This is a genomic window from Plantibacter sp. LMC-P-059a, from assembly GCF_030209505.1.
In the GTDB taxonomy this organism is placed as follows: Bacteria; Actinomycetota; Actinomycetes; order Actinomycetales; family Microbacteriaceae; genus Plantibacter.
The window spans coordinates 1-229784 of the sequence record NZ_JARVRZ010000003.1 but is presented as its reverse complement, the minus strand read 5'-3'; the positions used below and the strand labels follow the sequence as shown (position 1 = coordinate 229784).

Below are 229784 nucleotides of genomic sequence, written 5' to 3'. Positions count from 1 at the left end.
GTTGTCCGCCGCCTGTCGGAGGACGCGGGATCAGGCGAGGAGACCGTGCACGACGCCGCGGACGGCCTGGGCCACGTCCAACGCAGCCAGCGGCCCGTCGGCGGCGGCCGCGTCCCCGGCGGCGGCGTGGATGAGTACCCCGCTCGCGGCGATGCTCGCGAGCGAGGCCGGGTCGGCGAGGACGCGTTCCGCGTTGGTGGCCACCAGCGCCCCGATGATCCCGGCCAGCGCGTCGCCGGTGCCGGCGGTCGCGAGCCAGGGCGATCCTCCGGCGACCGTGATCGCCTCGCCGTCCGGAGCGACGACATGGGTGGTCCCGCCCTTCAGCACCACGACGATGCCGAGCCGGGCCGCGACGTCCGCGGCGTACAGCACCGGCTCGGCGCGGATCGCCTCGACGTCGGCCGGACTCCCCAGGCCGCTCAGCATGGTCGCCAACTCCCCGACGTGCGGCGTCGCGACGATGCGCCACGACTCGTCGACCCCGAACGCGCGCTGGTGGGCCCCGGCCGCGACCCGACGGAGGGACCCGGCGTCGGCGACGACCGGTTCACCGCCGTGCAGGGCGCCGTCGAGGAGCGCGCTCTCGGCGCGGGTCAGCTTGCCGGGATCCATGCCGGAGCCGATGAGCCAGGCCTGGACCCGCCCCTCCGCGGTCACGATCTCCGGCCGTCGCTGGAGCACGAGCTCGGTCGGGCGGTCCGCGCCGAGGTAGCGGACCATGCCGACACCGGTGCGGATCGCCGCCTCGACACCGATGACGGCGGCGCCCGGGTAGTGGTCGGATCCGGTCACCACCCCGAGTACGCCTCGGGAGTACTTGTCCGATTCGGCGTCGGGCACGGCGATCCAGTGACGTGCGTCGGCAGGGGTCCAGTGTCGGGGTTCGGCCATGCCTTCACCCTAGCCAGTCACCGCCACGCGGGACGGGAATCGCAGCGGCCCCTGCGACGTTGCGCCAGAGGCGACACCCCGTCGCCCGTCCCAGAGGAGTTCCGTGCCCGCACTGTTCGATCCGATCACCATCCGCGACCGCAGCATCCCCAACCGCCTGTGGGTCGCTCCGATGTGCCAGTACAGCGTCACCGCCCGGGACGGCGTCCCGACCGACTGGCACCTCATGCACCTCGGCCAGTTCGCGGCGGGCGGCTTCGGACTCGTCATCTCCGAGGCGGCGGCCGTCAACCCCGAGGGTCGGATCACCCCGCAGGACGCCGGGATCTGGAACGACGAGCAGCGTGACGCCTGGCGCCGCATCACCGCGTTCATCGTCGAACAGGGCGCCGTCCCCGGCATCCAGCTCGCGCACGCCGGCCGGAAGGCCTCCACCTTCGCCCCGTGGGGCACCGACGCCACGGGCAGCGTCCCGCTCGACCAGGGCGGCTGGCCGACGGTGGCCCCGTCAGCCGAGGCCTTCCCGGGGTACGACGTCCCCGCCGCGCTCGACGAGGCCGGCATCGACCGGGTCGTCGACGACTTCCGCGAGGCGGCGGTCCGATCCGTCGACGCCGGCTTCCAGGTCGTGGAACTGCATGCCGCACACGGGTACCTGCTCCACCAGTTCCTCTCCCCGCTCGTCAACCACCGCGAGGACGCCTACGGCGGGTCGCTCGAGGACCGCGCCAGGCTCCTGCTCCGCGTCGTCGAGGCCGTCCGTGCGGTCCTGCCCGACGGCATGCCGTTGTTCATCCGGTTCTCCGCGACGGACTGGGTGGACGACGGCTGGGACGAGCACCAGACCGCGACCGTCGCCGCCTGGTGCGCGGAGCGGGGTGCGGACTTCTTCGACATCTCCACCGGCGGTGCCGTCGGTGGCGTCCGGATCCCGCTCTCCCCCGGCTACCAGGTGCCGTTCGCGGCGCACATCGGTTCCACCGGTGTCGACACCAGTGCGGTCGGACTCATCACCGACGCCCAGCAGGCCGCGGCCATCGTGGCCGACGGGCAGGCTGAGGCGGTCATGGTCGCACGCGAAGCCCTGCGGGACCCGCACTTCGCGCTGCGCGCCGCCTCGGAGCTCGGTGTGGACGTCGCCTGGCCCGGCCAGTACGAACGGGCGAAGCCGCGCGGCTGACCGCCCGGCCCACACGAGGACGGCCCGCACGCGATCGCGTGCGGGCCGTCCTGTCGTTCGCGTGGGCGATACCGGTCAGCGGCGCCTTGTGGCGTCCTGCACCTCGCCGACCAGCTCCTCGATGATGTCCTCGAGGAACAGGACGCCGGTCGTGTCCCCGGCCTCGTCGAACACCCGCGCCACGTGGGCGCCGGAACGACGCATGGTCGTCAGGGCGTCCTCGACGTCCGATCCCTCGAACACCGACACGAGCTGACGGATGTGCTTCGCCGGTACCGGGCGCTCTTCGTCGCCCGTGCCGTCGAGGTCGTCGTACCGCAGGACGTCCTTGAGGTGGAGGTAGCCGATCGGGACCGACTCCTCGTCCACGATGACGTACCGCGAGTAGCCGTACTTCGCGACGGCGCGCTCGACGTCGGAGGGGGTGGCCTCCTCGGTCAGCGTGATGAGGCTCGTGAGCGGCAGGGCCACGTCGTGGACCTTCTTCTCGGTGAACTCGAATGCCGCCACGAGCGCGCCGGTGGCATCCGTGAGCACTCCTTCGCGCGTCGACTGGTCGACGATCGTCGCGACCTCGTCGAGCGTGAAGGCGCTGGCCGCCTCGTTCTTCGGCTCGACCCGGAACAACCGCAGCACGGCGTTGGCGATCGCGTTGAGCGAGACGATGATCGGGCGGAAGACCCGCGCGACGAACACGAGCGGTGGTGCGAGCAGTAGCACCGCGCGGTCGGGGATCGAGAAGGAGAGGTTCTTCGGGACCATCTCGCCGAAGACGACGTGGAGGTAGGACACGAGCAGCAGCGCGATGATGAACGCCACCGTGCCGATGGTCTCCTCCGGCCAACCGGTGAGCGCGAGCGGCACCTCGAGGAGGTGGTGGATCGCGGGCTCCGAGACGTTCAGGATCAGGAGCGAGCAGACGGTGATGCCCAGCTGGCTCGTCGCCAGCATGAGTGTGGCGTGCTCCATGGCCCAGAGCGCGGTCTTGGCACTCCGACTGCCCTGCTCCGCGAGCGGTTCGATCTGCGAACGGCGTGCGGAGATCACCGCGAACTCGGCGCCGACGAAGAAGGCGTTCGCGAGCAGCAGCACGACGAGCCAGGCGATTCCTGCCCAGTCGCTCATGCGTCACCACCTTCCTCCGTGGGGACGGGTCTCGGGGTGAATCGGATCCGGTCGATGCGGCGGCCGTCGAGTCGTTCGACGCGGAGGGTGCCGTCCTCGAGCTCGATGACGTCGCCTGAGACGGCGAGGCGCCCGAGCTCACTCATGACGAAGCCGGCGACGGTCTCGTACGGGCCGTCCTCCGGCACGCGCACACCGGCGCGCTCGAGGAGTTCGTCGGGGCGGAGGCTGCCGGGGAAGGTGGTGGAGTCCCGTCCGCGGACGACGCCGGCCCGTGACCGGTCGTGTTCGTCGGCGACCTCACCGACGAGCTCCTCGACGAGGTCCTCGAGGGTCGTGACGCCGGCGGTGCCGCCGTACTCGTCGACGACGACGGCCATCTGGTAGCCGCGCCCGCGCAGTTGCGAGAGGAGGACGTCGAGCTTCATCGTCTCGGGGACGCGCAACGCCGGCGACTGCAGCGCCGAAACCGGCACCTGACCGCGCCGGTCGCGGGGCACCGCGATGGCCTGTTTGACGTGCACGACACCGGTGATGTCGTCGGCGTCGGCGTCGGTCACCGGGAAGCGGGAGTGCCCGGTCGCCCGTGCGAGTGCGAGCACCGCCTGGGCGGGTTCCCCCCGCTGGATCGAGGCGACGCGAGGGCGCGGCGTCATGACGTCGGAGGCGTCGAGGTTGGAGAAGCGGAGCGTGCGGTTCAACAGGGTCGCCGTGTCGGCCTCGAGCGTGCCCTCGAGCGCCGAACGCCGCACGAGCGAGGAGAGCTCCTCGGCCGTCCGAGCTCCGGACAGCTCCTCCTTGGGCTCGATGCCCATCGAGCGCAGCAGCCCGTTGGCGCTGCCGTTCAGGACGACGATGGCCGGCTTGAACACCCAGGTGAAGGCGGTCTGGAACGGCACGACGAACTTGGCCGTCTGGCGTGGCAACGCGAGCGCGAAGTTCTTCGGGACGAGCTCGCCGACGATCATGCTGAGCAGCGTGGCCACGGTGATGGCGACGATCGTCGCGACGACCGCCACGACGGCCTCGGGGATGCCGAGCGCTCCGAGCGGACCGGCGAGCATCGAGGAGAGCGCCGGCTCCATCGTGTACCCGGTGAGGAGCGTGGTGAGGGTGATGCCGAGCTGCGCGCTCGACAGGTGCGTCGACGTGATCTTGAGTGCCGCGATCGTCATCGTCAGGCGGCTCTCACCGCGATCGCGGCGGGCCTCGAGGTCCGCGCGGTCGAGGTTCACGAGGGCGAACTCGGAGGCGACGAAGAAACCGGTGCCGATCGTCAGGACGAGGCCGACACCGAGCATGATCCACTCAGACATGCCGGTCCTCTCCGGGCTGGCCGGTCGACGCCGGACGGAGGGAACGACCGCCGGATCGAGCCGACGGCGCAGTAGGTCGGATCAGGTCGAAGCGGGGATGGTGGCCGGGGGATCTGTCTGAAGGAGGGTCGTCCATTGTGCGGACGAGTCTATCGGACTTCCGTCGCCGTGGACCCCGGATTCCCGGGGTTCTTCTCAGCTTCGACGGTGCCGGAGCGACGCCCTGCAGCGCGTGTCCGTCGACGGCGCACCAGGAGGAACCGCAGGCCGATGAGCCCCGCCGCGAGCGCGGGCACCCCGCCGGACACGATCATGCCGACGTGCGCTCCGGCGACCTCCACGAGCCACCCCATGAGCGGCCCGCCGATGGACTGCCCGCCGAGCAGGACGAGGATGTACAGCGACATCACTCGACCGCGGATCGCCATGTTCGACGACAGCTGCACGAGTGAGTTCGCAGCCGTGATGAACAGCAGGTTCGCGACGCCCGCGGCCACGAGGAGGAGGGCGAACGGGATGAGCACCGGCATGACACCGGCGGCCGCCTGCAGCACGCCCATGGAGGCCGCCGCGACGATCACGATGCGGAGGTTCACGCCGCCCCGACGCGTGGACGCGAGCGCGCCGGTGAGTGCGCCGACCGCGACCAGCGCGTTGAGGAACCCGTAGCCGCTCGCACCGATGTCGAAGACGTCCGAGGCGTACGCCGCCAGCAGGACCGGCAGGTTGAACGCGAACACCGACATGAACGCCACCATGATGACGGTCCAGCGGATGGCCGGTTTCCGCATCGCGTACCCCAGCCCCTCCTTGAGCTGCCCCTTCGCCTTCGCGACGACCGGGGTCGGGACGAGTTCGGAGACCCGCATGAGCGACAGGGTGAGGACGACGCCGGAACAGGCGAGCGCGTTGATCGCGAACGACCACCCGGAACCGACCGCGGTGATGAGGACACCGCCCACCGCCGGGCCGACGAGCTGCCCGAGCTGGAACACGGCGGAGTTGAGGCTGATGGCGTTCCGCAGCCTGGCGGGCCCCACGAGTTCGTTGACGAACACCTGCCTGGCCGGGTTGTCGACCACGGTGACGAGCCCCAGCATGAAGGCGATGACGTAGATGTGCCACACCTCGACGGCGCCGCTCAGCGTCAGGATCGACAGCGCCACGGCGAGTGCAGCGGCGAGCGACTGCGTGATCATGAGCAGCACGCGCTTGGAGTAGCGGTCGGCGATGACGCCGCCGAGCAGGCCGAAGAGGAGCATCGGCGCGAACTGCATCGCAACGGTGATGCCGACGGCCGCGACGCTGCCGGAGAGCTCGAGGACGAGCCAGTCCTGCGCGATGCGCTGCATCCCGATCGCGGTCGTGGCCACGATGTGCCCGATCGTGAAGAGCCGGAAGTTCGGGACGCGGAGCGAGGAGAAGGTGTCCCGCCAGGCGGGGCGCTCCCCCACGATCGGCATGGGTGCGGTGGGTGGCGGCGGAGCGACGGCGGTGTCGGAGGGAGGGGTCACGGAGAGAGCCAGCGTTTCGTATGTCGAGTGCGTGTCGTATGGGTGGAGCCCGGGCCGGGGCCGCTGGCTCCCCTCCACGCTATTGCCGAGCCCGCCATTTCCGAGCAGGATGGTCCCTATCAGTCCTATTCGATTCCCGAATGATCGGTGAACCATGTTCGACCCGGCGCTCCTCCGCACCTTCCTGGCCGTCGCCGAGACGCGGAACTTCACCCGGGCGGCCGCGCAGCTCGGGTTGAGCCAGCCGACGGTCAGCCAGCAGATCCGCCGCCTCGAGGAGGCCGCGGGCCGCTGGCTCGTTGTCCGCGACACGAGGGCCGTCCGGCTCACCGACAACGGGGACGCGATGGCCGGGTTCGCGCGGACCATCCTCGCCGCCCACGCCGCGGCCGAGAGCTACTTCACCGGCTCGGCGATGAGCGGACGCCTCCGCTTCGGGGCGGCCGACGACCTGGCGATGACCCAGCTCCCCCGGATCCTCCGCCACTTCCGGCAGGGCCACCCGCAGCTCAACCTGGAACTCACCGTCAACCAGAGCGGTCCGCTCTACCGCCGGTTGAAGGCGGGGGCCCTCGACCTCATCTTCATCAAGATGCATCCCGGCCAGAACGAGGGGAAGCTCGTCCGGACCGACTCGATGGTCTGGGTGGGCCTCGAGAAGACGGCGATCGAACCCGGCCAGCCGATCCCCCTCATCGCCTACCAGGACCCGAGCCTGTCCCGCCAGCTCGCGATCGACGCGCTCGAAGCGGCCGGGCGCACCTGGCGGATCACCTGCAGCACCCGCGAGGTCAACGGGGTGCTCGCCGCGGTCCGCGCCGGCCTCGGTGTCGCGGTCTTCCCCCGCAGCCTGATCCCGAGCGACCTCGTCATGCTGAGCAACCGACTCGAGCTGCCGCCCCTCGGGGGCGTCGACTTCACGCTGCTCGCCAACCCCCTGGCAGCCTCGGGCCCGGTCGAAGCGCTCTCCTCGGCGATCATGGATCGCTCGCTCGCCTGACGAGGGCGGCGGTCACACGGTGACGGGTGCGGTCTCCTCGGTGAACGGCGCCGGGATCAGGTACGTCTCGCGGACCTCGGCCGACTCGTGCGGGCCGCTGCCGTCCGGGGCGACGAAGGGCTCGTCGAACTCGACGATCCACGTCGTCAGCCGGTCGGTCCACACCGAGATGAAGGCCGCTGCACGCTGTCGGCCCGGCGCGACGATGACGCCGGACACGCGTGCCCCCGTCGACGGGTCCGTCTCCGGGTCGACGAGCACCAAGACCTGCATGCCGACACCGAACCCGTGCTCGTGCTTGTCCACCACCATGCGTCCATCATCCCATCGCGTCCGTGGCCGTCGCACCTGCTCGTGCGCCCGCCCCGTGGCTCACCAGGAGACCGGCAGCGCCTTGCCCTCCTCGTAGCCGGCCGCCGACTGCACGCCGACGATCGCACGCTCGTGGAAGCCGGGGACCGTGTCGGCACCCGCGTAGGTGAACGAGGAGCGGACGCCCGCGGTGATCATGTCGAGGAGGTCTTCCACGGACGGCCGCAGCGGGTCGATCGTGATGCGCGAGGAGGAGATGCCCTCGGCGAAGAGCGTCTTGCGGGCCAGCTCGAACGGGTCGAGCCGACCGAAGCGTTCGTGCACGGCCTTCGTCGACGCCATCCCCCAGCTCTCCTTGTAGATCGATCCGTCGGCGGCGCGCTGGAGTTCGCCCGGGGCCTCGATGGTGCCGGCGAACCAGGAACCGATCATCACGGAACTCGCACCGGCGGCGAGCGCGAGCGCGACGTCGCGCGGGTAGCGGACCCCGCCGTCGGCCCAGACCGTCGCACCGAGCGCCCGCGCCGCGGCGGCCGTCTCGAGGACCGCTGAGAACTGCGGGCGTCCGACGGCGGTCATCATGCGCGTCGTGCACATCGCGCCGGGGCCGACGCCGACCTTGAGGATGTCGGCACCGGCGTCGACGAGGTCCTGCACGGCGAGGGACGAGACGACGTTGCCCGCGACGATCGGGAGGCCGAGACCGAGCGCCCGGACGGCGGCGATGGCCCGGAGCATGCCCTCCTGGTGGCCGTGCGCGGTGTCGATCACGAGGACGTCGACGCCGGCTGCGGCGAGCGCTTTCGCCTTCGCCGCGACGTCGCCGTTGATGCCGACGGCCGCTGCGACCCGCAGGCGGCCGGACGCGTCGAGCGCCGGGGTGTAGATCGTCGACCGGAGCGCACTGGTGCGGCTCAGCGTGCCGACGACCGCACCGTGGTGCAGCACCGGCGCGAACTCGACGTCCGCCGCCACCATGAGGTCGAAGGCGGCTCGGCCTCCGGTGACGTCGTCGGCGTCGATCGAGGCCAGCGAGCCCCGCGCGAGGTCGCCGAGCCGTGCGTCGGGCAGTGCCGTTGCGAGTCGGGCGGCGGGAATGCAACCGACGAACGCGTCGTGCTCGTCGTGGAGCACGATGCCGTGGCCGGCGACCGCGGGGATGAGCCGCAGGGCCTCGGCGGCCGTCTGGTCGTCGCGCATGATCAGTGGGGTGTCGAACGCGACGGGCTGTGCCTTGACCCAGCGGATCGCCGCATCGAGGTCTTGGAGCGGCATGTCCTGGGGCAGGACGCCGAGCCCGCCGCGGCGGGCGAGCGCCGCCGCCAGACGCGGGCCGGTGACGGAGTTCATGTTGGCCGAGACGATGGGGATCGTGGCACCGGTGCCGTCGTCCGGAGCCAGGTCGACGTCGAGCCGGCTCGTGATCCCCGAGCGGCTGGGGACGAGGAAGACGTCCGAGTAGGTCAGGTCGTGGCTGGGAATCTCACCGATGAACCGCATGAGAACACCGTATCCCGAGCGGCGTCCGAGCCGCGCCGACGGCGGAATGGGTTTAGGCTTGATGACTGGATCGTGCGGGCATGTTCCCTGCCCGCAAACAGCAAGAATTCAACGGAGAGAGTGGGCGATCGACGGTGTCGAGCCAGATGACCGGAGTGGGCGCCGAAGACGGCGCAACGAACGAATTCGGAGCCAACGAGTGGCTCGTCGACGAGATGTACGAGCAGTACCTCGTCGACAAGGATTCCGTGGACCGCTCCTGGTGGCCGATCCTCGAGCACTACCGACCGGTGAACGGTGCCGCCCAGGGAACGACGGGCGACCAAGCCGACGCCGGTGCGGCTGCTGGCGGTGGGAGCTCACCCGCTCCGACGGCCCCCGCCGAGGACGCGGCCAACCGCGTCAACCCGCCGACGGCTCCGATCCAGGTCATCGGCGCGCAGCCGGTGGCCCGCACCACCTCGGTGCAGGCGAAGCCGGCCCCGATCCCGGCCGACGCCCCCATGACGAGCCCGAACCAGGTCCAGCAGCCGAAGAGCGACCAGACCGAGCCCGCTCCCGAGGACGTCGACAAGGTCACGGTCCTGAAGGGCATGGCCAAGTCGCTCGCCACGAACATGGACGCGAGCCTCACGGTCCCGACCGCGACGAGCGTGCGCACCATCCCCGCGAAGCTGATGATCGACAACCGCATCGTCATCAACAACCACCTGAAGCGCGCCAGAGGCGGCAAGGTCAGCTTCACCCACCTCATCGGTTGGGCGCTCATCCAGGCGTTGAAGGACTTCCCGAGCCAAAACGTCTACTACGAGGAGGCCGACGGCAAGCCGACGGTCGTCGCGCCCGCCCACATCAACCTCGGCATCGCCATCGACCTGCCGAAGCCCGACGGTTCGCGCGCCCTCATGGTCCCCGGCATCAAGCGCGCCGACACCCTCACGTTCAACGAGTACCTGTCCGCCTACGAGGACCTCGTCACCCGCGCCCGCAAGGGCAAGCTGACCGGGGCCGACTTCCAGGGCGTGACGATCTCGCTCACGAACCCCGGCGGCATCGGGACGGTCCACTCGGTCCCACGGCTCATGAAGGGCCAGGGCTGCATCATCGGCGCCGGCGCCCTCGAGTACCCGGCGGAGTTCCAGGGCGCCTCCGAGCGCACGCTGAACGAGCTCGCGATCGGCAAGACGATCACCCTCACGAGCACCTACGACCACCGCGTCATCCAGGGCGCAGGCTCCGGCGAGTTCCTGAAGGTGGTGCACGAGCTCCTCATCGGCAGCCGCAGCTTCTACCAGGACATCTTCGCGGCCCTCCGGATCCCCTACGACCCGATCCACTGGTCGCCCGACATCAGCGTCGACCTCGCCGACGCCGTCGACAAGACCGCCCGCGTCCAGGAGCTCATCAACGCGTTCCGCGTCCGCGGCCACCTCATGGCCGACATCGACCCGCTGGAGTACGTGCAGCGCTCGCACCCCGACCTCGAGATCGAGACCCACGGCCTCACGTTCTGGGACCTCGACCGCGAGTTCGTCACGGGGGCCTTCGGTTCGGCGCGGACGGCGAAGCTGCGCGACATCCTCGGTGTCCTGCGCGACTCCTACTGCCGCACCACGGGCATCGAGTACATGCACATCCAGGACCCCGCGCAGCGCAAGTGGATCCAGAGCAAGGTCGAGCGCAAGTACGAGAAGCCGACGCACGACGAGCAGATGCGCATCCTCGGCAAGCTCAACGAGGCCGAGGCCTTCGAGACCTTCCTGCAGACGAAGTACGTCGGTCAGAAGCGCTTCAGCCTCGAGGGCGGCGAGTCGACCATCGCCCTCCTCGACACCATCCTCCAGGGTGCCTCCCAGGCCCAGCTCGACGAGGTCGCCATCGGCATGGCCCACCGCGGCCGCCTCAACGTCCTCACGAACATCGCCGGCAAGACGTACGGTCAGATCTTCCGCGAGTTCGAGGGCACGCAGGACCCGGCGAGCCACGGTTCCGGCGACGTGAAGTACCACCTCGGCACCGAGGGCACGTTCAAGGCCGAGGACGGCCGCGAGATCCCGGTCTACCTGGCCGCGAACCCCTCGCACCTCGAGGCGGTCAACGGCGTGCTCGAGGGCATCGTCCGCGCGAAGCAGGACCGCGGTCCCATCGGTGCGTTCGGCACCCTCCCGATCCTCATCCATGGTGACGCAGCGATGGCCGGTCAGGGTGTCGTCCTCGAGACGATGCAGCTGTCCCAGCTCCGCGGCTACCGCACCGGCGGCACGGTCCACGTCGTCATCAACAACCAGGTCGGCTTCACGACGCCTCCCGGCGAGGGCCGTTCGTCGATCTACAACACCGACGTCGCGAAGACCATCCAGGCGCCGATCTTCCACGTGAACGGCGACGACCCCGAGGCCGTCGTGCGGGTCGCGGAGCTCGCCTTCGAGTACCGCCAGGAGTTCAAGCGCGACGTCGTCATCGACCTCGTGTGCTACCGCCGACGCGGCCACAACGAGGGCGACGACCCGTCGATGACGCAGCCGCTCATGTACAGCCTCATCGAGGCGAAGCGCTCGGTCCGGAAGCTCTACACCGAGGCGCTCGTCGGCCGTGGCGACATCACCGAGGAGGAGTACGAGGCCGCGCACCGCGACTTCCAGGACCGCCTCGAGCGCGCCTTCATGGAGACGCACGCCGAGCAGACCTCGCCGACGCCGATCCCGACGGAGGTCCTCGACGAGGACGGTTACTCCGGCGAGCTCGAGACGACCGGGGTCTCGGAGGGCGTCGTCCAGCTGATCGGCGACGCGTTCAACAACAAGCCGGCCGGCTTCACGGTGCACCCGAAGGTGCAGCAGCTGCTCGAGAAGCGCCTCGACATGAGCCGCAACGGCAACATCGACTGGGGCTTCGGCGAGCTGCTGGCCCTCGGGTCCGTCCTCATCGAGGGCACGCCGGTGCGCATGTCCGGTCAGGACTCCCGCCGCGGCACCTTCGTGCAGCGTCACGCCGTCCTCCACGACCGGGTCAACGGCCAGGAGTGGCTGCCGCTCGCGAACCTCAGCGACAACCAGGCACGGTTCTGGATCTACGACTCGCTCCTCAGTGAGTACGCGGTCATGGGCTTCGAGTACGGCTACTCGGTCGAGCGGGCCGACGCCCTCGTGCTGTGGGAGGCGCAGTTCGGTGACTTCACCAACGGCGCGCAGACCATCATCGACGAGTTCATCTCCTCCGCGGAGCAGAAGTGGTCCCAGCGGTCGAGCGTGACGCTCCTCCTCCCCCACGGCTACGAGGGGCAGGGGCCCGACCACTCCTCCGCGCGGATCGAGCGGTTCCTCCAGCTCTGCGCTGAAGACAACATGACCGTCGCGCGCCCGTCGACCCCGGCGTCGTACTTCCACCTGCTGCGCCGTCAGGCGTACGCACGCCCGCGCCGCCCGCTCGTCGTCTTCACCCCGAAGGCGATGCTGCGACTGCGTGGCGCGACCAGCCCGGTGGCCGACTTCACCTCGGGTCGCTTCGAGCCGGTGATCGACGACGCCAGGATCACCGACAAGTCGGCCGTCAAGCGCGTCCTGCTGCACTCCGGCAAGATCCACTACGACCTGCTGAGCGAACTGCAGAAGCAGCCGAACGAGGAGATCGCCCTCGTCCGCGTCGAGCAGTTCTACCCGGTCCCCGCGGCGGAGCTGAACGCGGTCGTCGCCCAGTACCCGAACGCCGAACTCGTCTGGGTGCAGGACGAGCCCGAGAACCAGGGTGCATGGCCGTTCATCTGCCTCGAGGCCGCGAAGCACCTCGAGGGCCGGACGATCCGCAACGTGTCGCGGACCGCTTCCGCGTCACCCGCGACCGGTTCCGCGAAGCGCCACGCCGCTGAGCAAGCCGAGCTGCTGCGCACGGCGCTCGCACTCTGACGCGACAGCTGACGACGAAGGCCGCCCGTGGAAACGGGCGGCCTTCGTCGTCAGCGGGACGACAGCGATCCGTGGGTGGTCGGTGAGCCAGCGCCAATAGGCTGACGCCATGGACTTCGCATTCCTCGCCGTCGTCGCGGTGGTGACCATCGTCGCGGTGGCCCGCTTCGCGACCAGGCTGCGCGTGGCAGCCCCACTCATCCTCGTCCTCGTCGGGCTGGCGCTCAGCTATCTGCCGTTCGTGCCGGACGTCGAGGTCAAGCCGGAGTGGATCCTCGCCGGCGTGCTGCCCCCGCTGCTGTACTCGGCTGCGGTCAACGTCCCGCTGGTGGACTTCCGTCGCAACCTGAAGGCGATCTCGGGGCTGTCGGTCGTCCTCGTCGTCGTCTCGTCCGTGCTGATCGGCCTCATCCTCTCGACGATCCTGCCCGACCTCAGCCTGGCCGCCGGCATCGCCCTCGGTGCGGTCGTCAGTCCGACGGACGCCGTCGCCGCGACCTCGATCGGGAAGCGGCTCGGCATGCCGCCACGCCTCGTCAGCGTGCTCGAGGGCGAGAGCCTCGTGAACGACGCGTCAGCGCTCGTGCTCCTCCGCTCCGCGATCGCGGCGACCGCCGGATCCGTCTCGCTCTGGGGCGTGATCGGCGACTTCGCCTACGCCGTCGCGTTGGCCATCGCCATCGGGATCGTCGTGGGGTTCGTGACCGTCCGCATCCGATCGCGGCTCGGGGACCCCGTGCTGACGACGGTCGTCTCGTTCGCGGTGCCGTTCATCGCATACCTCCCGGCCGAGCACTTCCACGCTTCCGGAGTGCTCTCCGTCGTGGTCGCCGGGCTCTACACCGGTCACCAGAGTGCGAAGTACTTCACCGCTCAGGACCGCATCAGCGAGCGGATCAACTGGCGGACCACCCAGTTCCTCCTCGAGAACGGAGTGTTCCTCCTCATGGGACTGGAACTCGAGGCCATCGTCTCGCAGGTCGAACAGGACGACCTCGGCATCTGGCCGTCGATCGGCCTCGGACTCCTGACCGCCTGCACGCTCATCGTCGTGCGGATCGTCTTCGTCGGCGGCCTCGTCTGGTCGTTGCGTCGGGACGAACGCGAGGCGTTGTCGCGGCGACCGAAACTCGACGAGTTCTCGGCACGATTGGAGGACCACCCCTCGGAGAACCCCCGGTCCGCCAGACGGAAGGCCGCCTTCACCCGGTCGATCGCCCGCCGGAGCGCCGACCTCGACTTCCTCCAACGCGAAGGCCTCGGTTGGCGGGGTGGAGCGGTCCTCGCCTGGGCGGGCATGCGCGGCGTCGTCACGATCGCGGCCGCGCAGTCGCTCCCGCTCGAGACCCCGTATCGGGCCGAACTGGTGCTGATCGCCTTCGTCGTCGCGATCGTCACGCTCCTCCTGCAGGGCGGATCGCTGCCGCTCGTCATCCGGCTGAGCCGGGTGGGCGGCACGGACCAGGAAGCGGCGACGGCGGAGCTGGCGGGCCTCGTCGAGGAGATCTCGACCGTCGGCGTCGCCGCCCTCGACGACCCGCAACTCCAGACCGACGACGGCGAGCCGTTCGACCCCGCCGTCGTCGACCGGGTGCGCACCACCAGCCTCATCCGCGTGGAGTCGGCTGCGGAGCGCACGGACGCCGGCGTCGGGCCGCATGAGCAGTACCGCCAGCTCAGGCGGCGAGTGCTCGACGCTGAACGGGACGCCCTCCTCGACGCGCGCGCGACCGGGAGTTACCCCTCAGAGGTGCTCGCGAGGGCGCAGCGCATGCTCGACGTCGAGGAGTCCCGCCTCGACGGTGCCGGGTGAACCGGAGGGACCGGGGTCAGGCGCTCTCGTGTGCGGCCTGGGTGGCGCGCAGAGAGGCCAGCACCTGGTTCTTGAGGTCCTCGGGTGCCGTCTCCTTGCAGGCGCGCTGCACGGCCTCCGTCAGCGTCTGGGCGACCAGCGCCTCGTTCTGACACTCGGGGCAGCTCGCGAGGTGCTCACGGATGTCCGCTGCCTCGGTCTTGCACACCTCGTGACGGAGGTACTCCTCGAGGTCCTTCTTGGCCTTGTCGCAGCCGCAGTCGCTCATTTCTTGCTCCCCTGCTTCGTCACGCTGAAGCCGCGTGATTCGGCGTAGTCGGCCAACAGGTCGCGCAGGAGTCGTCGGCCACGGTGCAGACGACTCATCACGGTCCCGATGGGGGTCTTCATGATGTCGGCGATCTCCTGGTAGGCGAAGCCCTCCACGTCGGCGAGGTACACCGCGAGGCGGAAGTCCTCCGGGATGGCCTGCAGCGCGTCCTTGACGTCGCTGTCCGGCAGGTGATCGATCGCTTCGGCCTCGGCGGACCGGCTCGAGGTGGCGCTGATCGACTCGGCACCACCCAACTGCCAGTCCTCAAGGTCGTCGATGGTGCCCTGATACGGCTCGCGTTGCTTCTTCCGATACGTGTTGATGTACGTGTTCGTGAGGATGCGGTAGAGCCACGCCTTCAGGTTGGTGCCCTGTTCGAACTGCGCGAACGCGGCGAAGGCCTTCACGAACGTCTCCTGGACCAGGTCCTGAGCGTCCGACGGGTTCTTCGTCATGCGCATGGCAGCGCCGTACAGCTGGTCGATGAACGGCAGTGCCTGTGCTTCGAACAGTGATCGGGGGTCCGGCTCGGCCGGAAGGGCTTCTGGGTCGACGGAGGTCATCACCGGCCAGTCTACGGCCAGCACCCGAGGGCCGTGATCGGCCTCGGTCACCGGTCGTTCCAATACCGCTGTGGACATCCGTTCCTCCTTCTGCTCGTGACCCCGACTACTGTTGGAACCAATGTTGACCAATCCGTATTCCGCACCAGATTTCGACGTGTACGGCGATGCCGAACCCGAGCACGACGACGCAGCCTGGCCGGCGCCCGTCGCGGGTGGGCCGGTCGACGCGTCCGTGTCGCTCCCGGGGTCCAAATCGCTCACGAACCGGGAGCTCGTCCTGGCCGCGCTGGCCGACGGCCCCTCGCTGCTGCGCGCTCCCCTCCACTCGATGGACAGCACCAACATGGTCGAGGCCCTCCGCGCCCTCGGCACGACGATCGTCGAGCGCCCGGCGACGGGTGCGTTCGGCGCCGACTGGCTCGTCACCCCCGGTGAGCTGTTCGGGAGCACGACCGTCGAGTGCGGTCTCGCCGGCACCGTGATGCGGTTCGTCCCGCCCCTCGCCGCCCTCGCCCTCGGTCCGACCGTGTTCGACGCCGACCCCTCGGCCAGGAACCGGCCGATGTCCACGATGATCACCTCCCTGCAGGCGCTCGGCGTCGACATCAGCGACGACGGACGGAAGGCGCTCCCCTTCACCGTGCACGGCACCGGCGCGATCGCCGGCGGGAAGCTCACGATCGACGCCTCGTCGTCGAGCCAGTTCGTGTCGGGCCTGCTCCTCGCCGCTCCGCGCTTCGAACAGGGGCTCCACCTCGTCCACGAGGGTGAACGCCTGCCGAGCCTCCCCCACATCGAGATGACCATCGCCGCCCTCGCGGCACGCGGGGTCACCGTCGAGCAGCCCGCCGTCGGCGAATGGGTGGTGGAGCCGGGGACGATCGCCGGACGCGACGTCGACCTCGAGCCCGACCTCTCCAACGCCGCTCCGTTCCTCGCCGCGGCGCTCGTCACGGGCGGCAGCGTGACCCTGCGCGGCTGGCCGGCGTCCACCACGCAGGTCGGCGCCGACCTGGCCGAGTTGCTCCCCCGCTTCGGAGCGACCGTCACCCTCGTGGGCGACCGCCTGACCGTGACCGGTGGCGAGCGCATCACCGCGGTCGACCTCGATCTCACCACCGGCGGCGAGCTCGCACCGGCCCTCACCGCCCTCGCGGCACTGGCCGACGGTCCTTCCACGATCACGGGCATCGGGCACATCCGTCATCACGAGACCGACCGCCTCGCGGCCCTCGCGACCGAGATCAACAAGCTCGGTGGAGCCGTCACGGAACTGCCCGACGGCCTCCGCATCGACCCCCGCCCGCTCCACGGTGGCGAGTGGTCGAGTTACCACGACCACCGCATGGCGACCACCGGCGCGATTCTCGGCCTCGTCGTGCCCGGCATCACCATCGAGAACATCGCCACCACCGCCAAGACGCTCCCGCAGTTCACCGAGCTGTGGCACGCGATGCTCGGAGCCTGAGCCGATGAGCTGGTGGAGCGACGACGCCGACGATGACGACGACCGACTCGAGATCGACGAGTCGAGCATCCGGATGCGACCGAACCCGAAGGCGAACCGCCCCAGGACGAAGACCCGGCCGGAACATCTCGACGCCCTGACCGCGCGCGTCCTCGCCGTCGACCGCGGGCGGTACACCGTCCTCCTCGACGAGGGCACGCCGGACGAGCGCGTGCTGACGTCCACCCGTGCCCGCGAACTCCGGAAACAGGCCATCGTGACCGGCGACCGCGTGGACGTCGTCGGCGACACCTCGGGCGCCGAGGGCACGCTGTCCCGCATCGTCCGGATCGTGCCGCGGACCACGCTCCTCCGCCGGAGCGGTGACGACACCGACGCCATGGAGCGCGTCGTCGTCGCGAACGCCGACCAGATGCTCATCGTCGTCGCTGCGGCGAACCCCGAGCCGCGGGCACGCCTCGTCGACCGCTACCTCGTCGCAGCCTACGACGCCGGGATCACCCCCATCCTCTGCATCACGAAGACCGACCTGCAGGATCCCGACGAGTTCCTCGCGAACTTCGCCGGGCTCGGGCTCCGCGTGTTCCGCAGCCGCGAGGACGACGTCCCGCTCGCGGAGATCACCGAGGCCCTCGTCGGCCACGACACGGTGTTCGTCGGCCACTCGGGTGTCGGCAAGTCGACCCTCGTCAACGCGCTCGTCCCGACGGCCGAACGCGCCACGGGTCATGTGAACGTCGTGACCGGTCGAGGGCGCCACACCTCCTCATCGACGGTGTCGTTGCGGATCGAGAGCCCCGCCGGTTCCGGATGGGTCATCGACACCCCCGGCGTCCGTTCGTTCGGCCTCGGGCACGTCGACACGGCGAACATCCTGAAGTCCTTCACCGATCTCGCCGAGATCGCGCTCGAATGCCCGCGCGGCTGCACCCACCTGCCGGACGCGCCGGACTGCGCGATCATCGAGGCCGTCGCCGAGGGGCGGCTCGGGGAGAACGGTCCGGCACGCCTCGACTCCCTCCAGCGGCTGCTCGGCACCTTCGCGACGATCAAGGCCGACCAGTACTCCTGAGTAGGCTGGTGGACATGCCCGAACCCATCCGTCTGTCCGCCGGCGACCCGGCTCCCACGTTCACCCTCACCGACCAGGACGGCTCGGCCGTGTCGCTCGCCGACTTCGCCGGCCGACGGGTCATCCTCTACTTCTACCCCGCCGCCATGACGCCCGGCTGCACGACGCAGGCCTGCGACTTCCGCGACAACCTCGCGTCGCTCGCCGGTGCCGGGTACGTGGTCCTGGGTGTCTCGAAGGACTCCGTCGAGAAGCTCAAAGCCTTCCAGGAGGAGGACGGGCTCACGTTCCCGCTCCTCAGCGACCCCGAGCTGACCGTGCACCGGGCCTACGGCGCCTACGGCGAGAAGAACTCCTACGGACGCATCGTCACCGGCGTCCTCCGCTCGACGTTCGTGATCGACGAGGCCGGCGAGCTCTCCCTGGCCCGGTACAACGTGAAGGCCACCGGACACGTGAAGAGCCTCCGGAAGGCACTCGGCCTCGACGCCTGACGGGCGACCGGTGGCCCGCCGCGCTCAGAGCTCGCGGCGGGTCACTGCGGCGACCGCGGGCGTGAACAGGAGCCCGAGGACGACGAGCGACGGCACCAGCAGGCACCATCCGATGGCGGGTTGCGCGAAGACCCCCTGGAACGCGCCGACCGCCACGGCGATCTGCACGAGCTGCCACGTGACCGCGCCACCGCGGATCCAGCTCCGACCGCGCACGGCCCCGAGCGCGAGTGCGGTGACGAACGCCGTCGCGATGAGCAGGATGACGAAGATCGCGAGCGCGCTCGTGAACGATGCCGGTGTCGCCGCGACCAGCTCGAACAGGAACCACGCCGAGAGCCCGATCATGAACAGCGCCTCGACCACGAGGAGGGCCACGAAGGCCAGCACGGCGGGGTGACGGCGTTCCTGAGGGTTCGGAGCGGAAGCGGTGTTGCGGTCGGTACTCACAGGGTTCACCCAAACTTGACTATTGATTTGCTCTTACCGATATGAAACCATGTTTGAGGCCGACATGAGGTCCACGAGGGTGTGGACAGATCCCGATTCCCGGACGATCATCCCCCTCGCATTTCGGCTTTCCCTTCCCGAGACCCCTCACTCGGTTGAAGACATCTCACCATGCAATAAAAGGAGCTCCCCTATGGATTGGCGCGATAAAGCTGCCTGCCTGACCGTCGACCCGGAATTGTTCTTCCCGGTCGGGAACACCGGTCCGGCGGTCGATCAGATCGACAAGGCGAAGGCCGTGTGCGCCACCTGCAGTGTCACCGAGCTCTGCCTCCAGTACGCGCTCGAGACCGGCCAGGACTCGGGTGTCTGGGGCGGCCTCAGCGAAGACGAGCGTCGCGCGCTCAAGCGCCGCGCAGCTCGCGCCCGCCGCGCCTCCTAGTCCTGCACGAGAACCCCGGTGCCGATCACGGCACCGGGGTTCTCGCATGTCTGGGCGGCGGCGGCCCCGTTCGGTCGCCTCCGGTTCGATCTCAGCTCTTGGCGACCCAGCGCATCGGGATCGCGATCGTGACCTCGGTCCCGCTGCCCATCAGCGTGTGCCAGTCGATGGTCCCGCCGAGCTCCCCCTGGATGAGCGTGCGGACGATCTGCGTTCCGAGCCCGGAGCCGACCTTGCCCTCGGGCAGGCCGACGCCGTTGTCGCGCACCTGGACGCTCAGCAACTCGTCGGTGCGGTCCGCGGTGATCTCCACGTCGCCGTCCCGCCCGTTGAGGCCGTGCTCGACCGCGTTGGTGACGAGCTCCGTGAGGGCCAGCGCGAGCGGGGTCGCGTACTCGCTCGGGAGCACCCCGAACGAGCCGGAGGACTTGGGCCGGACGGTGGTGTTGTGCGAGCTCGCGACCTCGGCGACGAGCAGCAGCACCCGTTCGAAGACCTCGTCGAAGTCGACGTTCTGGTTGAGCCCCTCGGAGAGCGTGTCGTGGACGACCGCGATGGCCGCCACACGCCGCATGGCCTGGGTGAGGGCGTCGTGCGCGTCCTCGGAGTGCGTCCGTCGCGCCTGGATACGCAGGAGTGAGGCGACGGTCTGCAGGTTGTTCTTGACCCGGTGGTGGATCTCGCGGATGGTCGCGTCCTTGGTGATGAGCTCCTGCTCCTGGTGGCGCAGTTCGCTGACGTCGCGGCAGAGGACGATCGCGCCGACGCGCTCACCCCGGCTCCGCAACGGGATCGCCCGGAGGGACACCGTCACGCCCTTGTCCTCGATGTCGGTGCGCCACGGAGCGCGTCCGGTCACGACGAGCGGGAGGGACTCGTCGACGGTGACCGTCCCCGTGCCCGAGAGCAGGTGCGTGGTGACGTCCGCGAGCGACTCGCCCTCGAGTTCCTCGGCGAAGCCGATGCGGTTGAACGCGGAGAGTGCGTTCGGGCTGGCGAAGGTGACCGTCCCGTCGACGTCGAGTCGGATCAGTCCGTCGCTGGCGCGTGGAGCGCCCCGGCGGGGTCCGGTCGGCGCCCCGAGGTCGGGGAAGTCCCCGACCGCGATCATCTCGAACAGGTCGCTCGCGCAGTCGTTGAACGTGAGTTCCTGACGGCTCGGGGTGCGCGCTTCGCCGAGGTTCGTGTGCCGGGTGATGACCGCGATCGGTCCGTCGGCGTTCGTCTTCTCGGTCGGTGAGATCCGACGTGCCACCGGGACCGCGCGCACGCGGGTCGGGGTCTCCTCATACCAATCGGGTGCGGACGACTCGATGATCCGCCCGCTCTCGAAACAATCGGTGACCTGCTTGCGCCATTCCTGCTTGATCGACTGACCCACGAAGTCGCGATAGAAGAGGGTGGCGGCACTGGACGGCCGGGAATGCGCGACGGCGATGAAACTCCCCGAATCCGTCGGCACCCAGATGACGATATCCGCGAATGCGAGGTCTGCGAGGAGTTGGCTGTCTGCGAGCAGCATATGCAGCCACTCGACGTCGGCCGCACTGGAGCGGCCCTGGGCGAGAACGAGATCACTGAGCGTCGACACGGTCCCAGTCTAGGCTCGGGCGGCGCGCGTCGAGTGCGGACCGACTCCCGGGACGGAGCCCGCGCCGGGCTGCTCGGCAGACGACGACGGCGCCCGGGACCACGGGGGTGGACCGAGCGCCGTGTCAGGTGCGGGACGTCAGTTGGCGGCGCGGTATGCGTCCTGGACGGCCTGCGGGATGCGTCCACGAGAGGAGACGGCGTGCCCGTTCTTCGCGGCCCACTCGCGGATCGCCGCGAGGTTCTCCGCACTGTTCCGCGTGCTCGTGCCCGAGGTGCGACGGCCACGCTTGACCGGACGTCCGGCGCCGATGAACGGCTTCAGCGATTCGCGGAGGTTCTTCGCATTGTCGGAACCGAGGTCGATCTCGTATTCGGTTCCGTCGATGGCGAACCGCACGGTCTCGCCCGCGCCGGCGGCGAGTTCACTGCCGTCGAGATCATCGATGTAGGTGGTGGTGACTTTCTGAGCCATGGGGGTCCTCCTGAAACAATCCGTGGTGAATCCGACGGTTATTCAATCATAACGAGCCGTCGCAGACGATTACGAATTGCCGCGCGATACCCATTGAATACATCACCCAACGGATAACGGAATCGACTCCCGAAACAATGCAGATGAATATATCGGGGTGCGCTGCATATTCGGGTGTTCACCTGGATATGTATTGGGCGACACTCCCGCTATTCACGGCGCCGTGTCCGCTCGATCGCACGGCGGCGACCGCGGGTGCGTCGGAGCGACCGCCGACCCCGGCCACGGTCGCGGCCTCGCGATGTCGCCGGATGGTCCTCCAGCTCTGCGGAGACGAAGCGGCGCAGCGCTGTGGGGAGCGCGCCACGCGGCGCCTGGTCGCGGAGGCACTGCCCGGCGATGACGGCGGCGTCCACCACCCGCTGATCCTCGGGGAGGAGTGCCGCCGCCTCGATCCCGCCGAAGCGGGAGAGCGTCGAAGCCAGCTGGCCGGCCGGCCCGGTACCGAGCGCGACGCTGCGCAGCCGGTTCACCACGACGGAGATCCTGGTCGGATCGACGAGTTCGACGAGTTCCGCGTGCCCGCGGAGGAGTCGCGTGATCCCGACGGGGTCCGCGGCCCCGACCTCGACCACGCGGTCGGCGGAACCGAGCACCGCGAACGCCGCACCGTTCCGACGCGGAGCGAAGAGGTCGCTCGAGATCTCCTCGTCCGCCTCCAGACAGAACGCCGTGTCGACGACGACGTCGTCCATCCACTCGCGGCACCGCTCCAGGGTCGTCGCGACGCGCTCGGTCGAGAGCTCGGGCCAGCGCGCTGCACGCGAGATGCCGGTGAGCACGCGGAACGCACCGGACGGCGACGGATGCACCACCGCGATGCGCTCGAGCTGTTCGATGTCGAGCGCACCACTGCCGGCCAGGCGACAGGCGGCAGCGAACCCTGGTGCCTCGTCGAGGAGCCCCAACATGGTCGCGACGGACGAGCCGTAGGTGTCGGCATCGACGAGCAGGACGCGTCGACCGCGCGCCGCGAGCTCGCTCGCGATGCCGGCGGCCACCGTCGTCGTGCCCGGCGAACCCGCCGAGCCCCACACGGCGATCACCCGACCCGCTGCCGGTTCCGGCACACGACGGTCGGCGTCACCGAGCTCGATCGGAGCGATGCTCCGCTCGAGCTCCTCCGCATCCACCGGCAGGAGCACGACGTCCACGAGCCCGAGCCCGGTGGCCTGGCGACGCTCCGCTTCACCCGAGGCGAGCGCCACGACTCGGGTTCCGACCCGGTCGGCGGTGTCGATGAGTTCCGCCCGGAGGCCCGCGGCGGCGGGTGAGACCAGGAGCACCTCGACGGGCGACCCCGTCGCCAGACGGTCCTCGAGTTCGGCCGCGTCGTGGCAGCGCCACGCGACCCGGTGTCCGAGATCGAGCATCGTCGCGAGGATCTCGCCCTCGACGCGCGGGTCGAGGGCGAGGCCGACCCGCAGCATCAGTGGCCGCCGGGTTCGGTCGGGACCACCGAGAGCAGGTGCGCCGCCGCGGTGGCGGCGAGGACCGTCGCCACCGCGGATCTGGGGACCGCGAGTTCGAGGGCGACCGAGCCACCCCTCGCCAGGAACCCCTCGTCCTCGCTCGCGCGGACGACGGTCGCCGCCGATACCAGCACTTCGGGGACCCCGTACCCGTCGCCCTCGGGTGCCGCAGCCCAGAGGTCGACCACCGTCCCCCGGACGATGTCGGCGCTGAGCCTGCCCGCCGGTTCGACCACGAGGGTGGTCACGCCCACGGCGTCCGCCTCACCCAGGGCCGCGAGCGGTACGAGCTCCCCGGCCGCGATCGTCCGGGTGACGACGGCGTCGTCCGGTGGATCCCCCTGCGCACCGAGGTAGCCCTCCTCGACCGCGCCGAGCCGGGTGTCGATGACACGCAGGGAGGATCGGTCGAGCGGGGTCCCCGGCGTCAGCGTCTCGGACGCCGCGTAGACCGGCACCGTGCGGCTGGAGGTGGTCACGAGCCACCACACGCCGGCGATGGACGCCACGACGAGCATCACGCCCACCAGGAACCGCGGGTCCACCCAGACACGCGAGCGCGACCAGCTCCGATTGCGCGTCGGATCCGGGCTGACAGGGCCGCCACCGGGGCGCGGTCTCCCGTCGGCCCTCGCACCCACCGGCTCCACGCCCGGGCCTCGTTCGATTCCCCGCACCGTCTCCTCCTTCGTCGGCGCACCGTGCGCCGTCTCCGTCCCCATGCTGCCGAGTGCGCGGCGGGCGCCGTGGAAGTTATCCACAGACCTCCGGACGCCGATCGCACGAGAGGATAATCGAGGAATGGAACTGCAGCGCGACCCGGCCCCGCTCGGCCGCTTCCTCACCGTCAGCGATGCGGCGGACGTCCTGAACGTGTCGGCGGCGGAGATCTCCGGACTCATCGAGACCGGCGAGCTGCCCGCAATCAGGGTCGGCCGCAGCGGTCCGTGGCGGATCGAGTTCCCGGCGCTCGAGGCGTTCATCTCGGGTCGATACGAGGAGGCCCGTCGTGCCGGGCTCTGGCACGAGGCCCAGTTCACCGAGCTGACGGAGTTCTCCGGCGCCCCGACACTCCGGCCGCTCCTCCCCTTCAGCTGACGCCCGCGCGGACGATCGGCCGGTTACGGCCGAGTCAGTCCGCCCGCTCGACGACGACGAGTTCCGAGAACGCGATGAGACGGATCTGCTCGACGTCACGGGCGCGCCTGACGGATCCGGGCTCATGCACGGCGAGGTCGAGATGGTCGCGACCGACGCGGTCGATCGTCCCGGCCCATCGGCCGGAGCGCGTGCGCACGAAGACGCCTGAACGTCGGCGAGCGAGGTCACGCAGGAGGAAGGAGATCGTGAGGCGGTCGAGCAGACGTGGCTCGTGCGGCGCGACCTCGTCGAGGCTCCAGTCGACCTGGGTCTCGGTCAACGCGACCGCTGCGACGGCCGAGAGCGGGACGATGAGCTCCTGGCGATCCTGCGTCCCCGCGCTGGCCTGCAACCAGTCCTTGCCAACACTCCGGACCCGAAGCCGCCAGGTGCTGCCGTCGACGAGTTCGACCACCAGCGCCTCGTCGGTGCCGAGATCTGCTTGCAGCGCCAGGACGCGGTCGCGCAGGGTGAGCCGTCCGCGACGAAGCCGCTCGGCCTCCAGTCGCACGCCGGCGTCGTCGGCCTCGAGCTCGTCGTCGAGCTGGCCGGCGAGATCGTCGAACAGGCTGTCCCAACGCATACGCCGACGCTAGTCCGCCGACCGCCCAAGCGTCACGAGTTCTCCACAGTGAGGAACGGCTCGGCGAAGCACTGGACATCGGATCTCTGGCATGGTTAGTTTAACATTCCACATACGGTCGCCCCACTCCGGTCGACCGTCCAACCCCCTCGGAGGCCCCATGACCATCGCTGCACGGCATGACGACGACGAGTCCGCGGCGCGCCCGGCACGCCTCCGGCCGGCCGGCCCACTCCCCGAGCGCCGCACGCGGGAGCCTCGCTCCGTCATCCGTCCGGGGAGCGACGAGTTCTTCGGACACCAGCCCGCACCCCGCGCCGAGCTCCCCGACCCACGGCCACTCCTCGAGAACCTGACCCGCAGCGTCATCGAGGTCATCGCCGGAGCGCGCGACCTCACGCAGCTCGCCCGCTGGATCACGGCCGACGTCCACACCGTCCTGCTGAAGCGGGTCATCCTCGCCGAACGGGCCAGACGCGTCCGCGGGGTCCCGGGGAGCGTCCCCCTCATCTCGATCGGCACCGTCACCGTCACCGAACCACGGGACGGCGTCGTCGAATCCGTCGTCATGGTGCACGGCCGCGCCAGATCCCGCGCCGTCGCCATTCGCCTCGAGGGCCTCGACGGCCGGTGGCGAGCCACCTCCGTCAGCGTCCTCTGAGCGCGGGCGGACGCCCGATCGACGACGAAGCCCTCCGGACCGATGATTCCTGGTCCGGAGGGCTTCGTCGTGCGCGGAGCGACTACTTCTTCTTGCCCTGCTTGCGTCGGTCGGAACGGTTGCTGGGAGCCGCGGGCGCGGCGTCGGACTGCTGTCCGAAGGCCCCACGCGTCGCCTTCGCCGACGGCGCAGACTTGGCCGACGGCGTCGACTTCGTCGCCGGAGCACCCTCGCCGGCGGTGCCGCCGGCCTGCTGCAGGCGCTGAGCGCGCTCCGTCGCCGCCTTCTCGATCTGCCCGCGCTGGTTGCGCACCTCGACGCCGCCCTGCTCGCTCGGCGCGGAGTAGCTCAGCTTCTCGGTGTCGGGCGTCTCCTGCGTCAGACCCTTGGCCGTGATCGCCGGTGCGGCGGCACTCGAGTCGACCTCGCCGTTCACCTCGACCTCGAGGTTGAACAGGAATCCGACGCTCTCCTCGCGGATCTGCCCCATCATCTGCTGGAACATCGCGTATCCCTCGCGCTGGTACTCGACGAGCGGGTCGCGCTGCGCCATGGCACGGAGGCCGATGCCGTCCTTCAGGTAGTCCATCTCGTAGAGGTGGTCGCGCCAGCGGCGGTCGATCACCTGGAGCACGACCCGACGCTCGAGCTCGCGCATCGCGGGCGCCCCGAGGGACTCCTCGCGGTTGGTGTACGCCAGCTTCGCGTCGGAGAGGATCTCGCGCCGCATGAAGTCGCGGTTGATCCGTCCCTTCGCTCCGGCCTCCTGGACCACCTCGTCGATCGTCAGACCCACCGGGTAGAGGGTCTTGAGTTCCGCCCAGAGGGCGTCGAAGTCCCAGTCGTCGCCGTTGCCCTCGCCGGTGTGCTCGTCGAGCACGTCGTCGACGACGCTCTCCAGGAACTGCTGCGCGCGGTCGTGGAGGTCGTCGCCCTCCAGGATGTGGCGGCGGTCGGAGTAGATCGCCTCGCGCTGGCGGTTGAGGACGTCGTCGTACTTGAGCACGTTCTTGCGGATCTCGGCGTTGCGCGCCTCGACCTGCGACTGAGCGCTGCGGATCGCGCGGCTCACGATCTTCGACTCGATCGCCAGGTCGTCGGGGACGTTCTGGCGACCCATGAGGCTCTCGGCCGCGCCGGCGTTGAACAGGCGCATGAGGTCGTCGGTGAGCGACAGGTAGAAGCGGCTCTCACCCGGGTCGCCCTGACGTCCGGAACGACCGCGCAGCTGGTTGTCGATACGGCGGGACTCGTGGCGCTCGGTGCCGAGGACGTACAGGCCACCGGCCTCGATGACCTTGTCGGCCTCCACCTTGACCGCGGCCTTGACCTCCGTGAAGACCTCGTCCCACGCCGCCTCGTACTCCTCGGGCGTCTCGATCGGGCTGAGACCCTTCGCGTTCATCTCGGCGACGGCGAGGAACTCGGCGTTGCCGCCGAGCATAATGTCGGTTCCACGTCCGGCCATATTGGTGGCGACGGTGACCGAGCCGAGCCGCCCGGCCTGGGCGATGATCGCGGCTTCACGCGCGTGGTTCTTCGCGTTGAGGACCTCGTGCTTCACGCCCTTCTTGGCGAGGAGCCGTGACAGGTACTCGCTCTTCTCGACGCTCGTCGTGCCGACCAGCACCGGCTGGCCCTGCTCGTGCCGCTCGACGATGTCCTCGACGACCTGCGCGAACTTCGCCTCCTCGTTCTTGTAGACGAGGTCGGACTGGTCGATGCGCTGCATCGGACGGTTCGTCGGGATGGGTACGACGCCGAGCTTGTAGGTCGACATGAACTCGGCCGCCTCGGTCTCGGCCGTACCGGTCATGCCGGAGAGCTTCTCGTAGAGACGGAAGTAGTTCTGGAGCGTCACCGTGGCGAGCGTCTGATTCTCCGCCTGGACGGCGACGCCCTCCTTGGCCTCGATCGCCTGGTGGATGCCCTCGTTGTACCGACGCCCGACGAGGATACGACCCGTGTGCTCGTCGACGATGAGCACCTCGCCGTTCATCACGACGTAGTCCTTGTCCTTCTTGAACAGGGCGCGGGCCTTGATCGCGTTGTTCAGGAACGAGATGAGCGGGGTGTTCGCGGACTCGTAGAGGTTGTCGATGCCGAGGTAGTCCTCGACCTTCTCGATACCGGGCTCGAGCACGCCGACGGTGCGCTTCTTCTCGTCGACCTCGAAGTCCTCGCCGGGTTCGAGCCGGACGGCGAGCCGCGCGAACTCCTGGAACCAGCGGTTCGCCTCGCCGGAGGCCTTCCCGGAGATGATGAGCGGGGTGCGCGCCTCGTCGATGAGGATGGAGTCGACCTCGTCGACCACGGCGAAGAAGTGACCGCGCTGCACCATGTCCTTGGCCTGCCAGGCCATGTTGTCGCGCAGGTAGTCGAAGCCGAACTGGTTGTTCGTGCCGTAGGTGATGTCGGCGGCGTACTGCTCGCGACGCTGCTCCGGCGTCTGGCCCTCGACGATCACGCCGGTGGTCATGCCGAGCGCGCGGAAGACGCGGCCCATGATCTCCGACTGGTAGGACGCGAGGTAGTCGTTCACCGTGACGATGTGGACGCCCTTGCCGGCGATCGCGTTGAGGTACGCCGGGAGGGTCGCGACGAGTGTCTTTCCCTCACCGGTCTTCATCTCGGCGATGTTGCCGAGGTGGAGGGCGGCACCACCCATGATCTGGACGTCGAAGTGCCGCATGCCGATCGTGCGACGCGCCGCTTCGCGCACCGCCGCGAACGCCTCGGGGAGGAGGTCGTCGAGGGTCTCGCCCTTCTCGAAGCGCTCTCGCAACTCGACGGTCTCGCTCTTCAGCTCCTCGTCGCTCAACTCCGTGAAGTCGTCCTCGAGGGCATTGACCGCCTTCGTGAGGCTGGTCAGCTTCCGGAGGATGCGACCTTCGCCGACGCGAAGGATCTTCTCAAGTGGTGAGGCCACGAATTGCTCTCCATTACGTGTTCCTGATCTCCACCCGGGTCGACTGACCTGGACGGACGGGGTGCACCAGAACGGGGCAGTCCTCTCAACATGTTAGCGGTGAGTCGCTTGAGTGGACCCTGTGTATCGGCCGTCCGCCGATGTCCTCGGAGCGCCGCCGTCCCGCGCGACGGTCCGCTCAGTAGGCTGGTCACACCATACGGCGTAGGTATATGTGGGAGGTTCGATGTCGGTCAAGCACGGTCTCCTCGCGATCCTGGCCTCCGGCGACGACTACGGGTACCGGCTGCGCGCGGAGTTCGACCGCCGGACGACGCCGACGACGGCGCTCAACGTCGGCCAGGCCTACGCGACCCTCGATCGACTCGAGCGCGACGGGCTCGTCGAACGCGCCGCGGTGAACGCGCAGGGTCACGTCTTCTACCGGATCACGACTGCCGGCTTGTCCGTCCTCGACACCTGGTGGTCGACACCGGTCACCACGGGCGCCTCACGGGACGAACTCCCGAACAAGGTCGCGCTCGCGGCGTCGTTGCGCGGGGTCGACGCCCACGGCGTGATCGCGGTGCAGCAGGCGTGGACCCTCGACCTCGCCCAGGACCTCGACAGCACGCTCGCCGCCCTCCCACCGACCCCGCAGGGCGACATCGCGTGGATCGGCCTGGACGCGCGGCGCCGACGCGCCGCCGCGGAACTCGAGTGGCTCGCGGCGACGTCGGCACGACTGCGCGCGCGCGACCCCGCCTTCGACGTCGGGACCGACACACCACGACGCGGCCGCCCGGCGAACCGGGCGACCGCGTCGGCGGGTGGAGCTGACGTTACTTCGAGCCGTCCTCGAGGCTGATCACGCCGTAGTCCCAGCCCTTCCGGCGGTACACGACGCTCGCGCGCTCCGAGGCGGCGTCGATGAACAGGAAGAAGTCGTGACCGACGAGTTCCATGCGGTCCACCGCCTCCTCGAGGCTCATCCACTCGGCGGGGAACTCCTTCGTGCGGATCACGACGGGCGAGTACGCCTCGGGTTCCTCGTCCTCTCGGGTCAGCGTCGCGACGCTCCCGGTCGCGACCTGCTCGATGAGCTCCGGTGCCGCGGGCGTGATGTCGACCCCGCTGAAGCCCTCGCTGCTCGCCGCATGCAGGGAGGTCCGGTGCTTGCCGCGGTGTTCCTGCTTGCGGTCCTTGGACCGGCGGACGCGCTCGAGCATGCGAGCGATCGCCAGGTCGAAGGCGACGTACTTGTCGGAGCCGGTCGACTCCGCCCGGACCAGCGGCCCGGGTCCCACGAGCGTGAGCTCCACGCGGTCCTCACCCTTGCGACCATTGGCGTCGTTGTGGCGGGACACCTTGATGTCGAGCGACTGTGCCTGCTCGACCAGATGGGCGACCTTCTCCGCCTTCTCGGTCGCGTACTCGCGGAACCGATCGGTGATGCCGAGTCCAAGTCCGACGATGTTGATATCCACGTTCGACCTCCTCATCCGGCTGACCACCCGGTCTCGGGCGGTCATTCGCGCCGTTCTGCCACCGTAGTGCCCGAGGCTGCGGAAGTCATCAGCAGAGTTCGGTGTGTGTTCACCCGGCGGCTGTCCGGTACCTCGACCGTTCACCCGTCGACCCGGGCGAGCGCGACGACACCGGCCACGACACCACCCGCCGCGTGGACCGCGCGGATCGCCTCCGAGACCGTGGCGCCGGTCGTGACGACGTCCTCGACGAGGAGGAACCGACGGCCGTCGAGCGGTTCACGCGCGACGAGTGCACCGTCCAGGTTCGCGAACCGCTCGACGCGGCCGAAGTCGCGTTGATCGGCCGGCTCACGGACCCACCGGAGCGGTCGGTGTGGTCGGGCGCCGAGCCGCCGGACGATCCGCTCCACCGGATGGAAGCCCCGCTCCCGCGCGGCGCGTCGTCTGGCCGGGACGGTCGCGATCTCGGGGGCGACAACATCGGTACCTCGTGCCGCCTCGGCCATCGCGAGCCGGAACGCGGGTTCCAGCGCTGCGGCCAGCGGCCGGACGAGCCCGACCCGTGCGTCCTCCTTGTAGGCGAGCAGGACGGCGCCGACGAGCGCGTCGTACCGACGAGCAGCGAGGCCCGGGGTGCCGTCAGGGCAAGACCAGCGAACCCGGGCGTCGCCCCCGGGCTCGTCCGGTGCACACAGACGGGTGCGACACCGGTCGCAGAGGCCGCGGTCGGGAGACCCGCAACCGGCGCACACCACGGGCACGAGCAACGCCCAGGCGTCGAGACAGGCCGCCCGGGTCGCATCGAGGGCCGCCTGTTGATCGAGCGTCGAAGTCATGCTCCGATGATCCTGCGCCGCCGGGACGTCGCGGGGCAGGATCGATCGATCGGGCACGCCGACGGGCCGGCGGCACGGTGTGGAGCGCAGTCGCTCAGTCGGGCGAACCCAATTGCGTCGCGATGAACCGGACGTCACCGCCCGCCTCCTGCCAGCTCGATCCCCGCGGGAGCAGGAGCCGGCCATCGCTCGTGAGCGCCCGGAGCTGGGTGAGTCCGTTCCCGCCGACGAGGGTCGTCACGTTCGCCAGCGGCGGCACCGGCGCCGAGCGCCCGCCGATCTGCTGCGTGAGGATCGTCGTCTGATCGTCGCCGTCGAGGAGCACGGCGACCGTGATGTCGTCGACCCAGGTGACGGTCTTCGCCGCCGAGGACATCACGCGGAGCTCGACGGGGTCGCCGAGTCGCAACGGCGCGTTCCGATCCCCGCGGATGATCGCCGCGGCCACCAGTCGGGACTGGGTCCCGTCACGCAGGAGAGCGACCAGACGGGTCCCCTCCCTGGAGACCTGGATCGAGTCGATCGTGGACGCACCCGTCCAGCTCGTGGTGACCTGGACCGTGCCACCGGCGGCGTCGTGCGCGAGCAGCGCCGTGGGTGCGGAGGCCGGGACGGTCCAGGTGAACCCGAACGGATCCATGGTCGGCGGCAGCAGCCCCGGCCGGTCGTCCACCAGCCGGACGTCGCCGTCGGCCTGGACGACCGTGACGCCCGCCGCGGACCGCACCGCCGCCTGGTCGTGGTCGGCCGAGAGCACCGCCGCGTCCGCTCCGGCCGCGACGACCGCCGCCGAGATCCCCGGCACCGTCTCGATCCCGTCGCCGGAGGCGAAGCCGAACTCGTCACCGCGCTGCACGAGCGCCCTAGGGTCGACGCGTGGTGCGGCGAGCGTCAACGGTGACACCGTCTGGGTCGAGTTGCCGACCACGGTGATCGCGACGTTCGAGACCGCTGCGACACCGCCCACGCTGCCGGACAGCTGCACGAGACTGCTCGTCAGCTGGAGCTGCATCCGCTGGAGGGTGACGGCGTCGGCCTGCAAGGCAGGTTTGGTGAGGTCCACGCGGGCGGTACCCGCCTCGACCGGGACCGCGTCGCTCGTGAGTGACGTCCCCTCGGGGAACGCCGTCGCGACCGCGCCCTTCAACCACTCCGCGGGCCCGTCGAGCAGCGCCCCGACGATCCGCGTCGCCGTGGATGCCCGGGACGGGAACCACCGCTGGTCGGGCACGAGTCGCGTGTAGCTCGGGTCGAAGTAGCTCAGCGAGTACGCCGCGAAGACGTCGGCGAAGGTCGAGGCCTCGAGCACGATGCCGGGTGGGGCGGACGCGATGCGCCACTCCCCCCGCACCTGGATGAACCCGTACGTCCAGCTGAGGGGCGAGGAGTTCGCCGATTCCCGGTACTCGCCGCGGTCGTCCACCGCGGCCACGGGGCTGACCGTCAGCTGCACCGCGTCGGCGACGGGCGCGAACGTCCGTCCGCCCTGGTCGATCGTCACCCCGGCGTCGGGATCCCAGTCGGACCGGAGCTCCGGTGCGAGGAACTCGCGGGCGATCTCGTAGTTGTTCTGCGGACTCGCGGCCGCGTCGACGAAGCCGCGCAGGATCTGCTCCTGGGTCGCGCCCTCCGTCGGGCCTGGCGCGATGAAGTTGACGTCCACATCGCCATCGCCACCTCCGACGGTGCCGCCGTCCTGCACCGAGCCGCCACGAGGGATGCCGACGCAGGCGGAGAGCACCGCGACGAGCAGCACCGGGAGGGCGGCGGCGGCGAGCCGACGCGCGACGGATCGTCTTCGAGGTCGTGCGGAGCGGTCAACCACGTGCATCCTCCTCATCGTCGTCGGGTGCGGTCACCGTCTGGAGCGAACGCGTCGTCGGGGCGGTCAGCTCGTCGACGATGGACTCGATCGCGTCGTCCGGGGGCAGACTGATCGGCGATCGCACGATCTCCGTCCCCGGCTCGCGCGGGATCGTGAGGCGGAACGACGAACCGCCCGCCGGCTCGGACCAGACCTCCAGCCAGCCCTCGTGGAGGATCGCGTCCTCGAGGGAGATGGCGAGCCCGAGACCCGTTCCACCGATGGTCCGTTTGCGCGACGGGTCCGCGCGCCAGAAGCGGTCGAACACCCGCTCCGTCGCCTCGGGGGTCATGCCCTGGCCGTAGTCCCGGACGGCGATGGCGACCGAGGACTCGTTGCTGTCGACCGACACCACGATCGGTTTCCCCTCACCGTGCTCGATGGCGTTGCCGATGAGATTGCGCACGATCCGACGGATGCGGCGTGGGTCCATCGGGACCGCCGAGTACCCGCCGGGCGCGACGATGCGGAGATCCGACCCGGTCGGCTCCGCGAGGGGACGCAGCTCGTCGACGACCTCTTCCGCAAGATGGACGAGGCTCGTCGGCTCGAGATCGAGCTCGATGCTCCCCGCGTCGTACCGGCTGATCTCGAGCAGGTCGGCGAGCAGGATCTCGAACCGGCCCACCTGGTCGTGCAGCAGCTCCGCCGTCCGCTCCGTCGCCGGGGGGAACGAGTCCCGCTGGTCGTAGAGCACGTCGCCGGCGAGCCGGATCGTCGTGAGCGGCGTGCGCAGCTCATGGGAGACGTCCGAGACGAACCGCTGCTGCACGAGCGAGAGCTCGGCCAGTTCCTTGATCTGTTTCTGCATGCTCGCGGCCATGCCGTTGAAGGACCTGGCAAGCGTGGCGAGCTCGTCCTCACCCTTCTCCGGCATGCGGACGTCGAGGTCACCACCGGCGAGGCGTTGGCTCGTCTCGGCGGCGGAGCGGATGGGCGTCGCGACGAACCGCACGATGAACCACGCCGCGCCGCCGACGAGGATCATCAGGCCGACACCGGCGAGGAACAGGGTGCGTTGGACGAACCCGAGCGTCTGCTCCGACTCGTTCAGGTCGTACCCGAGGTAGATCTCGTACGACCCCGCGGTCGGCATCGACACCTCCGAGCCGACGACGATGCCGGCGGTCGACGAGCCGTCCGCGGTGGTCAGGGTGACCGACTGCCACTGGAGCGTGTCCGGGTCGGCTCGGACCGCCTCGGTGAGTTCGTCCGAGATCACGCCACCGGCGAGCCCGGGTGATTCGAAGCCCGGCGGGGTCACCTGGCTGAAGTCCTGACCCGGAGCGCGGTAGGCGGCGATCAGGCTGCTGCCGGACGTGGTCTGGAGGTCGGTCCGCACCGTTCCCATCAGCTGCTGCAGGGCGACCCGCTCGCTGGCATCCGAGGCGTCGAGGATGCTCTGCGCCGAGGCGATGGCTCGACTGGAACCGGCGAGCGCCTGCTGCAGCCGGGACTGGAAGAGGTCGTTCCCGATGCTGAAGGAGAGGTAGGCACCCGTCAGGAGGATGGCGAGCCCTGACAGCCCGACGGTGATGGCGACGGTCCGGAACTGCAGCGAGCGCCGCCACTGCGAGCGCAGCTGCTGCGGCCACGTCCGCCAGAGACGCCAGTCGGCCGCCCAGCCGGCGAGTCGGGAGGCCATGTCGGATCAGCCGGTGACGGCGCCGGCGCGGTACCCGACGCCGCGGACCGTCATGACGATCTTGGGGTTGTCCGGGTCTTCCTCGACCTTGGCGCGGAGCCGTTGCACGTGCACGTTCACGAGCCGGGTGTCGGCCTTGTAGTGGTACCCCCACACCTGCTCGAGCAGCATCTCGCGGGTGAACACCTGCTGCGGCTTGCTCGCGAGCGCGAGCAGCAGGTCGAACTCCAGCGGGGTGAGTCCGATGACGCCGTCGGCGCGACGGACCTCGTGGCCGGCGACGTCGACGGTGAGGTCCCCGATGCGGAGCGTCTCGGCGAGGTCGGCGGCCGGGGCGCGCAACCGCGTGCGGATCCGTGCCACGAGCTCCTTCGGGTTGAAGGGCTTGACCATGTAGTCGTCGGCTCCGGATTCGAGGCCCTTGACCACATCCGCGGTGTCGGACTTCGCGGTCAGCATGATGACGGGGACGCCGGACTCCTGCCGGATCAGGCGACAGACCTCGATCCCGTCGATCCCGGGGAGCATGAGGTCGAGCAGGACGAGGTCGGGCTTCGTGTCGCGGAACGCCTGGAGCGCGCCGCTGCCGTCCGCGCAGAACGACGGCTCGAAACCCTCGGTGCGCAGGACGATGCCGATCATCTCGGCGAGTGCGGTGTCGTCGTCGACGACGAGGATGCGTGCGTTCATAGCTCCGTCTCGGGTGTGACCGGCCGGCCGCGCTGCCTGACCGGTGTCCTTACGTCTCGCCTCAGCGTAGTCGAACTGTCCCCCGGAACCGCCGAAGGACCGATCGCGGACCGGCCCGGTGTGACAACATGGAGGGGTTCGAGACGGCGAGGGGGTGCTGCTGATGGACGGTGAACAGCGAGCCGGGGGCGAGATGGGCGATCAGGGTCAGGCCCCGTGGACGAACCCCGAGGAACCGCAGCGACCGGACGGGTCGGCACAGACGCCACCCCGACAGACACCGCAGCAGCCCGGGTACCCACAACCCTCCGGATACTCGCAGCAGCAGGCCGGATACGGCCAGCAGCCGGGATACGGACAGCAGCCCGGGTACGGACAGCAGCCTCCCTACGGACAACAGCCGGGGTACGGACAGCAGCCTCCGTACGGGCAGCCTGCATACACCCAGCCGTCCGCCCCCTCTCAGCAGCCCGGGTACGGCACCCCTCAGGCGGCTCCGAGCGCCGGCTACGACGCGAACCCCTACGCGAACGCCGCGCAGTGGGCCCCCGGTCCACAGCAGGGCTGGGCTCCCCCGCCCAAGCCGGGACTCATCCCGCTCCGCCCGCTGTCCTTCAGCGACCTCTTCGGTGCCCCCTTCCTCGTCCTGCGCCGGAACCCGAAGGCGACGTTCGGGAGCGCGCTGCTCTTCCAGGGCCTCACCGCGGTCCTCTCCCTCGTCATCGTGGGCCTCGTCGCCTGGCTCTCTTTCAGCCGACTGTCGCAGGCGGCCCCCGGCGAGGAGGACGCCATCGGGGCCGGCGGGATCACGGCGATCATCCTCTCCTCGCTCATCCCGATCGCGGTCTCGATCGCCGGGAGCGCGATCCTGCAGGGCCTCATCGCCCAGGAGGTCGCCCGCGGCACCCTCGGCGAGAAGCTGCCGCTCGGGGTCCTCTGGCGTCGCACCAAGAAGCGCTTCCTCCCGCTCATCGGCTACACCTTCCTCCTCATCGGCGTCGTGACCGTCTTCATCGCCGTCGCGGTCGGCCTCGGGTTCGTCCTCACCGGACTCGGCGGCAGAGCCGGCGTGGTCCTGACCGTGCTCATGGCGATCGCGGCGCTCCTGGTGCTGGTCGTCGCATCGGCCTGGTTGGGGACGAAGTTCTCCCTCACGCCGAGCATCATCGTCCTGGAGAACAGTCGGGTGTTCCCCGCGCTGGCGCGGTCGTGGCGCCTGACCGACGGGTACTTCTGGCGGACGTTCGGCGTCCAGTTCCTCGTCTCCTCGGTCGTCAGCGTCGCCTCGCAGGTCGTCGCGACGCCCATCAGTCTGCTCGCGAGCTTCGTGCCCGTGATCCTCGTCGGTGTCGACTCCGAGGCGACGATGATCGTGGCGACCATCGCCGCTCAGGGCCTGTCCCTGCTCGTCTCCGTCATCATCGGCGCGATCACGGTCGTCGTCATCAGCGCCACCTCCGCCGTGATCTACATCGACCTGCGGATGCGGAAGGAGGGGCTCGACCTCGATCTGGCGCGCTTCGTGGAAGCCAGGGCCGGTGGCCGCGAGGCGGTCGACAACCCGTTCGACCTCGCTGCCGCCGGGGGTAAAGCGCCCCGATGAACCCGTTGGTCCTCACCTCGCGACTCGACGTCCCGCTCGTCCCGGACGCGCCGGGCGCACGTGACCTCCTGCAACGCGAGCTGTCGAAGCCCGAGTACCAGACGGCGCAACCGTCCCTGTGGGACATCATCTCGAAGGCGTTCTGGGACTGGGTCAACTCCCTCCGGGTGCCGGGCGACGGACCGTTCACCGGGCTCTTCCCGATCATCGCGATGACGGTGGTCGTCGTCGGCATCGTGATCGCGTTCATCGTCTGGGGCGTCCCGCGCATCAACCGGCGGAGCACCCGGCAGCTGGACCTGTTCGGCGAGCGCGACGACCGGACCGCCGATCAGCTGCGACGCGATGCGAGGACGGCGGCCGGTGCCGGCGACTGGACCGTGGCATTGCAGGAGCTCTACCGCGCCATCGCCCGTGGACTCTCCGAGCGGACGATCGTGGTGGTGTCCCCCGGCACCACGGCACACGGCTTCGCGGCCCAGGCGGCGGCGGCGTTCCCCGCCGAGGGACGCGCGCTCGAGCGGGCGGCCGACGTCTTCGACGCCGTCCGGTACCTCGCTGCGACCGGCACCGAGGAGCAGTACCGCGAGCTCGAGGCCCTGGACGCCCGACTCGCCACAGCGGCACCCGCCTTCCTCGCCGAGCCGGAGGACGTCCTGCGGTGACCCTCACGACGAAACCCACTGCGGAGCAGCAGCCAGAACCCGACGTCGCCACGCCGCGGCTCCGTACGAGACTGCGACGGAGCCGGTTCTGGATCATCGCGGCGGTGTTCGCGATCGGCGTCGCGCTCGTCCTCATGTTCGTGACCCGCGGCGCCTCCATCGACGCCGCCCTCCTGAGCCCCGGCAACCAGACTCCGAACGGCGGACGGGCGCTCGCCCAGGTCCTCCGCCAGGAGGGGGTCACCGTGAGCGAGACGACGACCCTCGACGCGACGCTCGAAGCGGTCGAGGACGCGGAGAGCACCGTGTTGTATTTCGATCCGACCGGCCTGCTGGACGCTGAGCAGCTCGAGCGGCTGAGCGACGCCGACGCCCGACTCGTCGTGGTCACGCCGCGAGCATCGGTGCTCCGCGCCCTCTTCCCCGGGGTGTCCTTCGCCGGCAGTGCCGACGCCACGGAGGTCCTCACAGCGGACTGCGCAGACGACACCGCCGACCGCGCCGAGTCGGTCACGGGCGGGTGGACGTTGTACACGTCGACGGACGACGACACCGAAGCGTGCTTCACCGGAGACACCGGCGGGAGTGCCGTGATCTCGCAGGACGACGGCGAACGGGTGCTGCTCGGATCGGCGGACGCGCTCACGAACGACCTCGTCGACCGAGCCGGGAACGCGGCGCTGGCCCTCGGGCTACTCGGCGGCACCGAGCAGCTGGTCTGGTATCTCCCGAGCCTCGCCGACGTACCCGTGACGGGCCCGCCCAGCCTCGACGAACTGACCCCGGGCTGGGTCGCCGGGGTCACCGGCACCGTCGTCATCACCGCGCTCCTCGCCATGATCTGGCGCGGGCGCCGGTTCGGTCCGCTCGTCATCGAGGACCTGCCGGTGGCGGTCCGGGCGAGCGAGACGATGGAGGGTCGTGCGCGGCTCTACCAGCGCTCCGCGAACCGCCGACGTGCACTCGACGCACTGCGCATCGGGACCGTCTCCCGCCTTGCGGTCGCCACGGGGCTCTCCCGTCACGCCTCGGTCGTCGAGGTCGCCGACACGGTCGCCGGCGTGGCCGGTCTCGACCCCAGGCACGTCCGCGCCGTCCTCCTCGACGCCGACCCCACGCGTGACGCCGAGCTCGTCGCCCTCTCCGATCACCTGCTCGATCTCGAAGCCGCCGTCGCCCGCGCCACGGACCTCACCGGAAGGAACCATCCATGACCGACGCCCCAGCGCCCCGAACCACCACCCCGAGCCCCGACGACCTCCGACGCGCACTCGCCCAGGTGCGCGTGGAGGTCGGCAAGGCCGTGGTGGGCCAGGACGCCGCCGTCACCGGCCTCGTGATCGCCCTCCTCGCCAAGGGACACGCGCTCCTCGAGGGTGTGCCCGGCGTCGCCAAGACGCTGCTCGTCCGATCGCTCAGTCACGCCCTGAGCCTCGACACGAAGCGCGTGCAGTTCACCCCTGACCTGATGCCGGGCGACGTCACCGGATCGCTCGTCTACGACGCGAAGACCGGCGAGTTCGAGTTCCGCGAGGGCCCCGTCTTCACGAACATCCTCTTGGCGGACGAGATCAACCGGACGCCTCCGAAGACCCAGTCAGCCCTGCTCGAGGCGATGGAGGAGCGCCAGGTCAGCGTCGACGGCCGTTCACTGCCGCTCCCCGACCCGTTCATCGTCGCCGCCACGCAGAACCCGATCGAGTACGAGGGCACGTACACGCTCCCAGAGGCGCAGCTCGACCGATTCCTCCTGAAGCTCGTGCTCGACGTTCCGGAGCGGGACGTCGAGGTCGAGGTGCTCCGCCGCCACGCCGCCGGGTTCAGTCCCCGAGACCTGGCCGCCGCCGGCGTCACCCCGGTGATGGGAGCCGCCGAACTCCGTGCCGCACAGGTTGAGGTCGGCCGGGTCGGTGCCAGCGCCGACGTCCTCGCGTACGTCGTCGACCTCGCCCGCGCGACACGACGGAGCCCCTCCGTCCGGCTCGGCGTCAGCCCCCGCGGGACGACCGCGCTGCTGGCGTCGGCGAAGGCCTGGGCCTGGTTGAGCGGCTATCAGTCGATCACCCCGGACCACGTGCAGACCATGGTCCTCCCCGTCTGGCGCCACCGGATGCAGTTGCGCCCGGAGGCGGAGCTCGAAGGCGTCTCGGTGGACGCCATCCTGCGGTCGATCATGCAGCAGGTCCAGGTCCCCATCTAGATGGCCGTCACCGGGAGGTTCGTCGCATTCGTCGCGTTCGGCATCGTGCCGATCGTGGTGATCGGTGTGCTCACGGACGACGCGGCCTGGGCGTTCGCCGGCTGGCTCGGCCTCATCGCCCTCCTCGGCGTCCTCGATCTCGTCCTCGCCGGGTCGCCGCGGGAGATCGTCCTGCAACGGGCGCTCCCGTCGCGGATCCGGCTCGGCGAATCGGCGACGAGCACCCTCCTGCTGACCAACCGCGGTGGCCGTCGGGTGCGCGCCCTCGTGCGGGACGCCTGGCAGCCGTCGGCAGGGGCGCCGACCGCCCGCCTCCGTGTCGACCTCCCGCCCGGCGAGCGCCGGAGCGTCAGCCTGGTGCTCACGCCCTTCCGTCGCGGCGAGCGCCGGGTGTCGCAGGTGACGGTGCGCTCGTTCGGGCCGCTCGGTCTCCTCGCGCGGCAGGCGACGCTCAACAGCCCGGGACACCTCCGTGTCCTCCCGGCGTTCGCATCTCGGAAGCACCTCCCGAGCCGCATCGCGCGCCTGCGCGAACTCGACGGCGCGACGAGTGTCATGGTGCGCGGTCAGGGCACCGAGTTCGACTCGCTGCGCGAATACGTGCGCGGCGACGACGTGCGATCGATCGACTGGCGCGCGACCGCCAGGCGTGGCGACGTCATGATCCGCACGTGGCGGCCCGAACGCGACCGCCGGGTCGTGATCGTGACCGACACCGGACGGACGTCCGCAGCGCGCATCGTCGACGAGCCGCGCATCGACACCGCGTTCGAAGCGGCGTTGCTGCTGGCGGCGTTGGCGACGAGGGCCGGCGACCGCATCGACTACCTCGCCTACGACCGACGCGTGCGGGGTCGGGTGCAGGGTGCGACCGGGCCAGAGTTGTTGTCGCGGATGGTCGACGCGATGGCGCTCGTCGACCCGGAACTCATCGAGACCGACTGGGACGCGGTCCCCGGCCAGGTGAGGCAGATCACGAACCAGCGCGCACTCGTCGTCCTGCAAACGTCGATCGACGCTCCAGGCGCGGCACGAGGGCTGCTCGCGGTGCTCCCCCAACTCACGCAGCGGCACACGGTGGTCGTGACGAGCGTCGTCGACCCGGCGACGATCGAGGCGACGCGGGACCGCGGCAGCAGGGAGAGCGTCTACCGCGCGGCCTCCGCCGAACGGGCGCTCCTCGACATCGAGCGGGTGTCGGCGGCCATCAGGCAGCTCGGGGCGGACGTGGTCACCGGATCACCGGAGACCTTGCCCCCCGCCCTGGCCGACGCCTACATCGCGCTGAAGGCGTCGGGGCGGCTCTAGGACGATCCCGATCCGTGGGACTGGCGCGACGGGCGCTGCAGCGGAACGAGCCTCAGCGGCCCTTGCGTTTCTTGCGGCGCTCCCGGGCGAGGGCCTCCTGCTTGGCCTTCCGCGCAGCGAGCTGGGCGCCGCGGCTCGTCCCGGCGGCGGTTCCCGGCGTCGAGCCGGCCTTCGACGGCTTCCGCCGCTTCCCGGTCTGCTGCGGAGCGGCCGCCGCGGGGGTCTCGGCCGGTGCGCTCCGACGTGAGCTGTTCGCCGTCCGACCTCGGACGATGCCGATGAACTCCTCGAGCGCCTCATCCTCGCGGTCCCGAGGCCACGCGAGCAGCACGGGCACGGGCGGGAGGTCGACGATCGGGCGGTACTCCACGTCCTTCCGCTGGTGGAGCCTCGCGACCGACTGCGGGACGACGACGATGCCGACCTCAGAGGCCGCGAGCTCGATCGCCGCTTCCGGATCGGAGGTGAGCGGTGCGGCGGGTGCCGCGAACCCGAGCGTGTCCGCCTGTTCCGCCCACCCGAGCACGAGGGGTGCCATGATCAGCTGCTCCTCAGCGAGTGCGGCGGTGTCCACCGCGTCGTGCTCACCGAGCGCAGCACCCTTCGCGAACACGACGACTGGGAGCTCCTCGAACAGGGCGATGATGTTGAGGCCCTCGGTGTCGATGGGCACGCGGACGAGCGCCACGTCCGCCGCGCCGGAGCGGAGGACGTCCCGCTGTTCGTCGAGGTCGACTCGGACCAGACGGAGTTCGTCGTCTGGCCGCCGCTCGTTCCAGATGCGGGCCCACTTCCCGGGATTGACCCCCCGGGCGAACGCGACCGTCAACGCCGGTGTGGCAATTTCCTGGTCGTGATCGGCACCGTCGACCTCGACATCGATGCGGGAATCGTCGCCCTGGTCGTCCTGCCTGTCCATCGAAGCCTCCACTGCTCGGCTTGCCACACTACTGCAGGGCGGTCGGCGAGGCGGTGCGATCGGTTGGGAGCGGGCGCTCCGGCGAGGTACGCTGAGCGGATGGGCGCGAGCGAACAGATCATGAAACCGGCAACCGCGGCGAAGAAGCTCGGGGTCTACCTGCCGGCGACGCCGGCGTCGTTCCAGGAGGAGCCCATCACGCGGTCCGCCTTCCTCGAGCTGCAGGCCAACCCGGCCGACTGGCTGGTCGAACTCCGGAAGAACGGCCCGCACCCGCGGGACGTCGTCGCTCGCAAGCTGGGCGTGTCGACCTCGGGTCTCGCGCGCGCGGAGATCACCGAGGCACTGACGACCGAGCAGATCCAGGAACTCCTCCGCACCCTGCCGGCCTGGCTCGTGCAGGAGCGTGCGGTGCACGCCGAGGTCAACGCCGAGAACGCCCGGGTCAACGCCCGGAACGCCGAGCGCCGCGCACGGTCTGAAGCCGGCGAATAAGGCTCAGCCGGCGACGATGCGCTTTGCGCCGGCTTCGAACTCGGCCAGATCGCCGCGCTCACCCGAGCGGTAGGCGATCCCGCCCAACCAGCACATGTACAGCAGGAACGCCGCGAGCGCTCCCCCGCCGATGAGCATCTTCACGGCCCACGGCCAGGGTGCAGGGGTCACGAACCCCTCGACGAGGCCGGAGACGAACAGGACGATCACGAGCCCGATGGCGATCGTGAACAGGGCCCTGCCCTCTTCAGCGAGGGCCTGTCCCCGCGTCCTCGGTCCTGGTGCGACCCACGCCCAGAAGATCCGCAAGCCGGCCGCCGCCGCGACGAACACCGCGGTCAGTTCGAGCATGCCGTGCGGGAGGATGTACTCGAAGAACACGTCGCCCTTGCCGTAGGCGAACATGAGCCCGGCAGCCTGGCCGACACCCTGTGCGTTGGTGACGATGATGTACGGCACCCACACCCCGCTGATCCCGAACGCCACGCATTGGGCGGCGATCCAGGCGTTGTTCGTCCACACCTGACCGGCGAAGCTGGCCGCCGGGTTGTTGGAGTAATAGGCGACGAAGTCGTCCTCGACGTACTGCTTGAGCTGCGCGTCCGTCCCGAGGTTCGCGAGGACCTGCGGGTTGCCCGCGATCCACACGGCGTACAGCGTCGCGATGACGACGGTCGCGACGGCGACGGCGAGGGTCACCCAGCGGACCCGGTAGAGCGCGGCGGGCAACGCCAGGACGAAGAACCGCGGAACGCTCGACAGCACGTTGGCACTCGCACCGGTGAACCGAAGACGCGCCCGCGACAGCGAGACGGACAGGCGGTCGCCGACGAGCGTCGACCCGGCCGTCGTCTTGATGGCTGAGAGCTGCGTCGCCCCGGCCTGGTAGCGGTCGATCAGCTCGTCCGCCTCCGGACCGCTGAAGAACCGCTGCTTCCCGAGCGCGTCGAGGCGGTCCCATTCCTGACGGTGGGCTGCGGAGTAGGCGTCGAGATCCATCGGAGCCATGCTACGCGGTGGGGACGCTCCGTGACCGGTGCTCCGGGCATCTGCTTGAATGGTCCACATGTCCGAACCGGCCCGGGTCCCCCTGCACGAGTCGTCGGTGGACGACGGCACCGAGCTGATCACCGGTGAGGCGGTCGCTCTGGACGTCCGGCCCACCGGGTTCATCCTGCGGGCCGCCGGCGCGCTCATCGACTATGCGGTGTCGATCCTCGTCTTCGTCGGCCTCATGCTGGCGATGTTCTCGTGGCTCCTCTCCGGCGTCGCCATGGACACGGCGATGTTCACCGCGATCGTGCTCGGGTTGACGGTCCTCTGCCTCGTCGTCCTGCCCGCCGCCGTCGAGATCGCCACCCGAGGTCGTTCCCTGGGCAAACTCGCCGTCGGCGCCCGCATCGTCCGAGACGACGGCGGAGCGCCCGGATTCCGGCACGCCTTCATCCGCGCCCTGACCGGGTACTTCGAGATCTACCTGACCGCCGGCGGGATCGCCGCGCTCTCCGGTCTGCTCAGTGCCCGCTCGAAGCGGCTCGGCGACGTCCTCGCCGGGACGTACAGTCAACGCGAACGGCTGCCGAGGGTGGTCGAGCCGGTGGCGATGATCCCGCCACAGCTCGCGCCGTGGGCCGCGGGAGCGGACGTCGCGCGGCTGCCGGATCCCTTGGCGCGGCGGGTGTCGCAGTTCCTCAAGCAGGCGGCCGCACTGACGCCGGCGACCCGGACCCGGCTCGCGGCCGAACTCGCCGCGGAGGTGTCGCGGTACGTCTCGCCGCTCCCGATCGCACCGCCCGAGGCGTTCCTCGTCGGTGTCTCCGTCGTGCGCCGGGAGCGTGAGTACCAGGCCCAGCTCGCCACCCGCCAGCGGCTGGCCCTGCTGCAGCCGGTGCTGAGCGGACAGCCGCACCGGTTCCCCGACCGCTGAGGCGGGGAACCGGCGAGGCCGCTCAGTAGCGGTAGTGGTCGACCTTGTAGGGGCCTTCGACGGACACGCCGATGTAGTCGGCCTGCTCACCCGTCAACGTCGTCAGCTGGACGCCGAGCGCGTCCAGGTGCAGCCGCGCCACCTTCTCGTCGAGGTGCTTCGGGAGCACGTACACGCCGATCGGGTACTCCTCGATCCGGGTCCAGAGCTCGAGCTGCGCGAGCACCTGGTTGGTGAAGGAGTTGCTCATGACGAAGGACGGGTGACCCGTCGCGTTGCCGAGGTTCATCAGGCGACCCTCGCTGAGCACCAGGACGCTGCGTCCCGTCGGCAGACGCCACTCGTGGACCTGCGGCTTGATCTCGATCTTCTCGGCGCCCTCGAGGGCCTCGAGCGACGCCATGTCGATCTCGTTGTCGAAGTGTCCGACGTTCGAGACGATCGCGAGGTGCTTGAGCGCCAGGATGTGGTCGAGCGTCACGACGTTGAAGTTGCCCGTGCAGGTGACGATGATGTCGACCTCGGAGGCGACGCTCTCGAGCGTCGCGACCTGGTAGCCGTCCATCGCGGCCTGCAGCGCGCAGATCGGGTCGACCTCGGAGACGATGACCCGCGCACCCTGGCCGCGGAGGGCCTCGGCCGCACCCTTGCCGACGTCGCCGTAGCCGGCGACGAAGACGACCTTACCGCCGATGAGCACGTCGGTCGCGCGGTTCAGCCCGTCCGGCAGGGAGTGGCGGATGCCGTACTTGTTGTCGAACTTGCTCTTCGTGACCGAGTCGTTGACGTTGATCGCGGGGAAGAGCAACTCCCCCTGCTTCGCCAGCTCGTACAAGCGGTGCACGCCGGTGGTGGTCTCCTCGGTCACGCCGAGGATGTCGGCGGCCACCTTCGTCCACCGGTCGGTGCTTCCGGCGAGCGAACGACGCAGGACGTCGAGCACGATGCTGTACTCGTGGCTGTCGGTCGCCGTCGTCTCAGGGACGGCGCCGGCGAGCTCGAACCGGCGACCCTGGTGGACGAGCATGCTCGCGTCGCCGCCGTCGTCGAGGATGAGGTTCGGTCCGGTCCAGTCGGCTCCCACCGCGGCGGCCTCCGTCGACCAGTCGAAGATCTGCTCGGTGCACCACCAGTACTCCTCGAGGGTCTCGCCCTTCCAAGCGAACACCGGCACGCCCGACGGCGCGTCGACGGAGCCCTGCGGCCCGACCGCGACGGCCGCTGCGGCCTCGTCCTGGGTGGAGAAGATGTTGCAGCTCGCCCAACGGACCTGGGCGCCGAGCGCCACGAGCGTCTCGATGAGCACGGCGGTCTGCACCGTCATGTGCAGGGAGCCGGCGATCCGGGCTCCGGCGAGGGGCTGGCTGGCGCCGAACTCCTCGCGGAGGGCCATGAGGCCGGGCATCTCGTTCTCGGCGAGGCGGAGCTGGTGGCGGCCGGCCTCGGCGAGCGACAGATCGGCCACCTTGTACGGGAGCGTGGTCGTGGGGGCGGTCGGTGCGGAAGAACTCATGCAGCCATTCTCGCAGACAGCCGGCACTCGCGGCCCTTCATGTCGACGCCGTCGACCGGTCAGGAACCGTAGCCGACGTCGCCGAGGACGCTGTGCTTCACGACGCGCCAGCCCTGCGGCACACTCAATCGTTCAGCATGGATGGAGCAGAGATCGTAGCTGTGCGGGCTCTTCTCGATGCTGAGCGGCCCGAGCACCGCCATCGAGTCCCGGTAGTCGTAGGTCAGCGTCGCGACGGGCTCGCGTGAGCAGCCGACCTTGGAACACATCCTGTCTACCATTTGCTCCAGCGTAACGCCCGGGTGCGGATCAGGCGCCCCGGCTCGCCGTCCATCGGGGTCGGGACGCGCGACCGGACGACGCCTAGACTGGAGCCATGGCGGAGGCTGACGAGGAGACGCGGGGTGCGCTCTCGCGGCGTCGCTCGCGTCACGGCCGCAACGGACGCTCGAGCGTCGTCGGGCCGGACGTCCCGCCGATCGACACACGGATCGACCAGTTCGACCTGACGGTGGCGACGACCGCCGACTACCTGCGCGGCGCGTGGCCGGCGGAGCTCGCCGACGTCCGCTTCGAGGTCGGCGCGATGCCCGCGCAGAACTCCGGGACGGACGGCGTCGACCGCTGGTTCGTGGACCGCGCGCGCCGTCGGGTCATCCTCTACCGGCTCCCGATCCAGCGCATGAGCAAGCTGCACCGGAACGACGAACTGCACCAGCGCATGATGGTCGAGAGTTGCGTCTTCCGGGCCGTCGCCGAGCTGCTCGGCAAGGACCCCTGGGATCTCGGTCCCGACCGCTACCGCTTCCTCTGAGTGGCGGGCACCGCTCAGCGCGGATAGACGCTGATCGGTGCGGCCAGCGGGTTCGGCGGCACGACGGGCGACGAGGTCAACCGGCCCGGTGCCGCGAGGCTGATCGAGGCGTGGAGTCCGTCGGCACCCTCGAGCACGTAGCTCTGGCCGGCGGCGACCCCGATCGTCGCGCCGGCACCGGCGGCGACCTTGGCCTCCGTCTTGGTGCCGTCGGCGTCCGTCAGCGTGACCGCCGCCTCCGACCCGGTCGGGTTGAAGACGTGCAGTTTCTGCCCCGGGCCGGTGGGGACGGTGAACGCTGCCGCGTCGTCGAGCACGGGCGTCGCCCCGAACCAGGCGAAGTCCTCGAGGGCGCCGCTGCGCGAGTTCGAGCGGGCCGCCGCGACGATGGGCTCGGTCGAGGTGATCTCGAGCGAGAACTCACCCGCGGGCAATCCGGCCAGGGCGATCTCGCCCGGCACACCCGGCTGGATGGTCGCGTCGACCACGATCGGTTCGTCCTTGCTGTTCTCACGCGTGGCCGTGATCACGACGTCCGCCGCCTCGGCACCCGGAGCGAAGAGTCTGAGGGCCGTGGCCCGGTCGTCGACCGAAGCGGTGTCTGAACTCGCCCCGGGCGCTGCCGGAGCCGAGACGACGAGGCCCGGGACGACGAGGTCGGTGGCCGGCGCAGCAGTGGGTCCCTGGACCTCGACACCACCGGGTGTCAGGACCCGGACGGTGCTCTGCTGCAGTGCTGCGGCGACCTGGCCACCCTCGCTGGTCACGCGGACGACCGGCGTCGGTTCGTTCGGAGCGAGGCCCGTGAGCGCGACGACCCGCTGCGTGCCCGACGCCACGACGATCCCGGCCGCCCCTGGGGCGTCGATGCGTCCGGCGGCGCCGAAGACCTCGAGGGTGACGTTCGCGTCGACGGCGGAGGGATTGCCGAGGAGGATGAGGGTGGTGCGGCCGATATCGCTCGAACCGCCGACGAGCCAGCTCTCCGCCGACGCCGGGGTGCAGGTGGCTGCGGCGAGGCCGGCCACGTCCGCCTCGGCCGCGATCTGGGACTGCGCTCCGCTGACGGGGGTCGCGCTCCCGTCGGTCGCGCCGGGAACGGTGATGACCGCAGGGCCACCGTCCGCCGCGCCGCTCGTGTTGTCGGGGGCGGCGAGGTCGCGCGTGGTCGGGGTGACCCCCTTCGCGCCGAAGTCGACGCTCGCCGGCCCGAAGGACCCGGCAGCGGTCGCCGCGGTGGCGTCCTGGGCGAGGGCGAGCAGCGGCCCCGGGCACACCAGGGACTGGTCGCCGGCCACCGGGGTGACGCGGATGTCCCGCGGGGCGATCTCGACGGTCGGCAGGGTCAGCTGTCCGGCGGCGGCGATCGTGACCGCGGCGATCCCGATCCCGACCAGCCCGGTCACGATGCGCCCTGAGGTGATGGCGACTCCGCGCTTACTGGGCATGCGGCTGCTCCGTTCCCGGGACGTCCCGGCGGGTGGTGTCTGAAGTGGAGGACGCGTCGCTCGGAGCGCTCGGCTCTGTCGTGGACTCGTCTCGCCCGTCGGTGGCCTCCGAGGTGTCGACGGGCTCGTCGTCGACGGGCTCCGCATCGCTGGTCGGCGCATTGCTGGACGACGCATCGCTGGACGACGCATCGCTGGACGGTTCCGCCGTGGGCTCCGCACCGCTCGTCACCGTCTCCGGGGCGTCGTCGGTGCGGGCGACGGGGTCGGCGTCGGTCTCGGAGGTCGGCGTGGGAGCGGGTGTCGCGACGGAGGCAGCTCCGCGACGCCACCAGCGTGGCTTCGATGCACCGGAGGTGCCCGGTCCTGAGTTCGGAGCTGCGTCCGGGGTCGACTCGTCGTCGAGGTCACCGGTCGGCTCCTCGTCGTCGTACGATCCCGCGGAGCCGTCCTCGAGCACGGCGACGGTGGAACCGGCCGCCGCAGCCTTCCGAGCGGAGCGACCCTTGAGCTTCGCCGGCTTCCGCGAACCCGCTCGGTACCCGTCGCGGGACGCGCCGTTCGGGATGCTGAGGAGCAGGGTGATGAGGAAGACCACGCCCAGCCCGACACCGATGAGCGTGCCGAGCACGTTCGTCTGCGGTACCTCGGGGCCGGAACCGACGTCGGCGACCGTCCGCCAGAGGGTCCCGCTCGTCGTCTCGCCGACCGCGACCAGCGCGGCGTTGGCGTCGAGCGCACTCGCGGCCCGTCCGGCGGTCTGTCCGGCGACCGTCTGCTCGCCGCCCTCGATGGTCGGTGACAGGAGGACGAAGGCGATGCCGTGTTCCACGAGCGTCTTCGTCGGGTCGAGCCCGCTCTGCGACGCGAGGTTCCCCGCGAGTTCCGCGACGATCCGGTCGTCGGAGGACACGCCGGGCGAGCTCTGCACGATCGTGGATCGCCCGTCGAGCGTCTCCCCCTGGCCGCGGATGACGACCGCGGTGATGGTCCCGTCGTCGCCGGGGGTGATCACGAGGGTGCCGAGACGCGGATCGGTCTGCGTCGCCGCCGTGACGTAGGCCGGCAGCTGCCGACCCGAACTCTCACGGACGACGGACGTGCCGAGCGGCTGAGCGAGGGCGAGCGGGACGGCCACCACCACGGCTGCGAGCACCATGACGAGCGCCGGAACGGCTCTGAAGCGGGGGATCCGGTCGAGTCCGAGGGTCGCCGCGCCGACGATGCCGAGCCAGTAGAGGCTGATCGCGGCACCGGCCCAGACCGGGACCGCCGTCCCGGCCGTGGAGGTGAGGAACAGGTGCGTCGCGAACACGGCCGAGACGAGCCCGAGGAACGCGGCGATGAGGAGCGGGACCGCGCGGCGCGAACCCGGCAGGAACAGGGCGAGGAGGGCGACGATCGCGAGCGGGGCGAACAGCGCCGGGATCACGATCACCGGGGTCATACCCGGCAGGCCGAGCGCTGCGGCGACCTGACTCCAGCCACCGAGGCTGCCGCCGGGGAAGCCGAGGGACAGCTGCCAGCCGGAGGCTGCCGACGCCGGTGTCACCACGCCCGGATCGGAGAGGAGCCCGAGCCAGTTGCCGCGGTGGACACCCTGCTGCCACACGAGTGGAGCGAAGAGCGCGGCGGCAGGGATCGGGACGAGCGCGACCCGCGCGATGCCCCGGCCCGCGAAGACCATCGCGACGACCCAGATGACGAGGAGGGCCGGAGCCAACGACGGGGCGCTCGCGACGATCGCGGCGAACAGGAAGGCGCTCGTACCCGCAGCGGCCCAGGAACGCGCGGCCACCACCCCGGCGTAGAAGAGCCAGGGCAGCAGCACGTGCACGATGACCGCCGCCGGACGTCCGTCCGCCAGCGCGGTCAGCAGCGTCGGCGCGAGAGTCCACAGCAATGCGGCGACGGCACGGGGGCCTGCGCGCTCGGTGAGACGCGTCGCCGCGAACCAGGCGCCGAGCGCCGAGAGCGGGAGGGCGAGCAGGAAGAGCAGGACGAGGGAGAACGACGGCTCCCAGAACGTGATGGACCCGAGGACCGCCAGGACGGCGTTGAACGGGTCGGCGGCGCCGACGAACCCGAGTCCGACGTCACGCCAGCCGAACCCGATGTGCTGCCAGAGCTCGCCAACCGTCGACGACAGGGGCAGGAGCCCACCACCGGTGATGTAGGAGGCGCCGAGGAGCGGGGCGAGGATCGCGGCACCCAGGACGGCGGCGGCGAGGACGACCCAGGCGCCTCCGCCGGAGAAGAAGCGGAGGTCGCGCTCCTCACCGATGAACCCGATCTGCGTCGCCTCCCTCGCAAGGGCGCGTTTCCGCCGCACTTCGTCGAGTCGCATGCGCAGGCCGGCGATGCTGGACCACCCGAGGGTCCGGTTCTTCGCGAGCTGGCGGCGCGCGTTCTGGACCTTCGTGCCCGAGAAGGCGACCGCGAAGGCCGCGGACAGCTCGCCGAGCACGAGCTCGGGCTGCTTCTTCACGAAGTGGCCGATGACCCGCAGGATGGCGAGCGGCACCAGGCTGAGCCAGTGCACGGGGACCATGATCCCCGGCGCGTAGACAAGTCGGCGGTGCAGCTGGGCCGCGCGGGCCTGGCGGTGTCGGCGACGGCGGGCTCCCAGTCGGTTCGACCAGGAGGGTCCGGCGATGCCCTCCCCCGCCGAAGCGACGCGCGCCGTCGGCACGACCGCGACCAGGAAGCCGGCGAGACGGGTCCTGATGCAGAAGTCGAGCGCGTCGTCGGCGACGAGCGCCTGGTCGAAGCCGCCCAACTGGTCCCACAGCTGATGGCGCACGAGCATGCCGGCAGGGCCGACGGCCATGACGTCGTTCATCGTGTCGTGCTGGGCCTGGTCGAGTTCGTCCTCGACCACCGGGACCGCGGCGCCGAGCGAGGTGATGGTCTCGCCGTAGCGGCGGAGGAAGGAGGCGTCGTCCCAGTCGAGGATCTTCGGACCGGCAACGCCGACCGACGGTGAGACCTCGAGGGCGCCAAGCAGTGCGGCGAGCGCCGTGGGTTCCGGCGCGGTGTCCTCGGAGAGGAGCCAGAGCATCTGCTCGGCGTCCTCGGGCTGGTCGGTGACCCGGACGCCGGCCGCGACGGCCTGCGCGAAGCTGAGGTCCTCGGACGAGGTCACGAGCTTCATCCCGGGGACCCGGCTGAGTTCGGCGATCGTCGCCTCGCTGCTGCGGGTGGCGACGGCGATGATCCCGTCCGCCGGACGGGTCTGGGCACTGAGGGCGTCGAGCGTGCGTGCGAGCGACGCTGAGCCGTCACGCACCACGAGGATCGCCGTTACTCGGGGAGACATCGGAATCAGACTAAGCGGGCGAGCGCGGAAGGCCGGGAACCGGACGGGCGCGCCCCGGATCGGGCAGGCTGCGCGCGGCAGACGGGCGGGTGAAGTGGGTCGGTCGACCGGTCAGACGGCGCGCTTGCGGAGCTTGCGACGCTCGCGCTCGGAAAGGCCGCCCCAGATGCCGAAGCGCTCGTCGTTCGCCAGCGCGTACTCGAGGCACTGCGACTTGACGTCGCAGCTCGTGCAGATCCGCTTGGCGTCGCGCGTGGAGCCACCCTTCTCCGGGAAGAAGGCCTCAGGGTCGGTCTGGGCGCAGAGCGCGTCCGTCTGCCAGGAGAGCTGGGTGTCGTCCTCGCCGTCGGCAGCCGGCTGACGGACGCCGGGCACTCCCAGATTGACCGGATCGACGAACCAGTCGTCGGGTACCCCGGCACGATACTCAGGAATTGCCATACCGTCTCCCCAACTGCTCGTACCCTGCGCCACGCGGCGCGATACATAATTACACCCTTGTAGTTATGGTCGAGTCAAGTCGCACATCGTAAAGCCTCAATCACGAGGTGAGGGTTCGCGACGCGCCGCGTGTCACCTGAACTGGGTGACGGGAACGATCGCGCCCCCGATCGAGGTCAGGAGCCGGCGCGGCGCGCCCGCCACGCGCTCTCCACCATCTGCCGGAGGTCGTGACGCATCCGCCAGTCCAGATCGCGAGCGGCGAGCGCTCCCGACGCGACGATCCGAGCGGGGTCGCCGGCGCGACGCGGCATGATCTCGGGCGTGAAGTCGATGCCCGTGACCTCGGCCATGGCGGTCATGATCTCCCCGACGCTCGACCCGTCCCCGCTCCCGAGGTTGTAGGCCGCCTCGAGGGGCTCGCCGGCGTCGAGGCGCTTCGCCGCAGCGACATGGGCGGCGGCGAGGTCGGCCACGTGCAGGTAGTCGCGGACGCAGGTGCCGTCGGGGGTCGGGTAGTCGTCCCCGTTGATCCGCGGCGTGCGACCGGCGAGGAGCGCGTCGAACACGAGGGGGAACAGGTTGTGCGGACTGGTGTCGTAGACCTCGTCCGTCCCGGAACCGACGACGTTGAAGTAGCGCAGCGAGGTGTGGCGCAGCCCGGTCGCGACGCCCTGGTCACTGAGCAGCCACTCCCCGATGAGCTTCGACTCCCCGTAGGGCGACTCCGGGGCCTTGGGCGTGTCCTCCGTCACGAGGTCGACGTCCGTGGTCCCGTACACCGCGGCACTCGAGGAGAAGACGATGCGTTCGACGCCGTGCTCCTCCATGGCTCCGAGCAGCATCGCGGTCGCCGTGACGTTCTGGGCGTAGGTGTGCAACGGGCGCTGCACGGAGACGCCCGCGTACTTGTAGCCGGCGACGTGGACCACGCCGCTCAGCTCGAACTCCGAGAACGCGCGCTCGAGGACCGAGCCGTCGAGGAGGGTGCCGCGCACGAACGGGACGTCCGCCGGGATGAAGCGCTCGTGCCCGCTGGAGAGGTCGTCGAGGACGACCACGTCGATCCCTTCGGCCTGGAACGCCCGAACCACATGGGCGCCGATGTACCCGGCCCCGCCCGTCACCAGCCACGTCACGATGCTTCCTCCAGTCGGCCGCCCGTCGACCGAACTGCGGCCGTTCTGCGGGCGGAGTGACCAGACTACTGGAGGCCGACGCGGCGGGCGTCCGGGCAGGTGGGGACGGCGTGGTAGCCGTCCGTGCGGATGGCGCGGACCGTCGCGACGACGGCGAGGACCACGACGAGGACGATGACGATTCCGACGAGGAGTGCGATGATGGACATGTCTGGAACTCTATGAATGGCGAAAAACTGCCACCAGTGGCAGGATGGACGCAAACCAGCACATTCCTGCCAAATCGCTATCCGGAGGCCCCATGCTCACCAAGGTCGCGCTCCTCGCCATCCCAGGCCTGCAGCCGTTCGAGTTCAGCGTCGTCTGCGAGGTCTTCGGGATCGACCGATCCGACCAGGGCGGTCCGGCGTTCGACCTGCGGATCGTCACGAAGGACCCGGGGCCGATCCGCATGAACCTGAGCGACGACGGCAGCCGCGGCTTCGACATGATGGTCGAGGACGACCTCGCCTTCGCCGCGGAGGCGGACCTCGTCGCCATCACCGGACGGGGCGGCTCCCGCGGTGCCACGGTCGACGAGGCGTACCTCGAGGTGCTCCGTGCTGCCGAAGCACGCGGCGCCTGGGTCCTCAGCGTGTGCAGCGGTTCGTTCGTCCTCGGACACGCCGGACTGCTCGACGGGCGCCGGAGCACCACCCACTGGATGTACACGGATGAGCAGCAGGAGCTGTTCCCCGGCACCACCGTCGACCCCGACGTGCTGTTCGTCGAAGACCGGAAGGTCATCACCGGCGCAGGCACCGCAGCGGGTATCGACGCGTGTCTGCACCTGGTGCGACAGGAGTACGGCGCGGCGAGCGCCAATGTCATCGCCCGCCGGATGGTCGTCCCGCCGCAGCGCGACGGCGGGCAGGCGCAGTACGTCCTCTCCCCCGTCGCGGCGCAGCAGTGCGAGTCCCTCGCACCGGTCGTCGACTGGATGCTCGACCACCTCGCCGAGGATCTGCCCATCGGGCGTCTCGCGCGGCAGGCACACATGTCGGAGCGGACCTTCGCTCGCCGCTTCCGCTCGGAGCTCGGCAGCACGCCGGCCGCCTGGCTGAACCGGCAACGCCTGTTCCGAGCCCAGGAGATGCTCGAACGCACCGACCACGGTGTCGAGCGGATCGCGGCGGACACCGGGTTCGGCACCGCAGCCGTCCTCCGTCACCACTTCGACCGCGTCCTCGGCACCACGCCCGCCGCCTACCGGCGCAGTTTCGGGGTGCGGGAGAGCGCCTGAGCCGCGTGGACCGGACCACCGGCCGGGCGGTCAGCCCTGGGTGGTCGCCAGGAAGAGGGTCCCCGTCCCGGAGAAGCGCAGCTCCGCCTCATCGGGCGTGATGAAGGCGTAGGCACCTCGACCGAGCTCGATGGAGGAGGTCGCACCGTCGATCCTCACCGAGCCGTCGGTGACGATCGCGATCCCGGGTCCGGGGAGTCGGAACGACGACTCCTGCCCGGCCGGCTCATCGGTCAGGTCCACCCGCAACAGCTCGAAATCCGGCACGTCCGGTACGAAGAGGCTGAGTCCCCCGCCCAGGTCCGTCGGGGTGAGCCACGGCACCGGCCGCGGCTCGAACTCCAGGACCTCGAGGAGTTCGGGCACGTCCACGTGCTTGGGGGTGAGCCCGCCTCGCAGGACGTTGTCGCTCGCAGCCATGAGCTCGACACCGATGCCGCGGAGGTAGGCGTGGATGTTGCCCGCCGGGAGGTAGAGCGCCTCACCGGCGTCCAGCGTGACGAGATTGAGCAGCAGCGCGACCGCGACGCCGGGATCGCCCGGATACTCCTCGGCGAGCCGCCCGACCAGGGCACGCTCCGCGTCGAACGCACCCGAACCGGGAGCCGCGGCGGACACGACGAGCGCGTCGAGCAGCCCGCCGGGGAGCTGTTCGAGCAGGATCCGGACGGTGTCGCGGAGCCCGTCGGGAGCGGCGACCATCCCCCGCAGCATGTCGATGCGCGCCGCAGCGGCCGGATCGGGCGCCGAGGCCACCAGCTCGCCGAGCAGCGCATCGGTCGCGGCGAGCTCGCGGAACCCGCAGAGCGCCTCGAAGCCGTCCCGGAGCGCGACGATGAGCTCCGGCTTGTGGAGGGCGTCCTTGTAGTTGCGGTGCGGGGCGTCGATCGGCACGCCTCGCGCGTTCTCGTCGGCGAACCCCGCGGCGGCCCGACCGAGATCGGGGTGGGCCTGCAGTGAGAGCGGATGGGCCGCCGCGAGCACCTTGAGGAGGAACGGCAGCGAGGCTCGCCCGCCGAGCGCGGCGGGATCCGCGGCGAGCCAGCGCTCGAGGTCGGCGTGTCCTCCAACCGTCGACGGATCCGCGATCGGCGTCGGGGCCCCGGGGTGTGCGCCGAGCCAGAGTTCCGCCTCCGGACGGCCTGAGGGCTCGGACGCCAGCAGCTCCGCGATCGCGGTCGGCGACCCCCACGCGTAGTCACGGGGAGTGGCACGGAGCGGCACGAACATGGTGGGGCCCTTTCGACGGACGAGGGTGACGCGCCAGCCGGACCCTGGGGCCGCTTGGCGTCGTCCTACAAGCCGTGCGACGCGGTCGCCCGGCACCATGGACCAAACTACCAAGCCGCTGTCGATGCCGAGCACACCTGCTTAGGCTTGCGGAGACGCCGATCCGGCGCCAGCGGACGCAATGGAGCAACGGACCATGATCTTCGAACCCCTCGCCAGCGACTTCTACGGCTTCGAGAGCCTCCTGACGGCTCCCGAGCAGGAGGCCATCGCCCGACTCCGAGCCTGGGCCGAGACCGAGGCGAAGCCGATCGTGAACGAGTACTGGGAGCGGGCGGAGTTCCCGAAGCACCTCATCGCCCCGCTGCTCGAGCTGGACGTCGCCCGCTGGGCCTGGCCCCAGACGACCCCGTTCGAGAACAGCGCCGTGTTCCGTGGCCTCGCGTCGATGGAGCTGTCGAGGATCGACGCGTCCATCTCGACCTTCGTCGGCGTGCAGGACGGCCTGACGATGGGATCGATCAGCGAGTGCGGCTCGCAGGAGCAACAGGACGAGTGGTTGCCGAAGCTCGCGTCGGGCGAGGTGCTCGGGGCGTTCGGACTCACGGAACCCCAGTCGGGCTCGGACAGTGCGCAGGGACTCCGGACCACGGCCACCCGGGACGGCGACGACTGGATCCTCTCCGGCTCGAAGCGGTGGATCGGCAACGCGACCTTCAGTGACATCACCATCATCTGGGCGAAGGACACGGCCGACGGCCAGGTGAAGGGGTTCATCGTCCCCACCGACTCCCCCGGATACTCCGCGACGAAGATCGAGGGCAAGATCAGCCTGCGCATGGTGCAGAACGCCGACATCACCCTCGACGAGGTGCGGGTACCCGAACGCCTGCGGCTCCAGCACGCGAACTCCTTCCGCGACACCGCGAAGGTCCTCCGTCTGACGCGTGCCGGTGTGGCCTGGTCGAGCGTCGGCGTCGCCGTCGGCGCCTACGAGGCGGCGGTCGCCTATGCGAAGGAGCGCGTGCAGTTCGGCAAGCCCATCGCCGGTCACCAGTTGATCCAGGACCTCCTCTCGAAGTGCCTCGGCAACATCACCGCGTCGATGGCGATGTGCGTCCGGGTCTCGCAGATGCTCGACGAGGGCACGCAGCGGGACGAGCACTCGGCCCTCGCGAAGGCCTTCTGCACGGCCCGCATGCGCGAGACCGTCGCCTGGGCTCGCGAGATCATGGGCGGCAACGGCATCGTGCTCGACTACCACGCCGCCCGGTTCTTCGCGGACGCCGAGGCGCTCTACAGCTACGAGGGCACGCGCGAGATGAACGCGCTCATCGTGGGACGGGCGATCACCGGCACCGCGGCGTTCGTCTGAGCGACCGTCCGGGGCAGGGCGTCGGTCCTGGCCGCAGCCGCTACCCTGGGGGCACGATGCTGCCGACCGAACCCGCCCCGCCCCGCCCGCCGGCGACGCTGACCACGCGTGCGATCGTCGTCCGACACGTGGCCGTGTTCGCGACGTTTGCGGTGCTCGCCGGGACGTTCTGGACGAACCTGTTCACGATCTGGGGCTACACGGCGGTCGCCCTCCTGGCCGGCGGTGCGGCCCTCGCCTGCATAGTCGTCGTCCGACCCCGCTGGCAGCGCACCAGGATCCCGTGGTCGCTCGTCGGCTACGGGGCGTTGGCGGTCCTGTCCCTCGCCTGGTCCGCCTATCCGAGCGGCACCGCTGCGACGCTCCTCGGCGCGGCCCTGTGCACCATCCTCGGGCTGACCCTCGCCACCTGCTTCACCTGGCCGGAGGTCCTCCGGGTCCTCGGACGCGCCGTGACCTGGCTACTCGCCCTGTCCCTCCTCTTCGAGCTGTTCGTGGCGGCGGTCCTCCGTCACCCGTTGCTCCCGAACTTCTACGCAGGCGACTCGGCCGACCCGCCGTTGCTCGACTACTGGTCGCGCGACCTCCTGTTCTCGGGCGGGCGCATCCAGGGCATCTCGGGGAACGCCAACCTGCTCGCCGTCGTCGCCCTCCTCGGGATCATCGTGTTCGGGGTCCGGTTGGCGGCGCGTCGCGAGCAGCACGCGGCGGCTGGCATCGCCGGCCCGGAGCGCCGATGGACGCTGATCCTCCGACTGGCCCTCTCGGTGACCATGTTCCTCCTGAGCTTCTCCACCACGATCCTGCTCGCCGCGGTCGTCACGGCCGTCGTCCTGGTGTCCGCCCTGGCCATCCGGCGCGCGAGCGGCCCGGCAGCCCGGACGCCCGTGTACCTCGCCATCGTCGGTGTCGCAGTCGTCGGTGCCGTGGCGGCGGTCGCCTTCCGCACGCAGCTGCTCGGCCTCCTCGGGAAGAGCCCCGACCTCACAGGCCGCCTCGACATCTGGGCGACGGTCTGGCGCCTCATCGAACAACGGCCGGTGGTCGGTTGGGGGTTCTCGAGCCCCTGGGCACCGTGGGAGCCGCTCTTCACGGACCTCGTCATCCGGCGCGGCGTCCGGCAGCTGCAAGCCCACAACGCCTGGCTCGACGTGTGGTTCCAGCTCGGGGTCGTCGGCCTCGTCCTCTTCGCGGCGGTCGTCCTGTCGATGCTGACCCGCACCTGGTTCCTCGCCGTCGACCGGCCGCGAGTGGACCTGGACGCGCACCGACCGTACACGGCGCTCTCGCTGGCGCCCGTCCTCATCGCGGTCTCGCTCGTCGTCCAGTCCGTCGCCGAGAGTCGACTGCTCATCGAGTCCGGGTGGGTCCTCCTCGTCCTCCTCGTCGTCAAGACCAAGCAGGAGCCAGCCTGGCCCGTGCCCGACACCGGTGGCTCGGCCGACCGAGCATCCGCGCCCCGACGCGACCACCTCAGCCGGTGAGCGCGGCGTGAGACCGGCCGACTTCGACGCGTTCTCCGCCGCGGCGCGCGTCCTGTCCTCCGCGCCGGTCGCCGCCGCCTTCGCGACCATCGCCATCGGGACCGCGTTCGGGGAACACCTCGTGACGAGCCTCATCGGCGGCGCCGGCTTCAGCGCCATGCTCGCCGGTCTCGCGGCGATCGGCACCGGGATCCTGCTGGCACGACTGCCCATCATCGAGTGGCGTGGGCTGCTGCCCATCTCGGTCCTGCTCTTCCTCGCGTGGAGCGCGCTGTCGATCGCCTGGAGCGCCACGCCGCTCGCGACCTGGCCGGCGATCGGTGAACAACTCGCCTGGGCGTTCGTCGCGATCGTGATCGCCCTCACCCGGGACACGATCCAGATCGTGCGTGCGACGGGGACCGCGTTCCGAGCACTGCTCGGTGCTTCGCTCGCGCTCGAAGTGCTGAGCGGGGTCCTCATCGACACCCCGCTCCCGTTCCTCGGGATCAGCGGCAACCTCGCCCTCGGCGGACCGCTCGAGGGCGTGTTCGGTTCGCGGAGCGCGCTCGGGATCGCGGCCCTGATCGGCCTCGTCACCTTCGTCGTCGAGTGGCGGACCCGGTCGGTGCGTCACGGAGTGACCATCGGGTCGATCGCACTCGCGGCCGGCCTGATCCTCGGGACGCGCTCACCGAGTATCGCGCTGCTCGCCGGCACCCTCGGGATCGCGACCGCCGTCCTCTACGTCTTCCGACAGCTTCGACCGGAACTCCGTCGGATGTGGCAGTTCGTCCTCCTCGCGGTACTGGCGCTGGTGGCGGTCGTCGGGTACTTCAACCGTGCCGAGGTGTTCCGGCTGTTCGGACTGGGGCTCGAGATCGAGCAGCGCTACGCCCTGTGGCAGGAGACGATGCGGCGACCGGCCGCGAGTGAACTCAACGGGTGGGGTTGGACCGGTGGCTGGGTGGCGGACGCGGTCCCCTACCGACTCATCGACGCGAGCCTCGGCCGGGTGAACGACTCGGCGCTGAACGCCTACCTGGACGTGTCCCTGCAGCTCGGACTGATCGGGCTCGTCCTCTTCCTCCTCCTCGGGGGTCTGGCGCTCGTCCGGACCTGGTTCGTCGCCACCAACCGTCGGAGTGTCGTGCACGTGTGGGCCGCGCTCATCGTCGTGACCCTGCTCGCGTCCGGGGCCGCTGAGAGCAGCCTCCTCACGAGTGGCGGCTGGCTCCTCCTCGTGGTCTGCGCGGTCCTCGGCGCCGGCGGGCTCAGCTGGCGCCACAAGCTCCCCGAGCGCTGACCGGCGTCGGTCAGCGCGCGTCAGCCCCCGGGGCGACGACCGCACGGACCGTCCGGGCCAGGATCTTGATGTCCGCCGCGGCCGACCAGTTCTCCACGTAGTAGAGGTCGAGATCCACGGAGTCGTCCCAGGAGAGGCTCGACCGCCCGCTGACCTGCCACAGGCCGCTCATGCCCGGCTTGACGAGGAGGCGCCGACGGGCGAGCAGGTCGTAGCGTTCGACCTCCCAATCGCGGTGCGGCCTCGGCCCGACCAGGCTCATCGAGCCGCCGAGCACGTTCAGCAACTGCGGGAGCTCGTCGAGCGAGTATTTGCGGAGGATGCGGCCGACCGGGGTCACGAGGGGGTTGTGCGCCGGCTTGGTCAGCAGCTCATCCGCGCGTTGCTGCGCCGCGAGGGCAGCACCGGTGTCGGCGCCGGAGGCCATCGACCGGAACTTGAGGATCTGGAAGGGGCGGCCACGGAGCCCGATACGCTCCTGGCGGTAGAACACCCCTCCCCGGCTCGTCGTCATGACGGCGATGGCGACGGCGAGCAGGACGGGTGAGAGGAGGAGGAGCAGACCCGCCGAGCCGACGATGTCGAACGTCCGTTTGGCCGCCGCCTTCGCGCCGGTGATCTCGGGGTAGTCCACGTGCAGCAAGGGGATGCCGTCGACCGGCTGCAGGTGCAACCGCATCGGCGCGACCCCCGTCAGTGTCGGGGCGATGATGAGCCGCACGCCCCGCTCGCTGAGTTCCCAGCCGAGACGACGCAACGCGGCCGGCGAGAGCTCCTCAGAACCGGCGAGGATCACCGTGTCGGCCTGGACGTCGACGGCGGCCTCGAGGATCGACGCCCGCCCGTCGAGGACGGGCGCGTCGGCGATCCGTTCATCGTCGACGATGCCCGGGGTCACGACACCGACCACCCGATGTCCGGCCCACTCACCGCGGCGTATGCGATCGGCGACGTGCACCGCGTGGTCGCGATCGCCGACCAGCAGCGTGCGGTAGACGGACGCGCTGCCGCGTCGTCGTGCACGGAGGCGCCGACGCGCGGCCCAGCGGATCATCAGGAGCAGCACGACGCCGAGCGGCAGCGCGGTCAGGAGGAAACTCCGCCCGATCTCGAGCTTCAACAGGTAGGAGCTCATCGCGAACCCGCCGAAGACGGTCGTGGTCACGAGGATCACGCGCCGGTACGGCGACCACCCGCCTGCGAGGACGCGCGGGTGTCTGGACCGCGCGTCGGTCAGCGGCAACCACCAGGCGAATCCGAGCGCCAGGGTGATCGCGGGGTATCCGACGACGACGTGCCCGAGCGGACCGGAGACGTCGACCGCCCCCGTCCAGTAGGTGTCCCACCAGAGCAGCTGCGTCGCGCCGAGCGCGATGCACACGGCGAGGAGGTCGAGGAGGAGGACGGCGCGGGAGAACCGTCGCTCCCAGGATCGACGGGCTTCGATGAACGGCATGACGGAGGTCTTCCTGACGCGCGGTCGGGTTCGCGTCGGTTGGGGTGAGGGGCGAGCAGCCTGCGGCGCTCGGCGGGATCGCCGACCTTGTCGTGGACCGATCCGTGCAGTATATTAGCATACGAGATGTGGAGTGAGGTGTTCCAGTCCTCGATCCCTCCCTCTCCCGAACCCCACCCGAACGGAGCAACATGTCCTATCTCGAGACCATGCGCGGCCGCGCCGAGGCAGCGTTCGTCCACCTGCACCGAGGCGTCACCGAGCTGCACTTCACCCAGTTCCCCGACCACAAGAACGCCGGAGACTCGGCTATCGCGCTGGCGCAGGCGAAATTCTGGCGGGATCACGGCATCGACGTGCGGACCACCTCGAGCGTCGGCACCATGCCGAGGCGCGTGCGCGACTCCGCCATCCCAGTCCTCATCCAGGGCGGTGGCAACCTCGGAGGCCTGTACCCCGTCGTCAACGAGTCGCGGTACGACCTCGCGGAGCACCTCCCGAGTGGAACGCTCCTCATCCAAGCCCCCCAGTCGGTCGTCTTCCCGGAACCGTCCGACCAGGAGGCGTTCGTCCGACGGTTCGCCTCCAGACGCCGACTCCGGGTGGCCGTGCGCGACCAGGCCTCCTTCGACCTCGTCCGCGACCACGTCGACGACCTCTCGCTCTCCCCCGACGCCGTCCATCTCCTGGGCGCCATCGTCGCCCCGGAGCCGACGCAGGGCAGGATCGTGATCGCGCGGACGGACGACGAGACCGCGGGGAGACCGGTCGGCTCCAGGAGCACCGACTGGCGCGCGGACCCCGTGGACCTGCGGGCCCACGAGTGGCTCGGGTGGCGGGCGGCGAAGTACCCGATGCTGAAGCCGCTCCTGGAGAGCAGCCAGGAGGCGTGGATGCGACGGGCCGAACGCCGGTTCGCCGCGGCCGTCCGGACCATCGCCAGCGGCGAGACGGTCGTGACCGATCGCCTGCACGCCATGCTCATCGCACTCCAGATGGGACGCCCGGTCATCGCGATCGACAACAACAACCGGAAGCTCTCGAACTACGCGGAGACGTGGTTCGGCGACCTCCAGCCCCCGCTCACCTTCGTGCGGTCCTTCACCGGCTGACCCATGCGCACGCCTATCGAGACACGTGCCAGCGCGGAGCCCCGGTCCCCCGACACGACCCCCGGACCGACCGACGAGCCCAGCCTCATCGGCGGCGGGGTGTTCGTGGTCGCCTCCCTCATCGCGCTCGCCTGGGTGGCGGCCGACCGCCCCGGGCTCCCCTCGCACTTCTCGAACGACGAGGGCACCATCATCAACGTCAATCGGGGCACCTTCACCGAAGCTGACGCGTCGTTCCAGCTCATCGCGGCGGTCTACCGATGGCTCGGACTCGCCGAGCTGCCGGCGCTCGCCGCCATGCTCGGGGTGCTGAGCTACCTGCTCGCGCTCACGCTGGCGCTTCGGAAGACCCAGGTGTCGTCAGCCGGTTGGCTGGACTGGGGGATCATCGTCAGCTGCGTCGCCCTCGCTGCGATCTATCACGGCGCCTACACGAAAGACCTCCTGACGATGGGCGTCGTGCTCGTCATCGTCCTCTGCCGCGGAAGCGGGATCCTGAGCGAGCTTGTGCCGATCCTCGCGATGCTGCTCTATGCGGAGGCCTTCCGCACCTACTGGTTCCTCGTCGCCGGCGTCTCCGTCGCCCTTCGATTCGCGCTGCGTATGCGGCGCGGCTGGGTGACCACCCTCGTGGTGATCCTCATGCTCTACGCCGTCCTCGCCGTCGTCTTCCCGCAGTTCGTCGGTGTCGACCTCGACCACTTCCGTCACACGGTGAACGAATACCGGAGCAACGCGTCCGTGAACACCCTCATCACCCAGTTCATCCCGGGCACAGGCCCGGTCTTCGGCTTCGTCAACAGCGTGCTGACGTTCGGCTCCTTCATCGTGCCGATCCCCCTGCTGTTCCGGGGCGGCGCGATCTACCTCATCGTCGCGGTCCTGCTCATCGTGATCTGGGTGTCCCTCCTCGTCGCGATCCGATCCGCCCGCCGTCGTGCGGACGCCGGCTCACAGGCACTGACGCCGTTCCAGAACCGCCTGCTCGCCTCACTGCTCGCCTTCCTCATCGTGCAGTCGATCTTCGAGCCCGACTACGGCTCGTTCCTCCGCCACCTCACCCCGATGCTCGTCGTCGCCGTGTGCCTCCTCCTGAGCCTCAGGCCAGGAGGCTCGGCGAGGCCGCCAAGTCTCGGGTGACCACACGAACGGCCCGCTCACGCGTGACGCGCGAGCGGGCCGTTCCGTCGGGTCGTCCGTCCGGCCAGGCTGCCGACGGACCGGCGCTCAGCGGCGGTTGACCGCCGTGGCGGCCTGACGGACATCCGCCGCGACACGAGCCCACGACATCGGACCCGATGCCGCCGCCGTTCCGGCCTCGGAGAGCGCCCTCGCGAACTCGTCGTCGGTGAGCACCGACGCCATCGCGTCCGCGAGCGCGGTCGGCGTCACGTCGGTCGCGACGATCGCCGAACCGGAGGCGGTCGCCTGCTCGGCGAGTCCGCCGACCGGGGTCACGACGGCCGGGACGCCGAGCGCCATGGTGTACGCGAGGACGCCGGACTGGCTCGCCTCGGTGTACGGCAGGAGGGCCAGGTCGAACCCGCCGACGACGTCTTCGATCTCATCCTGCGCGACCCAGCGGTTCTGGACCTCGTCGTCCTCGTGCCGCAGTGCGGCGACCGACGCGTCGGCCCCGGATCCCACGACGCGGAACCGGACCCGGATCCCGCGTGACCGGAGTTCCTCGACGGCCCGGATGCCGAGCTCGAGACCCTTGTACGCCGAGAGTCGGCCGAAGAACCCGACGACCGGGACCTCGGAGGACCCGGCCGGTCGGGCGGCGCGGCCGGGGTCGACGCGGTATGCGGCATGGACGGTCTCGTGGATCCGGTCGGCCGGGAAGGCGCCGAGCGAGGCGAGTCGTCCGGCGACGGTGTTCGAGAACACGACGGCCCCGTCCGCGACGCGGCGTTCCACGCGACGCAGCAGATGCTCGATCCCGGAGTGGTCGCCGGGGTGCATCGTCGCATCGTGGACGCAGAGCAACGTGCGCCGTCCGCCGAGCCGGAACACCGGGGCGACCACACCCTGCCAGAGCTGCTCCATGGCGATCACCACGACGTCGACCCGATGCCGTCGGAGGAAGCGGTCGAGCCCGACCGCCGCGGCCAGGAGGCGCGGGAGACCGAGGACCGCGCCACGGCGGTCGCGATAGGTGCGGACACCGAATGCGGGCACGCCGAGTTCGGTGAACCGCCCCGCGATCTCCGCGTCGAGCGAGTACGAGACGACGACCGAAGCGCCGTCCTCGTGCAGCGCTCGCGCGAGCTCCTGGGCGAAGAGCGGCCCCGCACCGGTGCGTCCCCATTGGACGACGGCGATCCTCATCAGGCCACCTGCGGCACCCGGTAGGCGTCGGCCAGGGCGAGCCGCTGCCGAGCCGGCGTGTGGTCACGGAGGCGCTCAGCCCATCCGGCCGTGTTCGCGGCGGCCCAGACGGCGAACACCTCCGGCCCGGCGTGCCGGCTGAAGATCATCGCCTCCAGGCCACCCTCGATGGTGAGGGCGTCGGGGAGGTCGCCGAACGCGTCGATGCGCCGGACGAGGGTCGGGACACCCGCCTGGACCGCTTCGAGGACCGCGAGCGGGAACCCCTCCCACGCTGCCGTGTGCAGGTAGACGTCGCTCTGGACGAGGCGGGACGCCACCTCGGTGTGCGGGATCCAGCCGGTGACGTGCACACCGGCACGTTCGAGACGGTTGACGGCGTCGTCGGGCCCGCTCCCCATCCAGACCGGGGTGACGTCGATGCCACGTGCCCGGATCGACGCCGCCGCCTCGGCGAACCGTTCGGGATCCTTCTGCGGTGCGAGCCGTCCGAGGCTGGTGACGAGGAGCGGGCGGTCCACGCTCGGGCGCGGCGTCGGACCGTCGGGTCGCGGATGGGCGACCACGTTGGGTACGTGCACGACCCTGGGCCGGAGCGGACCGCGGCGCTCGGAGGCCGCGGCCTCGCCCTCGGAGCAGGCGGCGATCGTCCCCACGTTGAAGGACAGGAGCCACTCGACGGCGCGATACAGGCGGCGTCGCGGTGCGGAGATGTCGGCGCGTTCGAAGGCGTAGCAGTGCGGCGTGTAGACGATCCGGGTCCGGCTCGAGTTGCGGAGGCCGAGCCGGGCGTACGCGCCGGCGAAGCTCGAGTGGGCGTGCACGATGTCGGCGCCCGTCCTGCGGCGCGCGCGTCTGATCGCGCGCACGGCGTCCGTCGGCCGCTGACCCAGGATGGCGACGGAGGCGAAGCGCTCGAACATGGCGTCGTCGACGGACGCTCCTGCCGGGACCTGCGCGAGGAGGTGGTGCTCGACCCCGGGCGGGGAGTTCCGGACGTAGGCCTCGATCGCGACCGGGATCCCTCCGGCATAACAGTCGGTGACGTGCAGCACGGTCGTGGTCATGGGTTCCTCTGCGGGTGGGTCGGGTGTCGTCGGGGCGACAACTGTCCCGTAAATATATCACATCTTGTATTCGAGTCGAGCTGATGGAAGAGTGGACGCCTCCCCCCTGTCACCCCGGAGGCCCGTGTACTCGATCGTCATCCCCTGCCGCAACGGCGCAGACACCCTCGCTCGACAACTCGACGCCCTGCTCGGGCAGCGGTGCACCACCACCATCGAGATCGTCGTCGCCGACAACGGCTCGACCGACGACACCGCGGAGCTCGTGCGGCGATACCGGGATCGGGACGCCCGCGTCCGTCTCGTCGACGCGGGTGCCCAGCCGGGCATCAACCACGCACGCAACGTCGGTGTCAGGGCGTCTCACGGCTCCGTCGTCCTCCTCTGCGACGCCGACGACGTCGTCCGACCCGGCTGGCTCGACGCCCACGTCCGTGCCTTCGAGGCCGGAGCCGACTGCACCGGAGGACCACTCGTCCGAACCCTGCCGGACGGCACGATCGTCGGACGAGCCGACGCGGTCAGCACCGTGCACAACTTCCACCCCTGGCCTCCGGGTGCGAATTGCGGGTTCCGGCGGTCCGTGTTCGACCGCATCGGCGGATTCGACGAGACGCTCCGCGGAGGCGGCGACGAGACGGACTTCTTCTGGCGGGCCGCCGAGGCGGGCCATCCGACGACGGCCGCACCCGGGGCCCTCGTGGAGTACCGCCTCCGCGACGACCTTCGGAGCGTCGCACGCCAGTTCTTCGGCTACGGCAGGGGCATGGTGCGGCTCTTCCTCCGGCATCGGGCGCGAGGCATGCCGCGATCGATCGGCTGGGAACTCCCGGTCGTCATCGTCGTGGCGGTCGCAGGGCTGGTCGCCTCAGGAACGCGGAGCGCTCGTCGGCGCCGTAGCGTCGAGCGCCTCGCCTCCCGCGCCGGGCGGCTCACGGAGAGCCTGCGATCGAGGACGTGGTACCTCTGACGACGGCGGATCACCACGCCGCGCGGCCGACGCGCGGGGTGGTCACCACCACCAGACCTTGTTCCGACGGGCCTCCAAACGATAGGCGTCGACCCGAGGGCGGTCGGCGATGGGCTTCGCCGGCACGCCGCCCACCATGGTCCATGCCGGCACGTCCTTGGTGACGACCGCACCGGCAGCGACGATCGCACCTTCGCCGATCGACACCCCGGGCAGGATGATCGACCGGGCGTTGATCCACGCGCGGTCGCCGATGCGCACCGGCGCGGACTCGTACGCGAACTCGGGCGAGCCGATGTCGTGCTGGGCGGTCCAGATCTGTGCGCCGCTGTTGATGCTGACGTGAGAACCCACGGCGAGCCCGCCCCGGGCGTCGAGCGTCACGTCCTCCGCGATGAAGCAGTCCGCGCCGAGCTCGAGCCGCCGGGCGACGCGCACCTGGAGTCCGTGGTGAACCGCGCATCCCGTGCCGATCACCGCACCCCAGGACCGCAGTGCCGCCAGCCGGATGCCGTTGTTCGGAACGCCGGAGGCCAGTCGAAGGACGACCACCTCGGCGGACCCGACGATCAGCCCGAGTTGCTTTCTCAACATTTGTGCTCCCCGCTCAAACTTGTGAATAAGACATTAGAATACTAGCATACGAGTATCCATCCCGATCGGAGCCCATCGTGTTGTCCATCGTCATCCCCTGCCGGAACGGCGCCCAGACGCTCGGCGCGCAGCTCGACGCGCTCCTCGCCCAGGAGAGCGACGAGGGGTTCGAGGTCGTCGTCGCGGACAACGGCTCGACCGACGCGACGGCGGCGCTCGTCCAGGACTACCGTCGCCGCGACGCCCGCGTCCGACTCGTCGACGCCGGAGCGAAGCCGGGCATCAACCACGCCAGGAACACCGGCGTCGCGGCATCACGCGGCTGGGCGGTGCTGCTCTGCGATGCGGACGACGTCGTCCGGCCCGGGTGGCTCGCCGCGCACGCCAGGGCCCTCGCCGCCGGTGCCGAATGCGTCGGCGGCGCCGTGGATCGGCGTCTCCCCGACGGACGATTGGTCGCGCACGAGCCGGGGGTGTACCGCGCCCTGTGGGACGTCCCGTGGCCCATCGGTGCCAATTGCGGATTCACCCGACGGGTGTACGAGCTGGTGGGCGGCTTCGACGAGTCGTTCGCCGGGGGCGGCGACGAGACCGACTTCTTCTGGCGGGCCGCGAGACTCGGTGCGGAGACGATCGCCGTTCCGGACGCGGTCGTCGACTACACCCTCCGCGGGGAGCTCCGAGCGGTTGCGAAGCAGTTCTACGCCTACGGCCGGGCAAACGTCCGGCTGTACGCGAGTCACCGCGCTGCAGGCATGCCACGATCACCCTGGTGGTCGCTGCCCGCCGCCGTCGGCTCCGGTGTCGTCCTGCTCCTCACGAGCGCTCCGTCGAGCCTGCGCCGACGACGAGCCGTCGAGCGTCTGGCCTCCCGGGCCGGCCGACTGACGGAGAGCCTGCACAGCCGGACGCTCTACCTGTGAGCCGGCGATGATCCACCTCGCCTGGTCGATCCTCGAGCGCATCCTCCCCCGCGTGGCCTCCGCACTGATCATGCTCGTCCTGGCGGCGATCGTCGCGCCGTCCGTCGTCGGCATGTACGCGTGGATGGTCCTGGCGCTCACCCTGGTGCAGACCGTCGGCGACACGGCTGCGCGGCAGACTGCCGTCGTCCACGCCGGGAGCACGGGCGGGGACCGCTTCGTCCGACGCTTCCGCAGGTGGTCCGCCGGGGTGGGCGGCCTGCTCCTGGCCGCGACCGTCGCGGCCCTCTTCCTGACCGAGGCCGGTCCTGACCGGTGGCAGGCGATCGCGCTGGTGCCCTTCGTCCTCGTGCCGAGCTGTTCGGCGCTCGGTCTCGACGCGTTGGTCCGGCTGCAACGGGCCGGGCGGTGGAAGCGCATCGCCTCATCCCAGGCCTGGTCGTCGACCGCCTCCCTCCTTTGCAGCGTGCCGATCCTGGTGACGACGCACTCACTGCTCGCGAGCGCACTGCAGGCGACCCTGGCCGAGGCGGGGTTCGCGCTCCTCAACCGACGCCACGCCGCGCGATCGGTGCCTGCCACGACCGACGACGACCGACCGGGCACCTCCACTTCGGCCGTGTTCGGCGACTACCTGCACACCGCACTCTTCGCGCTCCTCGGCTGGGGGCAGGGGCAGACCGACCGCGTCTCCATCGGCGCGCTGGCCGGCGACGCCCGGCTGGGCCAGTACGCCTTCGCCATGTCCCTGTCACGCAGCGTGGGCGATGCCGCAGCCCTGGCCACGATCAACGTCCTCCGACCCGTCCTCGTCGGCGCGGCGCGCAGCGGACGCGGTTCCGAGATCGTCGCGCTCGCCGAGCGGTCGCTCCGCCGGTCCCTCGCCCTGGCGGTCCTGGCGGCAGCACTGACGACGGTCGGCGCACACCTCCTGGTCGCCCCGTTCCTCAGCGAGGCCTGGGATCCGGCGCTCGCGCTCGTCCCGGTCCTCGCTCTCGCGGTGGCCCCTTCCGTGGTCGCCTGGACGGTCACGGCGATCCTCCAAGCCGAGAGCCGGATGCGCTGGGCGAGTCCGATCAAGGCGATCGGGGTCCTGCTGTCACTGCCGATCGGCGTCGTCGCGGTGCACGACCTCGACCTCGCAGCGTGGCTCGTGAACGCCCGGGAACTCGTCGTGATGGGCCTCCTCCTCGTCGCCGCGCGTCACCGGGCTCCCTGGCGAGGCGGTCTCCTCGCCCTCGGCGTGGTGCTCGTCGGCGCGACGCTCTGGCTCCTCGTCGGCGCCTGACGACGGCGTCGCGGAGGCCTGAGCATCGACGCCGAAGGCTGCACGAGGCTCAGGCGGGCTGGAGCAGGTCCCTGGCGACGTCGAGGACGCCCTGACTCGCGTACCGCTGATACTCGCCGCGTGGCGCGCGGAGCAGCACCGGCAGGATCCGTCGCCACCTGGCCGACGGCAGATCGGCGCGGAAGCCTTCGAACGCGGCCTTCGCCCCGACGGCCACTGGATCGGCGAGCGGCGCTGATCCCTCTGCGGTGGCGAGCCAGGCGGCGAGTCCGACCATCCGGTCGGCGATGTCGCGGTTCCGCTGCCGCCCGGGTTCGAGGAGACGCGAGACCTTGTACCGCAGCGTCGGCTCGACGATGCCGATCTGGTTCGCGCCGTGCTGGCGGTAGTCGACGAGCGGCTCGTCCAGCAGTTGGATCGGCCCCCGCGACGCGGCGACGATGGCCAACCACTCGTCGTGGACCCAGGGCGACCGGAAGGGCGCGGCCGCCTCGAAGACCGCTCGACGGAGCATCACGGTCGCGCCGGTCACGAGGTTGCGCCGGAGGAGGACGTCGAACGCGTCTCCGGATCGGATGCGCTGCCGCTCCTCGGGACCGATCGACAGCGACGCGAAGAGCGTCGTCCCGAGCGGCGACCCGTCCGCGCCGACGAGCCGGGCGTCGGAGCACACCAGTTGGAGTTCCGAGCGCGCGTCGAAGGCGGCGAGCGCCCGCTCGACCCGGTCGGCTCGCCAGACGTCGTCCTGATCGGAGAGGACCACGAGCTCGCCGACGGTCGCCCGGATGGCGCCCTCGAAGTTCCGCGTGACGCCGAGTGCTTCGGGGTTCCGGAGGAGTCTGACGGGGATCGGCGACCCTGCGGCGAACCGCTCGACGATGGCTGGTGTCCCGTCGCTCGACCCGTCGTCGCTCACCACGATCTCCCGCGGGAGGACCGTCTGCGCGGTGATGCTCGCCAGCTGCTCCGCGAGGAAGGTTGCGCCGTTGTAGGTGCAGAGCGCCACGGAGACCCGCTCGTCGACTGGTGCTTGTGGCATGGACCCGCTCCTCACCGCTCACCGGACCGCCCACCAGCCTATCCCGGTCGTCCCGCTGCTATCCTCGTGCCTTATGCCCCGCGTAGCCGTCGACCTCCTGTCCTACACCGGCACGAAGGGCGGTATGGAGACGTACGCCCGCGAGCTGTACCGCGAGATCGGTCGGCAGGGGAGCGAATTCGAGTTCGTGGGGCTCATCAGCTCGGAGGGCTACCAGCTCGACCACTCCTGGTTCCCCGGCGAGATGGTGGACACGGGCATCAGCGGGGAGAACCGCTTCGTCTGGGCGTTCGGCGAACTGTTCCAGGTGGCCCGCCAGGCACGACGACACGGCGCGGACCTCATGCACTCCCCCGCGACGCTCGGCCCCGCCCGGTCGTCGATGCCGTCGGTCGTCACCATGCACGACATGCTCTACTGGAGCAATCCCGAACTCATGACCACGCCGCTGTACACCGCCCCGGTCAAGTTCATGGAACGGCTCACCTCGAGGAACGCCACCCGGGTCCTCACCATCAGCGAGGTGTCCCGCGCGGAGATCGAGAAGTACCTCCGCGTGCCCCGGGAGCGTATCGACCTGGTGCCGCTCGCCGGCACGATGCCCACCATCGACGGCGACCGCGAGCCCGACCAGGAACGCCCCTACGTCCTCGCGACGGGCAACCGACGCCCGCACAAGAACTGGGCGAGCCTGATCCGCGCGCTGCCGCTCCTCGCCGAACACGAACGCCCGCACCTCGTGATCACCGGAAGCCACGGGGAGGACCCCTTGCAGGCCGTCGTGGAGGAGACCGGCATGCAGGACTGGGTCGAGCTGCGGGGCTGGCTCACGAGCGAGGAGCTCGGCGAGCTCTACCGGCGCGCGACGATCATGGCGATGCCGTCGTTCGTCGACGGGTTCAGTCTTCCGGCGCTCGAGTCGATGATGGTCGGTCTCCCGGTGATGATGAGCGACATCCCCGTCTACCACGAGGTCTGCGGAGACGCCGCACTCTACCTCGACCCGACCTCCCTCGACAGCATCGCCGGCGTCATGCGGACCGCGGTGACCCGTCCCGACGAGATGCGGCGGCTGGCCGAGGCCGGGCTCGAACAGGCGAAGCGGTTCTCCTGGCAGCGCACCGCCACCGAGACCCTCGAGACCTTCCGCGCAGCGCTCCGGGCGTAGCGCCTCGACCGACCCGGCGGACCGACCCGCCGGAGCGGTCGTCCACCGAGCCGGTCGTCGGCTACTCGGACTGCGGCTGGATGATCGGGATGGACTCGGTGTCCGCCGGGCCGAGCGCGATCGTCGGCATCGACACCGTGATGAGCGAGCCGTCGGCGCGACGGCTGCCCTCGATGTCGCTGGCGCTCGGCTCGCCGACGAGGTGCGGACCCTGGTTGTCGAGCGGGACCGTCACCGTGGTGCCGGCCTCGACGAGGACGTCGCCACCGGCGACGACGAACGACGCCGAGTCGCCCTCCTCGACGGTGAAGCGCATCTCGGTGCGCCGGACGGAGATCCGCACCCGCGTCTCCTTGACGGTGAGGCGGAAGGTGATCCCCTGCCAGTCGACCGGGAGCCTCGGGGAGAACGAGATGACCCCGCCGTGGTCGCGCATGCCGGCGAAGCCCAGCACGAGCGCACTCCACACGCCGCCGGTCGACGCGACGTGCACGCCGTCCGGGGTGTTGCGGTGCAGGTTCGCGAGGTCGACGAAGAGCGCGGACCAGAAGTACTTCAGCGCGAGTCGCTGGTAGCCGACCTCCGCCGCGATGATCGACTGCACGACCGCGGACAGCGTCGAGTCGCCCGTCGTCAGCGGGTCGTAGTAGTCGAAGTCGGCGAGCTTCTCCTCATCGGTGAAGTGGTCGCCCTGCAGGAGGAGCGCCAGCACGACGTCCGCCTGCTTGAGCACCTGGAACCGGTAGATGACGAGCGGGTGGAAGTGCAGGAGCAGCGGCAGGTGCTCCGGCGGCGTGTGGTCGAGGTCCCACAGCTCCTTCTCGAGGAACTGGGCGTCCTGCGGGTGGATGCCGAGCCGCTTGTCGAACGGGATGTGCATGTGCTCGGCGGCGCGCTGCCACTCGGCGATCTCGGCGTCGTCCAGGGACAGTCGCGAGACCAGGCGCCCGAAGGACGCCGGGTCGTCGACCCGTAGGCGTTCGACGGCTTCGACCGCCGACAGCAGGTTCGACCGCGCCATCACGTTCGTGTAGAGGTTGTCGTTCACGACGGTCGTGTACTCGTCCGGGCCCGTGACCCCGTAGATATGGAACGAGTCCTTGCCGTTCGCACGCCAGAAGCCGAGGTCGGCCCACATGCGCGCTGTCTCGACGAAGATGTCGACGGCTCCGCGGGCGAGGAAGTCCTCATCCCCCGTCGCCGCGACGTACTGCCGCAGCGCGTAGGAGATGTCGGCGTCGATGTGGTACTGCGCCGTGCCCGCCGCGTAGTACGCGGACGACTCGAGCCCGTTGATCGTGCGCCACGGGAACAGGGCGCCGTGCTGGTTCAGCTCGGTCGCGCGGGAGCGGGCGGCGTCGAGCATGTTCTGACGGAACCGCAGGGCGTTCCGGGCCACGAGTGGAGCGGTGTAGCTGAGGAACGGCAGGACGTAGATCTCGGTGTCCCAGAAGTAGTGACCGCCGTACCCCGAGCCGGAGACGCCCTTGGCCGCGACGCCGCCACCGTCGGTGCGTGCCGTCGCCTGAGCCAGCTGGAAGAGGTTCCACCGGGTCGCCTGCTGGACGGCCGGCTGCCCGTGGATCTCGACGTCGGAGCGCGCCCAGAAGTCCTCGAGCCAGAGCTCCTGATTGCGGATGGCGGACTCGATGCCGTTCTCACCCGAGCGGTCGAGCGTGCGCGCACAGCGGTCGGCGAGCTCCTTCGGGGGCACGGCGTTCGAGGTGTGGTAGCTGATGATCTTGGTGAGCTTCGTCGGGACGCCCGCACGCCCACGGATCGTGTAGACGTGCTTCGCGAGGTCGGCCTCGATGTGGGTCGAGACCTCGTACTCGTTATCGGTCTCGATCGTGTGGTCGGCGCCCGCGACGATCGTCATGCCGGAGTTCGTCGTCTGGTAACCGAGCATCGCGCGCGGCCCGTCGATGAGCTTGTAGCGCGGCTGCAGCACTCGCTCGGTGAGCGATTCGGCCTTGCGCGGGTCGCCCATGCCAGGCTCCGGGGCGTTCGTGAGGTAGTCGTCCTGGCGGTCCTGCCGGTTGATGATCTGGCTGGAGAGCACGAGCGAGGCGTCGGCGTCGAGGAGCGTGACCTCGTAGTCGAGGACGGCGAGGTGGCGGTCGGTGAAGGAGACCATGCGCCGGGAACGGATGTGCACCCGCTTGCCGGAGGGCGTCCGCCACTCGAGTTCACGGCTGAGGACCCCCGTCTTGAAGTCGAGGCGACGCTCGAAGCTCAGGAGGTCGGCGTCGTTCAGGATCAGCGGCTCGTCGTCGACGTAGAGGCGGACGACCTTCGTGTCCGGCGCGTTGACGATGGTCTGGCCGACGCGGGCGAAGCCGAACGCCTCTTCCGCGTGCCGGATCGGCCAGGTCTCGTGGAACCCGTTGATGAACGTGCCGTGGACGTGGCCGTCGCGGCCCTCCTCGACGTTGCCGCGGAAGCCGAGATAGCCGTTGCCGAGCGCGAACAGGGTCTCGGTCGTTCCCTCGTCGTCCCCGTCGACGTGCGTCTCGACGAGCGCCCAGTCGTCGAGCGGGAACCGGTGTCGGTCGAGCGGGTCGCTGGTGATGTGGTTCATGCCTGGTCCTCGGAGGGGTCGTGGGGTGCCGTGGGGGTCTGCGGTGCGATGGGTGCGGCCTCGAAGAGCGGGACGACGAGCTCGTCGAGGTCGTCGACCACGACGTCCGCACCGGCGTCGATCAGGGCCTGGTGTCCGATCCCGCGGTCGACCCCGAGCACGAGCCCGAAGTCACCGCTGCGGCCGGCCTGGACACCCGAGTGCGCGTCCTCGACGACGACGCATTCTGCAGGCGAGCAACCGAGGAGACGACCGGCCTCGACGTAGGTGTCCGGCGCGGGCTTGCCGGCGATCCCCTCGTGCGCGGCGACGACGCCGTCCATGACCACGCCGAAGCGGTCGCGCAGCCCGGCCGCACGGAGGACGACCTCCGCGTTCTTCGAACTGGACACGACGGCCACCTGCAGCCCGGCGCGCTCGACGGCGTCGAGGAAGGCGACGGAACCGGGGTAGGGGGCGATGCCGTCCTCCTCGAGCACGGCGGTGAACACCGAGTTCTTCCGGTTGCCCAGGCCGCAGACGGTCTCGAGCTCCGGCGCGTCGGTCGGCGACCCCTCCGGGAGCACGATGCCTCGGGAGGCGAGCATCGCGCGCACCCCGTCGTACCGCGGTTTGCCGTCGATGTACTGGAAGTAGTCGGCGTCCGTGTATGGCTCAACGATGCCGCGCGCGGCGAGCTCGGCGGAGAAGAGCTTCGCCCACGCGTGCATGTGGATCTCGGCGGTCGGGGTGATGACGCCGTCGAGATCGAACAGCACCGCCCGCAGACCGAGCAGCCGCGAGGCCGCCTCGGGAAGGCTCAGGGTGTCGTTCGCGGGCGCGTCGATCGGCTGGGTCACGGTGCACAGTCCTCGTCGGTCGGGGGAAGAGGTGGACGGTGGAACGGAAGCTGCTGCGGACCGGTGGGACGACCGCGCAGACCCAGCCTAGGAGAGTTTGGCCACCGTGTCGTACACGCGGTCGATACCCGCGTGGACCGGGAAGTGGTGGTTGCCGACGAACAGCCCGTCGTCGTGGATCTTGTCGGCCGCGGGGAGCTCGGCGGGCACCTTGGCGTCGAGGTACTTCATGACCGGGTTCTTCGTGAAGTTGCCGGCGACGATGGGACGCGACTCGATCCCGGCTGCCGCGAAGGCCCGCACGAGTTCCGAACGACGGCCGGCGAGCGAACCCTCGAGGACGAGGGAGAAGCCGAACCAGCTGCTCTCGCCCTGCTCCCGCTGGATGCGCACGGAGTCGAGGTCGGCGAACCGTTCCGTCCAGTAGGCGGCGTTCTCACGGCGGCCCGCGATGAGCGACGGCACCTTCTGGATCTGCTCGATCCCGATGGCACCCGACATTTCGAGGGGACGGACGTTGTACCCGGGCAGGACGAAGCGGAACAGGTCGTCCCACTCGTCGCCCGACTTGTCGTGGACCGCGTTGTGCTCGGGGAGACCGCGCGTCCAGCCGTGGGCACGGAGCGAGATGAGCATCTGCGCCGTGGCCTCGTCGTCGGTCAGGATCATCCCGCCCTCCATCGTGGAGATGTGGTGGGAGAAGAAGGCGCTGAACGTGCCCATCGACCCGACGGTGCCGGCGAAGCGGCCGTCGTCCTTCGCACCGAGGGATTCGCAGTTGTCCTCGATGAGCAGCAGCCCGTGACGCTCCGCGAGTGCCGTGAGCGCGGCGAAGTCGTTGGGGTTGCCGAGCAGGTTGACCGCGAAGATCGCCTTCGTGCGCGGCGTGATCGACGCTTCGGCGAGCGCGAGGTCCATGTTGAGCGTGTCGACGTCGATGTCGACGAAGCTCGGGATGAGCCCGTACTGCTGGAGCGGGTAGTAGGTCGTGGCCCAGGACACCGCGGGGACGAGCACTTCGTCGCCCGCCTGGAGGTCGACGCGCTCGTCGAGGACGGCCGCGGCGATGGCGAGGAGGTTCGCGCTCGACCCGGAGTTGACCATGACACCGAATCCGGCGCCGAAGGCACTGGCGAAGTCGCGCTCGAACTGGGCGACGAGGGGCCCCATCGTGAAGCGCCCGCTGTCGACGACGCGCTGGATGGCGGCGTACTCGGCCGCGTCCCAGGAGGAGGTGGCGAGGGGGAAACCGGAGTCGAAGGTGTCGTCGGTCATGATGTCTGGGGCTCCTGAGCTGCGAGATAGGCGTGGTAGCTCACGGCGACGCCGGCCGCGAGTGGGGTGGTCGGGTTCCAGCCGAGCGCGCGGGCAGCGGCGGAGTCGAGGAGGCGCTGATGCACGCCGGAGGGCTTGGAGGCGTCGTAGCGGAACCGACCGGTGAACCCGGCCGCGCGGCCGGCGGCCTCGTAGTACTCGGTGATGCTGTGGTCGATGCCGGGCCCGAGGTTGAGCGTGACCGGCCATGCGGCGAGTGAACCGAGCTGGCCGACGAGCCAGGCGGCGAGGTCCGGCGTGTAGGTGAACTCGCGACGGGCGGTGCCGTCGCCCCACACCTCGACCTCGTCGCTGCCGCTCGTGACGGCGGCGTGGACCTTGCCGAGGGCGGCCGCGATGAGGTGCGCCTGCCCGTGCGTGTAGTCGTCGCCCGGACCGTACAGATTGCTCGGCACGGCGGCCCGGTAAGCGAAGCCATACTGGCGACTCGCGTACTCGCACAGCTTCGTTCCGGCGATCTTCGCGAGGGCGTAGCCCTCGTTGGCGCCTTCGAGGGTGCCGCGCAGGAGGGCGTCTTCGCCGATCGGCTGTGGGAGGCCCTCCGGGTAGATGGCGGCACTCGACACGTACAGCAGTTCCGGGACACCCGCGGCGATGGCGCCACTGATGACCGAGGTGTCGATCAGCAGGTTGTCGAGGAGAAAGTCGGTGGGGCGCTGGAGCTTCGCCTGGATGCCGGCGACCTTGGCCGCCGTGTGCACGATCGCGTCCGGTGCCGTCCGCTCGATGAGCGCCGCGACCGCCGCCCGGTCCGTGAGGTCGGCGTCCGCACGGGTCGCCACGACGAGGTCGTCGCCCGGGCGGAGCGTCGGCCAGACCTCGGCGATGCTCGAGCCGAGCATCCCGGCGCCACCGGTGAGGAGGACGCGCACCGCGCCTAGACCTCCGCGGTGTCGATGTACGGCTTGCCGGACGCGGCGAGCTCGGCGACGTCGGAGTCGACCATGATCTGGGCGAGGCGAGGCGGCAGCACCTTCGGGGTCCACCCGAGCACCGACTCCGCCTTCGCGTAGTCGCCGATCAGGGCGTCGACCTCGGTGGGTCGGAGGTAGCGCTCATCGAACTTGACGTACTTCTCCCAGTCGAGGTCGAGGCGCTCGAAGGAGAACTGCAGGAAGTCCTTGACGGTGTACGCCGTGTTCGTGGCGAGCACGAAGTCGGCCGGCTCGTCCGCCTGCAGCATGCGCCACATGCCCTCGACGTAGTCGGGCGCATAGCCCCAGTCGCGGACGGCGTCGAGGTTGCCCATGTAGAGGAAGTCCTGCTGACCGGCCGCGATCCGTGCGGCGGCGCGCGTGATCTTCCGGGTCACGAAGGTGCCGCCACGGCGGGGCGACTCGTGGTTGAAGAGGATGCCGTTGACGGCGAACATGCCGTAAGCCTCGCGGTAGTTGCGCGTGATCCAGTAGGAGTAGACCTTCGCGACACCGTAGGGCGAACGCGGGTAGAACGGCGTCTCCTCGTTCTGCGGGGGCGGCGTCGCCCCGAACATCTCCGAGCTCGACGCCTGGTAGAAGCGGCAGTGCAGGCCGACCTGCCGGATGGCCTCGAGCAGACGCACGGTACCGATGCCGGTCGTGTCGCCGGTGTACTCGGGCTCGTCGAAGCTCACGCGCACGTGCGACTGGGCGGCGAGGTTGTAGACCTCGTCCGGCTGGATCTCGGCCAGGAGGGTGGCGAGCCGTGAGCCGTCGGCCAGGTCGGCGAAGTGCAGCTGCAGGCGGGGCGAACCGTCGTGGGTCGCCTCGGGGTCGTAGATGTGGTCGATGCGACCGGTGTTGAAGGTCGACGCACGGCGCACGAAGCCGTGCACCTCGTAGCCCTTCGCGAGCAGCAGCTCGGCGAGGTAGCTGCCGTCCTGGCCGGTGATACCGGTGATGACGGCTTTCTTCACGGGGGTCTCAGTCATAGGGTTCCGCTCTGGATCGATGCGTCTGTTCGGGCCGGGAGATCGTCGAAGAATTCCGCACTGCCCGAGAATCGTTGCTAGCTTACCGGAGTGACGCTCGACATCATGATGCCCTTCTACGGCCGCTTCGACCATTTCCGGTCGGCGGTGGAGAGCGTCCTCGCGCAGTCCGACCCGGACTGGACGCTGACGATCGTCGACGACGTCTACCCCGACCTCACCCCCGGGGAATGGGCCGTCGCGCTCGGGGATCCGCGCATCACCTACCTGCGCAACGAGGTGAACCTCCGACCGTCGAAGAACTACCGCAAGTGCGTCTCGCTGATGACCGGTGAGTTCTCCGTCATCATGGGGTGCGACGACGTGATGCAGCCGAACTACGTCCGCCGCGTGCGCGAGCTCATCGCGGCCTTCCCCGACGCGTCGATCATCCAGCCGGGGGTGTCCGTCATCGACGAGCACGGTGAGCCCTCCAAGCCGCTGGCCGATCGGATCAAGGCGATGTACCGGTTCTCCGGCACCGGTGCCCGCGAATACCGGGGCGAGCAGCTCGCGACGAGCCTGCTGCGCGGCAACTGGACGTACTTCCCCTCACTCGTCTGGCGGGTCGAAGCCCTCCGGAAGCACGAGTTCCGGCTCGACCTCGACGTCGTGCAGGACCTCGCCATGCTGCTCGAGATCACGAAGGACGGCGGCAGCCTCGTCCTCGACGACGAGGTCTGCTTCTCCTACCGCCGGCACTCGCAGAGCGTGTCCGCCGTCACGGGCCCCGACGGGTCGAAGTTCCGGCAGGAGCGGACCCTCTTCGGCGAGGCACGACGAGACCTCTCGGCCAGGGGCTGGAACCGGGCCGCCCGGGCGGCCGCCAACCACTGGACCTCCCGCGCCAACGCACTCAGCGAACTGCCCGCCGCCCTCCGCGCCCGCAACGTGAGCGGACGCCGCGCGCTCCTCGAGCACGTGTTCGCGCGCGTCTGACGCGGCCCCACCTCCCGGACGCCACACCCTCCGATTGCTAGGATTCCGCACATGACGATCTCCCTCGACGGCACCCTCATCGTCATGCCCGCGCTCAATGAGGAGGCCTCGGTCGCCGCCGTGGTCCGTGAGGTCCACGCGAAGCTGCCCGGCGTCGCCGTCCTGGTCGTCAACGACGGCTCGACCGACGCGACGACGGCGGAAGCCATGGCCGCCGGCGCGATCGTCGCCGAGCTGCCCTTCAACCTCGGTGTCGGCGGTGCGATGCGCGCCGGGTTCAAGTACGCCCTGGCGCACGGGTACCGGAACGTCGTCCAGGTCGACTCCGACGGCCAGCACGACCCCTCCGGCGTGGTCCGGCTGGTGGAGGAACTCCAGAGCGCCGACCTCGTGCTCGGCGCCCGCTTCGCCGGTGAGGGCGACTACGAGGTGCGCGGCCCGCGCCGGTGGGCGATGGTCGTGCTGTCCGGCGTGCTGAGCGGCGTGGCCAGGACGAAGCTCACCGACACGACGAGCGGATTCCGGGCGACCGGCCCACGCGCCGTCCGGCTCTTCGCCGAGCACTACCCGGCCGAATACCTCGGCGACACCATCGAGTCCCTCGTGATCGCCGCGCGCTCGGGCTGCGTCATCCGACAGGTGCCTGTCGCGATGCGCCCGCGAGCCGGTGGAACCCCGTCGCACAATCCGTTCAAGGCCGCGCGGTATCTCGCCCGCGCCGGACTCGCGCTCGTCTTCGCCCTGATCCGACCGCCGGTCGCGCTGCACGACGGGGTGGTGACCGCGTGATCCCCCTCGGCACCTACCTCCTCGGCATCGTCGCCGCGCTCTTCACCCTCGGTCTCGTCATCGAGATGCTGCGGCGACGCCAGCTCCGCGAGCGGCACGCGATCTGGTGGCTGATCGCCGGCCTCCTCGCACTCATCATCGGCGTGTTCCCGCAGGTGCTCGTCTGGGCGGCCGGGGTCATCGGCGTGGAGATTCCGACGAACCTCGTCTTCTTCGTGAGCATCCTCATCCTCTTCCTCGTGAGCATCCAACACAGCTCCGAGCTCACCACGCTCGAGAACCGCAGCAGGACGCTCGCCGAGGAGAGCGCCCTCCAGGACCTCAGGATCCGGACGCTGGAGCAGCGGCTCGCCGAGCTGAGCAACGGCGACGCCCCGACCGACGGCCGAGGCTGATCCCACTCGAGGCCGGTCGGCCGGTCACGAGCTCGGCGGACGCTCCGGCGACTCCGCCTGCGCGACGGTCGCGCGCCGACCGAGCAGAGCGGCACCCTGGACCAGCAGTCCGGCCGAGGGGCCGATGGTGAGTGCCAGGATCGTGCGCTCGTGCAGGCCGAGCGGGAGGAGGAGCACCCCGACGGTGACGACCGCCGCGACGATCCACCCGCCGGCGAAGGCACCGTGCTGCGCGCGCGAGAGGGTCGCCGCCCCGGTGACGCAGAGGACGCCCACGAGCCCGGCGGTTGCGACGAGGAGCGCGATCGTGCCGCCCGCGAGGACGTCCGGTCGGCCGAACAGGACCGACAGCGCCCACGGCCCGAGCCACCACGCGAGCAGGGCGAGCAGACCGGCCCCCACCACCACCAGGGCGGACAGGCGGGCGACCCAGCCGAGGACGGCGGCGGCATGCGATCGGAAGACGACGACGAGGTAGCTCTGCAACGCCAGCACCACGATCACGACGGGTGCCCTGGTGAGCGTGATGGCGTAGGTGAGGGACCCGAAGGCGTCGGCGGACACCGTGTCTCCGGTCGCTTGGATCATCAAGGGCAGGCCGCTGACCATGACCCCGGTCGCGGCGGCCGCCACCACCGTGCGGAGCACGTTCCAGCCGAGCTCCCGCGGCCCCACGTCGATCCCGAAGCGGCCGACCACCCCGCGCCGGACGGCGATCCAGACCACGATCGGGGTGATGACGAACGGCGCGGCCACGCCCCAGGCCAGCACCGCGGTGTCGGAGGTCACGAGCAGCATCAAGCCGACGATCCCGAACCGCAGCAGGCCGTCGACGATGGTCATGGCGGCCGCTGCGGCCCAGAACGACAGTCCGTACAGGACGCCGGAGACGGCCGCGACGACGAGGTAGGCCGAGACGCCGACGATGAGCGGGAGGACGAGCGACCAGCCGTTCGTCGGGAAGACCGCCCCCACCCAGATCCAGGCGGACGCGGCCAGCACCACGGCGACGAGCGCGGCGGCGATCACGGTGAAGTCGCGGACGACGGGGGCACGGCGGCCGGCCGGGTCGGCAGCGGGGTCGAGCGGGTGCGCGGCGCGGGCGACCTCCTGCTGCACGCCGGACAGCGCGCTCACCAGCAGGTACAGCGCCGACCAGAAGACGGCGAATGAGGCGTAGGCCGCCGTGCCGAGCGCGACACCGGTGAGGACCTGCAGCACGTAGCCCGCTCCGCCGCCGATCGCGGTCGCCAGCAGGATCAGGACGGCGCCGTTCGGTCGTCGGCGCACGACCTCCTCGGGCAAGCCGTTATCCCCGGACGTCGGAGCCACGCTCGGCGGCGATCCACTCCTGGAGGGCGGCGACACCGCGCGTGACGTCCCACGCGGGAGCCCAGTCGAGGCCCGCGAGCGAGTCCTCGATGCTGCACTCCGCGTGTCGGACGTCGCCGTCGCGGTACATGCCGTTGACCACCGGGGCCGGCGCACCGTGGTACGCCGCGATCGCCTGCGCGAGTTCGAGGATGGTGGTGCCGACGCCGGAGCCGATGTCGAACCGGGACACGTCGGCGGAGGGGCCAGCGGTGATGACCGCACGGAACGACTCGGCGATGTCGTCGATGAACACGAAGTCGCGGACGATCCGGCCGTCCTCGTACACCTGGATCGTGCCGCCGTCCATCGCCAGCTGCGAGAAGAGCGACACGATGCCCGTGTAGGAGTTGATGAGCGACTGCCCCGGGCCGTACACGTTCTGCAGACGGAGAATGGTGAGCTTCGCGTCGTGCGCGGCGGTCCACGCTGCGAGGATGTGCTCCTGCGCGAGCTTGGTCGCGCCGTAGACGCTCGTCGGGGCCGGCATGGTGACCGCGGCGCGGCTGGGCAGCGGGGACGCCTCAGGGAAGTCCCACTCGCCACGCTCGAACTGCGCATGCGTGCGCTGGCCGGGCTCGAAGACCGTGCCGTCCGCCCGCTGCCACTGGCCTTCGCCGTACACGGCGCGGCTGGAGGACAGGACGAAGTGGGCCGGCACCTGACCGGCACGCCCGAGGGCGTCGAGCATCTCGGTGGTTCCGACGACGTTCGCGTGGGCGTGGCTCGTGGCCGCGTGGAGCGACTGCGCCGTGCCGGTCTCGGCGGCGAGGTGCACGATCACGTCGGGGGCGACGTCCGCGAGCAGCGCGTCCCAGGCGGCGGCGTCGGTGACGTCGCCGACGACGAGCTCCGCCGCCTCGTGGAGGTCGGCCGGGCGCTCGGCGCTCGGGTGGACCTGCGGGTGGAGCTTGTCGATGACGACCCAGCGGTCGGCGGCCGCAGCCAGCTTGTGCGAGAGCGCGCAGCCGATGAAGCCGGCGCCTCCCGTCACCAGGACGGTTCCGAGGGTTGAAGCAGTCACGACGTGGTGTCCTTAGCTGTAGGCGATTCGACATTCGATGGTACTGGACGACCCGGGCCGGGCTCGACGGCCGCGGACCCGCCTCGTGGGGCGAGCCAGCCGATCCCCCGGCCGGGACCCCAGTCCTTCAGGGCCATGGCCCGCTTCTCGATCCCGTGCCAGCTCAACCAGGCGCATCCCGCGGTGACGAGGATGGTGAGGCCGACCCACGGCCAGTACCCGAGCGTGTTCCACCCGAGGAACGCCGTGAACTGCTGCACGAGGAAGCCGTAGACGTACATCCCGTAGGAGTAGTCGTTCTTGGCGCCGATCCACTGCACCCGCTTCGGGAGTCGAGCAGCGAGCCAGAGGACGAAGTACGCGAACGCGGGATACCCGATCTGGACCCAACCGACCGTCAGCAGCGTCACGACGACCAACACGCCGGCGACGACGCCGAGCAGGTCGTTGAGGGGAATCCGCTTGGAGTAGACGGCGAGCGACGCCCCGATGAGGAACACGAGCGTCAGCTTGATCTTGTTCGGATCCGCGAGCGCGGGGGCGACCATGCCGACGAGCTGCGGTGCCAGGCTGTTGACGATCGACAGGACCCAGAACGCCCCGGCGAGCGCCGGCACGACCCACCTCCGGTGTCGGAGCACGCCGAGGACGAGGAGCGCGGCGACGAGCAGGTAGCAGCCCCATTCGAGCGCGAGCGTCCACAGCGACCCGTTGAAGACGCTGTATCCGACCGTCCGGCCGTAGGGGGTCGTCGTCTGGAAGACGTCGTACACCCCCCACTGGCGGATGCTGAGATCGGCGTTCTGGAAGATGTACATGATCGGACCCGAACCGAGGTAGTCGCGGAGGCCGTTGCCGGACATCCGCCACGCGATGGGTCCGACGATCAGGGCGCCGACGCAGAGGACCGCCCAGAACGCGGGGAAGATCCGCAGGGCCCGACGCCAGAGGAACTGCAGGATGTCCGCCGAGGCACCGCTCTTCGCGATGAGGTAGCCGCTGATCGCGAAGAAGCCGATGACGGCGAACCCGCCGATGGTCTCCTGCCCGTTGGTCCAGCCCTTCGACGGGTCCTCCCCCCATCCGCCGGTGGGGAACGCGTGGGAGAAGATGACCATCGACGCGAGGATCAGGCGGAGGACGCCCAGGGCGTTCCGATGCCCGTTCAGCCCTTCCGAGAGGGAGACGCGGCCGCCGCGCAGGAAGCCACGGCGGTCGCTGCGGCGCCCCGGCTGATCGAACGGGACGTTCGTCGTCGAAGTCATGCCATCCATTCGGTCGGAGCCGCCCGGGCGGGCGCGGGCGCACGATCCGCGGCCTGCAGGCCAGAATACCCCGGCAGCCCTCCTGCTGCGGCGAACGACGGCCCGTCGTCAGCGGGTCCGGGCGGCGCCCCCGGTAGGATTGCGAGCGGTCTCGACTCGGCCCGATGAGTCGCAGCATGCTCACACGCCACCGATAGGAACGACCGCAATGGCCCCGACCTTCCAGGCCCCGACCGATCTCGAGTCGACCGAGACCTCGTGGCAACGTCGGCGCTGGCTGACCTTCCTCGTCGCCTTCGTCGCCCTCCTGCTGCCGATGGCGCTGTGGGCTCTCGCCTCCCCCATCGGCTCGGTCCCGGACGAGCCCTCGCACGCCATCCGCGCAGCCGCGGTCGCCAGGGGCGAGGTCGTCGCCGTCCCGTGGTCGAAGAACCCGACCCTCACCGCTGCGACGGTGCCCGAGAACATCGCCAACGCCCACGACCTCCTGTGCTTCGCGTTCGACGCCGAGGTGACCGCGGACTGCCAGACCCCGCTCCGGGACACCGATCAGACCCTCGTGCAGACCGGGTCGTCCGCCGGCCTCAACAGTCCAGCCTTCTACGCCCTCGTGGGATGGCCGTCGCTGTTGCTCGACGGCGACGCCGCGTTCTACGGCATGCGGATGGTGAGCGCCCTGCTCTGTGCCGCCTCGCTCGCCGTCATGTTCATGCAGCTGACCCTGCTCCCCCGCTTCCGGTGGGCGGTCGTCGGCGCGGTCGTCGGCATCACACCGATGGTCGTGTACCTCGCCGGATCGATCAATCCGAACGGTCTCGAGGTGGCATCGGCCGGCGCCTTCTTCGCCACGCTGCTCGCCACCTTCCGGGGATCGCTGCGTGGGCGTCGACTGGTGGAGCAGGCGGGACTCGCCCTGGTCGCCGCGTCGGCACTCCTGACGACGCGGAGCATCTCCCTGCTCTGGCTGTTGGTGATCGCGGTCGTCGCCCTGCTGCTCGGTCGGCGCGAACAGGTGCTCCGGGTCCTCCGGTCTCCGACCGCCTGGGTGCTCATCGCGGCCATCGCCCTCGTCGGCGGCGTGACGGTCCTCTGGTACCTCACCCCGCCGACGCTCGCTGCACCGTCACCGGCCAGCGCCGTGAGCCCCGTCAGCCTCGCCTTCGTGTTCTTCTTCACCGAACTGCAGACGTTCGACTTCATGTTCGGGATGATCGGCTTCTTCGGATGGGTCGACACGAGCTCACCGTCGCTCACCCTGGCCGCCTGGACGACCGGGATCGTCCTCATCCTCGCGGTCGCCTTCCTCTGGGGACGACGCAGCACGAAGTGGGCCCTGTGGGTCCTCCTCGCGGTGACCGTGCTCATCCCCGGGCTGACCCAGCTGGGCGTCTACGCCCAGTACGGGTTCATCTGGCAGGGCCGGTACACGCTCGCGATGCTGCTCTGCCTGCTCATCGTGGCCGGCCTCGCCCTCGACGACGCCGGTCTCGGGGCGGACGGACGCGTCCGTCACTTCGTGACCGGCGGGTACGCCTTCCTCTTCATCGGGCATCTGTTGGCCTTCGTGATGGTGCTCCGGCGCTACATCGTCGGCGCGAACGGCAGTCTGTCGGAGATGTTCTTCAACGACGGGTGGGAGCCACCGTTCGGGTGGAAGTCGCTCGCCCTCATCTACGCGATCGGGTCCGCGCTCACGGTGCTGGTCCTGCGGCGGCTGTTCATCCGCTCAGCCGGGGCGGACATCTCCCGCGACGACCTCCTCGTCACCCCCGCCGAACGGCAGGAGACGGCGGAGATCGAACGGCTCGACGGTCTCGATCGCGCGCGACGCGGCCTCGCCCGGCCGTCACGCCTCGACCCACCCCGCTGACCTTCCACGCCCGGCGAGGCGGCTTATTGCGGGATCGTGAGGACCAGGCAGTAGCAGAGGAGGGCGACCACCAGGAACGGGATCCGGAGCGCACGACGCTCCGCGAACAACAACCCGGCACAGGCGAGCGCGAACGGCAGGAGCGACAGGCCGTAGCGGGGCACGAGCGCGATGTACTGGCCGGTCAGCACCGCTGACACCACGGCGAGGACCGGTGCGGAGACCGTCGCGACGAGGATGGTCGACGCGGCGAGGTTGCTCTCCGTCGAGAGCCCCCGCGACGACCCCCAGAGGCCGATCAACCCACCGGAGACCAGGAGCGTCAGCACCCCGACCGGGATGATCGCCCCTCCCCCGGTGGAGGCCGGGTCGAGCGCGCCCTCGGCGAGGGCCGGGATGAAGCGGAACAGTTCGTCAGCCAGGGCTGAGGGCGTGAAGCTCGCCGACGCGACGAGGGCTCCGGCGTCCCCGACGGCGATCGCGGATCGGACGACCATCCAGGCGAGCTGCGCGACGACCGCCGCGATGACGCCGCCGACGGTGATGAGCACGAGACGGTCCTTGAAGAAGGTGGCCAGGGGTCGCGGACGGCCGCGCACGGCGCTGAGGCGCTGCAACATGAAGAACACGGCGACGGCCGCGAACGGCAGCAGGAGCTGCAGCTTCAACAGCGCGGCGACGACGGTGACCCCGGCGAGCCACCAGACCGCGCTCCGATGCTCCGAGGCGCGGAGTGCCAGCAGCAGGGCGACGGCACCCGCCGCCATGGCGGGCGCATCGGTGCTGATGAAGGTGTTGGACCAGAACGCCGCGGAGGAGCCCACCATGAGGAGCGACAGCGAGGCGCTCAACATCATCGGGATCAGGAGCCGGCGGAGCGCGAAGAACAGCGCCACGGCCGCGAGGGCCAACCAGAACATCCCGGTGAGCCGTGCCGCGCTCACCAGGTCCACCCCCGCCATCACGAACGGCTGCGCGAGCACCCTGGTGATGGCGAAATAGGCCGGAGTGTAGATGTCCGCGCTCGTGATGCCGCGGTTGGGGAACCCGTTCGGGTCGGCGATGCTCTGCGGATTGCAGTGCGTCTCGGGCCAGCCGCCGACGTTCCGGACGTTGTGACAGGCGAGATAGGCGCGGGCGAACTCGCTGACCCCCTCACCGGTCCGGACGACACCCTGCGAGGACACCTTGGCCACGTAGTCGATGTACATGTACTCGTCGATCGGCGAGACCGCGATGTGCTTCGGGACGTGGACGCCGACGAGCACGGCGCTCGCGACCATCAGGAGGACGGCGACAGCGCGCTCCCAGAACCGGGTGTCGCGACGACGGAACAGCCGCGCTGCGCCGCCCGATCTCCCCTGCGTGTCGGTCTGCACGGACAGCCTCCCCCTCGATGTGCCAGGTCGTGGATCCCGAACCGGGCCCCTGGCAGGCGGATCCGGCGCGTCAGCAGCACGACGGCCTCGCCACCGCGATCATCTCGCGGCGGCGAGGCCGCACACTCGCTCTCAGTAGGATACGGTCTTGCAGCCCAGTGGGGTGTTCGCCCCGACGTTGGACCATGCCGTGCCGATGGCGATCGCACACACCTGGTAGGTGCCCTTCTGATCGAGCGTGATCTGTTCGGCGAAACCGTGGTTGGCGCCGGCCCAGGGGTAGGCACGGGCGACGTCGTTGCGCGTCTCGTCGGCGACGAAGGGGAAGCCCTTGACCGTCGCGTCAGGCCGCGTCACGTAGAAGTGGACCTGGATCGGCGTGCCCGCGAGGTCACGGTCCACCGCCCAGCCCGACACGGAGAGCGTCGCCTTGCCGTCGGTCGTCGGGGTAACCGTGGCCGAGTCGAACGCCCCGGTCGGTGGCGTGGTCCCGAAGGTCACCGTCTGGCAGGGGAACGGCGTGTTCAGTCCGACGCTCAGGGGCGAGACGGCGATCCCGTAGACGCAGACCGTGTAGGTACCCGTCGCCTTGACCGGGAACGACTCCCGGAAGCCGTGCGCGCCCGAGATGCCGAAGGCGCGGTTCACGTCGTCGCGAGCCTTGTCCGCCTTCCGCGAGTACCCCGTGGTCACGCCGCTCGGATCCGTGATGTAGACGTGCGCGCCGATGGATGCGGCCGGCGAGCCGGCGTCATAAGTCCATCCGCTCACGGAGATGGCCGGAGCCGTCGGCGTCTGGTCCGCGACGATGGCATCGACCTGACCGTTCGGGAACGCCTTCACGTAGTTCGCCGACTGGCATTCGAGCAGGCGGTTCGCGCCGATGTTCTTCCAATACGTCGGAATGGCGTAGGAGCACACCTGGTAGACGCCGGGCGTCGTCACGGGGATCGACAACTCGAATCCGTGGTTGGCGCCGGCACCCGGGAAGGTGGCCCCGATGTCCGGACGGGGCTTGTTCGCCACGAGGGACGTCCCCACGACCTTGCCGCCCGGCTGCGTCACGTACACGTGGACCTGCGAGGAGACCGACGAGGCGTCGGGATCGAGCGCCCAACCGCGGACCTTGATCGCGGTGGAGCTTCCAGACCCGGTCGTGACGAACTCGTCCACCTTGCCCAGCGGCGGGTTCTGCGAGACCACCGTCGTCTGGCACTGCAGGAGACGGTTGTTGCCAGACAGCCCGATGCCGTAGACACAGGCCTGATAGGTGCCGCCCTGGGTGACCTCGATGTTGGTCGAGAAGCCGTGCGCGTTGCCGGCACCCGGGTAGGCGCCCCCGACGTCCGGCCGCGACTGACTCGCGACCAACGGGGTGCCCTTGACGCTGCCGTCAGGGTAGGTCACGTACACGTGCGCCTCGATCGAGCTGGACGACCGGTTCGAGTCGAGGGTCCAGCCGCGGACCGACAGCGTGGCGGTCTTCGCACCGACCGACGCCGTGAACTGGTCGACGGAACCGATGGGGTTCGGGACGTCGGTCGGCGATCCGAACCAGTCCGAGTACATCCGCCAGAAGTTGCGGTTGCCGTAGGCGCCGCATCCGTCGCCGGTCCCGTACAGGTTCGCGAGTGCGGACGCGTTGGGCTGGTAGGGCGTGTAGTTGTACAGTCCGGCGGTCGCCGCGTTCTGGATGTAGACCTGGCTGCTCCCGCACGCGGCGTTGGGGTTGAACCGCACCGTGTTCACCCGACCGGGGACGTGGTTCCACCGGGTCGGGTTGGCCTGGTAGTTCTTGAACTGGAGGGCTGCGGCGTAGACCTGGTTGAAGAAGCCGTAGTAGGTCGAGTCGCAGTCGGCGGTGTCCGGGCAGCCGTACCCGGTCGCGCTCCGGTACTGGCGCGCACTGGGCCAGTCGTCGGTGATGATCCCCTGCTCCTTCTCGAGCAGGACGATCATGGCCTTCTGGCTGAACCCGCAGGCCTGACCGACCTTGGCGATGATCTGCGCGGCGGACTCGTTCGCAGCACCGATGTACGCGGCGCAGCGTCCGCTGACGGCGGCCCGTGTCGGCGTGGCCTGCCGGTAGTCCCTCAGGCAGGTGTACCCGGACCGACACGTCGGGACGGCACTGTTCAGGAACGACTGCACCTCCCCCGCGGACATCGACGCACCGTCGTAGAACAGCCCGTCGGAGATGATGTTGCCGGGGTTGAAGTTCCGGGCGTCGGCCGCGCTCGCCGGTCCGGCGGTGGGGATCACCGTGAACAGCCCCGCCAGGAGCGCGATGACCGCGATCATGACGGCTGGGAATCGACGTCTCATGGGATCTCCAATGGGGAGCTGGCGGAGGCGAGCTCCGAGATGGTGGCTGAGGTGTAGCTGACCGAGGCGCTCCACGGACCGGAGGTGAACTGGTCGATGGGCACCTGCACGGTGCCGCAGCTGGTGGTCGCCCGGTCGGCGAGTCCTTCGGCTTCAGCGGTGACGACCGCGTCCCCCGCGGTGAAGGTGAACGTGCAGGTCCCGCCGTTCTCGATGACGCCGGCGACGTAGGCCGACGCGGACACCGCCGCACCGTCGGCGTCGACGGTGGCGAACACGAGGACGGCCTCCGGTGGGACCGGCGTCGGGTCCTCGCCCTTCGCGGTCGACTCGTTGCCGGGTGCCAGGGTCGAGGTCGTGGGCGACGGCGACGACGTCCCCGTGGTGGGTCCCGTGCATCCGACGAGCGCGGATGAGACGATCAGGAGTATCCCGACGTATTGCCAGGTCGGCCTCGTACGGTCGCTCATTGACCTGTGTCCTCTCAGCGGGTGGTTGTACCCCGAATCAGGGTAGCGGGCCAAGCGGCCGGTCTCGGACAATCGTTACCAGATCGGCGCGTCCGTCATCGCGCGGCGTCGCGCTCCTCGAGGATGCCGTTCCAGGTCGCCCGGACGCCGTCGTCGAGCGATTCGAAGCTCGGACGCCCGAATTCGGCCGCGTACCGCCCGATGTCGAGGACCACACGATCGACGAAGGTCACGGGCACCGGGCGCACTTGTTCTTCGAAATCCACCCCCGTCACACGACGCAGGGAAGCCAGCACCTCGCTGACCGTCAGCCCGCGTCCGCTCCCGAGGTTGTAGACCTCGTGCTCGTGCTGGCGACCGACCATGCGGGTGATCATGCGGACGACATCGTTCACGAAGATGTAGTCGCGGACCATCGAGCCGTCACCGAACCGGACGACGGGCTCCCCGACGGCGATCTGTCGGAGCGCGATCGGGATGAGACCCTGCTTCTTGTTGTGGTGCTGCCGCGTGCCGTACGGGTTCGAGATGCGGAGCGCCGTCGAACGGAGACCGCGGACCGCCTGGAAGTAGCGCAGGTAGTTCTCGATCGTCAGTTTGCCGATGGCGTACGGCGACACCGGCAGCGTCGGGTCGGTCTCGACGTACTCGGCGCGGTCCTGGGCCCCGTAGATCGCTCCGCCCGTGGAGGCGAAGTAGAAGTGACCGACGCCGGCCGCGGCACAGCTCTCGAGCATCTCGACCGTCTGCGCGACGTTCGTCCGGATGTCGAGCGTCGGGTCGTTCTGCGCCGTCGCCGGGGTCGTCGTCGACAGGAAGTGGAACACGAGGTCCATGCCGGCGACCGCTGCGTCGAGGTCGGACCGGCTGAGGAACTCACCGCGGACGATCTCCACCCCGTCGGTGTCGAAACTGGGCTCGCGTGAGCTGAACCGGTCGAACGCACGGACCCGGTGTCCGTCGGCCTTGAGTGCGTCGACCAGGTGCGAACCGATGAACCCGTTCGCACCGATGACGAGGGCGTCAGCCACGCATCGCCCGTTCGAACGCCTCGACGAACTGTCGTCCGCTGTCGTCCCAGCTCGTGTGCTCCAGGGAGTCCGCCATCGCGATCGAGCGTTCGACGGCGTCCTGCCGCGAGACCACCTCGACGAGGCGCTTGGCGATCGCACCGGGTGCGGGCTGCACGTACTCGATGAAGGGGTTGTCCGAGACGAGCCGGTTGTTCGGCGCGTCGTTCACGACCGGTGCCACGCCGCTCGCGATGAGTTCCAGCGGGAGCAGCGACATGTTGGAGAGGGAGAGCACGAGCCCTGCCGCGCAGCGGTTGTAGATCGGGTTCAACTCCGAGATCGACAGTCCGGAGAGGTTCTTGTACTCGAACGGGATGTCCCAGTCCGAGACGTCCCAGCCGGCCATGTTGATCGTGTAGTCCGGTCGCTGCCTGGCGAACTCGCCGAGGGCGATGACCCCCAGCTCGAATGCACGCCGCGGGGTGACCGGGCGGGCGTAGAAGAAGATCTCCTTGCGCGGCGCGCGGTTCGTCAGGCTGTAGTGCGTCCGGTCCACCGAGAAGTCGAAGTGGTCGGTGGGCATGCCGTACTCGTCGTGCAGCTTCTTCGAGAGCCAGCCGCCCGCGGTGATGCCGTGGAAGCCGAAGTGGTAGGTGTTCTCGGCCAGGATGGCCTCCGAACCGGACGGGTAGAAGGCCGGCTCGAAGTCCTGGACGAAGTAGAAGCGACGCGCGCGTGACCGATCGCGGAACACCGGGTAGGCGGTCTCCCAACCCGTCGCGAAGATGGCGTCGACGTCGTCGGCCACCCCGCGCTCGTCGAGGTTGTGCACCCGCGCCCGCACGTCGGGGTACGCCGGCGACTCGCGGAGCAGCTGCTTGAGGTCGGATTCCTTGACGATCACGCCGAGGCTGTTGTAGATGTACACGCTGCACGTGTGTCCGGCGCGCTCGGCGTAGTCGATGAAGCGGAACAGGTTCTGGTGACCACCGCTCGTCGCGCTCGGCGGCGACATCACCCAGGCGATGTGCGACTTCCGGTCGCGGACGACGACCGGGTCCGACAGCTGCGGGCCGGGCTCCGTCCAGTCGACGGCGAGAGCGTCCTCGAGCTTGACCGGGAGGATGAGCTTCTTCCCCGCGAACCTCGACTTGATGTTCAGTTCGACGCGCTTCCAGAAGAAGCGGGGACCTTCGTGCTTCAGGACGGACAGGGCGTTCCTGAAGGTGGTGATGACTGATCTCATATCGGCGGACCGACCTCTATTCCGGGAATGGCCAGTATTGCGGCTGGTGGAGTCGGTGGCGCCAACGCCGTCCGAGGGTCTCGAGCTCGTAGGCGCGGACGCGCGCATCGCGGGTCTTCGACTCGAAGTGGTACAGCTCGGCTCGTGGCGTCCAGTAGGCCTGGTACCCGAGCTCCGCCACCTTGAGGCAGAAGTCGACGTCGTTGAACGCGCCGGGCAGCAGCGTGGTCATGCCGCCGACCTCGAGGTACACGGATCGCGGGAACAAGGAGCAGGCGGCGGTCACGCCACCGACCTCGCGCTCGACCTGGAACGCGTGCTGCGATCCGGCCGACCCGCGCGGGACCTGCAGGCCGATGTGCGTCGGACTGCCCATCCAGTAGTGGTGCCCACCGTGCTGGATGGTGTCGTCCTCGTAGTAGAGCATGCAGCCGGCCATGCCCGCGCCCGGGAGCTGCGCGAGACGCAGCAGCGACTCGATCCAGTCGGGCGTGATGACCTCGACGTCGTCGTTCAGCATGAGGACGTACTCGCCGACGGCGCTCAGCACGCCGCGGTTCGCCTTGGCCGCGAAGTTGAACGGCAGGTCGAAGTCGACGACGACGAGGCGGTCGCCGAGCAGTGCGCGGGCCTCGTCGATGACGGCGGGCTCGGGGTCGGTGTCGACGACGAGGACGACCTCGAGGTTCTGGTACGTCGTCCGTTCAACGAGGCCGCGAAGGGCGTGCAGGAGGTAGCTGTGGGGCTCGCCTCCGGCCCGCAGCGGCGCGCTGTAGCGCGCCTGGGTGGGGATGACGACGGACACGAGTGGCTCGCCGCGGAGGGGACGCACGGTGGTGTGGACGCCGTCCGCGGCGACCGCCCGCACCTCCCCACCGCCGGTGGCGGCGAGGTGACGCTCGAGGACCGTCCGGACCTGCCCGAGCTGCGCCTCCGCGAACGCGCCGATGTCGCGGCGCGACGGTGCGTGGAACAGCACGCGTGGCACGTGGAGCGTGACGGCACCGGCCTGGACGCACCGCAGCGCGGCGTCGTAGAGCTCGACGCCGTCCACGTCGTGGGACAGCCCGCCGATCTCGGCGAGGGTGTCGCGGCGGAACAGCAGCAGGTCGCCGTAGTAGAACTGGCAGCGCAACCGCTCCGGTGCCGGCCCCTGCTTGGAGACCACCTCGATCCCGCCGTCGGGACGGACGGCGGACTCGTCGGAATAGACCACCGCGGCGTCGGGTGCGAGCGCGAGCCAGTCGACGAGGGTCTGGATCGTCTTCTCGTCCGGCACGCCGACGTCCGGCAGCACGGACACGAAGCGGCCGCTAGCCGCGGCGACCCCGGTCTCGATCAGCCGGCTGATCGGCGCGGACGCCGCAGCGTCGGCACGGACGATCGACCGGTGATCAGGGACGGTCCCGACAGGAGCCACGAGCACGAGTTCCCAGTCGGTCTGACCGGTCAACGAGGCGAGCAGGTCCTGGACGCGCGCACCGTCGGGACGGATGGCGAGGAAGGAGACGAGCGGAGCACCGGTCGTCCCGGAAGCAGAGGGGATGGCCATCGGGTCAGGCGCGTCCGCGCTTCAGCACGCGGAGCGGTGCCAGCACGGCGCGGCCCGCCTTCCAGGTGCGCGTCGAGTGGACCGCGGCGAGCTGCTGGCGCAGCCCCTGCATCTCGCGCTCGAGGACGTCGAAGTCGTCCTTCGTCGGCGAGAAGTAGATCGATGCTCGGGCGAGTTCGGCCTCGAGCCCGATCACCCGGTCGACGAGTGCGAGCACTCGTTCCTCGCCTGCCAGTTCGGCCGCCGTCGGGCGTTTCGTCGTCATGGTCATTCCCTCGTTCGATTCCGTCGGGCGGGTTAACCCGACGAGTCTAACATCGGCCCGATCCCGGCCCAGTGGCGCTTGTTCAGCGGCGCCGGGCGCGGTCGACGAGCCGACGGAGCGGGCTCGTCGCCCGCCACACCGTGCTGTCGGTCACCTCGGTGAAGCGGTCGCGTGCCCGCTGCAACTCGATCTCGAGCTGGGTCGCGTGCAACCGCACGGCATCGAGCTCGGCCTCCTGTCGCTCGACCGCCGCCAGGGCGTCCGACCGCTCCTGCATGAGGCCCGCCCGTGCCGTGACGACCGCGCCGAGGCGTGCGTAATCGGCGCGCACCGCATCAGGGTCGGCCCGTCCGGCGGCGAAGAAGTCGACCAGCGGCTGTGGGAGGTCGCCCAGGCCGAGCACGCCCAGGCCGTGCCCGTGCTCGAACTGGAACGTCGAGTCCGGGTACCGCTCTGACAGTTCGGCCCACAGTCGGTGGACACCGAAGCCGCGCTCGAACTCGAAGGTGTCGTGGAAGATGACGACCGCCGTGGCCGCGAGCTTCGGCCGGTAGGTCTCGAAGTCCTCCACGGCGTCCTCGTACCGGTGCCGTCCGTCGATGTGCAGCAGTTCGATCGATCCGTCCTCGAACTGGTCGACGGCGTCGCTGAAGTAGGAGCGGATGAGTCGGGAGAAGCCGCTGTACGAGGCCTCGTTGATCTCGGTGACCGACCGATAGACGTCGTCGCCGTAGAACCCGGCGTGCTCGTCGCCCTCCCAGCTGTCGATCGCCGAGCAGCTCGTGTCGAGCCCGAGACGCTGCACGGCCTCGCAGACGGCGAAGTACGAGAAGCCGTTGTGGGAGCCGAGCTCGACGAAGGTCGTCGGACGAAGCGCGTCCACGAGCCAGAAGGCGAAGGGAGCGTGTTCGTGCCAGGCCGACGGGACGACGTGCGTGGGCGACCAGTACGAGGCCTTGCCCACCCAGGAGACCGGGGTCTCAGTCGTGATGTCACCGAGCCCGAGCGCCGAAGCACCTCTCATCATCGAACCGTTCCTCTCGTCGACCTCGGACCGCCGAAAGCCGAACGAGTCCTCGTATCCGCGATCAACCCTAGGCCACGTCGCAGACCGTATGACGGGCCGCGCAGGCCGCGCCGGTCCCGGGCTCACAGGATGGCTACGGTATATTGTCCGGGTTGCGCACCCGTGTCACCCGAACCCCAAATCGAGGCTCCATGCAGTATCTCAGGGATCTGGCATCCGCCAGGGAACTCCTGGCGAATCTCACTCTCCGAGACATCCGCGGCCAGTACAAGCGGACCATCCTCGGTCGCCTGTGGTCGCTCGTGAGCCCGCTGTCGTCGATGCTGGTGTACTCGTTCGTCTTCTACTTCCTGCTCCGCGCCACCCCGGACCCCGGAGACCCGAGCGGCCTGCACATCTTCGCCGTCTGGCTCCTGTGCGGCCTCCTCCCCTGGTCCTTCTTCTCCGGCGCGCTGTCCGCGAGCATGAACTCCATCGTCGGCGGAGCGAGCCTCATCACGAAGGTGTACTTCCCGCGGGTCGTCCTCCCGATCTCCTCCGTCCTCACCATGGGCTACAACTGGCTGTTCGAGATGGGCGTCCTCGTGATCGTGCTGTGCGCGGTCGGCGGATGGGGCGTCATCCTGTGGCTCCCGCTGGTCGCCGTGTTCATGGTGGTCCTCGCCGCCTTCGCGACCGGCGTCGGGCTCATCCTCGCGATCGCGAACGTCTACTTCCGCGACACCCAGCACCTCGTCTCGATCCTCCTGCAGATCTGGATGTACCTGACCCCGATCATCTACCCGCCGTCGCTCGTCGAGGTCCAGTCCGACAAGCTCGGCGGCCTCCTCGGGACGGACATCACGGTGATGAACATCTACGAGTCCAACCCGATGTTCCACTTCGTCTCGGTGTTCCGGAACCTGATGTACGACCAGCGTTGGCCCGACCCCGCAGACGCCCTCGCGTGCGTCGCCTGGGCGCTCGTCGCTCTCGTCGGCGGCTTCCTCATGTTCACCCGTAAAGAGAAAAGACTGGCCGAGATCCTATGACCGAAACCGCCGTCCACGTCGACTCCGTCAGCAAGAAGTTCCGCCTGTACCACGAGCGGAACCAGAGCCTGAAGTCCGCCATCATGCGCCGCAAGATCTCGGTGCACGAGGACTTCTGGGCGCTCCGCGACATCACCTTCGACGTCCCCGTCGGCTCCACCTTCGGGCTCATCGGCAGCAACGGTTCCGGCAAGTCGACCCTGCTGAAGTGCCTCGCGAAGATCCTGTACCCGGAACACGGGAACATCAGCGCGAACGGCAAGGTCGCCGCGCTGCTCGAGGTCGGCTCCGGGTTCCACCCCGAGCTGTCCGGCCGGGAGAACGTCTTCCTCAACGGATCGATCCTCGGGATGAGCCGCAAGGAGATCCAGCGCAAGTTCGACGACATCGTCTCCTTCTCCGGCGTCGAGCAGTTCATCGACCAGCCGGTGAAGAACTACTCCTCCGGCATGTACGTGCGTCTCGGCTTCTCGGTCGCCATCAACGTCGACCCCGACATCCTGGTCGTCGACGAGGTCCTCGCCGTCGGTGACGCCGAGTTCCAGCAGAAGTGCTTCCAGAAGTTCGAGGACTTCAAGGCCGCCGGCAAGACCGTGATCCTCGTCAGCCACTCGATGGGCACCGTCAAGCAGATGTGCGACCACGCCGCCTGGATCAACAAGGGGAACCTCGAGCTCGTCGGCCCGGCCGATCCGGTGATCGCCGCCTACGAGGCGACCTACCCGCACCAGGGCTGAGACCTGCTGCTCGGCGCCCGCCGAGCTACTGCGTGCTCGCGGGCTCCGGCTCGTCGGTCGCGGCGGTGGTCCGCGCGCGCCGACCCCATCGGATCACCAGGGTCCCTATGACGATGAGCACCGAGAGCCCGACGCCGACGCGGGTCGCGGTGATGCCCTGGTCGAGCCCGGGCGTGCGGTAGGCGAGTTCGACCCGGTGCTCGCCGGCCTCGACCCGGACCGCGGCTCCCGCCTGCTCCGCGTCGACCAGCGGGCTGGCGACCCCGTCGACCGTGACCGACCAACCGGGGCGTCGGAGCGAGTCGGCGAACACGACCCATCCGGCGTCGTCGGCGTCGACGTCGACCACGGTCCGGTTCAGGTCCCATCCCTGGTCGCGCACCTCGACGTCGGCGTCGGACGCCGTCGTCGGCGCACTGTCCGCGGTGGTCGCCGTCGGGTCGACACCGATGAGGTCGTCGGGATCCTCCAGCAGGACGGTCGTGGACGGCAGGACGGGATCCTCCATGAGGGACACCCGGCGCGAGGGGTCGCGCTCGACAAGGCCGTCCGACGCCCAGCGCACGCGGTCGAGGGCGGTCGCCCGCTCGACGACGGTCGCGTCGCCGGTGTGCGCGACCGTGAGGCCGTCCTCCATCGGACGGTTGAGCGACACGGCGGCGGCCTCGGGTTCCAGTGCGTCGGCCGCGATCCTCCCCTGTCCGTGGTCGATGGAGATCTCGGCCCGCCAGGACGCGTCAGGGGCGATGCCACTCCCGTCGATCGCGACACTCCGCTGACCCTCGATGGTGCGGTACCACGTGGAGGTCGAGGCCAGGACCTGCTCCGTCACCGGGTCGACGAGGGTGACCTCGAGGGTGGTGCCGCCCTCGGCGCCGAGGACCGGCTCCAGCATCGGGAAGGACAGGCTGCGCACCGGTCCGGTCCGCACGGTCGAGACGGCGATCTCGCCGTCACCGATCGGGACGGCCTCCTCCGACGCCGGAGTGTCCTCGTACCGGCCTGGGACCGGGAGGTTCGGCTCCATCACGACGTACTTCACGGCGAGCCGGTCAAGGATCGGGGACTCGATCGACGAGACCAGACTCGGGTAGTTGAGCGTCGAATACGTCGCCGAGGCGAGCGATTCCGTGTCCAAGCGCAGGAGGAGGGACTTCCACTCGACGGTCTGGAAGGTGTGTCCACCGAGCGAACGGACCCGGTACATCGAGTTCGTCCCGGTGAGCATGGCGTGGTCGACCGACGCGTACCGCGACTCGCCGAGATGCTGCTGGAGGAACCTCGTGGTCGGGGTGTCGGGGTACACACTCGCGGTGTCCGACTTCGGCCACCAGGTGTCGGCCACCAGGACGGCCGGTGCGGCCACGAGCAGCGGCACGAAGCAGAGCGCGACGATGCGGATGCCCCCACGCCGGGTCGCGAGCACGATGACGACGAGCGCCGCGGCGACGGCGAGCAGGACCACCGTCCACAGCACCTGCGTCTCGAGGAGGGCGGTGAACCGTTCCGGCGCGGACACCACGGCGCGCTGGAGCGCGACGGCGAGGAGCGTCGCAGCGGCGATCCCCGAGCCGAGCGTCGCGAGGCCCCAGAGCCAACGACCGAGCGGTCGACGCGATGTCGTGGGCGGTGACACCGGCGCCGTGTCGCCCCGCTCCAGCAGCCGACCGAACCCGACGCCCGCGAGGATGGCGACGAAGAACCCGAGCATGACGCGCAACCGTCCGATCCGGTTGCTGTCGAAGATGGGGAGCTGTTGCGCGGTGCCGAGGACCGGCCCGCCGAGGTACACCAGCACCCCGGACAGGATCAGCGCGACCGCGAGGAACAGGCTCATGTCGCGACGACCGCCCCGCCGCCGCTGGAGGAGGAGCGCCACGACGGCGAGGACCACTGCCGCCGCACCGACGTAGGACAAGCGCTCGACGGGCGAGCTGTTCCCCCAGGTGTCACCGGAGCTCACCTCGCCGACGAGACTCGGGACGAAGGCCGAGAGGAGGTCGTCGATGCTCAGGTGGTTCTCGGGCCCCTGCCGTCGGCCACTGAAGTCGAGGACGGCGACCGCGTTCAGGGCGAACGGCAGCAGCGTCCACGCAGAGAGCAGGAACCCGAGGACGACGCCGGCGGCACTGACGAGGCCCGCGGTGATGACCTTCCAGAACCTGCGGTGGACGACGATCGCGCGCGCCAGGACGTAGGCGGCGCCGGCGTACAGGGCGTACCCGACGATGGCCGGGAACCCGCCGAGGAGCATGCCCGCGAGCACCAGCCCCAGCGGCACGATGTCGAGGAGCCGTCGGCGGACGGCCGCGCGGTCCAGCGCCCAGAACAGGAGCGGGATGAACGCCGCGACCCTGGTCTGCGGCCAGTTCGTCCACGAGATCATGAACCCCGAGGCGAGGAAGACGACGCTCGCGATCGGCCATGCCTGGTGGGGCACACCGAGCCGCCGCAGGAACAGCGAACAGCCGAGGGTCACGACGATCATCTCGACCAGCTTCGTGAACCCGGGGGCGACGGCGACCGGCAGGAACCACCACCCGAAGGAGATCGGCGAGTACAGACCGGAGTTCGGGAGCCCGCCGAGCTCCGAGCCGCCGGCCTGGTACGGCAGCCACTCGGCGAAGAAGCCGTGGCGAGCGGCCTCGACGATCGTCCACATCTGCGGAACGCCCGAGTCGATCGTGTCGCCGATCATCGCGTTGGTGCCCACCTCGGTCGAACCGCCGGCGGAGGCCCACGGCGCGAAGCGGAACAGGATGTCGGTCCCCATGAAGGTACCGACCCCGATGAGCGGCAGACCGATCGACAGGACCACGAAGGCGATCAGGGACGCCCACGCCACGATGCCGAGCACGCGGAGCGCCGCGACCGGGACGGTGGGACGCGAGGGGGCGTCCGGTGCCGTGTCCGGTTGAGCAGTCATGGGCGTCCTGGGTCTCGCATCTCGGGTGCACCGGGGCCGACCGAGCGCACCCTCGATTATGCCTGCTCACCTCCACAGCGCGAACTCGGCCGGAGCGATCGGGGATAATGGACAGCTGCGAGACGGCCAGCGAGAGGACGACGTGCGACTGTTCATCCAGATCCCCTGCCTGAACGAGGAGACGACGCTCCCAGCGGTGCTCGAATCGATCCCGCGGTCGATCCCCGGCATCGACGAGATCGAGATCCTGGTGATCGACGACGGTTCGACCGACCGTACGGTCGAGGTCGCCCGGGCCCACGGCGTGACGCACATCGTCCGGCACGCGACGAACATGGGGCTCGCCAGATCGTTCCGGGACGGCGTCGACTACGCCCTCCTCCACGGTGCCGACATCGTGGTGAACACCGACGGCGACAACCAGTACCCGCAGGACCGGATCGGCGACCTCGTCCAGCCGATCCTCGAGGGGCGGGCGGAGATCGTCGTCGCCGACCGCCAGACCGCGCTCATCGAGCACTTCTCGCCGTTCAAGAAGGCCATGCAGCGGTTCGGCAGCTTCGTCGTCAACAAGGCGGCGAAGACCACGCTCCCCGACGCGGCGAGCGGCTTCCGCGCCTACTCGAAGTACTCGCTCATCAGGCTCAACGTCGTGACGAAGTTCAGCTACTGCATGGAGACCATCATCCAGGCGGGCAACAAGCGTCTGGCCATCACGAGCATCCCCGTCCGGACGAACCCGAAGACGCGCGAGTCCCGCCTGTTCTCCTCGATCGGCGAACACATGTACCAGTCGGGTGTCGCGATCGTGCGTGCCTATCTGATGTACCGACCGTACGTCGTGTTCGCGGGTCTGGGCCTCATCCTCCTCCTCGCGGGCATCACCCCGTTCGCGAGATACCTCGTCCTCATGCTCGTGGACGACCAGGGGAACCACCTGCAGAGCCTCCTGGTGGGCGCGACCCTCCTCATGGGCTCGCTGCTGTCGTTCGCGATCGGTGTGGTCGCCGACCTCACGAGGATCAACCGGACGCTCAACGAAGAGATGCTCGACTACCTGAAACTGCAACGGTATGGCGACTGACCCCATCGGAGCGGTCCGTCGCGTCTGGGCGGCGTTCGTCGGCTCGGCTTTCGTCGCCTGGCTCCGGAGCCACCGGCGAGGCATCGGCGTCACCGTCCTCGTCGCCTTCGCCGTCTTCCTGGTCGTGTACGTCTGGACGAACCCGGGCGTCATCGCCGACGCGCTCTCGATCGGCTGGGGCAACCTCTCGCTCCTGTTCGGGCTGTACGTCCTCGTACTCGTGACGCACTTCCTGATCCTGCTCGCCACGGTGCGGCTGTGCGGCAGACGCATCGCCATCGGGCCGGGTGCGAGCCTGACGGTCTACTCGACGGTCGCCAACTTCTTCGGTCCCCTGCAGACCGGGCCCGGGGTCCGCGCCGTCTACCTGAAGACCACCGTCGGCGTGCGCCTCCGCGACTACACCCTCGCGACCCTCTTCTACCTGTTCGTATTCGGCGCGGTGAACGCGTCACTCCTGTTCGCGACGACCCTGCCGTGGTTGTCGGTGCTCGGCCTCGCGGTCGGCGCAGGCGTCGTCGTCGTGGCGACCTGGAAGCTGGGGCTCGGCGACCGGGCGGGCACGGTGGTCGCGATCGCCGGCATCACCGTCGTCCAGGCGCTCGTGATGAGCGTGATCTACTTCGTCGAGGTGAACGCCGTCGCCGGCCCCTACGACTACCTCCACTCGCTCGTCTACGCGGCGAGCGCGAACCTGTCCCTGTTCGTCTCCCTGACGCCGGGTGCGATCGGCATCCGTGAAGGCTTCCTCTACTTCGCGCAGCACCTCCACGGCATCCCGTCCGACACCATCGTCGCCGCGGGCATCGCCGACCGCGCGATCTACGCGGTCTTCCTCGGGGTGCTGTTCCTCATCTCAGGGGCGTTCCACCTGCGGTCCGCCGTCCAGCAGCAGAGCGCGAAGCGCCTCGGCGACTCGGACTGACGACCACCGTCGGTCGTACAGCTCGCGGCCGCGTCGACCGATCCGTTCGAGCTCCTCGGGATGGTCGGCAGCCCAGCGGACGGCGTCGGCGAGCGCCTCCGGGTCGCGCTGCGGGACGACCAGGGCGTCGACGCGGTCCGTGAAGACCCCGGTCTCCTCGTTCTCGCCGACCACCGCCGGTCGGGCGCTCGACAGGTACTGCATCGTCTTCCCGGTGATGACGAACTGCGACTGGACGGTGCCGCCGAAGGGGCCGCCGAGCAGCAGGTCCACCTCGGAGAAGAGCTCGGGGAGCACCTCGTAGTCGACCCATGCGCGGTGATCGACGTCCGCTCCCCGCGATCGGGCCTCGGCGACGAGCCGGGCGGTCTCCGCTCCCCCGCCGACGAAGAGGAACCGGACGCGCGCGTCGGATCGAAGCGACACCGCTGCGGCGATGACGGTGTCGACCCCGTGCAGCGGCAGCATCGAGCCGTAGTACAAAACGGTGAACGCGGCGTCGACGGTCCGGACCACGGCGGGTTCATGCGGTCGGGGCGTGAAGGTCACCTCGTCGCTCCCCACGGGCACGACGCTGAACCGTTCCGGTGGGAGCCCCATCCGCTGAGCCGAGAAGTCGGCGTGCGAGGCGGTGTCGCTGAGGACCCCGGCGCACCGACGCATCAGAGAGCGGAAGACGGTGCGCAGGAGCCGCGCGCGCGCCGACCCGGGTGGGAACTTATGGTGCTCGTCGACGAACCACTCGACGGGGTTGATGAACTCGTCGTAGTAGACCGGACGACGTCCCGCCAGCAGCAGCACGAGCGGGAGGATCTCGTACCCGCGGAAGGTCACCAGGAAGGCGTCCGGGGTGCCGGACACCCGGAGACGGACGAGCTGGGCGGCGACGTCGAGATACCGCAGGACACCACGCCGGGTGTTCTTCACGACGACCATCTCGTTGACGGCACCCGAGTCAGCGACGCCCTGCCGTAGCGTGATCGCCCGGATGTAGTCGGGATGCCGGTAGCAGGTGACGACCGCGAGCCTCCCGATGGCCGCCCGACTCACCGTTCGATCACGCCTGCGCGAGCAGCGTCTGCAGGTAGCGGCCGTAACCGCTCTTCACCAGTGGTGCCGCGAGCGCCGCGAGCCGCTCGTCGTCGATCCACCCGGCACGCCAGGCGATCTCCTCGATGCAACCGACCTTGAAGCCCTGTCGGTCCTCGATGACCCGCACGTACTCCGAGGCCTGCATCATCGACTCGAAGGTGCCGGTGTCGAGCCAGGCGGTACCGCGGTCGAGGACCTGCACCTGCAGCTCGCCCTGCTCGAGGTAGCGCTCGTTGACCGTGGAGATCTCGAGCTCGCCGCGGGCGGAGGGTTCGATGGTCTTCGCGATCTCGACGATGGAGTTGTCGTAGAAGTAGAGCCCGGGGACCGCGTAGTTGCTCTTCGGCTGAGCGGGCTTCTCCTCGATGGAGAGCGCCTTGAAGTCGTCGTCGAACTCGACGACGCCGTAGGCCTTCGGGTCGGCGACCTGGTAGGCGAAGATGAGCGCGCCGTCGATGTCGTTGTGGCTGCGAAGGGCCGAGCCCAGCCCGGTGCCGTGGAAGATGTTGTCGCCCAGCACGAGCGCGACGCTCTCGTCGCCGATGAACTCCTCGCCGATGATGAACGCCTGCGCCAGGCCGTCGGGCGAGGGCTGCACGGCGTACTCGAGCCGGATGCCCAGGTCGTCGCCGTTGCCGAGGAGCGCGCGGAACTGCTCGTTGTACTCGGGCGTGGTGATGATGAGGATCTCCTTGATCCCCGCCATCATCAGCGTCGACAGGGGGTAGTAGATCATCGGCTTGTCGTAGATCGGCATCAGCTGCTTGGAGATGCCCTTGGTGATCGGCCAGAGCCGCGTGCCGGATCCACCGGCGAGAATGATGCCGCGCATCGGTCACTTTCCTCTGAAGTCGTCGCCGAAACGATGTCGGCTGGTCGGATCGCATCCGAGGGCCGAGGCCAGGGGACGCCGTCCGTTCCTGAATGGTCGCCGACGAACCGGGCGAACCGGTCCGATAGCCTGTCAACCGTAGCAAAGACAAAAGGAGAACACCGTGAGTGACAGCGCTTCGGCACCAGAGGCCGAGACGAACGACGTGCGCGAACTTCGCGCCGAGATCCTGAGACTGCGTGACGCACTCACGGGAGCGACGGCGGAGGCGGAGCACGCACGGCAGCGTCTGGCGGCGTCCAAGCTGGAACTCGACGGGCTGCCGCTCGCACACGAGAACCTCAGACTCCGCGACGAACTCGCTCAGGCGAGGGTCGGTCAGCACTACTTCGAGTCGCTCTACCTGCGGATCTCGGCTGAGCGCGAACGCGACCACGAACGCCTGGTGCGCGAGTTCACCGGCTCGCGGACGTGGCGCATCGGCGCCGCTGTGATGAGCCCCGTCGGGGTCGTCAAGCGTCTCCGCGGAGGCCGGTCGTGACCGCTGCCGATCCGACGATCTCGTCCGGACCGCAGTTCTCCGTCGTCGTGCCCCTGTACAACACGACGCCGTTCCTCCTGCAGGAGATGGTCGCGTCGGTCCAGCTGCAGAGCTACGAGGACTGGGAACTCGTGCTCGTCGACGACGCCTCCCCCGATCCCCGGACCCGCGAGACCGCCCGCGCGTGCGCCGCGTCCGACCCACGGATCGTGCTCATCGAGCTGCCGGAGAACCGCAACATCTCGGAGGCCTCGAACGCCGGCATCGACGCGGCCCGTGGCGCCTTCGTCGCGCTGCTCGATCACGACGACACCCTCGACCCTCGGGCCCTCGCCATGGTGCAGGACGCCATCGAGGCGGGTGTCGACATCGACTACGTGTACACCGACCAGGACGTCATGACCGACAAGGGTCACTACCGGATCCCCTTCGCGAAGCCGGAGTGGTCGCCGGAACGACTGCTGGGCCAGATGTTCACCTCGCACCTCTCGGTGTTCCGGACCTCCCTGCTGCGTGAGGTCGGTCCCTTCAACTCCGCGTACAACGGCTCGCAGGACCACGACCTCGTCCTGCGGTTCACGGAACAGGCCCGCGGCATCGCTCATGTGCCCGAAGTCCTGTACCACTGGCGGGCGGTGCCCGGCTCGACGGCGCTCAACGGCTCCGAGAAGAGCTACGCGTGGGACGCCGGTCTCGCCGCGGTCACGGCAGCGGTGGAACGACGCGGTATCGACGCCGAGGTCGCCTTCGGTCCGAACTTCGGGACCTACGCGGTCCGTCACCGGCTCCAGTCCGATCGGACCCTGTCGATCCTCGTCGCAGCGGACGCGACCACGCCGCGCCTCGACGCGCTACTCGCAGAACTCGACGCGTCGGATGTCGCCGCGCAGATCGTGGAGCTCATCGTCGCACTGCCCGCGGGCCGCGACGCCTCACCGGTCACCCGGGCTCCCGGACGGTTCCCCGTCTCCTTCGTCCAGACCACCGCCGACGAGCGGACGCGACTGTTGCACGAGGCGTCCGTCGAAGCGCGCGGCGATCTCCTGGTCCTCCTCGGCGAGTCCCTCACCGAGCTGCAGCCGGAGACGCTCACGCGGCTCGCCGGTGCGCTCGGCGAGCCCGACGTCGCCTTCGCGGGCGGACGCATCGTCTTCTCCGACGAGACGGTCAAGCACGCCGGGTACCGCAAGTCGCAGACGCACCTCCGCGACGCGTTCCGCGGTTGGCCGGCTGGCACGGACAGCACCTATGGTGCGCTCACGGTCAACCGGGAGGTCTCCGCCGTCTCGACGGAGTTCGCCGTCATCGACCGACTGGTGTTCGAAGCGGTCGGCGGGTTCAACGCCGAGCTCGACGGGTACTGCGCCGAACTCGACCTGGCTGCGAAGGTCTGGTCGCAGGGCAACCGGGTGCTCACGCTCTGCGAACCGATCGTGACGTCGCTCGACCGGAGCATCGCCGACGACGAACTGCCGAAGCGTCAGCGCAAGGTGATCTCGCGCCGCTGGGGTTGGAAGGGCGTCGACCTCTTCACCCCGTGAGACGCTCCCCGTGAGGCCCGCGCGCGGGCCTCACGGGGAGAGGCGTCAGGAGCGCAGGCTCTGGTAGAACGCCCGCGCGTCGTCCCAGCTCGGAAGCAGGCCTGCCGCGGCCGCCTCGTCGAGCCCGGGGGCGTCGGTGTCCTTGGGCGAGAGCAGCGGCGTGCCGGCCTCAGCGGGGATGACGAGTCCGATCCGCTCGTCGAGCGGGTTGATCCCGTGCTCGCGGTCGGGGCGGTAGACGTCGGTCACGAGGTAGCTGACGGTCGCGTCGTCGGTCAGGGCGACGAAGCAGTGGCCGAGGCCTTCGGAGATGAAGATCGCCTTGCGGTCGGTGTCGTCGAGGAGCACAGAGTCCCACTGGCCGAAGGTGGGCGAGCCGACCCGGATGTCGATGACGTAGTCGAGGACGGCACCGCGCGTGGCCGTGACGTACTTCGCCTGGCCGATCGGGATGTCGGCGAAGTGGATGCCGCGGACCGAGCCACGCTTCGACACCGAGGTGTTGGACTGCGCCAGCTTGATGGAGCGGCCGGAGGCCTCTTCGAGCTTGTCGAAGCGGTACCACTCGAGGAAGACGCCTCGGTCGTCGCCGAACTGCTTCGGCGTGATCTCATAGCTGTCGGGGACGTTCAGTTCGCGGATCTGCACCCGGGGAGTCTACCAAGAGGGTGCAGGATGACGGCATTCCCCCAGCATCGCTCCGGGTCGGTTCATGCATAATCGAGTGTCCTCGCACAGAACGGCCCACCATGACCACGCTGCTCCAACGCCTCTGGCACGGTGTCGCCGCCTATGCGGTGAAGTTCGGCGTCGTCGGACTCATCGGGTTCGGCTTGGACGTGCTCGTCTTCAACCTGCTGCGCGTCGGCGTCTTCGGTCACGACCACCTCGCCCAGTCCCCGATCGGCGCCAAAGTCATCAGCGTCTCGGTCGCGATCATCTTCAACTGGATCGGCAACCGCTACTGGACCTTCCGCGAGCACCGGCGGAAGAACTTCGTCCTGGAGCTCGGGGAGTACATCGTCGTCTCCTTGGGCGGGATGGCCATCGCCGTCGGCTGCCTCTACCTGAGCCACTACGTCCTCGGATTCACTTCGCTCCTCGCCGACAACCTCGCGTCCAACGTCATCGGACTCGGCCTCGGCACCCTCTTCCGGTTCTTCCTCTACCGCTTCTGGGTCTACGGGCACCATCGTGCCGACGGCCTGGCGAACCTCGCCCGCGCCGAGGAGGCGCAGCGGACCATCTTCGAGGAGCCGGAGGCCGAGGGGGTGCCGACAGGATCCTCCCCACGCGAGCCGGGTACGATGAACGGGCCACTCCCGAGAGGACCCTTATCTTGACGTACCTGATCACCGGCGCTTCCGGCATGCTCGGCCACGACCTGCAGGAGGCCCTGACGGGTCGCGAGGTCACCGCCCTCGGTCGCGCCGAGCTCGACGTGACCGACCTCGAGGCCGTCCGCGCCGCCGTCGCCGGCCACACCGCCGTCATCAACGCCGCCGCGTACACGAAGGTCGACGACGCCGAGTCGCACGAGGCCGACGCGGCCGCCGTGAACGCCATCGGCGCCCGCAACCTCGCGGTCGCCGCTCGCGAGGCCGGCGCGAAGCTCGTGCAGGTGTCGACCGACTACGTCTTCGACGGATCGGCCACCTCGCCGTACCAGGAGGACCACGCGCTCGCTCCGATCAGCGCCTACGGTCGCACGAAGGCCGACGGCGAGCGGGCCGTCCTCGCCGAGCACCCCACCGGCGCGTACATCGTGCGGACGGCGTGGCTCTACGGCAAGAACGGCCCGAACTTCGCGGCCACCATGGCCAAGCTCGCCGCCAACGGCGTCGACCCCGCCGTGGTGACCGACCAGCTCGGCCAGCCCACCTGGACAGCGGACCTCGCGGCGCAGATCGTCGCGCTGCTCGACGCCGACGCCCCAGCCGGTGTCTATCACGGCACGAACGCCGGCGAGGCCTCCTGGTACGACTTCGCACAGGCCGTCTTCGCGGCCGTCGGTGCCGATCCGGCCCGGGTCTCGCCCACCGACAGTTCCGCGTTCGTCCGGCCCGCACCCCGCCCCGCGTACTCCGTCCTCGGCCACGACGCCTGGGCCGCAGCGGGTCTCGCCCCCATGCGCGATTGGCGCGAGGCCTTCGAGGCAGCGACGCAGCACGGCGTCGTCACCGCACCGTGACCACGCTCCGCGTCGTCGTCGACCAGATCGTCGCGCCCGTCGCCGGCGGGGTGGGACGCTACTCCGAGGAACTCACGCGCGAGCTCATCGCGCGCGCGCCGGCCGGCTGCGAGGTCGAGGGCATCGTCTCGGCGGTGTCGAAGGAGAAGATCGACCTCATCGAGTCGAGGCTCCCCGGTCTCGCGACCCTGCACCGCACCACGCTGCCCCGCCGGGAGCTGAGCGCCGCCTGGCAGCTCGGCATCGTCGCGCCGGGGACGGCGAACGGCATGGTGCACGCGCCCGGCCTGCTCGCGCCGCTCAACCGCCACGATCGGATCAACGACGGCAACCAGATCGTCGTGACCATCCACGACACCCTCGCCTGGTCGCACCCCTCCTCGCTCACCCCGATGTCGGTCGCGTGGCAGAAGGCGATGGTCAAGCGGGCACGGAAGCACGCTGACGCCATCGTCGTCCCGACGCACGCGGTCGCCGACGAACTCCGCGACATCGTCGACCTCGGCGACCGGGTCCGGGTCATCGGCGGAGCCGCAGCGACCACGCTCACCATCCCGACCGACGCCGACGGCCGCGCACGGACGCTCGACCTCCCGTCCGAGTACCTCGTCTCGGTCGGTTCGCTCGACCCGCGGCGCGGGATCACCGAGCTCATCACGGGCCTCGGACGGCCAGGCGCCCCCGACCTCCCGCTCCTCATCGTCGGCACCGACAGCTGGGGCGACGTGACCCTGGCGCAGGTCGCCGACGAAGCGGGCCTGCCGGAGGGACGGGTGCGCGCGCTCGGCTTCCTCGACGACGCCGACCTCGCCGTCGTCCTCGACCGCGCGACCGCGTTCGTCTACCCGAGCCTGGCCGAGGGCTTCGGACTCCCGCTCGTCGAGGCGTTCCGCTTCGGCACCCCCGTCATCCACTCCGACGTCCCCGCCCTCGTCGAGGTCGGCGGCGGTGCCGGCGTCGTGGTCGAGTCCGGCGCGAAGGGCTACGCCGACCGGCTCATCGCCACCATCAACGACGTCATCGGCGACACCGAACGTCTGGAACGCCTGCGGATCCTCGGCATGGACCGCGAGCAGGCGTTCAGCTGGCAGGACTCCGCCGAACGCGTCTGGCAGCTGCACGCGGAGCTCTGACGCCCTTCGACAGGCTCAGGGACCGGGTTCCCGCAGCCTGGAGACCAGGTCGGCGGGTGAGGGACGCCCTTCGACAGGCTCAGGGACCGGGGTTCCCGCGGCTCAGGGACCGGGGTCCCCGCGGCTCAGGGACCGGGTCTTCGCAGCCCAAGGACCGGGGTACCCGCGTCAGCCGGCGTCCGGCTCCGGGCTCGGCGACGGCGGGAACAGCTGGTCCTGCACCATCTGGTGGATGAGCGTGTAGTCGGGCTCTGCGGGGTCGATCGTCGGCGGCACGAACTGCAGGGAGTTGATAGGCAGCTCCCGCGTCTTGAGCGCGAGGTTGACGAAGTAGCCGAGCATGCCCTGCGGGACGTCGGTCTTCACGACGTCGCCACCGGCCGCCGCGACGTCCTGGAAGCGCGCGAGGACGTTCGCCGGGTTGAACTGCTTGAGCATCGCCGTCTGCAGGATGTGCTGGCGTTCCATGCGGTCGTAGTCGCTCGTCGAGTGCCGTGAGCGGGCGTACATGAGGGCCGTCCAGCCGTCCATGTGCTGCTGCCCTGGCTCGATCCACTTCGTGACGTTCTCGAGGTCGGCGTCGCCGTCCATCGGGAGCCGTTCCTTGACGTCGATGTCGACGCCGCCGAGCGTGTCGATGAGCGTCGCGAACCCGTACATGTCGATGAGCACGTACCACTGGATGTGCAGCCCGGTGATCCCCTCGGCAGCCTGCTTCATCGCCTCGATGCCGGGCTCGCTCGCCTCCGCCGTGGCCTTCGGGAACAGCTCGGGGTTCTTCAGCTCGATCTCCGTGTAGATGGAGTTGAGCTGGCAGACGTCCACGTCGCAGGAGTCGTCGTAGCCGTCAGGGTAGATCGACGCCATCTCGCTGCCCTCGGGGAACGGGATGTCGACGAGGTCGCGCGGCATCGACATGGTCGTCGCCTGGCCCGTCTCGGCGTTGATGCTGACGACGGACATGCTGTCCGGTCGCATGCCGTCGCGGTCGGGACCGGCGTCGCCGCCGAGCAGCAGGATGTTGTAGTAGCCGTCCACCGGCGGCTCGGACGGGCCGGTGTTGCCGAAGATCGAGGAGATGGAACCACGGGTGGCTCCCGCGACGACCGCACCGTATCCGGCACCGCCGGCGACCAGGACCATCGCGAGGGTCGTGAAGAGGGCGACCCCGAGCCTCGCGTTCGGGGACGCTTTGACGAGCCGCACGAGGCGCAGCGTGTCGAGGGTCAGCACCACCCAGAGGATCGCGTAGGCGACGAGCAGGATCTGCGCCACGGTGAGGGCGATCGGGTTCGTCGCGAGGGTGAAGAGCACCTCGCGGGCGAGGAACATGAGGGCCACTCCGACGACGGCGAGCAGCCAGAGGAACAGGGTGAAGCCGAGCCCGAATCGGCCGAGCTTCCGGTTGCCGGCGAGGACCTGTGCCGATCCCGGGATGAGCAGGTTGAGGAGGACGAGCCACCAGGCGCGCTTCGTCATCACCTCGCGTGAACGGGTGTCGGGATACCGCATCGGTTTCGCGGCGGTGGCTGCACTCGTCATAGCTGGGCTTTGAGGTTCCGGTTCTTCTCCTCGACGGAGTCGGCGAGGGATGCCGCATAGGCGACGAGCGCCTCGTGCAGCGCGTCGTCGGCCGTCGCGAGGATCTTGACGGCGATCAGCGCCGCGTTCTTCGCGCCGCCGATGGAGACGGTCGCGACGGGCACACCGGCCGGCATCTGCACGATCGAGAGCAGCGAGTCGAGCCCGTCGAGTCGTGACAGCGGGACAGGGACGCCCACGACCGGGAGGGTGGTGACGGACGCGAGCATGCCCGGCAGGTGGGCGGCGCCACCGGCGCCGGCGATGACGACCTTGACGCCGCGGCCGTGAGCAGCCTTGCCGTAGGCGATCATCTTCTCCGGGGTGCGGTGCGCCGAGAGCACCTCGACCTCGAAGGGGACGCCGAACTCGCGCAGCAGCTGGGCCGCGTCGCTCATGACGTTCCAGTCGGAGTCCGAGCCCATGACCACTCCGACGAGCGGTCGGGCGTCAGGGGACGGGGCGGAGTTCTCGGGCATGAGCACCATCGTAGATCGCAGTGCCTGGACATCGCCTCAGGACGCACCGCACGCGTCGGACAAGCTGCGGCCGTCCCGACCCCAGTGTGGGGAGGGTCCCCCTCGCTCGACACGGACACGGCCGGGCCGGCGTCTGGGAGAATCGGCGGATGAGCGAGTCGACCACCGACGGATCACCAGCACGCCAGGATCCGCCCAGCCCCCGGGAGCGCCGTCGTTGGCGCGGCTACCTCGCCGACGAACGCGCGGAGGCCGCCGTCTACCGGGACCTCGCCAGTCGGCGGAGCGGTGAGGAACGTGACATCCTGCTCGCCCTCGCCGACGCCGAGAAACGGCACGAGTCGCACTGGATCGGCTTGCTCGGTGACGACGTCGGCAAGCCGCAACGCGGCGACCTGCGGACACGGACCCTCGGATGGCTGGCGAGGCGCTTCGGCTCGGTCTTCGTCCTCGCCCTCGTCCAGCGCGCCGAGTCCCGCTCCCCGTACGCGACCGAGCGCGCGGCCACGGAACGCATGGCCGCCGACGAACAGATCCACGAGGAGGTCGTGCGGGGCCTCGCCGCCCGCGGCCGGAACCGGCTCTCCGGCACGTTCCGGGCCGCGGTGTTCGGCGCGAACGACGGGCTCGTCTCCAACCTCGCTCTCGTCATCGGGATGAGCGCGACCGGCGTCGGCAACGGGGTCGTCCTCGCGGCGGGGCTCGCCGGGCTGCTGGCGGGCGCGCTGTCGATGGGTGCCGGCGAGTACGTCTCGGTGCGGTCGCAGCGGGAGCTCCTCGAGGCGTCGAGCCCCAATCCCGCCGCCGACGACGCCCTCCCCCACCTCGACGTCGACGCGAACGAGCTCGCCCTCGTCTACCGTGCACGCGGGATGGAGGTCCAGGAGGCCGAGGCCCATGCCGCCGACGTCCTCAGCCGGGTCGGCGCCGGCACCTACCAGCGCGAGGCGCAGACCGTGCTCGACCACGAGGCCATCGGCACCGGTCTCGGCGCCGCACTCTCGAGTTTCTGCTTCTTCGCCTCGGGCGCGGTCATCCCGGTCCTGCCCTACCTGTTCGGACTGCAGGGGTTCGCCGCGCTCCTGGTCGCGGCGATCCTCGTCGGGGTCGCCCTCCTCGGGACCGGAGCCGTCGTCGGACTGTTGTCCGGAGGGCCACCGCTCCGGCGCGCGCTCCGACAACTGGCGATCGGCTACGGGGCCGCGGCCGCGACGTACCTCCTCGGTCTGCTGTTCGGCGCCAACGTCAGCTGATCCGGACGACGGCCGCTCGAAGGCGGCATCGGGCAGTGCCTCCGAGACCGAACCGGTCACCTCCCGTCCACGGACACGTCACCCTGGCTCACTAGCCTGGGCGCGTCGTCCGCCGCACCGGCGCACGAGGCCCGCCCCGGCGGAGCGCCGACGCCGATCAGGACGGGTGGGACCGCGGGTGACGCGACTGCAGGACCGCATCGGCACGTCTCCCGTGCTCGGCACGGTGCCGCGGGCCCAGCCCGACATCCAACTGATGCGTGCGATCGCCGTCGTGTCGGTCGTGGTGTTCCATCTCGCCGCTTCCCTGCTCCCCGGCGGCTACGTCGGCGTCGACGTGTTCTTCGTCGTCAGCGGGTACCTGATCACCGGCCACCTCGTCCGGCAGGCCTCCGAGACCGGGCGGATCGACCTGCCGGCGTTCTGGGCCCGGCGCCTCCGTCGGCTCCTCCCGGCCGCCCTCCTGGTGCTCGCCGTGACGAGTGTCCTCATCTGGAGGTCGGCTCCCCCGAGCGCCTGGACGCAGTTCTTCACCGAGGTGGTGGCGAGTGCGACGTCCTGGGAGAACTGGTTCCTCGCGGGCAGCGCCGTCGACTACCTCGCGCAGGGGAACGCCGCGTCGCCGGTCCAGCACTTCTGGTCGCTCGCCGTCGAGGAGCAGTTCTACCTGCTTTGGCCACTCGTGGTCGTGCTGTGTCTCGTCCTCGTGCGCCGCGTGCCCCGTTGGGAGCTCCGCCGCACCCTGGGCACAGCCCTCGGCGTCATCGGCTCGGCGTCGCTGTTCTGCTCGATCCTGCTCACCGCACTCGACCCGGCACCGGCGTACTTCGTCACCCCGGCAAGGGCCTGGGAGTTCGCCGCGGGCGGTCTCCTCGCGCTTTTCGGGCCGGCGGTGGTCGTGCACCGGAGCCGATGGCGGACCCTCGCCGGGATCGTCGGCATCGGGCTCCTGGTCACGAGCCTGCTCACCTTCACGGAACGGACTCCGTTCCCCGGGATCGCTGCCGCTCTGCCCGTCGCCGGTACCCTCCTCGTCATCGTCGGCGGATCATCGCTACATCGGTGGTCGGTGACGACGGTGGCCCGGACGCGGGTGTCGTCGTTCCTCGGCGACATCTCGTACTCGACGTACCTCTGGCACTGGCCACTCATCGTCTTCGCCCCGATCGCGCTCGGGGTGCCCGTCGACCTCGGCACACCGCTCGGGTGGGCGGTGGCGGCGTCGCTCCTGGCGCTGACCGTGGTGCTCGCAGTACTCACGAAGCGGTTCGTCGAAGACCCCGTCCGACGCGCGAGCCCCCTCGTCGACGCGCGCCCGCGTCGAACCGTCGCCCTGGCAGCCGCGGCGACCGCCATCGTCCTGTGCATCCCGGTCGCCGGGCTCCAGACCGTGGCCGCCCAGGAGCGCGCGCTCGCGAGCACGGTCGACGCCTACGTCTCCGGTGGTGAACCGTGTTTCGGTGCCGACGCGGCCGTCTCGGGCTGCAGCAACCCGGTGCTCGCGGACGAACTCCTCCCGCCGCTGTCGGTCCGCACGGAGGACACCGGCGACACCTTCCGGTGTTCGGCAGCCGCCGATGCCCCGGACTTCCCCGGCTGCACCTTCGGTTCCCACCGACCGGACGCCACCCGCGTCGCGCTCACCGGGAACTCGCACGCGACGATGCTCATCCCCGGGCTGGTCGATCAGCTCGAGGCACGGAACTGGCGCCTCGACGTCTACGTCGGCAAGGGGTGCGAGTGGCGGATGACGGGGCCCGACGACTCGGAAGCCTGCGCGTCCAGACGCACGCTCATGCAGCGGGCGTTCACGGGCGAGCGGCCGTACGACATCATCCTCGTCACCTCGAAGAGTCCCGACGAGACCTCGGTCGCCCAGCAGGCCGCGATCCGCAGCGCGACGCTCGCCGCCTGGACGCCGGTGCTCGACCTCGGCACGTCGATCGTGGTGCTGCGGGACAACCCCCGGGTGCCGACCGCGGCGGCCGCGTGCGTCGACCGCTCGAGCGCCTCCGACCTCATCGCCGGCGCGTGTGCCTTCCCCGTGTCCGACGCCTACCCGACCTTCGACCTGAACACCGCCACGGCCGCGATGACCGACGGTGCTGTCCCCGTCGTGGACCTCGGTGAGCTGTACTGCACGGACGGGACCTGTCCGCTCGCCGTCGGGAACGTGCTCGTCTACCGGGATCAGCACCACATCACGGCCACCTGGTCGCGGACCCTCGGCCCGTTCCTCGCCGACCGGATCCGGGCCGTCACCGCCCGCGGGTGACGGGCAGGGTCGACGCGATCCGCCGACCAGAGCCCGGCGGGATCAGACGGCGGTGGCCTCGTACTGCCGGCGGTCGGCGACGACACCGGCGAAACGGAACGGGCCAGAGGTCTCGTGCGGGCGCTCCGAGTCGTGGACGTCGGCGGACGCCGCATCACCGAGGAGCTGGAGGTACCGGGCGTCGTCGACGACCGTACGAGCGTCGAGGCTCGCCCGGTTCGCGTCGCTCCGGAGCGCCGAGCGGTAGCCGGGCCGGACGATGCCGCTGAAGCACTCCGCGACCGCGCCCGAGCCGTAGCTCAGGAAGCCGATGCGCTGACCGGTGAGGTCGAGGTCGCCGTCGAGCAGGGCGAGCAACGCCAGGTACACCGAGGCGGTGTAGCTGTTGCCGATGCGGCGGTTGTAGCCCGTGGTCGGCTCGATCTGCGCGTCGAGCTCCTCCTGGCTGCGCTCGGCCCCGACGGCCTTCGCGAGGTGGCGGTGCGCCTTGATCGCCATCTTCGTGAACGGCTGGTGGTAGCAGAAGTGGTCGACCTCGTCGAAATCCGCTCCCCCGCGCGAGCGGTAGTCGGCCCAGGCGCCCTCGATCGCGTCCTGGTACGCGGAGATCGACAGCTTGCCGTCGACGATCGCCGTCGCGCTGTGGTTCGGCCTCCAGAAGTCCATGACGTCCTGCGTGTACACGCCGGTCGCAGTCTCGAGCTCGAGGATCGCGGGGTCGGCGGCGACGAGCATGGCGACCGCGCCGGCACCCTGCGTCGGTTCGGCGTTCGAGTGCAGTTCGTAGCGCGCGACGTCGCTCGCGATCACGAGCACGGTCTCCTCGGGGTTCCGAGCGACGAGGGCTGCGGCGAACTGGAGTGCTGCGGTGGCCGAATAGCAGGCCTGCTTGAGTTCCACGACGCGGACCGCCTGCGGCAGGCCGAGAAGGCGGTGCACGTAGACACCGGCGGCCTTCGACTGGTCGATGCCCGACTCGGTGGCGAAGAGGACCGTGCGCAGACGGTCGCTCCCGTGCCGCTCGATGATCTGCGCGGCCGCTGCGGCTGCCATGGTGACGATGTCCTCGTCGGCCGCCGGCACGCTCATCTCGCTCTGGCCGAGGCCGACGTAGTACTTCGCCGGCTCGACGCCGAAGCGTCCGGCGAGCTCGGCCAGGTCGATGCGGTTCGCACCGGTGGCGAAGGCGATGTCGTCGATGCCGACGACGGGGGTGGTGGTCTGGGTGTTCACGTGCGGGGTGCTCCGTTCGAGCGTCGACGATGCACCGGTCCCCCGGTGCGGTGGAGGGTCAGGCAGGCGTTCCGGCGGCGGTCTGCGTGCTGCGTTCGAGTTTGAGGTGGGCGGCCATGAGCTCGCCGGGGTTGGTCTGCGCCGCCAACAGGGAGAGCTCGCCGCACCACACGGCCGCAGCGCAGAGGACGGCGAGTCGCCGAGCATTGGCGCCCGGTTCGCGGTCCTCGCGGCAGCCGAGGCGGGCCAGGTTCTCCTCGACGAACCCGAGGCCCTTGCCGTTGCCGACGGTTCCGACGATGAGGTTCGGGAGCGTGCAGGAGAAGTAGAGGTCGCCGTTGTGGACCTCGGCGTGCGTGACCCCCTGGGAGCCTTCGACGATGTTCGCCGCGTCCTGTCCGGTCGCGAGGTAGAACGCGAGCAGCATGTTCGCGTAGTGGGCGTTCGCGCTGCGGAGGCCGCCCGCCAGGATCGTCCCGACGAGGTTCTTGCGCACGTTGAGCTGGACGATCTGTTCCGGCGTGGTGTGCAGGAACCGCTCGACGATCGCGCGAGGGATGGTCATCTCGGTGACGACGTTCTTGCCGCGGCCCAGGATGCCGTTGACCGCCGTCGCCTTCTTGTCCGAGCAGAAGTTGCCGGAGATCGACCCGTACCGCAACTGCGGCCACCGCTCCATGATGTACGGCATCAGCTTGTCGGCCGCGAGCGTCACCATGTTGTGCCCGGAGGCGTCGCCCGTGCGGAACTCGAGGCGGAGGAAGAAGAGGTTGCCGGCGATCTGCGAGTTGACCTCGATGAGTTCGGCGAAGTGGCTCGACTGCGCGACGACGGCTTGCAGCTCGGGCAGACTGCGCTCGATCTCGCGCAACGCCTGCAGGGCGTCTCCGGCGGAGTCGACCACGAAGAGGACGGAACGGCTCATGCGCTCGTCGACGAGGGTGGCCCGGATCCCGCCGGGGACCATGGAGGAGATGCGCGCGCCTCGACGAACCGAGGGCCACAGCGGGCTCTCGTAGGTGGCGAGCGGCACCTCCTGCTCGCCCTCCATGACGTTGCCGCTGAGGTGGAGCGGGCCGACCCACTTGAGGGGGACGGGTGCGACGCCGTCGGGTTCGTTGCTCATGCGTGGTGTTCCGTTCCGCCCCGCGGGACGTCGTGCTGCTCGGCGAAGGCGCGAGCGTAGGTGGATCTGATGGATTCGACCGCGCGGTCGTCGGTGCGGCTGATCTCCGACGGCCCCCAGGGGCTGTGGGCGGCGTCGATCAGGCCGGTCGGCGGATGCACGGTGAGCGGGAGTCGTTCGATGCCGTGCGCCGACCAGTCGTCCTCGAGGGCCGTGGTGCACACGGATTGGCCGATGAACGCGATGCCGCAGTCGCCGCCGCCCGCGCCGGACGACTTCGCCGCCCCGCCGAGTCGTTCGGCGGCGTCGCAGAGCTCGGCCAGCGCGGCCGTCTCGATGTCGACCCCGGCGTCGCGACCGAGACCGGCGAGGGTCGCCCGGGCCGAGCGGACGGCGCCGAGCACGAGCGCCGGGTCCTCGTCGTTCAAGCCGATCGTCAACGCGTCCACGGCCGCTCGACTGGCCGAGAGGAACGCGGCGTAGTGGGCGCTCTCCGCCCACTTGCGCGACTGCAGTTCGTCGACGAGCCGCGTGGTGGAGGCGGGCTCACCCGTCCAGCCCACGAGCAGGCGGAGGGAGGTGGGCGGCGAGAGGCGTTCGAGCCCGAGCTCCGCCCACGGGTCGCGCAGCGCGGCGAGCACCCCGGACCGGTGGCGCAGCTCGCGCAGGCGCGCGCGATCAGGAGAGGTGTAGCGGAGCCAGCCACCGAACATGCTGGCCGCGAGGTCGCCCCCGGACGCCGCCGGCGCCACGTCGATGGTCGCGAGGATCGCGAGCTTGAGCATCTGCGTGCGGGTCAGGTCGAGCTGGTAGAACTCGTCGAGCGCACGGATCGTCGCGGTCGTGACGGCGGCGCTCGAGCCGAGACCGAACTTCCGGCCGCTCGCGTCGTCGAGTTCGCTCGTGATGGACAGTGCGGAGAACCGCTGCGCGACACCGAGTTCGGCGACCAGGGTCTCCATCGTGCTGACGGCGGAGAGGACGTGGTCGAGCGGTCGCTCCTCGTGCTCGACGACGACGCCGTTGCGGTTCCGTCGCCAGATGATCGGAGCACGACCGTACTGGTCGGAGAAGATGCGTCCCTCGTGCTCGCTCGCCTCGAGGCGCACGGTGACGCACCGGTCGACGGCGACGAGGATGGAGGGGTGTCCCGGCTCCACGACGGCGTACTCGCCGGCGACGAACAACTTGCCGGGCGCCTTGATCTCGATCATCGCGCTCCTTCCGTGGTCTGCTCGCCCGCCGATCCGTCGGGCTCCGAGGTGATGAGCCTCGCGCCCCGTCCGGCTCTGGCGGGGATGACGCCGATGTCCGGCTGCGCCTCGAGGATCCGAGACGCGAGCTCGTCGACCGTGTCGGCCCGACAGAGGATCTTCACGTTCGGGCCGGCGTCCATCGTCGCATAGCATTCGAGGCCGTCGCCTCTGAGGTTTGCGACGAGATCGAGCAGTTCCACACTCGCCGGGCCCCAGTACCGCACCGGCGGCTCGGCCCCGAGCATCGTGGCGTGCATCCGCATGGCGTTCCGCTCGGCGATCGTGCCGACCGCGGTGAAGTCCGCGCGGGCGATCGCGGCCAGCATCTCCTCGAGTTCGATCGGCGTGCGTTCGACCCACGCGGGGTAGTACGGCGAGGTGTCGACCGTGCGCCGCATGCCGTCGCGGCTCGAGACCGACTTCGCGCGGGCGTCGAGGACGGTCAGGACCATGCCCAGCTCGAGCCCCGCAGGAGTCGGGACCGCCTCGGCGAAGGAGCTCTCGTCGTCGTGCCCGGCGTGCCAGACGGCGAGTCCGTCGAAGATCGACCGGGAGGCGGAGCCCGAGCCGCGACGGGCGAGGCGTGAGAGGCTGCGGCGGTCGAGCTCGAGTCCGAACGCGGCCGATGCGGCGAGCGCCAGGGCGGCGAACCCGGAGGCGGAGGACGCGAGCCCGGCACCCGTGGGGATCTCGTTGTGGGAGTCGACGACGACGCGGTCGTCGCGACCGGCGATCGTCCGGACGAGGTCGATGAAGCGGGTGACGCGGGCGCGGGCGGTGCCGTCGAGTGGCTGCCCGCCGAGGGACACGACGTCGTCGGGTCCGTCGCTCAGCCGCACCGTCGTCGTGGTGGGCGCGGCGTCCAGCGTGAGGGACAGGCTGCCGGTCCACGGGAGGATGAGGGCTTCGTCGCGCTTGCCCCAGTACTTGACGAGCGCGATGTTGGGGTTGGCGAGCGCCGTCGCCTGGTGCTGTGGGGTCGTGGTCACGCGTAGTCCTCCGCGTCGATCGTCCAGGTGCCGAGTGCTCCGGCCTCCAGGAGGGCTTGCGAGATGCGTTCCGCCGAGGCGGCGTCGCGGGCGAGGGCGATGATGCAGCCGCCCTGGCCACCGCCCGTGAGCTTGGCACCGAGGGCACCCGCCGCTCGGGCGACCTCGATGAGGGCGGTGATGGCGGGGTGGCCCGCGCCGAGCTCGTCGAGGACGAGCTGCGCGGCGGTCATGCGCGTACCGAGGTCGTCTCGGCGGTCGGCCGCGAGGTCGGCGACACCGGCCAGCGTCCCGTGCTCGAGCTCCGCGAGCAGCGTCCGTCCGCGCTCCGGGTTCCGCTCGATGAAGGCCCGCACGTCGGCGACCGCCTTCCGTGTCGATCCGCGAGCACCGGTGTCGGCGACGACGAACCCGCCACCGAAGCGGATGGGTGGGTGGTCGACGCGACCCGCCGTGAAGAGGATGGGTGCGGAGGCGCTCGTGGCCCGCGCATCGAGACCGCTCGGGGTGCCGTGGGCGACGCGCTCGCCGCGCTGCACGAGCTCGAACCGGTCGGCGTCGTCGAGGGCCACACCGTACAGATCGGCGACGGCGTCGACGATCGCGTTCGCGGCCGCGGCGCTCGAACCGAGTCCTCGTCCGATCGGCAACGTCCCCCGGACGACGACCTCGACGCCGTCGTCCTCGGCGCCGACGTGGCGGAGGGTCTCGAGGACGGTGGTCCCGAGCGGATCGGCGGGGTCGAGCGGGCCGAGCGAGATCTCCGTGTCGAGGACCGACGCGCCGGCCACGTGGCGGGCGGACGCCTCGACGCGGAGCGACGGGACTGGGAGGGCGACGGCGGGCGACCCGTAGACGACGGCGTGCTCGCCCAGCAGGATCGCCTTGGCGTGCGCGAAGCCGCGACCGGTCGCAGCCGTGTGCTCTGTCGTCATCTCACCATTCTGGTCCGAAAAACATGCAGCTGGCTGCACATCGGTGGTCCGGTCGCGATCCGGACCAGGACGGGTCTCGACCCGTCGCCGTCCGGCGGCGCATCCGGGCGCTCCACGATCCTCAGGCGGCGGGAGCCACCGGAGCCCTCACGGCTCGTCCCATCCGCACTGGAAGCACCCAGCCTACGCCGATCGACCCGGTTCGGCCGATTACGGTTGAGCAGGCGTGACGGCACGGTTACTATCGGTACACCTCCATTCATGCAGACGACGGCCGCCGCACCCAGCGCCCGCGTCGACACGGACCCACCCTCCAGCGACGTAGACCCGGTCCCGTCATCTCACCGTCTCCGGGCCGTCCAGCGCCCGCATTCCGAGGGGTACCCCGTCGTGATCTCTTCCTCCGTCCCACCGCGCCCGCGCGCGTCCGCAGCAGCACCCCGTCCCGACCTCGTCGATCGCGAGACCGACAAGAGCGATTGCGGCGTCGGATTCATCACCCGCAAGGACGGCGTGCAGAGCCACGACGTCATCGCCCTGGGCGACACGGCCCTCTGCGCCATCCCGCACCGGGGCGGCATGTCCTCCGAGGGCGTCGGCGACGGCGCCGGGGTGCAGATCGACCTCTCGGTGGACTTCTTCAGCGCGCTCGTCGGCGAGCAGCTCGTCGCCGGCCGGTTCGGCGTGGCGAACGTCTTCCTGCCGGTCGACCACGGCCGCACCGCGGACGCCGAGGCCCTCATCGAGCGGGCTCTCGGCGAGGTGGGCTTCACCGTGCTGCTGGCCCGCGCCGTCCCGACGGTCGACGCCGTCCTCCGCCCGAAGGCCGTGCCGTACCAGCTCCCGATCCGTCAGTGGGTCTTCGCGTCCACCGACGACGCCACCGTCGAGGAGCTCGACCGACGCGCCCACGCGGCCCTGCTCGCGATCGAGGCGGTCGCCTACACCGACCTCACGCTCGACGGCCTCTACCCGCTGTCGCTCAGCACGCGCACCCAGGTGCTCAAGGGACGACTCAACGCCGGCGAGGTCATCCCCTACTTCGCCGACCTCGCCGACCCGCTGCACCGCGTCCGCACCCTCGCGTTCCACACGCGCTTCTCCACGAACACCGCACCCCACCCGTCCATGGCGCAGCCGTTCCGCCTCATGGCGCACAACGGCGAGCTCAACACCGACCGGAAGAATCGACTGTCCGAGACGGCGCTCGCGGCGTCGCGCGGGCGGAAGATCATCCGGGCGAGAGGGCAGTCCGACAGCTCACGGCTCGACCAGACGCTCCACAGCCGGGTCGTCGAGGACGGGCTGGAACTCCTCGAGGCGGTCGTGTCCGTCATGCCGCCCGCCTGGGAGAACGACCGCACGCTGAGCCGCGAGGTGCGCGCGATGCTCGAGTACTTCTCGCTCGTCGAGGAGAAGAACGACGGCCCCGCGGCGCTCATCTTCAACGACGGGACGACCGTCGGCGCCCGCCTCGACCGCCTCGGTCTGCGCCCCCTGCGCAGCGTCGAGACGGAGGAGTACCTCTGCGTCACCTCGGAGGCCGGACAGCTCCCCTTCCCGGACGACGAGGTCGTCCACCGCGGACGCATCGAAGCCGGCGGGATGCTCGCCTACGACCACCGCACCGGCACGCGCCTCCGCACGGGCGAGGCACTCGAGCTGCTCGCCGCCCGCAAGGACTACCCGGCGATGCTCGCCGCCGCCGCTGTCGAGCTCGATGCGCTCGAGGACCACGGGCAGACCGGCACCGCGGCCGGTGTCGACGACGCGTTCCCGTACCGCGGCGGATTCGGGCAGGTGCAGCGCTACGTCGCCTACTCGCTCAACCAGGAGAGCTTCAAGTTCATGACGGACCCGATGCTGGCGTCCGGCAAGGAGCGGATCTCCGCCATGGGGTACGGCAACGCGATCAACGCGCTGTCCGACCAGGAGGGCGGTCTGGCGAAGTACTTCTCGCAGCGGTTCGCGCAGGTGACCAACCCGCCGCTCGACAGCATCCGCGAGGCGGACGGCATGACGCTCCGGGTGGCGCTCGGTGCGAAGCCCGGGAGCGGGACCGTCGGCACGAAGCAGCTCATCCTCCGCTCGCCCATCATCAGCGAGGACGAGCTCCGTCGTCTAAGGGCTCAGCAGGAGTCCCCCGTCGCCTGGTTCGACATCCTCTACCGTCCTGACGCCGACGCGCAGGCGAACGCCGACGCCCTCGAGGAGGCCGTCGAGCAGGTGGCCACCGACGTCGCCGCCTTCGCGGCGGTCAACGGCGGCATCGCCGTCCTCAGCGACCGCGCCGTCGACACCGAGGCGGCAGCCCTCCCGCTGATCCTCGTCGTCGCGGCCGTCAACCAGCGACTCATCGACGACGGGCTCCGGCTCCGGGTCTCGCTCGTCGTGGACAGTGGACAGCTGCCGTCCTCGCACCACGTCGCCTCGGCACTCGGCTTCGGCGCGTCCGCGGTGCACCCGCTCGCGGTCCGGCTGCGAGCCGAGCAGAAGCACCCCGACGAGGCCGATGCGGCGTTCCACCGCTTCACCGCAGCGGCCGAGAAGTCACTGCTGAAGACGATGGGCCGCGTGGGCCTGTGCACCGTCGAGAGCTACATCGGCGGAGAGTTCTTCGAGCCGAACTACCTCGACACGAGCGACCCGGTGCTCGCCCGCGCCTTCCCGCACCTGCGCGCCCCCGTGGGCGGGGTCGGCTTCGCCGGCATCGCCCGCACGGCGAGCGCCTGGCACCAGCGCGCCCTGACCACCACGGCCGAGGCCGACGTACCGCTCCTCGGGCTCTTCAAGGAGCGCGCTGAAGGGGCCGGTCACTCCTACGGGACCACGGCCGTCCGCGGCTTCGTCGACCTCACCGAGGAGGCGGTGCAGCTCCCCCGCGTCGACACCGCGGCCGTCGATCGGGAGGGCGGCACGCTCGGAGACGACCCGCTGCGGCTCCACACCATCGGCGACCTCGAGGACGCCTTCGGGATCGACGACGACGCCTACCAGCACACCTCCTTCGACGCCCTCGACGACGACGAGATCGACGCGTTCACCATCACCCCCGGATACCGTTCCTTCGTCCAGTCGATGACGACCGAGCGGCGCCGACGCCCGGCCGCGCTTCGCGACGTGCTCGTCCTCCCGGAGGACATCACCCGCCTCACCACCCCGGAGGAGTTCGCGCGCGAACTCGACCGGCTCGGCCCGGTGGGCAACTCCTCGATCGTCGTGCGTGGTCTGCGCGCGACGCGGACCGACCAGGGACGGCACCGCCTGCAGCTCACCGGCCCGCTGGCCGGCGACCTCGCACGCGTCTCGGCGCTCGGCGAGTACTACGTCCGCCGGTTCGGTGCCGAGGTCACGGGCCACTGGATCTCCGGCGGCGACCTCATCGTCGAAGCGGTCGGCTCGGCCGACGACTACTTCTCCATGCTCGTCGAGGGCGAGGAGAGCATCTCCACGGACCTCGTGCAGCCCGCCAGCGAGATCACCCGCGCACTCGCCTCCGGGGCGATGAGCCACGGCGCCCTCGTGGCGACCGCGCACGAGGGCGTCGCGCACGGCACCAACATGGTCGGCGGGATGTCGAACAGCGGCGAGGGCGGCGAGCACCTCTCGCGCTACGGCACCATCCGCGGATCGCGCATCAAGCAGTTCGCCTCCGGCCGGTTCGGGGTCTGGGCCGGCTACCTCGCCGACCCGATGCTGCAGGAGCTGGAGATCAAGATCGGCCAGGGCGCGAAGCCCGGCGAGGGCGGCCAGCTCCCGGCCCCGAAGGTGACGGTCGACATCGCCGCCGCCCGCGGTGGCACCCCGGGCATCGAGCTCGTCTCCCCACCTCCGCACCACGACACGTACTCCATCGAGGACCTCGCCCAGCTCATCCACGACTGCAAGGCCGCCCGGGTCCGCGTCGTCGTGAAGCTCGTCTCCTCCGAGGGGATCGGCACGATCGCCGTCGGCGTCGCCAAGGCCGGCGCCGATGTCATCAACGTCGCCGGCAACACCGGCGGCACGGGTGCGGCAGCGGTCACGAGCCTGAAGTACGCGGGCCGCAGCGCCGAGATCGGCATCGCCGAGGTGCACCAGGCGCTCAGCGCGAACGGCTTGCGCTCGAAGGTCACGCTGCGCTGCTCCGGGGCGCACCAGACGGGTCGCGACGTCGTCATCTCGGCGCTGCTCGGCGGCGACAGCTTCGAGTTCGGGACCACCGCGCTCATGATGCTGAAGTGCGTCATGGCGAAGAACTGCAACGTGAAGTGCCCGGCCGGTCTCACGACGAACCCCGAGACCTTCGACGGCGACCCCCGCGCGCTCGCGCAGTACCTGCTGAACATCGCGCACGACGTCCGTGAGCGGCTCGCGATCCTCGGGCTCCGCTCGCTGCGCGAAGCCCGTGGTCGCACCGACCTCCTCCACCTCGTCGACCACCCGGCCGCGGTCGCCGACCTCGACCTGCGCGCCATGCTCGCGGTCGTCCCCGAGGTCGTCGTCACCGACCCGGTGTACCTCGAGAAGGACTTCACGCTCGACGACGCGCTCATCGAGCGGGTGCGGGCCGGACTCTTCGACGAACGCCGGACCACGATCGACCTCGGCGCGACCGAGGGCGACGGCGGGATCCGGCTCGGCAACCGCTGGCGTTCCGTCGGCGGGCAGCTCGCGATCGACCTCGAACGTCTGCTGAACCACGAGCTCGACGACGCGCAGGCGGCGGCGACCCCCTCGGTCGTCACCGACGATCGCGGCCACCGCTCGCTCGCGGCCGACACCGTCACCATCCGGACCGAGCACTCGGCCGGGCAGTCCTTCGCGGCGTTCTGCGTCGACGGCCTGCACTGGCGGCACACCGGCACCTGCAACGACGGCGTCGGCAAGAGCGCCTCTGGCGGCACCATCGCGATCCTCTCCCCCGGCGGCGGCAGCCCGGAGCCCGGCGGCAACGTCCTCATCGGCAACTTCGCGCTCTTCGGGGCCACCGGTGGACGCACCTTCGTGCAGGGCGAGGCCGGCGACCGCTTCGCCGTCCGGAACTCCGGCGCGACCGCCGTCGTCGAGGGCGTCGGCGACTACGCCTGCGAGTACATGACGAACGGCGCCGTGCTGAACCTCGGCGGTTTCGGCATCGGCTTCGGCAACGGCATGAGCGGCGGCTTCGTCTACCAGTACGACCCGCGCGGCGAACTGCCCAGCAAGGTCAGCGCCGACTCGCTCCTCCTCGGATCGATCACCGAGGGCGAGCAGGCGGCCTTCCACGAGGCGGCCGTGCTCCTCCTGCTCGAATGGCACCTCGAGGCGACCGGTTCACCGCTCGCGTCCCGGCTGCTCGCCGACTGGGAGACCGCCAGGCACCACTTCGTGTTCGGTATGCCCCGCGCACTGCTGCTGTACCAGGACAGCGACGCGATCCTCGCGGCGAAGAGCCGGAAGGAGCTCCTCGACGAGCTCGGTGCCGCGCTCGCGGCGCAACAGCTCCGCACCTTCAAGCTCGACTACCGCGACCGCCGACCGGTCCGCGGGGGTCGCGCGCCCGGTCTCGGCGAGCCCGCGGCGGACCCGCAGGACGTCTACGCGCTCCTCACCAGTTACACCGTGCTGAAGCTCGCCCAGGAGGTCGCCCTGACCAGGACCCCCGGCGTCGACGACCCCGCGCACCCGACGGTGCAGGCGGCCGTCCGCACGCTCATCCTGACCGAGGACTTCTTCGTCATGCAGCGGGTGCAACGGGCGGCCCGCGAGCTGCTCGAACGCTACGACGACACGGCCCTGGCCGCGATGATCGCCGCCAAACGACTGCACGACTACACGGAGGCGCTGCGCCTGCGGAACGTCCGGTCGATCGACCACCCGGGGACCACCGGGTGGATCATGCACCAGCACGCGAAGAACCGGGCCCGATCCGGTGCGACCGGTGGCACCGAAGCACTCCTTGCATCGGCCGCCCTGGCCGAGCTGACACTGGCCGGCAGCCGATGAGCGCGCCCGGTCTGGAAGGGATCATGAGCGAGACGCAGACCCCGTCCGCCGTCGGGCCCCGCCCGGTGCTCTTCGAGGCGCTCGCGGCGCTCGGCAGCAGCACCGACGATCCCTTCATCCCCGAGGACGCACCGTTCAGCCCGCAGCAGCGGGTGTGGCTCGCCGGGTTCCTGGCCGGCGTCCGAGCGAGCACCGTCGACGGTGCCGAAGCGGCTTCACGGACCCCGCAGCTGGCTCTGCACGTCCTCGTCGGTACCCAGACGGGCACCGCTGAGGCGATCGCGGAGGACCTCGGTCGTGCGGCGTCCGGCTACGGGGTGGCGACGACGACCACCGGTCTCGACGACGTCGAGGTCGACAAGCTCCCGTCGATGGGTCACCTCGTCGTCATCACCTCGACGTACGGCGAGGGCGAGATGCCGGACAACGCCGAACTGTTCTGGGAGGCGCTCCAGGCGAGCACCGCTCCACGACTCGACGGCCTGAAGTTCTCCGTCCTCGCCCTCGGCGACTCCGGGTACGACGGCTTCTGCCAGGCCGGGAAGCTCATCGACACCCGCCTCGAGCAGCTCGGGGCGGAGCGTGTGCTCGCCCGCGTGGACTGCGACGTCGACTACGAGGAGCCCGCCGCAGCGTGGACGACCCAGGCCCTGTCGCTCTTCGGCGCCCTCGCGCCGGCGACCGCCGGCGGTACCCCGGCTGTGCCAGCCGCCGCCCCCGCGAAGAAGCCCGGTCGGACGCGGTCGCCCTGGACCCGGAAGACGCCCTTCGGGGCGACGCTGGCGGTCAACCGCGTGCTCTCCGGCGCGGCCTCCTCCAAGGAGATCCGACACTACGAGTTCGACCTCGCCGACAGCGGCATCGAGTACGCCGCCGGTGACGCCCTCGGCGTCATGCCGAGCAACGACCCGGCCCTCGTCGACGCGATCATCGCCGAACTCGACGCGGATGCCGACGACGCCGTGGACGGGTCGACCCTCGCGGAACGACTCACCAACGGCTTCGAGATCCGCACCCCGTCGAAGGACCTCGTCGCGGAGCTCGCCGAGCGGTCGCCGGACTCCGAGCTCGCCGGGATCCTGGCGCTCGCCCAGGCCGAGACGCTCGACTCCTGGTTGCGCGACCGCGACATCCTCGACCTCCTGCGGTCGACCTCCGTCCGGTTCGACGCCGACACCCTCGTCGACGTCCTGCGCCCGCTCCAGCATCGCGCGTACTCGATCTCGTCCAGCCCGCTCGCGGCCGACGGACGCGTGCACCTCACGGTCGCGAGCGTCCGCTACGCGGTCGGCGAGCGCGTGCATGGCGGAGTCGCCTCGACCCACCTCGCCGACCGCGTCGCCGAGGGCGGCACGAGCGGCATCTTCGTCTCGGCGAACGCGGCGTTCCGGGTCCCGTCCGACGACGACGCACCGCTCATCATGGTCGGCCCCGGCACGGGCATCGCCCCGTTCCGGTCCTTCCTGCAGGAGCGTCGTGAACGCGGCGCGACCGGCCGGAACTGGTTGTTCTTCGGCGACCAGCACCGGGCACACGACTTCATCTACGAAGACGAGCTCGGTGAGCTGCTGACCGGAGGGGTCCTCGACCGCCTCGACCTCGCCTTCTCCCGCGATCAGCGCGAGAAGGTGTACGTCCAGACGCGGATGCGCGAGAACGGCAAGGAGCTGTACGCCTGGCTCGAGGAGGGCGGCCACTTCGCGGTCTGCGGTGACGCCTCACGGATGGCGAAGGACGTCGACCAGGCGCTGCACGAACTCATCGCCGAGCACGGCGGGCGGTCAATGGAGGCCGCGGCGGAGTACGTGCACACGCTGAAGCGCGAGAAGCGGTACATCCGCGACGTCTACTAGGCGCGCGAGTCCGGCCCCCGAGCTCGTCGAAGGGCGCCCTTCGACAGGCTCAGGGACCGGTCATGGGTTCCTGAGCCCGGTCACCGGTCCCTGAGCCAAGCCCAGCCCCGGTCCCTAAGCCCAGCCCCGGTCCCTGAGCCCAGCCCCCGGTCCCCGAGCTCGTCGGAGGGCGGACCGATCAGGCGTTCTCGGCGCCGAGCAGGGCGGCCGCCGCGCGCGCCTCGTACACGACGTCGTCGAGGTCGTCGCCCGCGACGTTCACGTGCCCGACCTTCCGGCCGGGCCTCGGGTCCTTGCCGTAGGTGTGGACCTTCGCGACCGGGTGCGCGCCGAGGACCTGCGGGTACCGGTCGTCGAGGGTGCCCTCGGTCGGTCCGCCGAGCACGTTCACCATGACGGTCCAGTCGCGGTGGCAGCCCGTCGATCCGAGCGGCAGGTCGAGGACGGCGCGGAGGTGCTGCTCGAACTGGCTGGTGACGCTGCCGTCCTGCGTCCAGTGGCCGCTGTTGTGCGGACGCATGGCGAGCTCGTTGATGAGCAGGCGGTCGTCGTCGGTCTCGAACAGCTCGACGGCGAGGACTCCGGTGACCCCGAGCGCGGTCGCGACGGTGACGGCGATCTCCTCGGCGGTGTCCGCGAGGCGTCCGGCGGACCCCGGTGCGGGAGCGATGACCTCGCTGCACACGCCGCCGAGCTGCACCGTCTCGACCACGCGCCACGGCACGACCTCACCCGACGGCCTGCGGGCGACGAGCTGGGCGAGCTCGCGTCGGAAGGACACCAGTTCCTCGACGAGGAGTGCCCCGCCGTTGGCGTCCTCGGACAGCGCCGTGAACCAGTCGTCGACCTCGTTCGGTCCGTGGACGACCCGGACGCCCTTGCCGTCGTAGCCGCCGCGCGGGGTCTTCACGACGCCCTTGCCGCCGTGCTCCGCGAGGAAGGCGGCGAGCTCCTCCTGGTCGTGGACCCGCGCCCAGTCCGGGACCGGGAGCCCCAGCTCGGTGAGCCGCTCGCGCATGAGCAGCTTGTCCTGGGCGACGGCGAGCGCGTCCGGCCCGGGGTGCACCTGCACGCCGGCGTCGACGAGCGCGCGGAGGACGTGCTGCGGGACGTGCTCGTGGTCGAAGGTGATCACGTCGACCGTCTCCGCGAACGCGAGGACCGTGTCGGCGTCGCGGTAGTCGCCCACCTGCACCGTCGCCAACCGGGCGGACATGCCCTCCTGCTCGGCGAGCACGCGGATGTCGAGTCCGAGGTTGATCGCCGCCGGCACCATCATCCTGGCCAGCTGACCGCCGCCGATCACTCCGACGCGAATGCTCATGGGTTCACTCCAGCTCTCCGGCGGCCGGCCGGCGGGTCTCGTATCGGCAGGCGGGACGGGCGGACCCGGAGACGGATGGGCTGCGCCCCGACTCCATCATCGTACCGGCCGGGTCGGACCCGGTCGGGTCAGCGGCGGACGGGCGGCTGGGTCGGCGACTGTCCGGACGACTGGGCTGCCGGATAGGGGGCTGCGATGCTCTGGTTCTCCGCGACGAGCTCGTGGAGGGCGTTCTGGACGAGGACGGCGCCCGGCACGTCCCGCAACACGACCGGCAGCTCGCCGCCGGAGGTGACGCGCACGTTGCCGCTGCCGAACGCACTCTGCACCCAGCTCTTGTGCACCGTGATCCCGTACCCGCGTGCGTGGTAGAGCTCCTGGCGGGACCGGACGAAGAACCCCCGGCGGACGATGAGCCGCCGAGTGGTGATGACGTAGCGGACGGACAGCCAGGCGACGAACGGCAGCACGCAGGCGAACAGCACGATCACCCCGCCGCCGATGAGGACGGCCCAGTTCTGCCACTCGAGCTCGAACGAGCCGAAGACGTACGCACCGACGCCGCTCACCGCGATGAGCAGGAGGGCGGGGAGCAGGAGCCGCCGGGCATGCGGACGCAGGCGCGCGACCACACGTTCGGTCGCCGCCGCGGGAGGGGCCGGCCGGCCCGGCCCCGTCATACCGGGATCAGCCATGCTCCCATTCTTAGCAGTCGTCGGAACCAGCCGCCTGCTCCCACCCCGCCCGTCGGCAATCCCGATCGACGGGTGTCCGCCTCCGGCTAGCATGAAGGCGTGAAACCGGCCGACAGCACCGCACCCACGGGCCGGCCTCCCGGCGTCTTCGCGTCGTTCTTCGAGGGGGTCGGCATCCTCATCGGCGGCTTCCGTCTCTGGGGCACCTCGCCGAAACGGATGCTGCTCGGCATGATCCCAGCGGCGATCGTGGGCGTCGTCTTCATCGCGCTGCTCGTCGTCCTCGGCCTCAACGCGGCGGCGATCGTCGACTGGGCGACGCCGTTCGCGGACACCTGGGACGAGCCGTACCGTTCCTCCGCGCGGGTCGCGGCCGCGGTCGCGTTGATCGCCGTCGCCGTCGTGGTCATGCTGTACGCCTACGCCGCCGTGACGCTGCTCGTCGGCGACCCGTTCTACGAGCGGATCTGGGCGGACGTCGAACGCTCACTCGGTGACGCCCCACCGGAGTCCGGTGGATCGGCCTGGCGCGGGCTCCTCACCGGCATCGGGCGATCCCTCGGACTGTTGCTGCTCACGATCCCGACGGCGGCCGTCCTGTTCCTGCTGGGCTTCGTCCCGGTGATCGGCCAGACGGTGGTCCCGGTGGCCGGTGTCGTCGTGAGCGGTTGGTTCCTCACCCTCGAGCTGACCGGGTACGCCTTCGACGCGAGGGGGCTGTCGGTCCGCGAACGGCGACGCGTGCTCGCCAGACGACGGTCCCGCACCCTCGGGTTCGGGACGGCGGTCGCCGTGCTCTTCCTCGTGCCCGTCCTGTCCGTCCTGGTGATGCCGGCGGCCGTGTCCGGCGCCACGGTGCTCGCCAGGCGGGCACTTACCGAGGCGGACGGACCGCTCAGCGAACGTGCGTGACGTCGCCGGCGGCCACGGCGACCGGGGCGCCGCCGTCACTCGGCCGGACGACGAGCCGGCCGTCGGGGTCGATGCGCTCGGCGGTACCCGTCAACGTCCCGCCGCCCGGCAGCTCGACGCGGACCGAACTGTCGAGCGTCACGCAGTGCTCGGTGACCGTCGCTCGCAGGCCGCTGGCCTCAGCGTCGCCTGACGCCTCGAGGTACGCGTCGTACAGCCGCCCGAACGCTCGGAGGTACCCGGCGAGCACGATGTCGGGATCTGGATCCGCCAGCCCCTCGAGCGCGAGCGAGGTGGACCGGTCCGTCGGCAGTCCGTCCGCCCGCTGCCGCAGGTTGACGCCAGTGCCGACGATGGCGCCGTCGCCGGTCGGCAGCAGTTCGGAGAGGATGCCGGACACCTTCCGGCCACCGATGAGGACGTCGTTCGGCCACTTCACCCCGGCGGGCACCCCGAGGTCCTGGAGGGACGAGGCCAGGGCGGCTCCCGCGAGCAGCGGCAGCCAGCCGTAGGACTCGAGCCCGAGGGGTCGGCCGGACGGCGTGACCGGACGGAGCAGGATGGAGACGGCGAGCGAGGCCCCGGGTGGCGTCGTCCACACCCGGCCGAGGCGGCCCCGCCCGTTGCGCTGGTCGTCGGTGACGACGACCGAACGGTCCGGCCAACCGCCGCCGTCCTCGCGGGCCCTGATCGCGAGTTCGTCGTTGGTCGAACCCGCGTGCTCGAGGATCTCGAGGCGCGGGACGAGAGCGGCGGTGTTGGGCAGATCCATGCCGCCCACCCTACTGACGAGCGTCGTCCACGCCTCGTCCGCACGCGTGTCCGCTTGGCCGATATCGACAACGGATCGTGACGGCGCTTGTACGCGATCGTCAACGGGTCCGTCGGGGGGCCACCGGGTAAGGTGAAAGCGTGACCGACGAAACCACCTCCGGCCCTGACCTGTACACGACGGCCGGGAAGCTCGCCGACCTCAAGAACCGCTATCACGAAGCCGTGACGGCGAGCGGCGAAGCCGCCATCGAGAAGCAGCACAAGAAGGGCAAGCTCACCGCGCGGGAGCGCATCGAGCAGCTCCTCGACCACGGGAGCTTCGTCGAACTCGACGAGTTCGTGCGGCACCGCACCACGGCGTTCGGCATGGACCGCTCGCGGCCGTACGGCGACGCCGTCGTCACGGGCACCGGCACCATCCACGGTCGTCAGGTCGCCGTGTACTCGCAGGACTTCACCATCTTCGGCGGTTCGCTCGGCGAGGTCGCCGGCGACAAGATCATCAAGATCATGGACCTCGCCCTGAAGACCGGCGTCCCGATCATCGGCATGCTGGACTCGGGCGGCGCCCGCATCCAGGAGGGTGTCGTCGCCCTCGGCAAGTACGGCGAGATCTTCCGCCGCAACACGCAGGCGTCCGGGGTCATCCCGCAGATCTCCATCATCATGGGTCCGGCCGCCGGTGGCGCCGTCTACTCCCCCGCGCTCACCGACTTCGTCATCATGGTCGACAAGACCAGCCAGATGTTCGTGACCGGCCCCGACGTCATCAAGACGGTCACGGGCGAGGACGTCGGCATGGAGGAGCTGGGCGGCGGCTACACCCACAACACCCGCTCCGGGGTCGCTCACTATCTCGCGAGCGACGAGCCGGACGCCCTCGACTACGCCAGGACCCTCGTGGGGTTCCTCCCCGACAACAACCTCGCCGAAGCCACCGTCTTCGACGTCGAGGTGGAGCTCGAGACCACCGACGAGGACCGCCGACTCAACACCCTCATCCCCGACTCCCCGAACCAGCCGTACGACGTCAAGACGGTCATCGAGCACGTGGTCGACGACGGCGACTTCCTCGAGGTCCAGCCGCTCTTCGCCCCGAACATCGTGATCGGCTTCGCCCGCGTCGAGGGCCGCTCCGTCGGCGTCATCGCGAACCAGCCGTCCCAGATGGCCGGCACCCTGAACATCGAGGCCGGCGAGAAGGCCAGCCGCTTCGTGCGCTTCTGCGACGCGTTCAGCATCCCGATCCTGACCCTCGTCGACGTCCCCGGCTACCTGCCCGGCACCGACCAGGAGTGGACAGGCGTCATCCGGCGCGGCGCGAAGCTGCTCTACGCCTACGCCGAGGCCACCGTGCCACTCGTGACCGTCATCCTGCGGAAGGCTTACGGCGGCGCTTACATCGTCATGGGTTCCAAGCAGCTCGGTGCCGACATCAACCTCGCCTGGCCTACCGCCGAGATCGCCGTCATGGGTGGTCAGGGCGCCGTCAACATCCTCTACCGCGGCGAGATCAAGCGCGCCGAGGAGGCCGGCGAAGACGTCGCAGCGGTGCGCACCCGCCTGGCGAACGAATACACCTACAACGTCGCGAGCCCGTTCCTCGCCGCCGAGCGCGGCGAGCTGGACGGCGTCATCGAGCCCGCGGCCACCCGCGTCTCGGTCATCAAGGCGCTGCGAGCGCTCCGCACGAAGCGCGCGAGCCTGCCCGCCAAGAAGCACGGGAACATCCCGCTGTGAGCGACGCCGCCCGGCCGGACGCGACGGAACCCTCGGCGATCGACCTCCGGATCGTGCGGGGCGCCCCGAACGACGAGGAGATCGCGGCCCTGACCGCCGTCCTGAGCGTCGCGATCGCGGAGCAGGCCATGCGCGACGCCGACACGGCGCCGCCGCCGCGCATCCCGTCGACCTGGGAACGGACACGGCGCCAGTTGCGCACCGGCATCACCCCGGGGCCCGGTCACTGGCGCGCGTTCACGGGCTGAGCGCCTGTGGCGAGCTGTCCTCCATGGAGGACGGGTATGTCCTCCATAGTGCCGACTGTCGGGGGTACCCCTGATGGGGGATGATCATTCTTGAGAGTTGAGTCTCATCGAGACCACTTCACCAGCTTCTGCTCCATCTAGGGTAAGCGGGCAGAAGTTCGGGGGCGGGTCAGAGCGGTATTCGGGTTACCGCTCTGACCCACGAACGCCATGGAGGGCCAGCATCGGGTGCTGGCCCTCCTTCCCGTTAACGCGTCGTCCTCCGCACCGGCACTCTTTCCGATCGGACGCTGCTCGCGATCGACCGGCCGTTCCGCTCGGGGATCACTCGGATCCGGAGGCCGCCTGGCGTCCGACATCCGCGCGCGACCCGTCCCGCGGGATCTCGAGCCAGACGTCGAGATCCTCGTCATCGTCGTCGGGGCCAGGCGCGACGCCGGGAGCACGCGGGACGGCCCGCAGCCCGACGACCGTCACCGCGACGCGGTCGTCGTCCGGCACGCTGCGCACGATGAGGCGCGTCGCGGCTGAAGCCGCGAGCGTCTCGGCGATCTGCGCGTGGATCGCGTCGAGGACCTCGGCGTCCAGCTCCTCGAGACCACCCTCGTCGAGCATGTTCACGACCGCGCCCCGACGACGAGCGGCGAGGACCTCGGCGCGCACGGCGTCGCTCAGGAGGTGGCGGCCCCGGATCTCGTCGCGGAGGCTCGCCTCCAGCGTCCGGCACTCCGTCCGATCGGCGACCGAGAGCCTGCCGCCGTTCGCGATGATCGTGCGCAGCATCGGTGTGGCGAGCCGACCCGTCTGGCTCAAGCGTCGCCGTCGTTCGTGGACGTGGGCGTACTGGGCGGCCTGCCAGTCCGACGTCGCGTGCTCGGCCTGGGTGAGTCGCTCGGCGTCGTGCTGGGCGCCGGCGATCGACCGGGTGAGCACACTCGCGAGGACGACCCAGATGAGGCTGCCCGTCACTCCCATCCCGAGCGCCAGGCCGGGGCCGGCCCAGAGCAGGGACTGCACGGTGAGGAAGATGATCCCGAGGTACGCGACCAGCTCCCGCTGCCGGACCACCGTGATCGTCATGAGCGTCCCGATCGAGGCCACGTGCCAGGTGGCGTAGCCGTTGTTCCGGGTGGGGTCCAGCTGGCTCGTCACGAGGAGGGGGACGATGATGGCGGTCGCGAGGTTCAGGCTGGCGAGCCAGGAGGGCATCCGGGTCGACCCCATCGGCCAGAGGCTGAGGACGCTCGCGACCGCGTAGACGAGCATCGCGATGAGCACCGGGGCGGCTTCGCGTGGCGTCTCGAGGGTCAAGGCGGCACGGAGCAGATGGTAGGCCGAGAACAGGGCGGCGAGGATGACGAGCGCGTACCGCGGGGCCGGGGTCATGAGGCGTCCTCCGGAGACCATTCGATCCGGATGACAGCACCCTCACCGGGTCGGGAGAGCACCGTCGAACGGCCACCGACGCCGGCCATGCGCTCGACGATCGACACCTTGAGTCCGAGTCGTTCCTCGGCGACCGCGTCGGGGCAGAATCCCACGCCGTCGTCGCTGACGATCACACATACGCCGCCCGACACCGTGCCCTCGATCGACAGGCTGCGCGCGACGCCCTGCCCGGCGTGCTCCACGCTGTTGACCATCGCCTGCACCGTCGCCCAGTACACCGCGTTCGCGACCGTGACCGGGAGCACCCGGCCGGACGCCCCTTCGGTCGTGACCGCGAACGGCTCGCCGAGCATGGACGCCGCTCCGCGCAGGCGCTCGACGAGTTCCGCGAGGCCCGTGACCTCGTCCTCGTTCGTCATCGGCGCGCCGACCCCTTCGAGCTGCTCGATGGCGACCCTGGCCATCATCACCGCGAGGGCTTCGGATTTGGGTGTCATCGCGCGGTCGGCCGCGAGCAGGGAGGCGAGCACGCTGTCGTGCACGATCGAATCGACCTCCACCCGCTCCACCTCCGTCGCGTGCTGTTTGACGGCGGCGTCGTAGGTCGACAGCGCGGCGGCCCTGGCCACGTCGACCCGGCCCGCCAACACCCGGAAGAGGCCCACCAGGACGACGATGAGACCGCCGATGATCGTCGCGTACGAGGCGTCGAGTGTCCCGATCTCCCAGGAGGCCGGCGCGAAGTCGGCGTCGATGATGCGGTTCACGCCGTACATCAGCGAGGTGACCACGAGGTACACGATCGCTCCGCGCAGTTTGAGCGGGACACAGGCGAAGGCGACCGCGATCGTGCAGAGGTACCAGATCCACGGCTCCTGGTTGATGTCGGCCGGCGCCGGTGCGTTCACCGCGGGCCAGATGAGCAGCGCGACGAAGAACACCGCCGCGAAGACGCCGGATGCGAGCCGATGGTGCCACAGGAAGAAGCAGCAGCCGATCGCCACGCCCATGGACCCGAAGACGGCCACGACATAGAGGACGCCGATCCAGCCGTCGATCTGGACACCCTGGCCGAGGGTGGTGAACGCGGTCTGCAGGCCGAAAACGAGCCCGATGATCGCGACCGATCGGCCGAGGAGGCGCTCGAAGTTGGCGGTGTTCAGCATCCGGCGCTGAGCCTGGGCATCCTTCGTGTCCGCGGGGATCGCGGGATGCCTGGTCGGTGCCCGGAAGCTAGGAGACATCCGTCCCGCCTTGATCGAGGCCGGGGAGGATCCCGTCCTCGACCGCGCGGCGGAGCAGGTCGACCTTCGTCGGAGCCGGACGGCCCACCTCGACGTACTTCACGCGGATGCGGTCGATGTGCTCACGGGCCGTCGAATAGGCGATCCCGAGCTGCATGGCGACGGTCTTCAACGGCAGGCCGGAGGCGTAGAGGTGGAGGACGTCGCGCTCGCGGCGGCCGAGTTGCGCGCGGGCGAAGTCGCTGTCGGCGTCGATCGCACTGGCCCACTCGATGTTGTTGAGTGCCTCGCCGCGGGCGACGGTGGCGATGGCGGCGATGACGGTGTCCGTCGGTGACGACTTCGGGATCACCCCGGAGGCCCCGGCGGCCAGCGCCTCGCGGACGAGCGCCACCCGGTCGGCGATGGAGTGGATGAGCACGTGCGCGCCCACCGCCTGCACCGCCTGGATGTTCGTCGTCGGGGTGCTGCCGTCGGAGAGGGAGAGGTCGAGCACGACGACGTCGGGGACCACTCCGTTCAGCGCGGCGATGCACTCGACGGCGGTCGGGGCACTCGCCACGACCTGATACCCGGCGTGCGCACACACCGCTTCGATCCCGAGCCGGACGGACTCGTGATCATCAATGATTGCGACGGTCACCACGGCACCATCGTAGCGAGTGCCGGACCCGTCGGGCGGGACGGCCGTGGAGCGAGTCGGTCCGCCGGGGCGCTCGCCGTTCAAGCCGTGCGGGTGAAGCCGGCGACGGCCTCGAGGTGGTGGGTGTTCGGGAAGAGGTCGTAGGCGGCCAGGTGGCCCAGTTCGTACCCCTGCTCGGCCAGCAGGGCCACGTCGCGCGAAAGGGCGATGGGGTCGCAGGCGACGTAGACGATCGACGCGGGGCGCAGTTCGCCGAGCATCGCGACGATCTCCGCGCCGGCGCCGGACCGCGGCGGGTCCAGGACGACCGTCGCGGTGGCGTAGCGGGAACGCTCGATGCGGCTGCCCGAGGCGATCTCCGACCGCAGGAAGGCGTCGACCTTCGCGGTGACCGCCTGCGCGCCGACCCACTCGGACAGGTTCTCCCCGGCGTACTCGGTGGCGCGCTCGTCGCTCTCGACGGTCGTGATGCGCGTGGTGGAGCCGAAGCGGTCGGCCACGCCGGCGGCCAACAGTCCGACGCCGCCGTAGAGGTCGAGGTTCGCGGCGCGGGCGTCGAAGCGGGCGTCGTCGATCGCGTCGGAGACGGCCTGCTGCAGGGTCGCCGCCGCCTGGCGGTGGACCTGCCAGAACCCGTTCGCGTCGACGATGAACTCGCGGTCGCCGACGAGCTCACGGATCGGATCGGCCGCCGGACGGACCGGCTTCGGGCCGCCACGTCGACCACGGCCGCCCCCGCGTCGCCGGTCGCCGCCTCCGGCCTCGTCGGCACGGGTGAGGACGCGGACGGCGCCGGTCGAGGAGGCGACGATGTCGATCGACGTGGTGCCGTGCGGCAGTTCCTCGAGCCGCGCCGCGTCCGCGACGGCCTCGATGGCGAGCGGCAGGTCGTCGACGGGGACGACCTGGTGAGACCGTGCGGCGTAGGGACCGATGTTGCCGTGCTGGTCCACGTGCAGCGAGACCCTGGTGCGCCACCGCGTGCCGTCGGGCGTCTCGCCGTCGACCGCGGACACGGTGAACTCGGGCGCGACCCCGGCGAAGCGCTCGAGGCCTTCGGCCAGGACCTGGTGCTTCAGGGCGCGTTGGTGGGCCAGGTCGATGTGTCCGAACTCGGCTCCGCCGGCCCGTTCGCCCGGCTCGCGGTCGACGGAGGCCTCGGCCCAGACATGCGGGCGGCGGTGCTCGGACGGCGTGAGGACCTCCAGGGTCTCCGCCCGCCAGAACCGCTTCTCGTTCTCGTCGACGATGCGGGCCCTGACGCGCTCACCGGGCAGGGTGTCGGGGACGAAGACCACGCGGCCCTCGTGCCGAGCGACGAACACACCCCCGTGGGCTACGTTGGTGATGTCCAGTTCCACGGTGCGTCCAGTCGTCGTGCTCATGCGTCGAGCATGTCACACGGGTGACCGGCGGGGGTCCACCGTCCTCCCGGAAGGAACCGTCGTGCGTCTCACGCTCGCCTCAACGTCCCCGGCCAGGCTCGCGCTCCTGCGGTCGAGCGGCATCGAACCGGTCGTCGTCCCCTCCTCCGTCGACGAGGACCAGGCGGTCGCGGACGCCTCGCTCGCCGCCGGAGCGCCGCTGACCCCGGAAGCGGTCGTCGCACTCCTCGCCCGGGCGAAGGCCGAGGCCTCGCTGCGGGTGGTCGTCGATCGCGGCGACGAGGTCGGCCTCCTCCTCGGGGGCGATTCGGTCTTCGTCCTCGACGGCGTCGTCCACGGGAAGCCGCACACGGCCGAGCGGGCGCGCGAGCGGTGGCAGGCACAGCGCGGGCGGACCGGGACGCTGTACTCCGGCCACTGGCTCATCGACGGCACGCGGCCATCGCCGGTGGGCGTCGGCGCCGTGGCTTCAGCGGACGTGTCCTTCGCCGACGACCTCGACGATGCCGAGATCGACGCGTACATCGCCTCTGGTGAGCCGCTCGAGGTCGCCGGTGCGTTCACCATCGACAGCCTCGGTGCAGCCTTCATCACCCGGATCGACGGCGATCCGTCCACCGTCGTCGGCCTGTCCCTGCCGACACTCCGGCGTCTCGTCCGCACCCTCGGACACGACTGGCACGAGCTCCGCAACCGCGCCGGAGCCCTGTGAGGCCGACGCGCTTGTAGGAGTCGTACGTCGTTCCCCCGGCTTTTCTGTGCGTGTGGTCCAAAAGCCGACCCGGCCCTCCCGGTAGGCTCGTGGACTGTGCCACGTATAACCAAGGTCCTCATCGCCAACCGTGGCGAGATCGCCGTCCGCGTCATCCGAGCCGCGAAGGACAGCGGGATCGCCTCCGTCGCCGTCTACGCCGACCAGGATCGCGACGCCATGCATGCCCGCCTCGCCGATGAGGCCTACGCCCTCGACGGGACGACGAGCGCCGAGACCTACCTGGTCATCGACAAGCTCCTGTCCATCGCCCGACGGTCCGGCGCCGACGCCGTGCACCCCGGGTACGGGTTCCTCGCCGAGAACGCCGACTTCGCGCGCGCCGTCATGGCCGCCGGCCTCATCTGGATCGGTCCGTCGCCGGAGGCCATCGAACGCCTCGGCGACAAGGTCTCCGCCCGCCACGTGGCCGAGAAGGTCGGTGCCCCGCTCGCGCCCGGCACCCTCAACCCGGTCTCGGGCGCCGAGGAGGTCCTCGACTTCGTCGACATCCACGGCCTGCCGGTCGCCATCAAGGCCGCCTTCGGTGGCGGCGGACGCGGCCTCAAGGTCGCCCGCGAACGCGAGGAGGTCGCCGAGCTCTTCGAGTCCGCCACGCGTGAGGCGATCGCCGCGTTCGGACGCGGCGAGTGCTTCGTGGAGAAGTACCTCGACCAGCCGCGACACGTCGAGACCCAGTGCCTCGCCGACGCGCACGGCAACGTCGTCGTCGTCTCCACCCGCGACTGCTCGCTGCAGCGCCGCCACCAGAAGCTCGTCGAGGAGGCACCGGCACCGTTCCTCACCGAGGAGCAGAACACCGAGCTCTACCGCGCTTCGAAGGCGATCCTCAAGGAGGTCGGCTACGTCGGCGCCGGTACCTGCGAATTCCTCATCGGCAAGGACGGCACCGTCTCCTTCCTCGAGGTCAACACCCGACTCCAGGTCGAGCACCCGGTCTCCGAGGAGGTCACCGGCATCGACCTCGTCCGCGAGCAGTTCCGCCTCGCCGAGGGCGGCGTGCTCGACTACGACGACCCGAAGCCGACCGGCCACTCCTTCGAGTTCCGCATCAACGGTGAGGACCCGGGACGCGGCTTCCTCCCGCAGCCCGGACCCATCCACGTCTTCAAGACCTTCGGCGGCCCTGGCGTGCGCCTCGACTCCGGCGTCACCGCCGGCGACACGATCTCCGGCGCCTTCGACTCGTTGCTCGGCAAGATCATCGTCACCGGTCGCACCCGCGAGGAGGCGCTCGAGCGCAGCCGCCGCGCCCTCGACGAGTTCGAGGTCGCCGGACTCCCCACGGTGATCCCCTTCCACCGGAAGATCGTCCGCGACCCGGCGTTCACCGCGGAGGACGGCACCTTCGGCGTGTACACGCGCTGGATCGAGACCGAGTTCGTCAACGACATCGAACCGTGGGACGGCTCCATCGACGCCCAGCAGGTGCCTGCGACACGATCCACCGTGGTGGTCGAGGTCGGCGGCAAGCGGCTCGAGGTCAGTCTCCCGGGTGGTCAGCTGGGGTTGAACGTCGGCGCACCCGTCGCCGCCCCGGCCCCGCACCGTCGTGGCGGCTCCACGGTCGTCTCCGCGGCGACCGGTGACGCCGTCTCCGCCCCGATGCAGGCGACGATCGTGAAGCTCGCGGTCGCGGAGGGCGACGTCGTGGTGAAGGGCGACCTCGTCGTCGTGCTCGAGGCGATGAAGATGGAGCAGCCCATCACCGCGCACAAGGACGGTACGGTCGGCGCGATCGACGCGACCGTCGGCACGACCGTCTCCTCAGGGCACCAGCTGCTCACCATCAGCTGACCCGTCGTTCAGTCGAAGGCGCCGCCCGGCTCGAGGCGACGATACGCTGAGCAGGTGTCAGCAGCCGACCTCCTCGAAGACGCGTTGGATCGTGTGGCGAACTTCGACGCCTCCGGGGCGATCGCCCTGCTCGAGGCGGTGCCGGGTGTCGAGGCGGACCCTCGGCTGCTCGCACTGCGCTCCTACGCACGCTTCACGGCCGCGGACTTCATCGGCTGCCGACAGGACGCAGCGGCGGCCGTCACCGCCTCCGCGGGTGCCGACCGGACGACCCGACTCCTCGCGCTCGGCGCGGCCGGGCTCGCGCTCGGGTCCGACCGGTCGCCGGACTCGATCCTCGAGGGCTGCTTCGAGGAGGCGATGTCACTCGTCGAAGCCGGTGGCGACGTGGAACCGTCAGTCGCCTGGCTCGTCGGCTATCTGCTCGTCGAGGGTGCGGTGGTCAACGTGCTGATCCACCTGGCGCGCCGGTTCGCCGACGCGTTCAGCGAGGAGATCGCCGCAACGCCCACCCGGCTCTTCCGCACGCTCGTCGACGGCGTCGTCGCGCGACTCCTCCTCAACGAAGGCCGCGTCGCCGATGCCGAGGCGGCCGCGCTCGTCATGTTCGAACGGGCCTCCAGCGAGCCGACCAGGCTCTACGCGGAGGCCGTCCAGTGCCTCGTCGCGGGGAACCGCGCCGAGCAGGGGGCGACCCGGACCCTCGCTCGGCGGGTCCGCCACGCCATCCCCGAACCGACGGGCGCCTTCCAGACGACCTGCTACCTCCTCGTCGGGTACGGACTGGCCGCGCTCGCCGACGACCACGGTGCCGCCGCACTCGCTCGGAGCGCGTCCGGCAACGACTTCAGCGGGCTGTCCGTCCAGGACCGGGCCCTCGCGATCGAACTGCTCGTCGCCAGCGCGTTCGTCGACGGTGACGTCGTCGAATTGGAACGTCTCATCGGCTTCATCGCCGACGACGTCGACCGACGGGTGCCCGGCCCGGCGATCCTGCGCATGCAGTGCAAGCTGGAACTGCTACGGGGCGACCCGGCCCGGGCGCTCACCCTCGCCCGGACGGCGGCGACGCGGGCGCTCGCGGACGGGCGCATGCTCGAGGCCGGGATCGGGGAGATCCTCGCCACCCGCGCGCTCATCGCGATGTCCGACCGCACGCAGGCGGTGCGTGAACTGTCCGCCCTCGCCGAGCAGGCCGATCGCGGCGGACACACCGCGGCGACCCGATCTGCCGCCCGCGAGTTGAAGGCCATCGGACGACGTCTCGCCCCGATCGCCGGATCCGGCTGGGACGGTCTGTCACCCCGTGAGCGCGAGGTCGCCCTCCTCTCCGCCGAGGGCAACTCGACGGCGCAGATCGCCTCCGTCCTGCAGCTCTCCTCGCGCACCGTCGACGCCCACGTGACGCGGGTGCTCGCGGCGTTCGGCATCGTGTCCCGGCGTCAGCTCCCCTCGAGACTGCCGGCGACCCTCCCGCTGAGCGCCGTCCCCATCCCGAACACGCCGCTCACGCCCCGGCAACGGGACCTCACCGAACTCGTCGCCGACGGGCTGTCGAACGACGAGATCGCCGCGACCCTCGGCATCTCCCGCAAGACCGTGGAGAAGCACCTCAGCGCGGTGTTCACCGCGTGGTCGGTGCGCTCACGGGTGGCCGTGGCGCGCATCGTGCTCGCCAACCGCACCGCCTGAGCCCGGGAGCGCGACCGGCCGGACTACTCGACGATGTGCATGGCCCGCGCGGCGTCGGTGATCGACCCGGTGAGCGAGGGGTACACCGTGAACGCCCGAGCGACCTGGTCGACGTTCAAGCGCTGCTCGACGGCCAACGCCAGGGGGAAGATGAGTTCGCTGGCCTTCGGCGCGACGATGACCCCGCCGATCACCGTGCCGCTGCCCGTGCGGGCGAACAGCTTGACGAAGCCGTCCTTGATGCCCATCATCTTCGCGCGAGGGTTCTGAGCCAGCGGCAGCTTGTAGATCTCGCCCTGCGCGATGCCGTCCTCGATCTGCTTCTGGGTCCAGCCGACGGTCGCGATCTCCGGCTGCGTGAAGATGTTCGCGGCCACGTTGCGGATCTCGGTCGGGTTCACCGCGTCGCCCATGGCGTGCAGCATCGAGGTGCGCCCCTGCATCGAGGCGACGGAGGCCAGCGGCAGGAACGTCGTGCAGTCGCCGGCGGCGTAGATGTTGGGAACGCTCGTCCGGGCCACCCGGTTGACGCGGATGTGACCGGAGTCGGTCAGCTGGACGCCGGCCTCCTCGAGCCCGATCCCGGCGGTGTTCGGGACCGAACCGACCGCCATGAGGCAATGCGAGCCTTCGACGGTCCGGCCGTCGGAGAGGGTCGCGACGACGCCGTGCTCGGTCCGGGTGACCGAGTCGGCCCTGGACTTCGACAGCACCGTCATGCCGTTGCGCTTGAAGACGTTCTCGATGACGGCCGCGGCGTCCGCGTCCTCGCCCGGAAGGACCTGGTCGCGGCTCGAGATGAGCGTGACCTTCGACCCGAGTGCCGTGTACGCGGAGGCGAACTCGGCGCCGGTGACACCGGAGCCGACGACGATGAGGTGCTCGGGGACCGAGGTGAGGTTGTACAGCTGGGTCCAGGTGAGGATGCGCTCGCCGTCCGGCAGCGCTGACGGCAACTGACGCGGACTCGCGCCCACGGAGATGACGACGGTGTCGGCCTCGATGCGGTCGAAGTCGGTCCCTGCGGAGCGGTCGGTCGAGACGATGACCTCGTTCGGGCCGTCGAGGCGTCCCTGGCCGTTCACGATCCGGACGCCGGCCCGGATGAGCCCGGCCCGCATGTCCTCGGACTGTTGGCGGGCGAGCCCCAGCAGACGTTTGTTGACCGCGGCGAGGTTGACGGCGACCTCGGGACGGCTGGGCTTGCCGGTGGTCTCCGAGCGGACGAAGAACTGCACACCGAGATCAGCGGCCTCGCCGATGGCACCGACCGCGTCGGCCGTGGCGATGAGGCTCTTGGACGGGACGACGTCGGTGATGACCGCCGCGCCGCCGACGCCCGTCCGTTCCACCAAGGTCACGTCGGCGCCGAGCTGGGCACCGGCGAGCGCCGCCTCGTACCCGCCGGGTCCGCCTCCGATGATCGCCACTCGCTGCTTGCGTTCGAACTCGTAGGCCATGCGACCATTCTCGCGCGCGACCAGGGGCGGGACCAAACCCGTTCCGAGCTCCGGCGACGACCGGGTTGCACGGATGAGCGGGGTCCGCACGGTTGGGGTCCGGCCTCGCCCCTGTCTAGAGTGAGAGGATGTCCGAAACTGCTGCGAACCCGCTCGATCTGTCCGATGTCGATCCCTTCGAGATCGCCCGAGAAGCCGCGGGTCAGATCGCCGAGAAGACCGGTGTCGATCGCCACGACATCGCCCTCACACTCGGGAGTGGTTGGGGGAAGGCGGCCGACCTCATCGGTGAGACCACGGCGACCATCCCGGCATCCGAGATCGTCGGCTTCTCGAAGCCCGCGCTCGAGGGCCACGTCGGCACCCTGCGCTCGGTCCTCCTGCCGAGCGGCAAGCGTGCGCTCGTGATTGGCGCCCGGACCCACTACTACGAGAACCACGGCGTGCGCCGCGTGGTGCACAGCGTCCGGACGGCAGCGGCCGCGGGCGCCGGCATCATGATCCTCACCAACGGCGCCGGCGGCATCAAGGACCACTGGACCCCCGGCACGCCGGTCCTCATCAGCGATCACATCAACCTCACCGCGGACTCGCCGCTCGAGGGCGCGACGTTCATCGACCTCACCGACCTGTACGCGAAGCGCCTGCGCGACCTCGCGCACTCGGTCGCACCCGAGCTCGACGAAGGCGTCTACACGCAGTTCCGCGGACCCCACTACGAGACCCCTGCCGAGGTGCAGATGGCGAAGGCGATCGGCGGCCACATCGTCGGCATGTCAACGGCGCTGGAGGCCATCGCCGCCCGTCAGGCCGGCATGGAGGTGCTCGGCATGTCGCTCATCACGAACCTCGCCGCCGGCATCCAGAAGACGCCGCTCAGCCACGCCGAGGTCATCGAGGCCGGTCAGACGGCCGAGCCGGTGATCAGCAAGCTCCTCGCGCAGATCGTCGCCGCCCTGTGAGCGCCTCGACGCTGCTCGCGACCGCGGAGGCGTGGCTCGCACAGGACCCCGACGACGAGACGAGGGCCGAACTGGCCGGACTCGTCGAGCGCGCCAGGGTCGCCGACGAGGTCGCGGTCGCCGAGCTGCACGACCGCTTCGACACCCGCCTGCAGTTCGGCACGGCCGGGCTGCGCGGCCGCATCGAGGCCGGCTCCAACCGCATGAACCGCGTGCTCGTGTCCCAGGCTGCGGCGGGCCTCGCCGCCTACCTCCTCGAGCAGGCCGCGGACGGGGTCACCCCGAGCATCGTCATCGGGTACGACGGCCGGAAGAACTCCGCGGTCTTCGCTCAGGACACCGCCGAACTCATGTCGGGCGCCGGCGTCCGCGCCATCCTGCTCCCCCGGCTGCTGCCGACCCCGGTCCTCGCCTTCGCCGTCCGGTTCTTCGACGCGTCGGCCGGCGTCATGGTCACGGCGAGCCACAACCCGCCGGCCGACAACGGCTACAAGGTGTACCTCGGCGGCGAGCACCAGGGCTCGCAGATCGTCTCCCCCGCCGATGCGGCGATCGCCGCGCACATCGAGCGCATCGCCGCCACGGCGTCCGTCCAGGACCTGCCGCGCGGCGACGCGTTCGAGGTCGCGGGCGAGGACGTCGTCGACGCCTACGTCGCGGCGACGGCCGCTGTGGCCCCGGCTCCGGCGGGCGACCAGCTCCGTGTCGTCTACACCGCCATGCACGGCGTCGGCTGGGAGACCACCGGTCGCGTCCTCGAGACCGCAGGGTATCCCGCACCGGAACTCGTCACGGAGCAGATCGACCCGGACCCGACGTTCCGGACCGTGAGCTTCCCGAACCCGGAGGAGCCCGGCGCCCTCGACCTGTCGTTCGCGACGGCGCGAGCGACCGGCGCCGACCTCATCATCGCCAACGACCCCGACGCCGACCGCCTGGCGATCGCCATCCCGGACGCTGCAGAGGCCTCCGGCTACCGACGACTCACCGGCAACGAGGTCGGCCTGCTCCTCGGCTGGCGCGCGGCGCAGCTCGCGAGTGCGGAACTCGACGGCGATGCGGCACCGGAGGGGACCCTCGCGTGCTCGATCGTCTCCTCACCGGCGTTGCGGACGGTCGCCGAGGCCCACGGTCTCGCGTTCCGCGAGACGCTCACCGGGTTCAAGTGGATCTCCCGCACCCCCGGCATGCGCTTCGGCTTCGAAGAGGCGCTCGGATACCTCGTGAACCCAGAGACGGTGCGCGATAAGGACGGCATCTCCGCAGCGGTGGCGTTCCTCGGACTCGCGACGTCAGCCGCGCAGGCGGGCGAGAGCGTCGCCGGTCTGCTCGACCGGTTCGCTGCCACCTTCGGCTCCTTCGGCAGTGATCAGATCTCTATCCGCTACGCGGAGCTCAGCCGCATCGGCGAGGTCATGGCGGCACTGCGGGAGCTCCCGCCCACGCGGATCGCCGGGGCGGCGGTGACCCGGATCGACGATCTCGTCGACGGCTTCGAAGGCCTCCCGCCGAGCGATGTCCTCCGGCTGTGGCTCGACGACGGGACCCGGGTGATGATCCGCCCGAGCGGCACGGAACCGAAGCTCAAGGTGTACGTCGACGTGCAGTCGAGCGAAGGCGATGCTGGCGAACGGGCGGCGACGGTCGCGGCACGCCTGGTCGCGCTGCGCGGCGAGCTGACCGAGCTCGTCGCCTAGCCAGTCCGCCGGATCAGGGAACCGGACGCGGTCCGCCGACGAACGGTCGGGCCGCCGAGGCGCTCGGCGCGCCCTCAGCCGAGGGCGCGCTCGAGCTTCTCGGTGAGTTCGGCGAGGTCGAAGTAGTTGTCGATCACGACGATGTCGGCGAAGGTCTTGCCGATGCGCTCGACGAGTTCGGGGGACGTCAGGATGACCTGGGCGTCCGCAGCCGTCGTCGACAGGCTCTCGATGTCGCCGGCGATCACGTCGGCCTCGAGGTCGAGTCGCTCCAGGGCGCGTTCGGCGTTGAGCTTGAGGATCGCGGACGACCCCACTCCGGAACCACAGATGGCGACGATCTTCACGCGGGACCTCCGTGGCCGAGCAGCTCGGCACGGAACACCGCGCGCACCTCGGCCGCGTCGGTGGCGGCGGCGAGCCGAGGGATCGCCGTCGGGTCGTTGAAGACGTTGGCGATCTCCGCCACCCAGCCGACGTGCGACTCCGCCGTCGTGACGGCGAGGCCGAGGACCACGGAGACCGGGTCGTTGTGCGGATGCCCGAACCGGACCGGCTCCGCGAGCGTCGCGACGACGAGGGAGTCCTGATGGACGTCGGCCCCGGGACGCGCATGGGCGAGCGCGAGGCCGGGGGCGATGACGACGTAGGCGCCGAACTCCTCCACCACGTCGATCATGCGCTGCGTGTACGCCGCGTCCGTCGCCCCGGTCTGCGTGAGCAGTGCACCGGCCGCGCGGATAGCCTCTCGCCAGTCCGCCGCATCGACGCGGAGGGCGATTGTCGCTTCAGAGAGATCTGGGAGTGGCATCGCTTCAATCAGAGGATCGGTCGACCCGTGCGGGTCTGGACAAGCGTATCGCTCCGAGGCTGGAAGCCCGCCGCGCGTGTGCCACTCGAGTGGTCGTCCGAGTGGCACCCGCGCCGAGGATCAGTCCTCGTCGTCGTCGAGGAATTCGTCGAACGCCTCCGAGATGCGGTCCGCCAGGGCCTCGCGGACCTCCAACGGCTGGAAGGCGGCGGCAGCCGCGTTCAGCTGGAAGGTCTCGAGGTCCGTGAGGTCGTAGTCGAACACCTCGGTGAGCAGCGTGAGCTCCTTGGTGAGGCTCGTGTCGCTCATCGTCCGGTTGTCGACGTTCACCGTGACGGCGAAGTCGAGCTGGTACAGCAGGTCGAACGGGTGGTCCTCGAGGTCGTCGCCCCAGGCCGCGATCGCGCCGGTCTGGAGGTTCGACTGGGGGCTCAGCTCGAGCGGGATCCGGCGGTCGCGGACCCACTCCGCCACCGGGCCGAGCGTGGCGTACAGGGACTCGGCGTCGTCGCGCTCGATGAAGATGTCCTCCGCGATGCGGACGCCGTGACCGAGGCGGAGCGCCCGGCCGTCGAGCAGGGCGCTGCGGATCGACTCGACGCCGTCGGCCTCGCCGGCGTGGACGGTGACCGGGAAGAGCTCACGCGCGAGGTAGTCGAAGGCCAGCCGGTGCTTGCTGGCCGGGAACCCGGCCTCGGCGCCGGCGATGTCGAAGCCCGCCACGCCGCGTTCGCGGTGCCGCACGGCGAGCTCCGCGATCTCGAGGGCGCGGTCGGCGTGGCGCATGGCCGTGATGAGCTGGCCGATCTGGATGTCCGCACCCGTGTGGGCGGCGTCCTTGATGCCGAGCTCGATGCCCTCCTGGACGGCCTCCACGACCGCGTCGAGGCTCAGCCCGCGGGTGAGGTGCTGCTCGGGAGCCCACCGCACCTCGCCGTAGATGACACCGTCGGCCGCGAGGTCCTGGACGAACTCGCGCGCGACGCGGACGAGCCCCTCCTCGGTCTGCATGACCGCGGTGGTGAGGTCGAAGGTCTTCAGGTACTCGACGAGCGAGCCGGCGTTGCACTGGGTGTAGAACCAGTCGGCGAGGCCGTCCGCGTCGGACACGGGGACGTCGACGCCCACCGCCTCCGCGAGTTCGATGATGGTCGCGGGGCGCACGCCGCCGTCGAGGTGGTCGTGGAGCGAGATCTTGGGCAGCGCGCTGACGTCGACGCCGGAGAGGGGGGATTCATCTGCAGAGGTCACGGGGTTCACTGTACCGCGCACGCACGTCCGGCGACATGGCGTCATCGGGCCGCTCCGAGCCGTCACCCACCAGGAGCGGGCACGGCCTGTCGGAGCGGACCGGAGGGCGGGTCAGGCCTCGATGCGCGCCCGGACGATGGGCCCGCGCGGAGCGGCCGAGTCGGCGATCGAATACGCGCCCTCGAGCGCCTCGAGCGCCCGGGGGAACCGTGCGCCGTCGTCCGCGCTCAGGGTGAACAGCGGCTGGCCGGCTCGGACCTCGTCACCGGGCTTCGCGTGCAGGTCGATGCCCGCAGCGTGGACGACCGGATCCTGCTGGCGTGCACGACCGGCGCCGAGACGCCAGGCGGCGATACCGAAGGGCAGAGCCTCCTGCGTCGCCAGGACGCCGTCGCGCGAGGCGGTGACGACCTGGGTCTCCTTGGCGACCGGCAGCGGAGCATCCGGGTCGCCGTCCTGCGCTCGGATCATCCGCTTCCACACGTCCATGGCCCGGCCGTCGGCCAGTGCACCCTCGACGTCGGCGTCCGGCTGTCCGGCGAGGGTCAGCATCTCCCGCGCGAGCGCGATGGTCAGTTCCACCACGTCGGCCGGACCCCCACCCGCGAGCACCTCGACGGACTCCCGGACCTCGTTGGCGTTGCCGATCGCGAGGCCGAGCGGGACGTTCATGTCCGTCAGGAGCGCGGTCGTCGCGACGCCCGCGTCCGTGCCGAGCGCCACCATCGTGCGCGCCAGCTCCTCGGCACGCTCGTACTCCTGCATGAACGCACCCGAGCCGAACTTCACGTCGAGGACGAGTGCCCCCGTGCCTTCGGCGATCTTCTTGGACATGATGCTCGAGGCGATCAACGGGATGGCCTCGACGGTGCCGGTGGTGTCGCGCAGCGCGTACAGGCGCTTGTCGGCCGGTGCGAGTCCGGAGCCGGCGGCGCAGATGACCGCGCCGACCTCGGTCAGCTGCCGCATCATCTCGTCGTTGGAGAGGGCGGCACGCCAGCCGGGGATGCTCTCGAGCTTGTCGAGGGTTCCGCCGGTGTGCCCGAGGCCTCGACCGGACAGCTGCGGCACCGCGACGCCGAACACGGCGACCAGCGGCGCGAGTGGCAGGGTGATCTTGTCGCCGACGCCACCCGTCGAGTGCTTGTCCGAGGTCGGCTTGTCGAGCGCGGCGAAGCTCATACGCTCACCGCTCGCGATCATCGCCATCGTGAGGTCGCGGATCTCTCGGCGTTCCATCCCGTTCAGGAGGATCGCCATCGCGAGCGCCGACATCTGCTCGTCGGCGACGTAGCCGCGGGTGAACGCGTCGATCAGCCAGTCGATCTGCGGCGTCGTCAGCTCACCCCGGTCGCGCTTCGTGCGGATGAGGTCGACGACGTCGAAGGCTTCTACGGGACTCATGCGTGGTACTCCTCGAGTTGGCGAGGCCCGAAGGCGTCCGGAAGGACCTCGTCGATGGTGCGGATGCCGGAGACGGTGTCGAGCAGCATGCCCGCCGTCGAGTGCTCGTACAGCAACTGACGGCAGCGTCCGCACGGCATCAGGCGCTCGCCCTTGCCGTCGACGCACGCGAAGGCGACGAGGCGTCCGCCACCCGTCATGTGCAGGGCGGACACGAGCGCGCACTCGGCGCACAGGGTCAGCCCGTAGCTGGCGTTCTCGACGTTGCAGCCGGAGATGATCCGGCCGTCGTCGACGAGTGCCGCCGCGCCCACCGGGAAGCGGCTGTAGGGCACGTAGGCGTGGCCCATCGCCTCGCGGGCGGCGCCGTGGAGGGCCTCCCAGTCGATCGCGGGAGGAGTCGATGCGTCGTTCACGGTCAGCCCTTCACATAGGGTTTGCCGGCCGCGGCCGGACCCCGGGAGACGCCGACGAGGCCCGCCACCGCGAAGATCGTCACGACGTACGGCAGCATGAGCATGAACGCGCTCGGTACCGGGGAACCGATCGCGCTCAAGGCGAACTGCAGGTTCTGCGTGAAGCCGAACAGCAGTGCCGCGAGGGTCGCCTTCAGCGGGTCCCATCGCCCGAAGATGACCGCCGCGAGTGCGATGTAGCCCGCACCGGCCGTCATCTCCTTGTTGAACGCACCGACCGAGCCGAGCGTGAAGTACGCGCCGCCGAGACCGACGATCGCTCCGGCGAGGGCCACGTTCCAGAAGCGTGTCCGGTTCACGTTGATCCCGACGGTGTCGGCGGCCTGCGGGTGCTCACCGACCGCGCGGAGGCGGAGACCCCAGCGGGTGGAGAAGAGGCAGTAGAAGACCACGGCGACGGCGATGTACATGAGGTAGATGATGATCGTCTGCCGGAACAGCACCGGCCCGATGAGCGGGATCTCGCTGAGGATCGGGATGTTGATGCGCGGGAACTTCGGCGGGCTGTTGAAGAGCGCCTCGTTCTTCGTGAGCACCTGTGCGTACAGGAAGCTCGTGAGCCCCACGACGAGGACGTTCAGGACGACACCCACGATGACCTGGTCGACGAGGTACTTGATCGAGAACGCCGCGAGCAGGAAGCTCACGAGCATGCCGGCGATCATCGCCGCGATCAGCCCGAGCACGGCGTTGCCCGTCACCGACGCCACGAAGGCGGACGAGAACGCTCCGGCGAGGAGCTGCCCTTCGATCGCGATGTTGACGACGCCGACGCGCTCGGAGATGACGCCGCCGAGCGCTCCGAAGATGAGCGGGACGCTCAGCGCGACCGTGCCGAGCAGCAGCCCCGTGATCGGGATGGCCTTGCCCGCGGCGGCCCAGGACAGGAACCCGACCATGAAGAGCACGCCGAACACGGTGATGAGCCAGAGCGGGATGCGCTTGCCGGTCGTGACGAGGTAGGCGCTCAGCGCGGTGATCGCCACGATGAGGATCGTGACGACGATGCCCGTGACGGTGGACGGCAGCACCACCGTCGGCAGCTGGATGACGTCACCCTCGCTGGAGAGGCGGAAGGTGCTGTTGCCGTCCCGGTGCCAGATGACGAAGAGCAGGAACGCGATGACGGTGAAGATGCCGAAGGCGATCGGCGCCTTCCAGCTCCGGACCACGACCGTCTCGAGGACGATCGGTGCGTCTGGAGCGGGCTGGGGCTGCTGCTTGTCGAGCGTGAACGCACTCATGCGGACACCTCCTTCTTGGTGGCGCGACGCGTGCGGCGCGCCGATCCGTCCGGCTTCGGCAGGAAGAAGATCGCGCGGACGAGCGGCGGCGCCGCGATGAACAGCACGATGAGGGCCTGGAGGACCAGGACGATGTCGATCGGCACGTTGACGCCCTGGGTCGCCTGCATGGAGTACCCGCCGGCCTTCAGCGCGCCGAACAGGATGCCGGCGATGAGGATGCCGCCCGGCCGACTCCGACCGAGGAGGGCGACGGTGATCGCGTCGAAGCCGATGCCCGCGTCGATGCCGTTGTCGAAGCCGGAGGTCACGGTCCCGAGCACCTGCGAGACCCCGGCGAGGCCGATGAGCCCACCGGAGAGGAGCATGGCGTACACGTAGGTGTTCTTCACGTCGATCCCGGCGACGCGGGCGGCGTTCGGGTTCTCCCCCACCGCGCGGAAGCGGAAGCCGATGGACGACCGGCTGAACAGCCACCACACGAACACGACCGCGATGATCGCGATGAGGAACCCGGCGTGGAGGTTGTAGCGGTCGCCCAGGAGCTTCGGCAGGACGGCGTTCTCCGCCATCCCCGCGCTCTTCGGCACGTTCGATCCGGGAGCCTGCAGGAGCCCCTGGGTGGAGAGCATGAAGGTGATGAGGTAGAACGCGACGTAGTTGAGCATGATCGTGATGATCACCTCGTGCGCGCCCGTCCTGGCCTTCAGGACACCGACGATGCCACCCCAGAACGCTCCGCCGACGATGCCGGCCGCGACGGCGACGAGCAGGTGCACGACCGGCGGGAGGTCGAGGGTGAATCCGACCCAACCGGCGCAGGCCGCGGCGATGAGCATCTGGCCACGGCCACCGATGTTGAACATCCCGACGCGGAACGCGAGACCGACGCCGAGACCGGCGAGGATCAGCGGCGTGGCGAAGGTGAGGGTCTCGGTCAGCGGACGGATGCCGTTCAGGAAGTCGGGGCGACGGAAGTTGTAGATGGACCCCTGGAAGAGGGCTCCGTAGGCGCCGGTCGCCGACTGCCAGACCGCGGCGATCGTGTCGCCCGGCCGAGCGAAGAAGTACCCGGCGGCCGCGTGGACCTTCGGGTCGGTCAGGGCGATGAGGACGGCTCCGGCGACCATCGCCAGCACCACCGCGAGGATGGAGATGACGATGCTCGAGTTGAGGATCTCGGCCAGCACCTTGTTCGAGCGCGGCTGCGTCGTGTCGGGCTTCGCCTCGCCGGGAGCCACCGGCTGGACCGTTCCGGGCGGGGTGTGGGACGTGTCGCTCATGCTGCTGCTCCTGCCGGGAGTTCGCCGGCCATCATGAGGCCGAGGACCTCTCTGGGGGTCGAGGCCGGGACGATCCCGACGATGCCGCCGCGGTACATGACGGCGATGCGGTCGGCGAGCGCGACGACCTCGTCGAGCTCGGTCGACACGACGATGACGGGGATGCCGGCGTCGCGCGTCGCGACGATGCGCTTGTGGACGAACTCGATCGATCCGACGTCGATGCCGCGGGTGGGCTGGGCGGCGACGAACAGACGCAGGTCACGGCTGAGTTCGCGCGCCAGCACGACCTTCTGCTGGTTGCCGCCCGACAGCGAGCCGGCGGGCGACTCGATGCCCTGGGAGCGGACGTCGAACTCCTGCGACTTCTCTCGGGCGAAGTCGTCGCGGAAGCCACGCTGCACGGTGCCGGCCTTCACGAAGGGCGCACCCGTCGAGCGGTCGAGCATGAGGTTCTCGGCGATCGTGAACTGCTTGACGAGCCCGTCCTCCGAGCGGTCCTCCGGCACGAACCCGACGCCGGCGTCGAGCACCTTCCGCGGGGTGGAACCGACGAGTTCGACGCCGTCGAGCTTGATGCTGCCCTTCGTGTGGGGCTGCAGACCGAGGATCGCCTCGGTGAGCTCGGTCTGACCGTTGCCCTGCACGCCGGCGATCGCGAGCACCTCGCCCTCGTGCACATCGAAACTGACGGCGTTCACGACGAGCTGGCCCAGGTGGTCGACGACCGAGAGGTCCTGCACGCGGAACGTGGCCTCGCCGAGCTTCGGCGCCTCCTTGTGGACGGTGAGCTCGACCGGACGTCCGACCATGAGCGAAGCGAGCTCGGCGTTCGTCGCCGTGGGCGACGCCTCGCCGACGACCTTCCCGAGACGGATGACGGTGATGCGGTCGGCGACCTCGCGGACCTCGCGCAGCTTGTGGGTGATGAAGACGATCGACGTCCCCTCGCTCTTCAGCTGCTTCATGATCGCCATGAGCTCGTCGGTCTCCTGCGGCGTGAGCACGGCGGTGGGCTCGTCGAAGACGAGGACGTTGGCGTTGCGGGAGAGCGCCTTGACGATCTCCACCCGCTGCTGCACGCCGACGGGGAGGTCGCCGACGAGGGCGTCCGGGTCGAGGCTGAAGCCGAACCGCTCGGAGATGTCGGTCACGAGCTTGCGGGCCGCTGCGACGTCGAGGCGGCCACCGCCCTTGGTCTGCTCGTGGCCGAGCATCACGTTCTCGGCGACGGTGAAGACGGGGATGAGCATGAAGTGCTGGTGGACCATGCCGATGCCGGCGGCCATCGCGTCGCCCGGGCCTTGGAAGTGCTGGACGACGTCGTCCAGGAGGATCTCGCCCTCGTCGGCCTGGTACAGGCCGTACAGGACGTTCATGAGGGTGGACTTGCCTGCGCCGTTCTCACCGAGGAGGCAGTGGATCTCCCCCGGTTCGACGGTGAGGTCGATGTGGTCGTTGGCGGTGAGTGCGCCGAACCGTTTGGTGATGCCGCGGAGCTGGAGCTTCATGGGTCCCAATCTAGTCACGTGTCGGGTGTCGGCACAGACGGTCGGGATCGCCGTCGACCATGCCGCGAACAGACCGGGGGGAGGCCGCGATTCGCGACCTCCCCCCGGAGTTCCGGGCGTCTGCCCGGGAAAGAGGGACTACTTGACGGGCGAGGAGACCGAGGTCGCCTTGATGGAACCGTCGATGATGCCGGCCTTGATCGTGTCGAGCTCGTCGGCCAGGGTCGGGGAGACCTTGGACTCGAAGTCGTGGAACGGCGCGATGCCGACGCCCTCGTTCTCGAGGGTGCCGATGTAGGCTGCCGCGTCGAACTTGCCGCCGCCGGCCTCGGTCACGGTGTCGGCGACGCCGGCCTTCATGCCCTTGAGGATGGAGGTGAGGAAGAGGCCCTTGTTCTCGGCGTTCGTCTCGTAGAGGTCGGCGTCGACACCGACCATCGCGATGTCCTTGCCGGTCTCCTGGATCTCGGCGATGGCGCTGAGGAAGATCGGGCCGCCGACCGGCAGGAGCACGTCAGCGTTCTGGTCGATCAGCGTGCGGGCGAGCTGCTTCGCGGTGTCGTTGGCCTCGAAGCCACCGGTGAACGAGCCGGTCTGAGCGGCGACGTCCCATCCGACGACCTGGACGCTCTTGCCCTTCTGCTCGTTGTAGTACGCGACGCCCTCGGCGAAGCCGTCCATGAAGATCTGGACGGACGGGAAGGGCTGCCCACCGAAGGTGCCGACGACGCCGGTCTTCGAGTAGTCGGCCGCCGCGTAGCCGGCGAGGAACGCCGCCTGCACGGTGTCGAAGAGGATCGGCTTGATGTTCGGAGCGTCGACCTTGCCGTCGAAGTCGTTGTCGGCCGCGTCGTCGATGATCGCGTAGTCGACGTCGGGGTTGGCGAGCGCCGCCTCGACCGTGTCGGCGGAGAGGGCGAAGCCGACGCTGACGATGAGCGAGCAGCCCTGGTCGGCGAGGCTCTGGAGGTTCGGCTTGTAGTCGTCGGCCTTGTCGGACTGGACGGTGATGGGCTCGACGCCGAGCTCCTTCGCAGCCTCGGTCAGACCCTCGTAGCCGAGCTGGTTGAACGACTTGTCGGTGAAGCCACCGGCGTCGGACACCATGCAGGGGAGGAAGTCGGATGCGGCACCCGTCGCGTCGCCGCCACCGGTGCTGGGAGCCGATGCGCAGCCGGCGAGCAGTGCCATGAGACCGACGCCGGCGATTGCGCCCGCAGCGGCCTTCCGAGTTGTGATTGCCAAGGTAGCCTCCAAGATGCAGCCCCGCGGGTCACGGGGCGTATGGGGTTACGTTACCCAATGTGACGACGCCCGGATGGACGATCCCGGCTTCGCGACCGAAGCGTTACAGAACGGTGGCGTCGACGTCATCCGCCGGAAACACGGGGCTGCGCAGACGCGCACGGCGGTGCCGCGATCCTGCGCACGTGAGCAGCGTCGGGGTGTCCGACGGGCCGCTTGCGCGACGGGTGTCGACGGGCCGGCCGGCCGGTCAGCGCTGCACGACGCAGAACAGGTTCCCGTCGGGATCGGAGAGGACGATGTAGTCGGCGTCGTCCTCGTAGTCCCAGTCGACGGGTCCGGCGCCCAGGCCGAGCAGCCGCTCGACCTCGGCTTCGCGGTCTTCGGTGAAGAGGTCGAGGTGGTGCCGTCGACGGTCCTCCGCGGGCGACGAGACGCGCATGAGTGACAGCTGCACCCCGTCACCGTCGCGCGGGACGAGCGAGGCCCAGTCCTCCTGCGGCTCATCGCGAGGCACGTAGTCGAGCGCCTGCGTCCAGAAGGCCACGCCCTGACGGATGTCCTGTACGCCCCACACCGGGGCTCCGATCGAGAGACTCATGCCGACATCCTCCGACGGAGCTCCGCTGCTCGCACGGGCTTGACGTCGACCCTCGGAGGAGTCCGGCTCGCGGGACCCGGACTCCTCCGCGCGGTCAGCGGCGGTCGAGCGCGAGCGTCTCGCCGTCCCACCTTCGACGCAACCACCGGTCGTGGCTCGCGATGACGACCGCTCCGGGGTACGTCCCGAGCGCCTCCTCGAGGTCGGTCGCCAGCGTGAGCGACAGGTGGTTGGTCGGCTCGTCCAGGAGGAAGAGGTGCGGCGGCTTGGCGATGATCAGCGCGAGCGCCAGTCGGCGCTGCTGTCCTACCGACAGGTGGCCGATCGGACGATCGAGGTCGCGCGGCGCGAGCAGGCCGAGACCCGCGAGCGGGGTGCGCGCGGCTCGCGACTCGCCGAGGGTGCGCTCGTAGACCTCCCGAGGGGATCGTCCTGGTTCAGCGAACACGACGTCCTGCTCGAGCAGCCCCACCCGCAACCCCCTCCGCCGGAGGAGGCTCCCCGAGTCGAGGCGAAGCGAGCCGGCGAGCGCCGACAGGAGCGTCGACTTCCCTGAACCGTTCGCTCCCGTGACGAGCAACCGCGTCCGGGGCGCGATCCGCAGACGGTCGAGGTGGAGCCGGCCGTCGACGCGGGCGTCGGCGAGCTCGAGCAGCTGCTCCCCCTCGTCGAGGACCGTCGAACCGCTCGGGATCCCGGCGAACGAGATCGCGCGCGGCGGACGTCGCACCTGCTCGCGTTCCAGGGTCTCGAGCCGGAGCTGCGCGTTGCGCACCCGCCGACTGATCTGCTGCTCGACGCGGTCACCGCGCATTCCGAACGCCATCCGGTTGTTGTCCCGGATGCCGCGGTCGTGGTTGATCCGCGGGGCCACATCGTGCACGGCGGACGCGAGTCGACCGAGCTCCGCCTGTTCCTCCGTATAGCGAGCCGCCCACCGTTCGAGCTCCGCGGCCTTCCACCCCAGGTACTCGCTGAAGGGACCGCCGAACACCACGACGGGCGAGGCCTCGCCGACCGGGACCGGCCGGGACGGATCGATGTCGACGAGCCCCGTCGCGACCTCGTCGAGGAAGGCGCGGTCGTGGCTGGCGAACAGCACGGGACCGGGCCAGGTCGACAGCTGGCCGCGGAGGAAGGCGACCGCCTCGTCGTCCAGGTGGTTGGTCGGCTCGTCGAGCAGCAGGGCGGTCGGTCTCGCGACCAGGAGTGCGGCGAGGGCGAAGCGGGAACGCTGCCCGCCGCTCACCTCGCCGAGGCGCCGCGACCGCTCGATCCCGGCGAGTCCGAGGCCGGCGACGACCGCGTCCAACCGGGCGTCCGCCGACCAGACGTCGGCTCGTTCCGCCGCATCGAGCGCCGCGGCGTACCGGTGATCGGCAGCGTCGGCGGACGCCCCGGTCCCACCGAGCGCCGCTGCAGCGGTCTCGAGCTCCTCCTCGACCGCCCTGACGTCGCACAGCGCCAGCTCGAGCAGCTCGCCGACGGACGTCTCCTCCGGCAGCTCGAGCTCCTGCATGAGGATGCCGGTGCGCACCGGGCGGACGGCCTCGCCGTCGTCCGGCTCGTCGAGCCCGGCGAGGATCCGCAACAGGGTCGACTTGCCGGCGCCGTTCTCACCGATGAGGCCGAGACGCTCTCCGGCCGAGACGACGAGGTCGACGTCGCGCAGGACGACACGATCGCCGTACGAGCGGGTGACACCGTCCGCGCGGAGCTGCTGGATGTCGATGGAACGCCCGAAGCTCGGGGGCGTTCCTGGGGTGACGGATGGTGCACGGGTGATGGGTGCTCGCATGGAGGCCCCTTTCGAGTTGGGGCACACCTCGCGCGATCGTCGCCGGACGCGTCGGGAGCGAGCGCGGGGCTCGAACGCGTGGCGGGACGTGAAGCGACTGGCGTACCTCGATGGATTCCCGCCGGGCACATCACGGACGTGATGCTCGGGCCGCAGGCGCGGGACGTCGATTCGCTCAGTTCTTCACAGTGCGACCAGGTTATCCGCCGTGTGTCGACGCTCGCAAGCCCTCGGCGTCACCCGCCCCGATTAGGCTGGTGACCATGCGTGCTCCGTCGATCCCTTCGCTCGTGCGGCGTCGATCGGCGCGTCGATCGATCGCGACGGCGTTGGTCGCGGCGGTGGGCGTCTCCGCTCTGCTGTTCGGCGGACTCCCGGGCTCGAGCGCCGCAGCGGCCACGCGCGAGCAGGTGGCGGCCACGGCGACGCCCACGCCGACGCCGAAGCCGACCGGCAGCACCCCGACGACACCCAAGCCGACGGCCAAGCCCTCGACACCGGCCCCGGCCCAGCCGGCACCGCCCACGGTCCGCGGCACGGACTTCGATCCCGGCGAGATCATCAGCGACGAGAACTTCTACGACGCCAACGCGATGAGCGAGGCGGACGTCCAGGCGTTCTTCGCCTCCCAGCCCTGCACGCCGAAGGACGGCGTGCCATGCCTGGCGGACTTCCGCGACAGCACCGAGTCGGTCCCGGCCGCCGAACCCGGTCACTGCGAGGCCTACCGGGGCGCCGTCAACGAATCGGCCGCCCGGATCGTCACCAAGGTCGCGCACGCGTGCGGGATCAATCCGAAGGTGCTGCTGGTCCTCATGCAGAAGGAGCAGTCGCTCATCACCGGACCGAGCGAATACGGCTACGCCCGGGCGATGGGCTGGGGCTGCCCCGACACCGGGCCGAACTTCAGCGCCAGTTGCGACGCCGACTACTTCGGCTTCCAGAACCAGGTCTACCGGTCCGCGTGGCAGTTCCGGCAGTACACGCTCTACCCGCTGAACGTGCCCGGCGAGTCGTACCAGCGCGCGTACCACCTCGGGTCGGTCTACATCCAGTACAGCCCCGACGCCGCGTGCGGGGGCACCCAGGTGGATATCCGCAACCAGGCCACGGCGAACCTGTACCTCTACACCCCGTACCAGCCGAACGCCGCGGCGCTCGCCAACGTGTCCGGCACGGGCGACGCCTGCAGCGCCTACGGCAACCGCAACTTCTGGCGCCTCTACACGGAGTGGTTCGGCCCCGCCATCTGACGCCTCACTCCCCGATGAGGAGCGAGACCCGGTCGTCGAGGTAGGCGCCGAGTGGCGTGAGACCGAGGTCGTGACCGGCCCAGCGGAGCATGACCGTGCCGTCGACGAGGGAGAGCGGGCCGGAGCCCGCCCGGAGCGACGCCTCGTCCAGCGCCAGTTCGACGACCTCGAAGTTCACGACGTCCCCCTCGGCGAACGGGCCGCGGTGCGCCGCCTGCTGAGCGATCCGCCGGTGCTCGACCTCCGAGGAGCGGTGGTTGAACCACTTCGGCTCGACGGCGCGCGTGGACTCGGCCGCGGTGAACAGGCGACCGTCGACGGACAGCAGCACGACGCCGAGGCGCCACGCCCGACCGATGGGGCGGAGCGCGGGTGCCCGCTTGACGAGCGGGATCCCGCGCGGCGTGTACACCTCGGCGAGCGCCTCGTCGTGGACCCCTGCCGCCTGCAGACGCGCCGCAGCCTGCACCAGCAGCTCGTGCAGCGCGGTCACCGTCGGCAGCCGATCAGAGGACGTCGTCGCGGCCGGACAGCTTGAGGGCGTCGACGACGCTCTTCACGCGTTGCGCGTTCGCGCTCGTGGTGACGAGCAGGGCGTCCGGGGTGTCGACGACGACGATGTCCTGCACGCCGATGAGGCTGATGACCCGGCCGGTCTGGCTGACCACGATGCCACTGGAGGCGTCGGACAGCACCCGTGCGTTCTCGCCGAGGATGGCGAGGTCGGACTTGCGCCCACCGGAGTTGAGCTTGGCGAGCGAGGCGAAGTCGCCCACGTCGTCCCAGTCGAAGTGCGCCGGCACGACGGCCATGCGACCGGCGGCCGCAGCTGGCTCGGCCACCGAGTAGTCGATCGCGATCTTCTCGAGGGCCGGCCAGACGCGGTCGACGACCGGACCACGCGCTGCGGCGTCGTCCCAGACCTCGGCGAGTTCGAGGAGTCCGGCGAGGAGCTCCGGCTTCTGCCGACCGATCTCCTCGAGCAGGACGTCGGCGCGGGAGATGAACATGCCGGCGTTCCAGAGGTGTTCGCCGCTCGAGACGTAGCGCTTGGCCGTGGCGAGGTCCGGCTTCTCGACGAAGGAGTCGACGAGCATGACGCCCTCCGCCCCACGGATGCCCAGATCGTGCGCGCTCTTGATGTAGCCGAAGCCGATCGCCGGCTCCGTCGGCTGGATGCCGATCGTGACGATGTACCGCTCCTCGGCAGCCGTGACCGCCTGCGCCACTGCGGCCCGGAACAGCCGATCCCCGCGGATGACGTGGTCTGCGGCGAAGGAACCGACGATGACGTCGGGCTCGCGGCGCACGAGGATCGCCGCGGCGAGGCCGATCGCCGCCGTGGAGTCACGCGGTTCGCTCTCGAGGACGACGTTCGCGTCGGCGAGGTCTGGCAGCTGCTGTTCGACGGCCGCCCGGTGCGCGCGTCCCGTGACGACCATGATGCGCTGGTCGCCGGCGATGGGGGCGAGGCGGTCCCAGGTGGCGCGGAGCAGCGTGCTGCCGGACCCGGTGAGGTCGTGGAGGAACTTGGGTGCGTCGGCGCGAGAGAGCGGCCAGAGCCGGCTGCCGATGCCGCCGGCCGGGATCACCGCGTAGAAGCGTTCGAGGGGCGTGGTCATCGCCCCAGCGTACCGGCAGGGTCCTGCCGCGCGACGACGGCACGGAACCGTCATCTGACGGGTTTACGATGAGCGCCAGTTCGAGCACGAGAAAGATCGGTACGCGCATGGCTGGACGCAACGTCCTCGGGATCCCGATCCCGTCCTTCGGCAGCAAGCAGACTCCCCCGCCGCCCGTCGGCCCGCCCGACCCCGCCGACCTCGACGGCCGGAACAGCATCGTCAACGCCTGCATCTACCGTCACGGATCCCGCAGCTCCACCCTCACGTCCTTGGAGGACACCTTCCGGGCACTCCACGAGACGCCGGAGGGTGTCGCGTGGATCGGGCTCTACCGACCCGACGCAGGCGAGCTCGGCATCCTGGCGGCGGAGTTCGGGCTCCACCCGCTCGCCGTGGAGGACGCGATCACGGCCCATCAGCGGCCGAAGATCGAGCGGTACGACGACGTCCTCTTCGTGGTCCTCCGAGCCGCCAACTACATCGACGAGACCGAGTCCGTCGAGTTCGGCGAGTTGCACGTCTTCGTCGGCCCGAACTTCGTGATCACCCTCCGGCACGCGGAGTCCCCCGACCTCTCTCATGTACGCGCCCGCATGGAGCAGGAGCACGAGCTCCTCGCCTACGGACCGCAGGCGATCCTCTACGCCATCATCGACGCCGTGGTGGACGGGTACGGCCCGGTCGTGGCCGGACTCTCCAACGACATCGACGAGATCGAGGAGCAGGTGTTCGTCGGTGAGTCGCAGGTGTCGCGACGCATCTACCAACTCTCCCGGGAGGTCATCGCCTTCGAACGCGCCACCCACCCGCTGAGCGACGTCATGCAGTCGCTCGAGCAGGGCAGTGCGAAGTACGGCGTCGCCGACGAGCTGCAGCGCGGTCTCCGCGACGTCGCCGACCACCTGACGAGCGTGAACCAGCGCATCGACGCCTACCGAGAGCTCCTCCGCGACATCCTGACCGTCAACAGCACGCTCGTCGGACAGCGCCAGAACGAGGAGATGGCCAAGATGACGGAGGCGAGCCTCAAGCAGGGGGACGAGGTGAAGAAGATCTCCTCCTGGGCGGCCATCCTCTTCGGCCCGAGCCTCATCGCGGGCATCTACGGCATGAACTTCACCCACATGCCCGAGCTGTCGTGGTGGTTCGGATACCCGATGGCGCTCGCGCTCATGGCCACGACCAGCGTGATCCTCTACAAGGTCTTCAAACGACGGAACTGGTTGTGAACGGCAGCCGTCCATCGGGTGTCGAGCGGGTGGCGCGACTCTCTCGTCATCGAGACAGTTAGGCCAGCCTTAGCGGCGGAACGACGGGTCCCGCGCCTACACTTGGGGTCAGCGCGCCGATTCGACGCACGGCAGGCAACAACCCCCGCACGGCAGAACGATCTGCCGCAGATAGCGAATATCAGGGAGGACCTCGTGACCGCGAGTCTCACGCGTACGTCACCGTTGGAATCCACGACATCCAAACGCCCGGCCGGCACCCTGTATCGGGGCCGTGAAGGCATGTGGTCGTGGGTGCTCCACCGGATCACCGGCGTCGCCATCTTCTTCTTCCTCCTCGTGCACGTCCTCGACACCGCATTGGTGCGGGTCTCGCCTGAGGCGTACAACGCCGTCATCGGGACGTACAAGAACCCGATCATGGGCCTCGGCGAGGTCGCCCTGGTCGCGGCGATCACGTACCACGCGTACAACGGCATCCGGATCATCCTCATCGACTTCTGGTCGAAGGGCACGAAGTTCCAGCGCCCGATGTTCTGGATCGTCATCGGCCTCTGGGTCGTCACGATGCTGGGCTTCACGCCGCGCCACCTGATCAACGTGTTCAGCGAGATGGGCCACTGATGACGACGATCGCCGCTCCCCGCACCCCCGCACGTCCCGCGCGCCGTAAGGGCGTCAACTGGGAGAAGTGGGGCTGGATCTACATGCGCGTCTCCGGCGTGATCCTCCTGGTCCTCATCTTCGGACACCTGTTCGTCAACCTCATGGTCGGCGACGGCATCAAGGCCATCGACTTCGCGTTCGTCGGCGGCAAGCTGTCGAACCCGTTCTGGCAGTGGTGGGACGTCGCCATGCTGTGGCTGGCGCTCATTCACGGCGGCAACGGCATGCGCACGATCGTGAACGACTACGCGACGGGTCGCACGATCCGCGGCGTGCTCAAGGTCGCGATCCTCGCCGCCGTCAGCATCCTCATCATCCTCGGGACCCTGGTCGTCTTCACCTTCGACCCGTGCCCCGCCGGCGCACCGGCAGACCTGCTCGCGTCGTTCTGCCCCGCCAACTGAGCAACCGAGACCGAGCAACGGAAACCGTGACTACAGAAACCACCGAGTCCACCGTCATCGACGGCATCCACTACCACCAGTTCGACATCGTGATCGTGGGTGCCGGCGGTGCCGGCATGCGCGCAGCGATCGAGGCCGGTCCAGGGGCGAAGACCGCGGTCATCTCCAAGCTGTACCCGACGCGTTCCCACACGGGTGCCGCGCAGGGTGGCATGGCGGCGGCGTTGGCCAACGTCGAGGAGGACAGCTGGGAGTGGCACACCTTCGACACGATCAAGGGTGGCGACTACCTCGTCGACCAGGACGCCGCTGAGATCCTCGCGAAGGAGGCCATCGACGCGGTCATCGACCTCGAGAACATGGGCCTGCCCTTCAACCGGACGCCCGAGGGCAAGATCGACCAGCGCCGCTTCGGCGGACACACGCGCGACCACGGCAAGGCCCCCGTCCGCCGTGCCTGTTACGCGGCCGACCGCACCGGCCACATGATCCTGCAGACGTTGTTCCAGAACTGCGTGAAGCTCGGCATCAACTTCTTCAACGAGTACTACGCGCTCGACCTGATCATGACCAACGTCGACGGCGTCGACAAGCCGTCCGGCATCGTCGCGTACGAGCTCTCCACCGGCGAGATCCACGTCTTCCAGGCGAAGGCGATCATCTTCGCGACCGGCGGCTTCGGCAAGATCTACAAGACGACCTCCAACGCGCACACCCTCACGGGCGACGGCGTCGGGATCATCTGGCGCAAGGGCCTCCCGCTCGAGGACATGGAGTTCTTCCAGTTCCACCCCACCGGCCTGGCCGGTCTCGGCATCCTCCTCACCGAGGGTGCGCGAGGCGAGGGCGCGATCCTCCGGAACGCGAGCGGCGAACGCTTCATGGAGCGCTACGCCCCGACCATCAAGGACCTCGCACCCCGCGACATCGTCGCGCGATGCATGGTCCAGGAGGTCGCCGAGGGGCGCGGCGCCGGCCCCAACAAGGACTACGTCTACCTCGACTGCACGCACCTCGGTGCCGAGGTCCTCGAGACCAAGCTGCCCGACATCACCGAGTTCGCCCGCACCTACCTCGGCGTCGACCCGGTCACCGAGCCGGTGCCGGTCATGCCGACCGCGCACTACGCGATGGGTGGCATCCCGACGAACGTCAAGGCCGAGGTCCTGAGCGACAACAACACCGTCGTCCCCGGCCTGTACGCCGCCGGCGAGTGCGCCTGCGTCTCCGTCCACGGCTCCAACCGCCTCGGCACGAACTCGCTGCTCGACATCAACGTGTTCGGCAAGCGCGCCGGCAACAACGCGGTCGAGTACGTCCAGAACATCGATTTCACCCCGCTGCCCGAGAACCCGGCCGGTTTCGTCGCCGGTCTCGTCGAGCAGATGCGGAACTCCAACGGCACCGAACGGATCTCGACGATCCGCAAGGAGCTCCAGGAGGAGATGGACCGCAACGCGCAGGTGTTCCGCACCGACGAGTCGCTCGCCGGGGTCACCGCGACCATCCACAACCTGCGCGACCGGTACCAGAACATCGCCGTCCAGGACAAGGGCAAGCGGTTCAACACCGACCTCCTCGAGGCGATCGAGCTCGGCTTCCTGCTCGACCTCGCCGAGGTCGTCGTGTACTCCGCGCGCAACCGCAAGGAGAGCCGCGGCGGCCACATGCGCGACGACTACCCGAAGCGCGACGACGAGAACTACATGCAGCACACGATGGCGTACCTGTCTGGCGACCCGCACTCGTCCGACGCCGCCGATCACATCCGGCTCGACTGGAAGCCCGTGGTCATCACGCGGTACCAGCCGATGGAGAGGAAGTACTAGCGATGAGCACTGCAACGCTCGAGAACCCGCCTGCCGCGGCCCCGGAGGAGATCCAGTCCTTCACGGTCACCCTGATCATCCGTCGGTTCGACCCGGACGTGGACGCCGAGCCGCGCTGGGAGGACTTCGACGTCGAGATGTTCCCGACGGACCGGATCCTGGACGCGCTCCACAAGATCAAGTGGGAGCAGGACGGCACGCTCACCTTCCGTCGTTCCTGCGCCCACGGCATCTGCGGCTCCGACGCCATGCGGATCAACGGCCGCAACCGACTCGCCTGCAAGACGCTGATCAAGGACCTCGACATCTCGAAGCCGATCTACGTCGAGGCGATCAAGGGACTGCCGCTCGAGAAGGACCTCGTCGTCGACATGGACCCCTTCTTCGCGTCGTTCCGCGAGGTGCAGCCGTTCCTCATCCCGGGCAAGCCCGCCGAGAAGAACAAGGAGCGGGTGCAGTCGGTCGCCGAGCGCGCCCGGTTCGACGATACCACGAAGTGCATCCTGTGCGCCGCGTGCACCTCGTCCTGCCCGGTGTTCTGGACCGACGGCCAGTACTTCGGCCCGGCGGCGATCGTCAACGCGCACCGCTTCATCTTCGACTCGCGCGACGACGCCTCGCAGGTGCGCCTCGACATCCTCAACGACCAGGAGGGCGTGTGGCGTTGCCGCACCACCTTCAACTGCACCGAGGCCTGCCCGCGTGGCATCCAGGTGACCCAGGCGATCGCCGAGGTCAAGCAGGCCATGATCTCGGGCAAGGTCTCCTAGCCAGGTCCCCGTTCGTCCGTCCGGCCCAGCGCATCGCGCTGGGCCGGACGTGTTCGTGCGTGGCGATGTGCCGCCGAGGGTTGTCACGCCGACGCGGCGGCTCTGGCTTCCGCTGGCGACGCGGCGCTCAACGCGTCCACGGCCATGGCCCGAGCGGCTTCGAGCGTGTAGCGACGCAGCTCGGTGCGGACCTCACCGAGGGCCGCAGGCGCGACCGACAGGCTGGTCGCCCCCAGCCCGACGAGCACGACCGCGAGCAGGGGGTCCGCAGCGGCCTCACCGCACACCCCGATGGAGCGACCCGAGGCGAGTCCGGCGTCGCCGACGAGTTTGACGAGGCGCAGCACGGCCGGATGCCAGGGGTCCTGGTACGAGCCGAGCGGTGCGAGCAGGCGGTCGGCCGCGAGCGTGTACTGCGTGAGGTCGTTGGTCCCGATGCTGACGAATTCGGCGACGCCGAGGATCTGCGCCGCCAGAAGCGCGCTCGACGGGACCTCGATCATCACCCCGACCGTCCGCAGACCGAGACGCTTCGCGAGCGTGACGAACGCGGCCGCCTCGGGAAGGTCGGCCACCATCGGCGCCATCACCCAGAGCTCCGCATCCGAGGCGTCCTGCGCGAGGGCGAGCGCCGTCAACTGATCGCGGAGCACCCCCTCGCGGGCGCGCAGGGCCCGCAGCCCTCGGACGCCGAGCGCCGGGTTCGGTTCGACGCCGTCCGGGCCGAGGAACGCGAGCGGTTTGTCGGCACCGGCGTCGAAGACCCGCACGATCACGCGCCTGCCGGGGAACGCGGCGAGCAGTTCGCCGTACCGCTGCGCCTGCTCGGCGACGCCCGGCGCCTCGGAACGGTCGAGGAAGAGGAGTTCGGTGCGGAACAGCCCGACCCCTTCGGCACCGAGGGCCAGCGCACCGGCCGCCGCGTCGACCGAGCCGAGGTTCGCGAGCAGCGGCACCGGTGTCCCGTCGGCGAGTTCCCCTGGTGACCGCGGCGAGACGCGCACCCGCGCCGCCGCGGTGGACCTGGCCGACCGCACCTCACGCGTGGTCGGCGAACCGGTGACGACGCCCGCTCCGGAATCGACGAGGACGATCTCACCGTCCTCGAACTGTTCCGCCCCGGCGACGCCCACCACGGCGATGAGCGATTGCTCCCGAGCCAGGATCGCCGTGTGCGAGGTGGCCGATCCGCCGCTGGTGACGAGCGCCAGGACCAGGTCGAGGTCGAGCAGCGCAGCATCGGCGGGCGCGAGGTCCGCTGCAACGAGGACGAACGGCTCATCCGAATCCGGCGGGCCGGGGACGGGACGACCGAGCAGCCGCGCGATGACGCGCTGCGACACGTCGCCGACATCGGTCGCCCGCGCCGCCATCGGCTCGCCGAGGTTGAAGAGGACCTGCTGCACGGTCGCCAAGGCCTCGAACACCGCGCGCTCGGCCGTCCGGCCGGCGGCGATGCGAGCCGCCACGTCCTCGGCGAGCGCCGGGTCGTCGGCCATGACCGCCTGGGCCTCGAGCACGTCCTGGGCGTGGCCACCGGCCCGACGGGCTCTCGCTTCGAGGTCGGACCGCGTGTCGATCAGCGCTCGTGCCGCCCTGGCCTGTTCCTGCGCGACATCGCCGTGGAAGGGATCGGCGGACGGCTCGGCGAGTGGCTCCGGCATACGGAGCACCGGTCCGGCGACGACGCCGCGTCCCACTCCGGTCCCGGTGAAGGTGCGTCGCCCCTCCGCCTCGCGCATGGTTCGACCCTAGTGCACCGCCCGACGGCGATCAGGAGGGCGTCGGTGCCTGCCGACGGGCCGTCGTGCGGGCAGCCGACGAGGCGGTCCGGCCGCTTGTAGGCTGGCATGGTGACCAGTCCGCGCGCCTCCACGAAGGACGCCACCGACGCTGACGGTCACGACGACGAGCGGACGCCACTCCCCCGCCGCACGCTCCAACAGACCCCGCCGCCGCTCGTGTTCCAGTGGATCCAGCGGAGTGAGAACCCCCTCGTCCGTCGGCTGGCCCCGCCGGCAGCGCGCGCAGAACGCGCCACGACCTGGGTGATGCGGTTGAAACCGTACCGGGTCGTCCAGCGCTACCTCGACATGGACGGGAACCTGCTCGCCGCGGGCATCAGCTTCCAGGCCGTGTTCGCCGTCTTCGCCGCCGTGTACGTCGGCTTCGCGATCACCGGCATCTGGCTCGGGAACAACGCCGACGTCTTCCAAGCCCTCGTGGAGATCATCAACCGCGCGGTCCCCGGACTCATCGGCAGGGACGGCGAGGGGATCATCGCCGAGGAGCAGCTGTCGAGCGCCTCCCTCCTCGGCTGGACGGGCGTCATCGCCGCGGTCGGTCTCATCTGGACGGCCATCGGGTGGCTGTACTACACGAGGCAGGCCGTCAGGTCGATCTTCGCGCTGCCGAGGGTCGCGGCGAGCTTCTTCCTGTTGAAGGTCGTCGACCTCGTCCTCGCCCTCGCCTTCGGTGTCCTGCTCCTCGTCTCGGCCACCCTCTCAGTGGCCAGCACCCAGGCGCTCAGCTGGCTGCTGTCGCTCGTCGGACTCGACGGCACCTTCTGGCTGACGGCCGGCAGTCGCCTGGTGGGCCTCGTCGTCGCGGTGGTCGTCAACCTCGTCACGCTCGGCGCGATGTACCGGGTGCTCAGCCGGATCAGGATCCCGTGGCGGAACCTCTTCGGGGGCGCGCTCCTCGGCAGTCTCGTCCTCTCGCTCCTGAGCGTCGCGAGCAGTGCGGTGATCGCCGGCGCCTCCCGGAACCCGCTCCTCGCGACCTTCGCGGTGTTCATCGGTCTCATGCTGTGGTTCAACCTCGTGAGCCGCGTCATCCTGCTCTCCGCGTCGTGGATCGCCGTCGGCCTCGAGGACCAGGGCGTCAACGTCCGGACGACGACGCCGGAGGAACAGGCGGCCGAGGAGGCCTCCGCCAGACGACTGCTCGCCGAGGTCGAACTGCGCGAGGCACGGGACGCCCGCCGACGGGCGAAGGGCCCGGCGGTGTGGTTCGCCCGACGGCGTCTGCACCGCGCCGAGGAGGCCGTGGCCGAGGTCGACCGGCAGCAGCAAGCAGGCTCCGGCGGTGCCGTGACGGACGGCCCCATCCCGCCCCACCGCCGTCGCTCCTGAGGGCCTCCGGGCCGGAGCGATGTCAGCCCTCGCGACTAAGCTGGAGCCATGTCTGCACCCCTCCGCATCGCCAGTGTCAACGTCAACGGAGTCCGCGCGGCCTTCCGGAAGGGCATGGGCGACTGGCTCGAGCACCGCGGGGTCGACATCCTCGCGCTGCAGGAGGTGCGCGCCGCGACCAGCGACCTCGAGGGCCTGTTCGGACCGGAGTGGAACATCCTGCACGACGCCGCGACGGCGAAGGGGCGCGCCGGCGTCGCGATCGTCAGCCGCCGTTCGGCCGGGATCCACCGCGTCACCCTCGGCGACGACGACTTCGACAGCGCCGGTCGCTGGCTCGAGGCCGACTTCGACGTCGACGGCACCCTCGTCACCGTCGTGAGCACCTACGTGCACTCCGGCGAGGTCGACACCCCCAAGCAGGTCGAGAAGTTCCGCTTCCTCGAGGCGATGCTCGAGCGGCTGCCCGCGTTGCGCGAGCACAACCCGCTGTCGCTCGTCGTCGGCGACCTCAACGTCGGCCACACCGAACTCGACATCAAGAACTGGAAGGGCAACGTGAAGCGTGCCGGCTTCCTGCCCGCCGAACGCTCCTACTTCGACCGCTACCTCGGCCCCGACGGCGAGACGGTCACGGGTGTCGACGGCGTGACCGGGACGGGCCTCGGCTGGGTCGACGTCGGTCGCCAGGCCGCGGGCCAGGTGCCCGGGCCCTACACCTGGTGGTCACAGCGGGGCCAGGCCTTCGACACCGACACCGGCTGGCGCATCGACTACCAACTCGCCACCCCGGAGCTCGCCGCCCGCGCGTCCGGGTACACGATCGACCGTGCGGCGGCGTACGACCAGCGATGGTCCGACCACGCCCCCGTCGTCGTCGACTACTCCCTCTGACCACCGGCACCGCGCCACCCATCACCGCGTGCCACCGGCTTCGGCCGCTCACCCCTCTGCGAGAATCCACATGACCAAGCCACGCCTCTACTCCGGTATGCAGCCCTCCGCCGATTCGCTCCACCTCGGCAACTACATCGGCGCCCTGCTGCAGTGGAAGCAGATGCAGCAGGAACACGACGCCTTCTTCAGCATCGTCGACCTCCACGCCATCACGGTGCCGCAGGACCCCGCCGAGCTGCGCGAGAAGACCCGCCGGACGGCCGCCCAGTACATCGCCGCGGGCATCGACCCCTCGGTCTCGACGCTGTACGTGCAGTCGCACGTGCCCGCGCACGCCCAGCTCGCCTGGGTGCTCAACACCATCACCGGCATGGGTGAAGCCGCGCGCATGACGCAGTTCAAGGACAAGTCGGCCAAGCACGGCCGCGACGCCTCCTCGGTCGGGCTCTTCGCCTACCCGATCCTCATGGCCGCCGACATCCTGCTCTACCAGACGGACATCGTGCCGGTCGGCGACGACCAGCGGCAGCACATCGAGCTCACGCGCGACCTCGCCGAGCGCTTCAATTCGCGCTTCGGCGAGACCTTCGTCGTACCGAAGGCGCAGATCCAGAAGGAGTCCGCGCGCATCTACGACCTCCAGAACCCGACGTCGAAGATGTCGAAGTCGGCGGAGACCCCGGCCGGGATCGTCTGGTTGCTCGACGAGCCGAAGGTCACGCAGAAGAAGATCATGCGCGCCGTGACCGACACCGACGGCGTCATCGCCTTCGACGCCCAGGAGAAGCCCGGGGTCTCGAACCTGCTGAGCATCTACTCCGCGATCACCGGCTCCCCCATCGAGTCCGTCGTCGGCGAGTTCGAGGGCCGCGGCTACGGCGACCTCAAGAAGGGCCTGGCCGAGGTGGTCGTCGGTGAACTGGAGCCGGTGCGCGCGCGGGCGCTGGAACTCCTCGACGACCCGGCCGAACTCGACCGCCTGCTCGCCGTCAACGCGGCTCGCGCCTCCGAGGTGGCCGAGCAGACCCTCGCCGAGGTCTACGACCGCGTCGGACTCCTCCGCCGCGCCTGACCCCGCTCCGTTCGCTTCTGTTCGGGCGAACGACTCACGACAGAACGGCCCGCCCTCCACGAGGAGGACGGGCCGTTCCGGTCGGTCGGGACTACTGCACGTCGTCGTCGACCCAGTCGAAGGTCTTCGTGACGGCCTTCTTCCAGTTGCGGTAGAGGCGGTCGCGCTCCTCGGAGTCCATGTTGGGCTCCCAGCGCTTGTCCTCCTGCCAGTTCTTGGCGAGGTCGTCGAGGTCGGACCAGAAGCCGACGGCGAGGCCCGCGGCGTATGCGGCACCGAGCGCGGTGGTCTCGGCGACCACCGGACGGATGACCGGCACACCGAGGATGTCGGCCTGGAACTGCATGAGCGTGTCGTTGGCCGTCATGCCGCCGTCGACCTTGAGCTCGGTGAGCGGAACCCCGGAGTCGGCATTGACGGCGTCGATGACCTCGGCCGTCTGGAACGCGGTCGACTCGAGTGCGGCACGAGCGATGTGCCCCTTGTTCACGTACCGCGTGAGCCCGACGAGCGCACCGCGGGCGTCGGGACGCCAGTACGGCGCGAACAGACCCGAGAACGCCGGCACGAAGTACGCCCCACCGTTGTCGTCCACGGTCTTCGCGAGCGCCTCGACCTCGGGAGCCGAGGAGAACATGCCGAGGTTGTCGCGCAGCCACTGCACGAGCGAACCGGTCACCGCGATCGAGCCCTCGAGCGCGTAGTGCGGCTTGGCGTCGCCGAGCTTGTAGCCGAGCGTCGTCAGCAGACCGTTCTCCGAGTGGACGATCTCCTCACCCGTGTTGAAGATGATGAAGTTACCGGTGCCGTAGGTGTTCTTGGCTTCGCCCTGCTGGAAGGCAGCCTGACCGAAGGTCGCCGCCTGCTGGTCGCCGAGGATGCCGGCGATGGGCGTCTCGCGGAGCAGGCTGTCGTCGGATGCGTGGCCGTAGATCTCGGACGAGCTCTTGATCTCGGGGAGCATCGACTTCGGGACGTCGAAGGCCGCGAGGATCTCGTCGTCCCACTGCAGGGTCTCGAGGTCCATGAACAGCGTGCGCGACGCGTTGGTGACGTCGGTGACGTGCACACCGCCGTTCACACCACCGGTGAGGTTCCAGATGACCCAGCTGTCGGTCGTGCCGAAGAGGAGGTCGCCGGCCTCCGCCTTCTCGCGCGCACCCTCGACGTTCTCGAGGATCCAGACGATCTTCGTACCGGAGAAGTAGGTCGCCAGCGGCAGACCGACGGTCTTCTTGAATCGCTCGACCCCGCCGTCCTTCGCGAGGCGGTTGACGATGTCCTGCGTGCGGGTGTCCTGCCAGACGATCGCGTTGTAGACGGGCTGACCGGTGGTCTTGTCCCACACGACCGCGGTCTCACGCTGGTTGGTGATTCCGATGGCCGAAATGGCGTGACGGGTGATGTTGGCCTTGCTGAGTGCCTGGCCGATGACCTCGCGGGTGTTGTTCCAGATCTGGTTCGGGTTGTGCTCCACCCACCCGGCCTTCGGGAAGATCTGCTCGTGCTCGAGCTGACCGGTCGAGACGATCGATCCACTCTTGTCGAAGACGATGGCCCGGGTACTCGTGGTCCCCTGGTCGATTGCGATGACGTAGTCCGCCATTGGATACTCCTTCGTTGCATGCGTTACGAGGTGAGGCACCGGAACCGGTACCCCGGGGTGCCGCGACGGCCGCGTCAGCGCACCGTCGCGGCGTCAGGTCAGACGGCCGGGAGGAGCACCATCGAGGCGAGCGCGGCGAGGACACCACCGAGGAGGGGTCCGACGACCGGCACCCAGGCGTAGGACCAGTCGCTCTTGCCCTTGCCCTTGATGGGGAGGAGGGCGTGGGCGATGCGCGGGCCGAGGTCACGGGCCGGGTTGATCGCGTAGCCGGTCGGGCCACCGAGCGAGGCACCGATACCGACGACGAGCAGGGCCACCGGCAGGGCGCCGAGGGCGGCGAGCCCTCCGGGGACGCCCTCGATGACCACAGCGTCAGGGCCGGTCTTGCCGAAGGACATCACGACGAAGACGAGGACGAAGGTCGCGATGACCTCGGTGACGAGGTTCCAGCCGTAGCTGCGGATCTCGGGGCCGGTCGAGAAGACACCGAGCTTCTTGCCCGGGTCCTCCTCCTGGTCGAAGTGCTGCTTGAAGGCGAAGTAGGTGAGCACGGCACCGATGAAGGCACCGACCATCTGCGCCGCCCAGTAGACGAGCGCCGTGCCGAAGTCGATCGACCCGGTGGTGAGGAAGCCGATGGTGACGGCGGGGTTCAGGTGTCCGCCGGAGGCGTAGGACACCGTGACACCGGCGAAGACCGCGAGGCCCCAACCGAAGTTGATGAGCAGCCAGCCGCCACCCAGACCTTTGGATTTCGTGAGGATCGCCGTGGCGACCACACCGGTACCGAGGAGGACGAGCATCGCCGTCCCCACGGTCTCGGAGAGGAAGATGGTTCCGAGGTTCATGTCTTCATTGACCTTTCATAGGTGTGGTCCCCGACGGGGGCTGCGCTTGCACGCGAGCCCACACCGGGCGAGGGTTTCACTGACCAGTTGTTTGTAAGGTAGTCAGCTGGCGTTGCACAGGACAAGGCCCTTGCCTGCACGTTCGTGCATTATGAGAACGCCGGGGCCTCCTGAGCCGTGCCGAGGCGCAGGTCGACCTGGTGCGCGTCGCGCAGACGGTCGAGGGCCGACTCGATCTGGGCCGTGCGCTCGGTGTCGTCCCAACCGAGGACGCCGCCCACGACGCGGGCCAGTTCGTCGACGAGCGCGGCCGTCAGCGAGCCGGTGAACGCGAGGCTCGTCCGGCGGTGCAGCACGTCCGACAGGTGCACGACCTGCTCCTGCTCGACGAGGTACTCGAGCTCCTGCACGCTGTAGTCGGACGCGCCCTGCAGCCGGTCGTCTCCGTGTTCAGCCAGGTGCTCCAGGAGCGCTGCGGCCTTCGTGCCGTAGCGGTGCAGGAGCTGCTCGGCGCGCTGCACACCGACACCGTCCTCGTGCGCCGCCACCCAGGTGCGCGTCGCGGAGTCGGTGCGGGGGAAGCCGGCGCCGCCACCGATCGCGAGCCCGAGGGTCTCGACCGGACGCGGGGCGCCGATGACCTGCAGCACGTCGCCCGCCAGGTGCTCGGCGAGCGCCCGGAAGGTGGTCCACTTGCCGCCGACGAGGCTGAAGACGGTCGTGGACGGACGTGCAGCGGCCGTGCGTCGCTCGATCCGGTAGTCGCGGGACACGAAGCCGGGGGCCTCGTCGTCGTGCTTCGGCAGCGGGCGGATCCCGGAGAACCGGTAGACGATCTGCTCGCGCGACGTCGCGATGGTCGGGAAGACGTGCTTGACGAGGTCGAAGAAGTAGTCGACCTCCTCCTCGGTGCAGACGCTCGGCGTGCTCGGGTCGGCCTCGATGTCGGTCGTGCCGACCATGACCTTGCCCTTGAGCGGGTAGATGAGGACGATGCGGCCGTCCTCGTGCTCGAAGAAGATCTCGCGGCCCTTGGTGGCGGCGTAGAGCTCCGGGTTGTCGAGCACGATGTGCGAGCCCTTGGTGCCGCCCATGTACGTGGTCGGTTCGCCGAAGCCGGCGTTCGTCAGGTCGGTCCAGGGACCGGAGGTGTTGACGACGACGTCGCTCGCGACGGTGAAGGTCTGGCCGGTGACGGTGTCACGCAGCTCGACGCCGTCCGCACCCATGCCGACCGCTTCGACGTAGTTGACCGCGCGGGCGTGCGGGCCGGCGGCGAGCCCGTCCATGAGCACGTCGAGCGCGAGGCGCTCCGGGTCGTGCATGGAGGCGTCGTAGTAGGTGGCCGTGTACTTGAGGCCCGGGTTCATCTTCGGCAGGTCGGCGAGCGACTTCTTGCGGCCGTGGAAGCGGTGGCGCGGGACGCTGCCGCCGTCGCGCGAGAACGAGTCGTATGCGGTGAGGCCCACCTTGATGAGCAGCGCACCGCGCTCCTGCGGCTTGCCCTGCTTGTGGGTGAGGAACCGCAGCGGCGCGGAGAGGATGCCGGAGAAGGTCGAGAAGATCGGGACCGTGGTCTCGAGCGGCTTCACGTAGTGCGGGGCGATCTTGATCAGCCCGTTGCGCTCCTGCACCGACTCCTGGACGAGACGGAACTCGCCGTTCTCCAGGTAGCGGATGCCGCCGTGGATCATGTGGCTCGACGCGGCCGAGGCACCGGAAGCCCAGTCGTTGCGCTCCACGAGCGTGACGTCGACGCCCTGGAGGGCGAGGTCGCGGAAGGTCGCGATGCCGTTGATGCCGCCGCCGACGATGAGGACCGACGCCTGCGGGCGGTCGATGACGGACTGGACGGTCGGACGGGGGGCTGACGACTTGAGGGACATGAGATGCCTCGCTTCTTCGCGGTTGGAACGCGACGCCGCCGGGTTTGCGCGCCGCTGAATGATGTGACTGAATACATCGTGACAGCACCTGCAACTCTGAACAGCCCTAGTGAACAAACGTGCAAGGAGACCCGATGTCGCTCGCAGACGCGCTCAGCCAGCCGGACCGGACGGCCGAGGCGCTCCGCGCTGCGCAGCTGTACTACGTGCAGGATCTGACCATGGAGGCCATCGCCCAGGAGCTCCACACCTCGCGGTCGTCGGTGTCACGCCTGCTCGGATACGCGCGGGAGAGCGGCCTCGTCGACATCCAGGTCCGGTCGCCGCACGACATGCCTTCGCGGCTCGAGGCGGAGTTCCGCGACCGCTTCGGCGTGACCGCCCACATCGTCCCCGTCCCCGACCACACGAGCGACATCGACCGCCTCGAACGGGTCGCCCTCTCGGCTGCACGTTTTCTCGGCTCCGTGTTCGACTCGAACATGACCCTCGGTCTGGCGTGGGGGTCGACGGTGAGCGCCGTCGCGCGTCACCTCACCCCGAAGCGGACCCACAACTCGCAGATCGTCCAGCTGAACGGCGCGGCCAACACGCGGACGTCCGGCATCCTCTACGCGAGCGAGATCCTCCACCGCTACGCGGACGCGTACGGCGCCTATGCGCAGCAGTTCGCCGTGCCCGCGTTCTTCGACGACCCGGCGACGAAGCTCGCGCTCTGGCGGGAGCGCAGCATCCGCCGGGTGCTCGAGATCCAGCGGCGGATGGACGTCGCGCTCTTCGGGCTCGGATCGCAGCTCTCGGGGGTGCCGAGCCACGTGTACGTCGGCGGCTACCTCGACGACAGCGACTTCGAGGCGCTCGCGAGCGCCGGTGCGGTCGGTGACGTCGCCACGGTGTTCTTCCGCGCCGACGGCTCATGGCGGGACATCCCCTTCAACAACCGCGCGTCCGGACCGGACCTCGACGTGTTGCGCGGCGTCTCCCGCCGGATCTGCGTGGTCGCCGGAGCGGCCAAGGTCCCGCCGCTCCTCGGCGCACTGGCCGGCGGGCTCATCTCCGACCTCGTGGTCGACGAGGGCACCGCGCGCGCGGCCATCGACCAGCACGACGCCCAGCGCTGAGGGCGACCACCCCGCAGGACCGAGCCCGGCAACAGGGCGTCATCCGAATAGGGAATAGGGCGGCCACTCAGCCCGTTGACCTAGACTCGACAACACGTAACGTGCTCCGGGGTCGGTGAGAGTCCGAACCGGCGGTGATAGTCCGCGACCCGTGCAACGCGCAAGCGATGCCCGGTTGACCTGGTGGAACTCCAGGACCGACGGTTATGAACGCGTCTGCTCGCAGGCGGCGTTCGAGTCCGGATGGAAGGAGGCACGGGCGTCGGCCGATGGTCGACGCCTGCGAGCACCTGCCCGCGACCCCGGATTCCGTGTCAGTACCGACCGAGAAGACGGACCGATGGACGCAGGACCCGCGACACCGACGGCGACGAGCCGCGAACGGCAGGCGATGCTGCGCGCGCTCGAACTCGCCGCGAACGGGCCGGCCCGCGGCGTGAACCCACGCGTCGGGTGCGTCATCCTCGACGCCGACGGCACGGTCGTCGCCGAGGGCTGGCACCGCGGTGCCGGCACGGCTCACGCGGAGGTCGACGCGCTCTCCCGACTCGCGCCTGGGGCAGCTCGCGGCACCACCGCCGTCGTCACCCTGGAACCCTGCAACCACACCGGACGGACGGGCCCCTGCGCCGTCGCGCTGATCGAGGCGGGTGTCGAGCGCGTCGTGTTCGCCGTCGACGACCCCGGTCATCATTCCGGCGGGGGCGCCGAACGGCTGAGGACCGCGGGCGTGACAGTCGTCTCCGGCGTGCTCGCGCACGAGGCGGAGGCGTTCCTCGACGACTGGCTCACCGTGGCCCGCCTCGGACGTCCGCTGGTCACCGTGAAGTGGGCCTCGACCCTCGACGGCCGCATCGCGGCGAGCGACGGTACCAGCCGGTGGATCACCGGCGAGGCCGCACGGATCGACGTGCACCGACGACGGGCGGCCCACGACGCCATCCTCGTCGGCACCGGCACCGTCCTCGCGGACGACCCGAGCCTCACCGCGCGGCACGCGGACGGGACGCTCCTGCCGGAGCAGCCGGTCCCCGTCGTCATGGGCGACCGCGCCATCCCCTCCGGCGCGGCGGTGCACCGCCACCCGCGAGGCGCGATCCTGCACCACGGGCACGACCCGGCGGCGCTCCTCGCCGAGCTCCGTTCCCTCGGTGTCCGCAGCGTGTTCGTCGAAGGTGGCCCGACGGTCGCCACCGCCTTCCTCCGGGCCGGGCTCGTCGACACCGTCCTGACCTACCTCGCGCCGGTCCTCCTCGGCGGCCCTCGACTCGCGATCGGCGACCTCGGCGTGGAGACCATCCGAGACGCGATCCGTCTCGAACCCGTGGGTGTCGAACACCTCGGCGACGACCTCCTCATCATCACGACCCCCACCCGCCACCCGGTCGAGTCGGTTCCAGCCGGCCACACCGTGTCGCACCCAGAGAACGGACCAAGCCATGTTCACGGGCATCGTTGAAGCACGCGGCACCATCGTCGCCATCGACCACGGCGAGGCGTCCGCCCGGTTCACCGTCCAGGGTCCGGTCGTCCTCGAGGGCACCCGCCACGGCGACTCGATCGCGGTGAGCGGGGTGTGTCTCACCGTCGTCGAGCAGACCGCCGACACCTTCACCGCCGACGTCATGGCGCAGACCCTCGCCATGAGCATGCTCGACGGCGCCACCGTCGGCAGCGCCGTCAACCTCGAGCGCGCCGCACGCATCGGCGACCGCCTGGGCGGCCACATCGTGCAGGGCCACGTCGACGGCACCGGCACCATCGTCAGCACCGTCCCGGGAGACGCGTGGCGGATCGTCCGGATCTCCCTGCCGGACGACCTCGCTCCGCTCGTGGTCGACAAGGGGTCCATCACCGTCGACGGCGTCTCCCTCACCGTCAGCGCGGTCAGCGGACCCGACGCCGCCGAGCAGTGGTTCGAGGTCTCGCTCATCCCCGAGACGCTCACGGCGACGACCCTCGGTGACCGCATCCCCGGCGACCACGTGAACCTCGAGACCGACATCCTGGCGCGCCACGTCGAGCGGATGCTCGCCTACCGTCACCGTGCCGGAATCGACCTCCCCAGCAGTGCCGACGCGGAGCCGCGCACCGCGGACCCGCTCGCCACGACCGCCACCGAAAGGGGCAACGCATGAGCATCGCCAGCATCCCTGAGGCCCTCGAGGCGCTCCGTCAGGGTCGACCCGTCATCGTGGCCGACGACGAGGGGCGCGAGAACGAGGGCGACGTCATCCTCGCCGCCGAATCCGCGACGCAGGAGTGGATCGCCTGGACGGTCAAGCACTCCTCCGGCTTCATCTGCGCCCCGATGACGAACGAGATCGCGGACCGACTCGCCCTTCCGCCCATGGTGGCCGTGAACGAGGACGCCAGAGGCACCGCCTACACGGTCACGGTCGACGCCGCCGACCGCCTCAGCACCGGCATCAGCGCCGCCGACCGCGCCCACACCCTCCGGGTGCTCGCGGACCCGGCCTCCGTGCCGGCGAACCTCTCGCGGCCCGGACACATCGTCCCGCTCCGTGCCGTCGACGGCGGCGTGCGCGAGCGCGACGGACACACCGAAGCCGCCGTCGACCTGATGAAGCTCGCTGGTCTCGTCCCCGTCGGCGCGATCTCCGAGATCGTCGCGGACGACGGCGAGATGATGCGGCTGCCCGGCCTCATCGCGCTCGGTGAGCGGGAGGGGGTGCTGGTCACCACGATCGCGGCACTCATCGCCTTCCTCGAGGACAACCCCGACGCGGCCGCCGTGTGCGCCGAGGAACGCGCGAACCAGGTGACCATCCCCGAGTCCTCGAACGTGTCGTTCGAGGTGGAGACGACCGTCCCGACGACGCACGGCTCCTTCCGGCTCCGCGCCTACCGCGACCGCCGCACCGGTGCCGACCACCTCGCCATCATCGCCGGCGACCCGCAGGCCACCGGCGCGCTCGTCCGCGTCCACTCGGAGTGCCTCACGGGTGAGGCGTTCGGCTCGCTCAAGTGCGAGTGCGGACCCCAGCTCGACAGCGCCCTCGACACCATCCAGCGTCACGGCGGCGTCGTGGTCTACCTGCGCGGACACGAGGGTCGCGGGATCGGGCTCATCAACAAGCTGCGCGCCTACCGACTCCAGGAGGACGGCCTCGACACGCTCGACGCCAACCTGGCCCTCGGGCTGCCGGCGGACGCCCGCGACTACACCGCGGCGAGCGCGATCCTGACGGACCTCGGGATCACCTCCGTCCGCCTGCTCTCGAACAACCCCGAGAAGGAGCGCCAGCTCACCAACCACGGCATCGCCGTGAGCGAGCGCGTCCCGCTCGTGGTGGGCGTCGGTCTGTACAACGAGGGGTACCTCGAGACGAAGCGCGACCGCATGGGACACAGCATCGGGTTCGACCTCGAACCCGAACCGCACCAGTAGCCCTCTCCCCCCGTCAGGCGCGGGGGAACACCACACCAGCAGCCCCGATCCGTTCGGGAACGACGACAGGAGCCCGCATGAGCGGCGAAGGATCACCCACCATCAGCGTCGACGGCACCGGCCTCGACATCGTCATCGTGGCCGGTACCTGGCACGAGACCATCACGGACGGGCTCATCGCCGGCGCCGTGAAGGCGCTCGACGCCAGCGGCGCCAGCCACCGGCTCATCCGCGTCCCCGGCAGCTTCGAACTCCCGGTCGTCGCCAAGGCGGCCCTCGAGGGTGGTGCCGATGCGGTCGTCGCGCTCGGCGTCATCATCCGTGGGGGCACCCCGCACTTCGAGTACGTCTCCGACGCCGCCACGAGCGGCCTCACGCAGGTCAGCGTCCAGACCGGCAAGCCCGTCGGCTTCGGGCTCCTCACCCTCGACGACGAGAAGCAGGGACTCGACCGCGCCGGTCTGCCCGGCTCGAAGGAGGACAAGGGCGCTGAGGCCGCGGACGCCGCAGTCGCGACCGCTGTCATCCTCCGCGAACTCCGCGGCTGACCCCTCCGCACCGCCGAACGGCGGCGTCCCCGTACCACGGCACCCGGTCAGCGGGAGCCGAGTACCGGAACGCCGCCGTTCGGCGTACAGTGTCATGGTCCTGCCACAAGCGGGACATCCTCTGATCCTGCCGTCGTCGGCGGGCGTGCGCGACCGGTGCTGATGCTTCGACGGCGCCCATCCCCGAACCGAAAACGCGCACGCATGTCTCTCGAAGCAACACCAGTCACCAAGGCCCCGGTCAATCCACGCTCCCGTGTCGTCCTCGCCAGCCTCATCGGCACGACGATCGAGTTCTACGACTTCTACGTCTACGCGACGGCCGCCGTCCTCGTCTTCCCCCACCTCTTCTTCCCGAGTGAGGACCCCACGGCGGGTCTCCTCGCCTCGTTCGCCGTGTTCGGCGCCGCCATGGTCGCCCGCCCCGTCGGTGCCGTCATCTTCGGTCACCTCGGCGACAAGCGCGGCCGGAAGGCGACCCTCGTCGGCGCCCTGCTCACCATGGGTGTCGCGACCTTCCTCATCGGGCTCCTGCCGACGTACCAGCTCGTCGGCTGGGTCGCGCCACTGCTCCTCGTGATCCTCCGCATCGGCCAGGGCTTCGCGCTCGGCGGCGAGTGGTCCGGCGCGGCGCTCGTCGCGACCGAGAACGCCCCGACGGGTAAGCGGGCCCTGTTCGGCACGTTCCCTCAGCTGGGTGCGCCGATCGGCTTCATCATCGCGAACGGCCTCTTCCTCATCATCGCGGCGATCCTGCCGAGCGACGACCCGTCGATGCCGTCCGCGGCCTTCCTCGAGTGGGGCTGGCGGATCCCGTTCCTCTTCTCCGTCGTCATGGTGATCGTCGGCCTGTGGGTGCGCCTGCGGCTCGTCGAGAGCAACGCGTTCACCACCGCGAAGGAACAGGGCAAGGTCCAGCGGTCGCCGCTCGCCAGCGTCGTCAAGCTCCACTGGCGCAAGCTCCTCCTCGGCACGTTCTTCATGCTCGCGACCTACGTGCTCTTCTACCTGATGACGACGTTCTCCCTGAGCTACGGCCGTGCCCCGGTCGACGCCCCCGTCGCCGGCCTCGGCTACAGCTACACGACCTTCGTGCTCATGCTCATCGCCGGCGTCGTGTTCTTCGGCATCTTCACCCTCGTCTCGGGCCCGTTCGCCGACAAGTACGGCCGCCGCAAGACGCTCATCGTGGTGACCAGCGCGATCCTCGTCTTCGGGCTCGTGTGGGTGCCGCTCCTCGACGCCGGGTTCGCCGGGGTGATGATCTGGTTGATCATCGGCTTCAGCCTCATGGGCTTCACCTTCGGGCCGATGGGTGCGCTGCTCCCCGAGCTGTTCCCCACGAACGTCCGGTACACGGGTTCCGGCATCTCGTACAACGTGTCGTCGATCCTCGGTGCGGCCGTCGCGCCGTTCATCGCGGTCGCGCTGTGGAGCGCCGGTGGCGGCAGCCCCTTCTGGGTCGGTGTCTACCTGTCGGTGATGGCCGCCATCACCCTCACAGCGCTGATCGTCTCCAAGGAGACGAAGGACGTCGACATCGACGCCTGACCCCGATCGCCTCATCGAGGGCCGGTGCGCGGAGGACTCCTCCGGGCACCGGCCCTCGGTCGGTTGCGGCCCGGGCACCGGCGGCGGTCGCTTAGAGTTGGAGGACGGTGCGCCGTCGCCATGGACGTCTCCGAGCCCGCGCACCGCACCTCAGAGGAAGAGCACCATGAGCACCCCAGCGCGCCCCGCACGCAGCCGCAGTCCGTTCAGCCGGCCGAAGGACGACGGTCCGCGCGCGAGCCTCAAGCAGCTCATGCCGTACATCTTCGAGCACCGCTCGATCCTCGTCGTGGTCATCATCCTGAGCGTCATCGGGGCCGCGGCCTCCCTGGCCCAACCGCTCATCGTGAGCCAGGTCATCGGCGTCGTCGAGGCCGGCAGGTCGCTCGGCAACCTCGCCTGGCTGCTCGTCGGGCTCGTCGTGGTCTCCGGTGTCATCAGCGGGTACCAGCACTACCTCCTGCAGCGGGCCGGCACCGGGGTCGTCTACTCGTCCCGCCGCCAGCTCATCGCGCGCATCTTCCGACTCCCCATCAGCCAGTTCGACACGCGCCGCACGGGCGACCTCGTCTCCCGCGTCGGCAGCGACACGACGATGCTCTACGCCGTGCTCACCCAGGGCTTCGTCGACGCCGTCGGCGGCGCCATCACCTTCCTCGGGGCGCTCATCGCCATGGCGATCATCGACCCCGTCCTCCTCGGGCTCACCCTGCTCGTCGTGATCGTCTCCGTCGTCGTCGTCGTCGCCCTCAGCGGTCGGATCCGGGTGGCGAGCCGCGAACAGCAGACGAAGGTGGGCGACCTCGCCGCCGCCGTCGAGCGCGGCATCAGCTCCATCCGCACCATCCGGGCGTCCAACGCCACCGACCGCGAGATCCACGCGGTGGACGGCGTCGCGAAAGAGGCCTACGGCGTCGGTGTCCGGATCGCGAAGATCTCCTCGCTGGTGGTCCCGGTGGCCGGCATCGCCATGCAGACCTCGTTCCTCGTGGTGCTCGGGGTCGGCGGCTTCCGGGTCGCATCGGGCGCGATCACGATCGCGAGCCTCGTCGCGTTCATCCTGTTCCTGTTCATGATGATCATGCCGCTCGGTCAGGCCTTCGGCGCGATCACGAGCGTCAACCAGGCCCTCGGCGCCCTCGGACGGATCCAGGAGATCCTCGACCTCCCCGACGAGGGCGACGACGACGCGGCGATCGCCGCGCGCGTCGCGCGTCCCGGTTCCGCCACCGCCGACGCCCCCGCCATCGCGTTCGACGAGGTGGTGTTCGCCTACCCGGACGCCGCGGTGATCGAGCGGGAGCGCGCGGCTGCGGAGGCACTCGCGGCCACCGTGTCGGACGACGCTTCGGCCCCCTCGGAGACCCTGGCCGCCGACGCCGCCCGGCTCACCGAGGCGCAGTCCGCCCTCGGTCGCCAAGTGCTCCGCGGTGTCTCCTTCGAGGTGCCGCAGGGCAGGCGCACCGCGCTCGTCGGGCCGTCCGGTGCCGGCAAGAGCACCATCCTCGGCCTCATCGAGCGCTTCTACGACCCGACCGCCGGCGCCATCCGGCTCGGCGGGGTCGACATCCGCACCATGCCCCGGACCGAGCTCCGACATCAGATCGGCTACGTGGAGCAGGACGCCCCGGTGCTCGCCGGCACGCTGCGCGACAACCTGCTGTTGTCGTCGCCGGACGCCGACGACGCCGACTGCGTCCGGGTGTTGCACGCGGTCAACCTCGGTGCCGTGCTCGACCGCAACCCGCTCGGCCTGTCGGCTCCCGTCGGCGAGGACGGCATCATGCTCTCCGGTGGAGAGCGTCAGCGGCTCGCGATCGCACGGGCCATCCTCGCTGCCCCTCCGATCATGCTGCTGGACGAATCGACGTCGAGCCTCGACGGCGTGAACGAGCAGATGATGCGCGAGGCCATCGACGCGGTCGCCACGGGGCGCACGCTCATCGTGATCGCCCACCGCCTCTCGACGGTCGTCGACAGCGACCAGATCGTCGTCCTCGACGCGGGTCGCGTCGTCGGCGTCGGCACGCACAGCGAGCTCGTCACCGAGGTGCCGCTCTACCGCGAACTCGCGAAGCACCAGCTCCTCGTCTGACCCCGGTCCGTTCGCCCATCTTTGGGCGAACGAACCTTCATTCGCCCAAAGATGGGCGAACGAACGGCGTCAAGGGCGCCATCCTGCCGCGATGAGGCGCTCGCGGGCTCTGTCGACTGCGACTGCGGCACCCGCCTGCAGGTGATGGGCGAGGAAGCGGTCGTGGGACCAGCCGAGTCTGGTGATGGCATGGATCCGGTCGACGTCCTTCGCGAACTGTCCCGCGTCGGTCGCGTGCTGGCGCCCGTCGTACTCGAACGCTGCACGATACGCCGGGTAGGCGAGGTCGAGACGTGCAATGAATCGCCCCCGGCGATCGCGGAGTTCGTGATTGAGCACCGGCTCCGGGAGGCCGGCACGAACGAAAGCGAGTCGGAGTTCCGTCTCCTTCGGGGATTCTGAACCACCGCGGATCTGCGGGAGCGCGGCACGGAGTTTTCCCGCGCCGAGGTGCCGGGAGCTGCCCAGCGCCCCTGCGAGGTCGTCGAGCGAGCAGAGCCCTGGAATGCGCTCATGCCGCCACCGGCCTGAGGCACCGCGCTCACGGACCAGGTGATCGCCGACCGCGACCAGCTCGTCGATGGTGAGACTCGGTCCGAGCTGACACCACATGTCGGCGGGACTCACGACGGCGAGCCCCTCGATGAGGATCGGATCGCCGACGAGGCCCGTCAAGCGATGGCCGACGACCCCGGCGACCCTGGGCGCCCGGTTCGGCGGCCGGACGCCGACGTGTACCTCGTCCCAGCACAGCCGCGCCGGGAGCGGAGCATTCAGGAGGTGTGCGGCCGACAGGTGTGAGAAGAACTGCGCCGGCGCCATTCGCTGCGAGTACGCCCGACACAGCTCCAGGTGCGCGAGATGCCGCTGCCCGGGAGACAGGTCGGCGCCCCTGCGTGGTGCAGCGAAGCTCCGAACCCCCGGGAACGGTGCTGGAACGCGCGTCGTGCGGAGGCGCTCCGGCGAGACGCCCTGCTCCAGCGCCGAGCGGACGGAGAACGCGTCGTGATCGGGCAGATCGGTTGACGTCATGCTTCGATCGTCGCGCGATCCAGCGGCGGGCCGAGCAGCGCGGCCACCTCGCGTCGACCTCTGCCCTCGTTCGGGAGCTGTGAAGCACTCTCGTCGCCGGTTCGTTCGCCCATTCTTGGGCGAACGAACCTTCATTCGCCCAAAGATGGGCGAACGCAGGACGAGCGTCAGGCGCGGAGGCGGTAGCGGAGCGCGGCGAGTTCGGCCCGGAGGGCGGCCGGGACGCGGTTCCCGAAGGTGTCGAAGAACGCCTCGGTGAGGTCGCATTCGGCGAGCCAGGAGTCGCGGTCCACGGCGAACAGGGCGTCGAGGGCGTCCTCCGGCAGGTCGACGCCGTCCAGGTTCAGCTCGTCGACGAGCGGCAGCCCACCGATGGCCGACACCCTTGACCCGGCCTCGTGCTCCAGCCGCCGGACGATCCACTCGATGACCCGGGCGTTCTCGCCGAAGCCCGGCCAGAGGAACGAACCGTCGGCGTCCTTGCGGAACCAGTTGACCTGGAAGATCCTCGGCGCCTTCCCGTGGTCGAGCGCACCACCGACGCGCAGCCAGTGACCCCAGTAGTCGGCCATGTTGTAGCCGCAGAACGGCAGCATCGCGAAGGGGTCGCGACGGAGCTCGCCGACCGTGCCCTCGGCAGCCGCCGTCTGCTCAGAGGAGATCGTGGCACCCATGAACACGCCGTGCTCCCAGCTGCTCGCCTCCACCACGAGCGGCACGTTCGTGGCCCGGCGTCCGCCGAAGAGGATCGCGTCGAGCGGCACGCCGTCGGCCGCGTCCCAGTCGGGGGCGATCGACGGGCATTGCGCCGCCGCGACGGTGAACCGTGAGTTCGGGTGCGCCGCCGGGCGACCGGAGTCCGGCGTCCAGTCCTGGCCCTGCCAGTCGATGAGGTGTGCCGGCGGCTCGGGGGTGAGCCCCTCCCACCACACGTCGCCGTCGTCGCGGAGGGCCACGTTCGTGAAGATCGTGTTGCCCCACAGGGTGTCGACGGCCGTCGCGTTGGTCGTCGCTCCCGTGCCGGGCGCCACGCCGAAGATACCTGCCTCCGGGTTGATCGCGTACAGGCGGCCGTCCTCGCCGGGACGGATCCAGGCGATGTCGTCGCCGAGGGTCTCGACCCGCCATCCCGGGATCGTGGGCCGCAGCATCGCGAGGTTCGTCTTGCCGCAGGCCGAGGGGAAGGCGGCCGCGAGGTGGAAGGCACGGCCCTCGGGCGAGGTCACGCGCACGAGCAGCATGTGTTCGGCCAGCCAGCCCTCATCCCGCCCGATGACCGAGGCGATCCGCAGGGCGAAGCACTTCTTCGCGAGGAGGGCGTTCCCGCCGTACCCCGAGCCGTAGGACCACACTTCGCGGGTCTCGGGGAACTGCACGATGTACTTCGTGTCGTTGCACGGCCAGACGACGTCGGCCTGCCCCGCCTCGAGCGGGGCACCGACCGAATGGACGGTGCGCACCCAGGGCGCACCGTCGGCGATGAGCTCGAGGACGCGGTCGCCCATCCGGGTCATGATCCCCATGCTGAGCACGGCGTAGGCGGAGTCGGTGATCTGCACCCCGAGCTGCGACAGCGGCCCGCCGACGGCACCCATCGAGAACGGGACGACGTACATCGTCCGACCGCGCATGCTGCCGGCGAAGACCCCGCGCAGCTCGGCTCGCATGGCGACCGGTTCGCGCCAGTTGTTCGTCGGACCGGCGTCCTCCTCCGTCTCGGAGCAGATGAAGGTGCGGTCCTCGACCCGCGCGACGTCGCTCGGGTCGCTGCGGGCGAGGAAGCTGTTCGGCCGCCACTCGGGGTTGAGCTTGATGAGCTTCCCCTCGGCGACGAGCTGGTGGGTGAGCCGGTGCGACTCACTCGCCGAGCCGTCGACCCAGTGGATGGCGGACGGTTCGAGGAGGGTGGCGAGTTCGTCCACCCAGGCGTGCAGCTCGGCGAGCCCCGAGGAGGTCGGCGGCTGCACCGCTCGGAGCAGCCGCCGTGACGTGGGGGCGGGGGTCGGATCGGAGAGCAGCTCGGCGATGGACATGTGTTCCTCCGGCGTTGGTGGGACAGTCAAGAAGTGGGCGTGGACCCACTCTGCGCCCGAATCCGAGGTTCTTCTCGGGGTAACCGCCGTGAAGAACACCCGATCTTTCGATATGGTGAAGGAATGACCCCGAACCCCTCCGGCAACGCCGCCGCAGACCTGCTCACCCTCGGGCGCCGGATCCGCCACTTCCGGACGCGTCGTGGTCTCACCCTCGACGATCTCGGCGAGCGGGTCGGTCTGGCCGCGAGTCAGCTCTCCCTCATCGAGAACGGCAAGCGGGAGCCGAAACTGTCGGTCCTGCAGGAGCTCACCGCCGCCCTCGGTGTCGAGTTGAACGACCTGCTCTCGAGCGAGGCACCGAATCCCCGTGCTGCGCTGGAGATCGAACTGGACCGGCTGCAACGGAGCGCCCTGTACAGCGAGCTGACCCTCCCCCAGGTGAAGCCATCGAAGGGCATCCCGGACGACGCCCTCCGCGCGCTCGTCGGGCTGCACCGCGAACTGCAACGGCATGCGAACGAGGCGATCGCGACGCCCGAGGAGGCCCGACGCGCCAACACCGAACTGCGGGAGTGGATGCGCGAGCGCGACAACCACCTCCCGGAGATCGAGGAACTCGCCGAGTCCCGCGTCCTGCGGGCGGGGCACAGCACCGGCGCCCTCACGCACCGCACGGTGAGCGTCATGGCGGAGCAACTCGGCTTCGACCTCATCTACGTCAACGACCTCCCGCACTCGGCTCGGAGCGTCACCGACCTCGAGAACGGTCGGATCTACCTGCCGCCGGCGTCGATCCCCGGCGGGCACGGGCTGCGGTCCATGGCCCTGCAGGCGATGGCCCACCGACTGCTCGGACACCAACGACCCACGAGTTATGCGGAGTTCCTCCGGCAGCGGCTCGAGATCAACTACTTCGCGGCGGCGGCGCTCATGCCGCAGACGGCCGCGGTGTCCTTCCTGCAGCAGGCCAAGCGCGACCGCAACCTGGCCGTGGAGGACTTCCGCGACGCCTTCGGCGTCACCCACGAGGCGGCGGCCCTCCGACTGACGAACCTCGCGACCTCGCGACTCGACATGCGCTTGCACTTCCTGCGCGTCTCGGAGGACGGCGCGATCTCGAAGGCCTACGAGAACGACGAACTCCCGCTCCCCGTCGACGTGACGGGCGCGGTGGAGGGCCAGATCGTGTGCCGGAAGTGGAGTGCACGCAACGCCTTCGCCCGGACCAACCGCACCACCGAGCTCTACCAGTACACCGACACCCCGGCCGGGACCTTCTGGTGCGCGACGCAGACCGGCACCACGGAGGCCGGCGAGTTCTCCATCTCGGTCGGCGTGCCCTGGGGTGAGGCGAAGTGGTTCCGCGGGCGGGAGACGACGACCCGTGCGGTGTCGACGTGCCCGGACCCGACCTGCTGCCGACGGCCTCCCTCCGTCCTCGCCGACAAGTGGCGCGAGCAGGCGTGGCCCAGTGCCCGCCTGCACACGCACATCCTGTCGCCACTGCCGAGCGGCACGTTCCCGGGCGTGGACGACTCCGAGGTCTACGACTTCCTCGAGCGTCACGCGGCGGGCTGACCGTTCGCGGCGACAACGGATCCCCCGGGCTCGGCCGACGGCCGGAAGGCCCAGGCAGGCAGGTGCCCCTGGCGGATCAGCGACGCGACGGTCGACGCCAGTGGATGGTCCAGCTCAGCGTCGTCGAGCTCGTCGAGGAAGGCGGCCGCACGGCTGCTCTGACCGAGCGCCCAGGACAGCCAGGCGAGCATGGCGAGCGGTGCGACGCGCGCCGACTCGGATGCGCGCGCCGTGACGCCGAGGAGCAGGCTGCTCGCCGCCCGGATGCGCTGGACGTCCGGATGCGGTCCGTCGCCGACCAGGAGGTGGGCGACCCGGTGGAACACCTCCGGGTCGTCCATCCCGATCGGGAGATGCCCGTACGCGCGTTCGGCGTCATCGAGTTCCTCGCCCAGGTCTCGCCCGAACGCCCACTGCATGAGCGCGAGGTCACTCGCCCATGGGCGCTTCAGGCTGAGCAACAGGAAGGCCACCTCCCGAGGGGTCATCGCTCCGACGCCGCGGATGAGGGCATCCTCGAAGACCTCCGGAAGGCCGTCGAGTCGTTCCACGGTGTCTCCGACATCGATCCGCCAGCTCGTGCGGGCGCGATCGGTGGCCGCATCGAGCATGGCGTCCAGCCGAGCGCTGAGCACCCGGTACTCGAGGTCGACGGCCGCGAACGTCGCCGGATCCACTGACGGCACCTCGGTCGTGACGAGCTCTGCTGGGAGCGGTGGGACCTGCGGCACCGTAGCCGAGGCCACGATCGCCGGCGACCTCCCGCCGGAGGGAAGTCCGGGATCGAGGTATGAGCCCCAGCCGTCGACGGCCGAGCACAGCGCATCCTTGACCGTGAACCCGTGCGCGCTCGCCAACTCGAGGACCGCGTCGGCGATGACCCGGCCCGGCGGTTCGGACCCCGCCCCGAAGGCGTCGTCCGTGTAGAGCACCGGCACGATGGCGTCGACGCCCGGGGCCCGGCAGGCGAATCCGAGGGCGCGCTCTGCGGCGGCCTCGGCCACCCGCCGGTCGACGTCCGTCCCGACCGGGAGATGCACCTGGAGGGCGCCGCGACTGCGGGAACCCTCGAAGAGGACGACGACGAGACTTGATCTCGGGGTGCTTCCGATGAGTCCGGGGACGAGGGCGAGGAGGTCTTCGGCCGCATTGGCCTGCACGATGTGGGTCATGAGGACAGCCTCCAGCGGACGTCGCCGGGCTGTCCGGCGGGTGTCGCGGATGTTGAGCGGATGACGCGGGGACCGCGCTGTGCAGCGGGGTCCCCGCGGAGTAGAGTGTGCTCGTCAGGCTCCGCGACACCGGAGTCGTTGCTCGAAAAAAGGGCGATAGCGCGGTCAGCACCGGCGAGACACACACGGAATCCCATCCGTCCACGTTCTCGAAGGTCAATCCCATGCCCGAACACGCTTCGTCGATCGTTCCCGCGGTCACCCCGTCCACCGTCTCCGCCCGCGTGGCCCAGGCCCTCAGCCGCCACGTCTCCGACGTGTTCGGGGTCATGGGGAACGGCAACGCCCACTTCCTCGACGCCCTCGCCGCCACCGGCACGCGCATCACGGCGATGCGGCACGAAGCCGGCGGGGTCGCCGCGGCCGACGCCTACGTCCGCGCCGGTGGTGCCCTGGCCGCCGCCACGGCGACCTACGGCGCCGGATTCACCAACACCCTGACCCCGCTCGCCGAAGCGGTCATGGCGCGGATCCCCCTCGTCCTCGTCGTCGGGGACGCGCCCACGACCGGCACGAGGCCATGGGACGTCGACCAGTTCCAGATCGCCGCCGGGCTCGGAGCGCCCACCTTCACCGTTGGCCGCGACGACGCCACCGCGACCACCCTGCGGGCCATCGAACACGCCGTCCACCGTCGGACGGCCGTCGTGCTCGCGATCCCGTACGACCTCGCCGCCGCGGCGTCGGACGAACCGCTGCGGGCCGACGGCACGCCGCATCACCCCGCCCTCGTCCGGCCGTCCCGCGTCGAACCGGTCGCGCGGCGACTGGACACCGCGGCAGCCGCCCTGCGCTCCGCGCGTCGACCGCTCATCCTCGCCGGCCGTGGTGCCTGGCTGGCCGACGCCGGCCCCGTCCTCGGGGAGCTCGCGGAACGTCTGGACGCCTACACCGCGACCACGGCGCTCGGACTCGGACTGTTCGGGGCGAGCGACCGCGACCTCGGCGTCGCCGGAGGCTTCGCGACGGAACGCGCGGCGCGGACCATCGCCGATGCGGACGTCGTCCTCGTCGTGGGCGCCGGCCTCAACCAGTTCACGATGCGGTTCGGCGAGGCGTTCTCGCCCGAGGCGCACGTGATCCAGGTGGACCTCGCCGACGCTCCGACGAACGCCCGGGTGGACGAACTCGTCCGTGGAGACGCAGCGCTCGCCGCCGCCGGTCTGCTCGATCGCCTGGACGGCGTGGCAGGTTCCGGCTGGTTCACCGCCGGAGGCGCCGTCCGACCGGCACCCCACCTCGACCGTGATCCCGGCGTCGGCGTGTGCGCCGACGGCCGACTCGACCCCCGCAGCCTCGCGCATCGGCTGAACGAACTGCTGCCGCAGGACCGCACGGTCGTCCAGGACGGTGGCCACTTCATCGGTTGGGCACCGAGCTACCTCGACATCCCCTCCCCCGACCGCCTCGTCATGGTCGGCACCGCCTACCAGACCATCGGGCTCGGCTTCCCGAGCGCCGTCGGTGCGGCCGCGGTCGGGCACCCCGGCACGACCGTCCTCTGCACGGGCGACGGGGGCGGCCTCATGGCGCTCCCCGACCTCGACACCGTCATCCGCACGGTCCGGAGCGGCGTGGTCGTGGTCTTCAACGACGCCGCGTACGGCGCCGAGGTCCACCAGTACGGCTCACGCGGACTCGACCAGGCCCCCATGCTCATCGACGAGGTGGACTTCGCCGCGCTCGCCCGTGCGCTCGGCGGTCAGGGCCTCACGATCGACACCCTCGCCGACCTCGACGGCCTCACCGACTGGGTCCACGCCGGGGCGGACGGCGTCCTCCTGCTCGACTGCCGCATCTCCACGAGCGTCGTCGCACCGTACCTGTCGGAGATGATGCACCAGGGGCCTCGCCCGATCGCCGTCGACTGAGCCACGTCGCGACGACTCGTCCGGCGCGTGCCGAACCGCTCCCCGCGGCGAGTATCGTGGTCGGGTGCTTCCCCAGCCTGAGCCGATCGCGCCCACCTACGTCATGTCGTCGGACGGGTTCCGGATCGCCACCTACGTGCACGAGCCGGCGGCCGAGGCGGACCGCGCGGAGACGGTCGTCGCCGTCCACGGCTTCGCTTCGAGTGCCGGACTGAACTGGGACCTCGCGGGGTGGACCAGGACCCTCACGCGAGCCGGGTATCGGCTGGTGACGATCGACCAGCGCGGCCACGGCGCTTCCGACAAGCCGACGGATCCGAGCGCCTACCGACTCGACGGCCTCGTCGACGACGTCCTCACCGTGCTCGACGGCTACAGCGTCGACGAACCGCACTACCTCGGCTACTCGCTCGGCTCGCGGGTGGGCTGGCGGTTGGGTGTCCGGCACCCCGACCGTGTCCGCTCGCTCAGCCTCGGCGGGCTCCCCGAGGGCGACTCGCTCCGCGGCTTCGACCTCGACGAGGCCCGACTCCGCGTCAGGACCGGCGCGACGATCACGCACCGCCTCACGGAGACGTACGTGTCGATGGCGGAGGGGGTCCCCGGCAACGACGTCCAAGCCCTGATCGCCCTGGTGGAGGGCCTCCGCGGCGGTCCGCAGCCGACCACGGCCGAGGTGCCGCCCCTCCCGATGCTCCTCGTGACGGGGGACGACGACGCGGTCGCGGACGGCAGTCGGCGCCTCGCAGAGGCGGCCGGAGCGCGGTACGTCGGCCTGCCCGGCCGCGAGCACTTCAACGCTGTGTCCTCCCGGGTGTTCAAGGACGCGGTCCTGGCGTTCCTCGCCGAGCAGGGGTAGGACGTCCGGGGCCGAGACCCTTGCGGGGAGGAGCTCGTCCGGGGCACTTCGACAAGCTCAGTGACCGGAGACAGCGAACCCTCGCTCAGGCGGCGTGCCGGTGCTCGACGCGTCCCTTCGCGAGCTTCGACGGCCACCAGATGGCGCTGCCGATGTCATGGCTGAGGGCCGGGACGAGCAGGGTCCGGACGATGATCGTGTCGAGGAGGACGCCGAACGCGACGATGAAGGCGATCTGCGCGAGGAACAGGATCGGGATCACGCCGAGCGCGGCGAAGGTGGCCGCGAGGACGAGGCCGGCCGAGGTGATCACCCCGCCCGTGATCGCGAGACCGCGCAACACCCCGGCTCTCGTGCCGACCCGGAGCGACTCTTCGCGCACCCGCGTCATGAGGAAGATGTTGTAGTCGATCCCGAGCGCGACGAGGAAGACGAAGCCGTAGAGCGGGACACTCGGATCCGCGCCGGGGAACCTGAGGACGTGGTTGAACACGAGGGCGGAGACCCCGAGCGCCGCCCCGAAGGACACGACCACGCTGAGGATGAGCAGGACCGGCGCGAGGACCGAGCGCAGGAGCAGCATGAGGATGAGGAGGATGACGACGAGCACCACGGGGATGATGAGGTTCCGGTCGTGGATGGCGGCGTCGTTCGAGTCGATCGCGGTCGCGGTGACTCCGCCGACCGGTGTGTGGGAGCCGACGGCGGCGTCGAGGTCGGCGCGCAGCTGTCGCACGGTCTCTTCAGCGGCTGCGGAATCGGGTGCCGTGTCGAGGGTCGCCTGGAGCACGATCCGGCCGTCGTCGACGGTGGGCTCGGCCGACGTCGCAGCAGCCCCGGGAGGACCGGTGGGTGGCGCGGTGAACACCGCCTCCCCGTCGCGCACGGTCGCGTCCGCGGTGCCGGTCGCCGTGCCGCTCGCCAGCACCTGGACGTCGTCGAGCCCGTCGGTGTCCTCCAAGATGGCGATGACCTCGGCGGCGTCGCCCTCCCTGGTGAGGACGGAGACAGGGCTCGCCGATCCGGCCGGGAAGTGCTCGCCGAGCGCGAGCTGTCCGTCGCGCGCCTCGGAGGTCCCGAGGATGAGGTCGCTCTGCGCGACGCCGTCCGCCTGCAGTTGGACGACGCCGAGACTCGCGACCAGGAGGAGGAGGGTGCTCCCGATCCAGACGACGCGGGCGCGGCGCGAGATGAGGCGGGCGATCCCACCCCACAGGCCGGTGGTCGGCACCGCGTCGTCGTCGTCCGTCGCGACCTGCACCCGGTGCTCGCTGCCGACCTTCGGGCGCAGCGGCCAGAAGGAGCTGCGGCCGCAGGCGAGGAGCAGGGCCGGCAGGAAGGTGAGTGCGGCGAGCACGGAGAAGACGATGCCGATCGCAGCCACCGGCCCGAGTGCCTTGTTCGAGTTCAGATCGCTGAGCAGCAGGCAGAGCAGCCCCGCGATCACGGTGCCTCCCGAGGCGACGATCGGTTCGAGGGAACCGCGGAGCGCCGCCCACGTGGCATCCCATCGCCGCTCGTGGTCGCGGAGCGCCTCCCGGTACCGCGAGACGTACAGCAGCGAGTAGTCCGTCGCCGCGCCGATCACGAGGATGAACAGGATGCCCTGCACCTGACCGTTCAGGAGCACGATGCCGGCCTTGGCGAGCCACCACACGGTGAGGAGCGCCGTGCAGAGGGCGAAGAGCGAGGTGCCGAGCACGAGGAACGGCAACACCGGCGACCGGTAGACGACGATGAGGATGAGGAAGACGGCGCCGAGAGCGGTGAGGAGCAGGATGCCGTCGATGCCGGCGAAGGCGGCCGTCAGGTCGGCGGTGAAACCGGCGGGACCGGTGACGAAGACCTCGACCCCCGACGGCATCGCGTCCGCGAGCTGTGCGCGCAGGGCCTCGACGACGTCGCCGACCTCCGCGTCGCCGCTGATCGGCACGAAGGCCTCGAGCGCCTCGCCGTCCTCCGAGGGGATGGCCGGTGAGACGCCGTCGGCGACGCCCTCGGTCGAAGCGATCGTCGTGAGCTCGTCGTCGATGGCGGAGCGGTCGTCGGCGGTGATCCCGCCCTCCCGCACGAACAGCACGAGGGCCGGGATGTCGTCGCCGTCACGGAACCCGTCGAGCGCGGCCTGCACCTCGGTGGCGTCGGCGCTCGCGGGGAGGAAGCTCGTCTGGTCGTTGGTCGCGACCTCGCTCACCTTGCCGAAGTACGGCCCGCCGACGCCGGCCGCGGTGAGCCACAGGAGGATGAGGACCGCGGGCAGCAGGATGCGCAGCCAGCGCGGCGCCCCGTTCCGATCCCGCCGCGGCGCCGTGGTCGTCGATGCCTCACCGTGTCGCCCGTGCGTCATGCGCATGCCCCGTCCTCGCCCTGTCCCGAATATTATGCAGCTAGCTTACTATCTGCGACGGGTGGCGTGTACGAGTCTGGTCCGGCAGGGTCTCAGCGCGTGACGATCACTCCCCCGGCCTCGGCGATCTCGGCGAGCGCCGCCGCTCCGGCAGCCTCGTCGACCGGTGCCACCAGCTCGGTGAGCACCCGGACCTGCAGGCCGTGCCCGATGGCGTCGAGGGCGCTCCGGCGGACGCAGTAGTCGGTCGCCAGGCCCACGACGTCGACCTCCGTGACCTGGGCGTCCGCGAGGACCTCCTCCAAGCGTCGGCCCTCGGGGGTGACGCCCTCGAAGATCGAGTACCCGTGGGCTCCCTGCCCCTTCCGGATGTGGGTGTCGACCGCCTTGGTGTCGAGCGCGTGGTGGTACTCGGCACCCTCGCTCCCGGCGACGCAGTGCACGGGCCAGGTGGTCGTGTAGTCGGGCTCGCCCGCGGCGAAGTGACCGCCGTTGTCGCCCTCGGCGTCGTGCCAGTCGCGGGAGGCGAACACGTGCGCGTAGTCGTCCCCGTGTTCAGCGAGGAGCTGCGTGATCCCTGCGGCGACGTTCTCGCCACCGGTCACCCCGAGCGCACCGCCCTCGGTGAAGTCGTTCTGTACGTCGATGATGAAGAGCGCGCGCGCCACGAAGCCTCCCGGTTGTCGTCCCGCTTCGGCTGAGGCGGGTGGCTTCGAGGGTAACGCGCGGGATCGGGCGGCGTCAGGCGCTTGCGCCGGCGGGCGTCAGAGGCGGCGGGCCCGCTCGCGGCGGCGGTCGAAGAACTGCAGGCCGACGTTCACGCCCATGACCACGGTGCCGAGCAGCATGGCGACGAGCCCCGCGATCCGGAACCCGACGGGCAGCTCCAGGAGCAGCGCGAAGACGATCCCGAGGAGGATGAGCGCGGCACCCGCGGCGAACAGCACCAGATACTTCATGCCCCCAACGGTACCCGCTCCGTGGACGTGTGGACGGCGCCCTCCGGCGTGCCCGGGCCCGGGACCTAGGCTGGTCGCATGCCGTTCCCCCACCTCCGTGCCCGCACGGCCCTCGCGGCCGCCGGCGTCCTCGCCGTCGTGCTCGTCGCCGCCGGTTGCTCATCTCCCCAGAGCGAGGCCGCCTCCAGCAGCGGATCGGCCACCGCGGCCAGCGGGTTCCCAACGGACATCGTGTTCGACTACCAGCTCGGCGGCGGATACGAACCGGCCGCCGGCGTGGGTGGCGTCGTCCGCGACAGCACGGACACCCCGGACCCGGACCGGTATTCGATCTGCTACGTGAACGGCTTCCAGAGCCAGCCGGCCGATCGCGACGCGTGGCTCGCCGAGCCGGACCTCGTGCTCACCGACGAGGCGGGCGAACCGATCATCGACGAGAACTGGCCCGACGAGCTGATCTTCGACCTCTCCACTGACGACCGACGCGCCCGCATCGCCGAACGGGTCGGCACGAGCATCACCCGCTGCGCCGACGCCGGCTTCGACGCCGTCGAGATCGACAACCTCGACTCGTACACGCGGTCCGACGGCCGACTCACCGTGGACGACGCGATGGCCCTCGCCACCCGCTACGCCGACCTCGCCCACGACGCGGGCCTTCTCATCGGGCAGAAGAACGCCGGCGACCTCGGCACGCGGGGACGGGACGACGTCGGATTCGATTTCGCCGTGGCCGAGGAGTGCCACCGCTTCGACGAGTGCGGCACCTACACCGAGGTGTACGGCGGGGCCGTGCTCGACATCGAGTACACCGACGATCTGCGCGGCACCTTCGACGAGGTGTGCGCCGACCCGCAGGTCCCGTTCTCGACGATCCTGCGCGACCGCGACCTCGCCCCGTCCGACGCCGCCGACCACGTGTACGAAGTCTGCCGGTGAACCTCGAACAGCTCGAAGCCGTCGTCGCCGTGGTCGACTACGGCTCGTACGCTGCCGCCGCCGACGTCCTCAGGATCTCGCAGCCCTCGCTCACGCGACGCATCCAACGCTGCGAGGCCGAGCTCGGGCTCGCGCTCTTCACCCGGGTCGGTCGGCGCATGCAGGTCACCGATGCCGGACGGTCGGTGCTCGGCCCGGCGAGGCGGATGCTCCAGGAGGCGAACGGGCTCCGCGCACTCGCCGACGCCCAGCACGCGCTCACCGTCGGCACGCTCCGGATCGGCGCGCTCCCCTCGCTCGTCGCGACCCACGTCCCGGAGCTCGTCGCCCGGTTCCACGCCGCACACCCCGACGTCCGCATCGAGGTCACAGGCGCCGTCGACTCGGCCGAGCTGCTCGAGGCCATCGACCTCGGGCGCATCGACCTCGGCGTGGCCGATGTGGCCGCCGTCGGTCCCGGCGTCGAGGTGCGGCTCCTCGAGGAACAGCGCTTCGCGATCGTCCTCCCCGGCCTCAGGACCGACGCCGAGCGCGAGGCCGACCACACCCCGCCGACCATCACCGGCGAGGAGCTGGCTGCGCACACCCTCGTGACCCTCCCGCGCGGGACGTCGATGCGGACCGTGACCGAGGAGGCCTACGCCCGCTTCGGCGCGCAGCCGCCGCGGGTCATCGTGACGACCCAACGCGATGCGCTCACCCGCTTCGCGACCGCCGGCGTCGGACTGACCGTGGTCCCCGAGCGGCTCGCGGACTGGGCTGCGGCGAACGGCGCGCGGGTCCGCCGGTTCCCGACGCCGGTCACGCGGAGCATCGGGCTGCTGGTCCGCCACGACACCGTCGGGACGCCCGCCGTGAGCGCGTTCCTGCGCCTGACGGAACAGGCCTCGCCCGGGCGGTGATGCGCCCCCGCGTCAGCCGCAGAGGTCCGCGGCGGCGTTGCGGGACTCGACCTCGACCGGCGCCGGCGCTTGTGCTTGCCCGGCGGCCTCGGTCAGTGCGGCGAAGTCGTCACCGATGACGAGCACGACGTCCTCCTCGTCGGGCCCGGGTTCACCGCTCACGACGACGGCGATCCCCAGCTCCTGCGCGAGGGAGGCGGCCGTCGCCCGCGCCGCGTCCGAGTCGCGTGCGAGCAGGATGGTGACCGGGGAGTCCGTCTCCGCGTCGCCGATCGACGCGACGGCGTAGCCGAGAGCAGTCAGTCGGTCGGCCGTCGCCGTCGCGATCCCGTTCGTCTGCGAGCCGTTGAAGACGCTGACCGCCTCGACCCGCACCGGTTCGAGCGGCGTGACCGGCTCGGCCGGGGACGCGTCGGCGGCTCCCGCGATCGGCACCGGGACATCCGTGGCGAGGCTCGAGAAGACGACCGTCGCATCCTCGCTCGGCACCACCCGGTTCGCGTCCGACGGCGCCTCGGTCCACGGCATCGTCAGGAAGGTGATGGCCGACGCGGGTACCTGTGAGACCCGGTGCGCGAGGGAGGTGAGGCTCGCGAGGTCGCCGAGCGCCGTGTCGACGGTGAGCGAGGACGTGACCGCGTCCAGGAAGCGGATGAGTCGGTCCGGCCGGGTGAGCACCTCGGCGCTCAGCGCCCGCTGCACGATCGCGGACATCACCATCTGCTGGTTGCCGAGGCGCGAGATGTCGCTGCCGTCGCCGACCGCGTGTCGCGTGCGGGCGAGCGCGAGCGCCTGCGTCCCGTCGATCACCTGCGCGCCGGCGGGCAGGGCGAGGTTCGAGTAGGGGTCTTCCATGTCCGTCGGCAGGCACACCGCCAAGCCGTCCATGCCGTTGACGATCGCCTGGAAGCCGCTGAAGTCGAGCTCGACGAAGTGGTCGATCGGCACACCGGTCATCGCCTGCACCGCGGCGACCGAGCAGGCGGCCCCGGAGTTGAGTGCCGCGTTCACCATGCCGTAGTCGTCGGGTGTCCCCCGCCCGGTGTCCGTGCACATCGACAGGTCGGTCAGCGTGTCTCGTGGGATCTGCATCGCGTCGATCCGGGTGTTGCCCGCGGACACGTGCACGAGCACCATCGCGTCGCTGCGCTTGGTGCCGGTGTCCTCGCCGTAGTCGCCGAGCGCGAGGTCACGACTGTCGGAGCCGAGGAGCAGGACGTTGATCGCCGGGTCCGGTGCGCCAGGCTCCGCCGACTCGGTCGCGCGGCCGGTCGGAGCGGCGATCGCCTCGGAGCTGAGGTTGCCCTGCAGCCGGAGCGCGAGGGCTCCGATGCCTCCGAGGAGCGCGAGCACCAGACCGCCGGCGATGCCGACGATGAGGCGTCGTCGGCGGACCCGGGGGCTCGCAGCACGACCGTGACGGGGGGTGTGGGCGGTGTGTGGGCGAGTGGGCGCCTCGGGGAGCTCGGGTCTGCGCATCATCCCAGTGCACCAAGTGTCGAAGAGCCGGACAAGCAGCCTGCTCGGCGCGACACATACGCCGTGCGCATGCGTCGGCGGGTCAGCTCACGGGCGCGGAGACCTCGGAGGCACGCAGCCCGGGCACCGCACGCTTGCCGAACTGGCCGGTGACGACGAGGACGAGCGCCACCACGGCGAGCAGGATCCAGCCCGGCCAGCCGAGCAGGGTGCCGAAGACGCTCCCGGTGTCCTGCATGGAGGTGGGGCTGGCGAACAGGAGGAGCGCCCCGACGGCGGCGTTCACGGCACCGTGCGCGATCACGGCCGGCCAGACCGAGGCGGAGCGCAGTCGCAACCACCCGATGACGACGCCGAGGAGCATGCACCAGCCCACCATGAGGAGTACGCCGACGACGTCCGTCCGCTGGTAGTTGTACCCGAGGAGGATGAGCGGTGCGTGCCACACGCCCCAGATCGCCCCGGAGACGAGGAGGGCCGGCCAGGTGCCGAGGGGCAGCAGGTTCGGCAGCAGCCAGCCCCGCCAGCCGAGCTCCTCGCCGAACGCGGACAGCGAGGCCACGAGCACGCTGATCGGCAGGGTGAGGAGCTGGGCGAGGGCGATCGTGGTGAGCTGGTCGCGCGAGGGCTCCCCGGCACCGGACGCGGCCAGGATGGCGGCGAGCCCGGAGAGGTCGACGAGGTCGAGGGTGATGAGGCCCATGGCCTGCCCGAGCAGCATGGCGCCGAACGCGAGCACCGGGAAGCCGACGAGGGCCGCGACGCACAGCCCGAGGGTGCGGGCGAGCGGACGCAGGGGCGCGAGGCCGAGCAGCCGCGGGATGCTCCGCGGCCGGGCGACGAAACAGACCACGACGACCGCCGCGACCGTCGGCGTGTACATCATGCCGAGCGCGATGAGCTGGAACCAGGGGTTCGCGAGCCCCTCGCCCGACAACCACAGCGGGGACGCGACGAGCCAGGCGAGCCCGATCGCCAAGACCGTGAAGACGATCACCGCGACCCACGGGACCCGCGACGGCAGGATCGGCGCCGCCTCCCGGTTGCGGCGGCGCTGGCGGTCGATGACCGACTCAGGTTGCTGCGCGAGCGCCGCTCGGCCGGCCGCACCGAGCACCGGCGCTCCGGCCGGTTCCGCCGCTCCCACGTCATGCTGCGGTGCCACAGGCCGAGCGACGGGCGGACCCACCGGCGCCCAGCCTCCCCCGTTCGTCGTTCCGTCCGAACCGTGCATGATGTCTCCCCCGAGCGTCGTGTGCAGCCTCCAACGCTACGGACCAACAGGCGGCGCCGCATCCGTCGGTCGGGGGATCAGCTCTCGAGGTGGCAGCCGCAGGACTCCCGCAGCAGCAGCCCGACGGGCACGACGGTGCTCCGCTCGTGCGGGGCGTCCGCGTCGCCGAAGCGGGCGAGCGCCCGGGTGGCGGCCAGTCGCCCCAGCCGGGCGGGATCCTGCTCGATGACGCTGACCGCGGGGTCGAGCTGGTCGGCCATCGGGAAGTCGCCGAAGCCGAGCGAGGCGATCCCCCGCGAGCGGAGCGCCGGGACGAGCGCCATCGTCACGCGCGCGTTCGCCGAGAACAGGGCCGTGGGCGGGTCGGCGAGGGCGAGCAGTCCGTCGAGGACGGCGGCGGCCGGCGCACGGTCCGTCGCGTCGAGGCTCACGAGGCTGTCGTCGAGCGCGATGTCGTGCTCGGCGAGCGCGGACCGGTAGCCCTCGAGCCGGCGTCGAGTGCTCGGTGGATGTGCGGCGTCGGCGACGAAGGCGACCCTGGTGTGACCGTGCTCGAGGAGATGCCTCGTCGCGAGGTAGGCACCGCGGTGGTCGTCCTCGACGAAGCTGTCGGCGTCGAGTCCGCCGGGCGCCCGGTCGACGAACACGATGGGCGTGTGCTCGGCCCAGGGCGCGAGCCACGACTGGTCCTCGGCGACGGGTGCGAGCACGAGCCCCATGAGCTGCGAGCGCAGCAAGGAGTCGAGCACGGCACGCTCACGCGAGGGGTCGTCGCCGATGCTCGTCACGAGCGTGGTGATGCCCGAGCGTGAGCAGATCTCCTCCACCGCGCGGACGACCGCGGCGAAGAACGGGTCGACGACATCGGGGACGGCGACACCGACGGAGGAGGATCGACCGGCACGGAAGGTCCGCGCCAGCACGTTCGGGACGTAGTTCAACTCCCGCATCGCCGTCTCGACCCGGGACCGCGTCTCGGGGAGGACGTGCGGGTCGTCGTTGAAGACCCGTGAGACCGTCTTCGAGCTCACTCCCGCGAGGGACGCCACGTCCTGCATCGTGGCCATGGGTGCTCCTCGGGGATGGTGCCGGTTCGACGGGTGGACGTGCGCGGGCGGTGACCTCGGCCACCGCCCGCGAGGCGTCAGCGTCCGGCGAGGGCGGTCTCGATGACCTGCTCGAGCTCGCGGAGGCGGGGCAGCGCACGGTTCGTGAGCAGTTCCTCGCGCGTGGCCGACGAGATCGAAAGGCTATCCTTCCACAGCGAGCGACCGGCCATGGCGCCACCGGCACCGTTCTCGACCGCGGTGCGGACCTGACCGACGAAGGTCTCGTGGTCGACACCGGCCGAGAGGACGGCCCACGGCACACCGGCGGCGGCCTCGGTCACGGCGGCGGCCGCCTCGGCCGAACCCGGGTACTGCAGCTTCAGGACCTTGGAACCGGCGGCGACGGAGATCTCCGCGGCACCGCGAACGAGTTCGGGGAAGATCTCGGCGTAGGCCTCGTCGCTCTCGCCGTCGAGCTGGTAGACGAGGATCTCGACGATGAGGAGCACACCCTCGGCCGAGCACTCCGCGACGAGGCGGGCGATCTCGTCGATGACGACCTGCTCCGCCTCGCGCTGGTCGGAGCGCAGGTAGAAGAGCATCTTCGCGGCGTCGCCACCGAGCTCACGGACCTTGCGGGCGTCCATACCGGGCACGTACTTGGTGCGACGCAGACCGTTCTCGGTGTCGAAGCCGGAGGAGTCCATGCCGACCACGAGGCCCGTGGTGCGGGAGAGGGTGCGCTCGTCGACGACGAGCGGGAGGGCGACCTCGGGGTCGAGGAGGATGGCTGGCGCGTGGTTGCCGAGGAAGCGCACGAGGTCGCTCTTCGCCTCGGCGAGCTCGTCACGGCTGATGCCGGCTGCACCGTTCGGCGCGTCCTTCATGACGGCCTTCATGCCGTTGCGCTGGTCGCCGGCGACGATGAGCATGCCACCGGCCGGGGTGCTGATCGTGGACATGGCACGGCGTTCGAGCGTCGTGAGCTCGTTGGTGCGGGTGGCTACTGCGTTCATCAGGTGCTCCTTGTGCTTCGGATGGGGTCGGGTGCCGACGCGGTCGCGTCGGATGCTGCGGGCCGGTCGAGGTCGACCGGTGGGTGGATGGGTTCGGTGGGTGGGCTGGGCGGACGGACGGTTCAGGGACGGGCGCGACCGGAGACGGCCGGCTCGAGGAGGGAACGGGCGAAGACGGTGGCGCCGTAAGCGGTGTCCTGGGACCGGTCGGAGACCTGGATCCCGGGCAGGACGGCGGCTCGGGCGCGTTGGACCGAACGCATGCCGGCCCACCCGCCCGTGAGGAGGGCCGAGCTCGCCGGCGGGACCTCGCGGTCCATGGCCTCGATGAGCACGCGGAGTTCGTCGTTGCCGTGGCGGAGGACCGCTGCGAAGATCTCAGCGGGGTCGGCGCCGTCCGCCCGGACCGTCAGGTGCAGGACCCCGTCGTCGTTGCGGGCACCGGAGACGACGATGTCGCCGTCCGCGAGGCGACCCTCGACGGGCAGCTCCATCACCGCGTCGTCGAGGCGGTCGCGGCCGGACCGCTCGGTCACGCCGACGAGCTGCAGGGTACGGCGCATGAGGAGTCCCGTCTTCACCCCGGCGACGAGCACCCAGGTACCGGGGACGACGTGGCGGACGCAGTTGATGAACACCTCGGCGAGGCGCTCTCGGGCGGCGAAGGGCAGGGGCGCGTCGAGTCGGCGCAGGAGGACCTCGGCGGTGCCCATCGACACGTGGTACCGCTCGGCGGGGAACGAGCCGGTGGACACGGCGGAGACGAGGTGGTCGTGGCCGGCGACGGTCAGTGCCGCATCGGCGAAGACCTCCGGCACCCACGGCGCGGCCGCGGAGCCGAGCGGCGTGCCGGCGTCGACGAAGGGCGGCAGGAATGTGGCGTCGACCCCGAGGTGCTCGAGCAGTTCGGGCCAGGGGGCGCCCGTGTCCTGATCGAGGAGTCCGGTGCGGGACGAGAGCGAGTACTCCGCGGCCTCCTCGCCGCCGAGCGCTGCGACGAGGTACTCGGGCAGGTTGAGCCAGCGGGTTCCCGCGAGGTCGAGTCCGGCGTCCCGCAGGTGCAGGAGCTTGACGACCGAGACCTGGACGCCGAGCGGGAGGCCGGTCCGGCCGGCGAACTGCTCCGCGATCGTGGCCGGGAGCGCGGCGAGCTGTTCGGCACCGCGCGGGTCGAACCAGGCGATCGCGGGGGCGACGGGCCGGCCGACGGCGTCGAGGACGATCCCGGACTCCCCCATCCCCGACACGGCGAGTGCGCGGACCCGGACGGCCGGTCCGAAGCGGTCGGCGAGTTCGGCCGCGACGTGGTCGAGGAGTTCCCGGACGGTCGCGATGAGCGAGGCGGCCTCCATGACGGTCGTGCCGCCCGCACCGGCGAGCCACGGCGTCGGGAGTTGGTGGATGAGGACCTCGGCACCGTCGGTGTCGGTCACGAGGATCTTCACACCGGTGCTTCCGAGGTCCAGTCCGGCGACGAGTCCGTCGGGGGCCACGGACGCGACGGCGGTCGGGTCGAGGTTCGCAGCAGGGTGCACGGCGGTGTCCGTTCAGGGTCCGACGTCCGTGTCGGCTTCCGACGATGACTCCATGTCATCGATGTCATGGCGAGCATACCCCGTTCATGTCATCGATGACATACCCCGACGTGAATTCTTCGGAAATCGCGCGCTCGAGGGCGGCCGAGGCCGGTGGCCTCAGTCGCCGACGTCGTCCGTCGCCGGCTCGAACGCGATCTCGAGGTCGACCTCGAACGACTCCCCGGGCTCCAGGGTCCGGCCGGCCTTCCCGCGGTCCGGGCCGACGGCGTGACTCGGCCAGCAGGTGCCCGGCTCGATGCCGAGGGCGTACGACCCGGCCGCCGTGCTGCGCCACACGGTGAGCAACGGCAGTTGATCGGGACGGAAGCGGATCGAGACCGTGCCGGCCTCGCCGACCAGCGTCGCGGTGGACCAGCCGTCGGCACCGGCCACGGCGTCCAGGGCTTCCACCTGCTCCTCGGCCGCGGGCTCCGGCTCCTCGATCACCCGTCGCCACAGACCGTCACCCGACGGTCCGGACACGGGTTCAGCGGCCGGCTCGGCCTCGGCCGCCACGACCGCGCCACCGTGCAGCAGCGGCCACCCGAGGTTCACGTGGTAGAGCAGCCGGACCGGCTCGGCGACGAAGCCCTCGTTGCGGACCACGTCGTGCAGGCGGATCCGCGCGACACCGACCTCGGCGCGGATGCTGCGGGTCACCGTCAGGTTCTGCTGGAAGACGGCACCCTCGCGCAGGAATCCGTCGACGAGGAGCTCGTACCGCCCCTCCTCGGTCCAGCGACCCTCGCTCCGCGTGAGCGTCGCCGGGATCCTGGACGCCCGGCCGTGCATCCCGCCCTCGGCCTCCGACGCCACCCCGACCGCCGTGAGTCCGCAGGTCGTCAGCAGGCCGCCCTGCCACCGCCTGGCCCAACTCGCGGCGTGCGGTGCGGTCGTCGGCGCGACGAAGGACACGACGTCCCCGTTCCAGGACGCCTCGCCGAGGTCGAGGAACTGGTCGACCTCGACGGTCGCCTCCAGCCCGCCGAGGTGCCGGAGTTCGATCTGCCGCCGCCCGACCGACGGACCGTCGTCGACGCGGACGGGACGCGGCGCCCAGGCCCGCTCGACCGCGCCGGAGCGCGCCTCGACGAACCGACGCCGTCGCGTCCCCCAGGCGGCGTCACCGGTGAGGTCGGGTGCGCGGTCGCCGCGCGGGTCGGAGTCGGTCATGGCTGGTCCTCGGGTCTGTTCGGGGGACGGTCAGGGGCGGTGTGCGGGATGGTGACGGGACGACGGGCGCTCAGAGCGCCGTGTAGCCGCCGTCGATCACGAGACTCTGGCCCGTGAGGTAGGACGAGGCTTCCGAGGCGAGCAGCAGGACGAGTCCGTGCAGATCCTCCGGTTGTCCCATCCGTCCGGCGGGGATGGCTGCCGTCCACGCCGCAGCGAGGTCGGGGTTCGCCTCGGTGAACTCGCGGGTCATGTCGGAGAGGAAGTACCCGGGGGCGATCGCATTCACCCGGACGCCCGCCGGCGCCCACTCCACCGCGAGCGACGACGCGAGGTGGCTGACCGCCGCCTTCGAGGTGTTGTACGAGGCCTGGAACTGCGGCTGGTTCACGATGAACGCCGACATCGAGGAGATGAAGACGGCTGACGCCGGGCGGCCGGCGGCGATCGCGCGGCAGGCGAAGGACTGCGCGGCGAAGAAGGTGCCGTCCAGGTTCACGGCGAGCACCTTCCGCCAGGTCTCCGGCGCGACGTCGACGCTGTCGCCCCAGATCGTGATGCCCGCCGCGGTCACGAGCAGCGACGGCGCGCCGAGCTCGGTCTCGGCGGTCGAGAAGGCCGCTTCGACGGCCTCGGCGTCGGTCACGTCGACCGTGATCCCGACACTGCGGACGCCGTGCTCGGCGGCGAGCCGCTCGGCCGACGCCTGCACGGCGGGCAGCAGGTCGAGCAGGGCGACGTGGACACCCTGGGCGGCGAGCGCCGTCGCGATCGAGAAGCCGAGCCCGCGGGCCCCGCCGGTGATGACCGCGGTGCGGCCGTTGAGGTCGGAGAACATCAGGACTCCCTGCTGGTGGGTGGACGGTGGATGGAGGCGTGGCTGGAGATCGGTCTGGGCACGGCGGTCAGATCTCCTGGTCCGTCGGCAGGATCACGAGGTCGCGGATGGTGACGTGGCGGGGGCGGGTGAGCATGAAGAGCACCGCGTCCGCGACGTCCTCCGAGCGGATGCCGGTGCGAGCCGCGACCTGATCGTCGACCCCGTCGGCGCCCTCCGCGATCCCCCACAGCTCGTTCAGCACCACGCCGGGAGCGACGGCACCCATCCGCACCCCCGACCCCACGAGGTTCCGCCGGGTGGTGTGGACGAACGACTGCATGGCGTGTTTCGTGGCCGAGTACACCGGCTCCCAGTGGATGTCCTGGTGGCCGGACACCGAACTCGTCACGAGGACGTCACCGGAGCCCTGCCCGATGAGGTGGGGCAGCGCGGCCCGCACGGTGGCCATCGCGCCCAGGACGTTGACGCCGACGAGCTCCTGGATCGCCGTCATCGGGGTGTCGGCGAAATCCCCTCCGACGTAGAGTCCGGCGTTCGCGAGGACGATGTCGAGGCGACCGAAGGCGGCGAGGGCGAGCGCGACGGCCTGTTCGGAGACGGCGGGATCGGCGAGGTCGCCGGCGAGGAACACGCTCTCGGTCGGAAGGGCGTCGGCGACGGCCGAGAGCCTCGCGGTGGATCGGCCGACGAGGACCGTGCGCACGCCCGCCGTGGCGAGCGCCTGCGCGCACGACCGGCCGATGCCCGAGGATGCCCCGGTGATGATCGCGACCTGTCCGGTGAGGTCGATGGAGCCGTTCGGTCCGGTCATGCGCGTGCCCCGTCCTGTGCCGTCGTGGCACGGTTCGTCGTCGGTTCCGGCGACGCCAGGGCGGCGCGCCGGAGGAGCTCGTCGGGTCTCGTGTCGATCCGCGCGACAGCTGCGTCGTCGAGGTACACGGGGCCGCCCGCCGCCAGCGCACCGAGGAGCACCTGGGCGACCTTGGCCGCCATCTCGGTGATCCGCAGGACCTCTGCGCTGTCGGAACCGAGCGCGAACATGCCGTGGTTGCGCAGGTAGACGACCTTGGGCCCCCGGCCGGTCGCCTCGAGCCGCTCGTGGAGGAGCCGTCGCACCACCCGGGCGAGCCCCAGCCCCGGGTCGACGTAGGGCACGAGCAGTGGGTCGGGGCCGAGCACGACGATCTGGTCGGGGAACAGCGAGCCGCGGGTCAACACCTCCGCGGACACCGAGCAGAGCAGGGCGTTGACGGGGACGGGATGGGTGTGGCCCACCGCGGCGACGCCGGGCAGATCGAGACAGACGGCGTGGAGGATCGCCTCGACAGAGGGCCGCCTGCCGTCCCCGGCGAGTGACGCCGCGTCGAAGAGGGCAGCGACCTCGGCGTCGCCTCCTTCGTCCGCGTCGACGAGCTCGAGGACAGACGGGAGCTCCAGCCGGACGGCGTCGTCGGCGGTCGCCGTGGCCATCGACGTGCCACTCGCCTTCACGAGCATGGTCGGGGTGTCGGTGCCCGGGAGCAGGAGCGAGGTGTTGCCTTCGGCGAGCAGCGCCCAGGCACGATCCGGGCGGCCGAGTTCCCGGGAGAAGGTCGCGAGCCGGCCACGCGTCTCCGCCTCGGTCTCCGGTCGGTCGGTGGGGTGGGTCATGTCGGTCCCTGTTCCTGATCGTCGGCGGGGTCCTCGCGGTGACCCCGGTACACGGCCTCGAGCGACGGAGCGCGGCCGGCGGCCACGAGTTGGACGGCGAGGTTGCCGAGCGCTGAGGCCTCGGCCGGGCCGGCGGTGACCGGCAGGCCCGTCAGCTCCGCGGTGCGCGCGCAGAGGAGCCGGTTGCGGGATCCGCCGCCGACGATGCGGACCGAACGGATCGGGACGCCGGTCAGTGCCGCAGCGGCGCGACCCGTCGCGGCGTAAGCGGCGGCAAGGCTCTCGATGACGCTGCGGACGAGGTCCACTCGACTGTTCGGCGGACTGCCTCCGGCCGCTCGGCACAGCGCCGTGATGCGGGCCGGCATGTCGCCGGGGACGAGGAGTCGGGGGTCGGCGACGTCGAACACCGTGGGCGGGACGGCCTCGGCCGATGCGGCGGCCTCCGTCGCCGCGTCGACGAGCTCCACCGGGTCGACGGCGGGTCCGTCCTCCAGCGACCAGGCCCGCGCGCACTCGGTGAGCAGCCACATCCCCGAGAGGTTGCGGAGGAGGAGCGACGATCCCGCGGCGCCGGCCTCGTTGGTGAACCCGGCCAACCGCGCGGGCTCACTGAGGATCGGCTCGGCGAGACACACGCCGGCGAGCGACCAGCTGCCGCTCGAGACGAGCAGCTCGGCGCCGTCCGGGCGGGCGAAGGCGAGCGCCGACGCCGTGTCGTGCTCGGCGACCCGGTGGACGGGGATCGCGGAGCGCGCGCCCAGACGGGCGGTGATCTCGGGGGTCGTCGAGCCGGCCAGGGTGCCCGGCGCGACCACCGGTGGGAAGCGGAACCCGCCGAGCCCCCACCGCTCGACGAGCGCCTCAGCCCAGTCGCCGGAGCGCTGGTCGAGCAGCTGCGTCGTCGAGGCGATCGTCCGCTCGGCACCGACGACGCCGGTGAGCAACCACACCCAGAGGTCGGGGACGAGGAGGACCGTCGGTGCCTCGGTCGACGGCGGTCCGGTCTTCGAGCCCGCAGCGAGCGACCGCAGCTGGAAGGCGGTGTTGATCGGGTGTTCGATCACGCCGGTGACCGCGTACGCTGCGGCGGGGTCGACGAGGGCGGCGGCGCGCTCCGGCTCGTGCTCGTCGGCACCGCGGTGGTGCCGGACCTCGGGGACGGACGCGGCGAGACGCGAGGGGCCGAGAACGGGCAGGCCGACGTCGACGCCCCAGCTGTCGATCCCGATGCCGTCGAGGGCGCCACCCGCCGCCTCCGCGTGGCGGACCGCCGCGGCAAGCCCGGTCAGCGTCTCCTCGAACAACCGCTCGGCGTCCCACACGAGCCGGCCGTGGCGCACGACCGGGCCGTTCGGGAAGCGGTGCACCTCGACGAGCCGGAGGCGCTCGCCGTCCCACCGCCCCACGATGACACGGCCGCTCGACGCGCCGAGGTCGACGGCGGCGTGGAAGCTCGGGACGGCGGAGGCGGTCATCGCGGCTCGACCTCCGACCGTGGTGGGGTCGCCGGTTCGCGCAGGGGCGTCGCCGGGTCGGGGTCGCGGACGGCGATCGGGAGCGGTGCGCCGTCGAGCGAGGTGAGGACCGTCGTCGCGCTCGACACCGCGAGCGCACCCCAGGCGGCGGCCGTCGCGACGGCGGTCGCCGGATCGTCCTGCCCGTCCGGCCCGCGGAGGCCGACGAGGAAGCCGGCAAGCGACGCGTCTCCGGCACCGGCGGTGTTCACGACGGTCGCGGCGGTGTGGGCGTGCCACAGGCCGGCGGACGACCGCACGAGCGCACCGTCGGCGCCCATGCTCACGTAGACGAGGTCGCAGCCGGCCCGGTGCAACTCCTCGGCCGCCGCGGCGACGTCACCGATCGTCAGCAATTCCCGGCCGGTGAGTTCGGCGAGTTCGTGGGCGTTCGGTTTGAGCAGGTGCACGAGGTCGAGGTTCGCGACGGCGGTCTCGAGGGCCACGCCGGCGGTGTCCACGGCGACGCGCGCTCCGCGACCCGCGGCTGCCCGGAGCAGCTCGAGGATGTCGACGAGCCCGCCGCCCTCCGCGACCGTGGGGATCGTCCCGGAGAGGACCAGCCAGTCCGCGCCGATCCGGTCGATCTCGCGCACCGACGCCGCGACGACCGCGGCCCAGTCCGCGGCCCGCAACGGGATCGCGGGCTCGTTCACCTTGGTCGTCCCGGTCGCGTCGTCGAGGATCGTCGTGTTCACGCGGGTCCGACCGTCGGTCGGGACCACGGCGAGCAGGGGCTGCAAGGCGGGGTCGGCGGCCAGGATCCGGCCGTCCTCCCCCATCGGGACGACGGCTCGGACGGGCAGCCGGGAGAGGGTGACGGCCCTGGCGACGTTGACGCCCTTCCCGCTCAGCTCGGTCGAGACGCCGACCGCCCGGTTGACGTCACCCAGCCGCAGCCCGTCGACCCGGTAGGTCTGGTCGATCGCGGCGGCCGGCGTGACCGTGACGATGCCGCTCATGCGCCGACCCCGATCGTCTCGACGCGGACACCGGTCGCGAGCAGCGCCTCGAGCGCGCCCGGATCGGCGTCGCCCGCGAGGAGCGCGGTGGCGAGGCTGGTGGCCGGGACCGAGGCGGCCAGCCCGCCCGCGCCGAACGTCTCCGGATCGACCAGGAGGATCGCCGACCCGGCCAGACCCACCGCCGTGGCGACCACGGCGGCCTCCTCCGGCGAGGCATGGAGCAGCCGGCCGTCGGCGGTGACGCCGAGCGCTTCGACGACGGCGACGTCCAGACGGAGACCACCCAACTGCTCCCGCGCCCACGCGCCGGTCAGGAGCCCGTGGTCGTCGGCGGTGCCACCGATGAGGTGGACGACGGCCCGTTCGTCTGCGAGCGCGGCCGCGAGCGCCACCGGCACGGAGCCCGTGACCAGGACGGTGCCCGGGGTGGGTGCGAGTCGCGCGGCGAGCGCCTCGCAGGCCGATCCACCACCGAGGAAGACGGCGGAACCGGCGTCGATGAGCGTCAGCGCGCGGTCGGCCAGGGCGGCGGCCGCGCGGAGGTCGGGGTGCCGGTCGGTGTCGAGGTCCGATCGGACCGCACCGCCGTGCGCGCGCCGGAGGAGCCCCTCGAGTTCGAGCGCGCGCAGGTCGCGCCGGATCGTCTCCTCCGTCACGCCGAGTACGGCCGACAGCGCACCGACCTCGACCCGACCGTGCGCCTCGAGCCGGTCGAGGATCGCCCGACGTCGGACGTCGACGGTGCCACTCATCGGGTCTCCGCCTCGTCGAGGGCCGACGCGGCCCGGCGTGCCCACCAGGGGTCGAGGGCGATCACGACTTCGTCGAACGCGCGGCCCACCTCCGCCCAGTACGCGGCGGAGGCGGCGGTCGGCAGGACGGCCGGAGCGTGGCGGACGACGTCGTGCTGCGCCTGCTCCACCGACGCGAGGAGCCCGGTGGCGACCCCGGCGACGATCGCGGCGCCGAGGGCACCGGCCTCCTCGGAGTCCACGACCGTGACGGGTGCCCGCAGCGCGTTCGCGACGAGCTGCACGTAGAGGGGCGACCGCGCGAGCCCACCGCCGAGGACGACGGGTTCGTCCCAGTCGAACCGTTCCGCCAGGGCTCGCGTGTGCCAGCAATGCATGAGCACGATCCCCTCCATGGCGCCGCGCAGCACGTGCGCGCGGGTGTGTCCGTCGCGGACGCCGGCAATGGTGGCCGTGGCGTCGGAGCCGAGGGGGGAATCCGACTGGAACGGCAGCACGAGCGGCACCGGTTCCTCAGGAGGCAGAGCCGCCGCCTCGGCGATCAGGGCGTCGCGGTCCGCCGGGTCCGATGCACCGAGCAGGCGCAACGTCCAGTCGAAGGAGGGCGAGGCGGTGGCCGAGGTGGACATCGCGATGCGGAGGTCCGGGGTGATCGAGAGTCGCGACTGCCACCGCGGGTCGACGTCGGGCCGGGTGGTGGTGACCCCGTTGGTGCTGAACGATCCGGCGACGAGCGCGAGGCGCCCGGGGACGAGCGCGCCCATCCCGATCGAGGACGCCTGGACGTCGTGGAGACCGCTGATCACCGGGGTGCCGACGGCGAGGCCGGTGATCGCGGCGGCCTCGGGGAGCACCTGCCCGACGACCGTGCCGCTCGGGTTGATCGGCGGCAGCAGGCGGAGGAGGTCCGCCGGGAGGCCGTAGGCGTCGAGCACCTCAGCGCTCCACGCCGCGGTGCCGACGTCGAGGAAGGATGCGCAGGCGTCGGAGTAGTCGGTGGAGAGCTCACCGGTCAGGCGGTGACGGATGACGTCCTTGCAGAAGAGCATGGTGTCGGCTCGCGCGACCCGCTCGGGATCGTGGCGGAGCAACCAGCGGAGGAGGTTGCCGGCGGCTCCGGGCGTCGGCAGCTGACCGGAACGCTCGAGCACCACCCGGAGTCGGTCCGGGTCGGCGGCGAGTTCGGCGGCCTCGAGATGGGCACGGGAGTCCATGGCGGTGATGGCGGGGCCGACGGGCTCGCCCGATGCGGTCACGAGGTGGAGTCCGTCACCGTGGCCGGTGATGCCGACGGCGGCCACCAGCGATGGGTCGACGCCCGGTGTCGCCATGACCTCCGCGACGGCGTCGGCGACCGCGGCCCAGAGGGCGTCCTGCGACCGCTCAGCGTGTCGTGCCGCTGGCCGGTCGACGGGGCTCGCGCGACGGGCCACGGCGAGGGGGCGGAGTCGCTCGTCGTGCAGCACGGCCTTCACGGCGGTCTGTCCGACGTCGATCCCGAGCAGCAGGCCCGTCAGAGCTCCCCGCGGGTCGCCCTGGGATCCGTGCTCAGCCATCGGCGGCCTTCCGTTCGTCGTCATCGTCGTCGCGATCGGGCCAGGTGCGCTCCGCGCGACGCCCGATCATGTTGATCCTCGCATCAATCCCACCGAATCGGAAGGGATATCGGGCGGATTCGGATACGATGACCTGACCGGACGGAGCAGTCATGTACCCAGCAGAGCGCCACGCCGCGATCCTCGCCGGCGCCCGCAACGGTGACGGCGCCCTCTCGGTCGCCGAGCTCAGCGACCGCCTCGCCGTCACCCCCGAGACCATCCGCCGCGACCTCGTCGTCCTCGAGCGTCAAGGACTTGTCCGTCGGCACCACGGAGGCGCGGTCCTCGCGCAGCGGACCCCGTTCGAGCCCAGCCTGCAGCACCGCCGCGAGGGCGAACGCGCCGAACGGGCCGCCGTCGCAGCCCTCGTCGTCGAGCACCTCCCCGACGAAGGCGTGATCGTCCTCGACTCCGGAGCGATGACCCTCGAGATCGCCGCCCTCCTCCCCGACGACCGCCGCCTGCTCGTCGTGACGAACAGCCTGCCGATCGTCGCCCTCCTGGGCGGACGGCCACGCCTCACCGTGCTCGCCCTCCCCGGCCGGGTGCGGGCGGTCACCCAGGCGACTGTCGGCACCTGGACCGTCGCCCGGCTGGCCGGACTCCACGCGGACGTCGCGGTCATCGGGGCGAACGGGGTCGGCGTCACGGCCGGAGCGACGACGACGCTGCCGGAGGAGGCCGAGGTGAAGCAGGCCATGCTCGGCATCGCGAAGCGCCGCATCCTGGCCGTCACCTCGGCGAAGTTCGCCACGACGTCGTTCCACCGGGCGGCCGGACTCGAGGAGTTCGACCAGCTCGTGACCGACGACGGACTCGACCCCGACACCGTCGCCGCCCTCGCCGACAGTGGTCCGGAACTGCTGCTCGCCACCACCTGACCATCCACGCACCGGCCGGCCCGGCCGTGTGCACCCGAGAGGAACCCTCATGTCGCTCGTCTCCACGGCAACGCTCCTCGGCGCACAGCGCGCCGTCCTCGCGTTCAACGTCATCCAGCTCGAACACGGCGAGGCGATCCTCCGCGGCGCCGAGCTCGCGGGCCGGGGCGTCATCCTGCAGGTCTCGGAGAACGCGGCGAAGTACCACGGCGGCCTCGCGCCGATCGGGCTCGCGAGCCTGGAGCTCGCACGTGGGGCCGGCACCGCGACTGCCGTCCACCTCGATCACGCCGAGGACGAAGCGCTCGTGGAGGAGGCGGTCCGGCTCGGCTTCACCTCCGTCATGTTCGACGCCGCGACCTTGCCCGACGCCGAGAACCGCGAGCGCACCGCCGCGGTCGCCCGGGCGGCTCAGGCGCAGGGGGTGTGGGTCGAGGCCGAACTCGGCGCGATCGGCGGCAAGGGCGGGGCACACACGCCCGGCGTCCGCACGGACGTGGACGACGCGGTCGCGTTCGTCGAGGCCACGAAGGTCGACGGGCTCGCGGTAGCCGTCGGCAGCTCGCACGCCATGACCTCACGGAGCGCCTCCCTCGACTTCGGACTCATCGCCGAGCTGGCGTCGGCCGTCCCTGTTCCGCTCGTCCTGCACGGTTCGAGCGGCGTGAGCGACGCCGACCTCGTCCGTGCCGTCGAGGCGGGCATGCGGAAGGTCAACATCTCGACGCACATCAACGGGATCTTCACCCGTGCCGTGCGCGAGCGGTTGGACGCCGACCCCTCGCTCGTCGACCCGCGGAAGTACCTCGGGCCCGCCCGGGACGCCGTCGCTGACGAGGTCGCGCGGCTCCTCACCCTCGTCGCCTAGGACCGGTCGCTGATCCGGCTGTCGATCGATCGCGTGCGGTCACAGCCAGTGGACGATGTCCGGGTCGAGACGCATCCCGCCGAGGCCCTCGGTGGTGGTGACGCCGTCCGCGAAGCGGATCACCACGGCCCGTCCCTCCATCCGCACGTACTCGGCGCGGAGCCCGACTCGGAACGGGACGTCGGTCGACGCGGTGGCCGCACGGCTCGCGCGTTCGGGGACCGTGATGACCAGGCGGTGGGCTCGCCCCGCTGCATCGACGACCTCGGCCTCGATCCGTCCCGGAGCATCGCCCGACAGCCGGCGCACCGCGGTCGCCGCGACGATCACCTGGGTCATGTCGTGATTCTCCCATCCCGTGGTGGGGGTGGCGTCGCCCTTCGACAGGCTCAGGGACCGGGGTTGCGCTCAGGGACCGGGGTCGCGCTCAGGGACCGGTTGGGCGCGCCCAGGGACCGGTTGGGCGCGCGCAGGGTCCGGCTGCGCCCGGGCATCGAGCCTCCCGGACGCAGCGCGACGGCGCCGGAGCTCGAAGCTCCGACGCCGTCGCGGTCTGTGGTGCGGGGTGGCCTTCTGGCCTAGCCACACTTGGACTGGTAGACGGCATCCTTCGCGTCGCCGTCGACGTTGTCCTTGGTGATGATGGTGAAGCCGGTCTCGATCTTGGCCTCGACCTTGTCACCGTTCAGGGCCGCGATCGCCTGGGCGACGCCGTCCTTGCCGATGGTGGCCGGCTCCTGAGCGACGAGCGCCTGGACGGTGCCCTCCTTCAGCTGCTTGACCTGGGCGGGACCCGCGTCGAACCCGACGATGGTGACCGAGTCCTCCTTGCCGGCCTGCTTGACACCGGTCGCGGAACCTTCAGCCGCGAACAGGTTCGCTGCGAAGATGCCCACGATGTCGGGGTCCTTCTGGAGCGCCGCGGTCACGATCTCAGCAGCCGTGGACGGCTCGTTGTGGCTGTACTGCACACCGAGGTCGGTGAACTTGTCATCGCCCTTGACCGCTTCCTGGAAGCCCTCGGCACGGGCGTCCGTGGTCGAGATGCCGGGGTCGACCGAGACCACGAGGACCTTGCCACCCTCGGGGTGTGCTTCCTTGATCGCGTCGAACGCCGCAGCGCCGCCGCCCTTGTTGTCGCTCGAGATCTGCGAGACCGCGAACGACGGGTCGTCGACCGTGGTGTCGACGAGGACGACCTTGATGCCCGCGTCGGCAGCAGCCTTCAGCGGAGCCTCCATGGCCTTCACATCGGTCGGGGCGACGAGGATCGCGTCCGGCTTCGAGGCGACGACCGAGTCGACGAGCGGCTTCTGCAGCGTCGGGTCGAACTTCTCCGGGCCCTGGGTGGTGACCGTGGCACCGGCGTCCTTCGCCGCCGACTCGATACCGCACTGCATCGAGATGTAGAACTCGTCACCGGCGACACCCTGGATGAACGCGATCTTGTAGCCGTCGGAACCTGCGCCTGCGCTGCTGCCGCCCGAGCTCGCGCCACCGGAACACCCGGTGAGCATGAGGCCTGCCGACGCGCCGAGCGCGAGGACTCCGAGAACTGATTTCTTCCACTTCATTGTGATTGCCCGTTTCTCTTGAACTGCTGGACTACTAGGGATGGTGCTGGGGGGGGTGTTGATCTGTGTAGGGACTATTTCTTCTTCCTGCTGACGAGGGCTCGCCAGAAGCTGGTGGATCCGCCGCGGGCTGCGGAGGAACGACGGACCTGGTCGACGTAGACGGCCAGGATGAGGACGGCGCCGACCGCGACCTGCTGCCAGAAGGGCTGCACGCCGGTGATGACGAAGCCGTTCTGGAGGACGGCGGGGATGAACAGACCGACGACGGTGCCGAAGATCGTTCCGTAGCCACCGAAGAGCGAGGTGCCACCGATGACGACCGCGGCGATCACGTTCAGGTTCGTCTGCGACTGACCGGCGATCGCGGTGGTGCCGAACTGCGACAGCGACAGGATGCCGGCGAGACCCGCGAGTCCACCCGAGATGGCGTAGATGCGGATGAGGTGACGGTCGACCTTCACGCCGACGCGTCGCGCCGCCTCTTCGCTCGAGCCCACCGCGTAGGTGTAGAGGCCGAACTTCGTCTTGTGGAGCACGAGGGCGCCGATGATGACGACGACGAGGGCGATGACCGAGATGATCGGGACGGCGCCGAAGATGTTGCCGTAACCGATCGAGTCGGTGAGCACGGACGGCACCTCGCGGATGTCGACACCGCCGGTGAGGATCTGGGCGAGGCCGAGCGCCATGCCGAGGCTACCGAGGGTGACGATCAGCGGCGGCACCTTCGCCTTGGAGATGAGGAGGCCGTTGAACGTGCCCCAGACGATGCCGACACCGATCGACACGAGGATGCCGACGATCGCGGTGCCCCAGTCGTCGCCGCCCATGGCCCGCATCGTCGTCGCGGACACGACGCCCGAGAAGACGAGGACGGAGCCGATGGAGAGGTCGATGCCCGAGGTGATGATGACGTAGGTCATGCCGACGCCGAGCACCGCGAGGATCGACGCGTTCTGCACGACGAGCCGCAGGTTCGACAGCTGCGCGAAGGTGTCGGGGGCGATCGCGGAGAAGATCGCGATGACGACGAGGAGGACGATGAAGATCTGGAAGGCCTGCGCCTTGAAGAGCTTCCTGATCGGGGTCTCCCGGTCCTTGGCCGTCTCGATGGCGGTCGTCTCCGGCCCCATCTCGGCCTGCTTCACCGCGCTCATGCGACGTTCCTCGTGCTGGCACCGGTCATCAGACCGACGAGTTCTTCCATGTTCGTGTCCTTCGTGTCGACCGTCGCCGCGCGGTGGCCGAGCCGGAGCACCTGCACCCGGTCGGACACCTCCATGACGTGCGGCATCGAGTGGCTGATGAAGACGACCGCGATGCCCTTGTCGCGGACGCGGCGGATCGTCTCGAGGACGTTCTTCGTCTGGCGGACGCCGAGGGCGGCCGTCGGCTCGTCGAGGAAGACGACCTTGTTCGCCCAGTGCACCGCGCGGGCGATGGCGATCGCCTGGCGCTGACCACCGGACATGGCACCGACCGGGTCGGTGAGCGAGCGGACCGTCGCGCCGAGCTCGTCGAAGGCGTGACGCGACTGCTTGCTCATCTCCTTCACGTTCATGAGTCCGAGCAGTCCGCCGAGGCCCGGGCGCATGATCTCGCGGCCGAGGTACACGTTCTGCACGGGGTCGAGGTGCGGGGCGAGGGCGAGGTCCTGGTAGACCGTCTCGATGCCGAGCGAGCTCGACTGCATGGGCGAGGACAGCGTGATCGGTTCACCTTCGAACTTGATCACGCCGCTGTCGACGGCGAGGTTGCCGGAGAGGGCTTTGACGAGCGTGGACTTGCCGGCGCCGTTGTCGCCGATGAGGGCGGTGACCTCGCCGGGGTAGACCTCGAAGTCCGCTTCGTCGAGGGCACGGACGTGCCCGAACTGCCGGGTGAGGCCTCTGGCCTCCAAGACGGGAGTCGTCATGTCGTTCTCGTTCCTTTCCAGCCGGTCCCGGTGGACGGGTCCGGCGTGTGGTGGCTGTCGTACCGCCGTTCGGGGCGGTGGTGTGGGGTGTTCGGGTGACTGGTGGTCCTGGGTCCTGCGCTCGGCGGGGGCGTCATCGGATGCCTCCCGCGGTGAGACTCGCCGGCCAACCGGCTCCTGGGCCCGCGACAAGCACGGTGGCCTCGCCGGTGACGGTCCACGGACCGAACCCGGCGGGGACCGCGAGGACCTCGCCGGCGGACACCGCGACCGGTTCCGCGCCGTCCTCCGGCACGAGGGCCCCCGCGCCGGTGAGGGCGAGGGCGACCGAGAAGCCGGCGTCGACGGGGTCGCTGCCGTCCGCTCCCGGTGCGACCGCGAACAGCTGGAAGTAGGGGTCCGCGGCGGCGGGGAGCAGGCTGACGGGCGTATCCGTCCGGGCGTCGAGGTCGTGCTGGACGACGAGCCGGGCGATCTCCGACTCGGGCAGGGCGGCGGTCGAGACCGCCCCCATCACCGTGTCGAAGCCGAGGCCGAGGTGGGACTCCTCGCGCGTCGAGGTCGTGACCGACCACTCGAGCAGGATGGAGAGGTCGGTGGGCTCCTGCACCTCGGCGAGGAAGATCCCGCCGTCGATCGCGTGCGCGGTGCCGGCCGGGACGAGGATGCCCATGCCGCGTTCGACGACGATGCGGTTCATGTGGGCGAGCATCCACTCGCTGTCCTGGGCGTCGCGGCGGCGGTCGAGTTCCTCGGGGTCGACGTCCTCGCTCCACCCGAGGTGCACGGCAGAGCCAGGCTCGGCGTCGAGGATGAACCAGGCCTCCGTCTTGCCGTAGGCGCAGTCGAGGTGCGAGGCCGCGAAGGCGCGGTCGGGGTGCACGTGGACGGGCAGGCGCTGCCTGGCGTCGAGCAGCTTCACGAGGATGCCGGTGTCGGCGGCGTCCGTGCCGTGGTCGCGTCCAGCGCCGGTCCACTGCTCGGGGTCGGCGGCGACGAGGTCGCGGAGGAGGACGCCGTCGACGGTCCTGGCGAGGCCGATCGCACCGCCGGGCTCCTGGTCGGCGCGGCTCACCGTGGCTCCGAGCCACTCCTCGGGCTGGAACTCGCTCTGCTGCTCGATCCCGCGCAGGGCGGCGATCCGGTCACCGCCGCGGTAGAAGTGCTCGATGAGGTTCGGCGCGAGTCGCGTGGGCTGGGCGAGCCTCGTGGGCTGGGTCGTGCTCATGCTGCTGGTCCTCCGACCATGGTCGTGGTGGATGCGGTGCCCGCATCGACGGTGTGCTGTCGCATCGGTCCGGCGATCTCGCCGGAACCGCGGGGCACGAGCGAGGTCGGGACGATCCACTCGCGGGGTTCGTCCGTCGGCGACTCGCGCAGTTCCAGCAGCCGTTCGATCGCGGCGGTCCCGATGACGAACGGGTCCTGGTTGATGCAGCTGACGGCCGGTCGCAGCACGTCGGCGAGGATGAAGTCGCCGAACGCGATGTGCGCCGTCCCCTCGCGACCGATGCGGTGGAGGGACGTCGTCAGGCCGATCGCGGCTTTCGCGTTCGAGGCGAAGAACGCGGTGGGCGGGTCGTCGAGGCCGAGCAGTCGCTCCGTCTCGGCGGCGTAGTCGAGGGTGCCGTCGATGGTCCAGGAGACGAGGGACGGGTCGAGCTCGATGCCGGCCTCCGCCAGCACGTCGGTGTACCCCTGGTAGCGGCGGCGGATGGTGAGGAAGCGCTCGTCGCGGTCGTAGAAGGCGATGCGGGTGTGACCGAGCTCGACGAACTGGCGGATGGCGAGCTGCGTGGCGGCGTAGTCGTCGACCACGACGCTGTCGAAGGCGGCCAGTGGGCGGTCCACCGCGACGACGGGCGTCACATTCCGGAAGGCCTCCAGGTAGGGCAGCTCCGCGGCGACCGGGGCGATGATCACGCCGGCGACCTGGTGCCCGGCGATGAAGCCGGTGAGCTGGTCGCGTTCGCGACGCTCGTCGAGCCCGGTGCTCGCCACGAGGACGCTGAGGCCCTCCTTGAGCGCGCGGGCCTCGATGGCGCTCACGAGCGAGGCGAAGAACGGGTCGGCGAGCGAGTCGATGAGCACGCCGATCGCTCCACCGGTGCCGGACTTCAACGAGCGGGCGGCCGTGTTGGGCACGTACCCGAGGCGATCGATCGCCTCGAGCACGCGGCTTCTGGTCTCGGGGTGGACGGACGCTTCGCCGTTCACCACTCGCGAGACGGTCTTGATGCTGACGCCGGACTGCGCAGCGACATCCTTGATCCCGGGCGGCCGCATCAGCGGGTCCCCCGGTCATGCGAGGAAGCGGTTCCGACGGAGCGGTCGGTGTGGAGCGGCAGCGCGTGCGCATTCGTCCGGATCGGACTGGTCGCGGGGTTCGCGGGGTTGCAGGTGCCCATGGGCTCCACCTCCTGACAGCGTTGTCATCGTTCGGGGTGGTGCAGCTGCAGAACCCCGTCGTTCCTTGGTGCGCCTATACTGACCGCAGACCGACAACGTTGTCAAGCAACGTTGTCCGAAAGAGATCAAATTCATTTGGAACTCGCATCGATGAGGCGTTCAGGCCCCTCGGATGTGGGTCGCCACCCCGGAATCATCGAGGAGTCAGCGTGATCGTCGTCGTCGCAGGAGCAGCCGGAAGCGGCAAGACCACCCTCGGACGCGAGCTCGCACGAGCCCTGCGACTGCCGCTCCTCGACCTCGACACGATCACCAACCCGCTGCTCGACGGGCTCGGCCCGGTCGCCGACCCCGAGAGCGCCGAACCGCGGCACTGGAACGACCCGGCCCTGCGTCCGACGATGCGACCGGCACGATACGCGGCGCTCCGCGCGGTGTTGGCGGACCAGCGCGACAGTGGGGTCGGAGCGGTACTCGTCGCCCCGTTCACCGCGGAACTCCGTGGCGGGGCCGAATGGGACGCGCTCGTCGAGGCGGCCGGGGTCGTCCCGAAGGTCGTCTGGCTGCGTGCCGACGCCGCCACGCTCGCCGCCCGCCGGGCCCAGCGCGGAGCCGAACGGGACTCGCACATTGTGGACCCGTCGACCGATACGCCGCCGGCCATCGAGCACCTGTCGATCGAGGCGGCGCTCTCGACGCCGCAGCAACTCGCCGCGGTCCAGCGCGCGCTCGGCCTCGGCCAGACCATCGAGGCGTCGGCGCCGATCTTCGATCAGGTGTTCGCCGCCGGGCTCTTCGACCTCGACGGGACGCTCATCGACTCGACGCCCGCCGTGAACCGGTCCTGGGCGCAGCTGGCTCGCGAATACGGCCTGGAGGTCGACCTGCTCGCCGAGGGGCATGGCCAGCCTGCAGCCCAGGTGCTCGCCGCGAGCTTCCCACCGGAGCAGGTCGCTGGAGCGCTCGCGCGGATCATCGAGATCGAGTCCGAGGAGGTCGCGGACGTCATCGCGCTCCCTGGGGCGGCGGAGGCGCTCGCGGCACTCGGCGACGACGCGAAGGCGATCGTCACGAGCGGCACCCGGCTCATCGCGGGGAACCGGATCGCCGCCGCCGGGCTCGTGCGGCCGGAGGTCGTGGTGACGTTCGACGATGTGACGAAGGGCAAGCCGGACCCGGAGCCCTTCCTCCTCGGTCGCTCGCGGCTCGGTATGGAGGCGCAACCGTGCGTCGTGTTCGAGGATGCACCGGCGGGGCTCGCCGCCGCGCGTGCCGCGGGGTGCTGGACGGTCGGGATCGCGGGGACGCACGAAGCGCACGAGCTCGACGCCGACCTCGTCATCGACGGCTTGTTCCAGCTGCGGCTCGAGCCCGTCGCCGAGGGTGGCTTCCGGCTTGTGCCGGCGTCGCTCGGTTGAGCAGATCTTCCGCTGCTGTCCGCTCGAGACCGGTCCCGGAGCCTGTCGGTTCCCCTGGTCCCTGAGCCTGTCGAAGGGCGGCACCGCTGGTCCCTGCGCCAGTCGAAGGGCGGCACCGCGGCCCTGTCGAAGGGGCGCGCCGCCCCTGCCGAAGGCCCCTTTCCGAACTCGTCGACGAGTGCTCGGTCCCTGAACTTGTCGAAGGGCACTCCCGGTCCCGGAGCTCCTCCGGTCCCTGAGCTTGTCGAACGGCACTCCCGGTCCCCGAGCTCCTCCGGTCCCTGAGCTTGTCGAAGGGCACACGGGCGACTCCCATCCTGCTCGAAACCCGACCCCTCGGCCCCTGAGCTTGTCGAAGGGCCCTCCGGCCGCCGAACCCGCACCACGGCACCCCGGTCCCTGAGCTTGTCGAAGGGCGCTCCGACCGCCGCGCCCGCACCACGGCATCCCCGGCCCCTGAGCATGTCGAAGGGCACACGGGCGACTCCCATCGTGCTCGAAACCCGACCCCTCGGTCCCTGAGCTTGTCGAAGGGCGTTCCGGTCGCCGAATCGGTAACGAGGCCTCCCCGGTCCCTGAGCTTGTCGAAGGGCACACGTGCAGACGACACCTGTCGCACAAAAGACCAGATCAGGGTCGTATTCGACTCGCACTCCAATGTCGGTGGTCCGTGTTTGGATGGAACCATGACCAGCACAGCACCGAACCCCCTCGCCGCCGCCACGGCCGGGTTCGATGCCGTGTGGACCGGCGCGCTCGACGCGATCCGCGCAGGGTCGAATATCGCGGAGCAGCTCGAGAACATGAACGGTGAAGCCCTGTTCCGAGTCCTCGACGAACTCGGGGCCGTGCAGCACGCGGTCGAGGTGCTCGCCGCACGGGTCACCGGCGCGATCGCCCTCCGGCCGTCGCCCACGGGCCGCGACGGGTCACTCGTCCGCGCGGCCGGTTACGCCAACCCTGGTGTGATGGTGTCCGAGCGGTGGCGGGTCTCCCGCGCCCGCGGTTCGGTCATCGCGGAGGTCGGCGCGGCGATCACGCAGCCGCGTGGGCTCCTCGGCGAGCTGGAGGAGTGCCCCTTCCCGGACATCGCCGCGGCCCTCGACGCGCCGAGCTGCCTCGCCGACCCGTCGGCCGCGGTCGACCTCGCGACCGCCGACACGCCTTCCGGCCAAACGCCCGGCACACCGCCCGCCCCGCTCAGCGTCGACGGCGCCGCCGTCATCGTCCGGGAGCTTCGGAACGCGGGCCGCATCTGCGCCACCGCCGAACTCCAGGCAGCGTCGGTCATCGCGGTCGAGCACGCCGCGCACGCGCCCTTGCAGGACGTCGTCCGGATCGCGAAGCTCGTCCGCACCCGCCTCGACCAGGACGGACGCGAACCCCGCGACGAACTCCTCCGCCGAGCCGAACGCGCCACCCTCCGAGAACTGCCCTCCGGCATGACGCTCCTCCGCGCCGAGCTCGCCCCCGAAAGCGCCGCGTTCGTCCGCGCCGGCCTCGACGCCCTCATCGGCGCCGGACTGCGCCGACTACAGTTCGTGGACGCCGATGCCGATCAGCCGGACGGAACTGGCACGCCCATGCCGGAGGGCCCGTCACTGATCCCCACCGACCGGCGCCGCGCCATCGCCCTCACCGAGATCTTCCGCCACACGGCCGGCTGCGGTGGTGCCGCGACCGAGCTCGCACCCGTGTCCGTCGTCATCCGCGTCGACCACGACACCCTCGAAACCGGCGCCGGCACCGCCACCATCGACGGCATCGAAGAACCCATCGGCGCAGGCGCCCTCCGTCGCCTTGCCGCGGACGCGAAACTCATCCCCATGGTCCTCGGCGGACCCTCCCAGGTCCTCGACCTCGGCACCGGTACCCGCCTGTTCTCCCGCGCCCAGAAACTCGCCCTCGCCGAACGCGACGGCGGCTGCGCCTGGACCGGCTGCACCCACCCACCATCCTTCACCGAAGCCCACCACCTCGATTGGTGGTCAGCAGGCGGACCAACCGACCTCGACAACGGCATCCTCCTCTGCCCCTTCCACCACCACCGCATCCACGACGACCACTGGAACATCGACGTCCGCGACGGCATCCCCTGGTTCATCCCACCCGGCACCATCGACCGGCACCAAACCCCCATCCGCGGCGGACGCATACAACTCGCCGCCTGACACCGACGCAAGGCACCCGCCTGCCCACACGCGCCCACGCTGCCCTTCGACAAGCTCAGGGACCGGTGCTGCCCACCGGAACTGCGTCACGCTCGGAAACCCGGCATCCCGGTCCCTGAGCCTGTCGAAGGGCACTTCGACCCACGGTCACCCCGCCGGGAACCCTGTCCCTTGGCCGATCGAGCACCCACCCGTCAATCTCCCGACCGGGAACCTCGGTCCCTGAGCCTGTCGAAGGGCGCGGGCACCCACGGTCGCCCCGCCGGGAACCCGGCCCCTCGGCCGATGGAAGACCCACCCGCCAATCCCCCGACCGGGAACCTCGGTCCCTGAGCTTGTCGAAGGGCACACGGACAACCTCCACGCCCTTCGACAAGCTCAGGGACCGAAACCGACCACTCCGGGCTCGGTGCCGTCCTGGGGACCGCTACCGAACTCGGGAACCGGGGACGCTTGCCGTGGAACGGAGCCGCTCTCCGAGACCGGACCACCCGGTCCCTGAGCCTGTCGAAGGGCACACGGAGGACATCCCGCCCTTCGACAAGCTCAGGAACCGAAACCGACCACTCGCGGCTCGTTGCCGTCCTGGGGACCGCTACCGAACTCGGGAACCGGGGACGCTTGCCGGGGAACGGAGCCGCTCTCCGAAACCGGACCACCCGGTCCCTGAGCTGGTCGAAGGGCACCGCAGGAGTCCTTACGTCCCTCGACAAGCTCCGGAACCGGAACTGACAGCAGAGACGGGGGACGCTCGCTCCGGGAACCGCGTCACTCTCGGAAACCAGAGCGCCCGATCCCTGAGCCTGTCGAAGGGCCCACGAACGACCACACCCTTCGACAGGCTCAGGGACCGGTGCCGCCCTCTGGGACCGCGGACACCCGCTCAGGGACCGCACCTCGACGAACTCGGCGACAGGTCCGGCACTCGCCCCCACGGGTCACCCCTCGGCGACGACCTCCTCGACGGCCGCTCGCGCACCGACGGCCGCAAGCCGGGCCCGGGCCTCGACGAACGCCTCACGGAGCCGCGCATCCTGACCGAGGTCGCCGAAGACCACCTCCAGATCGAGGAACGCCCCGGGGTTCTCGACCTCCTGGTCGACGGCCGCCTGGAGTTCGGCGAGCCTCCGATCCACCGGCTGCAGCTCCCGACCGTCGTCACCGACACCCTCGATGAACCGACTCCACGCCGCCAGCACGAGCGCCGAACGCGCGATCCCGCCACCGGTCCGCAACTGCTCGCGGACCACGGGGAGCAGGAACTTCGGGATCCGTTCCGACCCGTCGACGATCTGCCGGGCCAGCGTGTCCTTGATCGCCTCACTGCCGAAGCGACGCATCAGCTCCGCACTGTAGGCGTCGAGGTCGATCCCCGGCACCGGCGCGAGCGTCGGCCTCGCCTCCTCATGCATGTAGCCGAGGAGGAACCGGGCGAAGAGGTCATCGCGGCAGACGTCATGGACGTACGTCTCCCCCGCGAGCAACCCCAGGTAGCTCATCGCCTGATGCGAGGCGTTCAGCAGTCGGAGCTTCATCAGCTCGTAGGGTTCCACGTCCTCGACCAGCTGCACGCCGACCTGCTCGTACGGCGGACGGCCGTCACTGAAGTCGTCCTCCAACACCCACTGCTCGAACGACTCCGACAGCACCGGCCACCGGTCCTCGATCCCGAACCGCTCGGCGACCATCGCCCGCTGCTCATCGGTCGTCGCCGGGGTGATGCGGTCGACCATCGAGTTCGGGAAGCGCACCTCGGCGGCGATCCAGGCGGCGAGCGACGGGTCGATCCGTTCGGCGAACGCGAGGATCGCCGTGCGGGCGACGTGACCGTTGCCCTGGATGTTGTCGCAGGACATGACGGTGAACGGGACCCCACCCGCGTCCCGTCGAGCGCGCAGACCGGCGGCGATGAATCCGAGCGGGCTCTGCGGCAGCGCACCCGCCGGCAGGCCGTCGAGGTCCGCGAGGGTCGCACCGTCGCTCGGTTCGAACGCGCCCGTCGCGTCGTTGACGCCGTAGCCGCCCTCGGTGATCGTGAGCGACACGATGCGGGTCGAGGGGTCGGCGACGCGGGCCAGCACGGCGGCCGGGTCGTCCGGTGCGAAGAGGTATTCCACGATCGAACCGACCACGCGCGCCTCGACCTCGCCGTCGGGACTCGTCGTCACGAGCGTGTACAGCCGGTCCTGCGCACCCAGCGCGTCCCGCATCGCGGCATCGCCGGGCAGGGTGCCGACGCCGACGAGTCCCCAGGACGTGTGCTCGGCACCGGGCAGGGCGAGCACGCGGTCGACGAACATCGCCCCGTGGGCACGGTGGAAGGCACCCACCCCGAAGTGGACGATGCCGGGACGGACCGCGGGACGGTCGTAGGACGGCACGGCCACCTGCGGATCGAGGGCGGTGAGGGTGGCGTCGGAGAGCTGGGTCATGGTGGTGCCTTCTCGTCGGTGAGCGGGTTCCGGATGGTGCGGTGGTCGTCAGACGCCGTGGCTGGACTCGGTCGCCAGCGGCGTGGTGGCGTCGAGGGTCACGACGCGGGTGGCGCGATGCTTCGTGGCGTCGACCAGGCGGGCGTTCGGCTCATCGACCCCGAGCACCCAGGCTTCGGCCTCGTCCCGCGGGTGGCCGTGGCCGAGGCGTCGGGCGATGAGGCGATCGCGGCGGAGCTCGTCGTCCACGTCGACATACCAGGACTCGTCGAGGTGCCGGGCGACATCCTGCCAACCGTGATCGTCGAACAGCAGGTAGTTGCCCTCGGTGATGACGAGCGGTACCTCGGGACGCACGAGGACCGCGCTGCCGATGGAGACCTCCAGGGACCGGTCGAACCGGGGCGCGTAGACCGCGGCGCCGGGCGAATCCTCCGTGCGACCGCTCGTGGCGAGCCGCGACAGCAGGGCGACATAGCCGTCGACGTCGAAGGTGTCCGGGGCGCCCTTGCGGTCACGTCGCCCGAGGCGGACGAGCTCGGGGTTGTCGAGGTGGAAGCCGTCCATGCCGACGATGACCGCTTGGTCGCCGAGGGCCGCGGCCAGCGTGTCGCTGACGGTCGACTTCCCCGCGCCGGGAGCGCCGACGATGCCGAGGATGCGTCGCGACCCTGAGGCGGCGAGGGCCCGAGCGCGGTCGACGAGCTCGTCGAGGCTGGTCCCGGTCGTGCTGCCGCCCATCGTGATGCCCCACCTCTCGTCGGGTCGGCGTCGTCGCGGTCGCGCCGTCGCCCGACTCACGGTAGGTCCAGGCGATGCCCGTGTCAACAGCACATGTCACCGGTGTCACGACATTGACGTGCAATTCCATGTCACGGGTGACATGACCGTGATTCCGTGGATATGATGCTCGCGACCCGGTGCACCGACGCACGGGCCCCTCACGTCGATCGGAAGAACCCATGACTGACTTCAACGGCCGTACCATCCTCGTCACCGGAGCGAGCGGCGGCATCGGCGGCGCGACCGTCCGCCACCTTGTCGTAGCGGGCGCACAGGTCATCGCCTCCGGCCGCAACGTGGAGCACCTCGAGGCCATCGCCGCCGAGACGGGCGCCGAACCGCTGCCCTTCGACCTCACCTCCGAGGACAGCATCCGCGACGCCATCGAGGGTCGCGACATCTGGGGCGTCGTCAACTCCGGCGGCTGGGGCGGCGAGATCGCGTCCCCCCAGGAGACCGACATCGAGGTCTTCGACAAGGTCATCAGCATCAACGCGCGCGGCTCCCTGCTCGTCACGAAGTACGCCTCGCGCGAGATGATCCGCCAGGAACGCGGCGGCGCGATCGTCAACGTCTCCAGCCAGGCGTCCCTCGTCGCCCTGTCCGGTCACATCTCGTACGGCTCGTCGAAGGCCGCCCTCGACAACATCACCCGCGTCTCCGCCCTCGAACTCGGCAAGTACGGCATCCGTGTCAACGCCGTCAACCCGACGGTCGTCATGACGCCGATGTCCGCCTGGTACTGGGGTCGCCCCGACATCGAAGGCCCGTTCCTCGAGGCCATGCCTCTCGGCAAGTGGGCCACCGAGGACGACATCGCCGGACCCATCACCTTCCTCCTGAGCGACGCCGCCGGCATGATCTCGGGTGTCTCGCTGCCGATCGACGGTGGATACACCGCCCGCTGATCCGGCCGGCACGGACTGCACCACCGGCAGGAGCGAGCGGGAGGGAGGACGACGCATGGCGACGATGCGACAGATCGCGGCAGCCGCCGGCGTGAGCGCGAAGACCGTCTCACGCGTCTTCAACGACGACCCGCACGTGCTCCCGGAGACGCGCGAACGGGTCGAGGCGATCATGCGCGAGCTCGACTACGTGCCGAACACGCTCGCCACCTCGTTCCGGTCCGGCCGTCCCTCGGTCATCGGGGTCGCCGTGCCCGACATCGTCGATCCGTTCTTCGCCGAGATCGCCCGGGCGGTGGAGCGGACCGCCCGCGACCACGACATGTCGACGCTCGTGACCAGCCTCGGCGACGACCCCGAACGCGAGCGCGAGGTGCTGGAACCGATGCTGCGACGGCAGCTCAGCGGCCTCGTCCTCGCACCGGTCGGCGAGGATCAACGTCCGCTGGCCGCGTGGGCGTCACGGACGCCGTTCGTCTTCGTCGACCGCGCGCCCGGCGGACTGACGGCCGACGCGTTCACCCAGGACGACTTCCACGGCGCGTTCGAGGCGACGAAGCACCTCGTCGGGCACGGCCATCGACGGATCGCGTTCATCGGAGACCACCTGCGGCTCCCCACCACGGCGGAGCGGTTGCGCGGCTACCGGGCGGCGCTCGCCGAGAGCGGGATCGAGGAGGACCACGACCTCATCGCGCTCGGCGCCGACACCCCGTCGCGGGCCGCCGCCGCCTTGGCCGAGGTGCTGTCGATCCGCGACGACGCGGGAGCGCCGGCACCCGCCACGGCGCTGTTCTCCTCGAACGCGGTCTGCACGATGGCCATCCTGCCGGCCCTCGCCGGGCGACCCCTCCCGCTCGTGGCGTTCGGCGACTTCCCGCTGGCCGATCTCATGCGGCCGTCGGTCACGGTGGTCGTGCAGGACCCGGAGTCCCTCGGTCGGCTCGCGGCCGAGCGCATCATCGAGCGCATCCAGCACCCGGACCGACGGTTCGAGACACGGACGGTACTCCCCGTGCGACTGCTCGAGCGGGACTCGTGCCGGGGTTCGGTCTAGGCCAGCGGTCACCGTCCGCGGAGCGCAGCCGCCTCGCTGAGCCATCGGGCATAACCGTCCCAGGGGTCGACCGCTCGGGCGACGGCGGCGATGTGGGCGAGGAGTCTCGGTGAGGACCGGAACCACTCGGAGCGTTCGAGTCGCTCCTGCGCGAACTGCTCGTGGCGGGCCCGCTCGACGTGTCGGTCGCCGCGTTCGAGCGCGAGCAGTTCGTCGTGCCAGATCGCGGCGAACCGCTGGCGAGGGTTGGTCGTCGTGCCGATCTTCACCCGGTCGCCGTGGCGGAGGTAGTAGACGACGTCGATCCGCGGCCGGGCGAGATCGTCGTCGGGCACCTCGCCCTGTCTCCACTCGCAGGTGGCGCACAACCAGCCGGACGGGTAGTCGCGGCCGAGCCGTGAGCCGCACATGATGCACGGCGCGGGCAGCGTGTCGAGGACGCCCCATCGGCGTCCGGCCCACTCGGCGGCGAGCGCGAGGTGTTGTTCGCACAGCCCGACCGGTGCGTCCCCTGGGGCGGTGTCGTCGCACCCGGGCTGGACGCATCGCCTGTCGGACATGTAGCGAGTCTCCCCCACCCCGCCGACACCCGTCGGCCCAGAGCCCGCGCCTGGTCCCTGAGCCTGTCGAAGGGCCCACGAACAGACCCCGCCCTTCGACAAGCTCAGG

196 protein-coding genes and 1 riboswitch are annotated in these 229784 nt (G+C 70.3%); of the genes, 81 read left to right on the top strand and 115 right to left on the bottom strand.

The genetic code is table 11. From position 1 onward, the window contains the following. Positions 1 to 30: 30 nt before the first annotated feature. Entirely contained in the window at positions 31 to 894 is an 864-nt protein-coding gene (locus QRN27_RS08345; RefSeq protein ID WP_285041690.1) for an ADP-dependent NAD(P)H-hydrate dehydratase, read from the bottom strand. A gap of 103 nt (positions 895 to 997) precedes the next feature. On the opposite strand from QRN27_RS08345, the gene QRN27_RS08340 reads away from it, so the two are divergent. Beyond that, on the top strand, positions 998 to 2074 hold the full coding sequence (locus QRN27_RS08340) for an NADH:flavin oxidoreductase/NADH oxidase (protein WP_285041688.1): 1077 nt from the start codon (positions 998 to 1000) through the stop codon (positions 2072 to 2074). Positions 2075 to 2149: 75 nt separating this feature from the next. On the opposite strand, the gene QRN27_RS08335 is transcribed toward QRN27_RS08340, so the two are convergent. The 3 genes from QRN27_RS08335 to QRN27_RS08325 all read right to left on the bottom strand — a co-directional run bounded on the left by QRN27_RS08335 (position 2150) and on the right by QRN27_RS08325 (position 5978). Further along, a complete protein-coding gene (locus tag QRN27_RS08335; RefSeq protein WP_285041686.1) occupies positions 2150 to 3199 on the bottom strand; it encodes a hemolysin family protein in 1050 nt (349 codons plus the stop codon). Continuing rightward, positions 3196 to 4515, bottom strand: a complete 1320-nt coding sequence (locus tag QRN27_RS08330; protein ID WP_285041684.1) for a hemolysin family protein — start codon at positions 4513 to 4515, stop codon at positions 3196 to 3198. Before QRN27_RS08330 ends, QRN27_RS08335 begins: the two co-directional genes overlap by 4 nt. A 149-nt stretch (positions 4516 to 4664) precedes the next feature. Next, complete coding sequence (locus QRN27_RS08325) at positions 4665 to 5978, bottom strand: MFS transporter (protein ID WP_502929508.1); 1314 nt, start codon at positions 5976 to 5978, stop codon at positions 4665 to 4667. A gap of 205 nt (positions 5979 to 6183) precedes the next feature. On the opposite strand from QRN27_RS08325, the gene QRN27_RS08320 reads away from it, so the two are divergent. Beyond that, positions 6184 to 7029, top strand: coding sequence for a LysR substrate-binding domain-containing protein (locus QRN27_RS08320; protein WP_056012604.1), 846 nt, complete (start codon positions 6184 to 6186; stop codon positions 7027 to 7029). A gap of 12 nt (positions 7030 to 7041) precedes the next feature. On the opposite strand, the gene QRN27_RS08315 is transcribed toward QRN27_RS08320, so the two are convergent. Together QRN27_RS08315 and guaB1 are read right to left on the bottom strand one after the other, a co-directional pair. Then, a complete protein-coding gene (locus QRN27_RS08315) occupies positions 7042 to 7341 on the bottom strand; it encodes a hypothetical protein (RefSeq protein WP_285041681.1) in 300 nt (99 codons plus the stop codon). 60 nt (positions 7342 to 7401) lie between these two features. Next, entirely contained in the window at positions 7402 to 8841 is a 1440-nt protein-coding gene (gene guaB1 / locus QRN27_RS08310) for a GMP reductase (protein WP_285041679.1), read from the bottom strand. A 134-nt stretch (positions 8842 to 8975) separates the two neighbouring features. Between guaB1 and QRN27_RS08305 the strand changes: the two genes are divergently transcribed. Together QRN27_RS08305 and QRN27_RS08300 are read left to right on the top strand one after the other, a co-directional pair. After that, positions 8976 to 12743 (top strand): multifunctional oxoglutarate decarboxylase/oxoglutarate dehydrogenase thiamine pyrophosphate-binding subunit/dihydrolipoyllysine-residue succinyltransferase subunit, encoded by a 3768-nt coding sequence (locus tag QRN27_RS08305; protein WP_285041677.1) that lies wholly within the window; start codon positions 8976 to 8978, stop codon positions 12741 to 12743. 109 nt (positions 12744 to 12852) lie between these two features. Further along, complete coding sequence (locus QRN27_RS08300; RefSeq protein ID WP_285041675.1) at positions 12853 to 14556, top strand: cation:proton antiporter; 1704 nt, start codon at positions 12853 to 12855, stop codon at positions 14554 to 14556. Positions 14557 to 14572: 16 nt separating this feature from the next. Here QRN27_RS08300 and QRN27_RS08295 read toward each other — a convergent pair whose 3' ends face one another. Together QRN27_RS08295 and QRN27_RS08290 are read right to left on the bottom strand one after the other, a co-directional pair. Continuing rightward, positions 14573 to 14824 carry a zf-HC2 domain-containing protein gene (locus QRN27_RS08295; protein WP_056012616.1) on the bottom strand — a complete coding sequence of 84 codons (252 nt, stop codon included), beginning with the start codon at positions 14822 to 14824 and terminating at the stop codon, positions 14573 to 14575. Beyond that, on the bottom strand, positions 14821 to 15432 hold the full coding sequence (locus tag QRN27_RS08290) for a sigma-70 family RNA polymerase sigma factor (protein WP_056013420.1): 612 nt from the start codon (positions 15430 to 15432) through the stop codon (positions 14821 to 14823). Before QRN27_RS08290 ends, QRN27_RS08295 begins: the two co-directional genes overlap by 4 nt. Positions 15433 to 15553: 121 nt before the next feature. Here QRN27_RS08290 and aroA point away from each other — a divergent pair, with 121 nt between their 5' ends. From aroA to bcp, 3 genes are read left to right on the top strand one after another with little or no spacing between them, the layout of a single operon-like run. After that, positions 15554 to 16903, top strand: coding sequence for a 3-phosphoshikimate 1-carboxyvinyltransferase (gene aroA, locus QRN27_RS08285; protein ID WP_285041673.1), 1350 nt, complete (start codon positions 15554 to 15556; stop codon positions 16901 to 16903). A 4-nt stretch (positions 16904 to 16907) separates the two neighbouring features. Further along, the gene (gene rsgA, locus QRN27_RS08280; RefSeq protein ID WP_285041671.1) at positions 16908 to 17975 is read left to right on the top strand and encodes a ribosome small subunit-dependent GTPase A; all 1068 of its coding nucleotides are present in this window, start codon (positions 16908 to 16910) and stop codon (positions 17973 to 17975) included. Positions 17976 to 17989: 14 nt separating this feature from the next. Continuing rightward, positions 17990 to 18469 carry a thioredoxin-dependent thiol peroxidase gene (gene bcp / locus QRN27_RS08275; RefSeq protein ID WP_285041669.1) on the top strand — a complete coding sequence of 160 codons (480 nt, stop codon included), beginning with the start codon at positions 17990 to 17992 and terminating at the stop codon, positions 18467 to 18469. A 24-nt stretch (positions 18470 to 18493) separates the two neighbouring features. Here bcp and QRN27_RS08270 read toward each other — a convergent pair whose 3' ends face one another. Further along, on the bottom strand, positions 18494 to 18919 hold the full coding sequence (locus tag QRN27_RS08270; RefSeq protein WP_157580023.1) for a hypothetical protein: 426 nt from the start codon (positions 18917 to 18919) through the stop codon (positions 18494 to 18496). 193 nt (positions 18920 to 19112) lie between these two features. Here QRN27_RS08270 and QRN27_RS08265 point away from each other — a divergent pair, with 193 nt between their 5' ends. Continuing rightward, entirely contained in the window at positions 19113 to 19361 is a 249-nt protein-coding gene (locus tag QRN27_RS08265) for a WhiB family transcriptional regulator (RefSeq protein WP_056012627.1), read from the top strand. Positions 19362 to 19452: 91 nt separating this feature from the next. Here the strand turns inward: QRN27_RS08265 and QRN27_RS08260 are convergent, their stop codons facing one another. The 4 genes from QRN27_RS08260 to QRN27_RS08245 form a co-directional block, all read right to left on the bottom strand. Beyond that, positions 19453 to 20952 carry a sensor histidine kinase gene (locus QRN27_RS08260; RefSeq protein WP_056012629.1) on the bottom strand — a complete coding sequence of 500 codons (1500 nt, stop codon included), beginning with the start codon at positions 20950 to 20952 and terminating at the stop codon, positions 19453 to 19455. Positions 20953 to 21090: 138 nt separating this feature from the next. Further along, a complete protein-coding gene (locus QRN27_RS08255; RefSeq protein WP_056012632.1) occupies positions 21091 to 21426 on the bottom strand; it encodes a histone-like nucleoid-structuring protein Lsr2 in 336 nt (111 codons plus the stop codon). A 209-nt stretch (positions 21427 to 21635) separates the two neighbouring features. After that, on the bottom strand, positions 21636 to 22916 hold the full coding sequence (locus QRN27_RS08250; RefSeq protein WP_285041667.1) for a CpaE/TadZ family protein: 1281 nt from the start codon (positions 22914 to 22916) through the stop codon (positions 21636 to 21638). Next, positions 22916 to 23503, bottom strand: coding sequence for a CpaB family protein (locus QRN27_RS08245; RefSeq protein WP_285041665.1), 588 nt, complete (start codon positions 23501 to 23503; stop codon positions 22916 to 22918). Before QRN27_RS08245 ends, QRN27_RS08250 begins: the two co-directional genes overlap by 1 nt. A 256-nt stretch (positions 23504 to 23759) precedes the next feature. Between QRN27_RS08245 and QRN27_RS08240 the strand changes: the two genes are divergently transcribed. Then, positions 23760 to 24056 (top strand): helix-turn-helix domain-containing protein, encoded by a 297-nt coding sequence (locus tag QRN27_RS08240; RefSeq protein ID WP_285041663.1) that lies wholly within the window; start codon positions 23760 to 23762, stop codon positions 24054 to 24056. Positions 24057 to 24090: 34 nt separating this feature from the next. Here the strand turns inward: QRN27_RS08240 and QRN27_RS08235 are convergent, their stop codons facing one another. After that, on the bottom strand, positions 24091 to 24681 hold the full coding sequence (locus QRN27_RS08235) for a hypothetical protein (RefSeq protein ID WP_285041661.1): 591 nt from the start codon (positions 24679 to 24681) through the stop codon (positions 24091 to 24093). Between the two features lie 160 nt (positions 24682 to 24841). On the opposite strand from QRN27_RS08235, the gene QRN27_RS08230 reads away from it, so the two are divergent. Then, on the top strand, positions 24842 to 25342 hold the full coding sequence (locus tag QRN27_RS08230; protein ID WP_285041659.1) for an Rv3235 family protein: 501 nt from the start codon (positions 24842 to 24844) through the stop codon (positions 25340 to 25342). Between the two features lie 82 nt (positions 25343 to 25424). Here QRN27_RS08230 and secA read toward each other — a convergent pair whose 3' ends face one another. Next, the gene (gene secA / locus QRN27_RS08225) at positions 25425 to 28271 is read right to left on the bottom strand and encodes a preprotein translocase subunit SecA (RefSeq protein ID WP_285041657.1); all 2847 of its coding nucleotides are present in this window, start codon (positions 28269 to 28271) and stop codon (positions 25425 to 25427) included. A gap of 226 nt (positions 28272 to 28497) precedes the next feature. Between secA and QRN27_RS08220 the strand changes: the two genes are divergently transcribed. After that, on the top strand, positions 28498 to 29118 hold the full coding sequence (locus tag QRN27_RS08220) for a PadR family transcriptional regulator (RefSeq protein WP_285041655.1): 621 nt from the start codon (positions 28498 to 28500) through the stop codon (positions 29116 to 29118). On the opposite strand, the gene hpf is transcribed toward QRN27_RS08220, so the two are convergent. The 5 genes from hpf to mtrA all read right to left on the bottom strand — a co-directional run bounded on the left by hpf (position 29093) and on the right by mtrA (position 34775). Then, complete coding sequence (gene hpf, locus QRN27_RS08215; protein ID WP_056012652.1) at positions 29093 to 29737, bottom strand: ribosome hibernation-promoting factor, HPF/YfiA family; 645 nt, start codon at positions 29735 to 29737, stop codon at positions 29093 to 29095. The two genes, QRN27_RS08220 and hpf, sit on opposite strands and share 26 nt — an antisense overlap. 140 nt (positions 29738 to 29877) lie before the next feature. Next, positions 29878 to 30576, bottom strand: coding sequence for a ComF family protein (locus tag QRN27_RS08210; RefSeq protein ID WP_285041654.1), 699 nt, complete (start codon positions 30574 to 30576; stop codon positions 29878 to 29880). A gap of 94 nt (positions 30577 to 30670) precedes the next feature. After that, complete coding sequence (locus QRN27_RS08205; protein WP_285041652.1) at positions 30671 to 32401, bottom strand: LpqB family beta-propeller domain-containing protein; 1731 nt, start codon at positions 32399 to 32401, stop codon at positions 30671 to 30673. Further along, complete coding sequence (mtrB, locus tag QRN27_RS08200; protein ID WP_194670629.1) at positions 32394 to 34085, bottom strand: MtrAB system histidine kinase MtrB; 1692 nt, start codon at positions 34083 to 34085, stop codon at positions 32394 to 32396. The genes QRN27_RS08205 and mtrB overlap by 8 nt, the downstream gene beginning before the upstream one ends. Before the next feature lie 6 nt (positions 34086 to 34091). After that, entirely contained in the window at positions 34092 to 34775 is a 684-nt protein-coding gene (gene mtrA / locus QRN27_RS08195; RefSeq protein WP_056012662.1) for an MtrAB system response regulator MtrA, read from the bottom strand. A gap of 163 nt (positions 34776 to 34938) precedes the next feature. Between mtrA and QRN27_RS08190 the strand changes: the two genes are divergently transcribed. From QRN27_RS08190 to QRN27_RS08170, 5 genes are read left to right on the top strand one after another with little or no spacing between them, the layout of a single operon-like run. Then, positions 34939 to 36378, top strand: coding sequence for a DUF7847 domain-containing protein (locus QRN27_RS08190; RefSeq protein ID WP_285041649.1), 1440 nt, complete (start codon positions 34939 to 34941; stop codon positions 36376 to 36378). Next, positions 36375 to 37043 carry a DUF4129 domain-containing protein gene (locus QRN27_RS08185; protein WP_285041647.1) on the top strand — a complete coding sequence of 223 codons (669 nt, stop codon included), beginning with the start codon at positions 36375 to 36377 and terminating at the stop codon, positions 37041 to 37043. The genes QRN27_RS08190 and QRN27_RS08185 overlap by 4 nt, the downstream gene beginning before the upstream one ends. Continuing rightward, positions 37040 to 38257, top strand: coding sequence for a DUF4350 domain-containing protein (locus QRN27_RS08180; protein ID WP_285041645.1), 1218 nt, complete (start codon positions 37040 to 37042; stop codon positions 38255 to 38257). Before QRN27_RS08185 ends, QRN27_RS08180 begins: the two co-directional genes overlap by 4 nt. Further along, positions 38254 to 39243, top strand: a complete 990-nt coding sequence (locus QRN27_RS08175) for an AAA family ATPase (RefSeq protein WP_285041643.1) — start codon at positions 38254 to 38256, stop codon at positions 39241 to 39243. The genes QRN27_RS08180 and QRN27_RS08175 overlap by 4 nt, the downstream gene beginning before the upstream one ends. Then, positions 39244 to 40551: a DUF58 domain-containing protein gene (locus QRN27_RS08170; RefSeq protein WP_285041641.1), complete on the top strand. Its 1308-nt coding sequence runs from the start codon at positions 39244 to 39246 to the stop codon at positions 40549 to 40551. Positions 40552 to 40603: 52 nt separating this feature from the next. Here QRN27_RS08170 and QRN27_RS08165 read toward each other — a convergent pair whose 3' ends face one another. Then, positions 40604 to 41470: a LysR family substrate-binding domain-containing protein gene (locus QRN27_RS08165; protein ID WP_285041639.1), complete on the bottom strand. Its 867-nt coding sequence runs from the start codon at positions 41468 to 41470 to the stop codon at positions 40604 to 40606. Positions 41471 to 41569: 99 nt separating this feature from the next. On the opposite strand from QRN27_RS08165, the gene QRN27_RS08160 reads away from it, so the two are divergent. Next, on the top strand, positions 41570 to 41965 hold the full coding sequence (locus tag QRN27_RS08160; RefSeq protein WP_056012681.1) for a DUF5997 family protein: 396 nt from the start codon (positions 41570 to 41572) through the stop codon (positions 41963 to 41965). Between the two features lie 3 nt (positions 41966 to 41968). On the opposite strand, the gene QRN27_RS08155 is transcribed toward QRN27_RS08160, so the two are convergent. Beyond that, the gene (locus tag QRN27_RS08155) at positions 41969 to 42964 is read right to left on the bottom strand and encodes a stage II sporulation protein M (RefSeq protein WP_194670635.1); all 996 of its coding nucleotides are present in this window, start codon (positions 42962 to 42964) and stop codon (positions 41969 to 41971) included. Positions 42965 to 43031: 67 nt separating this feature from the next. Here QRN27_RS08155 and QRN27_RS08150 point away from each other — a divergent pair, with 67 nt between their 5' ends. Continuing rightward, positions 43032 to 43892, top strand: a complete 861-nt coding sequence (locus QRN27_RS08150) for an RDD family protein (protein ID WP_285041636.1) — start codon at positions 43032 to 43034, stop codon at positions 43890 to 43892. 22 nt (positions 43893 to 43914) lie between these two features. Here QRN27_RS08150 and ahcY read toward each other — a convergent pair whose 3' ends face one another. Together ahcY and QRN27_RS08140 are read right to left on the bottom strand one after the other, a co-directional pair. Beyond that, the gene (gene ahcY, locus QRN27_RS08145; protein WP_285041634.1) at positions 43915 to 45405 is read right to left on the bottom strand and encodes an adenosylhomocysteinase; all 1491 of its coding nucleotides are present in this window, start codon (positions 45403 to 45405) and stop codon (positions 43915 to 43917) included. 59 nt (positions 45406 to 45464) lie between these two features. Next, entirely contained in the window at positions 45465 to 45674 is a 210-nt protein-coding gene (locus QRN27_RS08140; RefSeq protein ID WP_369796492.1) for a DUF3499 family protein, read from the bottom strand. Positions 45675 to 45781: 107 nt separating this feature from the next. Between QRN27_RS08140 and QRN27_RS08135 the strand changes: the two genes are divergently transcribed. Then, a complete protein-coding gene (locus QRN27_RS08135; protein WP_285041631.1) occupies positions 45782 to 46219 on the top strand; it encodes a metallopeptidase family protein in 438 nt (145 codons plus the stop codon). 14 nt (positions 46220 to 46233) lie between these two features. Here QRN27_RS08135 and QRN27_RS08130 read toward each other — a convergent pair whose 3' ends face one another. The 5 genes from QRN27_RS08130 to QRN27_RS08110 all read right to left on the bottom strand — a co-directional run bounded on the left by QRN27_RS08130 (position 46234) and on the right by QRN27_RS08110 (position 52775). Next, positions 46234 to 47667, bottom strand: coding sequence for a DUF5719 family protein (locus QRN27_RS08130; RefSeq protein ID WP_285041629.1), 1434 nt, complete (start codon positions 47665 to 47667; stop codon positions 46234 to 46236). Beyond that, positions 47657 to 50986: a glycosyltransferase gene (locus tag QRN27_RS08125; protein ID WP_285041627.1), complete on the bottom strand. Its 3330-nt coding sequence runs from the start codon at positions 50984 to 50986 to the stop codon at positions 47657 to 47659. Before QRN27_RS08125 ends, QRN27_RS08130 begins: the two co-directional genes overlap by 11 nt. 111 nt (positions 50987 to 51097) lie before the next feature. Next, positions 51098 to 51427, bottom strand: coding sequence for a WhiB family transcriptional regulator (locus QRN27_RS08120; protein WP_082456139.1), 330 nt, complete (start codon positions 51425 to 51427; stop codon positions 51098 to 51100). A 176-nt stretch (positions 51428 to 51603) separates the two neighbouring features. Next, positions 51604 to 52566 carry a UDP-glucose 4-epimerase GalE gene (galE, locus tag QRN27_RS08115; RefSeq protein ID WP_285041625.1) on the bottom strand — a complete coding sequence of 321 codons (963 nt, stop codon included), beginning with the start codon at positions 52564 to 52566 and terminating at the stop codon, positions 51604 to 51606. A gap of 65 nt (positions 52567 to 52631) precedes the next feature. After that, a complete protein-coding gene (locus tag QRN27_RS08110) occupies positions 52632 to 52775 on the bottom strand; it encodes a hypothetical protein (RefSeq protein WP_285041624.1) in 144 nt (47 codons plus the stop codon). 92 nt (positions 52776 to 52867) lie between these two features. Between QRN27_RS08110 and QRN27_RS08105 the strand changes: the two genes are divergently transcribed. After that, positions 52868 to 53848, top strand: coding sequence for a GlxA family transcriptional regulator (locus QRN27_RS08105; RefSeq protein WP_285041621.1), 981 nt, complete (start codon positions 52868 to 52870; stop codon positions 53846 to 53848). A 30-nt stretch (positions 53849 to 53878) separates the two neighbouring features. Here the strand turns inward: QRN27_RS08105 and manA are convergent, their stop codons facing one another. Continuing rightward, a complete protein-coding gene (manA, locus tag QRN27_RS08100; RefSeq protein WP_285041619.1) occupies positions 53879 to 55078 on the bottom strand; it encodes a mannose-6-phosphate isomerase, class I in 1200 nt (399 codons plus the stop codon). 196 nt (positions 55079 to 55274) lie between these two features. Here manA and QRN27_RS08095 point away from each other — a divergent pair, with 196 nt between their 5' ends. The 3 genes from QRN27_RS08095 to QRN27_RS08085 are packed head-to-tail and all read left to right on the top strand — an operon-like array spanning position 55275 to position 59222. Continuing rightward, positions 55275 to 56453, top strand: coding sequence for an acyl-CoA dehydrogenase family protein (locus tag QRN27_RS08095; protein ID WP_056781692.1), 1179 nt, complete (start codon positions 55275 to 55277; stop codon positions 56451 to 56453). A 56-nt stretch (positions 56454 to 56509) separates the two neighbouring features. Further along, the gene (locus tag QRN27_RS08090) at positions 56510 to 57937 is read left to right on the top strand and encodes an O-antigen ligase family protein (RefSeq protein ID WP_285041617.1); all 1428 of its coding nucleotides are present in this window, start codon (positions 56510 to 56512) and stop codon (positions 57935 to 57937) included. A gap of 7 nt (positions 57938 to 57944) precedes the next feature. Next, complete coding sequence (locus QRN27_RS08085) at positions 57945 to 59222, top strand: O-antigen ligase family protein (protein WP_285041615.1); 1278 nt, start codon at positions 57945 to 57947, stop codon at positions 59220 to 59222. Positions 59223 to 59232: 10 nt separating this feature from the next. Here the strand turns inward: QRN27_RS08085 and QRN27_RS08080 are convergent, their stop codons facing one another. Continuing rightward, positions 59233 to 60678, bottom strand: a complete 1446-nt coding sequence (locus QRN27_RS08080) for a sugar transferase (protein WP_285041613.1) — start codon at positions 60676 to 60678, stop codon at positions 59233 to 59235. A gap of 191 nt (positions 60679 to 60869) precedes the next feature. Here QRN27_RS08080 and QRN27_RS08075 point away from each other — a divergent pair, with 191 nt between their 5' ends. Both QRN27_RS08075 and QRN27_RS08070 read left to right on the top strand, forming a co-directional pair. Next, positions 60870 to 61790: a polysaccharide pyruvyl transferase family protein gene (locus QRN27_RS08075; RefSeq protein WP_285041611.1), complete on the top strand. Its 921-nt coding sequence runs from the start codon at positions 60870 to 60872 to the stop codon at positions 61788 to 61790. Between the two features lie 3 nt (positions 61791 to 61793). After that, positions 61794 to 62930, top strand: coding sequence for a hypothetical protein (locus QRN27_RS08070; protein WP_285041609.1), 1137 nt, complete (start codon positions 61794 to 61796; stop codon positions 62928 to 62930). Positions 62931 to 63017: 87 nt separating this feature from the next. On the opposite strand, the gene QRN27_RS08065 is transcribed toward QRN27_RS08070, so the two are convergent. Next, positions 63018 to 64121: a glycosyltransferase family 4 protein gene (locus QRN27_RS08065; protein WP_285041607.1), complete on the bottom strand. Its 1104-nt coding sequence runs from the start codon at positions 64119 to 64121 to the stop codon at positions 63018 to 63020. Next, complete coding sequence (locus QRN27_RS08060) at positions 64121 to 65188, bottom strand: glycosyltransferase family 4 protein (protein WP_285041605.1); 1068 nt, start codon at positions 65186 to 65188, stop codon at positions 64121 to 64123. Before QRN27_RS08060 ends, QRN27_RS08065 begins: the two co-directional genes overlap by 1 nt. Before the next feature lie 124 nt (positions 65189 to 65312). Here QRN27_RS08060 and QRN27_RS08055 point away from each other — a divergent pair, with 124 nt between their 5' ends. Then, on the top strand, positions 65313 to 66158 hold the full coding sequence (locus tag QRN27_RS08055; RefSeq protein ID WP_285041603.1) for a glycosyltransferase family 2 protein: 846 nt from the start codon (positions 65313 to 65315) through the stop codon (positions 66156 to 66158). A 42-nt stretch (positions 66159 to 66200) separates the two neighbouring features. Here QRN27_RS08055 and QRN27_RS08050 read toward each other — a convergent pair whose 3' ends face one another. Next, entirely contained in the window at positions 66201 to 66752 is a 552-nt protein-coding gene (locus QRN27_RS08050) for an acyltransferase (RefSeq protein ID WP_285041601.1), read from the bottom strand. 77 nt (positions 66753 to 66829) lie between these two features. Here QRN27_RS08050 and QRN27_RS08045 point away from each other — a divergent pair, with 77 nt between their 5' ends. Then, the gene (locus QRN27_RS08045; protein ID WP_285041599.1) at positions 66830 to 67675 is read left to right on the top strand and encodes a glycosyltransferase family 2 protein; all 846 of its coding nucleotides are present in this window, start codon (positions 66830 to 66832) and stop codon (positions 67673 to 67675) included. A 7-nt stretch (positions 67676 to 67682) separates the two neighbouring features. Then, positions 67683 to 68963, top strand: a complete 1281-nt coding sequence (locus QRN27_RS08040) for a lipopolysaccharide biosynthesis protein (RefSeq protein WP_285041597.1) — start codon at positions 67683 to 67685, stop codon at positions 68961 to 68963. A gap of 49 nt (positions 68964 to 69012) precedes the next feature. Here QRN27_RS08040 and QRN27_RS08035 read toward each other — a convergent pair whose 3' ends face one another. Next, positions 69013 to 70002: a glycosyltransferase family 2 protein gene (locus tag QRN27_RS08035; RefSeq protein ID WP_285041595.1), complete on the bottom strand. Its 990-nt coding sequence runs from the start codon at positions 70000 to 70002 to the stop codon at positions 69013 to 69015. A 73-nt stretch (positions 70003 to 70075) separates the two neighbouring features. Here QRN27_RS08035 and QRN27_RS08030 point away from each other — a divergent pair, with 73 nt between their 5' ends. Beyond that, the gene (locus tag QRN27_RS08030) at positions 70076 to 71170 is read left to right on the top strand and encodes a glycosyltransferase family 4 protein (protein WP_285041593.1); all 1095 of its coding nucleotides are present in this window, start codon (positions 70076 to 70078) and stop codon (positions 71168 to 71170) included. 61 nt (positions 71171 to 71231) lie between these two features. Here the strand turns inward: QRN27_RS08030 and QRN27_RS08025 are convergent, their stop codons facing one another. The 5 genes from QRN27_RS08025 to gmd form a co-directional block, all read right to left on the bottom strand. Continuing rightward, positions 71232 to 73751: a glycoside hydrolase family 65 protein gene (locus QRN27_RS08025; protein WP_285041591.1), complete on the bottom strand. Its 2520-nt coding sequence runs from the start codon at positions 73749 to 73751 to the stop codon at positions 71232 to 71234. Then, entirely contained in the window at positions 73748 to 74554 is an 807-nt protein-coding gene (locus QRN27_RS08020; protein ID WP_502929507.1) for an HAD family hydrolase, read from the bottom strand. Before QRN27_RS08020 ends, QRN27_RS08025 begins: the two co-directional genes overlap by 4 nt. 123 nt (positions 74555 to 74677) lie before the next feature. Then, positions 74678 to 75865 (bottom strand): DegT/DnrJ/EryC1/StrS family aminotransferase, encoded by a 1188-nt coding sequence (locus QRN27_RS08015; protein WP_285041589.1) that lies wholly within the window; start codon positions 75863 to 75865, stop codon positions 74678 to 74680. Further along, the gene (locus QRN27_RS08010; protein ID WP_285041588.1) at positions 75862 to 76797 is read right to left on the bottom strand and encodes an NAD-dependent epimerase/dehydratase family protein; all 936 of its coding nucleotides are present in this window, start codon (positions 76795 to 76797) and stop codon (positions 75862 to 75864) included. The genes QRN27_RS08015 and QRN27_RS08010 overlap by 4 nt, the downstream gene beginning before the upstream one ends. Before the next feature lie 5 nt (positions 76798 to 76802). Then, the gene (gene gmd, locus QRN27_RS08005; RefSeq protein ID WP_056012762.1) at positions 76803 to 77834 is read right to left on the bottom strand and encodes a GDP-mannose 4,6-dehydratase; all 1032 of its coding nucleotides are present in this window, start codon (positions 77832 to 77834) and stop codon (positions 76803 to 76805) included. A 90-nt stretch (positions 77835 to 77924) separates the two neighbouring features. Here gmd and QRN27_RS08000 point away from each other — a divergent pair, with 90 nt between their 5' ends. From QRN27_RS08000 to QRN27_RS07990, 3 genes are read left to right on the top strand one after another with little or no spacing between them, the layout of a single operon-like run. Then, positions 77925 to 78812: a glycosyltransferase family 2 protein gene (locus QRN27_RS08000; protein WP_285041587.1), complete on the top strand. Its 888-nt coding sequence runs from the start codon at positions 77925 to 77927 to the stop codon at positions 78810 to 78812. Positions 78813 to 78863: 51 nt separating this feature from the next. Further along, positions 78864 to 79601 (top strand): glycosyltransferase family 2 protein, encoded by a 738-nt coding sequence (locus QRN27_RS07995; protein WP_285041586.1) that lies wholly within the window; start codon positions 78864 to 78866, stop codon positions 79599 to 79601. Further along, positions 79598 to 79996 carry a DUF2304 domain-containing protein gene (locus tag QRN27_RS07990; protein ID WP_285041585.1) on the top strand — a complete coding sequence of 133 codons (399 nt, stop codon included), beginning with the start codon at positions 79598 to 79600 and terminating at the stop codon, positions 79994 to 79996. The genes QRN27_RS07995 and QRN27_RS07990 overlap by 4 nt, the downstream gene beginning before the upstream one ends. 24 nt (positions 79997 to 80020) lie before the next feature. On the opposite strand, the gene QRN27_RS07985 is transcribed toward QRN27_RS07990, so the two are convergent. From QRN27_RS07985 to QRN27_RS07975, 3 genes are read right to left on the bottom strand one after another with little or no spacing between them, the layout of a single operon-like run. Beyond that, positions 80021 to 81301, bottom strand: a complete 1281-nt coding sequence (locus QRN27_RS07985) for a hypothetical protein (RefSeq protein ID WP_285041584.1) — start codon at positions 81299 to 81301, stop codon at positions 80021 to 80023. A 4-nt stretch (positions 81302 to 81305) separates the two neighbouring features. Continuing rightward, positions 81306 to 82391: an NAD-dependent epimerase/dehydratase family protein gene (locus QRN27_RS07980; protein ID WP_194670665.1), complete on the bottom strand. Its 1086-nt coding sequence runs from the start codon at positions 82389 to 82391 to the stop codon at positions 81306 to 81308. Continuing rightward, positions 82388 to 83656, bottom strand: coding sequence for an acyltransferase family protein (locus tag QRN27_RS07975; protein ID WP_285041581.1), 1269 nt, complete (start codon positions 83654 to 83656; stop codon positions 82388 to 82390). Before QRN27_RS07975 ends, QRN27_RS07980 begins: the two co-directional genes overlap by 4 nt. 208 nt (positions 83657 to 83864) lie before the next feature. On the opposite strand from QRN27_RS07975, the gene QRN27_RS07970 reads away from it, so the two are divergent. Next, positions 83865 to 85526, top strand: a complete 1662-nt coding sequence (locus QRN27_RS07970; protein WP_285041579.1) for a DUF2142 domain-containing protein — start codon at positions 83865 to 83867, stop codon at positions 85524 to 85526. Positions 85527 to 85549: 23 nt separating this feature from the next. Here QRN27_RS07970 and QRN27_RS07965 read toward each other — a convergent pair whose 3' ends face one another. From QRN27_RS07965 to QRN27_RS07930, 8 genes are all read right to left on the bottom strand, one after another. After that, positions 85550 to 86905: a hypothetical protein gene (locus QRN27_RS07965; protein WP_285041577.1), complete on the bottom strand. Its 1356-nt coding sequence runs from the start codon at positions 86903 to 86905 to the stop codon at positions 85550 to 85552. A gap of 132 nt (positions 86906 to 87037) precedes the next feature. Continuing rightward, positions 87038 to 89230 carry a hypothetical protein gene (locus QRN27_RS07960; RefSeq protein WP_285041575.1) on the bottom strand — a complete coding sequence of 731 codons (2193 nt, stop codon included), beginning with the start codon at positions 89228 to 89230 and terminating at the stop codon, positions 87038 to 87040. Then, the gene (locus tag QRN27_RS07955) at positions 89227 to 89700 is read right to left on the bottom strand and encodes a hypothetical protein (RefSeq protein ID WP_285041573.1); all 474 of its coding nucleotides are present in this window, start codon (positions 89698 to 89700) and stop codon (positions 89227 to 89229) included. Before QRN27_RS07955 ends, QRN27_RS07960 begins: the two co-directional genes overlap by 4 nt. 95 nt (positions 89701 to 89795) lie before the next feature. After that, a complete protein-coding gene (locus QRN27_RS07950) occupies positions 89796 to 90731 on the bottom strand; it encodes an NAD-dependent epimerase/dehydratase family protein (RefSeq protein ID WP_285041571.1) in 936 nt (311 codons plus the stop codon). Further along, on the bottom strand, positions 90724 to 91959 hold the full coding sequence (locus tag QRN27_RS07945) for a rhamnosyltransferase WsaF family glycosyltransferase (protein ID WP_285041569.1): 1236 nt from the start codon (positions 91957 to 91959) through the stop codon (positions 90724 to 90726). Before QRN27_RS07945 ends, QRN27_RS07950 begins: the two co-directional genes overlap by 8 nt. A 16-nt stretch (positions 91960 to 91975) precedes the next feature. Then, a complete protein-coding gene (locus QRN27_RS07940; protein WP_285041567.1) occupies positions 91976 to 93511 on the bottom strand; it encodes a glycosyltransferase family 2 protein in 1536 nt (511 codons plus the stop codon). Positions 93512 to 93515: 4 nt separating this feature from the next. Next, positions 93516 to 93776, bottom strand: coding sequence for a hypothetical protein (locus QRN27_RS07935; protein WP_194670673.1), 261 nt, complete (start codon positions 93774 to 93776; stop codon positions 93516 to 93518). Positions 93777 to 93858: 82 nt separating this feature from the next. Next, positions 93859 to 94803 (bottom strand): class I SAM-dependent methyltransferase, encoded by a 945-nt coding sequence (locus tag QRN27_RS07930; protein ID WP_285041564.1) that lies wholly within the window; start codon positions 94801 to 94803, stop codon positions 93859 to 93861. Between the two features lie 191 nt (positions 94804 to 94994). On the opposite strand from QRN27_RS07930, the gene QRN27_RS07925 reads away from it, so the two are divergent. Together QRN27_RS07925 and QRN27_RS07920 are read left to right on the top strand one after the other, a co-directional pair. Continuing rightward, positions 94995 to 95834, top strand: a complete 840-nt coding sequence (locus QRN27_RS07925) for an ABC transporter permease (RefSeq protein ID WP_285041562.1) — start codon at positions 94995 to 94997, stop codon at positions 95832 to 95834. Continuing rightward, positions 95831 to 96571, top strand: a complete 741-nt coding sequence (locus QRN27_RS07920; RefSeq protein WP_082456132.1) for an ABC transporter ATP-binding protein — start codon at positions 95831 to 95833, stop codon at positions 96569 to 96571. Before QRN27_RS07925 ends, QRN27_RS07920 begins: the two co-directional genes overlap by 4 nt. A 25-nt stretch (positions 96572 to 96596) precedes the next feature. Here the strand turns inward: QRN27_RS07920 and QRN27_RS07915 are convergent, their stop codons facing one another. Beyond that, positions 96597 to 99497, bottom strand: coding sequence for a putative glycosyltransferase family protein (locus QRN27_RS07915; protein WP_285041560.1), 2901 nt, complete (start codon positions 99495 to 99497; stop codon positions 96597 to 96599). Between the two features lie 142 nt (positions 99498 to 99639). Here QRN27_RS07915 and QRN27_RS07910 point away from each other — a divergent pair, with 142 nt between their 5' ends. Both QRN27_RS07910 and QRN27_RS07905 read left to right on the top strand, forming a co-directional pair. Next, complete coding sequence (locus QRN27_RS07910; RefSeq protein ID WP_194670677.1) at positions 99640 to 100581, top strand: glycosyltransferase family 2 protein; 942 nt, start codon at positions 99640 to 99642, stop codon at positions 100579 to 100581. Next, the gene (locus QRN27_RS07905; protein WP_285041557.1) at positions 100571 to 101506 is read left to right on the top strand and encodes a hypothetical protein; all 936 of its coding nucleotides are present in this window, start codon (positions 100571 to 100573) and stop codon (positions 101504 to 101506) included. Before QRN27_RS07910 ends, QRN27_RS07905 begins: the two co-directional genes overlap by 11 nt. On the opposite strand, the gene QRN27_RS07900 is transcribed toward QRN27_RS07905, so the two are convergent. Both QRN27_RS07900 and rfbA read right to left on the bottom strand, forming a co-directional pair. Beyond that, a complete protein-coding gene (locus QRN27_RS07900) occupies positions 101438 to 102556 on the bottom strand; it encodes a glycosyltransferase (RefSeq protein ID WP_285041555.1) in 1119 nt (372 codons plus the stop codon). The genes QRN27_RS07905 and QRN27_RS07900 overlap by 69 nt on opposite strands. A gap of 7 nt (positions 102557 to 102563) precedes the next feature. Next, positions 102564 to 103430 carry a glucose-1-phosphate thymidylyltransferase RfbA gene (gene rfbA, locus QRN27_RS07895; protein ID WP_056012813.1) on the bottom strand — a complete coding sequence of 289 codons (867 nt, stop codon included), beginning with the start codon at positions 103428 to 103430 and terminating at the stop codon, positions 102564 to 102566. Between the two features lie 163 nt (positions 103431 to 103593). On the opposite strand from rfbA, the gene QRN27_RS07890 reads away from it, so the two are divergent. Further along, a complete protein-coding gene (locus QRN27_RS07890) occupies positions 103594 to 103971 on the top strand; it encodes a nucleotide exchange factor GrpE (protein WP_285041553.1) in 378 nt (125 codons plus the stop codon). Beyond that, positions 103968 to 105512 carry a glycosyltransferase family 2 protein gene (locus QRN27_RS07885; protein WP_285041551.1) on the top strand — a complete coding sequence of 515 codons (1545 nt, stop codon included), beginning with the start codon at positions 103968 to 103970 and terminating at the stop codon, positions 105510 to 105512. Before QRN27_RS07890 ends, QRN27_RS07885 begins: the two co-directional genes overlap by 4 nt. 45 nt (positions 105513 to 105557) lie before the next feature. Here the strand turns inward: QRN27_RS07885 and QRN27_RS07880 are convergent, their stop codons facing one another. After that, the gene (locus QRN27_RS07880) at positions 105558 to 106160 is read right to left on the bottom strand and encodes a dTDP-4-dehydrorhamnose 3,5-epimerase family protein (RefSeq protein ID WP_056012821.1); all 603 of its coding nucleotides are present in this window, start codon (positions 106158 to 106160) and stop codon (positions 105558 to 105560) included. 101 nt (positions 106161 to 106261) lie between these two features. Here QRN27_RS07880 and QRN27_RS07875 point away from each other — a divergent pair, with 101 nt between their 5' ends. From QRN27_RS07875 to QRN27_RS07865, 3 genes are read left to right on the top strand one after another with little or no spacing between them, the layout of a single operon-like run. Next, on the top strand, positions 106262 to 106855 hold the full coding sequence (locus QRN27_RS07875; protein ID WP_194670683.1) for a GtrA family protein: 594 nt from the start codon (positions 106262 to 106264) through the stop codon (positions 106853 to 106855). Beyond that, a complete protein-coding gene (gene rfbD / locus QRN27_RS07870; RefSeq protein WP_502929489.1) occupies positions 106852 to 107703 on the top strand; it encodes a dTDP-4-dehydrorhamnose reductase in 852 nt (283 codons plus the stop codon). Before QRN27_RS07875 ends, rfbD begins: the two co-directional genes overlap by 4 nt. Beyond that, positions 107700 to 108836 (top strand): glycosyltransferase family 4 protein, encoded by a 1137-nt coding sequence (locus QRN27_RS07865; RefSeq protein ID WP_285041548.1) that lies wholly within the window; start codon positions 107700 to 107702, stop codon positions 108834 to 108836. The genes rfbD and QRN27_RS07865 overlap by 4 nt, the downstream gene beginning before the upstream one ends. Positions 108837 to 109004: 168 nt before the next feature. Here the strand turns inward: QRN27_RS07865 and QRN27_RS07860 are convergent, their stop codons facing one another. Beyond that, the gene (locus QRN27_RS07860) at positions 109005 to 110378 is read right to left on the bottom strand and encodes an LCP family protein (RefSeq protein WP_285041546.1); all 1374 of its coding nucleotides are present in this window, start codon (positions 110376 to 110378) and stop codon (positions 109005 to 109007) included. Further along, positions 110375 to 110896 carry a 5-(carboxyamino)imidazole ribonucleotide mutase gene (gene purE / locus QRN27_RS07855; protein ID WP_502929488.1) on the bottom strand — a complete coding sequence of 174 codons (522 nt, stop codon included), beginning with the start codon at positions 110894 to 110896 and terminating at the stop codon, positions 110375 to 110377. Before purE ends, QRN27_RS07860 begins: the two co-directional genes overlap by 4 nt. A gap of 149 nt (positions 110897 to 111045) precedes the next feature. Here purE and QRN27_RS07850 point away from each other — a divergent pair, with 149 nt between their 5' ends. After that, the gene (locus QRN27_RS07850; protein WP_285041542.1) at positions 111046 to 112149 is read left to right on the top strand and encodes a VIT1/CCC1 transporter family protein; all 1104 of its coding nucleotides are present in this window, start codon (positions 111046 to 111048) and stop codon (positions 112147 to 112149) included. 178 nt (positions 112150 to 112327) lie between these two features. Continuing rightward, positions 112328 to 114424 carry an acyltransferase family protein gene (locus QRN27_RS07845; protein WP_285041540.1) on the top strand — a complete coding sequence of 699 codons (2097 nt, stop codon included), beginning with the start codon at positions 112328 to 112330 and terminating at the stop codon, positions 114422 to 114424. Between the two features lie 42 nt (positions 114425 to 114466). Here QRN27_RS07845 and QRN27_RS07840 read toward each other — a convergent pair whose 3' ends face one another. From QRN27_RS07840 to mvk, 5 genes are read right to left on the bottom strand one after another with little or no spacing between them, the layout of a single operon-like run. Continuing rightward, on the bottom strand, positions 114467 to 115657 hold the full coding sequence (locus QRN27_RS07840; protein ID WP_285041538.1) for a hydroxymethylglutaryl-CoA synthase: 1191 nt from the start codon (positions 115655 to 115657) through the stop codon (positions 114467 to 114469). A gap of 58 nt (positions 115658 to 115715) precedes the next feature. After that, positions 115716 to 116783 (bottom strand): hydroxymethylglutaryl-coenzyme A reductase family protein, encoded by a 1068-nt coding sequence (locus tag QRN27_RS07835; protein WP_285041536.1) that lies wholly within the window; start codon positions 116781 to 116783, stop codon positions 115716 to 115718. Continuing rightward, a complete protein-coding gene (locus tag QRN27_RS07830; RefSeq protein WP_285041534.1) occupies positions 116780 to 117997 on the bottom strand; it encodes a phosphomevalonate kinase in 1218 nt (405 codons plus the stop codon). The genes QRN27_RS07835 and QRN27_RS07830 overlap by 4 nt, the downstream gene beginning before the upstream one ends. Continuing rightward, a complete protein-coding gene (mvaD, locus tag QRN27_RS07825) occupies positions 117994 to 119028 on the bottom strand; it encodes a diphosphomevalonate decarboxylase (RefSeq protein ID WP_285041532.1) in 1035 nt (344 codons plus the stop codon). The genes QRN27_RS07830 and mvaD overlap by 4 nt, the downstream gene beginning before the upstream one ends. Further along, positions 119025 to 119963: a mevalonate kinase gene (gene mvk, locus QRN27_RS07820; RefSeq protein ID WP_285041530.1), complete on the bottom strand. Its 939-nt coding sequence runs from the start codon at positions 119961 to 119963 to the stop codon at positions 119025 to 119027. Before mvk ends, mvaD begins: the two co-directional genes overlap by 4 nt. A gap of 390 nt (positions 119964 to 120353) precedes the next feature. Here mvk and QRN27_RS07815 point away from each other — a divergent pair, with 390 nt between their 5' ends. Both QRN27_RS07815 and QRN27_RS07810 read left to right on the top strand, forming a co-directional pair. Beyond that, positions 120354 to 125930, top strand: coding sequence for a glutamate synthase-related protein (locus QRN27_RS07815; protein ID WP_285041528.1), 5577 nt, complete (start codon positions 120354 to 120356; stop codon positions 125928 to 125930). A gap of 23 nt (positions 125931 to 125953) precedes the next feature. Next, complete coding sequence (locus QRN27_RS07810) at positions 125954 to 127783, top strand: sulfite reductase subunit alpha (RefSeq protein ID WP_285041527.1); 1830 nt, start codon at positions 125954 to 125956, stop codon at positions 127781 to 127783. A 178-nt stretch (positions 127784 to 127961) separates the two neighbouring features. Here QRN27_RS07810 and QRN27_RS07805 read toward each other — a convergent pair whose 3' ends face one another. Both QRN27_RS07805 and QRN27_RS07800 read right to left on the bottom strand, forming a co-directional pair. Then, positions 127962 to 129107: a 5-(carboxyamino)imidazole ribonucleotide synthase gene (locus QRN27_RS07805; protein ID WP_285041526.1), complete on the bottom strand. Its 1146-nt coding sequence runs from the start codon at positions 129105 to 129107 to the stop codon at positions 127962 to 127964. Positions 129108 to 129235: 128 nt separating this feature from the next. Then, positions 129236 to 129802: a PH domain-containing protein gene (locus QRN27_RS07800; protein WP_285041525.1), complete on the bottom strand. Its 567-nt coding sequence runs from the start codon at positions 129800 to 129802 to the stop codon at positions 129236 to 129238. 99 nt (positions 129803 to 129901) lie between these two features. Here QRN27_RS07800 and QRN27_RS07795 point away from each other — a divergent pair, with 99 nt between their 5' ends. Next, positions 129902 to 130714 (top strand): EI24 domain-containing protein, encoded by an 813-nt coding sequence (locus QRN27_RS07795; protein ID WP_285041524.1) that lies wholly within the window; start codon positions 129902 to 129904, stop codon positions 130712 to 130714. On the opposite strand, the gene QRN27_RS07790 is transcribed toward QRN27_RS07795, so the two are convergent. Further along, positions 130698 to 131486, bottom strand: a complete 789-nt coding sequence (locus tag QRN27_RS07790) for a biotin--[acetyl-CoA-carboxylase] ligase (RefSeq protein ID WP_285041522.1) — start codon at positions 131484 to 131486, stop codon at positions 130698 to 130700. The two genes, QRN27_RS07795 and QRN27_RS07790, sit on opposite strands and share 17 nt — an antisense overlap. A 140-nt stretch (positions 131487 to 131626) precedes the next feature. On the opposite strand from QRN27_RS07790, the gene QRN27_RS07785 reads away from it, so the two are divergent. After that, on the top strand, positions 131627 to 133228 hold the full coding sequence (locus tag QRN27_RS07785; protein ID WP_285041520.1) for an acyl-CoA carboxylase subunit beta: 1602 nt from the start codon (positions 131627 to 131629) through the stop codon (positions 133226 to 133228). After that, entirely contained in the window at positions 133225 to 133476 is a 252-nt protein-coding gene (locus tag QRN27_RS07780) for an acyl-CoA carboxylase subunit epsilon (RefSeq protein WP_285041518.1), read from the top strand. The genes QRN27_RS07785 and QRN27_RS07780 overlap by 4 nt, the downstream gene beginning before the upstream one ends. 324 nt (positions 133477 to 133800) lie before the next feature. On the opposite strand, the gene QRN27_RS07775 is transcribed toward QRN27_RS07780, so the two are convergent. The 4 genes from QRN27_RS07775 to QRN27_RS07760 form a co-directional block, all read right to left on the bottom strand. Further along, complete coding sequence (locus tag QRN27_RS07775; protein WP_285041516.1) at positions 133801 to 134862, bottom strand: DUF8320 family protein; 1062 nt, start codon at positions 134860 to 134862, stop codon at positions 133801 to 133803. Continuing rightward, a complete protein-coding gene (locus QRN27_RS07770) occupies positions 134859 to 136109 on the bottom strand; it encodes a sensor histidine kinase (RefSeq protein WP_285041514.1) in 1251 nt (416 codons plus the stop codon). The genes QRN27_RS07775 and QRN27_RS07770 overlap by 4 nt, the downstream gene beginning before the upstream one ends. After that, positions 136099 to 136755 carry a response regulator transcription factor gene (locus QRN27_RS07765; protein WP_056012862.1) on the bottom strand — a complete coding sequence of 219 codons (657 nt, stop codon included), beginning with the start codon at positions 136753 to 136755 and terminating at the stop codon, positions 136099 to 136101. The genes QRN27_RS07770 and QRN27_RS07765 overlap by 11 nt, the downstream gene beginning before the upstream one ends. A gap of 77 nt (positions 136756 to 136832) precedes the next feature. Beyond that, positions 136833 to 138137: a class I SAM-dependent RNA methyltransferase gene (locus tag QRN27_RS07760; protein ID WP_285041512.1), complete on the bottom strand. Its 1305-nt coding sequence runs from the start codon at positions 138135 to 138137 to the stop codon at positions 136833 to 136835. A 61-nt stretch (positions 138138 to 138198) separates the two neighbouring features. On the opposite strand from QRN27_RS07760, the gene QRN27_RS07755 reads away from it, so the two are divergent. The 3 genes from QRN27_RS07755 (at position 138199) to QRN27_RS07745 (ending at position 142398) form a co-directional block, all read left to right on the top strand. Beyond that, a complete protein-coding gene (locus tag QRN27_RS07755; protein ID WP_285041510.1) occupies positions 138199 to 138849 on the top strand; it encodes a Maf family protein in 651 nt (216 codons plus the stop codon). Positions 138850 to 138945: 96 nt separating this feature from the next. Continuing rightward, positions 138946 to 140706, top strand: a complete 1761-nt coding sequence (locus tag QRN27_RS07750; protein ID WP_285041509.1) for an ATP-binding protein — start codon at positions 138946 to 138948, stop codon at positions 140704 to 140706. A 54-nt stretch (positions 140707 to 140760) separates the two neighbouring features. Further along, positions 140761 to 142398: a helix-turn-helix transcriptional regulator gene (locus QRN27_RS07745; RefSeq protein ID WP_285041507.1), complete on the top strand. Its 1638-nt coding sequence runs from the start codon at positions 140761 to 140763 to the stop codon at positions 142396 to 142398. 23 nt (positions 142399 to 142421) lie between these two features. Here QRN27_RS07745 and QRN27_RS07740 read toward each other — a convergent pair whose 3' ends face one another. Further along, positions 142422 to 143858, bottom strand: a complete 1437-nt coding sequence (locus tag QRN27_RS07740) for an NAD(P)H-quinone dehydrogenase (protein ID WP_056012877.1) — start codon at positions 143856 to 143858, stop codon at positions 142422 to 142424. A gap of 128 nt (positions 143859 to 143986) precedes the next feature. Here QRN27_RS07740 and QRN27_RS07735 point away from each other — a divergent pair, with 128 nt between their 5' ends. Then, on the top strand, positions 143987 to 144820 hold the full coding sequence (locus QRN27_RS07735) for a purine-nucleoside phosphorylase (RefSeq protein ID WP_285041505.1): 834 nt from the start codon (positions 143987 to 143989) through the stop codon (positions 144818 to 144820). Then, the gene (locus QRN27_RS07730; protein WP_285041503.1) at positions 144817 to 146517 is read left to right on the top strand and encodes a phospho-sugar mutase; all 1701 of its coding nucleotides are present in this window, start codon (positions 144817 to 144819) and stop codon (positions 146515 to 146517) included. The genes QRN27_RS07735 and QRN27_RS07730 overlap by 4 nt, the downstream gene beginning before the upstream one ends. Before the next feature lie 74 nt (positions 146518 to 146591). On the opposite strand, the gene QRN27_RS07725 is transcribed toward QRN27_RS07730, so the two are convergent. From QRN27_RS07725 to QRN27_RS07675, 11 genes are all read right to left on the bottom strand, one after another. Next, positions 146592 to 146864: a PTS sugar transporter subunit IIB gene (locus tag QRN27_RS07725; RefSeq protein WP_056012886.1), complete on the bottom strand. Its 273-nt coding sequence runs from the start codon at positions 146862 to 146864 to the stop codon at positions 146592 to 146594. After that, a complete protein-coding gene (locus tag QRN27_RS07720; protein ID WP_285041501.1) occupies positions 146861 to 147328 on the bottom strand; it encodes a PTS sugar transporter subunit IIA in 468 nt (155 codons plus the stop codon). Before QRN27_RS07720 ends, QRN27_RS07725 begins: the two co-directional genes overlap by 4 nt. A gap of 120 nt (positions 147329 to 147448) precedes the next feature. After that, a complete protein-coding gene (locus tag QRN27_RS07715) occupies positions 147449 to 148624 on the bottom strand; it encodes an adenosine deaminase (RefSeq protein WP_502929487.1) in 1176 nt (391 codons plus the stop codon). 66 nt (positions 148625 to 148690) lie between these two features. After that, a complete protein-coding gene (locus QRN27_RS07710; RefSeq protein WP_285041497.1) occupies positions 148691 to 149983 on the bottom strand; it encodes a thymidine phosphorylase in 1293 nt (430 codons plus the stop codon). Continuing rightward, complete coding sequence (locus tag QRN27_RS07705; RefSeq protein WP_285041496.1) at positions 149980 to 150399, bottom strand: cytidine deaminase; 420 nt, start codon at positions 150397 to 150399, stop codon at positions 149980 to 149982. Before QRN27_RS07705 ends, QRN27_RS07710 begins: the two co-directional genes overlap by 4 nt. A 2-nt stretch (positions 150400 to 150401) precedes the next feature. Beyond that, a complete protein-coding gene (locus tag QRN27_RS07700) occupies positions 150402 to 151703 on the bottom strand; it encodes an ABC transporter permease (protein ID WP_285041495.1) in 1302 nt (433 codons plus the stop codon). Continuing rightward, positions 151700 to 152986, bottom strand: coding sequence for an ABC transporter permease (locus tag QRN27_RS07695; RefSeq protein WP_285041493.1), 1287 nt, complete (start codon positions 152984 to 152986; stop codon positions 151700 to 151702). Before QRN27_RS07695 ends, QRN27_RS07700 begins: the two co-directional genes overlap by 4 nt. Then, complete coding sequence (locus tag QRN27_RS07690) at positions 152983 to 154497, bottom strand: ABC transporter ATP-binding protein (RefSeq protein ID WP_056012902.1); 1515 nt, start codon at positions 154495 to 154497, stop codon at positions 152983 to 152985. The genes QRN27_RS07695 and QRN27_RS07690 overlap by 4 nt, the downstream gene beginning before the upstream one ends. Positions 154498 to 154635: 138 nt before the next feature. Beyond that, positions 154636 to 155742: a BMP family lipoprotein gene (locus QRN27_RS07685; RefSeq protein WP_056012905.1), complete on the bottom strand. Its 1107-nt coding sequence runs from the start codon at positions 155740 to 155742 to the stop codon at positions 154636 to 154638. Between the two features lie 250 nt (positions 155743 to 155992). Continuing rightward, a complete protein-coding gene (locus tag QRN27_RS07680; protein WP_285041491.1) occupies positions 155993 to 156343 on the bottom strand; it encodes a VOC family protein in 351 nt (116 codons plus the stop codon). A 94-nt stretch (positions 156344 to 156437) separates the two neighbouring features. Beyond that, positions 156438 to 158141 carry an ABC-F family ATP-binding cassette domain-containing protein gene (locus QRN27_RS07675; protein ID WP_285041489.1) on the bottom strand — a complete coding sequence of 568 codons (1704 nt, stop codon included), beginning with the start codon at positions 158139 to 158141 and terminating at the stop codon, positions 156438 to 156440. A gap of 263 nt (positions 158142 to 158404) precedes the next feature. Between QRN27_RS07675 and QRN27_RS07670 the strand changes: the two genes are divergently transcribed. Then, positions 158405 to 159394 (top strand): LasA N-terminal domain-containing protein, encoded by a 990-nt coding sequence (locus QRN27_RS07670; protein ID WP_285041488.1) that lies wholly within the window; start codon positions 158405 to 158407, stop codon positions 159392 to 159394. A gap of 4 nt (positions 159395 to 159398) precedes the next feature. On the opposite strand, the gene QRN27_RS07665 is transcribed toward QRN27_RS07670, so the two are convergent. Beyond that, positions 159399 to 159887, bottom strand: coding sequence for a hypothetical protein (locus QRN27_RS07665; protein ID WP_285041486.1), 489 nt, complete (start codon positions 159885 to 159887; stop codon positions 159399 to 159401). 13 nt (positions 159888 to 159900) lie between these two features. Continuing rightward, positions 159901 to 161016: a mannose-1-phosphate guanylyltransferase gene (locus QRN27_RS07660; protein ID WP_056012915.1), complete on the bottom strand. Its 1116-nt coding sequence runs from the start codon at positions 161014 to 161016 to the stop codon at positions 159901 to 159903. Between the two features lie 107 nt (positions 161017 to 161123). Between QRN27_RS07660 and corA the strand changes: the two genes are divergently transcribed. The 5 genes from corA (at position 161124) to QRN27_RS07635 (ending at position 165917) form a co-directional block, all read left to right on the top strand. Beyond that, positions 161124 to 162248 (top strand): magnesium/cobalt transporter CorA, encoded by a 1125-nt coding sequence (gene corA / locus QRN27_RS07655; RefSeq protein WP_056012918.1) that lies wholly within the window; start codon positions 161124 to 161126, stop codon positions 162246 to 162248. A gap of 195 nt (positions 162249 to 162443) precedes the next feature. After that, on the top strand, positions 162444 to 162872 hold the full coding sequence (gene sdhC, locus QRN27_RS07650; protein ID WP_285041485.1) for a succinate dehydrogenase, cytochrome b556 subunit: 429 nt from the start codon (positions 162444 to 162446) through the stop codon (positions 162870 to 162872). After that, positions 162872 to 163318 (top strand): succinate dehydrogenase hydrophobic membrane anchor subunit, encoded by a 447-nt coding sequence (locus QRN27_RS07645; protein WP_056012923.1) that lies wholly within the window; start codon positions 162872 to 162874, stop codon positions 163316 to 163318. Before sdhC ends, QRN27_RS07645 begins: the two co-directional genes overlap by 1 nt. 26 nt (positions 163319 to 163344) lie before the next feature. Next, the gene (gene sdhA, locus QRN27_RS07640; protein ID WP_194670716.1) at positions 163345 to 165147 is read left to right on the top strand and encodes a succinate dehydrogenase flavoprotein subunit; all 1803 of its coding nucleotides are present in this window, start codon (positions 163345 to 163347) and stop codon (positions 165145 to 165147) included. 2 nt (positions 165148 to 165149) lie between these two features. Then, a complete protein-coding gene (locus tag QRN27_RS07635; protein ID WP_056012929.1) occupies positions 165150 to 165917 on the top strand; it encodes a succinate dehydrogenase iron-sulfur subunit in 768 nt (255 codons plus the stop codon). 83 nt (positions 165918 to 166000) lie between these two features. On the opposite strand, the gene ptsP is transcribed toward QRN27_RS07635, so the two are convergent. Continuing rightward, positions 166001 to 167659 (bottom strand): phosphoenolpyruvate--protein phosphotransferase, encoded by a 1659-nt coding sequence (gene ptsP, locus QRN27_RS07630; RefSeq protein ID WP_285041482.1) that lies wholly within the window; start codon positions 167657 to 167659, stop codon positions 166001 to 166003. A 111-nt stretch (positions 167660 to 167770) separates the two neighbouring features. Between ptsP and QRN27_RS07625 the strand changes: the two genes are divergently transcribed. From QRN27_RS07625 to trpS, 3 genes are all read left to right on the top strand, one after another. Then, positions 167771 to 169051, top strand: coding sequence for a YihY/virulence factor BrkB family protein (locus tag QRN27_RS07625; RefSeq protein ID WP_285041481.1), 1281 nt, complete (start codon positions 167771 to 167773; stop codon positions 169049 to 169051). A 48-nt stretch (positions 169052 to 169099) separates the two neighbouring features. Then, positions 169100 to 169945, top strand: coding sequence for an exodeoxyribonuclease III (locus QRN27_RS07620; RefSeq protein ID WP_285041479.1), 846 nt, complete (start codon positions 169100 to 169102; stop codon positions 169943 to 169945). Positions 169946 to 170015: 70 nt separating this feature from the next. Continuing rightward, on the top strand, positions 170016 to 171020 hold the full coding sequence (trpS, locus tag QRN27_RS07615; protein WP_082456119.1) for a tryptophan--tRNA ligase: 1005 nt from the start codon (positions 170016 to 170018) through the stop codon (positions 171018 to 171020). A 91-nt stretch (positions 171021 to 171111) separates the two neighbouring features. On the opposite strand, the gene glpK is transcribed toward trpS, so the two are convergent. From glpK to QRN27_RS07600, 3 genes are all read right to left on the bottom strand, one after another. After that, positions 171112 to 172626 (bottom strand): glycerol kinase GlpK, encoded by a 1515-nt coding sequence (gene glpK, locus QRN27_RS07610; RefSeq protein WP_194670721.1) that lies wholly within the window; start codon positions 172624 to 172626, stop codon positions 171112 to 171114. Positions 172627 to 172724: 98 nt separating this feature from the next. Then, on the bottom strand, positions 172725 to 173477 hold the full coding sequence (locus QRN27_RS07605) for an MIP/aquaporin family protein (RefSeq protein ID WP_079002885.1): 753 nt from the start codon (positions 173475 to 173477) through the stop codon (positions 172725 to 172727). Positions 173478 to 173626: 149 nt separating this feature from the next. Further along, positions 173627 to 175363, bottom strand: coding sequence for a glycerol-3-phosphate dehydrogenase/oxidase (locus tag QRN27_RS07600; protein ID WP_285041475.1), 1737 nt, complete (start codon positions 175361 to 175363; stop codon positions 173627 to 173629). A 134-nt stretch (positions 175364 to 175497) separates the two neighbouring features. Here QRN27_RS07600 and QRN27_RS07595 point away from each other — a divergent pair, with 134 nt between their 5' ends. The 7 genes from QRN27_RS07595 (at position 175498) to QRN27_RS07565 (ending at position 184090) form a co-directional block, all read left to right on the top strand. After that, positions 175498 to 176484, top strand: a complete 987-nt coding sequence (locus QRN27_RS07595; RefSeq protein WP_056012949.1) for a sugar-binding transcriptional regulator — start codon at positions 175498 to 175500, stop codon at positions 176482 to 176484. Between the two features lie 98 nt (positions 176485 to 176582). After that, positions 176583 to 176744, top strand: a riboswitch (FMN riboswitch). A gap of 80 nt (positions 176745 to 176824) precedes the next feature. After that, positions 176825 to 177943 carry a bifunctional diaminohydroxyphosphoribosylaminopyrimidine deaminase/5-amino-6-(5-phosphoribosylamino)uracil reductase RibD gene (gene ribD / locus QRN27_RS07590; RefSeq protein WP_285041473.1) on the top strand — a complete coding sequence of 373 codons (1119 nt, stop codon included), beginning with the start codon at positions 176825 to 176827 and terminating at the stop codon, positions 177941 to 177943. Beyond that, the gene (locus tag QRN27_RS07585) at positions 177924 to 178622 is read left to right on the top strand and encodes a riboflavin synthase (protein ID WP_285041471.1); all 699 of its coding nucleotides are present in this window, start codon (positions 177924 to 177926) and stop codon (positions 178620 to 178622) included. The genes ribD and QRN27_RS07585 overlap by 20 nt, the downstream gene beginning before the upstream one ends. Further along, positions 178619 to 179896 (top strand): GTP cyclohydrolase II, encoded by a 1278-nt coding sequence (gene ribA / locus QRN27_RS07580; protein ID WP_285041469.1) that lies wholly within the window; start codon positions 178619 to 178621, stop codon positions 179894 to 179896. The genes QRN27_RS07585 and ribA overlap by 4 nt, the downstream gene beginning before the upstream one ends. A gap of 77 nt (positions 179897 to 179973) precedes the next feature. Then, entirely contained in the window at positions 179974 to 180444 is a 471-nt protein-coding gene (gene ribH / locus QRN27_RS07575; RefSeq protein WP_285041467.1) for a 6,7-dimethyl-8-ribityllumazine synthase, read from the top strand. 204 nt (positions 180445 to 180648) lie between these two features. Continuing rightward, entirely contained in the window at positions 180649 to 181995 is a 1347-nt protein-coding gene (locus tag QRN27_RS07570) for an MFS transporter (protein WP_285041465.1), read from the top strand. A gap of 166 nt (positions 181996 to 182161) precedes the next feature. After that, positions 182162 to 184090, top strand: a complete 1929-nt coding sequence (locus QRN27_RS07565) for an ABC transporter ATP-binding protein (protein ID WP_285041463.1) — start codon at positions 182162 to 182164, stop codon at positions 184088 to 184090. A 69-nt stretch (positions 184091 to 184159) separates the two neighbouring features. On the opposite strand, the gene QRN27_RS07560 is transcribed toward QRN27_RS07565, so the two are convergent. Together QRN27_RS07560 and QRN27_RS07555 are read right to left on the bottom strand one after the other, a co-directional pair. After that, positions 184160 to 185122, bottom strand: coding sequence for a putative endonuclease domain-containing protein (locus QRN27_RS07560; protein ID WP_285041461.1), 963 nt, complete (start codon positions 185120 to 185122; stop codon positions 184160 to 184162). Positions 185123 to 185289: 167 nt separating this feature from the next. Next, positions 185290 to 187155, bottom strand: a complete 1866-nt coding sequence (locus QRN27_RS07555) for a phosphoenolpyruvate carboxykinase (GTP) (RefSeq protein ID WP_285041459.1) — start codon at positions 187153 to 187155, stop codon at positions 185290 to 185292. A gap of 123 nt (positions 187156 to 187278) precedes the next feature. On the opposite strand from QRN27_RS07555, the gene QRN27_RS07550 reads away from it, so the two are divergent. Further along, positions 187279 to 188736: a helix-turn-helix domain-containing protein gene (locus tag QRN27_RS07550; RefSeq protein WP_285041457.1), complete on the top strand. Its 1458-nt coding sequence runs from the start codon at positions 187279 to 187281 to the stop codon at positions 188734 to 188736. Here the strand turns inward: QRN27_RS07550 and QRN27_RS07545 are convergent. After that, the gene (locus tag QRN27_RS07545; protein WP_285041455.1) at positions 188721 to 189908 is read right to left on the bottom strand and encodes a DUF4192 family protein; all 1188 of its coding nucleotides are present in this window, start codon (positions 189906 to 189908) and stop codon (positions 188721 to 188723) included. The two genes, QRN27_RS07550 and QRN27_RS07545, sit on opposite strands and share 16 nt — an antisense overlap. Before the next feature lie 224 nt (positions 189909 to 190132). Here QRN27_RS07545 and QRN27_RS07540 point away from each other — a divergent pair, with 224 nt between their 5' ends. Further along, positions 190133 to 191839, top strand: a complete 1707-nt coding sequence (locus QRN27_RS07540) for a thiamine pyrophosphate-binding protein (protein ID WP_285041454.1) — start codon at positions 190133 to 190135, stop codon at positions 191837 to 191839. A 64-nt stretch (positions 191840 to 191903) separates the two neighbouring features. Continuing rightward, entirely contained in the window at positions 191904 to 192698 is a 795-nt protein-coding gene (locus tag QRN27_RS07535) for an alpha/beta fold hydrolase (RefSeq protein WP_285041453.1), read from the top strand. 85 nt (positions 192699 to 192783) lie between these two features. Here the strand turns inward: QRN27_RS07535 and QRN27_RS07530 are convergent, their stop codons facing one another. The 3 genes from QRN27_RS07530 to QRN27_RS07520 all read right to left on the bottom strand — a co-directional run bounded on the left by QRN27_RS07530 (position 192784) and on the right by QRN27_RS07520 (position 196004). Then, positions 192784 to 195051 carry an MMPL family transporter gene (locus QRN27_RS07530; protein ID WP_285041452.1) on the bottom strand — a complete coding sequence of 756 codons (2268 nt, stop codon included), beginning with the start codon at positions 195049 to 195051 and terminating at the stop codon, positions 192784 to 192786. A gap of 86 nt (positions 195052 to 195137) precedes the next feature. Then, entirely contained in the window at positions 195138 to 195713 is a 576-nt protein-coding gene (locus QRN27_RS07525) for an isochorismatase family protein (protein WP_285041450.1), read from the bottom strand. 96 nt (positions 195714 to 195809) lie between these two features. After that, positions 195810 to 196004 (bottom strand): hypothetical protein, encoded by a 195-nt coding sequence (locus QRN27_RS07520; RefSeq protein ID WP_056012984.1) that lies wholly within the window; start codon positions 196002 to 196004, stop codon positions 195810 to 195812. 78 nt (positions 196005 to 196082) lie between these two features. On the opposite strand from QRN27_RS07520, the gene QRN27_RS07515 reads away from it, so the two are divergent. Further along, the gene (locus tag QRN27_RS07515; RefSeq protein ID WP_285041448.1) at positions 196083 to 196943 is read left to right on the top strand and encodes an endo alpha-1,4 polygalactosaminidase; all 861 of its coding nucleotides are present in this window, start codon (positions 196083 to 196085) and stop codon (positions 196941 to 196943) included. Continuing rightward, a complete protein-coding gene (locus tag QRN27_RS07510; protein ID WP_285041446.1) occupies positions 196940 to 197845 on the top strand; it encodes a LysR family transcriptional regulator in 906 nt (301 codons plus the stop codon). Before QRN27_RS07515 ends, QRN27_RS07510 begins: the two co-directional genes overlap by 4 nt. 12 nt (positions 197846 to 197857) lie before the next feature. Here QRN27_RS07510 and QRN27_RS07505 read toward each other — a convergent pair whose 3' ends face one another. From QRN27_RS07505 to QRN27_RS07445, 13 genes are all read right to left on the bottom strand, one after another. Continuing rightward, positions 197858 to 199324, bottom strand: a complete 1467-nt coding sequence (locus QRN27_RS07505) for an LCP family protein (protein ID WP_285041445.1) — start codon at positions 199322 to 199324, stop codon at positions 197858 to 197860. 82 nt (positions 199325 to 199406) lie between these two features. After that, complete coding sequence (locus tag QRN27_RS07500; protein ID WP_285041444.1) at positions 199407 to 200489, bottom strand: CPBP family intramembrane glutamic endopeptidase; 1083 nt, start codon at positions 200487 to 200489, stop codon at positions 199407 to 199409. Positions 200490 to 200635: 146 nt separating this feature from the next. Then, positions 200636 to 201625, bottom strand: coding sequence for a LacI family DNA-binding transcriptional regulator (locus QRN27_RS07495; RefSeq protein WP_285041443.1), 990 nt, complete (start codon positions 201623 to 201625; stop codon positions 200636 to 200638). A gap of 77 nt (positions 201626 to 201702) precedes the next feature. Further along, the gene (locus QRN27_RS07490; protein ID WP_200936454.1) at positions 201703 to 202623 is read right to left on the bottom strand and encodes a hypothetical protein; all 921 of its coding nucleotides are present in this window, start codon (positions 202621 to 202623) and stop codon (positions 201703 to 201705) included. Positions 202624 to 202745: 122 nt separating this feature from the next. Continuing rightward, a complete protein-coding gene (locus QRN27_RS07485) occupies positions 202746 to 204158 on the bottom strand; it encodes an FGGY-family carbohydrate kinase (protein ID WP_285041441.1) in 1413 nt (470 codons plus the stop codon). 159 nt (positions 204159 to 204317) lie between these two features. Continuing rightward, the gene (locus tag QRN27_RS07480) at positions 204318 to 205373 is read right to left on the bottom strand and encodes a DUF4432 family protein (RefSeq protein WP_285041439.1); all 1056 of its coding nucleotides are present in this window, start codon (positions 205371 to 205373) and stop codon (positions 204318 to 204320) included. Positions 205374 to 205443: 70 nt separating this feature from the next. Further along, the gene (locus QRN27_RS07475; RefSeq protein ID WP_285041438.1) at positions 205444 to 206211 is read right to left on the bottom strand and encodes an SDR family oxidoreductase; all 768 of its coding nucleotides are present in this window, start codon (positions 206209 to 206211) and stop codon (positions 205444 to 205446) included. 67 nt (positions 206212 to 206278) lie between these two features. Then, entirely contained in the window at positions 206279 to 207025 is a 747-nt protein-coding gene (locus tag QRN27_RS07470) for an SDR family oxidoreductase (protein WP_285041437.1), read from the bottom strand. Next, on the bottom strand, positions 207022 to 207864 hold the full coding sequence (locus QRN27_RS07465; protein WP_285041436.1) for a class II aldolase/adducin family protein: 843 nt from the start codon (positions 207862 to 207864) through the stop codon (positions 207022 to 207024). The genes QRN27_RS07470 and QRN27_RS07465 overlap by 4 nt, the downstream gene beginning before the upstream one ends. Beyond that, entirely contained in the window at positions 207861 to 209342 is a 1482-nt protein-coding gene (locus QRN27_RS07460; RefSeq protein WP_285041434.1) for a rhamnulokinase, read from the bottom strand. The genes QRN27_RS07465 and QRN27_RS07460 overlap by 4 nt, the downstream gene beginning before the upstream one ends. Next, the gene (locus QRN27_RS07455; protein WP_285041433.1) at positions 209339 to 210343 is read right to left on the bottom strand and encodes a 1-phosphofructokinase family hexose kinase; all 1005 of its coding nucleotides are present in this window, start codon (positions 210341 to 210343) and stop codon (positions 209339 to 209341) included. The genes QRN27_RS07460 and QRN27_RS07455 overlap by 4 nt, the downstream gene beginning before the upstream one ends. Continuing rightward, the gene (locus QRN27_RS07450; protein ID WP_285041431.1) at positions 210340 to 211098 is read right to left on the bottom strand and encodes a DeoR/GlpR family DNA-binding transcription regulator; all 759 of its coding nucleotides are present in this window, start codon (positions 211096 to 211098) and stop codon (positions 210340 to 210342) included. Before QRN27_RS07450 ends, QRN27_RS07455 begins: the two co-directional genes overlap by 4 nt. After that, complete coding sequence (locus QRN27_RS07445) at positions 211095 to 212654, bottom strand: FGGY-family carbohydrate kinase (RefSeq protein ID WP_285041429.1); 1560 nt, start codon at positions 212652 to 212654, stop codon at positions 211095 to 211097. The genes QRN27_RS07450 and QRN27_RS07445 overlap by 4 nt, the downstream gene beginning before the upstream one ends. 152 nt (positions 212655 to 212806) lie before the next feature. On the opposite strand from QRN27_RS07445, the gene QRN27_RS07440 reads away from it, so the two are divergent. Beyond that, the gene (locus QRN27_RS07440; protein ID WP_285041428.1) at positions 212807 to 213577 is read left to right on the top strand and encodes a DeoR/GlpR family DNA-binding transcription regulator; all 771 of its coding nucleotides are present in this window, start codon (positions 212807 to 212809) and stop codon (positions 213575 to 213577) included. A 49-nt stretch (positions 213578 to 213626) separates the two neighbouring features. Continuing rightward, positions 213627 to 214445 (top strand): class II fructose-bisphosphate aldolase, encoded by an 819-nt coding sequence (locus QRN27_RS07435; protein WP_285041426.1) that lies wholly within the window; start codon positions 213627 to 213629, stop codon positions 214443 to 214445. A gap of 39 nt (positions 214446 to 214484) precedes the next feature. Here QRN27_RS07435 and QRN27_RS07430 read toward each other — a convergent pair whose 3' ends face one another. From QRN27_RS07430 to QRN27_RS07405, 6 genes are all read right to left on the bottom strand, one after another. After that, positions 214485 to 214784 (bottom strand): hypothetical protein, encoded by a 300-nt coding sequence (locus QRN27_RS07430; RefSeq protein ID WP_285041424.1) that lies wholly within the window; start codon positions 214782 to 214784, stop codon positions 214485 to 214487. A 239-nt stretch (positions 214785 to 215023) separates the two neighbouring features. Then, entirely contained in the window at positions 215024 to 216019 is a 996-nt protein-coding gene (locus tag QRN27_RS07425; protein WP_056013014.1) for an ABC transporter substrate-binding protein, read from the bottom strand. A gap of 74 nt (positions 216020 to 216093) precedes the next feature. Then, positions 216094 to 217179, bottom strand: a complete 1086-nt coding sequence (locus tag QRN27_RS07420; RefSeq protein WP_056013017.1) for an ABC transporter permease — start codon at positions 217177 to 217179, stop codon at positions 216094 to 216096. After that, a complete protein-coding gene (locus QRN27_RS07415; protein ID WP_194670756.1) occupies positions 217176 to 217937 on the bottom strand; it encodes an ATP-binding cassette domain-containing protein in 762 nt (253 codons plus the stop codon). The genes QRN27_RS07420 and QRN27_RS07415 overlap by 4 nt, the downstream gene beginning before the upstream one ends. Before the next feature lie 133 nt (positions 217938 to 218070). After that, positions 218071 to 219165 carry a class I mannose-6-phosphate isomerase gene (locus QRN27_RS07410; RefSeq protein WP_285041423.1) on the bottom strand — a complete coding sequence of 365 codons (1095 nt, stop codon included), beginning with the start codon at positions 219163 to 219165 and terminating at the stop codon, positions 218071 to 218073. Then, on the bottom strand, positions 219162 to 220223 hold the full coding sequence (locus QRN27_RS07405; protein WP_285041422.1) for a LacI family DNA-binding transcriptional regulator: 1062 nt from the start codon (positions 220221 to 220223) through the stop codon (positions 219162 to 219164). The genes QRN27_RS07410 and QRN27_RS07405 overlap by 4 nt, the downstream gene beginning before the upstream one ends. A 332-nt stretch (positions 220224 to 220555) precedes the next feature. On the opposite strand from QRN27_RS07405, the gene QRN27_RS07400 reads away from it, so the two are divergent. Both QRN27_RS07400 and QRN27_RS07395 read left to right on the top strand, forming a co-directional pair. Next, positions 220556 to 221764: an HAD-IA family hydrolase gene (locus QRN27_RS07400; protein WP_285041421.1), complete on the top strand. Its 1209-nt coding sequence runs from the start codon at positions 220556 to 220558 to the stop codon at positions 221762 to 221764. Positions 221765 to 222450: 686 nt separating this feature from the next. After that, positions 222451 to 223935: an HNH endonuclease signature motif containing protein gene (locus QRN27_RS07395; RefSeq protein WP_285041419.1), complete on the top strand. Its 1485-nt coding sequence runs from the start codon at positions 222451 to 222453 to the stop codon at positions 223933 to 223935. 938 nt (positions 223936 to 224873) lie between these two features. Here the strand turns inward: QRN27_RS07395 and QRN27_RS07390 are convergent. Both QRN27_RS07390 and QRN27_RS07385 read right to left on the bottom strand, forming a co-directional pair. Continuing rightward, a complete protein-coding gene (locus QRN27_RS07390; protein ID WP_285041418.1) occupies positions 224874 to 226367 on the bottom strand; it encodes a mannitol dehydrogenase family protein in 1494 nt (497 codons plus the stop codon). A 48-nt stretch (positions 226368 to 226415) separates the two neighbouring features. After that, positions 226416 to 227108 carry a nucleoside/nucleotide kinase family protein gene (locus QRN27_RS07385; RefSeq protein WP_285041416.1) on the bottom strand — a complete coding sequence of 231 codons (693 nt, stop codon included), beginning with the start codon at positions 227106 to 227108 and terminating at the stop codon, positions 226416 to 226418. A 221-nt stretch (positions 227109 to 227329) separates the two neighbouring features. Between QRN27_RS07385 and QRN27_RS07380 the strand changes: the two genes are divergently transcribed. Continuing rightward, positions 227330 to 228058 carry an SDR family oxidoreductase gene (locus QRN27_RS07380; protein WP_285041415.1) on the top strand — a complete coding sequence of 243 codons (729 nt, stop codon included), beginning with the start codon at positions 227330 to 227332 and terminating at the stop codon, positions 228056 to 228058. 55 nt (positions 228059 to 228113) lie between these two features. Continuing rightward, a complete protein-coding gene (locus QRN27_RS07375; protein WP_285041414.1) occupies positions 228114 to 229115 on the top strand; it encodes a LacI family DNA-binding transcriptional regulator in 1002 nt (333 codons plus the stop codon). Positions 229116 to 229123: 8 nt separating this feature from the next. Here the strand turns inward: QRN27_RS07375 and QRN27_RS07370 are convergent, their stop codons facing one another. After that, the gene (locus QRN27_RS07370; RefSeq protein ID WP_285041413.1) at positions 229124 to 229675 is read right to left on the bottom strand and encodes a GIY-YIG nuclease family protein; all 552 of its coding nucleotides are present in this window, start codon (positions 229673 to 229675) and stop codon (positions 229124 to 229126) included. Positions 229676 to 229784 lie beyond the last annotated feature (109 nt).

What these genes read in the sequence shown, in the direction of transcription:
- QRN27_RS08345 (WP_285041690.1), bottom strand. Translation starts at nt 894, where the DNA reads ATGGCCGAACCCCGACACTGGACCCCTGCCGACGCACGTCACTGGATC.
- QRN27_RS08335 (WP_285041686.1), bottom strand. Translation starts at nt 3,199, where the DNA reads ATGAGCGACTGGGCAGGAATCGCCTGGCTCGTCGTGCTGCTGCTCGCG.
- QRN27_RS08330 (WP_285041684.1), bottom strand. Translation starts at nt 4,515, where the DNA reads ATGTCTGAGTGGATCATGCTCGGTGTCGGCCTCGTCCTGACGATCGGC.
- QRN27_RS08325 (WP_502929508.1), bottom strand. Translation starts at nt 5,978, where the DNA reads ATGCCGATCGTGGGGGAGCGCCCCGCCTGGCGGGACACCTTCTCCTCG.
- QRN27_RS08320 (WP_056012604.1), top strand. Translation starts at nt 6,184, where the DNA reads ATGTTCGACCCGGCGCTCCTCCGCACCTTCCTGGCCGTCGCCGAGACG.
- QRN27_RS08315 (WP_285041681.1), bottom strand. Translation starts at nt 7,341, where the DNA reads ATGGTGGTGGACAAGCACGAGCACGGGTTCGGTGTCGGCATGCAGGTC.
- guaB1 (WP_285041679.1), bottom strand. Translation starts at nt 8,841, where the DNA reads ATGCGGTTCATCGGTGAGATTCCCAGCCACGACCTGACCTACTCGGAC.
- QRN27_RS08300 (WP_285041675.1), top strand. Translation starts at nt 12,853, where the DNA reads ATGGACTTCGCATTCCTCGCCGTCGTCGCGGTGGTGACCATCGTCGCG.
- QRN27_RS08295 (WP_056012616.1), bottom strand. Translation starts at nt 14,824, where the DNA reads ATGAGCGACTGCGGCTGCGACAAGGCCAAGAAGGACCTCGAGGAGTAC.
- QRN27_RS08290 (WP_056013420.1), bottom strand. Translation starts at nt 15,432, where the DNA reads ATGACCTCCGTCGACCCAGAAGCCCTTCCGGCCGAGCCGGACCCCCGA.
- aroA (WP_285041673.1), top strand. Translation starts at nt 15,554, where the DNA reads ATGTTGACCAATCCGTATTCCGCACCAGATTTCGACGTGTACGGCGAT.
- rsgA (WP_285041671.1), top strand. Translation starts at nt 16,908, where the DNA reads ATGAGCTGGTGGAGCGACGACGCCGACGATGACGACGACCGACTCGAG.
- bcp (WP_285041669.1), top strand. Translation starts at nt 17,990, where the DNA reads ATGCCCGAACCCATCCGTCTGTCCGCCGGCGACCCGGCTCCCACGTTC.
- QRN27_RS08265 (WP_056012627.1), top strand. Translation starts at nt 19,113, where the DNA reads ATGGATTGGCGCGATAAAGCTGCCTGCCTGACCGTCGACCCGGAATTG.
- QRN27_RS08255 (WP_056012632.1), bottom strand. Translation starts at nt 21,426, where the DNA reads ATGGCTCAGAAAGTCACCACCACCTACATCGATGATCTCGACGGCAGT.
- QRN27_RS08250 (WP_285041667.1), bottom strand. Translation starts at nt 22,916, where the DNA reads ATGCTGCGGGTCGGCCTCGCCCTCGACCCGCGCGTCGAGGGCGAGATC.
- QRN27_RS08240 (WP_285041663.1), top strand. Translation starts at nt 23,760, where the DNA reads ATGGAACTGCAGCGCGACCCGGCCCCGCTCGGCCGCTTCCTCACCGTC.
- QRN27_RS08235 (WP_285041661.1), bottom strand. Translation starts at nt 24,681, where the DNA reads ATGCGTTGGGACAGCCTGTTCGACGATCTCGCCGGCCAGCTCGACGAC.
- QRN27_RS08230 (WP_285041659.1), top strand. Translation starts at nt 24,842, where the DNA reads ATGACCATCGCTGCACGGCATGACGACGACGAGTCCGCGGCGCGCCCG.
- QRN27_RS08220 (WP_285041655.1), top strand. Translation starts at nt 28,498, where the DNA reads ATGTCGGTCAAGCACGGTCTCCTCGCGATCCTGGCCTCCGGCGACGAC.
- QRN27_RS08210 (WP_285041654.1), bottom strand. Translation starts at nt 30,576, where the DNA reads ATGACTTCGACGCTCGATCAACAGGCGGCCCTCGATGCGACCCGGGCG.
- mtrB (WP_194670629.1), bottom strand. Translation starts at nt 34,085, where the DNA reads ATGGCCTCCCGACTCGCCGGCTGGGCGGCCGACTGGCGTCTCTGGCGG.
- mtrA (WP_056012662.1), bottom strand. Translation starts at nt 34,775, where the DNA reads ATGAACGCACGCATCCTCGTCGTCGACGACGACACCGCACTCGCCGAG.
- QRN27_RS08190 (WP_285041649.1), top strand. Translation starts at nt 34,939, where the DNA reads ATGGACGGTGAACAGCGAGCCGGGGGCGAGATGGGCGATCAGGGTCAG.
- QRN27_RS08185 (WP_285041647.1), top strand. Translation starts at nt 36,375, where the DNA reads ATGAACCCGTTGGTCCTCACCTCGCGACTCGACGTCCCGCTCGTCCCG.
- QRN27_RS08175 (WP_285041643.1), top strand. Translation starts at nt 38,254, where the DNA reads ATGACCGACGCCCCAGCGCCCCGAACCACCACCCCGAGCCCCGACGAC.
- QRN27_RS08170 (WP_285041641.1), top strand. Translation starts at nt 39,244, where the DNA reads ATGGCCGTCACCGGGAGGTTCGTCGCATTCGTCGCGTTCGGCATCGTG.
- QRN27_RS08165 (WP_285041639.1), bottom strand. Translation starts at nt 41,470, where the DNA reads ATGGACAGGCAGGACGACCAGGGCGACGATTCCCGCATCGATGTCGAG.
- QRN27_RS08160 (WP_056012681.1), top strand. Translation starts at nt 41,570, where the DNA reads ATGGGCGCGAGCGAACAGATCATGAAACCGGCAACCGCGGCGAAGAAG.
- QRN27_RS08155 (WP_194670635.1), bottom strand. Translation starts at nt 42,964, where the DNA reads ATGGATCTCGACGCCTACTCCGCAGCCCACCGTCAGGAATGGGACCGC.
- QRN27_RS08150 (WP_285041636.1), top strand. Translation starts at nt 43,032, where the DNA reads ATGTCCGAACCGGCCCGGGTCCCCCTGCACGAGTCGTCGGTGGACGAC.
- ahcY (WP_285041634.1), bottom strand. Translation starts at nt 45,405, where the DNA reads ATGAGTTCTTCCGCACCGACCGCCCCCACGACCACGCTCCCGTACAAG.
- QRN27_RS08140 (WP_369796492.1), bottom strand. Translation starts at nt 45,674, where the DNA reads ATGTGTTCCAAGGTCGGCTGCTCACGCGAGCCCGTCGCGACGCTGACC.
- QRN27_RS08135 (WP_285041631.1), top strand. Translation starts at nt 45,782, where the DNA reads ATGGCGGAGGCTGACGAGGAGACGCGGGGTGCGCTCTCGCGGCGTCGC.
- QRN27_RS08130 (WP_285041629.1), bottom strand. Translation starts at nt 47,667, where the DNA reads ATGCCCAGTAAGCGCGGAGTCGCCATCACCTCAGGGCGCATCGTGACC.
- QRN27_RS08125 (WP_285041627.1), bottom strand. Translation starts at nt 50,986, where the DNA reads ATGTCTCCCCGAGTAACGGCGATCCTCGTGGTGCGTGACGGCTCAGCG.
- QRN27_RS08120 (WP_082456139.1), bottom strand. Translation starts at nt 51,427, where the DNA reads ATGGCAATTCCTGAGTATCGTGCCGGGGTACCCGACGACTGGTTCGTC.
- QRN27_RS08110 (WP_285041624.1), bottom strand. Translation starts at nt 52,775, where the DNA reads ATGTCCATCATCGCACTCCTCGTCGGAATCGTCATCGTCCTCGTCGTG.
- QRN27_RS08105 (WP_285041621.1), top strand. Translation starts at nt 52,868, where the DNA reads ATGCTCACCAAGGTCGCGCTCCTCGCCATCCCAGGCCTGCAGCCGTTC.
- manA (WP_285041619.1), bottom strand. Translation starts at nt 55,078, where the DNA reads ATGTTCGTGCCGCTCCGTGCCACTCCCCGTGACTACGCGTGGGGGTCG.
- QRN27_RS08095 (WP_056781692.1), top strand. Translation starts at nt 55,275, where the DNA reads ATGATCTTCGAACCCCTCGCCAGCGACTTCTACGGCTTCGAGAGCCTC.
- QRN27_RS08090 (WP_285041617.1), top strand. Translation starts at nt 56,510, where the DNA reads ATGCTGCCGACCGAACCCGCCCCGCCCCGCCCGCCGGCGACGCTGACC.
- QRN27_RS08080 (WP_285041613.1), bottom strand. Translation starts at nt 60,678, where the DNA reads ATGCCGTTCATCGAAGCCCGTCGATCCTGGGAGCGACGGTTCTCCCGC.
- QRN27_RS08075 (WP_285041611.1), top strand. Translation starts at nt 60,870, where the DNA reads ATGTCCTATCTCGAGACCATGCGCGGCCGCGCCGAGGCAGCGTTCGTC.
- QRN27_RS08070 (WP_285041609.1), top strand. Translation starts at nt 61,794, where the DNA reads ATGCGCACGCCTATCGAGACACGTGCCAGCGCGGAGCCCCGGTCCCCC.
- QRN27_RS08065 (WP_285041607.1), bottom strand. Translation starts at nt 64,121, where the DNA reads ATGAGGATCGCCGTCGTCCAATGGGGACGCACCGGTGCGGGGCCGCTC.
- QRN27_RS08060 (WP_285041605.1), bottom strand. Translation starts at nt 65,188, where the DNA reads ATGACCACGACCGTGCTGCACGTCACCGACTGTTATGCCGGAGGGATC.
- QRN27_RS08050 (WP_285041601.1), bottom strand. Translation starts at nt 66,752, where the DNA reads ATGTTGAGAAAGCAACTCGGGCTGATCGTCGGGTCCGCCGAGGTGGTC.
- QRN27_RS08040 (WP_285041597.1), top strand. Translation starts at nt 67,683, where the DNA reads ATGATCCACCTCGCCTGGTCGATCCTCGAGCGCATCCTCCCCCGCGTG.
- QRN27_RS08035 (WP_285041595.1), bottom strand. Translation starts at nt 70,002, where the DNA reads ATGCCACAAGCACCAGTCGACGAGCGGGTCTCCGTGGCGCTCTGCACC.
- QRN27_RS08030 (WP_285041593.1), top strand. Translation starts at nt 70,076, where the DNA reads ATGCCCCGCGTAGCCGTCGACCTCCTGTCCTACACCGGCACGAAGGGC.
- QRN27_RS08025 (WP_285041591.1), bottom strand. Translation starts at nt 73,751, where the DNA reads ATGAACCACATCACCAGCGACCCGCTCGACCGACACCGGTTCCCGCTC.
- QRN27_RS08015 (WP_285041589.1), bottom strand. Translation starts at nt 75,865, where the DNA reads ATGACCGACGACACCTTCGACTCCGGTTTCCCCCTCGCCACCTCCTCC.
- gmd (WP_056012762.1), bottom strand. Translation starts at nt 77,834, where the DNA reads ATGACTGAGACCCCCGTGAAGAAAGCCGTCATCACCGGTATCACCGGC.
- QRN27_RS07995 (WP_285041586.1), top strand. Translation starts at nt 78,864, where the DNA reads ATGACGATCTCCCTCGACGGCACCCTCATCGTCATGCCCGCGCTCAAT.
- QRN27_RS07975 (WP_285041581.1), bottom strand. Translation starts at nt 83,656, where the DNA reads ATGACTTCGACGACGAACGTCCCGTTCGATCAGCCGGGGCGCCGCAGC.
- QRN27_RS07970 (WP_285041579.1), top strand. Translation starts at nt 83,865, where the DNA reads ATGGCCCCGACCTTCCAGGCCCCGACCGATCTCGAGTCGACCGAGACC.
- QRN27_RS07960 (WP_285041575.1), bottom strand. Translation starts at nt 89,230, where the DNA reads ATGAGACGTCGATTCCCAGCCGTCATGATCGCGGTCATCGCGCTCCTG.
- QRN27_RS07955 (WP_285041573.1), bottom strand. Translation starts at nt 89,700, where the DNA reads ATGAGCGACCGTACGAGGCCGACCTGGCAATACGTCGGGATACTCCTG.
- QRN27_RS07945 (WP_285041569.1), bottom strand. Translation starts at nt 91,959, where the DNA reads ATGAGATCAGTCATCACCACCTTCAGGAACGCCCTGTCCGTCCTGAAG.
- QRN27_RS07940 (WP_285041567.1), bottom strand. Translation starts at nt 93,511, where the DNA reads ATGGCCATCCCCTCTGCTTCCGGGACGACCGGTGCTCCGCTCGTCTCC.
- QRN27_RS07935 (WP_194670673.1), bottom strand. Translation starts at nt 93,776, where the DNA reads ATGACGACGAAACGCCCGACGGCGGCCGAACTGGCAGGCGAGGAACGA.
- QRN27_RS07930 (WP_285041564.1), bottom strand. Translation starts at nt 94,803, where the DNA reads ATGATGAGAGGTGCTTCGGCGCTCGGGCTCGGTGACATCACGACTGAG.
- QRN27_RS07925 (WP_285041562.1), top strand. Translation starts at nt 94,995, where the DNA reads ATGCAGTATCTCAGGGATCTGGCATCCGCCAGGGAACTCCTGGCGAAT.
- QRN27_RS07920 (WP_082456132.1), top strand. Translation starts at nt 95,831, where the DNA reads ATGACCGAAACCGCCGTCCACGTCGACTCCGTCAGCAAGAAGTTCCGC.
- QRN27_RS07915 (WP_285041560.1), bottom strand. Translation starts at nt 99,497, where the DNA reads ATGACTGCTCAACCGGACACGGCACCGGACGCCCCCTCGCGTCCCACC.
- QRN27_RS07905 (WP_285041557.1), top strand. Translation starts at nt 100,571, where the DNA reads ATGGCGACTGACCCCATCGGAGCGGTCCGTCGCGTCTGGGCGGCGTTC.
- rfbA (WP_056012813.1), bottom strand. Translation starts at nt 103,430, where the DNA reads ATGCGCGGCATCATTCTCGCCGGTGGATCCGGCACGCGGCTCTGGCCG.
- QRN27_RS07875 (WP_194670683.1), top strand. Translation starts at nt 106,262, where the DNA reads ATGACCACGCTGCTCCAACGCCTCTGGCACGGTGTCGCCGCCTATGCG.
- QRN27_RS07860 (WP_285041546.1), bottom strand. Translation starts at nt 110,378, where the DNA reads ATGACGAGTGCAGCCACCGCCGCGAAACCGATGCGGTATCCCGACACC.
- purE (WP_502929488.1), bottom strand. Translation starts at nt 110,896, where the DNA reads ATGCCCGAGAACTCCGCCCCGTCCCCTGACGCCCGACCGCTCGTCGGA.
- QRN27_RS07850 (WP_285041542.1), top strand. Translation starts at nt 111,046, where the DNA reads ATGAGCGAGTCGACCACCGACGGATCACCAGCACGCCAGGATCCGCCC.
- QRN27_RS07835 (WP_285041536.1), bottom strand. Translation starts at nt 116,783, where the DNA reads ATGAGCAACGAACCCGACGGCGTCGCACCCGTCCCCCTCAAGTGGGTC.
- QRN27_RS07830 (WP_285041534.1), bottom strand. Translation starts at nt 117,997, where the DNA reads ATGATCGAGATCAAGGCGCCCGGCAAGTTGTTCGTCGCCGGCGAGTAC.
- mvk (WP_285041530.1), bottom strand. Translation starts at nt 119,963, where the DNA reads ATGACGACAGAGCACACGGCTGCGACCGGTCGCGGCTTCGCGCACGCC.
- QRN27_RS07810 (WP_285041527.1), top strand. Translation starts at nt 125,954, where the DNA reads ATGAGCGAGACGCAGACCCCGTCCGCCGTCGGGCCCCGCCCGGTGCTC.
- QRN27_RS07805 (WP_285041526.1), bottom strand. Translation starts at nt 129,107, where the DNA reads ATGAGCATTCGCGTCGGAGTGATCGGCGGCGGTCAGCTGGCCAGGATG.
- QRN27_RS07800 (WP_285041525.1), bottom strand. Translation starts at nt 129,802, where the DNA reads ATGGCTGATCCCGGTATGACGGGGCCGGGCCGGCCGGCCCCTCCCGCG.
- QRN27_RS07790 (WP_285041522.1), bottom strand. Translation starts at nt 131,486, where the DNA reads ATGGATCTGCCCAACACCGCCGCTCTCGTCCCGCGCCTCGAGATCCTC.
- QRN27_RS07775 (WP_285041516.1), bottom strand. Translation starts at nt 134,862, where the DNA reads ATGACCCCGGCCCCGCGGTACGCGCTCGTCATCCTCGCCGCCCTGTTC.
- QRN27_RS07770 (WP_285041514.1), bottom strand. Translation starts at nt 136,109, where the DNA reads ATGTCTCCTAGCTTCCGGGCACCGACCAGGCATCCCGCGATCCCCGCG.
- QRN27_RS07760 (WP_285041512.1), bottom strand. Translation starts at nt 138,137, where the DNA reads ATGAGCACGACGACTGGACGCACCGTGGAACTGGACATCACCAACGTA.
- QRN27_RS07740 (WP_056012877.1), bottom strand. Translation starts at nt 143,858, where the DNA reads ATGGCCTACGAGTTCGAACGCAAGCAGCGAGTGGCGATCATCGGAGGC.
- QRN27_RS07735 (WP_285041505.1), top strand. Translation starts at nt 143,987, where the DNA reads ATGTCCGAAACTGCTGCGAACCCGCTCGATCTGTCCGATGTCGATCCC.
- QRN27_RS07720 (WP_285041501.1), bottom strand. Translation starts at nt 147,328, where the DNA reads ATGCCACTCCCAGATCTCTCTGAAGCGACAATCGCCCTCCGCGTCGAT.
- QRN27_RS07715 (WP_502929487.1), bottom strand. Translation starts at nt 148,624, where the DNA reads ATGACGCCATGTCGCCGGACGTGCGTGCGCGGTACAGTGAACCCCGTG.
- QRN27_RS07710 (WP_285041497.1), bottom strand. Translation starts at nt 149,983, where the DNA reads ATGAGTCCCGTAGAAGCCTTCGACGTCGTCGACCTCATCCGCACGAAG.
- QRN27_RS07700 (WP_285041495.1), bottom strand. Translation starts at nt 151,703, where the DNA reads ATGAGTGCGTTCACGCTCGACAAGCAGCAGCCCCAGCCCGCTCCAGAC.
- QRN27_RS07695 (WP_285041493.1), bottom strand. Translation starts at nt 152,986, where the DNA reads ATGAGCGACACGTCCCACACCCCGCCCGGAACGGTCCAGCCGGTGGCT.
- QRN27_RS07690 (WP_056012902.1), bottom strand. Translation starts at nt 154,497, where the DNA reads ATGAAGCTCCAGCTCCGCGGCATCACCAAACGGTTCGGCGCACTCACC.
- QRN27_RS07680 (WP_285041491.1), bottom strand. Translation starts at nt 156,343, where the DNA reads ATGAGTCTCTCGATCGGAGCCCCGGTGTGGGGCGTACAGGACATCCGT.
- QRN27_RS07675 (WP_285041489.1), bottom strand. Translation starts at nt 158,141, where the DNA reads ATGCGAGCACCCATCACCCGTGCACCATCCGTCACCCCAGGAACGCCC.
- QRN27_RS07670 (WP_285041488.1), top strand. Translation starts at nt 158,405, where the DNA reads ATGCGTGCTCCGTCGATCCCTTCGCTCGTGCGGCGTCGATCGGCGCGT.
- QRN27_RS07660 (WP_056012915.1), bottom strand. Translation starts at nt 161,016, where the DNA reads ATGACCACGCCCCTCGAACGCTTCTACGCGGTGATCCCGGCCGGCGGC.
- corA (WP_056012918.1), top strand. Translation starts at nt 161,124, where the DNA reads ATGGCTGGACGCAACGTCCTCGGGATCCCGATCCCGTCCTTCGGCAGC.
- QRN27_RS07645 (WP_056012923.1), top strand. Translation starts at nt 162,872, where the DNA reads ATGACGACGATCGCCGCTCCCCGCACCCCCGCACGTCCCGCGCGCCGT.
- QRN27_RS07635 (WP_056012929.1), top strand. Translation starts at nt 165,150, where the DNA reads ATGAGCACTGCAACGCTCGAGAACCCGCCTGCCGCGGCCCCGGAGGAG.
- ptsP (WP_285041482.1), bottom strand. Translation starts at nt 167,659, where the DNA reads ATGCGCGAGGCGGAGGGGCGACGCACCTTCACCGGGACCGGAGTGGGA.
- QRN27_RS07620 (WP_285041479.1), top strand. Translation starts at nt 169,100, where the DNA reads ATGTCTGCACCCCTCCGCATCGCCAGTGTCAACGTCAACGGAGTCCGC.
- trpS (WP_082456119.1), top strand. Translation starts at nt 170,016, where the DNA reads ATGACCAAGCCACGCCTCTACTCCGGTATGCAGCCCTCCGCCGATTCG.
- glpK (WP_194670721.1), bottom strand. Translation starts at nt 172,626, where the DNA reads ATGGCGGACTACGTCATCGCAATCGACCAGGGGACCACGAGTACCCGG.
- QRN27_RS07605 (WP_079002885.1), bottom strand. Translation starts at nt 173,477, where the DNA reads ATGAACCTCGGAACCATCTTCCTCTCCGAGACCGTGGGGACGGCGATG.
- QRN27_RS07600 (WP_285041475.1), bottom strand. Translation starts at nt 175,363, where the DNA reads ATGTCCCTCAAGTCGTCAGCCCCCCGTCCGACCGTCCAGTCCGTCATC.
- QRN27_RS07595 (WP_056012949.1), top strand. Translation starts at nt 175,498, where the DNA reads ATGTCGCTCGCAGACGCGCTCAGCCAGCCGGACCGGACGGCCGAGGCG.
- ribD (WP_285041473.1), top strand. Translation starts at nt 176,825, where the DNA reads ATGGACGCAGGACCCGCGACACCGACGGCGACGAGCCGCGAACGGCAG.
- QRN27_RS07585 (WP_285041471.1), top strand. Translation starts at nt 177,924, where the DNA reads ATGTTCACGGGCATCGTTGAAGCACGCGGCACCATCGTCGCCATCGAC.
- ribA (WP_285041469.1), top strand. Translation starts at nt 178,619, where the DNA reads ATGAGCATCGCCAGCATCCCTGAGGCCCTCGAGGCGCTCCGTCAGGGT.
- ribH (WP_285041467.1), top strand. Translation starts at nt 179,974, where the DNA reads ATGAGCGGCGAAGGATCACCCACCATCAGCGTCGACGGCACCGGCCTC.
- QRN27_RS07570 (WP_285041465.1), top strand. Translation starts at nt 180,649, where the DNA reads ATGTCTCTCGAAGCAACACCAGTCACCAAGGCCCCGGTCAATCCACGC.
- QRN27_RS07565 (WP_285041463.1), top strand. Translation starts at nt 182,162, where the DNA reads ATGAGCACCCCAGCGCGCCCCGCACGCAGCCGCAGTCCGTTCAGCCGG.
- QRN27_RS07560 (WP_285041461.1), bottom strand. Translation starts at nt 185,122, where the DNA reads ATGACGTCAACCGATCTGCCCGATCACGACGCGTTCTCCGTCCGCTCG.
- QRN27_RS07555 (WP_285041459.1), bottom strand. Translation starts at nt 187,155, where the DNA reads ATGTCCATCGCCGAGCTGCTCTCCGATCCGACCCCCGCCCCCACGTCA.
- QRN27_RS07550 (WP_285041457.1), top strand. Translation starts at nt 187,279, where the DNA reads ATGACCCCGAACCCCTCCGGCAACGCCGCCGCAGACCTGCTCACCCTC.
- QRN27_RS07545 (WP_285041455.1), bottom strand. Translation starts at nt 189,908, where the DNA reads ATGACCCACATCGTGCAGGCCAATGCGGCCGAAGACCTCCTCGCCCTC.
- QRN27_RS07540 (WP_285041454.1), top strand. Translation starts at nt 190,133, where the DNA reads ATGCCCGAACACGCTTCGTCGATCGTTCCCGCGGTCACCCCGTCCACC.
- QRN27_RS07530 (WP_285041452.1), bottom strand. Translation starts at nt 195,051, where the DNA reads ATGCGCATGACGCACGGGCGACACGGTGAGGCATCGACGACCACGGCG.
- QRN27_RS07520 (WP_056012984.1), bottom strand. Translation starts at nt 196,004, where the DNA reads ATGAAGTATCTGGTGCTGTTCGCCGCGGGTGCCGCGCTCATCCTCCTC.
- QRN27_RS07515 (WP_285041448.1), top strand. Translation starts at nt 196,083, where the DNA reads ATGCCGTTCCCCCACCTCCGTGCCCGCACGGCCCTCGCGGCCGCCGGC.
- QRN27_RS07505 (WP_285041445.1), bottom strand. Translation starts at nt 199,324, where the DNA reads ATGCGCAGACCCGAGCTCCCCGAGGCGCCCACTCGCCCACACACCGCC.
- QRN27_RS07495 (WP_285041443.1), bottom strand. Translation starts at nt 201,625, where the DNA reads ATGGCCACGATGCAGGACGTGGCGTCCCTCGCGGGAGTGAGCTCGAAG.
- QRN27_RS07490 (WP_200936454.1), bottom strand. Translation starts at nt 202,623, where the DNA reads ATGAACGCAGTAGCCACCCGCACCAACGAGCTCACGACGCTCGAACGC.
- QRN27_RS07480 (WP_285041439.1), bottom strand. Translation starts at nt 205,373, where the DNA reads ATGACCGACTCCGACCCGCGCGGCGACCGCGCACCCGACCTCACCGGT.
- QRN27_RS07475 (WP_285041438.1), bottom strand. Translation starts at nt 206,211, where the DNA reads ATGTTCTCCGACCTCAACGGCCGCACCGCGGTCATCACCGGCGGGGCC.
- QRN27_RS07470 (WP_285041437.1), bottom strand. Translation starts at nt 207,025, where the DNA reads ATGACCGGACCGAACGGCTCCATCGACCTCACCGGACAGGTCGCGATC.
- QRN27_RS07465 (WP_285041436.1), bottom strand. Translation starts at nt 207,864, where the DNA reads ATGACCCACCCCACCGACCGACCGGAGACCGAGGCGGAGACGCGTGGC.
- QRN27_RS07460 (WP_285041434.1), bottom strand. Translation starts at nt 209,342, where the DNA reads ATGACCGCCTCCGCCGTCCCGAGCTTCCACGCCGCCGTCGACCTCGGC.
- QRN27_RS07455 (WP_285041433.1), bottom strand. Translation starts at nt 210,343, where the DNA reads ATGAGCGGCATCGTCACGGTCACGCCGGCCGCCGCGATCGACCAGACC.
- QRN27_RS07450 (WP_285041431.1), bottom strand. Translation starts at nt 211,098, where the DNA reads ATGAGTGGCACCGTCGACGTCCGACGTCGGGCGATCCTCGACCGGCTC.
- QRN27_RS07445 (WP_285041429.1), bottom strand. Translation starts at nt 212,654, where the DNA reads ATGGCTGAGCACGGATCCCAGGGCGACCCGCGGGGAGCTCTGACGGGC.
- QRN27_RS07440 (WP_285041428.1), top strand. Translation starts at nt 212,807, where the DNA reads ATGTACCCAGCAGAGCGCCACGCCGCGATCCTCGCCGGCGCCCGCAAC.
- QRN27_RS07435 (WP_285041426.1), top strand. Translation starts at nt 213,627, where the DNA reads ATGTCGCTCGTCTCCACGGCAACGCTCCTCGGCGCACAGCGCGCCGTC.
- QRN27_RS07430 (WP_285041424.1), bottom strand. Translation starts at nt 214,784, where the DNA reads ATGACCCAGGTGATCGTCGCGGCGACCGCGGTGCGCCGGCTGTCGGGC.
- QRN27_RS07425 (WP_056013014.1), bottom strand. Translation starts at nt 216,019, where the DNA reads ATGAAGTGGAAGAAATCAGTTCTCGGAGTCCTCGCGCTCGGCGCGTCG.
- QRN27_RS07420 (WP_056013017.1), bottom strand. Translation starts at nt 217,179, where the DNA reads ATGAGCGCGGTGAAGCAGGCCGAGATGGGGCCGGAGACGACCGCCATC.
- QRN27_RS07415 (WP_194670756.1), bottom strand. Translation starts at nt 217,937, where the DNA reads ATGACGACTCCCGTCTTGGAGGCCAGAGGCCTCACCCGGCAGTTCGGG.
- QRN27_RS07410 (WP_285041423.1), bottom strand. Translation starts at nt 219,165, where the DNA reads ATGAGCACGACCCAGCCCACGAGGCTCGCCCAGCCCACGCGACTCGCG.
- QRN27_RS07405 (WP_285041422.1), bottom strand. Translation starts at nt 220,223, where the DNA reads ATGCGGCCGCCCGGGATCAAGGATGTCGCTGCGCAGTCCGGCGTCAGC.
- QRN27_RS07395 (WP_285041419.1), top strand. Translation starts at nt 222,451, where the DNA reads ATGACCAGCACAGCACCGAACCCCCTCGCCGCCGCCACGGCCGGGTTC.
- QRN27_RS07390 (WP_285041418.1), bottom strand. Translation starts at nt 226,367, where the DNA reads ATGACCCAGCTCTCCGACGCCACCCTCACCGCCCTCGATCCGCAGGTG.
- QRN27_RS07385 (WP_285041416.1), bottom strand. Translation starts at nt 227,108, where the DNA reads ATGGGCGGCAGCACGACCGGGACCAGCCTCGACGAGCTCGTCGACCGC.
- QRN27_RS07380 (WP_285041415.1), top strand. Translation starts at nt 227,330, where the DNA reads ATGACTGACTTCAACGGCCGTACCATCCTCGTCACCGGAGCGAGCGGC.
- QRN27_RS07375 (WP_285041414.1), top strand. Translation starts at nt 228,114, where the DNA reads ATGGCGACGATGCGACAGATCGCGGCAGCCGCCGGCGTGAGCGCGAAG.
- QRN27_RS07370 (WP_285041413.1), bottom strand. Translation starts at nt 229,675, where the DNA reads ATGTCCGACAGGCGATGCGTCCAGCCCGGGTGCGACGACACCGCCCCA.